The sequence below is a fragment of the Thalassobacillus devorans genome (assembly GCF_011761345.1).
Lineage (GTDB): Bacteria > Bacillota > Bacilli > Bacillales > Halobacillaceae > Thalassobacillus > Thalassobacillus devorans.
The window spans coordinates 1-230,686 of record NZ_JAASRY010000002.1; the positions used below are offsets into that span (position 1 = coordinate 1).

The following is a 230,686-nucleotide window of genomic DNA, read 5'->3' on the forward strand; positions in this document are numbered from 1 at the left end:
AAGGGAATCGTTTCCCAGCCCCACTTTTCCGATATCAACAATAAACGAAAAAAGCTGCCCCAATTAGTCTGTTACAGACTTATGGGACAGCCCCTGTTTCATTTAATACTTTAAGAAAGTTTAACTTTGTTAAATGATTAAAGTATAAGAAAATACTAAGGCTTTCGCCATAAAACTTGGCGACAAGCCAAGTTTTTCTAAGATATATTTTTCTTGTCGAGCAGTTCAATAGCTTGTTTCAATGAAGAGCAAGTCGTTACACGGTTTTTACTGGACTGGAATATTCCAAGCTTGGTTGCTTGCATGCTAAGGTCCGGCCGCATACCGGTAAGGAGTGGAGTGATTCCAAGCAAAGTCAAGGAATCAAGCAGGCGGTACAAATGACTCATGAACGAATTGTTGACGTCATAAACTCCGGACAAATCGATAATCAGCCATTCGATATTCCAGTTGCTTACTTCTTTTAAGGTCTCATCCATCAAGACGTCGGCCCGCTTTTGATCAATCTCCCCGATGATCGGCAGGATGGCGACTGTATCCTTTATAGGGACAATTGGTGTAGAAAGTTTTAAGTATTTCTCTTCATAATTCTTAAGGATGCGTTCTTCTTCTTTGGCGAAGCTCAAGCTGAAACCATGAACGATATGATTGAAAATATCATCCGTACGTGTTACTACTTCGATGATATGTTTGAAATCATAATTCGTTTCATGAGATTGCTCCTCGATAAATGTCCATAACACTTCTTTATATATTCCGATTCTTTCTAAGGCCTGGCTCAAAGAGCCCCCTCGGGTTACAGAATTCTTTCCGATTTCTTCCCCCCATTGAGTCGCGATTTCGTTTGATTTTTCCACGTGCAGCATGGTTTTGGCGATGGTTTCGAATAGTTGATGTACAATTCTTTTACTATTCTTGAGCTCTTCTTCTGACAAACGCGCAAGCTCTTCTGGGTATCTATGTTGAGACATAGTGAATATTCTTTCAGTCAACTCATCAACATTCTCGGATATTTTCTTTTGGAAGAATACCACATGTTCTTTTTGCACCATAAAGCAATTCAGTCCCTTTTAGCAATAAATTACTATTATTATATATTGTCACCGTAATTAAGTAAATTTAAATCATCATGACAATTGTAAATGTGCTGGTTATTTCAATGGGTTTTTATCCGTTTATACCCAATTATTGATTGAGAATACATGTTTGATAGCTAAATAGATAGGTTAAAGGGATAATAACGTTTTTTTACCTTAATAAAGATAAGTCTTGTTTAGCGTTTTCCTAATAAAATTTATCTGCAAAGGTTGCGTGGCATTATGAAAAAACTTGCGATGATGGCAGTGTTGCTGATCCTTTCTGGGTGCAATCTGCGTGTGCTTGATCCGAAAAGCCAAACAGCTTCTGATCAGGCCTTTTTAATTTATTTGAGTTTTGGCATTATGATGTTCGTTGTACTAGTAGTGACGATCCTTTTCATTGGTTTTATATGGAAATACAGAGAGACTGAAAAAAACCGATACGATATACCGAAGCATGAAGAAGGGAATCGGACGCTCGAGATCATTTGGACCGTGCTGCCAATCATCTTGCTGATCGGCTTGGCTATCCCTACGGTGATGATTACTTATGATGTTTCTGATATAGGTGCCACGTCGGATGATACACTTCATGTCAATGTAGTGGCAGAACAGTACCAATGGACGTTTGGGTATGAAAATGGTAAAGAAACACACAAGAATTTAGTCCTTCCAGTCGATCAGGAGGTCGTTTTACATTTAACTTCTAAAGATGTCATTCATTCTTTTTGGGTTCCTAAGTTAGGCGGGAAAATAGATGTTTTGCCTGGGGAAGAAAATCAAATGAAGATCACTCCAAACGAAGAGGGAACATACCAGGGGAAATGCGCGGAATATTGCGGAACCCTTCATACAGACATGCGATTTGAAACGGAAGTGGTTGACCAGGAAGAATTTCAACAGTGGCTTGAAGAATAATCGGGGGAGAAAAGGGTGAAAATATGCAGTTCTACTTATTTGGAGAGTTGATAGTATTACCTACTGACGTAATAGCCGCCTGGGTTTCCGTCATTATTGGAGCCCCACTTGCCTTATATTGGTTTACTAAGAAACGCTATTGGCCCGTTGTGTGGGATTTTGCCACCAGCACGAACCACCGTAAAATTGGGATGCTGTATATCATCTTTGCATTGCTTTTCTTTTTTCGTGCCGGAATAGATGCCTTGTTTATCCGGTTGCAGCTGGTTACAGCCGAGAATGAATTCTGGGTTTTCCAAGGTGATAAATATAATGAAGTATTCACCACGCATGGTACGATGATGATATTTTTTGTAGCCATGCCTTTACTGATTGGACTCATGAACGTCGCTGTTCCCCTTCAAATTGGAGCGAATGACCTGGCATTTCCGTTTTTGAATGCCATCGGTTTCTACTTATTTTTAACTGGCGGGATGATATTCTTCGCGGCTTTCTTTTTCAATGCTGCACCTAATGCCGGGTGGACTGCATACGCGCCATTATCAACCTATGAATTTACGAGTGGGCCAAATAATAATTATTATATCTTTGGGTTGCAAGTGTCGGGGCTGGGTACAATATTTGCAGCTATCAATATGATTGTGACGATTCTCAGGCTGCGGGCTCCGGGGCTTAAATTGACACGGATGCCATTATTCCCATGGGCGAGTTTGATTACATCGTTCTTAATTCTGGTTGCCTTTCCGGTACTGGCAATTGCGTTACTGTTATTACAGTTCGACCGTTTTTACGGGGCGACTTTTTTCCTTGGAGAAATGGGACACCCTGTTTATTGGCAGCACCTTTTCTGGATTTTCGGTCATCCTGAAGTATATATCCTGGCACTGCCGGCGTTCGGTATTTTTTCTGATATCATATCTAGTTTTTCCCGGAAAAATGTGTTTGGATACACATCCATGGTTATCGCCCTTGCACTGATTGGACTGCTAGGCTTCATGGTATGGGCCCATCATATGTTCACGGTCGGCCTGGGGCCATTTGCCAACACATTCTTTGCGATTACGACGATGATGATTGCCGTTCCTACCGGCATAAAAGTCTTCAACTGGCTGTTTACGATGAGACGGGGTGTCATACGACTGCAAACTCCGATGCTGTTTGCCTTAGGCTTCATCCCTACGTTCGTCATGGGAGGGGTGACTGGTGTTATGCTGGCATCTGCCGCAGCGGATATGCAATATCACGATACTTACTTTGTCGTTGCTCACTTCCACTACGTCATTATTGGCTCCACTGTGCTTGGGGCGTTCGCCGGGCTGTATTACTGGTATCCGAAAATGACCGGTAAAGTACTCGATGATAAGTTAGGAAAATGGCATTTCTGGTTGTTCCTGATCGGTTTCCACCTGACTTTCTTCCCGCAGCATTTAGCTGGTTTAAACGGCATGCCCCGTCGTGTCTATGACTATACATGGGAAGATGGCGTTTTTGTCTATAACTTCATCAGTACGATCGGAGCGTTTTTAATGGGAGCAAGCATGCTGTTTGTGCTTTGGAACATTTACAAAACGCACCGGACGAAAGAGGAAAATGTAGGTCCGGACCCATGGGATGGCCGGACGCTGGAATGGTCAGTTCCATCACCTGTACCTGAACACCCATTCGAAAAAATGCCGGTTATCGACCGCCGCGATGCGCTATGGTGGGCGAAACAGGAAGAAAGATCGCTTCCTATTGAAGATCATCCGCGCACTTCACCGATAGCCGTCCGTACAGTACAGCCACTTGTCCTGTCAGCAGCATTAACGATTCTGAGTTTCGGTTTTATCTATGGATGGGTATGGATGCAAATCTTAGGCGGCGCTGCTTCATTAGGATTCTTCCTATTACGTGCATTTAATGATGAACGGACAGAGGCTTATAGGAAGGAGGAACAGGACGATGAATAGTAAAACGATGTCTAAGGACTTGTTTGGTGATAAACGGATGGGGTTCTTTATCTACCTTTTTGTAGAAGCCGTCATGTTTGCGACGTTGTTTGCAACATACTTGATTTATACCCCAGCTCCGCAAGGACCACATCCAAGTGAAGTCTTCGAAGTGAAAACGGTAGTCCTGGCTTCTATCTTCCTTTTGTCGAGCAGTGGTACATTAATGATTGCGGAAAAAGGGATGGATCGGCGGAATATAAAGATGATTCTTACCGGTTTATTGATCACATTCACTTTCGGTGCTATCTTTATGTATTTTGAAGTGCATGAATTCCACACGTTTGTTACAGAAGGGCACACCATTTCGACCAATAACTTTTTATCTTCTTTCTATGTGCTGGTCGGTCTCCATGCCTCCCATGTTCTGTTCGGACTTTTCTGGATGATCGTCCTGTTAATCCAACGGAAGCTTTTGCCTTATAATCTCTTCAAAGAAAAGCATAAGATCTTCAATTACTACTGGCATTTTGTCGATATCATCTGGGTAGGCATTCTCATCATCGTCTATATTCCTTATTTAATATAAAGCTCCCTTTAATTGAAGGCCCAGTTTCGAGATATGTTGTTTCCGTTACGGTAGTAACGGTTTGGAGGGCCGGGAAACCACTCGCTTTCCATGGGCGTACGGTGAGCTTCCTCGGGCTAAAGAGCCCTGCGGGATCTCACCATGTACTATTCTCCCATTGGAGTCTCGCAATTTCCCGGCCCTCCTGGAGTTTATGAGAGAAACGGAAAAATCGGTATATCTTTAATCAAAGAGTGAGCGACGAGTTACGCATGAAATGTGAGCTGAAAAACCGCGTCTTTCTTCAATTATCCATTAAAAGTAGAAGACATCTTCAAATATGGCAGGGGTTCGTTTCTCTCATCTTTCAAATGGGGTGGTTGGAAACTGCGAGACTCCCGTGGGAGAAGGATCTAGGCGAGATCCCACAGGGCGATAGCCCGAGGAAGCTCGCCAGTTCCCCCACAGGAAAGCGAGTAGTTTCCCAGCCACCCCTGACTCTTTTATGGTAAAGAACCCTTGATATCTCGAAATCAAGTCTTCGACTTTTCGGGCTTATTGTTGAATAAGACTATTATGAAAATTAATTAAAAAGACCCGAATCTATGGGTCTTTATTTATCGTAAGAAGCTGAATCGAGCTTAATGAAAAGTCGGTAGATGAAGTAAAGGAGCCAAAAGGATCCAAAAGTCAGGAGACCGAGATTAATATAATACCAGAATCCACTCCCTAGCCACTCGAGAGGGGTCTCGACAGCCGGTGTCCGGGATAAATATAAGTAATTTGAACCGAGTGCCTGATTGACGAAGCCTATCGTTATAGCGTATAAAACAAGCAGCCCAAACACCTTCCATGTTGTTTTCCAAGTGATGGTGACCGGGTGGACAAGGATGAGTAGAATTCCTGCCCAGGATATCGCCATGTGATGAAAGAAAAACTTCCAAAATCGGTAATGAAGGTAGTCATGAGGGAGATCAGGTGTTACAAGGGCCATGAGAGTTGGAATAACAGCAATGAAATAGGTGGCTTTTATCAGGTTATGATGCTGGGTAACTAGTGCAGCTGCAGCCACCAGAGAAGCAACCCCGCATAAGTGAAGCGGAAGGTATTCCTTCATACTCCATAAGTCGTGGACAGCAGCCCATGTCTGATAAGAGAATTCAGAAACAATTAAAAGGACGAATAGCAGCCACCGAACAATCTGGTAGCTCGTCTGCTGTTTTCGTAGCTGTTTATGAGCGAATACTAGCAGCGCTAAACCAGCTGAATAAAGCATCAGCATGGCAATATGACTAACGCCGAACATAGAAAAGGGCTGATCCATGTAACTGCTGAACCATTGATTCATAGCTAATCATCCTATTATCATAAATGCTGTTATGCTATTATTCTAACATAGGCTAAAAGGAGGGGCGACAAGTGATCAAGATGATCAACTGCTTCCGCTGTGAATTTTTCTTTACTACCTGGAACACTGATTTTCCTAGAGGATGCAAGGCTTATGGATTTAAAACAAGAGAAATGCCAGCTGAATTTGTTAAGAAAACGACTGGAACGATGTGTTTACAATTCAGGGAGAAACAGATTTCCGATCAGCCGGCATCCCAGAGCTCTTCTTTGGATTTTAGGATATAATCCCCCTGTAAATAATATGAAATTTCAGAATATAGGTCGTCGGAATGATATTTTTATGATATGCTGAGGCATATTTAACAAAGATTAGAAAATTGAGTGAGGGAGTTGAATACTATTGGCTAGGGAAAAATGGGCCTCCAAGCTCGGGTTTATGCTCGCGGCAATGGGGTCAGCTGTCGGACTTGGCAATATATGGCGATTTTCCTATGTTGCCGGTGAAAATGGCGGGGGTGCCTTCTTGCTTGTGTACTTATTTTTTGTATTCGTAATTGGTATCCCGTTACTATTGACAGAGGTAAGTATTGGGAGAAAAGCGCAAAGTGACGTAGTTGGCTCATTTGCAAAATTATCACCTGGGACACCTTGGTTCTTTTCAGGATTCTTTGGGGTGGCCGCGTCCTTCTTGATTTTAAGTTTTTATAGTGTGGTAGCAGGCTGGTCTGTCTATTATTTATGGAAGTATGTAACCGGCGATTTCTTTACTACTCCTGAGGGCGGATATGAAGCAGCGTTTGGCGGCTTTATTTCTCACACATGGCAGCCGTTGTTTTGGCATGCATTATTCATGGTGATGACCATCGGGATTGTCCTGGTTGGGATAAAAAAAGGAATTGAAGCAGCGAATAAAATCTTCATGCCAACCTTGGCCATTCTGTTGATTGGATTAGCAGCTTACAGCCTGACCCTGGAGGGTGCAATGGAAGGTGTGCGCTTTCTGTTCCAGCCGAACTGGTCTGCATTAATGAATCCGGCGGTCTATTTAGCCGCTTTGGGACAGGCTTTCTTCTCATTAAGTCTTGGTATGGGAGCTATGCTTACGTATGGAAGTTATTTGTCAAAGGAGAATAAACTGCCTAGTGCCACAATTGGTATCGGTGTCATGGACAGCTTCTTTGCCGTCATTTCAGGTATTGTCATATTTCCGGCAGTTTTCGCGTTTGGTATCAACCCAAGTTCAGGCCCACCACTCGTATTTATAACACTGCCTGGTATCTTTGATCAGATGCCGTTCGGTGGAATTGTCGGACTGGTTTTCTTCTTTGCATTAGCGTTGGCATCTTTGTCATCAGCTATTTCTATTCTGGAAGTACCCGTGGCTTATTTCATACGCATTTTTCATTGGAGCCGTAAAAAGGCGAGTGTCCTGACTGGAGCTATCATGTTCCTTCTTGGACTGGTTGTCTCGCTTGGATACGGTGTATGGGCCGGAGTATCTCCAATCGGTGACCGGGATATCCAGGAATCGATGGACTTTATCGCTTCCAATATCCTGCTACCACTTGGCGGGTTAGCGATGGCTTTGTTTGTTGGCTGGTATTTCAAGAAAGCCACAGCTTTAGAAGCAACGGATTTGACCGGGAATGCATTCGGTCCCATCTGGTATGGAATCGTGAAATATATCGCTCCTGTTTTGATCATTTTGATCTTCTTGAATGCTATCGGTCTTCTGGGAATGTAAGCGGATGGCTATCATTTTTGAATTGGACCATACCAAGGAAGAGGTTGCTATAGAGATCGAAGCGTTGCAGCAGCTTTCTTATCACCAGGAGGCGAGGTATGTCCATAACCGCAAACTGCCTCCGTTGATAGAAACGTATAAAGATATCATCAGGGCAGAAGAAACATTTTTAGGTATTTATAAAGAAAGGAAATTGGTGGGTCTTGTCGCCTATACATTTGAGGCTGGAGACTTTTGGATTACAAGGCTCGCCGTACATCCTCGGTGGATGCGGCAGGGCCTGGGAAAAGAACTTCTATCCCGTGTACTGTTCTTGAATCCCACTAATAAATGCTGGGTTACAACTGGTGCTAAGAACGAACCGGCGATGCGATTCTACCAGAAGAACGGTTTTCAACAAATACAAGAAATAAAGACAGAGGAAGGAATTACACTGGCCCTTCTCTGCTATGAACAATACAATAAGGATTTGAGTTGAAGGGGTGGAGACATATTTCCACCCTTTCATTTGTCTTTCCTAAAGAAACCTCTCATCTCTTCCTGGCAAGTAAGGATACCCTTTAGATTGATTCGGTTTTATCTTCTTTCTAGTACGAAAATGCAGGAACATGTTAAACTACATAATGGGAGATTGTCATTAGAAATATGTGGCTAGTCGCCTATGGCGAAGACCTGGTATTTCTTTTATTTAACCCAGTAAAAATATTGGAGTATAACAAAAGGAGTCATAGCGATGGCTATTTCAAACGAAACTGTATTAAAGAAAATGATGAACGAGATACAGGAAGCGATGGTGAACCACGGAGAAACAGCATCGGTTCGTGAACACGTGCGTGCTGTCCGCTTATTGTGTGATCTAATGCTGGATGACCGGCACCAGCCTGCTCCACAGGCCGAGGACAGATCATTGAAATATCCCGATCCGACGGATGTATCGGAACCGACCGCGGATGAAGTACGGGCGATGATGGGCGATGTGGCTGGGTCCAGCTATCAAAAAAAAGAAAAGAAAAAGCAGAAAGACGAGCATGATGAAGCAAATGGTGATTCTATATTCGATTTTTAAGGGGAGAGTAACGTGAAATTATTTTTCTTATTGGCTGTAATCAATGGGTTTCTAGCTGTAGCGCTTGGCGCATTCGGTGCCCATGGACTGGAAGGCAAAATAACTGAAAAAGCATTGAAGACCTGGGAAAAAGCAGTAACCTATCAAATGTTTCATACCGGAGCGCTTTTGGCTGTTGGTATATTGATGCTGAAAACCCAGTCTGGGCTGCTTACAGGAGCTGGATGGCTGTTTTTTATAGGGATCGTATTATTTTCAGGCAGCTTGTATATATATGCGCCGACCGGAATCAAGGCTTTGGCTATGATCACCCCGTTCGGCGGCTTGACCTTTTTAGTAGGATGGGTGCTACTGGGACTAGCTGTAACACGGATGCTGTGAATTTAGAAAAATAATAAGGTAGAAAAGATGGCAATCAGGAATCCGCGAAGGATCTGAGAAATGAAATTGAACGTATTTCTCTTTTGCATTTCTACTAATGCCTCGAACATAAAGCTTAGAGAAAGAGCGTAAAACATCGCTAAAACGGTCCAGGAAAAGGCCTGTTGAGCGAGCGCTACGATAGCGAGAACGAGCGCGATCACCATTGCTAGTACTTGGAAGCGCTGCATTTTTTCATAGGGGTGTTTCACTAGTATGTCACCACCTTGGATAAGGTAAAGCCACGCACGAGAAATCGGCGTGGCTTTTTTCAACGAGTAGGAAGAATATAAACGAACAATGATTACTTAAGGTTTATTTTTGAGAGTAACTCGCCAGTTATCTTCCGTTATTATTGAAGGGATAGCTATACTCAATCTCTTCATCGAAGGTAATGTAATCCAGGTAAACCATTAATAACAAGTACCGTTTTCCTGATTGCGGGTCGCTTAAAATAATATGGTCTCTTCCGGCAGCTTCAATGATACCCTTGAAAATCTTAGCGTTCCATCGCTCATTATTCTCAAAAGTCATATACACAGTAGCTTCTTTTCCGCGGTTCAACCGAAGAATATTTTCAATGTACGATTCTTCTGTCTGGAGCGTACTTCCTGGTGTCCCAGGTGGGGCCATGCCTCCTTGATTACCATTACCGCCCATCATTCCAGGCATCATTCCTTGTTGACCTGCCCACATCATCCCGGGCATCATCCCCTGTTGACCTGCCCCTGTCATATCCATCATTCCCATGCCCTGCTGCCCACCGTCAGTTCTAGCGGCTTTATAGTATCCTGTCTGACTTTGTGCGGGGGAGGAAGGGTAATAATAAAGGTATGGGTTTGCTGCATAATAAGGGTGGTTTTGTTGCGTGTTAGAAAAAGTTTTGTTCTCCTTATTATTTTGTGACAATACAATCACTCCTTTTTGTGATTAATAAACATTTGGGCGCTCGCTTTGTAAAGGGGAATAGAAGCCGTGCGATTGTAACCGCCCCGAGTTCCTTTGTCCGAACCATTGTGCAGGACAGCTTCCTTCAGGCATAAAAAACAAAGTGATCTAGTGCCAGGGTGGTATCTTTTGCCTCTGGTTGTTCTCTGGCTAATATAACTTCACGCCTTTCTGCGTAGAAGGAATCACCGCCATCTTTTCACCCCGCCTCGATTCCACAAGATGAGCTTCTCTGTAAATATATATGTACGGGTTAATCGTTTATGAAAATAAAAAAAGCACGCAGCCGAAAAGGCTGCATGCTGTAGAAACATTATATTCAGACGGAAAGGAATTTAGGGAGTGCTTCTTTTTCAAGCAGATGCCCGACATAGAAAGAGCCAAATTCACCGAAACGGGCACTCACTTCATCAAAGCGCATCTCATAGACTAACTTTTTGAATTGAAGGACATCATGTGCGAATAGGGTGACGCCCCACTCCCAATCATCAAAGCCTACGGAACCGGTAATGATCTGACGTACTTTACCAGCGTATTGGCGTCCGATCATCCCGTGCGAGTACATCATTTTTCCACGGTCTTCTTTTTCAAGCATGTACCAGTTGTCATTACCCTGGCGGCGCTTGTCCATTGGATAGAAGCAAGCGTATTTCCACTTAGGAAGGATTGGTTTCAGACGGGCCTGAATTTCAGGGTCTGTCTCCGGGTCTTTGCCTTGCGCCATATAGTTGGAAAGTTCCACGACAGACACGTAGGAATAAGTAGGAATAGTGAATTCTGCCAATTTGGTCTTATTGAATTCCAATTCAATTTCATTCAATTCCTCCATGGTTGGTCTGAGAATCATCATCATGAAGTCTGCTTTCTGCCCGACGATGGAATAGAGAGCATGGCTTCCTGCTTTGTTGCTTTCTGTTTTTTCCCATTTGCTGATTAGTTGATTGAACTCGTGAATGGCGCTCTCACGCTCATCGCTGGAAACCATCTTCCAGGCAGTCCAGTCGATGGAACGGAAATCGTGAAGGCAATACCATCCATCAAGGGTAATCGCTGGTTCTGGCATAGATCATACGCTCCTTTATTAATAAACTATTGTTAGTAGTATTCTCCTTCATTAATATAACATAATCAAAACTCCCCTTCATGCAGGAAGCAATTATCTAGTATGAATTCATGGTTTTGACACATTTTATAGAGGAAACTGGTTTCAGCTACATAATACTTTCATTCAAACACAAATTGTCTTATCATATATAACAGGATAAGATATTGGAGGGACAAATATGAGTGATCTTTTTGAGACGTTAACAGATAAAGTTCATGGAAAAGGTAAGCGAATTGTACTGCCAGAAGCATTAGATGAAAGAATCCTGACAGCAGCCAGCCGATTGGGGACAAAGGGATTAGTGATTCCTGTACTAGTTGGGAATGAAGATGAAGTGAAACAGAAGGCGGGCGAACTTGGCCTTGATATTTCTACCGCAGAGATTCTCGATCCAGAGAGCTATGAAGGTATGGAAGAAATGGTACAGAGCTTTGTGGAACGTCGAAAAGGGAAAGCGACAGAAGCAGATGCTAAAGAAATCCTGAAGGATGGCAACTATTTCGGGACCATGCTTGTCTATATGGGGAAAGCGGATGGCCTTGTCAGTGGGGCGGTTCATTCAACTGCCGATACGGTACGTCCGGCACTGCAAATCATTAAAACAAAACCCGGTATCAAGAAGACATCCGGCGTCTTCATCATGGTCCGTGAAGAGGAAAAGTATGTATTTGCGGATTGCGCCATCAATATGACTCCAGACAGCGAGGACCTTGCAGAAATTGCACTTGCAAGTTCCGAAACAGCGAAACTATTCGATGTTGATCCAAAAGTCGCGATGCTGAGTTTTTCCACGAAAGGATCAGCCAAGTCTCCGGAAACGGAAAAAGTAGTAGAAGCAGTGAAGGTGGCAAAAGAAAAGAATCCAGATCTGATGATCGATGGCGAGTTCCAGTTCGATGCTGCTTTTGTTCCATCAGTAGCGGAGAAAAAGGCACCAGATTCTCCATTAAAAGGGGAAGCGAACACGTTTATCTTCCCAAGTCTGGAAGCAGGAAACATCGGCTATAAAATTGCCCAGCGTCTCGGTGGATTTGATGCCGTAGGACCGGTGCTCCAAGGGCTGAATCAGCCGGTAAACGACCTGTCCCGAGGCTGCAACGCAGATGACGTCTATAAACTAGCCCTAATCACAGCAGCACAATCACTATAACAAACAAAACGAGCCTCCTCTGGGGGGCTCGTTTTTAATAACTTTATTTAGGCGAATTCTATAAAAGAAGTGTTATATTAATTAAGTTAGCTATTAAAATGCTATGTCTCTTTGTAATCGGTTTACTATCATCAAAATGATTAGAATAACCATTTTAGCAACCTTTTGCAGCATTAGTGCAGTCTATTTTTGAGCATGGTTTCGTAGCTCTATTTGTGGTAATGGGGTCTGGGAAATGGCGAGACTCCTCGAAAATGTATTCACATTTTCTTCGTGCGTGGGATTAGTCAGGATGAAAAATCAATGTCCTGCGGGAAAGGATAGTCTGGCAAGACCCCACAGAGCTTTAGCTCGAGGAGGCTTGCCGTCTTCCCCGCGGAAAGCGAGTTATTTCCCAGACGACATTTACTCAATGTAAATGTAAAGAAACCAATCTTGAAGTACAGGGCTTAAAGAATAAATATAAAAACTAAGGCAATCGTAATGATAAAAGTTATGATATAAATCACCGATAGGGTTCGAAGGTTAGAAGCTTTTTCATATTCATGCGACCTGGCTAATTCATTCTCCGGCGTGTCACCTTCCCGCTCATACCTATCAATCGTCTTATTGACATCTTTTCCCACATAAATCGTAGCGACCAATGCGATAACACTTAAAATAATAGCTATGATTACGAAAATCGTGAACATAACCCCACCCCCTGAATATTTATTTCTATTTTAACATGACCAAGCAGCTTAAGGTGGATACACAAGAAAGTATTTGTTTCGTTACAGAAATCGAAAGTGTGTGGCTAGGCGGCTATTATAGAGATTCCAACGCTTTCTTATTCCGTTCGATCATTTGCTCGAAACGTTTATGGAACCATTCAATTTCCGCGCCATCGAGCTGCTGCATAGAAATATCTCCACTCCATTCATGCAGTGTCATTAGCATCATGTCTCGAACCTTGGAAACAGTTAAGTCCGTATCCAGCAGTTCATTTAATGAAGCCATGACCTCCGGATCGATATCAGGGTAGTGGAAGCGTGTCATTTCATCTCGTTTTCCAATTTTATAGAAGTCACGCATAATACGGCCACGCGCCGAACCATTACCGGTAATATCTAAATAAACCTGTACAGCCGAACCATTTTTGACGCGGCGCTGAGAAATGCCGGCAAACTTTTTTCCATCGATGCTTAAATCATAGGTGCCAGGGCAGTAGGATTGGGTGATTTCATACGCTTCAATCCGGTCTGTATAATCTTTAAATAAATACCGGACAAAAGCCACCATTGCATCATATCCCTCATGAATATTAACAGTTTTTGAATCTGGAAAGATCAGCGACAGGTTCAAAACGCCTTCATCAAGCACCACTCCGAGACCTCCAGAATTCCTGACAATCACCTGGTAGCCTTGTGTTTTTAAGTATTCGACGCTTTCCGCAATATAAGGAAGCCTTGCATCAGGTATGCCAAGTACTACTGTGTTATGGTGCACCCATAGACGGGCCGTAGTGGGAGAAGTACCTTGCCCAACGGACATGCATAACGCATCATCCATGGCGAAGGACTGCAGCGCCGAGAATTCAGGCCCGAGTGTACTTTGGTCGATGAAGCGGTACTGTTCTGTTTTCAATAAAGGATGGATTTCAGACATTGCGATATGCTCCTTCCGTTCACATTCAACCTTTCCTAGTATAACAGAACAACTGGCTTGCATGTATCCTGGATTCTCGGTAAAATATTGTATTGGTTCAAAGGGAAAGAAGAACATTATGGGTAATGACTTCCGTCAGGAGTCTATACCCTGACAAAAATAATACGCACCTTGTCTGTCAAGGTGTTTTTTTAAATGCAGAAAACAGCTATAATAGAAAAAAATGGCGATTGGAAGGGGTAGCCGATGGCTTATAAAGATGAAAAATTAAATGAAGAAAAGGTTTTTAAAGACCCCGTTCACAGGTATGTACATATTAGGGATCGTGTCATTTGGGATTTAGTCGGAGCCCCTGAGTTTCAGCGTCTGCGCCGTATCAAACAACTGGGTACCTCTTATTTAACTTTCCATGGCGCTGAGCATAGCCGTTTCAACCATTCGCTTGGTGTTTATGAAATCGTGCGTCGGATTATTCATAATTTCGAAGACCGCCCGAATTGGGACCCGAATGAACGGCTGTTGTGCTTATGTGCCGCATTGTTGCATGATTTAGGTCACGGGCCATTTTCCCATTCCTTCGAAAAAGTCTTCAAGCTCGATCATGAGGATTTTACCCAGGAAATATTGTTGGGAGATACGAAGATCAACGCCATACTTAGTAAAGTGGAAAATGGTTTTCCCAAAAAAGTAGCCGATGTCATCAACAAGACTTACCATAATAAATTAGTCGTCAGTTTGATCTCCAGCCAAATCGATGCGGATCGCATGGATTACCTGCAGCGTGATGCCTATTTTACTGGCGTCAGTTATGGCCACTTCGATATGGAACGCATTTTGAGGGTGATGCGTCCGATGGAAGATCAGGTAGTCATCAAGGAAAGTGGCATGCATGCGGTTGAGGATTATATCATGAGCCGCTATCAGATGTATTGGCAGGTCTATTTTCATCCAGTGACCCGGAGTGCGGAAGTGATTCTTTCAAAAATCCTCCATCGTGCTAAAGAACTTCATGAAACAGGATACGAATTTTCATTAAAGCCGACCCATTTTTTATCTTTTTTTAAAGAAAAACCTACATTGAAAGAGTACTTAGAGTTAGATGAAGCGGTCGCGATGTATTATTTTCAAATCTGGATCAATGAACAAGATCCAATTCTAAGTGATTTATGCGAACGTTTCGTGAATCGTCGCCTGTTTAAATATATTGAGTTCAATCCGAACCTCCAAATGAATGAGTGGATGGAGCTCTATCGTTTATTTAACAAAGCCGGCCTTAATCCGGATTATTATCTTGTCGTCGACTCAAGCTCCGATTTACCATATGATTTTTATCGTCCTGGAGAGGAAGAGGAACGTCTGCCGATTCATTTATTGATGCCGAATCAGGAATTGAAAGAACTTTCCCGTCAATCAGAAATCGTCGAATCGATCTCAGGGAAGAAGCGGACCGATCATAAACTATATTTTCCGCTTGATCGCCTGGAGGAAATGTCCAATCGTAGTAAGACTAAAAAGCGGATCCTGGAAATTTTGTACGGATAGGGGATGAGCCGTTGTGTTAGAAAATCATGCGAAATTAATGCACTTCTTCGCAAGCTCTGATGAAATAATAGGAAGAAAGAAGCTGCAAAAGATTATTTATATACTAAAAAAGTGCGATGTGCCATTTGAAGATCGCTATCAGTTTCATTTTTATGGTCCTTATTCCGAGGAATTGACACTGAGAATTGAGGAATTGTGCAATTTAGGTTTTATTAATGAGACGAGAGAAGAAAAGAAGAACTATTATCAATACCGTTACCGATTGACGGATGCTGGAAAGGATTTTTTAAATCATTACCAGGTCGAATTCCCGGATATCGGAGAACCGGTGGCAAAGATGAAAGAAAAAAGTTCGCGCTTTTTAGAACTTGTTTCCACCATGTTGTATTTTGAGCATCTTCCTCGTGAAGAAGTAGAGGAAAAGGTATTTACTGTCAAAAGTAAACAGAACTATAGTGAGGAAGAAATAGAAGAAGCCTGGGGTTTTATCGAAGAAATACGCCATACCACCCATTGATAATGGGAAGTATGGCCTTTTGTTTGCACATGAACTTAATTCTGTTATAATGAAGGCGCATCAGGGGATAACCCTATGCAAAAGAGGACTGCCCTCGTCACAGGACAGCCCTCTATATCATCAGGTGAGAAGTATTAACGGTTGGAGTTGGAATTTCTACCGCCTTTTTTACCGATATCTTCATAGAATTCCTCTCCGTGCTTCTCACTTGTTGTTTCTCCGCCTTTTTTTCCAATCTCTTGATAAAAATCTTTATCTTTGTTCTGGCTGGTGGATTCTCCACCTTTTTTACCGATCTCTTCAAAGTGGTCTTGGTTGTATTTGCTGCTTGTTGTTTTTCCACCCTTTTGACCGATATCCTCGAAATGTTCCTGGCTATACTTCTCGCTCGTTTTTTCTCCGCCTTTTTGGCCGATCTCTTCAAAGTGTTCCTGGCTGTATTTGTTACTTACCTTCTCTCCGCCTTTTTGACCAGCTTCCTCATAACTCATTTTACGGTTGTTGTTCTTATTGTTGTTAGCCAATGAAAAAACCTCCTTATAATGATTATGTGTCGCTTATATGTCAAACAATGAAGTTTGATCGCCTTGTCAAATTAAGAATTATTGTTTGAGTTGGAATTTCTGCCGCCTTTTTTGCCAATCTCTTCGAAATGCTTCTTACTGTACTTATCGCTTACTTTTTCTCCACCTTTTTTACCGATTTCCTCAAAGTGCTCCTGGCTGTATTTGTTGCTTGTTTTCTCTCCGCCTTTTTGACCAGCTTGTTCATAACTCATTTTTTGATTATTGTTTTTGTTGTTAGCCATTGTTGAAACCTCCTTTTGAGTAGTTGTTGTTAAAGTTACCACCTATTTTTAAACTTAAAACTTAAATACCTTTTTTTTACTTTCCTGTAATTATTTTGTAATTTTTACGTATCAGAAGGGTTGTCATTCTTCCTGACATCTTTGAAATTATCCTGTTTATATTTATGGCTGACAGGATCTTGTTCATCTTTATCTGCAATATTAGAAAGCCTGGATGGATTATATTTTTCTTCGGGTTTACGTTTGTTTTTAGGACCTGATTCATCATAGCCCATCTGCTTTTGGTCGCTTTTATCCTTTGCCAATCGGGTTACCTCCTTTTCTTATGAAATTTGAATTTCTTGAATGCTACATAAGTTCAATTGCCAATCTTCTACATATTTAAACTGGCAATGTGAAAGATGTGAATAATGAATCAGACGGTTTAGGACAAAATAAATGGTATTGAATGTTGCAGATGGTTTGTTTCATACGAAACAGGGAATTATTGTGAATAATAAATCGTATAGAGGTGGTAAAGTTGTCCGTAGTATTCAGGGATAAAAATAAACGGAATCAAAAAATCGGATGCCGGTCAGAGTTCGATTCTTTAAAACGAGTCGTTGTCTGCTCACCTGCATATATGAAGATTGAAGAAGCAATAAATGAAACGCAAAAAAAATATGTCGATGAAAATATAGATATTGAAAGAGCGTGCAGACAGCACCACTCATTTGTGGAAGTGATGCGCAGCCACAACATAGAAGTGATCGAATTAGAGCCTGCGCAGCAGTATAATGAACAAGTTTTCACGAGAGACATCGGAGTTTGCATTGATGATAAAGTAATCGTCTCCAATATGGGCAACGAAGTTCGTAAAGGAGAAGAGGAGTTGCTGGAGGAAACCTTGCAGCAGGAAAATTCTTATTGGGAAAAAATTCAAACGGGGACGATTGAAGGCGGAGACATCATAATTGATAAGAACAAGGTATGGGTTGGGATAAGTGACCGCACCAATGAATCTGGAGTGAAAAGTCTTCAGGAGCTGCTGCCAAATCATCAGGTGACAGCGGTACCGATAAAAGAAGAATACCTTCACCTGGATTGTGTGTTCAACATTCTTTCTTCTGAGTATGCGTTGATTTTTCCTGGGGCATTACGGCAAGAAGAATATGAAAGGCTAAGTCATAGTTATGAGTTGTTCGAAGTAGAGGAGGATGAACAGTTTACAATGGGAGTGAATGTTTTATCGATCGCGCCCGGGAAAGTAATCAGTCTGCCTCAAAATGAAAAGGTTAATAAAGCCATGAGGGATAAAGGTTTTGAAGTCATTGAAGTTGACTTTTCGGAAATCATCAAATCTGGTGGGTCTTTCCGTTGCTGTACCATGCCGTTACAACGCTCTACAAATAAATGATTATAAAAACCCCGGGCACCTGTGCAGCCCGGGATTTTTAATATTTCTACTTTAATAAAGTTTAACTTTGTTAGACAAAACTGGTTTCTCTAATCAGTCACTCAAACGTTTACCACCGATAGCATAATGATTCTTAGCCATTTCTTCAATGACAACAGTGACTGCTTCCTTTCTTGCACCGGTGGTGTTCGTCACCGCGTCCGTCACTTCTTCCACTAACGCTTTTTTCTGCTCATCCGAGCGACCTTCTAGCATTTGTACAGTTACAATCGGCATAATATCCGCTCCCTCAATTAGTAATTCACTATCAATCGTAGCAATAATTCCTAAGCAGCGCCATTACAAGAACGTAAGGTTTATCATCTGAAGAGAATAGGGACATTATGTTAGAATGAAAAAATAAACAAAACGAACGGTATAAGGAGGAACCACACAATGAAAGAATTCGATCAGTTCAAAAAAGGCAATGATAATGAAAAAGACAAAAAGAAGAATCAATTTACTATACTGAAAGATGACTCTACCGATGGGCACGGTGGATATGGGGTCGGGGCGATTACATTAGAGAATATGTCACCGGTCATTGTGGATCCCAATGAAGAAAAAGCCTATGTTGATATGGGCGCGATGCATGCCCGCAGTGCTGTAGAAAAGCGGATTAAATTCCTTACGGATAAATCAGAAGTGCCTAATGGACTGCTGTATTGGATTACGTGGGTGACAATTGAGAGGGGCGAGCAAGGCCCGTATTATTATGGAGTCGCCAGCAGTGAACTTCTTGTGGACCGGGAAATTCGCCGGGGATATAAACTGCTTCCTGAACACGTCAACCATATGGACAAATCCTTGAAAGGAAAGTTTGTTGTCGAGCATATGGATGATAAATCAAAAGCTGTTCTTAAGAAATTCCTGCAGGAGCACAGCGAAGAAATGTGGGAGAACTCTTCTGACGAATTAAAGCAAGGATTAAGTGTATAAAGGTATAGAAAATGTGTCTAAATTGTGAATGATGTGAGAAAATCTTGAGGTTTTTTTGTGAAATTTGTAAAATGTGTATCACATGGGTTATACATGTTTTACTAGGACAAAGAAGAAGGTCGGGGATGTAACCCTCGACCTTCTTCTTTTTGACCTCGTTAAAACAGCCACTCCAGTAAATCTTTCCAGCCACCTTTATTTTTTTCCTTCTCCCGCGGTTGTCTATTCTCTTCAAAGGTATGCTCCGTACAAAAACTTTCCGGAATCTTGTCTTCTTCAAAATACATTAAACGCTGGGTGTCACAATAGGGTGTTGCCCGCAGTCCTGTTGCCGGGTCTACATATACCCCCACCACTCCCTCAGGTGCTTTCAGCGTAGAGAATGTTCTATCCTGATGAGACTGTTCCATCACATCGGCCCAAATGTCTTTCGAATACTGCAGCTCGCTCGTTCGAGTGATTTGTTTTCCCTGATCGTATCCTGTCCATATGCCTGTCACAAGCTCAGGGCTGAAACCAATCATCCAGCTGTCTGTGTTGGTTGTTCCTGATTTTCCGGAGTATGGGCGGCTTAGCTTACCGGCAATGCTTGAACCAGTAACACGCATATAGCCGTCGAGAGATGAATCAAACATGCCTGTCATCATATGAGCGGTCAAGAAGGCCCGCTTAGGGTCAATCATGCTCTCATTATCGGGTGGTTCGTATTCGTATAACATATTTCCATGACTGTCCGTTATTTTCGTAATGGTGTGCGGTACATTTTCTTCTTCTGGGCGAGCAAGTTTGCTATAGGCTTTTGTCATATCATATAAGGAGAGGGTGGCTGTTCCTAACGCAAGGGAAGGTACAGCAGGAATCTTTCCTGAAATTCCAAACTTCCCAAGCGTTTCCTTTAACCGCTCAGGACCAAGGTAGACATTGGTCTTCACAGCATAAATATTATCCGAGAGAGCGAGTGCCTGTGCCATCGTAATCGGTTCGTTTGCATAATATCCGTCGAAGTTGCTCGGCGCATAAACCTCGCCATTACCAAGCTCGAATTTCGTTGGTTTACTGACCAGTTGGGTCGTCGGTGTGAACCCGCTGCCTAAAGCTTCGTAATATAAAAAAGGTTTGATGGTTGACCCGACCATTCGTTTTGCCTGGGTGACCCGATTGAATGAGCTGGTTTCATAGTTGCGTCCGCCTGCCAAAGCCTGAATCGATCCTGTTTCTGGTGCTATAACAATACCAGCAGCTTGAATTTCCGAATTTTTATCGATATGCTGCTCCATGGATTTTTCTAATACTTTTTGTGTTGGAATATCGAGTGTCGTATAAATATGATAGCCGCCGACTGTGAGCTGCTCCCGGTCGATATCAAGCCTGTTCATGGCTTCTACAGCTACTGCATCTTGAAAATAGGGAGCAATATCGGGGGCATCTTCTTTATTCGGCTCGTGATACGCCAGTTTCTCCTGGGAGGCCAGAGCACTTTTACTGGCATCAATATGGCCCGCTGCTTCCATGCTGGCCAATATTTGCTTCTGCCGGTCGTTGGCATTCTCCTCATTATTAAAAGGAGAATAATAGCTTGGCCCTTTTGGGATACCGGCAAGCATAGCAGATTCAGAGAGTGAAAGCTCATTGGCATGCTTGTCAAAAAAGTAGCGGCTGGCTGCTTCTATACCGTAGGCGCCATGTCCGTAATAAATGCTGTTCAAGTAACCGGCAAGTATTTCATCTTTATCATAGAACATCTCAAGTCTGAGTGCGTAGATGGCTTCTTTGGTTTTTCGAACCCACGTTTTTTCATGGGATAAATAAAGGTTGCGGGCGTATTGCTGGGTGATTGTACTTGCACCTTCGACCTTGGCCAGGTTGCGGATATTCTTCAATACCGCTGCTCCGATCCGCTTCATGTCAAATCCAGAATGGTCATAGAAATGCCGGTCTTCGGAAGTGAGCGTCGCCTGGATGATATACGGGGATATGTCATCTAAATCGACCCAGTATCGACGTTTGCTTCCGAAATCTTCTTCAATAACACTGCCATCCTGGCTGTAATAAATCGTATTTTGCTCTGTCGTCAAAGGTGGAGGACCGCTGATGAGCGCATACAAAAGGATCAGCGTCATTGCTATCGCAACCAATGCGATGGAAAATGAGCCGAGCAAAAGCCCTCTTTGTATCCACTTATTTTGACGGTGGAACCATTTTTTCATCGTAAGCGCTCCCGTTATCCGAGTTTTTCGAATGTTTTTTAACATTATGGGATAATGGGTAAGAATTTAAACATCAGGATAATCATCGGCGTTTTATAAAAAAACTATTGCTTTTTTTCTGGAATTCTCTATAATTTGATTGTTTACTGGAATAAATAGAAGGATACCTGTCTTATAAACGAAAGGAGTTACAATATATGAGCACTTGGTTTACGGAAAAACAGACCGAAAATTTCGGAATTACAGCGAAAATCAAACGGTCGCTTCATACAGAAAAAACAGATTTCCAACAGCTGGACATGCTTGAAACAGAAGAGTGGGGCAACATGCTTGTTCTGGACGATATGGTGATGACAACACAAAAAGATGAGTTCGTCTACCACGAAATGGTAGCCCACGTGCCGTTGTTTACACATCCGAAACCTGAGAATGTACTCGTAGTCGGTGGGGGAGATGGCGGGGTCATCCGGGAAGTGTTGAAACACCCGGAAGTAGAGAAAGCGACCCTAGTAGAAATCGATGGTAAAGTAATTGAGTATTCTAAAGCGTATCTACCAGAGATCGCCGGACAGCTGGAAGACCCTCGCGTCGAAGTGAAGGTGGCAGATGGCTTCATGCATATTGCGGAGAGCGAGAATGAATATGATGTAATCATGGTAGATTCTACTGAACCCGTAGGACCGGCGGTCAATTTGTTCAGCAGAGGTTTTTATGAGGGGATCGCCAAAGCTTTGAAGAGTGATGGCATTTTCGTCGCTCAGACCGACAACCCATGGTTCAAAGCCGATTTGATTAGACAAGTCTACCGTGATGTAAAAGAAACCTTCCCGATCACACGGGTGTATACTGCTAATATTCCGACCTATCCAAGCGGCCTATGGACCTTCACGATAGGAAGCAAACAGCATGATCCACTGGAAGTGCCAAACGAACGTTTCCATGAAATCGAGACGAAGTATTATACAAAAGAGTTGCATCAAGCGGCATTTGCTCTGCCGAAATTCGTGAAAGATCTGACCGAGTGAGGAGGAATTCCATGCGCTTTGACGAGGCTTACTCAGGCAAAGTTTTTATTATGAGCAGGGAGGACGGTGAAGCAGCTGACGCCGTCATCTATGGGATGCCGATGGACTGGACTGTCAGCTTTCGTCCTGGGTCCCGTTTCGGGCCGAACCGAATACGGGAAGCATCCATTGGCCTTGAGGAATACAGCCCATACCTGGACCGTCACCTTGAAGAGGTGAATTTTTTCGATGCCGGGGACATTCCACTGCCATTCGGGAACCCGCAGCGGAGCATCGATATGATCGAGGAGTATATCGGAACACTATTAGAGAAAGGAAAGTTTCCTTTAGGGCTGGGCGGTGAGCATCTGGTTACCTGGCCAGTGTTGAAAGCAATGTATTGTAAATACCCCGATCTTGCCGTCATCCATATTGATGCCCATACTGATTTAAGGGAGGAATATGAAGGGGAACCGCTTTCCCATTCGACCCCAATTAGAAAAGCATGTGAACTGATGGGGCCTGAACATGTTTATTCCTTTGGTATCCGCTCCGGCATGCGCGAAGAGTTCCAGTACGCGAAAGAGAGCGGCATGTACCTGGCAAAGTATGACGTCGTCGAACCGCTGAAAGGAGTACTGCCAAAACTGGCGGGCCGGCCTGTCTATGTCACGATTGACATCGATGTGCTGGATCCTGCGTTCGCTCCAGGAACAGGAACAGCTGAAGCAGGGGGCATTTCATCAAAGGAGCTGCTGGAAGCCATCCATATGATTGCCGATTCGGATATTCAGGTGGTTGGCGGCGACCTTGTAGAAGTAGCGCCTGCTTACGATCCGACAGAACAGACTGTCATTGCAGCCAGCAAATTCGTCCGCGAAATGCTGCTTGGCTGGGTGAAATAATAACAGCAAACTGCCGCCCCCCACATGCGGCAGTTTTTTACATTACCTCCCTTTCTTGATGTGTTGTTTCCGTTACGGTAGTAACGGTGTGAAGGTCCGGGAAATCACTCGCTTTCCATGGGCGTACGGTGAGCTTCCTCAGGCTTCGCCTTGCGGGATCTCACCATGTACTATTCTCCCATCGGAGTCTCGCAATTTCCAGGACCTCCTTGCGTTTATAGAGAAACGGAAACATCGGTATATGGTTCTTCAAACAAAGAGTGAGCTAAGCATGAAATATGAGCTTAAAACGGCGTCTTTGTTCAATTATCCATTAAAAGTAGAAGACATCTTCAAATATGGCAGGGTTCGTTTCTCCCATTCTTCGAATGGGGTGGTTGGGAAACTGCGAGACTCCCGCGGGAGAAGGGACTAGGCAAGACCCCACAGGGAGTGTAACGACCGAGGAGGCTTGTCAGTTCCCCCGCAGGAAAGCGAGTAGTTTCCCAGCCAGCCCTTACACTGTTATGGCAAAGAACCCTTGATAACTTGAAATCAAGTCTTCGACTTTTCGGCTATAAATAATCAACAATAAAAGAGTTATTTCTGGAGGGCTTGCGCTTTTGTTTATTAGTTTTTATAATGGATAGGTTAAGAGGAACGTAAGGAGAGATAGTATGAGTGCTGCCGAGACACCGGTATCGATTCGCCTTGTGACAGAGATCAGGGACAGCGGCCGAAAAGAAACAGTCGTCATGGAAGAACAGGGAGGACTATTCGAACGGGGAAACACACAAGTCCTCAAGTTCACCGAACACCCCGATGAAGGCGGTCCGATCGATACCATGATCACCATCCAGCCTGGAAAAGTCAGCATCAAACGCTCTGGTGCTGTCAAAATGCATCAGATTTTCCGAAAAAAACATACAACAGAGAACAACTACCATCATACGTATGGTATTTTTCATATGAACACGTTTACGGATCAGATTGAACACCAATCCTTATCCCAGGGAGCAAAAGGACGGCTGTTCATCAGCTACCAGTTGACCCTTAATCAGGAAATCACCCAGCGTCATCGATTAACTTTGACATATCGTAAGGAGGAAACAGCTCAATGAATATTGTGGAGCAGACGGAAGCGAAACTGAAACAGGAGATCCAGCAGGCGGTATTAAAGGCGGGATTGGCGACCGAGGAGGAATTGCCGGAAGTCGTACTCGAGCAGCCGAAAGATAAATCGCACGGTGATTATGCGACTAACATGGCGATGCAGCTGGCACGAATCGCCAAAAAAGCCCCGCGCATGATCGCGGAGGATATCGTTGCGAATTTTGATAATACAAAAGCATCCATCGATAAAATAGAGATTGCCGGTCCCGGATTCATTAATTTCTATATGGATAATCAGTATTTGACTGATCTTGTATCCACCATTTTGGAAGCGGGAGATGCCTATGGGGAAAGCGATACTGGAAAAGGCGAAAAAATCCAGGTCGAGTTCGTTTCAGCTAATCCGACGGGAACTCTTCACCTGGGGCACGCGCGCGGTGCTGCAGTTGGTGATTCTCTTTCCAATATTCTGGGGAAAGCGGGGTATGACGTTTCCCGTGAGTACTATATCAATGATGCCGGAAACCAGATCAATAACCTGGCTTATTCCGTCGAAGCACGTTATATGCAGGCACTTGGTAAAGAGTGGGAGATGCCGGAAGATGGTTACCATGGGAAGGATATCATTGAATTAGGTAAAAAGCTTGCAGAAGAAGATGGTTCCGAGTGGGCAGATAAACCGGAACAGGAACGCCTCGCTTACTTCCGTGAGTACGGTTTGAAGTTTGAGCTCGACAAAATCAAAGTCGACCTGGAAGATTTCCGTGTCCCTTTTGATGAGTGGTTCTCTGAAACCTCTCTATACCAGGATGGGAAAATTGATGAAGCTTTGAAAGTCCTGGAAGATCAGGGCTACACATATGAGCAGGATGGCGCAACCTGGTTCAAGACAACTGAATTTGGTGATGACAAAGACCGTGTCTTGATCAAACAGGATGGGAGCTACACGTATCTTACACCTGATATCGCTTATCATAAAAATAAGATGGACCGCGGCTTCAATACGTTGATTAATATCTGGGGGGCAGACCACCATGGATATATTCCGCGTATGAAAGCGGCCATCCAGGCACTTGGTTACAAAAAAGATACATTGGAAGTAGCGATTATCCAGATGGTCAACCTGTTCCAGGACGGTGAAAAAGTGAAGATGAGTAAGCGTACGGGGAAAGCTGTCACGCTTCGTGAATTGATGGAGGAAGTGGGGATCGATGCCATGCGCTATTTCTTCTCGATGCGGTCGGCAGACTCTCACTTGGACTTCGATATGGATCTGGCACGTTCCGAATCGAACGAAAACCCGGTCTATTATGTGCAGTATGCCCATGCGCGCATCTGCTCAATGCTTCGCCAGGCGGAAGAAAAGGGTGTCGCGTTCGATACGAACTTCGATGCTACATTGCTTGATTCTGAGAAAGAAGAAGATTTGCTGAAGCGTCTTGGTGAATTTCCGCAAGTAGTAGCCGATGCAGCTGAAAAGCGCACTCCTCATCGGGTGACACAGTATGTATTCGACCTGGCTTCTAACTTGCACAGCTTCTACAATGCTGAAAAGGTATTGGATCAAGAGCAGCCAGAACGCACCAAAGCCCGTGTTGGTCTAATGAAGGCCGTCCGCACAACGCTATCTAATGCATTGGAACTAATCGGCGTATCCGCACCAGAACGGATGTAATTTTAAAAATGCGTAAATAAAGCTTGCAGAAAAACGGTTTTCTGCAAGCTTTATTATTTAATAGCATTGATTATCGCTGTTAAGAAAGCAGGGTGAATCAAAAAAGATTTCCCACGTATGTGGGAATTTTTTTTAATATCCTGTGTAAACGTTATACTAAGAGGGATGGTCTCTACAGGAAAGGAGCTGCGTCATGAAAGAAGTGATTTTTGCGCTGCTGACAGGGTTTATCGTAGGTTTTTTATTCGCTTTATTTAAACTTCCTATTCCAGCACCGCCTGCATTTGCCGGAGTAGCCGGAATCGTCGGTATCTACCTGGGCTTTAAAGTATTTGCATGGGTCGGCCCAGTACTATCAAATTTAATACGATGACATTATAAAATCGGGCGGAGCAGCCGCGCGATTTTTATATTGATTTTCGTACCGATGGAGCGCTTCGCAAGCCAATTTTCATCAAAAGATAATCCTATGTCGAAATCCTTCATGAATCGCTGTCTCATTTCCTCAATGAAATCCTTGTCATAGAAAAAAACATTGATTTCTTTGTTGAGATAAAAACTTCTTATGTCTAAGTTAGAAGTACCAATATCGCAGAAGTTTCCGTCAACAATAAAGACTTTCGTATGATAGAAGCCTGCGTCGTAGAAACGGACATCTCCACCGGCCTGATATAATTCTTCATAAAAAGGAATGCCACCTTCTTTGACGAAGGGGTGATCCGATTTCAATGGACAGAGCAATTTGACTGTAATACCTCGCTTCACAGCCTGTATCAGTGTGTCCATCACACGGCGTGGCGGGATGAAATAGGGGCTTCCAAGCAGAATCTCTTCTTTGGCTTCAGAGAACTTCTTAACGAGTACCTCCTCTAATTCTCCATATTCTGTCGGCAGTAATTGGAGCGCATGGTTGCCCTTTTCTTTGTTTTCAGCAGGAAATAATTTCTCATTTGTATTCAAAAACCAATCATCTAAGAAGACGGCATGCAGCTGTTCTACAATTTCACCGGTGAATCGCAAGTGATAGTCGCGCCAATCCCCCATTTCCGCATCTTTGCTGACATACTCGTCAGCAATGTTATAGCCGCCGGCATATGCGATTTTTCCATCGATTACAACAATTTTCCGGTGGTTTCGACGATTCAACTTGTAAATAAAAAAAGGAAATTCAGGCTTTGCGGCGAATATAAATTGTATACCTGAATTTTCTAATTGGGTTTGCAGGGATTTGTCAATCCGAAATCCTCCAAGCCTGTCCACCATCAGCCTGACAGTCACACCTTCCTCCGCTTTCTGCTGGAGCAATTGAAAGAAGCGCTGGCTGGTTTCATCCTTTTTGATAATAAAAAAAAGAATATCAATGTGGGCTTCCGCGTTTTTGATATCGGTAAACATGGCCTCGAACAGACGATTACCACTTTGAAAGAAACGGTAGCTGCCAGTAGTCTCTGGAAAAGTGAGCTTTCTCAGGTTCTTTTTGTGGTTTTTCTTCCCCGCCTTAAAATCTAATATAACCAGTAGAATGACAATCAAAATGATGACGAGAAACCATAGTAAAATAGTCATTTTTTTCCTCCTCCATCGCTTCTCATGCCCTTAGCTTCCCCAAATCCACCAAAATTTGCACATAAAAGCAAAGAAAATATGTTGACTGAATGTTCATTCATATTTTATAGTAAAGCTATAAGATTCAGAATTTTCACGGCTCGTTTCCTGAAAATCACGAGACAGCAAGTGAGAGAGATTCATACTTAACGAGGGGGTAAGACGGATGAGCACGCTGTTATTATTGAATTGGATATTATTTTCAGGTGTAACCTTTTATGGGTTTTATTTATTCGTGCGCGTCGTCATGACGAGGATCGCCTATATCAAGCTCGGAAGAAAATTCGAGTTCGATGGCGAAATCAAAGAAAGATTGAAAAATATTTGGATTTACGTTTTTGGTCAAAAGAAATTATTGAAAGATAAAAAATCCGGAATCATCCATGTGATGATGTTTTACGGTTTTATTTTGGTACAGTTCGGTGCCATTGATTTTATCTGGAAAGGTCTGGCTCCTGACAGTCATCTTCCGTTAGGACCTTTTTATCCAGGGTTCACATTCTTCCAGGAACTGGTCACATTGATGATCCTGGTCGCTGTCGTATGGGCGTTCCACCGCCGTTACGTGGAAAAACTTGTCCGCTTGAAGCGAGGCTTTAAAGCGGGGCTTGTGCTTTTATTTATCGGAGCATTAATGTTAAGTGTATTGATCGGTAATGGTATGGGCTTAATCTGGCACGGCCATGAAGGCGCCTGGACAGAACCTGTTGCGACCTTGATTGCAAGCGCTTTCGGGTGGGTGAGTCCGACTGCCGCAGCTGTTGTGTTTTTCGTCATGTGGTGGATTCACCTATTAGTGCTGTTAAGTTTCCTGGTCTATGTACCACAATCCAAGCACGCCCACCTGCTGGCGGCTCCGGTCAATGTGTTCTTGACTCGCCAGACACCGCCTGGAAAGCTTTCTAAAATTGACTTTGATGTCGATGATGAGACTGCTGAAGAAGATGTATCCTTTGGTGTCGGTAAAATCGAAGACTTCAACCAGCTGCAAATGATCGACTTTTATGCTTGTGTCGAATGCGGCCGTTGTACTAATGTATGTCCAGCTACAGGCACAGGAAAAATGCTTTCTCCGATGGATCTGATCATCAAACTGCGTGATCAGTTGACGGAAAAAGGAGCAGCGGTCACTGGAAAATCACCATGGGTGCCGGCTTATGCCTTTTCCAATACACAGGGAAATCAACTTGCCAAAATGGCTCAGACTCAAGGTGGTGATGAAGCGGCAGCTTCTGTAGAGGCGGCGCAGAACCATAACCTGATTGGCGATGTCATCACAGAGGAAGAGCTGTGGGCTTGTACGACTTGCCGTAACTGTGAAGACCAGTGTCCGGTGATGAATGAACATGTGGATAAAATCATCGACCTTCGCCGTTACCTTGTGCTGACAGAAGGGAAAATGGATCCGGATGCCCAGCGTGCGATGACGAACATCGAACGCCAGGGTAACCCTTGGGGATTGTCTAAGAAGGAGCGGGAAGACTGGCGCGACCAGGAGCCGGATGTCCGCATTCCGACTGTGAAAGAATTGAAAAAAGAGGGCGAAGACTTTGACTATCTATTCTGGGTCAGTTCCATGGGTGCCTATGATAACCGCAGTCAAAAAATCGCGCTTGCCTTTGCCAAGCTGATGAATGAAGCTGGCATCAAATTCGCTATCCTTGGTAATAAAGAACGTAACTCCGGTGATACCGCGCGCCGGATGGGTAACGAATTCTTGTACCAGGAGCTGGTGGAAAAGAATATCAAAGAATTCGAAAAGAATGATGTGAAGAAGATCATTACCATCGACCCGCATGCTTATAACACATTCAAAAATGAATACCCGGACTTTGGGTTTGAAGCAGAGGTTTACCATCATACTGAGTTGCTTGCCGAATGGCTGAAGGATGGCCGTTTGAAACCTGAAAATGAAGTGAATGAAACGATCACATACCATGACAGCTGCTATCTTGGCCGTTACAACGAGGTATATCAGCCGCCAAGGGAAGTGCTGGAAATGATTCCAGGTGTCAAGCTGGTAGAAATGAAGCGTAACCGTGAAAATGGGATGTGCTGTGGCGCCGGCGGCGGTATGATGTGGATGGAAGAAAAAGCAGGCCATCGCGTCAATGTGGCAAGAACAGAACAGGCGTTAGAAACCAGTCCGACGATGATCTCCAGTGGATGTCCATACTGCCTGACGATGCTTTCGGATGGAACGAAAGCGAAGGAAGTGGAAGAATCGGTCGGTACGATGGATATTGCGGAGATTTTAGCTAAGTCGATTTTTGAAGAAAAACAGGAAAAATCAGCCTAATATTTAGAATTTTTAGTGGAAAGTGTACAGAAAGTTTTGTACACTTTCCTTATGAGGGTTTATTGAGCGAGCGTTCAATCGTACTGGAGATGTTTTTGTAAGAGAGGTTGCAGCAGGCGTTGCTGATTGTTTTCACCTCTCTTTTTATACCATAATTTTTGAAAGCGTTATCACATAAGGGAGGATTTATATTATGAGAAAAACGGTGATTGTTTCAGGAGCAAGAACGCCATTTGCAAAGTTCGGAGGAGCGCTGAGTACATTGACAGCATCCCAGCTTGGAGGGAAAGCGATCAAAGCTGCATTGAATCGTGCCAACTTCAAAGCGGAAGATATCAATGAAGTGATCATGGGGACGGTTCTTCAGGGAGGTCAGGGACAGATTCCTTCCCGTCAGGCAGCACGTGAAGCAGGAATTCCATGGGAAGTGAAGACAGAAACGATCAATAAAGTCTGTGCTTCCGGAATGCGTAGTGTCACGATGGCAGATCAATTTATTCGCCTTGGTGATGAAGAGGTAATTGTTGCTGGTGGAATGGAGAGCATGAGTAACGCGCCATACTTCATGCCAAAAGCACGCTGGGGATTACGTATGGGCGATGCGGCTGTGAAGGATTTGATGGTACACGATGGTCTGACGTGTTCATTTGATGGTGTGCATATGGGCAACTACGGAAACAATGTCGCTGATGAATATGAGTTGAGTCGTGAAGCACAGGATGTTTGGGCTTATCGCAGTCACCAGCGTGCTGTCCTGGCAATGGAAGCAGGCAAACTGGCAGAAGAAATTGTTGCTGTTGATGTGCCACAGCGAAAAGGCGATCCGGTCGTTGTCGAAAACGATGAAGCCCCGCGTAAAGATACTTCGAAAGAATCCTTGGCAAAGCTTCGTCCGGTATTCGGATCAAATGGAACAATCACAGCCGGTAATGCTCCAGGGGTCAACGATGGCGCCTGTGCGATGCTGCTGATGTCTGATGAAAAGGCGAAAGAGATGGGAGCGGAAACATTGGCAACCATCCTCGCACACGATGAAGTGGCTGTCGAAGCAAAGGATTTCCCGAAAACACCGGGAATTGTCATCAATTCTCTATTGAAAAAGGCAGGAAAATCGTTGGATGATATCGATCTTTTCGAAGTGAATGAGGCGTTTGCTGCAGTATCACTCGCCAGTGGGAAAATCGCCGGTCTGGACGAAGAAAAAGTTAACGTCAATGGTGGAGCAGTGGCGCTGGGTCATCCGATCGGTGCCAGCGGGGCACGTATCATCCTGACTCTTGCTTATGAATTGAAGCGCCGCGGCGGTGGTCTTGGTATCGCAGCTATCTGCAGTGGCGGCGGCCAGGGTGATGCTGTTCTGATTGAAGTTCCCAAGCAATAAAGGATGTTGAACACGTAATAGTCAGGGAGGAATTTTTCTATGTCAATTAAACAAGTAATGGTAGTCGGAGCCGGGCAAATGGGGGCAGGAATTGCACAAGTGTGTGCCCAGTACGGCTTTTCCGTAAAGTTGAATGATATTGCAGATGAGGCATTGGAAAAAGGAAAGGCAGGCATTGAAAAAAGGCTGGCCCGCTCGGTGGAAAAAGGCCGTCTTGCAGAAGAAGAGCAGCAAAAGACGCTTGAAAACCTGTCTTACACAACCGACCTTAATGAGGCTTCAACCTGCGACCTTGTCATTGAGGCTATTGTGGAAAATATGAATGTCAAAACGAGCCTGTTTAAAAAACTTGATGAGTTTGCCCCAGAGCACGCGATTCTTGCATCCAATACGTCATCACTCCCAATTACGGAAATTGCTGCAGTGACTAATCGTCCTTCTCAGGTAATCGGTATGCATTTCATGAACCCGGTTCCTGTCATGAAACTGGTAGAAATCATTCGTGGCTTGCAGACAAGTGATGAAACCTATCAATCTATCAAAGATATGACAGAAAAAATATGCAAATCACCAGTAGAAGTCAATGACTTTCCTGGGTTCGTATCCAACCGTGTCCTTATGCCGATGATCAACGAGGCCATCTATACGGTTTATGAAGGGGTGGCGACACCGGAAGACGTCGATACGGTTATGAAGCTCGGCATGAACCATCCGATGGGACCATTGACGTTGGCTGATTTTATTGGCCTTGATACATGCTTGTACATCATGGAAGTATTACATGAAGGTTTCGGCGACAGCAAATACCGGCCATGTCCATTGCTGCGTAAGTATGTCAAAGCTGGCTGGCTCGGTAAGAAATCGGGACGCGGCTTCTATACGTATGAAAATTGATTCTCAGGGGAGAGAACAACAATGAATCTACATTTTACAGATGAACAGGAAATGATGCGTAAAATGGTGCGCGATTTCGCCCAAAAAGAAGTGGCTCCAGCCATAGAGAGAATGGAAACCGAAGACCGTTTTCCGAGGGAAGTCGTCACCAAAATGGGAGAATTGGGGTTAATGGGGATTCCGATTCCGGAAAAATACGGCGGATCTGAGATGGATTATACGTCCTATATCATTGCAATCCACGAACTGTCTAAAGTAAGTGCAACGGTCGGTGTCATCCTGTCGGTACACACCTCCGTTGGTACGCTGCCGATCCTTAACTTTGGAACCGAGGAGCAGAAGCAGAAATATATTCCGAAGCTGGCGTCAGGTGAATATCTCGGAGCTTTCGCGCTCACGGAACCGAGTGCCGGTTCTGATGCTGGAAGTTTGAAAACGCGTGCAGTCAAACAGGGTGACACATACATTCTGAATGGCTCGAAAGTATTCATCACCAATGGGGGAGAAGCGGACACCTATATTGTGTTCGCACGCACAAATATGGAGGAAAGCGGCTATCAGGGAGTCAGCACGTTCATTGTCGAAAAAGATACCCCAGGACTTATCATCGGGAAAAAAGAGAAAAAGATGGGGCTTCACGGGTCAAGCACGGTTCAATTGACGTTCGATAATTGTGAGGTACCGGCAGAGCAGATGCTCGGTAAGGAGGGGGAAGGCTTCAAGATAGCGATGTCTAACCTCAATTCCGGGCGAATTGGAATTGCGGCCCAGTCACTTGGTATCGCTGAAGCTGCCATGGAACATGCAGTCGATTATGCAAAAGAGCGGGAACAATTCGGAAAGCCAATTGCTAAACAGCAAGGACTTTCCTTCAAGCTTGCCGACATGGCGACAGAAGTAGAGGCGGCAAAACTATTGACATACCATGCAGCTGCTCTGAAGGAAGCTGGTGCTCCATGCAACAAAGAAGTTTCGATGGCGAAAATGTACGCTTCGAAAACAGCGATGAAAAATGCTATTGAAGCTGTTCAGGTTTATGGCGGATATGGGTATACGGAAGATTATCCGGTCGAGCGGCTGTTCCGTGATGCCAAAGTTTGTGAAATCTATGAAGGAACGAATGAAATACAGCATATCGTCATCAGCAAACATCTACTGAAGGACTAATTTATCAAGGGGGATACCGACATGAATTTTCAATTGACAGAAGAACAAGAAATGCTCCGCAAAATGGTGCGTGACTTCGCAAAAAATGAAGTGGAGCCGACAGCTGCTGAGCGGGATGAAGAAGAACGATTCGACCGGGAAATTTTCGATAAGATGGCAGAACTCGGATTGACCGGTATACCTTGGCCGGAGGAGTACAATGGAATCGGGTCAGACTTTGTCAGTTATGTCATTGCCGTAGAAGAATTATCCCGTGTATGTGCATCTACCGGTGTAACGCTGTCTGCCCATATTTCCCTTGCCAGCTGGCCGATCTATAAATTTGGTAACGAAGACCAGAAAAAGACGTTCCTCGCCCAGCTTGCTTCCGGTGAGAAACTTGGAGCTTACGCGTTGTCCGAGCCTGGCGCCGGCAGTGATGTGTCATCGATGCGTACGCAGGCGAAACTGGATGGCGAGCATTATGTCCTGAATGGAAGCAAGGTGTGGATTACCAATGGAGAAGTAGCGGATATTTACATCGTATTCGCCAAGACCGACCCGGATGCAGGCAGTCGCGGCATCAGTGCCTTCATCGTAGAAAAAGGAACACCTGGCTTTACGTTCGGTAAAAAAGAAAAGAAACTTGGCATTCGTTCCTCGCCAACCACAGAATTGATTTTTGAAGATTGCCGGGTTCCGAAAGAAAATCTATTAGGCGAAGAGGGCAAAGGTTTCAAAATCGCAATGATGACCTTGGATGGCGGCCGTAACGGTATCGCCGCACAGGCTGTCGGTATTGCCCAGGGAGCCTTGGATGCATCTGTCGGCTATGCGAAAGAGCGCGAACAGTTCGGTAAGCCGATCGCTCAGAATCAGGGTATTTCTTTTAAACTGGCGGATATGGCGACAGAAGTCGAAGCTGCTCGTCTGTTGACCTATCAGGCAGCTTACCTGGAGTCAGAAGGTAAGCCATATGCCAAAGCATCTGCCATGGCTAAGTTATACGCTGGTGACGCAGCAATGCGAATAACAGTAGAAGCTGTCCAGGTTTACGGCGGCTATGGCTATACAAAAGACTATCCAGTCGAGCGTTATATGCGTGACGCGAAAATCACCCAAATCTATGAAGGTACGAATGAAATCCAGCGTCTCGTCATCGGACGGATGCTTACGAAAGAATAGTAGAAAGGAAGCTATTATGCACCCATTAGCTGAACGGATCCAACAACAGGATATGAGAGCGCTGGCAAGAGCTATCACACTCGTAGAAAACGATGCGCCGGAAAAATTGGATATGCTGAGTGATATATTTTCCTTGAAAAAGAACGCTCACTATATCGGTATCACCGGCTCACCTGGAGCCGGAAAGAGCTCGCTCGTCAATCGGCTGCTTACCCATCTGCGTGAGCAGGGCCTGACGGTGGCAGTCATCGCGGTAGACCCGACCAGTCCGTTCAGCGGCGGTGCCCTGTTAGGGGACCGTGTCCGTATGAATCAACATTTTACGGATCCTGGTATTTTTATCCGCAGTATGGCAACGCGGGGGAGCTTAGGTGGTCTTGCACGTGCTACTAAGGATACGATTCGTGTCTGTGATGCTTATGGATTTGACATCATACTCGTAGAAACAGTGGGTGTCGGCCAGTCCGAGCTTGATATTATGAAAGTTGCCGATACGACAGGGCTTGTGCTTACGCCAAACAGTGGCGATGTCTTACAGATTTTTAAAGCAGGAATCATGGAAATCGCCAACCTTTTTATCATTAATAAAGCCGACTTGCCAGGAGTGCAGCGGCTAAAGACGACACTGGAAGAATACATGATGATTGCTAATCCGAAAGGCTGGGTTCCGCCGATCGTCCAGACGATTTCTACTCAAAATGAAGGAATTGATGAGCTATGGAGTGAAATCTGTCGGCATCATGACTATTTGTATGAAACAGCCAAAGGGGAAGAACAGCGCCAGCAGCAGTTGAAACTGGAAGTCTATGATTTAATCCGGGAAGAAATCTGGCGGGATGTCGAACAAATGATAGAAAGCGACCATGAGAAACAGCAGTTTTTTCATGATGCCAGTGCCGACCCGTATCAATTGGCTAAGGAATGGTTTCAGGAGTGGAAAGGGAAAGGAGGGAATAGCCATGACTGATCAACAGGTTCCCTCTTCCATCAAGGATCAGAACCTCGTTGAAAAAAGACGCAACCAGATGATCAAGGGTGCCGTATCGCTTTTCATCGAAAAAGGGTTCCATAAAACGACGACAAGGGAAATCGCGAAAGCCTCTGGTTTCAGCATCGGTACTCTCTATGAATATATCCGTACCAAAGAAGATGTGCTGTTCCTTGTCTGTGATTCGATTTATGAACGAGTGAAGGACAGGATGGAGCAGGTGATCGATACGGAAAAAAAGACGATCGACAGCCTGATTCATGCGGTCACTTCTTATTTTCAACTGATGGATGATATGCAGGATGAAGTCGTAGTCATGTATCAGGAAGTCAAATCTCTTCCTCGTGATTCTCAGGAATATGTATTGCAAAAAGAGAAAGATATGCTCGAAATGCTGACGCAGGTGATACGCAACAGCATCTCCACACCGATGTCGGAGCAGGATATTTCCCTCGTTGCAAACAATATTTTCATTCAGGGTCAAATGTGGGGGTTCCGGCGCTGGATGCTGCAAAAAGAGTTCACGCTCGAAAGCTATACCGAACGTCAGGTTCATTTTTTATTAGAAGGTCTCAATGTCAATAGCTTAAAGAATTACAAACTTCCTAATTAAAGGGGGATGGAACGATGGAACAACCAAAGGTATATCAGCCGAAGTATCCCGTCCGATTCGTGACAGCTTCCAGCTTATTCGACGGGCACGATGCTTCAATCAACATCATGCGGCGGATTCTCCAATCAACCGGTGCAGAAGTGATTCACCTTGGTCATAACCGCTCTGTCGAAGAGGTCGTCAATGCAGCGATACAGGAAGATGTCCAAGGAATCGCCATATCTTCCTATCAGGGGGGACATGTCGAATACTTCAAATATATGATTGACTTATTAAATGAAAAGGGAGCCAGCCATATCCAAGTTTACGGAGGTGGCGGTGGTGTCATTCTGCCGCGCGAAATCAAGGAACTCCATGAATATGGTGTGGCACGTATCTTTTCACCGGAAGATGGCCGGGAGCACGGTCTTCAAGGGATGATCAATCAGATGATAGAAGATTGCGACTTCCTGCCGCCACTTGTACCCGAAGAAACCGTCAAGGAACTGGAAAGTGGAAACCATCAGGCGATTGCCCGGTTCATCACTTATGTGGAGAATACACCGGAACAGGAACGCGAAGCGGCTGCCCAGTTTGAAGCTGCCGTGAAACAAAGCGAAACGAAAAATATCCCGGTATTAGGGATTACAGGAACAGGAGGAGCAGGTAAAAGCTCACTGACAGACGAATTGATCCGCCGCTTCCTTAATGAGATTCCGGATATGAAAGTGGCCATCCTGTCGATTGATCCGACGAAGAAAAAGACAGGTGGAGCCTTATTGGGTGACCGTATTCGTATGAACGCAATTTTCAACCCCCGTGTATACATGCGCTCGCTGGCAACGCGTGATTCCAGGTCTGAATTATCAAAAGCGATCGAAGAAGCTATCCAGGTTGTGAAAGCGGCCGGTGTTGATTTTGTCATTGTCGAAACTAGCGGGATTGGCCAAGGGAATGCGGCTGTAACAGATGTTTCCGATTTATCTATGTATGTGATGACCGCCGAATTCGGTGCTCCTTCCCAGCTTGAAAAAATCGATATGATCGATTTTGCTGACTTCATCGTTATTAATAAATTCGAACAGAAGGGTTCGGAGGATGCTTTCCAGCAAGTGCGGAAGCAATATGAGCGCAGTCACATGCTCTTCCATGAAGACCCGTCCACCTTCCCGGTGTTTGGTACGATTGCAAGCCAGTTCAATGATCCAGGAACGAACACCCTTTTTGCTGCTCTCGTGGATAAACTGAATGAAAACTATGAGTGGGAGGACACCACTTCCTTTGAAAGAACAGCAAGTGTGGAAAAGCAGAATGTCATCATTCCGAATGAGCGGAAGCAGTACTTGCGTGACATTGCCATGCTGGTGCGCAACTACCATGATAATGCCGAGCAGCAGGCCGAAAAAGCCCGCAAACTCTATCAATTGAAGGGCACTGCGGAAGCGCTGGAAGATGAGGAAGCGAAGAAAAAGATTGAGGCATTGATCGAGCAGTATGAGCAGGATATCGATCCGAAAGCGAAAGAAAAACTGGATGATTGGGATGATCTCCATGAGCGTTACAGTGGAGATACGTATACGTTTAAGGTACGTGACAAGGAAATCACGATGGATTTGACGACAGAAAGCCTTGCCGGTCTGAAAATCCCGAAAGTCGCCTTGCCATCTTACACCGATTGGGGCGATCGCCTCGTCTGGCTGTTAAAAGAAAATGTACCAGGAGCTTTTCCATTTACCGCAGGGGTGTTCCCGTTCAAGCGAAAAGGGGAAGATCCAAAGAGACAGTTTGCTGGTGAAGGAACACCGGAACGTACCAACCGCCGCTTCCATTACCTTTCGAAAGATGATGATGCGAAGCGTCTGAGTACCGCGTTTGATTCGGTGACTTTGTACGGGGAAGACCCGGATGAACGTCCGGATATCTACGGAAAAGTCGGAGAAAGCGGTGTCAGCATCTGTACTTTGGAAGATATGAAAAAGCTGTATGACGGCTTTGATTTGACCAATCCTTTGACGTCCGTTTCCATGACGATCAATGGTCCTGCGCCAATCATTTTAGCCATGTTTATGAACACAGCAATCGATCAGCAGCTTGATAAATTTGAAGAAGAGAATGGGCGTAAACCTGACGCAGAGGAAGCGGCGCAAATTAAAGCGGAAACGCTTCATGTTGTCCGTGGTACCGTCCAGGCTGACATTTTAAAAGAAGACCAGGGACAGAACACGTGTATTTTCTCAACGGAATTCGCATTGCGGATGATGGGAGATATTCAGCAGTACTTCATCGATCATGATGTCCGTAACTACTATTCTGTGTCCATTTCCGGCTATCATATCGCTGAAGCAGGCGCGAACCCGATTACACAGCTCGCTTTCACGCTGGCAAACGGCTTCACGTATGTGGAATATTATTTGAGCCGTGGCATGGATATCAATAAATTTGCACCAAACTTATCATTCTTCTTCTCTAATGGTCTCGATCCGGAATATACAGTCATGGGCCGTGTTGCCCGCAGAATCTGGGCAATCATTATGAAAGAAAAATATGGTGCCAATGAGCGAAGCCAGAAGTTGAAGTATCATATTCAGACATCCGGCCGTTCCCTGCACGCACAGGAAATCAACTTTAATGATATCCGGACGACATTGCAGGCGTTGATTGCGATTCAGGATAACTGTAACTCTCTTCACACCAACTCTTATGATGAAGCGATTACCACCCCGACAGAGGAATCCGTCCGCCGGGCGATGGCGATCCAGATGATCATCAGCAAGGAATTCGGTCTGACCAAAAATGAAAACTCTCTGCAAGGAGCGTATATCATCGAGCAGTTGACCGATATGGTGGAGGAAGCGGTACTTCAGGAATTTGAACGCATCAACGATCGCGGCGGAGTATTAGGCGCCATGGAACGCCAATACCAACGCGGTAAAATTCAGGAAGAATCGCTATACTATGAAAGCAAAAAGCATACCGGCGAACTACCGATCGTCGGCGTAAACACTTACTTGAATCCGACACCGCCTTCGGAAGATGAAATCAATTCAATGGAAATTGCGCGTGCGACCAAAGAGGAAAAAGAACATCAAATTCAGTCCTTGCGCGCATTCCAACAATCGAATGAAGACGGAACAGAAGCAGCCTTGCAGCGCCTGAAAGAGGTAGCGGCAAGCAACGGTAACATTTTTGCTGAATTGATGGAAACCGTCAAGGTAGCGAGCCTTGGCCAAATCACCAACGCTCTCTACGAGGTAGGCGGACAATATCGCCGGAATATGTAAGGTAATAAATTAGCATCAAAATCGAGTATGAAACCGAAAAAGGTTTCATACTCGATTTTTTAAAGCATCGGGCAGCTCAAGGAAACAGTTCGCTTTCCGCAGGCGGGTGCTGTACTTCTTAGCCTGCTGATGTTCGGTATACGAGAAAATTTGCAAATATGAGAGACCTCCCCATAAGGAAGAGTGAAAAAATCCTATCGATAGGAGACAATTTTGAAGAAAAGAGAGACAAAAACGAAAAAAAGAGAGAATTAAATCTTGTAAGAGAGACATTCACCTGGCTCATGGCATGTCTGCAAAAATGCTCGCAAAAAAACACTCCCAAACTTAGTGAGAGTGTTAGTTGAAATTAATGTCCCCCGCCGACGCTGTCGTGATCACCGGTCTGATTGATATCTTTGATATAAGGCGTCTTTTGCCCGTACCATTCGTAAGTAAAATCATAATTTTTTTCTTCATCTAAAAGCATCCATGTATTTTCGTCTTTGACTTTATATTTCTCACCGTCTACATAAATATAATAGTCGTCCTCATAGTGATCCTTTTTCTCGATTTGGGCATCGCTCATTTCTTCGCTGTTCAGCATGCCGTAGTTATTATAAAAGTAGATCCCGCCAAAAAGGACGACCACAATGATAAGCAGCCACTTTGATGTCCGCATGATTCTCTCTCCTTTGTTTATGATAGCTATAAGTCGGATAGACTTATTTTACGATAAAAACTGGTGGGAAACCAACTCAAAGGGTAAGAGAAAAGTAAGGTTGGAAGGGAAAACCAGCCAATCATTGATTTTTATATATGCTAACCATATAATATGAGGTATGGTTAAATATGAGATACGTATGACTTAATGAATGTACACATATATACCTTAATTTTCATTAAAGGAGTGCTGAACCTTGAGCTTGAAAGAGTATAGTAAAGATCAGATTGAAGAAATGTCCATGATCGATCTTGCAGCAGTCATGCTGGAAGAAAAAAGAGAGGCAGTCGACTTCAATGACCTATTCCACGAGATTGCAGATATGAAGGGCTACACGGAAAAGGAAAAAGAAGATTTTATCGCCCAGTTTTATACGGATATGAATATTGATGGTGGCTTCATGACCATTGGTACGAATAAGTGGGGGTTGAAACGCTGGTATCCAGTAGAACAGATGGAAGAAGAAATTTCCAACCTTCCGAAAAAGCGTAAGAAGAAAAAGGCGAAGCGTAAAGAAGTAACAGCTGATGAAGCATTGTTCGAAGAAGATTTGGATGAAGAACTTGATCTCGATGATGAAGATCTTAACCTTGATGAGAGTGATGATGACTTCGAAGGGGATTATGATAATGATGATCTTGACGAGGAAGATGAAGAAGTTATTGAGGATGACATCAGCTTTGTAGGTGATGATGAAGAGGAAGATGACGACCTCTAATTGCTCCTTGACTTTCAAATCGTAAATCAGTACAATTCTATTTGGGCTCTTAAAATTACGTTGAACGAATTTCAAAAGCGCTCCCCATAATAGGGGAGCGCTTTTTATTTTTTAATAAGAAAAACGAAGCTCTCGCCATGAGGACTTGGCGATAGCCAGTTTTTTAATTTGCTCCAACCTATAAAAACAGTATTTCTATGACTGCTGAAGGAACCAGTAGGTCATGATATAAGAAAGATTAAAGAAGAAAGAGGGATGACCGTGACAAAGTACATTTTTGTAACAGGTGGGGTTGTGTCTTCCTTAGGTAAAGGGATTACTGCCGCTTCACTTGGCCGTTTATTGAAAAACCGTGGATTGAAAGTGACTATCCAAAAATTTGATCCATACTTGAACGTAGATCCTGGGACAATGAGTCCCTACCAGCATGGGGAAGTTTTCGTAACGGAAGATGGTGCCGAGACAGACCTGGACCTGGGACACTACGAGCGTTTTATCGACATCAACTTGAATAAGTTCAGTAATGTGACGACCGGGAAAGTATATTCCCATGTTATTAAAAAAGAACGACGCGGCGACTACTTGGGTGGAACCGTGCAGGTCATTCCGCATATCACCAATGAAATTAAAGAGCGTGTTTTCCGCGCCGGCCATGAAACCAATGCCGATGTGGTCATTACAGAAATCGGTGGAACAGTAGGAGATATTGAATCCCTCCCTTTCCTGGAAGCGATTCGCCAAATCAAAAGTGACATTGGACGGGACCATGTCATGTACCTGCATTGTACACTTGTTCCATACATCAAGGCTGCAGGGGAAATGAAGACAAAGCCGACACAGCATAGTGTCAAAGAACTGCGCTCTCTTGGTATCCAGCCGGATGTAATTGTATTGCGTACCGAAATGGAAATATCCGAAGAAATGAAAGAGAAAATCGCCCTATTCTGCGATCTCAATAAACAAGCAGTTATCGAGTGTCCGGATGCAGATACATTATATAAAATTCCGTTGATTTTACAGGATCAGAAACTGGACCAGCTGACGTGCGAACATTTTGGGCTGGATTGCAAGCCGGCAGAGATGGCAGAGTGGAACCAGCTTGTCGATAAAGTAACCCATTTATCCAAAAAGGTGAACATCGCCCTCGTCGGTAAATATGTAGAATTACCAGATGCTTATATTTCTGTTGTCGAGGCGATGAAACATGCCGGTTATCCATATGATGCCGATGTCAATATCCACTGGATCAATTCCGAAGAGGTCGACCCTTCCAATGTGGAAGATAAACTTGCTGGAGTAGATGGCATTCTTGTACCTGGTGGCTTCGGCGACCGTGGTATCGAAGGTAAAATTGAAGCGATTCGTTACGCACGCGAAAATAAGGTGCCGTTCCTTGGCATTTGCCTGGGTATGCAATTGGCTACTGTGGAATTCGCAAGAAACGTACTCGGCCTGGAAGGTGCTCATTCTGCCGAAATCGATCCTGCGACACCGCATGCGATTATCGACCTTTTACCGGAACAAAAAGAAGTGTCCGACCTGGGAGGGACACTGCGTCTTGGTATCTATCCATGTAAGCTGACAGAAGGTTCCAAAGCAAAAGAAGCCTATGGGGAAGAAGTTATTTACGAAAGACACCGTCACCGCTTCGAGTTCAATAACCATTACCGGGAACAAATGGAGGAAAAAGGATTCTCCTTCACTGGTACAAGCCCGGATGGCCGTTTGATTGAAATCATCGAGGTGGAAGATCATCCTTGGTTTGTGGCAAGCCAGTTCCATCCAGAATTCAAATCCCGTCCAACTCGTCCGCAAGAGTTGTTCTACGGGTTTATCGGAGCAGCTTCCACCAATAATAAATAAGGAAAAAGCGCGAACCCTCATCGAAGGTTTCGCGCTTTTTTACATTTCCTGGACACCCCTGGGGTGGGGAGCGGGACTTATTCGTATTCGGAGAGGATTTCTTTTGCGGTAATATAGATGGCATAATAGCTGAACAGTCCTGCCATCGCGCTTGGAAAGCAGATTCGTTCCATATCAAAAGGAAGCAGGGGTTCGGTCACCTGTGTATCAATCGGGAAGTCCGCTTGCTTATATAAAGGATCATCATTCGTTTTTACAGCAGAAAGACTAATGACCTGGGCCTCTTGCTCCTGTGCTTCCTTCATGATGGCCGTCGCTTCTTCATGGTCGGCAAACCTTGAAGCCACAATCACCCGGTCAATGGAAGTCAAGGCAGTGCCAGGTTCATAGCGTCGGCATCTCGGCAATGTTTCTTTTCCGTGGATCATTTCCGCTTCAATCGTCACCATTTCCTCAAAGCCTTTTACATAGATGCTGCCATCGCCTATAATAGCTTGAGCTAATGCACGCGCTGCATCTTCGATAGCTAATGCTTCCTTCTCCTGAATTTGCTGAAATTTACCAGTCAACTGAGTCGTTAGCATTTTTAACATGAACATCCCCCTTTATTTTTCCATTCAGTTTTCATAGCTTAGCATAAATCCGAAAGCTTGAGAACAAATTAACCGGCTAATAAGCAGGAAATAAGTCAATTTATATCGAATGGAAAGAGAAGGAGGTATCGGATGAAGCGTAATTTAACTGCAGAAAGGTAGGCGAGCAATCATGGCCAAAGAAGTGTTGATTGTAGACGACCAGCCAGGGATCAGGCTATTACTGGGAGAAGTGGTCAAAGGAGAAGGGTACGCGGTAGCCACTGCGGAAACCGGAAAGGAAGCCCTTGACTATATTGAGAAAAATGACCCGAGCCTGCTGGTAGTTGACTATAATCTTCCGGTCATGAATGGCGGGGAACTGCTGCACCGTTTGAATGAGACAGGATACGACAAACCAGCCATTCTGATGACTGGATTATCCGTGGAAAGCCTCGGGGAAGAGAAGGATTTCCATTTTGTGAAGAAAGTGGTGTCCAAACCCTTCAATATCATGGATATCCGGGAAGAAATCTCCAAAATTTTGCAATAATAGTTGTACAAAAAATGACTTTTTGAGAAAATTATTGATGTAAGCGCTCTTTCGTTCTCCGGTTGTTGCACCTTCTTCTGGGTATTGGTATTCTTATACTGTGATTAAACTTACATAGCATATCTGTGATATGTCTTGCACATGTGCTAGTAAATAATATACCTATCGAAGGAGGAGCTTTCATGCCTTTAGTATCAATGAAGGAAATGCTCGAAACTGCGAAGGAACAGCGCTACGGCGTTGGGCAGTTTAACCTGAATAACTTAGAATACGCGCAAGCGATTCTTCAAGCAGCCGAAGAAGAAAAATCACCAGTCATCCTCGGTGTATCCGAAGGTGCGGCAAGATATATGGGTGGTTTCAATGTCGTAGTATCCATGGTAAAAGCACTGATGGATTCTTATGGAACGACTGTTCCTGTTGCGATTCATCTGGACCATGGTTCCAGCTTCGAAAGCTGTGCAAAAGCGATTCATGCCGGATTCACTTCTGTCATGATCGATGCATCCCACGATCCGCTTGAAGAAAACATCGCTGTTACTAAGAAAGTAGTCGAGCTTGCACATATGCATGGCGTATCTGTTGAAGCAGAACTTGGCCGTGTAGGTGGACAAGAAGATGACTTGATTGTTGATGATGCAGAAGCAGCTTATGCTATTCCATCTGAATGCAAACAGCTGGTTGATGAAACCAATGTTGACGTATTTGCACCAGCACTTGGTTCTGTTCATGGACCTTACAAAGGGGAGCCTAACCTAGGTTTCGACCGTATGGAAGAAATCATGGGTATCGTCGATAAGCCGCTTGTACTTCATGGTGGTACTGGCATCCCGACTCATGACATCAAAAAAGCTATTTCTTTTGGTACTGCGAAAATCAATGTCAACACAGAAAACCAGGTTTCCCAGGCGAAAGCAGTACGTGAAGTACTGGCTGAAAAGCCGGACCTTTACGATCCGCGTAAGTACCTTGGACCAGGACGCGACGCCATCAAAGAAACAGTCATTGGTAAAATGCGTGAATTCGGTTCTTCTAACAAAGCGTAAATAATGAAGTATGTCCAAAGGAAGCCGTTGCTGGAAACGGTTTCCTTTTAACAATCTTATGAAAACGCAACCATCGATGGGGAGGATTATTTACATGAAATTTTTTATTGATACAGCGAATATCGACGATATCAAAGAAGCAAATGCTTTAGGCGTGCTGGCGGGGGTTACGACTAATCCCAGTCTGGTAGCTAAAGAGGGTGTTTCTTTTCATGAACGTTTGCAGGAGATCACAAAGGAAGTAGACGGTTCTGTCAGTGCGGAAGTTGTTTCTGAAGATGCAGAAGGAATGATCCGGGAAGGGAAGGAACTGGCAGCCATCGCCCCGAATATTACCGTTAAGGTGCCAATGACGCTGGAAGGTTTGAAAGCAGTCAAAGCCTTGTCTGAACTTAATATCAAAGTCAACGTCACATTGATTTTTTCTGCCAATCAGGCATTGCTGGCGGCAAGAGCAGGCGCGGCTTACGTTTCACCGTTCTTAGGCCGTCTGGATGATATCGGGCATAACGGGATGGACCTGATTGCGCAGATTGCGGAAATTTTCGATCGTCATGGAATTGAAACGGAAATCATCGCCGCATCCGTCCGCCATCCAGTCCACGTCACAGAAGCGGCACTGAACGGCGCACATATCGCTACGGTTCCTTTCAAAGTTTTAGCCCAATTGGTAAAGCATCCATTGACTGACCAGGGGATTGAAAAGTTTCTTGCTGATTGGAACCAAAGTCAACAAAAATAGGCATGAAATTGGTAAAATTGTACAAACTAACAGCGCAGGAACAGGTTGACTGAAAACTGGATTCTATGAAGAGTTATTACCGGGAAAGTCAATCAATCGGACAATCGCCGGTGAATGCTTGCTAAAAGCCTGACATTTGCGGGTGGATTGCAGGACTTAAAAGCGAGGAGTTAGCCATGCAAAAATTACTTGTAGAAGGCGGAAAAAGATTAGAGGGGACAGTCAGGATCGGTGGCGCGAAAAACAGCGCGGTTGCTTTGCTTCCGGCGGCGATTCTGGCGGATTCTCCAGTCACGATCGAAGGCCTGCCGAAAATTTCTGACCTGCAGATCCTGGGCGACCTGCTCGAGGAAATCGGCGGTACAGTGAAAAAAGAAGGGCAGACCATTGAAATCGATCCGAGTGAAATGATTTCTATGCCATTGCCGAATGGAAAAGTGAAAAAGCTGCGAGCTTCCTACTATTTCATGGGGGCGATGCTTGGCCGTTTCAAAAAAGCAGTCATTGGTCTTCCGGGCGGCTGTCATCTTGGACCCCGCCCAATCGATCAGCATATCAAAGGCTTTGAAGCGCTTGGCGCTCAGGTGACCAATGAGCAGGGGGCCATCTATCTGCGCGCAGAAGAGTTGCGCGGGGCACGGATCTATCTGGATGTCGTCAGTGTCGGCGCGACCATCAATATCATGTTGGCAGCGGTAAGGGCTAAAGGGAAAACGGTTATCGAAAATGCTGCCAAGGAACCAGAAATCATTGATGTAGCAACCTTGCTTACCAGTATGGGGGCGAAGATCAAGGGTGCAGGAACCGATGTCATCCGGATTGAAGGTGTGGATCAACTTAGCGGCTGTAACCACACCATTATTCCTGATCGTATCGAAGCGGGAACCTATACGATTCTTGCGGCAGCGCTTGGGGATGGAATCCTGATCGACAACGTTATTCCTCAACACTTAGAATCCCTGCTTGCCAAATTGCGTGAGATGGGAGTCACGGTGGAAGAAAGCGACGAGCAATTGTTCATCAAAACGAGCGAAAAGCTGAAGAGTGTCGATATCAAAACACTCGTGCATCCAGGTTTTCCAACGGATTTACAGCAGCCGTTCACGTCACTTTTGACGAAAGCATATGGGACAGGTGTCGTCACCGATACAATCTATCAGGCGCGTTTCAAACATATTGATGAACTGCGACGCATGAATGCCCACATTAAGGTGGAGGGTGGAGCTGCAATTGTGGCAGGTCCATCTCTATTACAAGGCGCAAAAGTAAAAGCGACCGACCTCCGTGCCGGAGCAGCACTTGTTATTGCTGGTCTGATGGCAAAGGGGATTACAGAAGTCACCGGAATTGAGCATATCGAGCGAGGATATGAGGACCTCGTAGAGAAGCTCACGAATCTTGGTGCGACCATCTGGCATGAAAAAATGACCGAGGAAGAAGTAGAGCAGTTCCAGAATTCATAGGATCTTAGTTTCCATGGAGATGAGGAAAAATTCAGATATGAATGGAGAGGAAAAACCATGGAAAGAAGTTTGACAATGGAATTAGTACGTGTCACCGAAGCGGCGGCACTAAAATCAGCACGATGGATGGGAAGAGGGAAAAAAGAGGAAGCGGATGACGCAGCGACATCTGCCATGCGCGACGTCTTTGATACCATCCCGATGAAAGGTACTGTTGTTATTGGTGAAGGGGAAATGGATGAGGCACCGATGCTTTATATTGGGGAGAAGCTCGGTAATGGATACGGTCCACGTGTCGACGTTGCAGTCGACCCTCTGGAAGGGACCAACATTGTAGCACAGGGGACATGGAATGCTCTCGCGGTTATTGCGATTGCTGATCATGGTGCTTTGCTTCACGCCCCTGATATGTATATGGATAAAATTGCAGTCGGACCGGAAGCAGTAGGGAAAGTGGATATCAATGCTTCGATTGCAGACAACCTGAAGGCGGTAGCTGAGGCAAAGAATAAAGATGTGGAAGATGTTGTGGCTATTGTTTTGAACCGAAAGCGTCATGAGGGGATCATTGAGGAAATCCGTCAAGCTGGCGCAAGGATCAAACTGATTCCAGATGGTGACGTAGCAGCAGCTATCAACACGGCATTTGATCATACTGGTGTCGATATTCTGTTCGGCTCTGGCGGTGCCCCGGAAGGAGTACTTGCAGCTGCAGCATTGAAATGCCTTGGCGGAGAAATACAAGGCAAGCTGCTCCCTGCTAATGATGAAGAACTGGAGCGCTGCAAAAGCATGGGCATTGAAGACATCGACAAAGTCTTGTACATGGACGATTTTTGTTCCGGTGATGATGCGATCTTTGCCGCTACCGGCGTCACAGACGGTGAATTGCTGCAGGGTGTACAGTTCAAAGGGACGAAAGCAACGACTCAGACTGTCGTCATGCGTGCTAAATCAGGGACTGTCCGTTTCATTGACGGCGACCACAGCTTGAAAAAGAAACCGAATCTAGTAATTAGACCATAACTGGCAAGGGAGCCGTCCTGACGGCTTCCTTTTCCCTTATAAAAGCCGCAAAACAAACGAATATTAAAGTAATTTGATTTTTTTTATGTTTTATATTGAATAGTTTCATGGAAAAGAGTTAAAATGATTAAAGTTTAATCAACTCGTTAATAGTGAAAAACCTCTATAAGCTTCTGATTATAGCTTCGAGAATATCTTCTCACACTTCCTAAGAAGTGTTCTGCTAAAAGTACAGCATCTTTTGCTAAGTATATGGCTGTCCCCTCCTACTTTTCATTTTTCGTTAGATAGATAGTGTTGCAGGGCTCGAGACGGCAGACGGATAAGTAACAAAAATATAATAGTGTGGTGATTTTGTGGCTGAATTGACAATCTCTCATTTAGAAACGTTGACTCTCAAAGATTTATATGCACTGGCACGGCAATTCAAAGTGTCTTATTACGCTAAACTCACAAAACGCGAATTGATTTTTGCGATTTTGAAAGCACAGGCCGAAAAAGGCGGCTATTTATTCATGGACGGGATCCTGGAAATCATCCCATCAGAAGGATTCGGTTTCTTGCGTCCGATCAATTATTCACCTAGCGCGGAGGATATCTATATTTCTGCGTCCCAAATTCGTCGTTTTGATTTGCGGAACGGAGATAAAGTATCTGGTAAAGTCCGTCCACCAAAAGAAAATGAACGTTATTACGGCCTCCTGCATGTCGACGCCGTCAATGGCGAAGATCCCGAGACAGCGAAAGAACGTGTCCACTTCCCGGCATTGACGCCGCTTTATCCGGATCGAATGATGAAGCTGGAAACAAAAAGCAAGAACATTTCAACGCGAGTCATGGATATGATGGCCCCCGTCGGGTTCGGGCAGCGTGGACTGATTGTGGCACCGCCAAAAGCAGGTAAAACGATGCTGCTTAAGGAAATCGCGGACAGTGTTTCGAAAAACCATCCCGATGCCAAGCTGATCATTCTACTCGTCGATGAAAGACCGGAAGAAGTGACAGACATCGAACGTTCTGTAGCTGCCGATGTCGATGTTGTCAGTTCAACATTTGATGAAGTACCCGAAAACCATATCAAAGTCTCTGAGCTGGTACTCGAACGTGCCATGCGTCTCGTAGAACAAAAGCGTGATGTCATCGTTCTGATGGACAGCATCACACGTCTGGCCCGTGCTTACAACCTGGTCATACCGCCGAGCGGCCGTACGCTTTCCGGCGGAATCGACCCGGCAGCGTTCCACCGTCCGAAGCGATTCTTTGGGGCTGCCCGTAATATTGAAGAAGGCGGAAGCTTTACGATTTTAGCTACAGCACTCGTCGATACGGGTTCCCGCATGGATGATGTCATCTATGAGGAATTCAAAGGTACCGGGAACATGGAACTTCATTTGGATCGCAGCCTGGCGCAGCGCCGTATCTTCCCGGCAATCGATATCCTTCGCTCCGGTACACGGAAAGAAGAATTGCTGCTTCCGAAAACGCATCTGGAAAAAATGTGGGCGGTCCGCAAAACATTGTCCGATACGCCTGATTTTGCCGAGCGTTTCCTGCGCAGGTTGAGAACTTCTAAGAACAACGAAGAGTTTTTCGATATCATGGATAAAGAGATGAAAGGCAAATCGACAGGGAGAAGGACACAGGCTTCAGGAAAATAAAACAAGTTCTTGCATTGCAAAAATGCCCCTGTTATAATCATTCTATGTGAGTTTCGAGACAGGGCAGATTCTGCCTGATACGGCTCTTACAATAACTCTGTTTCCAAAGGATTCAGGGCAAAAAGGAGTGGAAGAACATGAAAAACGGCATTCATCCAGAATACCGCAAAGTCGTATTTCAAGACACAAGTTCTGATTACAAGTTTCTAACTGGTTCCACAAAGGAATCCAACGAAACTATCGAATGGGAAGATGGCAACACTTACCCATTGATCCGTGTTGAAATCAGCTCAGCTTCTCACCCGTTCTACACAGGTAAGCAAAAAGCTGACAAAGAAGGCGGACGTGTCGATCGCTTTAAGAAAAAATATAACATTAAGTAATCTTCGTTATCCTGAAATGGATAGACGAATTCATGCGAAAAACAGGCAAATTGTCTAACTTTGCCTGTTTTTTTGTTCGTATGAAATAATGAGGAAAAGAGGGCTGTCGCTGGAATGCCGTCAGCCCTCTTTTTCCGTTTTAAAGCTTGTTTGTTCGAGATGGAGATTCGGGAAGGGAGCGACTAACAACGTGTATGTGATGAAGCAAAGCGGTTGGGTAGAAGTGATTTGTGGCAGTATGTTCAGTGGTAAGTCCGAAGAGTTGATTCGTCGTGTTCGCCGTGCTACATATGGCAATCTGTCTGTTCGGGTGTTCAAGCCCTTGATCGACGATCGTTATTCCAAAGATGCAATCGTCTCTCATAATGGAACCTCCGTGCTCGCCCGCCCTGTAGAGCACTCCAAAGAAATTTTGAAGGCGGTCGACGATACGATTGATATTGTCGGTATTGATGAAGTGCAGTTTTTTGATGAAGAAGTAGTGGACGTCGTGGAGAAGCTTGCCAATAAAGGTATCCGCGTAATTGTCGCAGGCCTCGATACCGACTTTCGCGGAGTGCCATTCGGCTGCATGCCGGAATTGATGGCTTTGAGTGAAATGGTGACAAAGCTGAATGCGATCTGCCCGGTTTGTGGTTCACCGGCGAGCCGTACGCAGCGTTTAATCGATGGAAAGCCAGCTTCCTATGACGACCCGATCATCATGGTCGGAGCGTCAGAATCATACGAGCCCCGCTGCCGCCACCACCATGAGGTACCAAACAAGCCCAGGCAATCGCAGCTGAAAGCCAAAATTTCCAATTAAACAACCCAAGCATCAAAGCCCTTTATCGGTTTTGGTGCTTTTTTTATTGGCCCTGTTTCATGTTGTTATTGATTTTTCAAAAGAAGTTTACCCAACTATATAACCGTAAAGTCGAAGACTTGATATCAAGATATCTAGGGTTCTTTACCATAAAAGTGTCAAGGGGCTGCTGGGAAACTACTCGCTTTCCAGCTTCATCGCCTAGACACTCGCGACATAAGCAGTCCATCAACGGGAAGAAAAAACACTTCCCTTTTGATGTTCTGCTTATGCGTGTCGTGTCTCCCAAGGCGATTACGCATTCATTTCTTTCCTGTGGGGGGACTGGCGAGCTTCCTCGGGCTTTCGCCCTGTGGGATCTCGCCTAGATCCTTCTCCCACGGGAGTCTCGCAGTTTCACAACCACCCCATCCGATGGATGAGAGAAAAAGAACCCCTGTTATAGATGAGACTGCTTCTACAATCACTGGTTACAAGCACGATTTTACAAGTAGCCCTCCCTTTGGTTGAAGGACTGCATAAGGATGTTTCCGTTTCCCCCATAAACGCAAGGAGGTCCGGGAAATTGCGAGACTCCTCGAAAATGCTACGCATTTCCTTCGTGCGGTGTCTATTCAAGAAGCTTATTCAAAGTCCTATGGGATGAACATGATTGGTGAGATCCCGCAAGGCGAAGCCTGAGGAAGCTCACTACATGCCCATGGAAAGCGAGTAATTTCCCGGACCTCCAAACCGTTACTACCGTAACGGAAACAACATATCTCGAAACTGAGTCTTCAATTAAAGGGAGCTTACTGTAATTAGCAGCGAAAATTACGATGCATTCATATTTTTCACTTCCGCGGGGATGCTAAAAAGAAAAGTGCAAGGAGTGGAAATTCATGAAATATCATGTGACTGCAATAATGATTTTTACAGCGATTCTCCTGGCAGCATGCGGAGGAGATGAACAAGGCCAGGGACCTACCCAGGACTTGATGGATACAGAGCATCCTGAAGAAAGAGGCTCGCAAATCGATAACCCTCGTACGATCAATAACGTCGGTGACAGCTGGGGTTTAAAGCAGGACAGGGAAAAAGTCAGGCAGGCAGCTGAAAGCGTACCAGGAGTCGAAGTAGAACGAGTCATATTGGAAGGTCCTATCGTCCGTGTCACGGCAAATGTGGATAACGGACGTTTAGCAGACGGTGAGCGCGAAGAGTGGGAAGAGCAAATTGAACAGGCAATATACCGCGCAGTACCACGATACGATATCGAAGTAAGGGTACGTTAATTAACACATCTCCAGGCGGCTGAAAAAGCTGCCTTTCTTTTTTTGTTTAACCCGTCATCTTGTAAGTGCCAGATCTCTATAATATAATTAGACTGTTATAGAGAAAGAGGTGGATCAACATGTTAGAACGTTTGCAATCCCTTGAAGATCGTTATGAAAAATTGAATGAACTCCTCAGTGATCCGGAGGTCATCAGTGATCCTAATAAATTGCGCGAGTATTCCAAAGAGCAGTCGGACCTCGAGGAAACTGTTCAGGCTTATCGTGAATATAAAGAGATCAGCACCCAATTGGACGATGCGAAAGTGATGCTGAAGGATAACCTGGATGATGATATGCATGAAATGGTCAAAGAAGAAATCGATGAATTGAGCCCGCAGAAAGAAGAACTTGAAGAACGGTTGAAGTTCCTGATGCTGCCGAAGGACCCTAATGATGATAAAAACGTCATAATGGAAGTTCGCGGGGCAGCCGGCGGTGATGAAGCAGCCTTATTTGCTGGGGATTTATTCCGTATGTATACCCGCTACGCAGAGACACAGGGGTGGAAGGTAGAAGTCATCGAGTCACATCAAAATGATGTAGGCGGCTATAAGGAAGTTATTTTCATGGTGAATGGGCAGGGTGCTTACTCCAAGCTCAAGTATGAAAATGGTGCTCACCGTGTCCAGCGTGTACCGGAGACGGAATCCGGCGGCCGTATTCATACCTCAACTGCAACGGTTGCAGTTCTACCGGAAGCAGAAGAAGTCGAAGTGGAAATTCATGATAAGGATATCCGTGTCGATACATTCGCATCCAGTGGTCCAGGCGGTCAGAGTGTTAATACGACCATGTCTGCTGTGCGTCTGACACACGAACCTACGGGAGTTGTCGTTTCGTGTCAGGATGAAAAGTCACAGATTAAGAACAAAGAAAAAGCGATGAAGGTCCTCCGTGCCCGTATTTACGATAAGTTCCAACAGGAAGCACAGGCGGAGTATGATGAGAACCGTAAATCTGCTGTCGGATCCGGGGACCGTTCCGAACGAATCCGTACGTATAACTTCCCGCAAAGCCGTGTTACTGATCACCGTATCGGTTTGACGATCCAAAAGCTTGACCAGATTCTCGAAGGCAAGCTGGATGAAATTCTTGATGCTTTGATTGTGGAAGAACAGACGAAAAAATTGGAACAGATTGGTGAATAACATGGAAACACTTTTTACCACCATAGAAGAAGCCCGGCGCTGGGCTTCTCTTTTTTTAAAAAAACACCACCGCGAAGAGCGTGTCGCAGACTGGCTGCTCGAGCATCATCTCGATATGAACTATACCGGGCTGCTCGTCTATGGACGCGATCCTTTTCCGGAGGATAAACGGAAACTTTTTATAAAGGATGTCGAGCAGCATGCGGAAACGGGAATACCGGTCCAGCACTTGACTGGCTGGGCGGAATTTTATGGACGACGATTTACGGTCAACGCTGATGTCCTTGTGCCAAGACCGGAGACAGAAGAGCTGGTCGAGGGGGTGCTGCAATTGCTTAACCATACCTCCCGCTCCAATCTTTTGAACATTGTAGATCTTGGAACCGGGAGTGGGGCGATTGCCTGTACACTCGCTATTGAAGCGGAAAATGTCGAGGTGCATGCAACGGACATCTCTGCGGAAGCCTTACGCCTGGCAGGTCAAAATGCGGAGAATCTTGGAGCGGAAGTCATCTTTCATCAAGGAGATTTTCTTTCACCGGTCGCCAGCCTTGAATTTGATATCATCGTTTCCAATCCACCGTACATTTCCTATGCCGAACAGGAGGAACTTTCCGAAACGGTCAGTCAGTTCGACCCACATTTGGCTTTGTTTGCAGAGGACGAAGGTCTTGCTGCCTATCGGACAATCGCCAGACAGATAAAGCAATCAGCTTCCAGTCCCAAGCTGATCGCCTTCGAAATCGGCCATCAACAGGGGGAAGCAGTCAGGGCGATTATGGAAGAAGAGCTGCCCGTCTATCACATTGAGATACGAGCTGATATCAACGGAAAGCCACGCATGATTTTTGCAATAGCAGAAAATTAATAGATTAAGAGTTTAAAAACAGGTTGTCCTGCCCATACTTGAAAACAAGAAGGGGGCAGGAACAATGAAAAAAGCACTTATATCGCTTATTATTATTACGATTTTTATAACAGCTTCACCGATAACAACAACAGGGGCAACAACAACAGGGCCGGAATACCAGGTTATTCCGGATGAGGCGATTCGTCTTCGGATACTTGCCAACAGCAATGGGGAAGCCGACCAGGAATTGAAGCGGGAAATCCGCGATAAAGTCAATGAGGAAATTACCACCTGGGTAGAAAAGCTGACATCAATTGAATCAGCAAGGACGCTGATCGAACGCCGAATTGGAGAGGTAGAGAAGATCGTTGCTGAAACACTGGAAAATGCAGAAGTGGATCAGGCCTATCAGGTAAAATACGATGATCGGGTGGAATTCCCGACTAAGCTGTACGGTAATTTTATCTACCCGGCTGGCACGTATGAAGCTATTTTGATTACGCTGGGAGCAGGCAAAGGCGATAATTGGTGGTGTGTTTTATTCCCGCCGTTATGTTTCCTCGATTTTGGCAACGGTACGTCCACAGCATCCGCTGCGGACGCAGGTCAGGAGACAAGCGCGCAGCCAGGAACACAGGAAGTGGAAGTAGAATTTTTCCTCTTAAAAGTCTGGAATCAGATTAAATCTCTATTTTCTTAGCATAATCGGCACACTCCTTTTCATAGATTAGTGATAGAAAAGGAGTGTGTTTTTGTTATGGAAATTATTAAGCTGGAAGAAAAACATTGGAAACTATTAAAAAATAAGTATAACCACCCGGCAAATGTTACCTGGAATCGTGATGAACTCCTTTCGGATGGATTCTTGATCCAGGAAGGCCACATGCTGCTCGGCAGCTATCTGCTGAAACCAATGGGGCAGTCGACGGTGCAGTTGAAACAGCTGACCTTATTCAGCGAGGCGACACCGGAGTTATTACTGGTGATTTTCCAAGCAATCATTGCAGACATTAACCAGTCAGAATATGAGTCAGTTGTTGTCAACAGTCACTCGGAACAGCTGGACACATTGTTGAAGCATTTCGATTTCAAGCCCTCAGATTCTGAACAGTTACCGACAGGTGCTAACTTATCCACAGAGAACTCCTGGATTTATGTATCAAATTGAGAAAAGTTATTCACGTCTGTGGGTGATTTGTGTGGATAAGTAGACCGTCCTGTGTAAAACATACACTAAATCGTGGATATACAGACTTTTTTTATCATGATATTGTATATAAAATGTGAATAACTTGTGATTAACTCCTTTACTTGCTTCCTGAGAGCTCCCGTCGCATAATAGCAGTAGACGATTTGTGAAGGAGCATAAAGAATGATGCCTGCAGAAACAAAAGTGTGGAAAATAGATCCGATGCGTATAGATGCGCATCAAAATGATATAAATCGAGCAGCTGAATTGCTGAAACAACAGGAGGTTGTAGCCTTTCCGACAGAAACCGTATATGGCCTGGGCGCTGATGCAACAAGTGAACAGGCGGTCCGACGTATATTTGAAGCCAAAGGCCGGCCTTCAGACAACCCGCTTATTGTTCACGTGGCACAGCCTGAGCAAGTGCATCAGCTGGTAACAGAAATTCCGGAGATGGCTAAAAAATTAATGGAAGCGTTCATGCCGGGGCCACTGACATTGGTCATGGATAGCAGTGGAGCAGCTGCCCCAAATGTTACAGCCGGGTTATCAACAGTGGCCGTGAGAATACCTGACCACCCTGTCGCCCTTGCGTTATTGGAAGCATGTGAAGTGCCACTGGCGGCTCCAAGTGCCAACCGATCAGGGCGGCCGAGCCCGACGACTGCCGATCATGTCTATCAGGATTTGAACGGTAGGATAGCGGGTTTGATCGATGGTGGTGCAACGGGGGTCGGTCTTGAGTCCACGGTAGTCGACTGTACCAGTGAAATCCCGATTATTCTGCGTCCGGGTGGCATTACCAGACAGCAAATGGAAGAAGCTGTCGGCACGACTATGATGGACCCTGCTCTTGCTTCTCATCAGGAAGCTCCGAAATCCCCTGGAATGAAATACACCCACTATGCTCCAGAAGCCCCGCTATGGTTGATTGATGGAGACGACCAGTTTTTTAAGGATCAGCTTTATACCATCGAACAGGACGGCAGCCGTGTCGGGATTATCGCCAGCAATGAACTGGCCGAGCAACTGCCGGGTCAGCGTGTCCTTGCTTGCGGCTCCCGTGCAAATTTGAAAGAAATTGCCGTACATCTATATAGCGCGCTCCGCGAATTCAAAAAAGCGGATGTAGATGTCATTCTTTGCGAAGCTTTTCCGGAAGAAGATTATGGTGAAGCAATTATGAACCGCCTTCAAAAAGCGGCTGTTAAGAAAATTAACCAATTTTGATAAAAGCATATCGAAGCACCTCCCCGCATATAGTGAGATAGCATGTCCGGGGAGGTTTTTCTATGGAAACCGTTTGGTTAGGGGAGTTAGCATCCTTATTTATACTCGCATTCGCACTCGGATTGGATGCGTTTTCGGTGTCGTTGGGCATGGGAATGCAGCGGATGCGATTGAAACGAATATTTTTCTTGGGTATGTTAGTAGGTATGTTCCACATCCTAATGCCATTTATCGGAATAATTATCGGCAAGCTTGTGTCTGCGCCGTTGAATGATATGACAATGCTGGTCGGAGGACTGTTGTTGATGGGGATTGGCGCTCACATGTTTTTTTCTTCCTTCCGGGATGATAAAAAGCCCCAGTCGCCTATCGGAATCGGTGTCGTACTATTCGCTTTCAGCGTCAGCCTGGACAGTTTTTCCGCGGGTCTTAGCCTTGGACTCTCCGGAGTCGGGGTGCTGATGGCGGTATTGATGTTTGGGGTAATGAGCATGGTCCTTACATGGACAGGCTTCCTGCTTGGGAGGAAAGCGAAAGGATTTCTTGGGGTATATAGTGAATTGCTGGGCGGCAGCATTTTATGTGCCATCGGTCTCAACATGCTGTTCTAATGTTTCAAGATTTCTCCTATGGTAAAATAAAAAGATAGAAAAACAGGGATACTAGGAGGAGTTCAGGCCATGAATATACTGTTCGTCTGCACCGGAAATACATGCCGTAGCCCGATGGCAGAAGCATTACTCAAAAATAAAACCGGCAGTGTGACCGTTCAATCCGCCGGAATTTTTGCCGGAAAAGGAATGCCCATTTCTGATGGAGCGAAACAAGTGCTGAAAAAACAAGGGATCGAAATCGATCATCAATCCCAGCCTGTAACAACGGATCTGCTGGAATGGGCGGACCTCGTTTTGACGATGAGCGAACAGCATAAACAGTCACTCGCCATGCAATACGATCAATGGCAGGATAAATATTTTACGCTGAAAGAATATGCAGCCAAAGATCAGGCTTCCGATTGGGAGGACTTGAAACAGGCTTACACGGAAATCGAAGAGAAACGGATCCAGTTTATCAACAAATATCGGGATGACTATGATGAGGAAACGATGCAGAAGAAATTATATGAAGCATTGAAAGATGATTTGGAAGAAATCCATGAGATGGAAAATAACCTCCCGAGTTTTGATATAAGTGACCCGTTTGGGGGAAATGAAACCATCTATCAGGAAACGATGAAAGAGATAGAGAAGAATGTCGTCCTGCTTTTGGAAAAACTGGAGGAGAACCCGACCGACGATAAATAAGTAATTTTTCACCGCTTCCATTTGATCGTCTGACACGTTACAATACTGTTAGTAGATGAAGGAGTGGTGTCAGCATGAAAATTATCCTTGCCTCCGACCATGGAGGAACAAACTTACGAAAAGAAGCAGCAGCGGTATTGGAAGAGTTGGGCATCCAATATGAAGATATCGGTTGTGACTGTGAAGGCTCTGTGGACTATCCCGATTACGCGCTGCCTGCGGCTGAGCGTGTTGCTAGTGGAGAATTCGATAAAGGTATCCTGATTTGCGGTACAGGGATTGGTATGTCCATTTCTGCCAATAAAGTGAAAGGTATCCGTGCTGCCCTTGTGCATGACTTATTCAGTGCCAAAGCAACACGGGAGCACAATGACTCCAATGTCCTGTGCATGGGCGAGCGTGTCATTGGCCCGGGACTTGCCGAAGAAATCGTCCGTACCTGGGTGTCGACTGATTATGAAGGCGGTCGTCATGCCAATCGGTTAGGAAAGATTGCCGAATACGAAAATAAATAATAGAATAGAAAATAGAGTGTTGGAGAAGCCTTATGGATACGCTTCTCCTTTTCCACTTTAAGAAAATTTAATATTTTAAAGGGTTAAAGCAACTTTCGCCGCGATAAGCAAAGGTTTTCTAACATAGGCCATGGCCCCAGAGGACAAATCTATGATTTTCCTTTTGGAAATGGATCCGGGTCAATGCTAAAATATAACAAAGCTTTACATTACATCCTCATGGAGGTGTTCCGGCATCATGAGTAAGGAATCCATCCGGCAAGATGTCCAGAAGCTTGTAGAGGAACTGTCCGCCAGTAATTATTTGAAAGCTGGGGAACAATTCGTCATTGGCTGCTCGACCAGCGAAATCGCCGGCGAGCGGATCGGCACTTCCGGGAGTGAAGAAATTGCTGCTGTGTTGTTTGAAGAACTTCAGGGATTGAAAGAGAACGAAGGAGTAGAGCTCGTCTTCCAATGTTGTGAACATTTGAATCGAGCCCTTGTGATGGAACGACCGACGATGGAAAAACGAGGGTACGAGCAAGTATCGGCTATCCCGGTTCCGAAAGCGGGAGGCGCGATGGCTGCTTACGCCTTTAACCATATGGAAGACCCTGTCGTTGTCGATGAAATCAAAGCTGAGTCAGGTATCGACATCGGTGATACGATGATTGGCATGCATTTAAAGCGTGTGGCCGTCCCGCTTCGGTTTAACCAGAAGACGATTGGGAAAGCTCACCTGACAGCTGCTCGCACGAGACCCCGTCTGATTGGCGGCGAACGTGCGGTATATAAGAAACCTCAAGTGGAAGCAGATTGTGATTAAATCAAATTTGATGGAAATAGAGAGGGGAACTGAACATGCAACAAGTCAAACAAAGGGATTTAGAAGTATTTGAGGCAATGGAAGCAGAAAAAAAGCGCCAGCAGGAGAAAATTGAACTGATCGCATCGGAGAACTTCGTTTCTGAAGCAGTCATGGAAGCGATGGGATCCGCTCTGACCAATAAATATGCGGAAGGTTATCCTGGCCGCCGCTATTATGGTGGCTGTGAACATGTAGATGTTGTCGAGAATCTTGCTCGTGACCGTGCGAAAAAATTGTTTGGAGCTGACCATGTCAACGTGCAGGCACATTCCGGCGCGCAGGCGAACATGGCAGTCTATTTTACTATTCTTGAACCTGGCGACACTGTACTTGGTATGAACCTGAATCATGGTGGTCACTTGACACACGGAAGCTCTGTCAACTTTAGTGGCAAGCTTTACAATTTCGAAGATTATGGTGTCGATAAAGAGACAGAACAAATCGATTATGATGCTGTCCTGGAACGCGCGAAGGAATTGAAGCCCAAATTGATCGTTGCTGGCGCAAGTGCGTATTCCCGCAAGATTGATTTTGCTAAATTCCGTGAGATTGCTGATGAGGTAGATGCCTATTTGCTTGTTGATATGGCTCATATCGCTGGTTTAGTAGCTACCGGTCACCATCCGAACCCTGTTCCTCATGCTCATTTTGTTACAACAACCACGCATAAGACATTGCGCGGGCCTCGTGGCGGTATGATTCTTTGCAAAGAAGAATTCGCTAAGAAAATTGACAAGACCGTTTTCCCAGGTATGCAGGGTGGTCCACTGATGCACGTTATAGCTGCGAAAGCTGTTTCATTCTATGAAGCACTGCAGGAAGATTTCAAAGCGTACTCTGACCAGGTGGTTAAAAATGCCAAGCGCCTTGGCGAGTCGTTACAAAAGCATGGTATCCGCATCGTATCTGGCGGTACGGACAACCACTTGCTTCTATTAGATGTACGCCCATTGAATTTGACAGGTAAAGTGGCGGAAAAAGCACTGGATGATATTGGTGTCACAACCAATAAAAATACCATTCCATTCGATCCGGAAAGTCCGTTTGTAACTAGCGGTGTCCGTATTGGTACAGCCGCTGTCACTTCCCGTGGCTTTGGTGAAAAAGAAATGGACGAAATTGCAGAAATCATCGCTTTCACATTGAAAAACCATGAAGATGAAGCGAAGCTGAAAGAAGCAGAAGACCGTGTGCTTCGTTTGACGAATCAATTCCCGCTTTATCAATAAGGTAGAACCAAGTCCCGCTCCGTTTATCGGCAGCGGGACTTTCTTATGATGTTTCCGTTACGGTTGAGTGCCTCTGGAGGTCCGGGAAATCACTCGCTTTCCATGGGCGTACGGTGAGCTTCCTCGGGATAAAGCCCTGCGGGATCTCACCATGTACTATACTCCCGCGGGAGAAGGGGCCAGGTGAGACCCCACAAGGAGTGAAAACGACTGAGGAGGCTTGCCGGTTCCCCCGCAGGAAAGAAATGAATGCGTAATCGCCTTGGGAGACACGACACGCATAAGCAGAACAGCAAAAGGGAAGTGATTTTTCTTCCCGTTGATGGACTGCTTATATCGCGAGTGTCTAGGCGATGGAGCTGGAAAGCGAGTAGTTTCCCATCCAGCCCTGACGCTATTATGGTAAAGAACCCCTGATATTTCGAAAATCAAGTCTTCGACTTTCCATCCGTTGTGTTGGATAAGGGGATATTTTCCTTGTTGATGTGCCTTGCAGGAATGCATATTATTATGTACAATTTGAAGGATGCAAAATTTAAGGGATTTTGGAAAACTACTATTTAATAAGGAGTGGATCGGCAATGGGAAAAGTGTACGTATTGGATCACCCGTTAATCCAGCATAAGTTGACATACATACGGAAAAAGAGCACAGGTACGAAAGACTTCCGTGAATTGGTAGATGAAGTGGCTGCCTTGATGGCTTTTGAAATTACACGTGACCTGCCCCTCGAAGAAGTGGAAATCGATACACCAGTAGTGGACGGAGCGAAGGCGAAAGCTTTGAGCGGAAAGAAAATCGGACTCGTACCGATTTTACGTGCAGGGCTTGGCATGGTGGACGGAATGCTCCAGCTTATTCCGGCTGCTAAAGTAGGACACGTCGGGTTGTACCGGGATCCAGAAACACTCCAGCCTGTTGAATACTATGTGAAACTCCCAAGCGATATTGAAGAGCGTGAACTGATCGTTCTCGACCCGATGCTCGCAACAGGTGGTTCTGCGAATGCGGCTATAGAGTCCTTGAAGAAACGCGGCGCACGCCAGATTCGCCTGATGTGTATCGTTGCTGCTCCTGAAGGTGTCGAAGCTGTACAGAAAGAGCACCCGGATGTAGATATCTATCTTGCCGCCCTTGACGAAAAGTTGAACGAAAAAGGCTACATTGTTCCAGGTCTCGGTGATGCCGGCGACCGCTTGTTCGGAACCAAATAAAATTACTTAGAGCTCTGCTTTCTCTTTGATAAGCAGAGCTCTTTTTTTGCAGGTGAAAAGCCACGACTGGAAAAATAAAAGAAAGTCGCAAATTTAACTTCTCGCAAAGTATAGCCTGCCCGTTTTTTCAAATAATAGAAGCAACGAAAGGGGCTAGACTACATTGCGATTTCTGTACCTGTTACTCTTCTGCGTAACACTTACCATATTACCCGGATTTGAACAACCAGAGGATAAAGAGGAAGTCACGAGAATCATTGAGGTCGATGGTGATCCTCATTTTGTCAAAAGAGATATCGAGCGAATGCTTCCTCGCCTGGAAGTGATGGCTGTATATGACACAGTCTTTAATGGGATAGCAGTGAAAGGAAAGCCTGCTCACCTATCCAAATTGAGCAAAATAGAAGCGATTGTGAACCAGCATCCGGTACAGACTTATCGAACGATGGATGAAAACTTGAATGAGTCGGTACCATTTTTGCTGCAAGAAAACCGTGAAAAACGAACAATACCTTTTACAGGAAAAGGAGTGAAGGTCGGAGTCATTGATACTGGCCTTGATTATACACACCCTGATCTTGCTGCCAATTATAAAGGTGGCTTCGACGTTTTTGATTTCGATGACGATCCGATGGAGAGTATAGAAGAAAACCCGACCATTCACGGTACTCATGTCGCCGGCGTGATCGGGGCTAATGGCAGGATGAAAGGAATCGCACCGGATGTGGAGCTATACGGATATAGAGCGCTCGGTCCCGGAGGTTTCGGAACTTCCGTTCATGTCATTGCTGCTATGGAGGAAGCGGTAAAAGATAATATGGACATCATCAACCTTTCGCTTGGAAATGACGTCAACGGACCAGACTGGCCGACAAGTGTCGCAGTGGATAAAGCGGTTGAACTTGGAACAACTGTGGTCGTAGCAGCCGGCAATACAGGTCCGGATGATTGGACAGTCGGCTCACCAGCTACAGCTTCGAAGGCTATTACGGTCGGGGCATCGACACCGCCTTTGAAGATACCCGTACTGATTGATCGTTTTGCGAAAAAAGAGATTCCACTTATCCCGATGATGGGATCAACCGATTGGAAGCTGGACAAACGATATCAACTTGTATATGGCGGGGTTGGGGATGAGCCAATCGATAATGCCCAAGGCAAAATTGTCGTCATGAAGCGTGGAATAGTCCCATTTACAGAAAAAGCTGAGTTAGCTGAGAAAAGCGGGGCAATTGCATTGATTGTATATAATAATGAAGCGGGAGAGTTCCAGGGGGCGATTGATGATGGCTCGATTAACATACCTGTAGTAGCTGTGTCTGAAGAAGATGGCGAATGGCTGAAGCAGCAGAGTGATTCCTCAAAAACAGGTTGGGTGGACACAGAGTATGTGGATATCGTCGATTCGTTGGCGCCTTTCAGCTCCCGGGGTCCTGTTACGGCCAACTGGTCGATTAAGCCGGATATTCTGGCTCCTGGAGTATCCATCAACAGCACAATTCCCGGCGGTTATCAGAAGCTTCAGGGTACAAGTATGGCAGCGCCACATATTGCGGGGGTGGCAGCTTTAATCAAAGAAGCACATCCAGATTGGCAGCCGAAAGATATTAAAACAGCTTTACTATCAACAGCAACCCCATTAAAAAACAAAGAAGGGAAGCTGCTTGCTCCCACGGAACAGGGGATGGGGAAGGTGAATGTTCCGTCAGCAGTACAGCCTAAACTGCAAATTGATCCTTCCCAATTGAACTTCGGACGCTTCAATAGCAGCTATCCAAAAAAGAAAATCAGGGTCCAGATTAAGAACACCAGCAAAAGTTCACAAAAAGTTCATTTTTCACTTCCGAAGAAAAAACATGGCTTGATTTGGGATCTTCCAAAAGCCTTTACACTGGAGCCTGACCAGTCGAAAAGCATCGAAATTGGACTGAATGTGACGTCTGTTTTCCTTGATAAAGGTCTCCATCAAGGCTGGATCCGCATGGCTGTGCCTGATCAAACGTTTGATCTACCTTATTTATTCATGCTCGAAACCAGCGATTACCCACGCGCCATGGGCTTTGAAATAGCAGTGTCAGACTTTGATTCTTCCACTTATGACTACCAATTTTACTTGCCGGAAGACGCTGACAATGTGAAGGTGGACCTGTATAACCCTGATTCGCTCATGCATGAACGGACGCTGTTCGAGCTGTCGGATCAGCAGAAAGGAGTCATAGAAGGGGAGCTTTCCAGCCATGAAATCGGCAAAGATGGCAGCTATATTGCTGTTATCACAGTGGAGAACGAAGATAACCATTATAGCTACGGCATTCCTGTGGAAATCAATAATTTCCATTAAAAAAGGGCTTTACAGGTCCTTTTTTTTATGATGTCTCTTTTCAAATTTCAAAAATCTTATATAATGTTAAAAGGGCATTTTTCAGGAAGAAGATTTCCTGTTGAAAATTGTCAATTCTTATGTATTTTTGCTCACAAACGCATTGACATCCCAAAACCCCTATTGTATGCTTACTTAGTGTGGAATGATAAGGTTTTCACAACTGTATTCTACTGTGTTTTCCATCCCTTAATTATGATGGGAGCGTTGGGTTTGAAGGTACCGAAAAATCCATTACGAGCGATGGCGCTGACGAGTGCAATCGTATCGCAGTTGGCTGGCGGACCACTTGCTGGAGCATTCCTCGGAAAGTGGCTCGATGAACAGTTTGCTGTTCAACCACTCTTTCTTATCCTCGGTATATTTTTAGGGGTAGGAGCAGGTACATACGGAACGATTCATTTAGTACGAGAATATACGGGAGACGAATAGCATGGAATCGTATCAGCAAATGATCACCCGTCAACGGAAATGGATGTTCTATCTTCTGGCATTATTTGTACTGGGTTGGGGATTGACCCCTTATACCAGTATATTCCTCGGCCTTCTTCTTGGAGGTTCACTCAGTTTTTACAATCTCTGGTTGATGCAGCGGAAAGTGGACAAGTTTGGCGAAGCTACCGCCCAGCTTAAATCAGTGAAGGGGATTGGCTCTTTTTCGCGATTAATGGCTGGGGCACTGGCTGTATTGATCGCTCTTCAGTTTGAAGAATATTTCCATTTGCATGCAGTTGTATTGGGTTTAATGACAGCCTACGTTGTCATTATGATAGATTTTTTATTTTTTAGAACCAGAGACTAGCATTAGAAGAGAGGTGAACAGGTTGGATCACGGAGCACCGATTTGGAATGATGCTTTTGGGATTTCGTGGCTGGATTTTAACTTATCCAACGTGTTGATGATGTTTATTGCATCGTTGATTGTTTTCATCATCGGTGTAGCAGCAACACGCAATATGCAGCGAAAGCCTACGGGGTATCAGAACTTCATTGAGTGGTTGATTGACTTCGTCAAAGGTATTATTGGCTCGAACATGGATTGGCGTACCGGTAAACGGTTTTTGCCGCTTGGACTGACGCTTTTCACCTACATATTTGTAGCGAACATGCTCGGAGTCATTTTGATGGTAGTCGTCGGAAATGATTTATGGTGGAAATCACCGACATCAGATGCCGGCATTACCTTGACTTTAGCGACTATGGTTGTCGTATTGAGCCATTATTATGGTATTAAACTGAATGGAGTGAAAGAGTACGGAAAGCAATTTGTCCGTCCATTGCCATTTTTACTTCCATTTAAAATCATTGAAGAGTTTGCCAACACGTTGACTCTCGGTTTGCGACTTTACGGTAACATTTTTGCAGGTGAGGTACTGTTAACGATGTTAGCAGCAACTGCAGTTTCCGGCTTCGGAGGATTCTTCGGAGCAGCTATCCCGATGCTTGCATGGCAAGGTTTCAGTACATTCATTGGGTTTATCCAGGCATTTATTTTCACCATGTTGACAATGGTCTATCTATCTCACAAAGTTAGCACCGACCATTAATATAAGTTTTTAAAAATAATTTTTTTACAAATAAGAGGAGGATTTTCATTATGGGTCTATTAGCAGCTGCAATCGCAGTAGGTTTGGCGGCACTTGGTGCTGGTATTGGTAACGGTTTGATTGTAAGTCGTACAGTTGAAGGGATTGCGCGTCAGCCAGAATTGCGCGGCGGTCTTCAAACTACAATGTTTATCGGGGTAGCGTTGGTTGAGGCGATTCCGATCATCGCGGTTGTTATCGCATTTATCGTAATGGGTGGATAATATAGCAGTTTCAGTGATGGCGAAGGGCATCTAAGCAGGTCTTCGCCATTGCTTTGTACTTTGTAACGGTTTGATAGGGAATTTGTACATGTTCAAATTAAGAGAATTCGACTGATGGCACTTGCCATAGCCGGGTTTTTCTCATGTAGAGCCTATTACGGTAACGTTGTGGAAAGGAGTGGACACTGTGCAAGCATATACTGGTTGGTTGATGGTCGGCGCTGAAGGCGGCCTCATGGTAGGAGATATGTTGGCTCAATTGTTCTTCTTCCTTGTTCTTTTGGCACTCCTTGCTAAGTTCGCCTGGGGACCGCTCATGAACATCATGAAAGAACGTGAAGAACATATCGCCAATGAAATAGATACAGCTGAAAAAAGTCGGGAAGAAGCCGCACGCATGCAGCGTGAAGCTTCCGAAGAGTTGAAAAAGACGAGACAAGAAGCACAAGCGATTATTGATGAAGCCAAGAAAACTGCTGGAGAACAGGAACGTGCGATCATGGAATCAGCACGTACCGAAGCAGAGCGCCTGAAACTTTCTGCTCGCCAGGAAATTGAGCAGGAAAAAGAAAAAGCAGTTCAGACTTTGAAAGACCAGGTGGCTTCCTTGTCTGTACTGGTTGCCAGCAAAGTCATCGAAAAAGAATTGTCTGAGCAGGATCAACAGCAATTGATCAATGACTACATCAAAGAAGTAGGAGAAGAGCGATGAGTGAATCTGTGGTATCAAGACGCTATGCCAATGCTCTTTTTCAACTCGGTAAAGAAAGAAACAAGCTGGAACAATTCGAAGAAGAACTGCGCAACATCCGCGCGGTCTGGGTTACGAATAAAGAACTGCTGACATTCCTGAAGCATCCACGCGTCTCCATCGATAAGAAAAAGCAAACCATCGCGACCGGCTTTGCAGGTTATTCCTCTGAAGTGCTGAATACGCTGATGTTATTGCTGGATCGACATCGTGAAGACATTATTCCTGATCTGATCGATCATTTTATCGAAAAGGTGAATGATGCTAAAGGAATTGCGGAAGCAAAGGTATATTCTGTTCGAGAACTGTCCGAAGATGAGAAGCTCCAGATTTCAAATGTTTTTGCCAAGAAGATTGGAAAGAACACCCTGAAAATTACGAACATCATCGATCGTTCTATCCTCGGCGGTATCAAAATCCGCATTGGAAACCGTATCTATGATGGTTCTATCAGTGGAAAACTCGAGCGAATCGAACGGAAATTGGTATCTGGAAACAATAGATGATAGGGGTGAAATGGCATGAGCATCAAAGCTGAAGAAATCAGTTCACTGATAAAACAGCAAATTGAGAACTATGAGTCTGATATTGAAGTCAACGATATAGGTACGGTCATCGAAGTCGGTGATGGTATCGCACGTGCTCATGGACTTGACAACGTCATGTCCGGTGAGTTGGTTGAATTTTCGAATGGTGTGATGGGCCTTGCCCAGAACCTGGAAGAAAACAACGTCGGTCTTGTCATTTTGGGACCATTCACAGATATTAAAGAGGGCGACGAAGTTCGTCGTACCGGCCGCATCATGCAAGTACCTGTAGGGGAAGAACTGCTGGGCCGTGTTGTAAACCCGCTCGGTCAGCCGGTAGACGGCAGAGGAGCGATTGAAACATCAAAAACACGTCCGATTGAATCACCTGCCCCAGGGGTTATGGATCGTAAATCGGTCGATGAACCGCTTCAAACTGGTATTAAAGCGATTGACGCACTAGTACCTATTGGTCGTGGACAGCGTGAGTTGATCATCGGTGACCGTCAAACTGGTAAGACCACAGTTGCCATCGATACAATTTTGAACCAGGCTGACCAGGACATGATTTGTATCTATGTCGCGATCGGTCAGAAAGAATCTACCGTTCGTGGAACAGTAGAAACACTACGCCGCTATGGTGCCTTGGATTACACAATCGTTGTAACAGCAAGTGCCTCCCAGCCGGCTCCACTTCTATACTTAGCACCATATGCAGGGGTGTCTATGGGTGAAGAATTCATGCACAATGGCAAGCACGTATTGGTGGTTTATGATGACCTATCCAAACAGGCTGCTGCCTATCGTGAACTTTCCCTATTGCTGCGCCGCCCGCCAGGTCGTGAAGCATTCCCGGGTGATGTATTCTACCTTCACTCCCGCCTGTTAGAACGTGCAGCGAAACTTAGTGATGCAAAAGGTGGAGGCTCTTTAACGGCCCTTCCTTTCGTAGAAACACAAGCCGGGGACATTTCCGCTTATATCCCGACCAACGTAATCTCCATCACAGATGGACAGATCTTCTTGCAGTCTGATTTGTTCTTCTCCGGTGTACGTCCGGCGATTAACGCAGGTCTTTCTGTATCACGTGTTGGTGGTTCTGCTCAAATCAAAGCGATGAAGAAGGTTGCAGGTACACTGCGTCTTGACCTGGCATCCTACCGTGAACTGGAAGCATTCGCTCAGTTCGGTTCTGACCTGGATAAAGCTACCCAGGCTAAGCTGAACCGTGGTGCCCGTACGGTAGAAGTATTAAAGCAGGGTCTTCATAAGCCGCTCGCTGTAGAGAAGCAGGTTATGATCATCTTCGCATTGATCAAAGGGTTCTTAGATGATATCCCGGTTGAGGACATTACACGTTTTGAAGAAGAGTTCCACAACTGGACAGAGAGCAACCGCAAAGAGCTTCTTAAGCAAATCCGTGAAACCGGAAAGCTTGCTGATGAAGATGATATGAAAGAAGCGGTCGAAGCGTTCAAAAAGACGTTCGTCGTATCTGAATAATTGGAACGCAACCTTTGTTAGAAAGGGTGGTGAAATAGAGTGGCATCCCTTAGAGATATTAAAGGCCGGATAGATTCCACAAAAAAAACGAAACAAATTACGAAGGCGATGGAAATGGTTTCTGCTGCGAAATTGAATCGCGCAGAAGAAAATGCCAAAGCATTCGTACCATATAGCGAAAAGATCCAGGAAGTCGTGGCAAGTATCGCCACTGGCGGCGGTGACGCTGACCACCCGATGCTCAAGTCACGCGACGTAAAACGTACTGGATATGTCGTCATCACTTCCGATCGCGGACTGGCAGGAGCATATAACAGCAGTGTTCTTCGCGCTGTTTATCAAACGATCCAAAAACGCCACAATTCAGCGGATGAATATACACTTATCACCATCGGGAAAATGGGACGTGACTTTTTCCGGAAGCGAAACATGCCGATCGATAAAGAGATTGTTGCAATCGCAGATCAGCCTGACTTCGCGGATATCAAAGATATCGCATCGGAAACTGTGCAGCTATTCACCGATGAAGTGATCGATGAGCTTTATCTATATTACAACCACTACGTCAGTGCTATTACTCAGGAAGTGACTGAGAAAAAGCTTCTGCCGTTGACAGATTTGAGCGAAGGGGTCAAAGCAACGACAAGCTCCTATGAATATGAGCCGAACCAGGAAGAAATTCTGGAAGTATTGCTGCCTCAATATGCTGAAAGCTTGATTTATGGTGCTTTGCTCGACGGTAAAGCCAGTGAACATGCAGCCCGTATGACTGCTATGAAGAGTGCAACAGATAATGCCGATGATCTTATCGGTGACCTGTCACTTAAATACAACCGGGCCCGTCAAGCAGCCATCACCCAGGAAATCACCGAAATTGTCGGTGGAGCAGCTGCTCTCGAGTAGTAAGCTTCCTGGACTTCGAATAGTTAGTTAGGAGGGAAATCGATGAGTAAAGGACGCGTAATCCAAGTCATGGGACCGGTTGTCGATGTTTCTTTCGAAGACGGACAACTCCCTGATATCAATAACGCTTTGCACGTGTATTCACCCGCGCAAAACGAAAATGAAGTAAACGTCGACCTTACATTGGAAGTTGCCCTTCACTTAGGGGACAACGCAGTCCGTACCGTTGCCATGGCATCTACTGAAGGTGTGCAGCGCGGAATGGAAGTCAATGATAAAGGCGGCCCGATTTCTGTGCCGGTCGGTGAAGTAACACTTGGACGTGTATTCAACGTATTAGGTGAAAATATCGACCTTGATGAGCCATTAGGAGCGGACGTTCGCCGCGATCCAATCCACCGTCAGGCTCCAAAATTCGAAAACCTGGCAACAGAAACGGAAATCCTGGAAACAGGAATCAAAGTCGTAGACTTGCTGGCACCATACGTAAAAGGTGGTAAGATCGGTTTGTTTGGTGGTGCGGGTGTAGGTAAAACCGTACTGATCCAGGAATTGATCAACAACATCGCCCAGGAGCACGGTGGTATTTCCGTATTTGCCGGTGTTGGTGAGCGTACTCGTGAAGGAAATGACTTGTACTTTGAAATGAAGGACTCTGGAGTTATTTCCCGTACAGCGATGGTATTCGGTCAGATGAACGAACCGCCTGGAGCACGTATGCGTGTGGCGCTGACAGGTCTTACGATGGCTGAATACTTCCGTGATGAACAAGGACAGGACGTATTGTTCTTCATCGATAACATTTTCCGTTTCACCCAGGGTGGTCTGGAAGTATCCGCTTTGCTTGGCCGTATGCCATCTGCCGTTGGTTATCAGCCGACACTTGCGACGGAAATGGGTCAATTGCAGGAACGTATTACATCTACAGATAAAGGTTCCGTAACATCCATTCAGGCGATTTATGTCCCTGCCGATGACTACACAGACCCGGCACCAGCAACGACATTCGCCCACTTGGATGCGACTACTAACCTGGAGCGTAAACTTTCTGAGCAAGGTATTTACCCTGCAGTGGATCCACTTGCATCTACTTCCCGTGCACTTGACCCTGAAATTGTTGGTCAGGAACACTATGAGGTAGCTCGTGAAGTGCAGCGTACACTACAGCGTTATAAAGAACTTCAGGATATTATTGCGATTCTTGGTATGGATGAACTATCTGATGAAGACAAGCAAACGGTTTCTCGTGCTCGTCGTATCCAGTTCTTCTTATCCCAGAATTTCCACGTTGCCGAACAGTTTACAGGCCAAAAAGGTTCGTATGTACCTGTTCAGGAGACGGTCAAAGGCTTCAGAGAAATCCTCGATGGCAAGTACGATGACCTTCCAGAGGATGCTTTCCGCCTAGTCGGACGTATCGAAGATGTCGTTGAAAAAGCGAAACAGATGCAATAAGAATTTTCTTACCTGAAGGAATGGCAGGCGATGGGGTACGTATCCCCCTTTGCCAGCCCATCCCTATAGGTCGAGTCAAGCCCAAGGAGGGGTAATCATGAAGACACTAACGGTGAGTGTTGTCACTCCTGATGGCCCGGTTTTGGAAGATGCATTTGAAATGGTGAGCTGTAAGGCGGAAAGCGGTGAACTCGGGGTGCTCCCTGGGCATATCCCTATGGTCGCTCCTTTGACGATCAGTGCCGTCCGTCTGAAAAAAGAAGGCAGCTCCGAGCGTATCGCTGTCAACGGCGGCTTTTTAGAGGTTCGTCCGGACAAAGTGACGATTCTGGCTCAATCGGCAGAAATGCCTTCTGAGATTGATGTAGAACGTGCACGGAAGGCGAAGGAGCGTGCTGAGCGCCGTCTGCAAACGAAGCAGGAAGATGTTGATTTCAAACGGGCTGAGATGGCACTAAGACGTGCGATCAACCGTTTAGAGGTATATCAAAATAACTAATAATAAAAACTGCTTTCCAATTGGAAAGCAGTTTTTCCTTTGTCCAGGATAATTCGCAGTAAATCGCATTTGTAAACTACTTATCTTTTTTGTGACAATCCAGCAAATTTAATAGAATTTTTAATTATGGTAAAAGCAATTGGCTCTCCAACTGTAGCACATACAGGTGGGGAGCCATATTTATTTGGAGAGAGCATCAAGCTTTGCTTGTTTTATAACAAAAGAATAATTCATGATTTACCAGGACAACTCATAAAACTTAAACAAACATTATAATCGAAAAAACCTTTGCCGGCAACCACGTTTGTCATCGCACGAAAATAGTATTTGATTTAAAGTAAAGATGGGAAGAAAACGAATGGTAGTAAATTCTGGATATATCACTCGGGTCATATCGACACTATATACAGGATTTGCTATAATGATAGCGATTACAAAATTGCTAATCTTCTAAAATTTTCTTTAGAAGGAGGAGGGGAAATGGCGGATCTATTTACATATCAGAACAGTTATTTAGTGGTAGTTATCTTTTTAGCGCTTGGTATTTTGCTTCCGATTGTGGCTTTATCACTAGGAAGGCTGCTCCGTCCTAATAAGCCGACGGAACAGAAACGGACGACGTATGAAAGTGGGATTGACCCATTTCAGGATGCACGTGTCCAGTTCAACGCCCGCTATTATATCTTCGCTTTGATGTTCGTCATATTTGATGTGGAGACCATTTTCTTATACCCGTGGGCCGTTGCCTATGAGGAGCTGGGCGTCTTCGCATTGATTGAAATGCTTATTTTTGTCGTCATGCTTTTGATTGGCCTCATCTATGCTTGGAAAAAGAAGGTGCTACGATGGATTTAAATTTAGAGAATGTTTCCCCTCAAGAAAAAGCAGAAATGGAACGAAATGTCTTCTTGACGACATTAGAACAAGTCAAAGCCTGGGCAAGGAGCAACTCCTTATGGCCGATGACTTTCGGTCTTGCCTGCTGTGCGATTGAAATGATGGGGGTCGGGTCCTCACATTATGACCTGGATCGTTTTGGATCCTTTTTCCGAACCTCTCCACGTCATTCGGATGTCATGATAGTATCTGGCACCGTTACGAAAAAAATGGCGCCGGTATTACGCCGTTTGTACGATCAGATGCCGGAACCTAAATATGTGATTGCCATGGGATCCTGTGCAACAGCAGGAGGCCCTTATATAAAATCCTATGCAGTTGTGAAAGGAGTCGACCAAATCGTCCCAGTCGATGTTTATATCCCGGGATGTCCTCCCAACCCAGCTGCGCTTATTTATGGAATCAACAAATTACAGGAGAAAATCCGCTATGAAGCCAAAACCGGAAAGCGGGTGACCAGTCGATGAGTGATGAAAAAGACTTGGAAAAGAAGAAAGCCGCCGCAGCGGCAAAAGCCAAGGCGGAAGCATTAAGGAAAAAGAAGGAGGATGAAAAAGCGGCTAAGGGAGAAGAAGATACAACAGCCGAAGACAAGGAAAAAGTATCCCACACCCTCGGTAAAGACAGCAAGGAAATGGATAATTCAGATACTGATGAAGACCTGGCGAAGAAGAAGGCAGCCGCTGCGGCAAAGGCAAAAGCGGCGGCTCTGGCCAAACAGAAGCGAAAGCAAGCGGAAGCGGCTAATACAGAAGGGGAGCCATCCGACAACGAGGATGAACTGGCTAAAAAGAAAGCAGCGGCAGCAGCCAAAGCGAAAGCAGCCGCCTTAGCGAAACAAAAACGAAAACAGGAAGAATCAGGTTCGGACGATAGTAGTGATGACGAGAAGGCAAAAGCAGCCGCTAAAGCAAAAGCAGCTGCAGATGCCAGGAAAAAACGTGAGGCATCAGGCGGCGAGTCACCCGAAGACGATGAAAAAGCAAAAGCAGTAGCAGCCGCTAAAGCAAAGGCGGCGGCAGCCAGAGCAAAGAAAAAAGCAGATACCGACAAAAAAGAGGAAACCGAAGAAGAGAAGCCGTCCCCGAACCAGCCTCTCCTCGATAAATACATGAAGGTCATTAAGGAGCACCTTGGTGAAGATGTTTTTGAAGAGACCTATATCAACCGTTTATCTAAGCATGTACCGACACTTGTAGCAAAAAGAGATACCTATCATAAAATCGCGGAGTTTCTCAAATTCAATGAACAGCTTGGGTTTGATTATTTATCTGAATTGCATGGGACGGATTTTGAAACTCATATGGAAGTTTACTTACATCTCTTCTCGTTCCGTAATAAGCAGTCGGTTGCCCTCAAAGTTAAAATTGACAGGGACCAGCCGGAAATCGAGTCGGTGACGGGCTTGTGGAAGGGTGCGAATTGGCCGGAATGTGAGGCATACGATTTATTTGGAATCAAGTTCCTCAACCACCCGGATTTAAAGCGGATTCTGCTTGGGGAAGATTGGATCGGCTATCCGATGAGAAAAGATTACGAGCCCCATGATGTGGAGGTGTAGGCAATGATCAGAACTGAAGAAATGATGCTTAACGTAGGCCCGCAGCACCCGAGCACCCATGGTGTGTTCCGCCTTGTCATCAAAGTCGATGGGGAAATCATCAAGGAAGCGACACCGGTCATCGGTTATCTTCACCGGGGGACCGAAAAGCTTGCGGAGGATTTACAATATACACAAATTATTCCATATACAGACCGGATGGATTACTTATCAGCAATGACAAACAACTATGTCATTTGCCACGCCGTTGAAACGATGATGGGGCTTGAACTTCCGGATCACGCCGAATATTTACGGGTGTTGGCAATGGAACTTGGAAGAGTAGCCAGTCATTTGGTCTGGTTCGGTACATATTTATTGGATATCGGGGCGGTAAGCCCTTTCCTTTATGCTTTCCGCGAACGGGAAGCGATCATCAACCTGTTGAATGAACTTTCCGGTGGCAGGCTGACATTCAATTATATGCGTGTCGGCGGGGTCAAATGGGACGCTCCAGAAGGCTGGATTGATAAAGTGCGCGATTTCGTACCTTACATGAGAGAACAGCTGGCTGGCTACCATGACCTGGTGACAGGAAACGAAATCTTTTTAAACCGTGTGAAGGGTGTCGGACGTTATACCAAAGAAGATGCCCTGCAATATTCGCTTAGCGGAGCAAATTTGAGATGTACCGGGGTCGATTGGGACCTCAGGAAGCACGAGCCGTATTCCATCTATGATCGCTTCGACTTCGACGTCATCACACGAGATGGAGGAGATGCCTGGGCGCGCTACCAATGCCGACTGGCAGAAATCGAAGAGTCTTTGAAAATAATTGAACAGGCTGTCGAGCAGATTCCGGATGATGGTAAGTTCATGGCAAAAGTACCACGGATTATAAAAGCTCCTAAAGGGGAGGCTTTTGTCAGAATTGAATCGCCTCGTGGAGAGATCGGCTGTTATATTGCCAGTGAAGGAAAAAAAGAACCATACCGAATTAAATTCAGAAGGCCGTCTTTTTACAACCTTCAAATTCTCCCTAAACTGCTCGAAGGGGAAAACATGGCCAACTTGATCACGATTCTCGGAGGGGTGGATATCGTCTTAGGGGAGGTGGATGGCTGATGACCTGGATCGATTCCGTTTTGCAATCCCAGCCAGGCTGGGGGAACATGGCCATTTTCCTGTCACTTGGTGTTGCCATGCTGGGGATTGGACTTGGTTTCGTAACTTTTGCCATTCTGGCAGAACGAAAAGTAATGGGTTTCATGCAGCTGAGACACGGCCCCAACCGTGTCGGTGGACGCTTCGGCCTGCTGCAAAGTGTGGCTGATGTACTGAAACTGTTGATAAAAGAAGACACGATGCCTAAGCAAGCGGATAAACCACTTTTCATTCTGGCACCGATGATTGCTTATGCGCCTGCCTTTTTAGTATTGGTGGTCATACCATTTACACCGGCATTCAAATTTTCAGATATCGGTGTCGGGTTGCTGTATTACATTGCGATTTCTGGTATATCCACGATCGGCATTGTAACAGCAGGGTGGGCTTCTAATAATAAATATGCCCTGATGGGGGGCATGCGTGCCGCTGCCCAGATGATATCCTATGAGATTCCGTTAGTGATGTCCGTGGTGGGGATCATCCTGTTTACAGGCAGTCTAAACCTTTATGACATCGTTGTTTATCAAGAGCATGTAGCTTTCGTCTTCTTACAGCCGGTCGCGTTCATCATTTTCCTGATCGCCGGGACGGCAGAACTCAATCGGACACCGTTTGACCTTCCAGAAGCGGAGTCAGAGCTGGTAGCCGGTTACCATGTAGAGTACTCAGGATTTCGTTTCGCCTTCTTCATGCTGGCGGAATATGTCTATCTATTTGCACTTTCTGCGTTGATTACTGTGTTATTCCTTGGCGGGTGGAATGCACCAATTCCAGGGATAGGCCTGAACGACATCGGACTTGGAGCGGTGTGGTTCACAATGAAATTCATCGTCGTTGTTTTCTTCTTCATGTGGCTGCGTGTGACTTTTCCTCGACTGCGCGCAGACCAGTTGATGGAATTTGGCTGGAAAGTACTGCTTCCAATCGCTTTAGCGAATATTTTTGTAACAGCGATTATCAAAGAGCTGTTTTTCTAATATTTTCGTCTTGCTTTGCGATAAGCCAGGTTTTCAAAAAAAGGTACAGCATACCAACTGAAAGGGGGCTGAACATATGCTTGGTTTAGCGAAAGGTCTCAAATATACCCTGAAAAATATGACAAGGGAAAAAATGACCTACCAGTATCCTGATGAGCCGGTGCCGATGCCGGATCGTTTCCGGGGCATCCAAAAGTTCTACCCGGAAAAATGTATTGTCTGCAACCAGTGCGCCAACATCTGCCCGACAGATTGTATCCAGTTGACAGGGAAAAAACACCCGGACCCTGATAAAAAAGGAAAAGTCATCGACACGTATGACATCAACTTTGAAATCTGCATTTTATGTGATCTCTGCACGGAGGTATGTCCGACAGAAGCAATCGTTATGACGAACAATTTTGAACTGGCGGAGTACTCTCGTGACGATCTGTTTAAAAACCTGGAGTGGCTGGATGAAAATGATCAGAACATCAGAGAGGAGAATAAAGCATGAGTGGAGAATTATTCGCCTTTCTAGTTCTGGCATTGCTTGCGATTTTAGGTGGCATTCTGATGCTGAACCTAACCAAAGTCATCCACATGCTGCTTTCACTCGTCCTTACTTTTCTTGCTATTGCCGGATTATACGTCCTGTTATCAGCTGAATTTGTTGCTATTGCGCAAGTACTGATCTACTCCGGTGCTATTACGATCATCATGATTTTCGGCATCATGCTCACACGGCATAACGATACCCAAAAAACAAAAGGCAACCGGACAAGAAATATGGTTGTCGGTGCTGGAGTAGTATTATTTTTCTTTACGATGTACTTTTCGATCAACCAGGTGTCATTCGGCGACCAGGCGACCAGTCTGCATGTGGAAAACACAAAGCAGATCGGTATCGAATTGTACAGCAAATATATCATCCCGTTTGAATTGATGTCTGTGGTCCTGCTCGTATCTTTAGTAGGCGCAATCATTTTGGCTAAACGGGATGACGAGGAGGAGGCGGAGCAAAAATGAGTGCCATACCAGTCAATGCCTATCTTCTTTTAGCTCTAGTGCTATTTTGTATTGGCCTCTTCGGTGCTTTGACAAAAAAGAATACAGTGATCGTCCTGATTTCGATTGAACTGATGTTGAATGCGGTCAATATCAATTTGGTCGCATTCAGTAAGTATGGCATTAATCCGGGTATAACCGGTCAGATTTTTTCGTTATTCACCATCACCGTAGCAGCTGCGGAAGCTGCTGTCGGCCTTGCGATTCTAATCGCACTTTACCGGAACCGCTCGACAGTGCAGATCGATGAGATGAATACGATGAAGCACTAGGTTCCTTATCGGTTCAATTGCAAACCTGGAACAGAAGGGAGTTGTGTCAGGATGTTAGAAAATGCATGGTTGATCCCTTTGTTTCCATTGCTGTCCTTCCTTTTACTCCTTTTCTTCGGAAAACAGTGGAAGGAAATGAGCAGCCATGTAGGCATCGGTTTTACAGGGGTTTCTTTCCTGCTTTCTGTCATCGTGCTTTTTACGCAAATGGCAAATGGAAGCGGTGGAGCGGAAATGGTCTGGCTTACAATCGGCCAGTTGGAATTTCGCTTTGGAGTAGTTGTCACGCCGCTAAATGCATTAATGCTTGTCATCGTATCACTCGTCAGTTTTCTTGTACATATTTATTCCAAAGGCTATATGCATAGTGATGAACGACTGACGACATTTTACAGCTATCTCGGATTGTTCACCTTTGCGATGCTGGCATTGGTGATCTCACCAAACCTTTTACAGTTGTATATATTCTGGGAATTAGTCGGTGTCGGTTCGTTCCTGTTGATCGGCTTCTACTTTTATAAGGAAGAAGCAAAAGCAGCGGCAAAAAAAGCGTTTATCATGACGAGGATCGGCGATGTCGGATTACTTATCGGGATGATTCTCTTATTCTGGCAGGTCGGCAGTCTCGAATTCAACGACATTTTTACCGCTGTCGGTGGAGGAGAAGTGCCGGAAGGATTACTGACGCTGATCGCTATTCTCATCTTTGTCGGGGCAGTAGGGAAATCAGGTCAATTCCCGCTTCATACCTGGCTACCTGACGCCATGGAAGGGCCAACGCCTGTATCCGCCTTGATTCACGCGGCGACCATGGTAGCGGCAGGTGTTTATCTTGTTGCAGCATTGTTCCCGGTATTTGAAGCAAGTCCTGCAGCTATGACAGTTGTGGCTGTTGTTGGTGGATTTACAGCAATCTTTGCCGCAACCATCGGCCTTGTACAAACAGATATCAAACGGGTGTTGGCTTATTCTACCGTTTCTCAGCTGGGTTACATGATGATGGCTCTAGGTGCAGCGGGATATGTGGCGGGTGTCTTTCATTTAATGACCCACGCCTTCTTCAAAGCATTATTGTTCTTAGCAGCAGGAAGTGTCATCCATGCAGTACACAACCAGAATATAGAAAAGATGGGCGGGCTATGGACTAAAATGCGGATCACAGGTCCTGTATTTTTAATCGGTACGCTTGCCATTAGTGGCGTGCCGCTGTTCTCCGGGTTCTTCAGTAAAGATGAGATTCTACTGGCAACCTGGTACGACGGACGTTATGGATTGTTTATCATCGGACTTGTAGCCGCATTCTTTACAGCTTTTTATATGTTCCGGTTATTCTTCATGGTATTCACTGGGGAACATCGCTCTGAGGTTACAGAAGTACGTGAATCACCACGTTCGATGACAATCCCGATGGTGGTGCTCGCATTCCTGGCAGCTTTTTCCGGTTACATCAATACTCCCTGGTTTGGAACGTTTTTAGGGGATTGGCTGGCAGGGGACAGCGAATTTCTTCCATTTGAACATCATGAGGGCCCGGTATGGGTGATGATGGCGGCAAGCTTGATTGCTTTTGCTGGTATCGGCCTTGCCTACCTTATCTATTATAAAAAATCGTTGCAACGTGACTTTTTATCCAGTCATATGCCTGCAACCTATACGTTGGTCTTTAACAAATACTTTATAGATGAATTCTATCAATATACCGTCGAATACGCCGCACGCGCAGTGGGTTATCTTGGAAGCTTCATAGAAAAATACATTGTGGAAGTCATTGTAGCAGCCGTCTCGGGAGTTACCCGAGCTGCCGGAAGCCTCGGCTCGAAACTGCAGTCGGGGCAAGTGCAGACATATGGTGCTATAGCATTCATCGGCCTTGCTATTCTTGTCTTCCTCGTCGTCTGGACAGGGGGGTACCTATGATGGATTGGTTAACGTTAATGATTTTCTCCCCGTTGATTGGTATTTTGATTTTAAGTGTTCAGTCTGCAGAAAGGAAAACGGTAAGCCTTACGGGAATTCTCGCAACAGTCCTGCCGCTCTTATTATCGTTAGTAGTCTACGCACAGTTTCATGGAGGAGGAAACCTGGGAGTTTCTCATGGCTGGATCAACTTTGGTGGTGGAATGTTCCAGGCCAACTATGAACTTGGCATTGATGGATTCTCTTTGTTACTGATATTACTGACTACAATCGTATCAACGCTGTCAGCGAGTGTGGCAGCTGCTCAGATTAAGCAAGGATTGAAGGCATATTTCCTCTGGTTCCTCATTCTGGAAATCGGGATGCTTGGTGTATTCACAGCAGAGAACCTGATTTTGTTCTTTATATTCTTTGAAATAACCCTGGTTCCAATGTTTTTCCTGATTGGCCGATGGGGCTTTGTCGAACGAGAAAAGGCAGCCTATAGCTTCCTCATATACAACGGCTTAGGTTCAGCAATCCTGTTGATTTTGTTTGCTGCAATCTTTGCAAAAACAGGAACCACCAATATTGAAGAGTTGAAAGCTATTATGGCAAGCAGTGAGGCAGTTAGTGAAGAATTCCGTTATGGAAGTATGCTGGCACTATTAGTCGCATTTGGAGTCAAACTGCCAATCGTTCCATTGCATACCTGGATGGTGAGAGTCCATGTTCATGCACCGATCGCAGTCGTGATGATTCACGCAGGCATTTTACTCAAAATCGGTGCCTACGGCTTAATCAACTTTGGTCTGGGAATATTCGGAGATCAATTTGCAAAAGTGGCGCCGTTCATTGCAATACTTGGCTTGATTAATTTATTGTACGGGGCGTTCCTCGCTTTTGTGCAAAATGAATTGAAAAGTGTGTTCGCTTATTCCAGTGTTTCTCATATGGGTATCGTATTACTTGGGGTAGCAGCAATGAACGAAGCTGGAATTCAAGGAGCTATTTTCCAGACATTGTCACACGGGTTGATTGCAGCCTTATTATTTTTACTGGTTGGCATTATCCATCAGCGAACACATACCACAAAACTCAGCAGTCTCGGCGGATTAGCCAAACGGATGCCGCTCGCGGCAGGGTTCTTACTGGCAGCAGCAATGGCGTCATTAGGGCTGCCGGGAATGAGCGGGTTTGTATCCGAGTTCATGGCGTTCCTTGGGCTATTCGAAACGATGCCATGGATAGCTGCAATCGGTACGCTCGGAATAATTATGACCGCTGTCTACATTTTACGGGCAGTTCTCGGTGTAACCTATGGAAAAACAATCAAGGCTTTTACAGGAATGTATGATTTGACGAGAATAGAGATGATTCCAGCTGCTGCCTTGCTTGCATTAATTGTATTGATTGGTATCTACCCTGCCATTATCACTCATACACTGCAGTTGACTTTAGAATCTATCATGCCAGGGATAGGAGGGTAAGCTTATGGATATGGAAACATTGTTAAGTTATGAATGGAGTATGATGGCCCCAGAGTTCACCATATTGATTATTGCTACCGTCTTATCCTTAGTAGATTTATTCGCTGATAAAAAGATCGACCGTAAGCTGTTCGGCTGGTTTGGCGCAGCAGGTATCGGAATCGCCCTGTTTTTTCTTTTCAGTCAAATAGGACATGAGCCTGCCATGATTCTTGCTAACACCTACAGGCTGGATGCATTTTCCTTGAGTTTCAAAATTCTCCTTCTCATCGGAGCGCTGCTGGTACTATTGATGGGAGTTTCCTATGAAGCGAAAGGTGAATTGCTCTACCGCGGGGAATTCTATTACTTACTCATGAGTGCATTGCTTGGCGCTATGATGATGGCAAGCAGCGCTGACTTGATCACATTGTTTGTTGGATTAGAATTACTGTCCATCTCTTCTTATATCCTGGCGGGAACAAGGAAGAAATCGACACAATCAAATGAAGCGGCAATGAAATATGTCATCAATGGCGGAATTTCAAGTGCTTTTACATTATTCGGACTCAGTTACATCTATGGATTGACAGGAAGTACGAATCTTGCCGACATTTCCCGGGAAATATCGAATATTGCGCCGGAAAATGGATTGGTTTTATTAAGTGTCGCTTTTATCCTGACTTTTGTCGGGCTGGCATTCAAGATTTCCACTGTCCCTTTTCAAATGTGGGCCCCAGATGTCTATCAGGGAGCACCTATTCCGGTTACCGTTTTCTTGAGTGTCGTATCGAAAACGGCAGGGTTTGTCATCATCCTTCGCGTCTTACTGAGTGTTTTTCCATTCGCGCAAGGATTAGAAGCGAATACTTCCCTATTGCAATCGATGATGATATTCATTAGCGTGTTGGCAGGAATAACTATGATAGCCGGGAACACCGTTGCCTTGAAACAAAGAAACATAAAGCGGCTGTTCGCCTATTCAAGTATTGCTCACGCTGGTTATCTATTGGTTCCTTTCGTAGCTTTCTCTGAGATGATGTTTGAGAGCATGTGGTTTTATTTGGCGGCCTACTTGCTGATGAACATAGGAGCGTTTGCCGTCATCCAGGTCATGAGTGAGCATAGCCATTCAGAAGATATATCCATCTTCGCCGGACTCTTCTACCGCAGGCCATGGATGGCAGTCATGATGACGATCTTCTTATTATCATTAGCCGGGATTCCTGGTACAGCAGGTTTTATTGGGAAGTTGAATATTTTCATAGGAGCTCTCTTCTCGGATCCATCCCGCTACATATTGGCGGCGGTCATGATGGGAACAACAGTCATTTCCTACTTCTATTATTTTGGCGTTATGGCACAAATGTTCATGCGTCCGTCGGGAAGTGCTGTACCGATAAGGATGCCGGTTGGAGTTACGATTGCCATGGTCTTCTGTGCGGCAGGTACCATTACCCTGGGTTTATTCCCTGGAGTGGTGTTAGACTTCTTCCAAACTCAGTTTAACTTTGCAGAAATGTTCTATTGAAAAACATCTATTCCTCCGGAGATGCAGGTTTTGCATCTGACGGGGGATTTTTTCGTTTCAGAATGTTTACAGCGAGTGAAATAAAGGTAGTAGTAGACTAGGATATCCGCTGGTTTGACAATTTCATTTCTCCATGGCATGTTTGGAAAGGATTAAAGTCAATAAGGGAAATGAAATTGAAGAGGTGTATAGGAATATGTTAGATACTTTTTTACAGCAGGCTGGTCAACAGGCTTTAGCCGGCATGGTTTCTCATCTGATTTTCATCATTATTACCTGGAGGGTCCTTCAGGCGATAAAGCTGGAAGGGTGGGTCCGTAAAGATCATGTATTTGAAGTCAGGGTATTGATGATTCTGGTTACCATCACAATTGGTACCAGCGTCAGCCGTTTCTTCCTTGATTTTCTTCAATGGTCGCAGCAATTGGTCCATCTGTTCTGATTGTCGTTTCATGTTGAGAAATAAACCGTATGCAATAACCTCTCCTTGGAAACAATGAAAATAGTAATCTATCAAGGAGAGGGTTGTTACGATGAGAAGACTGTTGATCATCCTGGTTGTCGCTTTGGTGTTAAGTACAGATTTGGAAACTTTCGCAGGGGTCAAAAACACAGAAGAACTGCCACTTTATGCCATTACTGCTCATTTACAAACCCAAGGCATTGAGGTGGACGGATGGGAAGTAATGGCAAAAGAGTCATTCCCGTCCCAGCACTTGCAGGAGCTCAAAACACAAATAAAAAAAGAACTGCCAGAAGCTAAATGGCAGCAGACTTCTGATCGTAACAGCATTAAATACACGATGACTAACCCACAAAAAAAGGAAGGGATCATCGAAAAGTTTATTGTCATTGTCCCAAGGGAAAAGAGCAATCATATCGAACTCATTTATAAAATAACAGGGACAAGCTGGGGGGAAGTAAGTGAACATTATTTAACAAATTATTTTTTTGTTAAAAAAGGTCGAATCTTCACAGAAAATGTCGCTATTTTCTCTTGTGCAAAAGCTGAATTTAATGGTATTATTGATGATGTTTTAGTGTATCAAAAATTAAGACAAGCCCTAGACATAAAAACAATCGAATCGATAAATGAAACTGATTTTACCAGTATTTCCGGATATACACCAGAGTGGGAGCAGACGATCCCGCTGCCAGAAGGTGCCATGAATGTCCAATTTGCTGTCCGCAAAGGTTTGGGCGCAAAGACAAGCATTACAATAGGCACACCAATAATCACGTCTGAATATTAATAATAATGAATATGGACTCGGAGGAGAATGAACCGTGGAAAAAATCATCGTCCGTGGTGGGAGGCAGCTGAATGGCACCGTGAAAGTTGAAGGCGCCAAGAATGCCGTACTGCCTGTCATCGCAGCAAGTATAATTGCAAGTGAAGGAAAAAGTGTCCTTCATGAAGTTCCAGCATTAGCTGATGTAGTTACTATAAATGAAGTTTTACGCAATATTAACGCTGAAGTAGGATTTGAAAACAATACAGTTACCGTTGACGCTTCTGGCGATATTAAAACAGAGGCTCCATTTGAATTTGTACGTAAGATGCGTGCTTCTGTACTTGTACTGGGACCACTTTTGGCCCGGTATGGTCATGCTAAGGTCGCTATGCCAGGCGGTTGTGCAATTGGATCCCGCCCGATCGACCAGCATTTAAAAGGTTTTGAAGCGATGGGAGCCAAAGTCAATGTTGGCAATGGCTTCGTCGAAGTAAACGCTGACGGGCGCTTGAAAGGTGCCAAGATTTACATGGATGTACCGAGTGTCGGTGCAACAGAAAACATCATGATGGCCGCAGCGCTTGCCGATGGTAAAACAATTCTGGAAAACTGTGCCAAAGAGCCGGAGATTGTCGATTTAGCAAACTTCCTGAATAAGATGGGAGCTAAAATCGTAGGCGCTGGTACAGAGACGATTCGTATCACCGGAGTGGATAAGCTTAAAGGTGCGGAGCACACGATTATCCCTGACCGTATCGAAGCAGGTACGTTCATGGTAGCAGCAGCTATCACGAAAGGAAACGTGCTTGTTAAGGGAGCAGAAGCTGAGCACCTGCGTTCCCTTGTTTCTAAAATGCAGGAAATGGGTGTCATCATTGAAGAAGAGGAAGATGGCCTTCGTGTCATCGGACCAAACCATTTAAAAGCAGTTGATATCAAAACTCAGCCTCACCCAGGTTTCCCGACAGATATGCAGTCACAAATCATGGCGTTGATGCTTTCTGCTAAAGGAACAAGTGTGATCACGGAGACAGTCTTTGAAAACAGGTTCATGCATGTGGAAGAATTCCGCCGCATGAATGCCAAAATGAAAATCGAAGGACGCAGTGTAATCATTGAAGGCCCATCCGACCTACAGGGTGCGGAAGTAGCTGCTACCGACTTGCGTGCAGGAGCCGCTTTGATACTTGCTGGTCTCGTAGCTGATGGTTATACACGTGTAACTGAATTGAAGCACTTGGACCGCGGATATGTCGACTTTGCAGATAAGTTGGCACAGCTTGGAGCTGACATTGAGCGCATCAATGATAATCCTGCAAGCGAACAAGAAACAGCCGAAGATTCCGTGCAAGCTACGTCTTAATAACAAGAAATATGGAAGCTTACCCTCGCTTTAATTGGCAGGGTGAGCTTTTTTTATACTTTAAGAAAGCTTAATATGAGAACGTAATTTTTTCATCCTTGGCGACAATCCAAGTTTTTTCTAATTACATACAGCTTGAATTGGATAAAAACTAAGTTTTTCTGAGGACATGTGACTAAAAAGGTTCTACCATATCCTTTTTCTGTATAAATATTTACTAGAGACATCTATTAACGTTCTAGCAGGAGGGCATGGGATGAAAAATTGGAAACGGCCAGGATTGATCACATTTTCTTTTTTATTACTGATGATACTCATTATTCCTACACTGATCGTCTTACCATTTATCGACTCAGACAAGGAACAGCGCATCGCCGAAGAAAAGCAGGAAGAGCTGCCGGAACTGGTAGAACTTCCGGAAGACCTTTCCCCTTTTAACATCGATGTCCTGCGCACCAATACGAACAAGGTGGAAGAAGTACCGCTGGAACAATATGTCGCCCGGGTGGTCGCCTCGGAAATGCCGGCAGATTTTCAACCAGAAGCCTTAAAAGCACAGGCTTTGGCGGCAAGAACGTATATCGTACAGCATTACTCCAACGGAGAAGGAGTGTCGGATCAGGCTGATGTCACCGATACCGTGGATCATCAAGTGTACAAAAATGAATCGGAGTTACGCAACCAATGGAAAGCAGAGTTTGACACCAAGATGAGCAAAATCAATCAGGCAGTTCGAGAAACTGCAGGAGAGATTATAACCTATGAAGAAAAACCGATTTTTGCTGCTTTTTTCTCAACGAGCAATGGGTATACCGAAAACTCGGAAGATTATTGGAAGAACCCTTATCCCTATTTGAAAAGCGTTGAAAGTCCATGGGATAAACAATCCCCTAAGTTTCTCGATCAGAAAGTTCTCTCTGTACAAGAGGTGGAAGCTAAGCTCGGCATTACATTTCCTGTCGATGTAACCGCCTCCCGGATCAATAAAACAGAAGGCAATCGTGTCAGCAGTATTGAAGTAGGCGGTGAAGAGTTTTCAGGGAGAGAGATCCGCGAAAAACTCGGTCTTAAATCCAGTGACTTTTCTATTGAACAAAAAGATGGACATTTGATTTTCACCACCAAAGGCTATGGCCATGGCGTCGGTATGAGTCAATATGGAGCAAACGGAATGGCTGAGCAGGGAAGTGACTACAAAGAAATCGTCCAGCATTACTACCAGGGAGCAGAAATCACCGAAATGGATCAGCTCAACACCCTCCAGGCCATGATCAACCCGAATGAATAACATGAGTAAAGCTTGTAGAAACATTCTGCAGGCTTTTTTTCATGCCTTAGCTATTTAGCTTTTACATAGATGAATAAATGTACCACACCTTAAACTGACTACGGCTCACAGGTACTGGTTTACATTTATTTAACTGAATTTTCTTCCAGTTTATGATAATTTTTTTTGATTGGATGTATAAGTCTCTCATTTTTTGCTCAGAATGGTTGCTGAGGTGATGAACAAATGAGAGATGAAGAAAAAAAGAGCGTCACAAAACTTAAGTTCCGACGCTTGTTAGGTAAGAAGTGGGTGTACCCGGCAATCTATCTTTCGGTTGCAGCTCTAGTTTTAGCAGGAGTCCTTTGGTATCAGCAGCGTGGAGAAGAAGTTGATTTTGCGGATGATCCGAATGTGAATGATGAAGTGATCACAGAAGATCCATTCGGAGATGAAGATGCTGTCCCAGTCATGCAACAAAGTGAAGAGTTGACGATGCCAGTAGCTGAGCAGGAGAATTCTACAATTGTAACGAAGTTTTATGACTACGACGCTTCTGAGGAAGACCAGGAAAACGCACTTGTATTATATGACAATAAGTATTATCAGAGTACAGGTGTCGATATCACGAAAAACGATGAGAAATTCGATGTCACAGCAGCGATGAGTGGTACCGTAACAGAAGTGAAAGAAGATCCACTTTACGGGAATGTCGTCCAAATCGATCATGGCCAGGAAGTAACAACCGTTTATGCAAGCCTTGACGAAGTACAAACAGAAGCTGGTGCCGAAGTCAAGCAAGGGGATGTTCTTGGTACTTCAGGCAGAAACATCTTCGGACAGGCAAGTGGGGTTCATGTACACTTTGAAGTCCGCAAAGATGGTGAAGCTTTGAACCCTGAATCATTCTTCGGCAAGCCTTTCGGTGAACTGGAAAAACAGAACACTGAAAAAGCAGAAGACAGTGATGCAGCTAATGAAGATGGATCAGTTGAAGGTGAAGATGCCACGAGTGAAGAAGAAAATCAAGATGTAAGTGACGAGGAAATCGGAGAACTGGAACCTGGAGCGGAAGAAGAAGCACCAGGTGAAGGTGACGAAGAAACAGGCGTTGAAGAAGAGCCTGGTATGAATGAAGATGCCGAATCCTCCATTTCCATGACACAAACCTGAAAAAAAGTCGCGCGTCCTGCGCGGCTTTTTTATTTTGTACACCTATTGGGATATTATGCATAATTTTTTTGTCATTAACTTGTCCTTCCCCTCATACCATCAAAAAGACGATTTTCGCTTAATTTCAGGACTTGTCGCCTTGTTTTTCATACATATTCCTGCCAGCCCACTAATAAGATGTAATTAACCGAGCATTCGGTAGCATCCGAGGTGAACGTTACGCACATAGAAATGAAACAGTTTCGGTTAAATGCTCTTTCTCATCGATAACATACCCCAAGTGAATCACCTTGTCTCAATACACACCTTGGATAGTCAACCATAGGAGGCGAGTGATGTGCATGATTACATCAAAGAGAGGACCATCAAGATAGGGGAATACATTGTGGAAACGAAAAAAACAGTGCGAGTGATTGCGAAGGAATTCGGCGTGTCGAAGAGTACCGTCCATAAGGATTTGACTGAACGGCTCCCAGAGTTGAATCCTGAAATGGCCGCGCAAGTAAAAAAGATCCTCGACTACCATAAGGAGATCCGCCATCTCCGTGGTGGGGAAGCCACGAAGCGTAAGTACCAGATGAAAATACAACCAGAAAACAATCAGCCTGTACAGCCCTCACAATAAAAAGAAAAGATCCTCCCTTTTGTATAATTTTCTCGAATTTTGGAAAGTTTTTTCATTAGAGGTGCGACGATGGTCGTACTTTTATGATAGAATATAACATTAGATGCATTATGTTTTCGAACGGATGCGAGAAAAGTCTTGTGTTGAACAGGGAGGATCTACTAAACATGCTAGCTAGAGATATCGGAATTGATCTTGGTACAGCGAATGTACTGATCCATGTGCGCGGAAAAGGAATCGTTCTGGATGAGCCTTCTGTAGTCGCAATGGATCGGACTACAGGAAAAGTCCTGGAAGTAGGGGAGGACGCCCGCCGGATGGTCGGCCGTACTCCTGGTAATATAGAGGCGATCCGCCCGCTTAAAGATGGCGTGATCGCTGATTTTGACGTTACAGAAGCGATGTTGAAACATTTTATAGATAAAATCAATGTGCGTGGCTTTTTATCAAAGCCTCGCATGTTGATATGCTGTCCAACGAATATTACGAAAGTCGAACAAAAAGCGATCCGGGAAGCGGCAGAGAAATCCGGAGCGAAAAAAGTTTATCTGGAAGAAGAGCCAAAAGTGGCAGCCATCGGTGCGGGCATGGAAATTTTCCAGCCGAGTGGAAACATGGTCGTTGATATCGGTGGTGGAACGACAGATGTTGCTGTCCTTTCCATGGGGGATATCGTTACGGCTTCTTCTATCAAAATGGCTGGTGATAAATTCGACCAGGAAATCCTAAGTTATATTAAAAAAGAGTACAAGCTGTTGATCGGTGAACGTACGGCTGAGGAAATTAAAATCAGTGTCGCTACTGTTTTCCCTGATGGACGTGATGAAGAAATCGATATTCGCGGACGTGACATGGTTTCCGGACTTCCACGTACGATCACGGTTCGTTCTTCCGAAATTGAAAAAGCACTTCATGAATCGGTGATGGTTATTGTCCAGGCGGCTAAATCGGTTCTCGAGCGCACGCCGCCGGAATTGTCAGCAGACATCATCGACCGTGGCATCATTATCACGGGTGGTGGTGCGTTGATTCATGGCATCGATAAGTTACTGGCAGAAGAATTGAAGGTCCCTGTACTTGTTGCAGAAGAGCCGATGAACTGCGTCGCGAAGGGTACTGGAATTATGCTGGAAAACATCGATAAGATTGCCAAAAATAAAATCAGACGGTAACGGTTTTTATAGGAAGGAGCGATTCCCTTGCTGAGAGGATTCTATACGGCTGCTTCTGGCATGATTGCCCAGCAGCGCCGCCAGGAAGCATTATCAAATAACATGGCGAATGCCAATACCCCTGGTTATAAATCGGACCAGGGTGTTATGCGCGCATTTCCGGAATTATTGATGCAGCGGATGGAAGCGAAAAGCATGCCGACCGGCAGGGGATTGCACGTCCCGTTCAACCAGGAACTTGGTGGACTTAATACCGGTACATACTTGCAGGAAACGGTGCCTGATTTTGCTCAGGGAGATATCCGGGAGACAGGAATCGGGACTGATATGGCGCTGGTTAACGGCGACCTGCCTGATGGAGAGGGATCGTTATATTTTACCGTTGCACATGAGGATGGAGAAGCGCGTTATACTCGAAATGGAAATTTCACCGTGGATGGACAAGGGTACCTGGTAACACAGGCAGGGAATTATGTTCTCGATGAGGAAGGAAGCCGGATTGATGTCGGCGGGATGGATTTTGACGTAGCTTCAGACGGCACGATCAGTATAGCGGGTAATGATACCCCGCTTGGCATCGCCTATATTAATGATGCTAACAGCCTTGTCAAAGAAGGGGATACCTGGTTCCGCCTGGAAGAAGGTGAAGCGGTAAATGCAAGACAGACGCCAGATGTGAATTTTTCTGTACAGCAAAACCATCTTGAGCGTTCTAATGTGGATGCCGGCAAAACGATGACGGAAATGATGAATACATACCGTAATTTTGAAATGAATCAGCGGGTGTTGAAAGCTTATGATCAAAGTATGGACAAGGCCGTCAATGAGATTGGCAGGTTGACGTAAGGAGGGACAGGGATGTCGAGATCGATGATACAGGCTGCAGTTACGATGGGACAGCTGCAGCAAAAACTGGACATAATCGGTAATAACCTGGCAAACAGCAATACGTCGGGATATAAGACACGTAATGCAGAATTTTCATCTTTATTGATGCAGCAGATTAACAACCTCGATGAGAAACACACCTCTGTCCCTCGTATGACGCCTGAGGGCATCCGCAGTGGTTCCGGTGCCAAATTGGGTGCCGTTACACTAGATTTAACCAAAGGAACGCTGCAGACGACGGAACGAAGTCTTGATGCTGCCTTGCTTACGGATAACCATATGTTTCAGGTAGAAATGCCGACAGATGAGGGTACAGAGGTCCGTTATACACGAGCAGGAAACTTTTACTTGAACCCGATTGGGGGCAATCAGTTGATGCTGACGGATTCCAATGGGGCGCCTGTGCTTGGGGAAAACGGTCGTATTGTACTTGAAGATGGTTTTAATGGATTGACAATAGCTGAAAATGGTACGATTATAGTAGACAGAGAAGAAGGTCAATCTGTCGAAGGGCGAATCGGTATCGTAGAAGCGGTACGACCGCGGATGCTGGAAGCCTCAGAGAACAATACCTTCCGCCTGCCCGCAGATGATGAGCTGAATCTGGCAGCAGATGAAATCATCCGGGAGGTTGCTGTTGACGACGTACATATACAAACTGGTGCACTCGAATCCTCTAATGTCGATATGCAAAAACAAATGACGGATATGCTGATGGTACAACGAGCCTATCAATTCAATGGCCAATCTATTTCTTTGAGCGATCAGATGAGTGGCTTGGTCAATCAACTGAGATCTTAACTGTAAGGAGTTACCCAACCATGTCAACAAACCCTACCGGTCAAAAACAGCCGACGACGAGAAAAAAATATAAAAATGACCCTGAAACGAAACAAGCTGCAAAAAGTGCTGAGGAAAAGAATCGAAAGTCACGTAAAAAAGAGGAGAAGCTGCCACGTCGCAGGATTTTCCCGATATGGCTGCGTCTGATTGTCATCACTATTTTATGTGCGCTCGCATTGATTGTCGGGTTGATCGTAGGTTATGGTGTGCTTGGTGACGGCAATCCACTGGATGTACTGAAGGTAGAAACGTGGGAGCATATTTGGAATATCGCCACGAAAACAGAATGATAGATAGAAAGCAGTCCCCATCATTTCCGGCAGATGCGGGACTTTTTCATGACCACCTGACAAACACCCCGGGTCCTCCAAATTCTGGAGGACCCGGGGTGTTTTGTATGTTAAAGCGTTTCCCTGGCTGCTTTTTGTGGAAATAGAGTAGAAGCAGTCAGAAAAGGGGGTTGGATTTTGCAAACGGAAATTTTCGTAGCTGGTGGAGGAGTCGGAGGACTTGCCCTGGCAGTCAAATTGGCAAGCAGCGGTGTGCATGTGACAGTCGCTGAACAATTAAAAGATGAGTCTCCCTTATACAAAGGCGAACTCCTCCAGCCTAAAACAGTAGCGATATTGGATCAGATGGATTTATTGCCGGAAGTGTTGCAATACGGGCATAAAATCGAAACGCTCGCCTTCCAGGAAGTCGATGTGAATCCCGGCAGACCCCCTGAGGAAATTGGCAGTACGGAGCTGACTTATAACAGGATTGCCAGTACGTACAATTATTCGGTAATGATTCCTCATGAAAAAATAAAAGAGATCTTAAGAAACAAGGCCAGTGAATATGGTGAACATTTCCATTTCATACCTGGCGCACGTTTTCTCGGATTTGAAAACGGCCAAGCCAAAATCAAGCAGGCAAAAGAAACCTATGCCATAACAGCAGATGTCTATATCGGCGCTGAAGGAAGAAGTTCCCCGACGCGCCAGGCGATGGATGTGTCCATAAAACGGAAGGATTACAACCATCATTTTTTGACGGTCACCATTCCACGGCCGGAATCTTTTTTGGAAGGGAAAATCGTAACTACCAGAGAGTCTTTCCTTGGGATGTTCCCTTTGCCCGATAATGAAATACGCACAGTTCTCTTAATCAAAGCTGGCCAATACAAAGCGATTAAGGAGAAGGGACTGGAACATGTCTATGAAGCATACGGCGATTTGGAGCCGCGGTTGAAAGAGCATGTTCGTGCCATCAAGGATTGGAAACAAATCCAGCTGATGGTCCCGTACACCTATCACGTCGATCATTACGTCCGGGGCAACATGGCGCTTTTGGGAGACGCCGCGCATACAGTCCATCCAATGGCGGGGGAAGGGATGAACCTTGCTATCCAGGATGCCGACGTGCTCGGAGAACTGCTCAGCTGGTGTAAGCACAACAGTAAGACTTATCACAGCCATCTTCCCTACTATGAGCAGGTACGTCGCCCGAGAGTGTCATTTTTATTGAAATTGAGCCATCTATCAGCGCTTGTTTATTCGTATCCTTATCCCTGGTGGCGACAACTGAGGATGCAGGCCGTGCAGCGGATGTACGACGATGATCAGCTTCATGTCAAACAAATGCTCAACACGTCAGGGCTGGGAATCTGGAATTTTTCCCTCGTTGATCGGGCCATTCAAGGCAGTATGCTGCCAGTCCGCAAAAAAAACATTACAGATCACCAGCAGCAACGCTATATTTTTGATGAAACAGATGATTATCCTTGGAAGCACACGAACTGGAAGGGGTAGAAATAGATGAATGAATGGACGATAGCTATGCAGGCACGTAAATGGATGAAGAAAAATGAATCGTTTTTATACAGTTGGCACGCCTATGTCGGCTCGGAGCTTGGGTTATTCGATGAATTCAAGGAACCTGCATCAATTGAAGAAGTAGCATTTCGCGCTGGCTATCCGGAAGATCTGCTGGAATCCTGGGTTCAGGTCGGAGTCGAATTAAAACATTTGAAAGAAAAGGACAATAAATTCCGTACCTCCCAAAAACGGTGCAGCGCCTTAATGTCAGATTATGGATCCCCTGGGGTGGCGGCACTGTTGAAAGAGATGATGGAACTGCACTTGCCCACGTTGCTTGCATATCCGAATATTATGCGTTCGCAGGAACGGTCTTCCTTCGACCATGATGAGTTTGGCGGCATTGTTGCGGAGACATCGGCCTTACTTGAGCATTTTGCCATCCGGAAAATCAAACGGAAAGTACGCGAGCAAAAAATTGAAACGATCGTCGATCTTGGCTGTGGTCATGGCGGATATTTAAGGAAGCTAGCCGACCATTTTCCTGACATTAAAATGATTGGTGTCGATATCAATGAAAAAGTGATCGAGAGTGCCAGGCTGCAATCGAAAGACTATCCGAATATCAGCTTTGAAGTAGGTGATTTTGAAGAATGGGAGCCAAATGAAGGTAAAGTCGATATGATTCTGCTGCATAATATTTTTCATTATATTCATCCGGAGGAACGCAGCCGGTTGCTCGAGAAAATTAATGAAAACCTGAAGGAGGATGGCGTTGTTTCCGTAATCACGCCACTCAGCGGCACCGAGCACGGCAAAGCGTTTTCTTCCGCGTTCAATAGTTTCTTTGTCGCACACTCTAACCTCTATGCCCTGCCGAAACAATCGGACCTCGATACGATTTTCGCAAAAGGAGACTTTGATATTTTTGATTTGGACCCGATTATCAAAGAAGGCTCCTGGTTTACATTCTGGCTCAGTCCGAAAGCTGACGAAAAGACAGACGTAAACCAGGAAGAGGAGAGAGAAGCTCCTGTCCAATCCGTATCTTCTAACTAAAAAAACCCTCTTCGGGAGGGTTTTTTTAGTTAAGTTAAGGCCTTCCTCGGCCTTGTACAAGTCTCACGATAAAAACGATTAATGCAATCACCAGCAGCAGATGAATCAGATTTCCGGCAATTCCGCCGATCAAACCGAATAACCATAAGACCAACAGGACAATCAGAATGGTCCACAGCATGTTATGGCCTCCTTAAAATGTAGTGGTAGGAAAAATATAGTTCGCTTTAATTATTCCCTATTTTTTCAAGCCTATAACCTGGCAAGGGGTTACATAAGAAATTTTGTCGAATTGCTCGAACATGTATATAATGGGCATAGTTGATAAATGAAAGGAGATTTACCTATGATGAATATAAACGAAATCAAAGAGATTATCCCGCACCGCTATCCATTTTTGTTAATTGATCAGATTGAAGAAGTCGTAGAAGGGGAAAAAGCGACTGGCTACAAAAATGTCACCGTGAATGAACCGTTTTTTGAAGGCCACTTCCCGGAATATCCGGTTATGCCTGGTGTATTGATCGTAGAAGCATTAGCGCAGGTTGGTGCTGTCGCTATGCTGAAAAAAGAAGATAATCAGGGAAAGCTTGCTTTTTTCACGGGTATCGATAAATGCCGTTTTAAACGTCAGGTGCAGCCTGGCGATCGCTTGAAACTGGAGGTCGAGATTGTTCGCGCCAAGGGACCGATGGGCAAAGGAAAAGCGAAAGCAACGGTCGATGGCGAACTGGCCTGTGAGGCAGAAATCATGTTTGCGTTGAAATAATGGGGAGTGGCCTGTTTTTTGATCGATATTGAATGATGTTTGCTCTACTCTTCGTCTACCCATTAAAAAAATCCCTCCTAAATATGGTTTATTTTTTCCGATTTGGGAAAGATAGGCGTGAACTAAATAATTAGGAGGAATAAAAGATGCTTAATAAATGGTGGATGAAATTTGGTGCTGCAACATTGGCGATCTTCCTGTTAGGTGCTTGTGCCACAGAGGAAGATGATGCAGGTGAAAACGACACAGAGCAAAATGAAGAAGCTGACATGGGCGAAGAAGAAAATGGCGAAATGGATGAAGAAGAAAACAAAGATGAGGAAAATGGGGATGCAGATACAGATGAAGAAGCCCCTGAGGAAGACATGACGAACGAAGATACAATGGAAGACGATGAAAATAACGAATAATTCCAAGCGAAAAGGAAGACGCCTGCAATGGATCAGCAGGCGTCTTCTTTGTTCTTCTGACCACTTAACCTTGTAAATCAAGACGGCCCCGTCACCCCTGGGGTGACCAACAAATGGGGGATTTGGGTATTGTTCACAATTTTGTCAATAAGCGCAGTGTCTTGGGAATAAGTATTATAGTAATATAGTCGTAGGTAATAGAATAGAGAGATGATGGGGTGGAGATGTGGAATGTGCTGAAAGAGCGTTAGAATACTTGATTAATACAAAAACAATGATGGTAAAACCGAATCTACAGGAAAATAAGCTGGCTGCGCTGATCAGGGAAGATAGTCATGTTGTTTGTGCAAAGATGAGTGTTCAGAACATCCTTAACAACAGCTGTATTTTCTATGGGTCTTCCTTTAATGGAAGAAGGGATTTTGCCCGTGCTTTTCTACATACTGATAAAAAGTTGCCGATTGAAGTAAGCTCTCCTTCAGGGATTGTCATGTTTCCACTTCGTGATAATATTACCGGCGACCAAGTATGGTTTAACTACCATCATGTCAAAGATCAGAGAGTATCAGCCCCTGGCAAAATGGAAATACTTTTTTCTGATAATACGACGTATACGATTGATACCTCCAAAGCTTCCTTTAACCGGCAATTCATACTTGCCGCCCGACTTGTCAATCGGCTGCATCATGCCTGAAACAGGCAGGAAGCTTCTTCTGCCTTATGAATACCCTTTCGTTTTTCCTTCCCTATTTTTATGGTAAGATAAAAATACATAATCTATCGTGAAAACGCCATCATCTTCAGAATAAGAGAACGCTTGTATGCCTTGTTCCAATGGGAAAAATTGATAGTTTTCTTATTCTTGGCAAAGGGAAAATCAAAAGGAGAGGTGATTCGGATGAAATATAGAACGGCAGATGACATCAAAGATCTCCTGCTTGATGATCAGGAAAACATAATAAACCAAATCGATCCAGAAAAAATTGAAGTATATCGCTTCCTGCATGACCGGTTTAAAGAGACGGATGTAACGAAGGATCTCGTCTTCCAATTTGCTTTCCGTTATTTTTATAAATTGGACAACCCGAGCCTGACACAGGAATTCCAGGAACGCTTTTTTGAAATCATGGAAAATCAACGCAACGAAAGCAGGCCGAATATCGTCCGGGTCGTAACTGATCTTTATGAAGTGAAAAATCATAAAGGGAACCCGACGATGCAATTCCCTCTTGCTACCGCTATGCTACATACGCTTAATGGTAATTTCCCGACGTATGACAGTGATGTAGCAAAGGCGTTTGATTTTTCATCAACTTATCACTTGAATAGCTTTTATAAAAAGATGAAGCGGTATATTGATCAGTATCGCCATACCTTTGATACCTACAGCACATTGCTGGAGGATGAAAGCCTTAAGGTAATGTTCGATAACTTTAATCGACGTTTTCCAAAAAGCGGTCTTTCAAAGGTGAAAAAATTGGATTTAATGGTATCAGAAATGGGAAGACAAATTTCCTGACAAGAACCCCAGAAAAGCCAGGTGACCTCACAGTCACCTGGCTTTTCTGTGTCTTACTGCATGGTGTGTTTCCAATAATTGAAAAAACAGTTTCGAGACGTTAGGTAGCGATTATGGTGGCTGGGAAAACGGATCGCTTTCCGTGGGCATGTGGTGAGCTTCCTCAGGCTTCGCCTTCCGGGATCTCACCGCTCATGTTCATCCCACAGGAGTCTTACCGTTTTCCCAGTCACCATACGTTTGTTAGGGGCTCGAAACTTCTATCAATAATAGCATAGTTTTGAAACAGAAAGTACGATTAATTTAGTATTGCAATAGGATTCTTTTTACAAAATAGAGCTGAAATTTCCAATCACGATTTCGAGTATTTTATATGGCAAGGGGCGTGGGGGAAGGGTGAGATTCCCGCGGGAGAAGGAGCAAGGCGAGACCCCGCAAGGCTTTCCTGAGGAGGCTCGCCAGTTCCCCCGCAGGAAAGAAATTAATGCGTAATCGCCTTGGTAGACACGACACGCATAAGCAGAACAGCAAAAGGGAAGTGGTCTTTCTTCCCGTTGATGGACTGCTTATGTCGCGAGTGTCTAGGCGATGAAGCTGGAAAGCGAATCCTTCCCCAACGCCCCTAAACTCGCATAATCATCTCGAAATCAAGTCTTCGACTTTTCGTCCCTTTTTTGAAAAAAGCCAATGCTTAAAAAACAAGTCGATAGTGATTGAAATTTGTCTGGTAATTTAGTACGATTAACCTTGTTGTGACTGACTGGTCAGAAAGTAAAGGAAGCAGGGATATAGATGCATGAACGGAAACGCCAGTTAATTGAAGTAGGAATGAAGCTATTTGCCCAGAAAGGCTACCACGCAACCTCCATTCAGGAAATTGCCAGCCAAAGTGACGTCTCTAAAGGAGCCTTTTATCTTCATTTTGACTCGAAAGAAGATCTAACTCTGGCTATCTATAAATTTTATTATCAGCAATTGATGGAAAAGGTAGAAGAAGTACGTCAGACCGATTTGCCTCCTAAGGAGAAGATGACACGTCAACTCGAAGTGTTTATCACCAGCTTGATGGAGAACAAAGAGTTTATCATTATGCACCTGCGTGATAATGTGTCGCTCAGTCCGCAAGTCGATGACTTTCTGCTCGAAATGAAAACGGAAAGCTTTCGCTGGACAAGTGAGAATCTGAAAGAACTGTTTGGAGAAGCGGTCGAACCATACATAGTCGATAGCTCGATTCTTATGGAAGGGATTCTCGATGGATATGCCAAATGGCTGGTTATTGATGAGCTCGATGTCGAACCGCAGCGGCTTGCTTCATTTATTCAGGAGCGAATTGTCGATGCAGTCGAGGGTATCCTGAAAAAAGAGGAAGAACCGTTGATTACATTGGATAATGTCAAGCGACATTTTCCCTCATTTCATCAACAGGATCCTCATAGCCGGGTTAAAGAGCAGCTGACCGCTATGCGAGGCAAAATCGACTCGCTGAAAATGGCAAAGCAGAAGCGGGACGACCTGCACGGTGTCGTGGATGTGCTGTTGAATGAAATAAAAAAAGAGCAGCCACAGCCGATTTTGTTCCAGGGGATGCTCTCCCATTTTAAAGGGATACCTGCATTTGAGAAGGAATGCCGCCAAATTGCCAGAAATTTGAACATTGAATTGATATAGGAAGACGAGAGGAGTCATCGTATGAAAAAAATTATCCAGCCAGCCATCGTGGCGATGCTTTCGATCGGATTGATCAGCGGCTGTTCCAATAATGAAGAACCGGAAGAAGAAGTGGAGCGCGTCACTCCGGTAGAAACGGCAGTCGTGGAAAAAGGAGATTTAAGCATTGAGCGGAAAATCATCGGACGGACGACACCGGCAGATACTTCACAAATTATCCCGCGAACCCCAGGGGAGCTGGTCGCTTTAAACGTAGAAAAAGGGGACAGAGTAGAAAAAGGAGATGCCATCGGGCAAGTAGATGCTCAGGATACACAAAGTCAAGTAGAGCTGCAGGAAAATGCCGTCCAGCAGGCGAGCAAGCAGCTGGAAAATGCCAGAATTTCAAGGCGTCAGGCAGCACTTGGGGTAGAGAATGCCAAAAAACAAGTAGATGCCGCGAAACAGGCCCAAGAGGCACAGACTGAGCAGTCCAATGGTCAGGAACAGGCAGCATACCAGCAATATGAGCAGGCGAAAGAGCTTGCTGATCAGACAAAAAAGCTGGCAGACGAGGGTACCATCCCGGAAGTTTTATATGAACAGGCAAAGAACCGAGCGGATCAGGCATACGCTCAGTACGAGCAGGCGAAGAACCAGACTGCCCCATCTTCTGCAGAATTAGAACAAGCGGAAGCACAGGTGGATCAGGCAGAGGAACAGCTTGCGCAGGCAGATGTTGGTGTGGATCAGGCGGAGCTGCAAGTCGAGCAGGCCCAGGTCCAGCTGAATCAGGCCCGTGAGCAGAATTCCAATAATACCATATCGGCTCCATCCTCAGGAGAAATCACTTCCCTCGAAGCAAAAGTCGGTGATATGGTATCCAACCAACAGCCGATTGGAGCAATTGTTTCTTTAAATCCGATGACTGTCGAGGCTACAGTAACATCGGATCAGCTTAATTTATTTGAAAAAGGCCAGGAAATCGATGTAGATATCAATGGTGTCGAAGAGCAAGTGACTGCGACAGTCGATTATGTCGCTTCTGTACCGAATGACACAGGCTTATACCCGGTCGAAGCCACGATTGACAATGAGGGGGAAGCGATCAAGCCTGGGACGATGGCGACCTTCCTGCTTCCGGAAACAGTTGTATCTGACACGTTTTTAGTACCGACAGAAGCAGTTGTAGAAGAAGGCGGCGAAGCTTACCTCTATGAAATCGTTGACGAAGCAGCAGAAAAAGTGGAAGTGGTGATAGTGGAAGCGCAATCCGATCTCACTGCCGTTGAAGGTGAGCTGCAAGCAGGTGCTGAAATAGTTACTACGGGTCAATTGACGCTATCTGACGGAGCGAAAGTCAGCATCATAAAGGAGGATGCTTGATTTGAAACTCGTCAATACATCAGTCAAACGCCCGGTCGGGGTAATCATGATTGTATTGGCCATATTGGCGCTCGGCTTCATGTCGCTGCGTAATCTGGCCATCGACCTTTATCCGGAAATCGACCTGCCGATTGCCGTCGTATCTACCAGTTATGATGGCGCCGCACCACAGGAATCGGAAAAATTGATCAGTGAACCCATCGAATCATCGGTGAGTTCCATTGAAGGGATAGAAACCGTCCAGTCGCAATCCCAGACAGGCGCCTCGATTGTGTTTATGCAATTCAATACGGGTGTCAATCTGGACAATGCCCTGCTCGATGTTAGGGAAAAAGTGGACCAGGTGAAAGGGATGCTGCCGGAGGGGGCGGGCGAGCCGAATGTTCTCCGTTTTGATCCTCAGCAGATTCCGGTCATGTGGGTCGGCCTCACCGGTGATAGTCCGGAAGAGCTGCAGCAGATTGCGGAAGATCGTGTCGTTCCTTTTCTGGAGCGCCAGGAAGGGGTAGGGTCCGTCAGTATCGAAGGTGGGAAAGCCCGTGAAGTCCGTGTCTTGATCGACCGTGGACAGATGAACGAATATGGACTCACCTCGGAAACCATTATCCAGTCCTTGAATGCCGCCAATCAGTCAGCGTCAGCGGGAGCCGTGGAAAAAGGCGACAAAGACCTGCAAATCCGTATTGATGGCGAATTTGAATCCGTTGAAGAAATAGAAGATACCGTGCTGCAGACAGAGGACGGAGCCCAGATCCGCCTCGACCAGATCGCTGAGGTTGAGGATACGTATGAAGAAGCTTCAACGATTTCTAAGGTTAACGGGAAATCATCGGTGGTGCTATCTGTTTTGAAAAAATCGGATGGAAATACCGTCGAGACAGCCAATAATGTCACCGCAGCGATGGAGGACATTGAAGAACGCCTGCCGGAAAGTGTCAACATGGGCGTTGTACTCGATACCTCGGAATTCATTACTCAATCGATTGATTCTGTAATGATGAACATCATCATTGGAGGAATCTTCTCTGTTCTCGTCCTGCTGTTGTTTTTGAAAAGCATCCGGGCGACACTGGTCATCGGCATCTCGATTCCAATCGCCATCATTTCAACATTTGCGTTGATGTATTTCACAGGTGAGACGTTGAACGTATTGACCATGGGTGGTCTCGCACTCGGCATCGGGATGATGGTCGACAGTTCCATCGTCATCCTGGAAAACATCGTCAGCTACCGCCAGCGCGGTTACTCGATGATTGAGGCAGCCAAAGATGGGGCGTCTGAACTGGCGCCAGCCGTCATCGCTTCAGCGACCACGACTATCGTTGTATTTTTACCAATCATTTTCGTAGAAGGAATCGCATCGGAACTATTCACGCCGCTGGCGCTGACCATCTCGTTCGCATTAATTGCGGCCCTGATCGTTTCTGTTACGTTGATTCCGATGCTGTCTTCGAAATTGTTGACGAAACCATTGCAGACTTCCGGTCGCAGGTACTGGTTTGACCGGTTCCTCGATAAAGTGAACAATGGGTATCAATCCATGCTCCGCCGTGTGTTGAAATGGCGGAAAACAACCGTCCTTGTTACGGTACTGACGATAACAGGCAGCGGCTTTCTTGTTCCGATGATTGGTACGGAATTTATCCCGCCTTCCGATCAGGGTCAAGTGGAAATCAGCGTGACGACACCTGCCGGAACATCGCTTGCAACTACGGAGAGTGTGACAGAAAAAGTAAATGAAAAACTGACTGCTTATGAAGATATCATCGAGACGAATTACATTACGGTCGGGGGCGGGGGGTTTGAGAGTTTTTCCTCCTCTTCTAATGAAGCGACATATACGATTCAGCTTGTGGACCCAGCCGATCGTGAACGTACGACCAGCGAAATCATGCAGGCGATTGATGCCGATGTCTCCAATATTCCGGGAGCAGAAATTGCTGTCAATGAAATTGGGGCAGGGTTCGGGAGCGGCGCACCGATTCAGATACAATTGAATGGGCCGGACTATGACGTACTGACTGAACTCGCTGACCAGGTCATTTATATGATTGAAGATGTCGATGGTGTTCACAACCCGGAATCTTCAACCAATGAGGGACGGCCGGAAATGCAAGTGGAAGTCGACCGGGATAAAGCAGCACAATACGGATTGAGCTACCAGCAGGTGCTTAGTCAAGTAGAACTGGGCTTTAACGGGCAGATAGCCACACGCTATCGGGATGGCAGCGATGAAATCAATGTCCGTATGATACTGCCAGAGGAAGAGCGGCAGACGATTGCTGACCTCGAAGGTATGAGCCTTCAGACACCAACCGGGGGATTAATCCCGCTTGCCAGTGTCGCAGAACTGAAGCAAGTGCAAGGCCCGGTTACCTTGCTGCGTGAAAATCAGCAGCGGCAGGTCAATGTCGAGAGTGAAATCGTCGGACGTGATCTCGGAAGTGTAACCAATGACATCCGCGAAGAGCTGGAACGCTTGAACTTCCCGGATGAATACAGCTATGAAATCGGCGGACAGGCCCAGGATATGCAAGAAGCCTTTGGTGATTTGGCACTGGCACTCATATTCTCAATTTTCCTTGTATACGCCGTCATGGCCGTTCAGTTTGAGAACTTCCTGTTCCCATTCATTATCATGTTCTCCTTGCCTTCGATTATCGTAGGGGTAATGAGTGGATTGTTCATCACAGGCCTGCCATTAAGTCTGCCGGCATTTGTCGGGATCATCATGCTCGCCGGGATCGTCGTCAACAACGCCATCGTCCTTGTCGACTACATCAATATCATCCGGCGAAAAGGAGTCGATCGCTATGAGGCGATTTTAGAAGCAGGGCCAAGCCGGATGCGGCCAATTCTGATGACAACCTTGACGACTGTGCTCGGAATGGTGCCGCTTGCTTTGGGACTTGGTCAGGGAGCGGAAGCCCAACAGCCGCTTGCCGTTACGATCATCTTCGGCTTGACGATCTCAAGCATATTTACACTGTTGCTGATTCCAGTTGTCTACACTTATTTTGATGACTTATCGAACAAAATTACCCGCTGGGTCGGGAAAAATAAATAATGTCGAATTGAATCATTTCTAATTAAAGCCCCCCTGTTTGATGTACTTCTCAAACAGGGGGGCTTTATAGTATCTGCAGTGACCTTTCTTACTTCTGTTTTACATATAACTTTAATTGAGAGACTAATTGTTTTTGCATGTCTTCACTAGTATGTAGTTGAATGCCGACCTGGACTTTTCTGCCGAAATTTTTTACCCAGACGATTTGGCCATCGACATCCAATTGCTGATTTACCAGGTTGAATTGGATGATCATACGGTCGCCAATTTGATAATCATGAACCGGAACTTCAACCTTCATGCCCTTTACACTGAGGTCTAATATATGGAGTTCTCCTTTTATTGGCGGGGTGGTTTGGGCAATGAAGTTCCCAGGCAAGCTTGGATCAAAAGCATAACGGAAGGCTTCATTTCTTCGGTAATACATAGCTGCTCCCTCTCCCTTTAAAAATGTTAACTCTCATCCCCATAACGATCGATTTTTATCAGGTCCCAAGTCGTGACGATGCCAAGCGGCTTGTTATGCTGGGAACCATCCGCTGTAATGATGACCGCTTTCAGCTTCTGCTTCTGCTCGAAGCTGCGTTCAAAGGATGATTCCAGGTCGAATATCGAATTATTCTCACTCAAAAAACGCACGTTGTGATTCTTTTCCAATTTCAAGATATCAGCAGCGCGAACATCTTCGAGCTCAATGCAGCCTTTTTGCATATTCTGTGACAGCCAGCGCACGACCCCGTCGTTTGTCAAGAGACCTAAAAAACGCTGATTATCCCCATAAATAGGGAACTGGGAGACTTTGAAGCGGTTGAATGCCTCGACAATTTTTGTCAGATGAGAGTCCGTTTTAAAAAATAGCACGGGACGTGTCGCAACTTCGATCGCTTTCGGCGGTTGATCAAGCGTTTGTTTAATTTTCTCAATTTCCTCGACGACTTCCCGGTGCGGGTAGGCGATGTAGTAATCATCACGGATTTTCTCATGAACAAGCGCATTACGAAGCTTCGCATATTGTTTCAAATTGTCGAAGTAATGCCGGATGACACTGTGCTTCTGTTTCGAGCGCTGGACGAGTTCCATGAAATTGTCGTTTTTCGGAAAGCCGTTGATTGCCTTCAATTGCTGGTGAATCTGATTGAATGCAATCTCGAAACGCTCGGCAAGCTCCAATTCTTCTTGAGAGCCGTTCATCGTAGTCACCTGCTTTGTATGTAAAGATTGATGTTTCTTCTTATTATAACGGATTCGCGCATAAAAAAACATCAGGCCGGCGCACGAGGTGAAAGATAGTCAAATATTTGCTGGAGAGGAATAGTTAAAGAAAAAGCATAAACTTATCTGCCAATTCGTAAAATGTAATAAAGTTTCATGAAATGTATTGTATTAAGTAACATTATTTTGTAAGATAACAATAAGCAAAAATATTTCGACATTGGAGTAACGCTTATGACCAACCAATTGATTTTCATTCAGGAATCCCTCGACAGCTGTAAGCCATCCGAGAGAAAAGTAGCCGAATACATTTTACAGCATCCGGATGAAGTGGTGAACTCATCAATTCAAAAACTGGCTGAGAACACCGCAGTCAGTGAAGCGACCATCATCCGGTATTCTAAAAAGCTGAAATGTAAGGGTTTTCAGGAATTGAAGCTTACCATCGCAAGGGAAATGGCTGTTTTTGAAACCACCCCGGAAAAATATCAGGACATTCCCGACGACGATTCGATCGAGTCGCTCATCAACAATGTTTCCTATAACAACATCCAGTCGCTGGAAAATACGCTCAACATCCTCGACACGGAAGATGTAGAAGCCGCGATTCAGCTGATGACTAATGCCCGCAAGATTGCCGTTTACGGCATCGGCGCATCGGGATTCATCGCTCAGGACTTCAAGCAGAAGCTGACCCGGATCGATAACTGGTGTGAGGTTGGACTCGATATCGACGCCCAGCTGACGATTTCAGCGAACCTCACTAATAAAGATATCGCTTTTGGTGTTTCCTACAGTGGTCAGACCCGGGACATCTATGAATCTTTGAAAGTTGCCAAAGATAACGGAGCGACTATCATTACACTTACAAAAATGGGGGAGAATCCAGTGTCTTCACTGGCTGACATAGCATTATACACAACTTCTCTGGAAAAAAACGTAAGGAGTGGTGCCACCAGTTCAAGGATTGCCCAGTTGAATGTTATTGATATCTTGTTTTTAGGCATTACCCGCAACAACCAGGAGGCCAATATCGCAGCCCTTGAAAAGACACGGAAGGTGGTGAAAATGATTAAGTGATCACAGCCTATCTGAACCAGCTGGCAGCTGACCGGGAAATTCCTGGAGGAGTCGTCATCATCAATGTCAAAGGCGAGCGCCGATATTTCGAAGCGTTCGGCGGCTCCAAGGCCAGGGACGGCACACCACAGACAATCACACGATCTACGAGATTCGATGCCGCTTCGCTCACGAAGGTAATGGCTACGCTCCCGGCAGCCCTATTTTTAATAGACCGCCAGGAATTGAATCCAGAAGCACCAGTTAACCACTACATCCCAGAATTGCACTTCAAGCCTATCACTATCTATCATCTATTGACCCACACAGCAGGATTATCAGCGGATCTTACTTTTAAAAGCCGCTGGCAAAAACGCCATGTTTTCCATGAGGTACTGACATCAAAACTTACGACGAAACCTGGAACAACCGTCAAATACACGGACCTTGGCATGATTTTGCTTGGAAAGGTGATCGAACGAATCACCGGGCAGCCGCTTGATGAGTTCGCAGCTGCACAACTTTTCGAACCATGGGGCATGCCAGACACTACATATCGATTGACGGAAGCACAGAAAGCAGAAGCGGCAGCAACCGAATGGGATAACGGCCAATATCTTCAAGGCGAGGTCCATGACGAAAAAGCGTTTCAAATGGGGGGAGTCAGTGGCAACGCCGGCCTGTTCACAACAGCGGAAGATGTGGAAGCCTATGGATTGAAATGGCTTTATCCGGAACAACAGCAAGTGATTGCACCGTCACTTTTAAGAGATGCCAGCAAAGAACATGAACTCGGCCGCGGTCTTGGATGGGAAGTGTGGAATGGCAAAGGAACGCCGCCATCATGCGGGAGCGAGTGGCCGGCGGGGTCCTTCGGTCATACCGGATTCACGGGAACGAGCCTGTGGATCAATCCACATGATGAAATCGTCACTGTTTTTCTTACAAATGTCGTCCATTACGGAAGGGATCATAACATGAAGGAAATCCGTAAACAGTTACACAGTCTTGTGCATCAATGTTTTACCAAATAAATCATTTATTACAGGAGGGAACAAGCATGGCGAAAATCACGAAAGCTTGGTTGGTTGGATTTTTAGCGTTTATTTTGATTTTAACTGGCTGTTCGTCTGACACAGATGGTTCTGCTGAGGGCGAAACAGAAAACAAAGAGGCAAGTGACGATACGGTCACATTGGAAGTGGGAAGCTGGAGAACGGAAGATACCGCAAAGTATGAAAAACTTTTTAAAGCATTCAATGAAAAGCACCCGGATATCCAGCTCGAGTTCAAGCCGTCTAAGAATACAGAATATAACACGATTTTGAACACGGCGCTGCAAAGTGGGGAAGGCCCGGATATCATGCAGCTTCGTCCGTACGCAGCTGGTGCAGAACTGGCAGACGCGGAATACCTGGAGCCAATCGAGGACCTGGAAGGATTGGATACGTTCCCTGATTCATCACTCTTGGCAGCACAAGGGTCCGATGGCACGCAATATGGTGTTCCTTTGAATATGAGTACGACACAAATGTTCTACAATAAGAAAATTTTCGATGAACTGGGACTGGAAGAGCCCCAAACCTATGAGGAATTCATCGAGCTTAATGAAACGTTGAAAGAAGAAGGGTACACACCGCTTGCGATGGGTACGAAAGAAGGCTGGCTGATGTCCCTGATGCACGGAATTGTAGGCCCTGCGCATTATGGTGCCAATGAATTCGTGGAACAAATTGAAAACGGCGAAACGGACTTTGTCAGCGATGAATATGTTGCCTCCATCGAAGCGATGGAACAGTTGAAAGACTACTTCCCGGATAATTCAGAAGGCCTCGGTATGGAAGATATCCGTACGTTGTTCTTCACCGAGCAGGCGGCGATGTTCCCGCTTGGCAGCTGGGAAATCGAAGTATTGAAGGAAATGAATCCGGACCTTGAGCTTGATTTCTTCCCGATGCCGTCTGCAGTTGGAAAAGAACCAACCATCACAACATGGGTCGATGGTTCTTATGCCATCAACGCTAATTCTGAACATAAAGAAGAAGCGAAGAAATTCCTGGAGTGGATGACAACCGAAGAATTCGGTCAAATGTTCACAGAAGAATTCAGTATGGTCAGTGCGGTTCCTGGCGTAGAGTCTGACAATCAACTGGTAAGTGACCTTGCCCAGGCAGCCGATGAAATTTCTACACCATACTTGATCCTGGTCCACTTTGCCAAAGGAAATCCATCCTCTAAAGCAGAACTTGAAACAGAACTTCAAGGCATGTATTTAGGAGAGCAGACACCTGAAGGCGTAGCAGAAGCGGTACAAAAAAGCGCCGAAGGCTACTACGAACCTTTTCAAAACTAATTAACCAAGGCGGTGAATACGTTGAATACTGCTGAAACACAAGTTAAAGCTGTCAATAAGCCAGCTGCCAAAACGAAAACAAAAAGGAAATGGAAAAGATGGGCCATCCATCTTTTCCCTATTCCCGCCTTAATCATTTATGGATTATTTATCGTTTATCCCATATTCGCTGCATTTACATACAGTCTGTTTGATTGGAACGGGCTCGTCAGGGGAGCGTTCGTTGGATTAGAAAACTTCGAAGCGCTATTTTCCCTGCAGCCTTATAAAGACTTATTCTGGAACGCTTTCCAGCACAATATTCTTTATTTTGCTGTTCAGATGATTGTGCAGAATGGGCTGGCATTTGTGCTCGCCTTTATTATTTACAAAAAAATCAAAGGGGCAGAGTTTTTCAAAATCGCTTTTTTCATGCCGAGGTTATTATCGATTATCGTTGTCGGTTTCTTATGGAAACTGATTCTGAATCCGAACTTCGGGGCACTTAACGTCATTTTAGGAAAATTCGGTTTAGAGAACTTACAAAAAGCATGGCTCGGGGATCCTGATACGGCATTAATGGCTATCATTCTCGTAAACTCCTGGTTCGGCTTAGGGTTTGCGGTATTGATTTTCTTAGCAGGGATCCAGTCAATTCCTCATGAATTGATAGAAGCGGCGACTTTGGACGGGGCAAAAGGCTGGAAGATGATGAGTAAAATCATCATTCCATTGATGATGCCAGCCATCACCATTATCACTGTGTTGACGTTCATCCAGTCGTTTGAAGCATTTGAACTTGTCTATGCGATGCAAGGGTCACAGGGAGAACCTTATCATTCTACCGATACATTGGCGATCTATTTCTATCGTCTTGCATTCGGCGGTACATCCGGTGGCGGTTCATCAGCAATCGGGTTAGGTTCCGCGCTTGCCGTCGTATTATTCCTGTTCATCTCGGTATTCACAGCAATCCTGCTTTATTTTATGCGGAAAAAAGAAGTAGAAATGTAGGAGGGGAGTAACATGAAAGAAAACATCTGGACCAGACCGTTGTATTACATCATCGCCTTTTTAGTCGCATCCATCAGCTTATATCCACTGTTCTTGATGATCATGTCGTCATTCAAGCCAAGCAATGAAATTTTCATGAATCCGTTATCCCTTCCGAAAAGTTTCAGTCTGGAGCCATACCGCAACCTGATTGAACAGGTGCCGTTCATGACCTATTTCTATAATAGCGTTGTCGTCAGTGTGACAGCCGTTCTTTTGATACTAATCTGCGGATCGCTCGCGGCCTTCTATATCGCAAGGTACACGTTCTGGTGGAACAACGCCCTGTTTTTCTTTTTCTTGATGGGGATGATGATTCCAATCAAGCTTGGTATCGTGCCATTGTTCATTTTAATGAAAGATCTTGGCCTCACAAACTCGCTATGGTCGTTGATCTTCATTTATACTGCTACCGGAATTCCATTATCGATTCTGATCCTGACTGGATTTTTCCGGACGATGCCGGTGGAGCTGGAAGAAGCGGCCAGAATTGATGGGGCTACAGACCTGCGCATCTTATGGAATGTCCTGCTGCCATTGATGCGTCCGGCGCTTGGTACGGTTATGATCATTAACTTTATCCAGGCGTGGAACGATTTCTTTTTCCCGCTCATTTTCATCTCGAACGAAATGAAAAAGACGATACCTGTCGGGATGCTGTCCTTGTTCGGTGAGTACTCAGCCGACTGGGGAGCGCTCTTTGCCGGGCTGACGCTATCTTCCTTACCGATGATGATCCTGTTCTTCATCGCATCGAAACAATTCATGGAAGGACTGACGGCCGGTGCCATCAAATAAGCGGTATTTCATCGGAATCGATGGCGGCGGCACAAAAACAGAGCTGGTTTTGGGTGATGAGACCGGAAAGGTGATTTTGTCGAAAACAGGCGAGTCCACGAATTTGAAGTCGAGAAGTGAAAGCAAAGTCAGGGACACGGTGCATCAGCTGTTACAGAGTATTCCTGGTTCAATCGCTCACATTTTTGTCGCGGCAGCCGGCGGAGACCGTTCGCAAGATAAGCAGCGGTGGGAACAATGGATTCGTGAAATTATCGGGGAGGACCCTGAAGTTACCGTTGAAAATGACGCCATTGCCGCACTGGCCGGCACAACGTTTACAAAAGAAGGATCCGTCCTGATTGCGGGCACCGGCTCGATTCTATATACCTTTCAGCCAGGTAAAAAGCCGTCCCGTACCGGGGGATGGGGCTATCTGTTTGGAGACGAAGGCAGTGGATTTGATATCGGCTGTCATGGACTTCAGGCGGTCATGCAGGCTTATGATGGACGGAGAAGACAAACAAATCTGACTGGCAGGTTCCTGGAGAGGTTCGGTCTCGTGGAGCCGGAACAGCTGATTACTTTCATTTATGAACATGACTATCCTAGACTTGCGATTGCTTCACTGGCAAATGAAGTGATAAAAGCAGCTAGTGAGGGCGACCCGGCAGCTGATGAAATCGTCCATAACGCAACGACAGCATTGCTGCAATTAATCGCAGCACAAATGGAAAAAAGGGAAAAGTTATCACCGATTGTCCTGGCGGGTGGGGTTTTTCAATCCGACTATTTCACCGGACGGTTCATCGAGCGGAGCCAGGCGCGTTTTCAAAACGGCATGGAATTTTTACCGGCAGCTATGCCGCCGGCCGTTGGGGCTTACGGCTGCGCGCTTTTAGATTTTGGCATATCGGTGACCGATACAACCGTTATATCCATTAAAGAATCCTACAGAAAAGTATGAACTAAATTTAAGAAATTGGGGGCTGAATGAATGGGTGATACAAAAGAACGAACGTTGACCGAATCGAGGCACAGCAAGTCCCATCAGCTGGATGAATTATCGACGATGGAAATCATCCGCCTGATGAATGAGGAAGATCACACAGTCCCAGCTGCTATTGAAAAAAGCCTGCCGCAAATCGAGAGAGCAATCGACACGATTGTTGCCGCATTGAACAAGGGGGGCCGGCTGATATACATAGGTGCAGGAACGAGCGGGAGGCTGGGTGTTCTCGATGCATCCGAATGCCCGCCGACATTCGGTGTCCCGGAAACATTAGTCCAGGGCATAATCGCAGGAGATGACCACGCACTCCGGCATGCCATCGAAAATGCCGAAGATGATTGGGAAGAAGGCGAAAAAGCGATCAAGGAAGCCGCCAATGCGAAAGACGTCGTAGTAGGCATTGCTTCCAGCGGCCGGACGCCATATGTTTTAGGCGCCGTCGAGGCCGCCAAACAACTCGGGGCGAAAACAGTAGGGCTCACATGCAACGGGCAAACTCCCCTGGCAAAAGCCGCCGACTTTCCGATTGAAGTACTGGTCGGTCCGGAAATTTTGACAGGATCAACAAGGTTAAAGGCCGGATCGGCACAAAAGATGGTCTTGAACATGATATCGACTGCTTCCATGGTCAAGACCGGGAAAGTTTATAGAAACCTGATGGTGAACGTCCAGGCGACCAATGAAAAGCTGAAGCAGCGCTCGGTATCGATTATCCAGGAGCTGACCGGTGCAACCGAAGAAGAAGCACAAAAAGCAAGCATCCAGGCTAAAGGCGATGCAAGGATTGCTATCCTCATGCTCATGTTCCAGATTGATGCTGAAAAAGCAAGAGACGTGTTAAAACAGGAAAATGAACACTTTTCTGCGGCAGTCAAACGGCTGCAGGACAATTAAAAAAAGCTTGCAGAAACCACATGGTTATTCTGCAAGCTTTTTTCTTGTAACTATGAATCATTAACTGTCTTTCCGCGACCCCATATTAACCCCCTCACTATGATATATATTTCCTCATAAGAATGAGTGTACTATTGTTTCATTAACTGACTTACCACGAACAAGAAGCTTGTCTCAATTATGAGGATTAATGCTCTCTCATTTTAAGATTTGTCTCTCTTATTTTCATTTTCTTCTCTCTTTTCCTCAAAATTGTCTCTTTTCCAGGTGGTTTCGCCTCTCTTCGGTGGCATATTTTCTCTCTTATAGAAAAATTGTCTCAAAAAAGCGACATTTGCAGGCTTCTCCTTTACTTTTGTAAGATAGCGGTTGAGGGCTTAGTAACTTCGTTGATTCCTGGCTTACTTCTTTCAGATAAGATTAACGTGTCACCTATCGATAAAATGTTAATCAGCATAATAACCCGTAAATTAATAAGGGTATAAAGACCTCTAAAATAAAACAAATAACCTACATTATTTCCAAAAAATCCCCATTCGACAAAAATAGAGCATATAAAAAGACAGAATTTTACACACTTTAACATATTATTGGGAGTATAATCTTCTTAATAGAGGAGCAAGATTCTTCAGCAAACGGCAACCTTATTGAAAAATAAGGACGCAAAGTCGCAGGCCTAAGGTGTACATAGAGGAAATGCATATTTATAAAACTATGGCGGCTGGACTACCTGAAAGACTAAAATTGGAGGATCATTCGATGACAATAATAAAACAAATGAAAAGAGATGGGTTAGACGTGGAGTGGCTGGAATTGATGAAGCAGGCAAGAGAATTAGGAATGAGCACGGAAGAGGTCAGGCAATTTTTAAACGAAAAACGAGTGGAAAAAGCAAAAACATACGGCGGCTGATTTCTTTGTGCTTATTATAGAACACTCGTCCTTTGTATGGTATAATTTTTGGTGTACTTTAATAAAGTTCACCTTTGTTAAAGTATGAAAGTATAAGAAATACGTAGGCTTTCGCCATAAGGACTTGGCGATAAGCCAAGTTTTTCTGAAAAGAGGGTGAGTGGGATGATAGGCGAAAGAATTAAAGAAATCCGTACACAAAGAGCGTTATCGTTAACTGAACTGGCAGAACGGGCCGGGATCGCAAAGTCTTATCTCAGCTCGATTGAACGGAATCTGCAAACAAATCCATCGATTCAATTTCTTGAGAAGATCTCTTCCGAGTTGAATGTCTCCATTAATTATTTACTGCATGGCGGCGACGAAGGTCCTGCTCTCGACGAAGAATGGATGAAACTCGTCAAAGATGCACAGGAATCAGGCGTGACAAAAGAGCAGTTCAAAGAGTACCTCGAATTCAACAAATGGAAACTGAAACAAGAATAAAACCCTTGCAGCGATCGGGTATTCCCGAAAGTGCAAGGGTATTTTGTTTCTTATTTCTTCTCTGTAGCATGCCCGCCGAACTCATGGCGTAAAGCGGAGACGACTTTTCCGGTGAATGTATCATTTTCCTGTGAACGGTAACGCATCATCAAGGAGAGAGCGATAACCGGTGCCGGTGTTTCGAAATCGAGTGCTGTTTCTACAGTCCATTTTCCTTCACCAGAAGAATTCATGATACCTCTGATTTCATCCAGATTGGCATCTTTATGGAATGCATCCTGCATCAGTTCCATCAGCCATCCGCGAATGACAGAGCCGTGATTCCATACTTTTGAAACATCTTCATAGTCATAATCAAACGGGCTTTTCTCAAGCAGCTCGAATCCTTCTCCAATTGCGGCCATCATGCCGTATTCAATACCGTTGTGAACCATTTTCAAGAAGTGCCCGCTGCCGCCTTTTCCAGTGTAAAGGTAGCCATCTTCAACAGCAAGGTCGCGGAATAGAGGCTCGATGGTTTCAAATGTCTCTTTGTCGCCGCCGACCATGAAGCAGGCTCCATGACGTGCCCCGGAAGTACCACCGCTTGTGCCGACATCGAAAAACTGAATGCCTTTAGTGCTCAGTTTCTCGTGGTTGGCGAGAGTCTTCTTGTAATTGGAATTCCCGCCATCGATCAGGATATCTCCCTCATCAAGTAAAGGAGAGAGCTCTTCGATGACTTGGTCTGTAATTTCCCCGGCAGGAACCATCATCCAAATCACGCGTGGTTTTTCAAGGCTGTTCACCAATTCCTGATACGAACCTGTGCCTTTTCCGCCTTCTTTTTCAAAATCGCGGACAGCTTCTTCATTGACATCGGTTGCGACAACTTCATGATTTTTCTCCAGCATTTGAGCTCCAATATTGAAGCCCATCTTTCCTAATCCAATCAGTCCTAATTTCATATGATCAACCTCTTTCTCTATTTTTTATACGAATATACTAAGCAGTAATGCAACTGCGAAACCTACAAGCCCAATTAACGTTTCCATGACCGTCCACGACTGGAGCGTTTGTTTCTCTGTTAAACCAAAGTAACGGTTGACGAGCCAGAACCCGGAATCGTTCACGTGAGAAACGACGGTTGCACCAGATGCGATGGCGATAACCAACAATCCTAACATCGGTTCACTGACCTGGAAGGAATCCAGCAGTGGTGCGACAAGCCCGGCTGCCGTAATCATGGAAACAGTCGCAGAACCCTGTGCGATCCGCACGACAGTTGCTGTGATAAACGCAAACACGATCAATGGCATTTGAGCATTTTTCATCATATCGGCTAGTATGTCACCGATTCCTGATGTAATCAGCATTTCACCAAATACACCACCGGCTCCGGTAACAAGGATGATGATACCGGCAGGCTCCAGCGCCTTTGTTGTGATTTTCTGGATTTCTTCTTTCTTATAACCACGTTTGTAGCCGAATATATAGAATGTCAGCAGTGCAGCCACTGTCAGGGCCACAAATGGATGCCCGATGAATGTCAGCACACTTTGTACGGTGCTGTCTTCTGACAATACGAGACTTGCTGTTGTGTTAAGCAAAATCAAAACAAGTGGCAGAGTGATGATGGCGACGACACTTTTAAAACTGGGTAGGTCTCTGTCTAACTCCGTTTCTTTCATCTGTTCCATCATATATTCCGGAACACCGACATGGATTTTCTGAGAAATATATTTACCAAAAATAGGGCCGGCAATTATCATCGCTGGAATCCCGGCCAAAATACCAAACAGGATGACCCAGCCTAGGTCTGCACCAAGCAGGGATGCAACCGAAATCGGCCCTGGGGTAGGCGGGATAAAACTGTGCGTGACAGCAAGACCTGCTAATAAAGGAATACCAAAGTATAAGAGCGATTTTTGTGTTTTTTGTGTCAAACTATATAAGATTGGAACCAGGATAACCAGGGCGACATCCAAGAATACCGGGATGGATACGATAAAGCCTGTGAGCCCCATCGCCCAGCTGATATTTTTTTCGCCGAATTTATCCATGAGTGTCAGGGCGAGACGCTCAGCACCGCCGGAAACCCGCAGCATTTCACCGAACATGGCACCTAAACCAATGATAACGGCAATGAATCCGAGCGTTCCTCCCATTCCATCTTCAATTGTTGAAATAATATCCTGCAGTGGCATACCGACAGCTAAACCAATCAGAATACTGACGACTAATAATGCGATGAATGCCTGCAATTTGGTACGCATTACTAAAAATAACAAAAGTAGAACACCGAGGACAGCAGTAATGATCAGTCCTGCAGTTGAAGTCATACAAAAACTCCTTTCTAGTTAATTCTGGATGACAGCTTTTCATCTCCGTGGCCGTGTGTACGCTGAAATTCTGAAATTGCCTTAAACTCATAGCCCATCTGGCGTGCAAGCCTTAAGAAAATAGGCTTTAGATCACGATAGATTTTCAAGTGTTCATCGATTGGACAATGTTTCATTTTTGTGTTGATGATCGATTTGATGCTTGTTATGTCTTCAATCATTCCAAGCGCTTTCATCGTGAGCCAGGCGGCACCGAGGCACGAGCTTTGGTGGCTTTCCGGAATGACGATGTCTGCTTCGAAAATATCCGCCATCATTTGCCGCCATAATTCCGACCGGGCAAAACCTCCGCCAGCACGGAACTGCTTTGGTTCGACGCCTGATTCAATCAAAGCGATAACGACAGAGTACATTTGGAAAATGACACCTTCGAGAACGCTGCGAACCATATGGTCGCGCCCGTGGTTCAATGTCAGGCCAAAAAACATTCCTTTTGTATCGGCATCCCAGAACGGTGCGCGTTCACCGGTCAAGTATGGTAAAAACAACAAACCATCTGCACCGGGACGGATTTTCTCTGCCCGACTGGTCAGCTCCTGATAGACATCTCCTTCATCAGCTTCTTTCAAGTCAGCAAACAGCTCATCCCGCGCCCAGCGGAAGGCGATCCCGCCATTATTGATCGGACCGCCGATAACCCATTTACCCTCGGTTAAGGCATAACAAAAAATTCTTCCTTTCGGATCAACGATCGGCTTGTCAACGACGGTTCGGATCGCCCCGCTTGTCCCGATTGAGCAGGCGACAACACCAGGGTCAATAGCACCGACGCCTATATTGGCAAGAACACCGTCGCTTGCACCAATGACAACTGGGGTTGAAGGATCAAGGTGTAGCTTTTCAGCCAGACCTTCGTCTATCCCTTCAAGGGTGTAGGTAGTCGAAACTGGGCGGGACAATTGCTGTTCGTTGATCCCGGTCAGTTTCAACACTTCTTCGTCCCAGTCCAGATTTTCCAAATGAAATAGGCCGGTAGCGGAAGCGATGGAGTAGTCGACAACGAAACGCTGGAACCATCGAAAGAGTACATACTCTTTAATGGAAATCCATTTCGCTGCCTGGTCAAAAATCTCCGGATTATTTTTCCGAAACCAGAGCAGTTTCGTCAGCGGCGACATTGGATGAATCGGAGTTCCAGTTCGTAAATAGATGTCATGACCGCCACTTGCTTTTAGAGATTCTGCTTCTTCTGTCGCCCGCTGGTCTGCCCAGGTGATCACACTGGTGAGCGGCTGGTCATTTTCATCGAGTGCCAATAGGCTGTGCATAGCAGAACTGAACCCGATGCCTGCAATCCTGGCGTTTTTATCGGAGGCTTGCTTAGCAACATCTGCCAATGTCGAATTTACTGCCTGGTAGATTTCTTCCGGGTTTTGTTCTTTTCTCGTCGGTACCGGGGAGTGGAGCGGGTATTCCTGTTCCACCTCTGCCCAAATGGTGCCTTTGGTATCGTAGGCCAGTGTCTTTGTGCTCGTGGTACCGATATCAATCGCGATGACAACAGATTGCTGCATCTCTATCCCTCCCATCATTGAAGCGTTTTCAGTTTTAGTAAAAAAAATAAGTGTTGTGAAAATTATTTTCTTTAAATCCGATTATACAATAAATTTTTTTTGATTCAACCCGTATTGATGAAAAAATTTTTCACCTATTACTTTTAATAGGAAATTAAATCGTTTAAACTGATTACATGTCTGAAAAAGGGGGGACGGAGCATGGCTGAAGCACCATTGCACGTATTAAAAAGAATTCGCTCATCGTATCAGCAGTTCAGTGAAAAAGAAAAACAGATTGCGGATTATATCATTTCCGAGCCTGAAAAAATCGTTCATTCTTCCATCAATCAAGTGGCAGATGATTTGAAAGTGGCCGATGCGACCGTGTTCCGTTTTTGCAAGCGGCTTGGATTCAAAGGCTATCAGGCATTGAAGATTGCGCTCGCTTCCGAGCTGGTCAGCCCGATCAAAGACATCCATGAGGAAATCAATGAAAAAGATTCCGAAATGGATATTATGAAAAAAGTTTTCCAGGCAAACATCAATGCCATTGAATATACACGGGAAATCCAAAATGAAAAAAATTTTACAAAGGCGCTTGATATCATTACCAATGCTAAACAGATTCACTTTTATGGTAATGGGGGCTCCGGGGTAGCGGCTCTGGACGGGCAGCACAAGTTCATGCGAAGCGGACTGCCAAGCCATGCCTATACCGATACGCATCTGCAGCTGATGGCAGCTTCCCAGCTGACGAATGAAGATGCAGCACTGTTCATTTCCCATACCGGGACGAACAAGGATTTACTGGAAGTCGTCGATGTCGCCAAACAGAACGGGGTCCCGACAATAGGTATCACCAATTATGCGAAATCTCCTTTCAGCAAGGCGGTAGACGTCTCTCTGTATACCGTTTCACCAGAGACAGGTTATCGCTCCGAAGCGCTGGCATCGAGGCTTGCTGAACTTTCGATTATAGATGCGCTGTATGTCAATTACAGCGTGAAAAGGAAAGAGCAATCCCAGGAAGCGATGGCGAAAATGCGAAAAGCGATATCACGGAAGAGGTTATAGTACTGATTTATAATTATTATTTGGTTTGCGATCAAAAAGCGCAGGCTTTCGATTAATAATTCTGTCTATCGATCAAAAATGAGCAAACCTATGCGCGAAAAGTTGATATTAGGCGCGATTTTTAATTTTTGCGCGCGAAAATCGCTAATATAGCGCGGAACTGGGCAATCGAGCGCGAAAACTCTTACAGGAAGCGCGAACAGAAAAATAGAAAGGAAAATTACTTATGGCAGCAGCGCAAATTCAATTACCACATAAATTACAGCAATTTAATCGGGGGCGCACAGCAAGATGACGGTATTTCTTTCAGTAGTCCTGCCAGTGTTGCTCATATTCGGGGCGGGATACATCATCCAGCTGGTCGCGCGCCTCGACATTAAGTCGCTTGCTACCGTAACCCTGTACATTATGATGCCAAACCTCGTTTTCAACACCTTCTATGACGCGAAGCTGGATAAAGAATATGTCATCATGGTGACTTTCGCGGTATTGTTGTTGATTGCAATATTATTTATCAATAAAATTATTGCTAAACTGAGGAACTATAACCAAGCGATGGAAAGCGGTATGATTCTCTCAACTGCCTTTATGAACTCGGGCAATTATGGGACGCCGATTATCCTTTTCGCTTTCGGAAAGGAAGCATTCATGTATGCCGTTTCATTCATGGTGCTGCAGGCGATCATCATGAACTTTTTTGGCGTGTATTACGCAGCAAGGGGAAGTGCGGGAATTAAGCTTGCTTTCCAGTCCGTACTGAAAATGCCTCCGACCTATGCGGTCATCGTTGCGTTAGTGATGAACCTGGGGTCGATTCCTGTTCCGGATAGCCTGCTATCTGCTATCACATTAGTAGGGGACGCCACCATCCCAACAATGATGATCACGCTCGGAATGCAGCTTGCTGAAATTACCGTGAAAAATATGAACTGGGTCAAAATCAGCTATGGTGCTACGGTACGTCTGCTGGCATCTCCGTTGATCGCCTATCTGTTGACATTAGTACTGCCTATGGATCCACTGATGGCAAAAGTGATGATTGTAGCCGCCGCCTGCCCATCAGCAGCTACGACTACAATGTACGCCCTACAGTTCGATGCCAAGCCGGAGTTAGTCTCAAGTATTACCTTAGTTACCACATTGCTAAGTATCATCACCCTTCCAATACTGCTCATCCTACTAGGCGCTTAAACAACTGCACCCCGGATTCTTCCAAAAATAGGAGGGATCCGGGGTGTTTTATAGTAATCTTCGTTAAAAAACGTGTAATAATATGTAAATACATGTGTTATAATAGTGTGATATGATAGCCCCAGAATGATAGTTTATCAGACGGAAGAATAGCATAAACGGCCACCACAAAACGGGTCAAAAATATCAGGTATTTCCATAAACTGCAAAACAGTATTAACTCATTAGACTAATTAGCCTTGAGAGGTTTAAGGCTTTATCTGGTCGATAGAAAAAACTGCTGATTAAAATCTACGAAACTTACATCATGACCTTCACATAACACCACCATAAACAACACCCCGCATCACATGCTGATTGATGATTATGTAAAGCATGAATCTCACTTAGAGGATGGAACTAACATGAATATTGCCGATCGATTGAATTACTTGCTGGAAACAGAGAACTTCATACAGCCGGACTTTCATCAGGCTCCATTTCTACAGCAAGAATGGGAGGCTATTCTCGCTGGACTTCTTCCACTTCGCCGAGACCAGGCTATTTATCTGGCTGAACTTTGGAAGATCCCATATGCCTATCTTACGGATTATAATAAAACAGATATAGATATACACCGCAAGCTCCAAAGCCTGCAGCATGATATGCTGACAAATAATAAGCAGGCAGAGGTTACACTAAGTGATCTTTCTGCACCTTACGCTATTCCCTCATTAATGCAGGAAGTGATTTTTAAGCTTTTACAGGCAGTTCATTTTTATAAGAAAAATAAGCTGGACAACATAGAAAAGTTGGAGTCAGAATATTTCAGCTATATGCTGCCGAATAATCGCATCATGAAAGAAAGCGGTGTCTTTCAAAAAGCACTGTTCTATTATTATGGCTTTAAATATTATTATGAGGGGAAAAGGGAGGAGTCGTTCGCTTATTTTGAACGGCTGCTGGAGATGACGGGTGATAAAGAAGAAGTTATTTCATTGATTCAGAACCTCACATTGATCGCTAATGAAAATAAGGAATACGACCGTGCGGTTGATTTTGCGAAACGGATGGAAGAGTTCAGCTTAACAAATAAAGTAAATAGAGGCCTTGCAATTGCACGAAATTACCTTGGTGTCCTTTATTTATTAAAGGAGAATTACCCGGCAGCTATCTATTATTTTGAAAAAATGGAACATCTGGATCTGACTCCTCTCATGCGTTCACGGATGTATCATAATCTTGGTCTCCTTTACAGCAAGCAAGAGCGTCGCGGGGAAGCAATAGAAATGTTTCTTGAGTCGAAAGACATCAAAGAATCCAATCAATTGAAGGAAGACCTTTTCTTAGCCTATCACTCATTAGCCAGAAACTATTTCTTAGCCAAACAGCAGGATGATGCTAACCACTATCTCAAGCTGGCTTATCAAACAGCAGGGAATGAAGATGAAGAATCACTTGCTAAAAAGGCAGAAGCTGAGATGAGAAAAGAAAGCGATCCGAAAACGGCGATTGAATTGTATGAACAGGCATTAAAATATTATGAAAAAGTCCAGTTCATGAGCGAATTGGATGAGCTATACCCAGTGCTTGCGGAGCTGTATAAGAAAATAGGAAATAGAGATATGGAAATTCTCTATAAAAAACGTCATCAAGCATTGCATAAAAGCCAGAAAGAGGCCAAACACGCTTAGAGGATGGTTTGATGAAAATTGCGAAGCGGTTAAAACGTTTAATAGAGATAGAGGGGCTTCCATCCCCATATTTAAATGAAAGCATTATAAGGGAAGAGGAGTGGAAACAGATTCTTTCCGGTCAACTCCTATTGGCTTCACACCAGGCTGCACATCTGGCTGAATGCTGGGATGTGCCAATATCCTACTTTATCGATTACGATAAAAACAATCTGGTTACAGGCAGCTGCCGACGAATGGGAAGAAGCCTTAGTAAAACAGATGCAGGCAGAAATATTAGAGAAATCGGATATCGATCGGGCGATACAAGCGTATGAACAATTGCTAAATTATCATGAAGCTTATCAGGTTAAAAGGAAACTGGATGAAGTCTATCCAGTCCTTGATGAATTATATAAAAAAAGGCGAAACAAATAGAGGAAAAATACAAAAGGATGCATGACACGGAGACAATAACTGATTCAAAAATGCCTGAACCTGCAAGTGCTTGCTTGCAGGTTTTTCCTGGCGTTTTTTAATAAAGCTTTTTAATGAAAACTAGTGGTTAGTAGTTTTTGTAAAGGAGGAGCAGTAAGTGAGATACTGGGTGTGGCCATTTCTTTGGATGGCAATTATTTTTTATTCTTCTTCTCAACCCTATCAGGATCAGGACATCAAACCGATGTTATCAGATTATATCAACTTATCCTTTTTAAATCCGTTTCTTGCACCGGTTCATTTTACTTATCACCATTCTGAAGTGAGCCTGGAGGCATTAGGAGCGGCAGGGCTGGTAGAATTTTTTATCCGAAAAGGTGCCCATGTGACCGTTTTTCTTATATTAACCCTGCTATTTTATTATTCCCTAAGGAAATCCACCAGCCTGACCAATAAAATGGTCATTATTACGGCGTGGATCCTGACTGTGGTGTATGCCGCTTTTGACGAATGGCATCAGGGAATGACGCCTAATCGGACTCCATATTTCGGTGATGTATTATTAGATACGACAGGCGCGACAATTGCTGTAGGAATCCTGTTTATTGTGTCATCCTTACGAAAATCAGGAAAATAATTTTGTCTGAAACCAACTATTTCCCGGGAAATTTCCCGTATTTGTCGAAAACTTTTCAGAATAAACAGAATATCCTAACAAGAAATGACAAACTTCTTATATGCCTTGTGATACATTGGGTTTAATCATTAACAGACATCCAGTGCGGGAGGCGTTATGATGAATTTGAAGTCGCGTATCGATTATTTATGCCATATCAACGGGGTTACAATAGGCGAGCTTAACATTCCAAGTGAGGAAATCAAGATGCTCGAAAATGGATTGATTCAACTGCCGCCTTCAAGTATCCAGTACCTCAGCAAATACTTCGACAGGCCAGTTTCCTATTTTGCAGATCATATGACCACCGACCAGTACCTCCATCATTTGTTGCAAAAACTGCAAAATGCTTTATTGGCAGGAGTGAAAAAGGATATCGATACCATCGTTTCTGAAATAGAGTTTTATCAGCCGATTCCATCCCTTCATCAGGAAATGATCTATCATTTACTGCTGACAGTCTACCATTATCAAAAGCAGATGTTCGAGCATGCAGCATGGATCGAAGATAATTATTTAAGCTATTTTTTGGACAAACCGAATGATTTAAATAAGCATAATAAAATATTCGACAAAGCTTTGTTCCATTATTTAGGGATTAAATATTATTTTCAGAATAAATTCGAAGAAAGTGACAGGTATTTCGAGGAATTGTTTGAGCTTGCACAGGGAACCGCAATTGTTACCTCGAAGACGTCGGAATTTGTTGTGAAGGCTAAAAGCACACACTCACGGTCAAGAACGACTTGCTAATATAAATAACTAACATGATGGTTTGTCCTTGTGCGGGCAAACCTTTTTTTATACTTTCAGAAATTTATTTTTTATAAAGTAAAAGAAGATAATATAGATTCCTCCATAAGGACTTGGCGATAAGCCAAGTTTTATAATAGATAAATATACCCTATCTTAAATGAAACAGTCGGAAATCGAAGTTTACTGTCGTATCGATATGTAAATATGTGTAGTATAAACCAAGCAGCCTTTAGATGCATATGTATAAATAAAAGGGAAGAGGAGCTAGTTACAATGAAAGAAGATATAAATTTGAGTGAAGTGTTACAAAATATAATCAGGCAGAGTGAAATGGAAGAGATCGAAACGACAGAGGAAGCGATTGAACAGTTGATCCAGCAATTAGGATGAATCGTGCCTAGTCGCTTGTCAGGGGGCTCATTTTACAATCCTGCTTTATGATTACGGGATAATCATGTAGAATGGAAGAGGTCAAACTTAGATATTTAAACATTAACGATAAAGTGGGGTCCCCCTATGCTTGCTATAAATAATTTGCTTATTGGTCTGGTAATTTCTTTTGTGACAAGTTTCATACTGACCTTTCCGGTGCGTAAGCTGGCTCAGAAGCTGAAAGTCATGGACTATCCGGAGCTTAGAAAGATACATACAACGGTAACGCCTCGGATGGGAGGCCTGGCGATCTTTGCCGGTGCTGTAGCAGGTCTCTTATATTTTCAGCCCACCAACCAATTTTTTTGGCCGATTTCTATTGGAGCTGCCATTATAACACTCACCGGTTTACTGGATGACCGTTATCAGTTGCGTCCATTAGTGAAGCTTACTGGTCAAATCATTGCAGCTGTCATTTTAATTTCTTCAGGATTAGTAATGGAAAACCTGACGATTCCTTTGATCGGTCAGATTCCATTGAACTATTTTGCCGGTGTTATCCTGACATTTTTCTGGATTATCGGGGTGACAAATGCGATCAATCTAATCGATGGGCTGGATGGGCTTGCCACAGGTGTCACAACAATTGCATTGACAAGTATTACGGTGATGGCGTTTATTGATAATCATGCTGCTGCTGTCATGTTCTGTGTCGTATTGATCGGCAGTAATCTCGGTTTCCTGCCGCATAATTTTTACCCGGCGAAAATTTACATGGGAGATACAGGATCCTTATTTCTTGGTTATTCAGTTGCTGTCATTTCTGTTGTCGGTTTAATGAAGAGTATCACTTTCTTCAGTTTTATCATTCCGATTCTTGTATTGGCAATCCCTATCTTTGACACAATGTTTTCTATTTTAAGGAGACTCCGGAATAAACAGAATATCATGTCCCCTGACAGCCAGCATATCCACTATCAGTTAATTGCGGCTGGGTTGAGTCACCGTACGACAGTGTTGATTTTATATGGCTTCAGTGCTTTTTTTGGGTTCCTTGGAGTAATTTTCTCCTATGCATCCTTTGCGCTGGCGTTAGGACTCACGTTCTTAATATTATTGCTTCTGCACTTATTTGCTGAAATGACCGGAGTTATGAGGGGAGGAAAGAAACCCGTTATTGATACGGTCAAAAAAACAGCATCAAAGTCAGCAAAAAAAGAAAAGGATTCATCATGAAAAACGCCCTGCCTAACCGGCAGGGCGTTTAATCTTTGTGAATATTCGTTACAGGCTCCAGTAATGGTAGCCTTTATCTTCACATTCTTTACGCTCAAGGGAGCTTTTGACATCGATAAGCACTTTTCGGTCATCCTTATACATGCTGTCAATCTTCTCAAAAGTATACTCATCCTTGAACACTTGATGAGGAACAGCATAGACGATCGCATCTAAATCGGTCAGCTCTTCTTTATCAACCAGAGTGATGCCGAATTCTCTTTGCGCTTCTTCAGCATCGGCAACCGGGTCATGGACAAGCAACTCGACACCATATTCTTTCAGTTCTTCAATGATATCGATTACTTTCGTATTCCGGACGTCTCCGACATTTTCTTTGAACGTAAGGCCGAGCACGGCTACTTTCGCTCCATCTACTTCCTGTTTCGCCTTAATCATTTTCTTAATGACGTTACTTGCAATATATTTGCCCATGTCGTCATTGATTTTACGACCAGACAGGATAATCTGCGAATGATAGCCAAGCTGCTCTGCTTTATAAGTGAAATAATAAGGGTCAACACCAATACAGTGACCGCCAACAAGACCAGGAGTGAACTTCAGGAAGTTCCATTTTGTTCCTGCTGCTTCCAGTACGGCTTTTGTGCTGATTCCCATTTTGTTGAAAACCATAGATAATTCATTCATGAATGCGATATTGATATCACGCTGGGAATTCTCGATGACTTTAGCTGCTTCAGCAACCTTGATTGATTCTGCCTCAAAAACTCCAGCCTCAATAATAGAACCATATAGCGCAGAGATTTCCTGCAGTGCTTCATCATCAGAGCCGGAAACGATCTTGGTGATTTTCGTAAGTGTATTCACTTTATCACCAGGGTTGATTCGCTCTGGAGAATAGCCCACTTTGAAGTCTTTACCGAAAGACAATCCGGATTCTTCTTCTAAAATAGGAATGCATATCTCTTCAGTAGTTCCCGGATAAACCGTTGATTCATAGACCACAATAGAACCTTCTGTCAGGTTGCGGCCGACTGTTCTGCTCGCGCCGATTACAGGGTTGAGGTTAGGTGTCTTATCGACATTGATCGGGGTAGGAACAGCTACGACATGGAACTTACACTTTTTTAATTCATCTTCGTCATTTGTGAAGGTCATCGTTGTCTGTGATAAAGCTTCATTTCCGACTTCATCTGTTACATCGATGGCAGACTTATATTTGTCAAGCTTCGCCTCGTTGACATCGAAGCCGACGACATCATATTTTTTCGCCAATTCAACGGCTAAAGGAAGTCCTACGTACCCTAGTCCAATCACCGCGATTTTTTCTTCTTTTGCCTGTAATTTTGAATATAGAGTCATAATTTTAAATTCCTGCCTTTATATGGGGAGTTTTATAGTATACATTACAACAATAATATCATACATGCATCTATAACATTTGTGTAGCGGTTAATATTATACGTATATAACAATTTAATGACAGTTGATGTTTTATTACTGCGGTATGGTTTATGATAGAATAGCTACTAGCATATAAACTATCGTGATTGAAAAAGGGGATAGTAACCATGAGAGTAAAAAAGGCAATCATCCCGGCCGCCGGGCTTGGGACTCGTTTCTTACCTGCTACGAAGGCACAGCCGAAAGAAATGCTGCCAATCGTCGATAAACCGACCATTCAGTATATTGTAGAAGAAGCGGTCCAGTCAGGCATCGAAGATATTATTATCATATCCGGCCGTGGCAAGCGGGCGATTGAGGATCATTTTGATACTTCCTATGAATTGGAAGAAAAACTCACACAAAAAGGGAAGACGGACATGCTGGAAATGGTTCAATCGATTTCCAGTCTGGCGAACATCCATTATATCCGGCAAAAAGAACCGAAAGGGCTCGGTCATGCGATCAGTGTTGCTGAGAGCTTTGTCGGCAATGAACCGTTTGCCGTTCTGTTAGGGGACGATATTGTGGAGGCGGAGGAACCATGTCTGAAGCAGATGATCGATGTATATGATCAGTACGGTCACTCTGTGGTCGGCGTCCAGGATGTTCCGTGGGAAAATGTCTCAAAATATGGCATTATCAACCCATCCGATAAAAATGGCTATCCAGAAGCGGTACAGGAAATTGAGTCACTGGTGGAAAAACCGCCGGTCGAAAAAGCGCCATCCAATCTGGCAATTATGGGCCGCTATGTGTTGTCGCCGGAAATCTTCGGCATTTTAAAAACACAGCCCCCAGGGAAAGACGGCGAAATCCAGCTGACTGATGCGATTGAAACATTGAATGACCGGGAAAAGGTACTCGCGTACAACTTTACTGGAAAACGATATGACATCGGAGGAAAACTCGGTTTTGTCCAGGCGACGATCGACTTTGCCTTAAATCGGGAAGACCTACATGAAGAAATCAAAGCTTATATGGAAAAGAAGCTGGACAACCTAAGAAACAACTAGGAGTGAAGGACTTATGAAAATAGCAGTAATCGGCACAGGCTATGTCGGCCTGGTCACCGGTGTCTGCCTGGCGGAGCTTGGACATCATGTCACCTGCATCGACGTCGATCAGGAAAAAGTAGAAAAGTTGAATAGTGGGAAAAGCCCTATCTATGAAGAAGGTCTGGAAGAGCTTCTTCAGAAAAACCTCCACAATGAGCAGGTCGAATTCACAACAGAGTACCAGCAAGGATTAAAGGACAAGCAGCTTGTTTATCTGGCAGTTGGAACTCCGCAGGGAGAAGACGGCTCCGCTGATTTGACCTATATTGAAGCAGCGAGCCGTGATATTGCTGAACACCTGGAGAACGACACGGTTATCGTGACTAAGAGCACTGTTCCCGTCGGTACAAATGAGTATATCAAGGAAATCATTGAAGCGAATCTAGTGCATGAGGTACATATAAAAATAGCCTCTAATCCAGAATTTTTGCGTCAGGGTTCTGCTGTTTATGATACGTTCCATGGAGACCGGATCGTGATCGGTTCCGATGATGAAGAAGCATTAGAACTATTGGAAGCAGTAAATGCCGGCTTTAACCTGCCGATTGTCAAGACGGATCTGCGAAGTGCCGAAATGATCAAATACGCTTCCAATGCCTTTCTAGCGACGAAAATCAGCTTCATCAACGAAATGGCGAACCTTTCGGAAAAAATCGGTGCTAATATCGATCATGTCGCCAGAGGAATGGGGATGGATAAGCGGATCGGAGAAAGTTTCCTGAATGCCGGGATTGGCTTTGGCGGCTCCTGTTTCCCGAAAGATACACGGGCGATCATCTCGATTGGCAAGGAAATCGCTTATGACATGCCTATCCTGGAAAACGTGGTCGATGTCAATGAACGGCAGCGGAGTATCATTGTAGATAAGCTGCTGAAACGTGTGTATGATCTGAAAGGCAAGAAGGTAGCGGTTCTTGGTCTATCGTTCAAACCGAACACGGATGATATGCGGGAAGCGCCGTCTATCGCCGTTACGGAAAAACTGCTGGAAGAAGGCGCAACTGTCGTAGCCTATGATCCAGTTGCTGTAGCCAACGCGAAAAAAGTGCTGCCTGGTCAAGTGAACTATGCTGAAAGTGCCGAAGAAGCGGTGCAAGGTGCCGATGTGGCAATCATTCTTACAGAGTGGAAGCAGATCAAAGAATTCCCGTTAACGGGTTACAAAGAACGGATGAACAAAGCGCTATTGTTCGACGGAAGGAATTGCTTTAATTTAGACCAGGTCAAAGACAGTGGCGTCGAGTACCACTCTATCGGCCGCCCGGTAATTTACGGGTAACCAATTAACTGGAAAGCTTGCAGGGAAACTAATATTCTCTGGAAGCTTTTTTGTACTGAAAGCGACTAGCTGCCAGACTGCTCAACTGTCCGGTTGATAGCTATTTGTAATCTTTCCGAAATTTATTTATCAGTTTTGCTATGATATAATGCGTGAAGTATAATGGTGCTTTTTTATGTAACGAAAGGCTGAAGCCAAAATGAAAAAGAAGAAAGTTCTGTTTTTTATCTATCAACTAGGTGCGGGCGGTGCAGCGCGCACGATTTTGAATATCATCAACAACATGGACCGGGAAAAATTCACCCCGATACTTGTCACTTTGGATTATAATGGAAGCTATGAGTCTTACCTGGATTCAGACGTTACGTTTATTAAGCTTGATACGAAGCGTCTGCGTTCAGCTATCTTTCCATTGGCGAAGGTGATTCGCAGAGAAAAGGTGGACATCGTATTCAGTACGATTCCAAATTATAATACGATTGCAATTCTTGCTACAATCCTATCTGGCACGAAAGCGAAAAATGTTGTCCGGGAAGCGGCTTATCTCGGTGGAAACTTCAAGGCAGATTTCAAACTGAAGCTCTATGGGTTGCTTTACCGCCGTGCAAGCAGGGTTATCGCCCTGTCACATGGGGTAAAGGAGAATATCGTTAAACGTTATAAAGTACGTCCTGACAAAATATCCGTCATTTACAACCCTGTTGATATTGATACCATCCGATCTATGATGAAAAAAGAAACACTGCCAGAAGAACACCAGCCGATTTTTGCAGGTGATGACAAAGTCCTCATTACTGCAGGGAGAATGGTCAATGATAAGGATCATCGGACTTTATTACGGGCTTTTAAGCAGGTGAACGAGCGCATCGCAGTCAGGCTGGTTATCCTTGGTGAAGGAGAACTCGAGCAAGAGTTGAAGCAGCTTGCTAAAAACCTTGGAATCGCAGACAAAGTCCACTTCCTTGGTTTCCAGCGCAACCCTTACCTTTATTTCCATCATGCTGATGCCTTTGTTCTTTCTTCTAAAAGAGAAGGGTTCGGTCATGTGTTGGCAGAAGCACTAGCGACCGGCACGCCGATTGTTTCTACCAGCTGCCGGCCTGGGGCGGTAGAAGTCCTTAATAATGGAGAATTCGGAGCGATGTGTAAAGTTGGGGACGATGGGGATATGGCAAACAAAATTTACGAACTACTTATATTAGAAGAAAATCAGCGTGCTGAAATAGTCAGAAAAGGCATCAAGCGTACGAATGATTTTCATGCGAGAAAAATTGCCGAAGAATACGAAACAATGTTCATCGAAACACTAGAACAATAGGAAACGAACCAACAGAGGATGAGAAGCATGGTGAATCCAAAACAAGTGGTGCACCTCACTACGGTCCACCACCCATATGATCCAAGGATTTTTCATAAGGAATGCAAGTCTCTTCAGCGAGCGGGGTATAATGTGACCCTGATCGCCCAGAGGGATGAGAACGGCGGACTGGCAGACAAGCCGATCCGGCATATTCCCGTGAAAAAGTGTAATAGCAAGCTGAAACGGATGCTTTTCGGAACCTGGCAGGTATACCGGAAAGCTAAAAAAATGGATGCAGATGTCTATCACTTTCATGATCCTGAATTGCTTCCGATCGGCTGGCTGCTGAAGAAAAAGGATAACGTCGTTATCTATGATATCCATGAAGATTACATGACTAGCATCCTTCAAAAGGATTATATGAAACCTGCGGTAAAAAAAGCAGTAGCAGCTATTTATAAATCGATGGAAAAACTTTTCACGCGTAAGATGGAGCTGTGTCTCGCGGAAAAGTATTATAAAGATATTTATCCAACAGGGACATGCATCCTGAATTACCCGACGGTCAATGAAAAGTTCATCAATCATACGCGTGCCGGCGAAGCGGTGGATAAAGTGATTTATACGGGTAATGTTACAGAAGTGCGTGGAGCTTTATTCCATGCCAAACTGCCAGTGATTGATAAAACTTTATCGGTCCATTTTGTCGGTAAATGCCCGAAACCATTAGCTAAGGAAATGTATGAAGTGGCAGGCGACCAGAAAGATCAACTGGTGATTGAGGGGATTGATCGCTTCATCGAAAAAGAAGTGATAGAAGATCGCTACCTCAGCCGAAACTGGCTGGCAGGAATCGCCCTGTTTCCACCGACAGAGCATTACAGGAGAAAAGAACTGACGAAGTTCTTTGAATATATGAATGCCGGGCTCCCTGTCATCTGCTCTGATTTTCCGGTGTGGAAGGATTTCGTCGAGAAACATGAGTGTGGCATTGCCGTCGATCCATATAATGACGAGGCGATCCGCAATGCTCTCGACTATCTGCGTACCTACCCGGAAGAAGCGAAGCAAATGGGCGAGAATGGCAAGAAGGCCGTAATGGAAGAATTGAACTGGCAGACACAAGAACAGAAACTGATCAGCTGGTATCAGCGCCTGTCAGGCGAACAGCCGGCGAAGATGGAAGGTTAGGATGACAATGCAAAATAATCAGACACCATTAGTTTCCGTCATTACGCCTGCCTATAACGCAGAGCGTTTTATCGGAGAGACGATCCAATCCGTCATCGATCAGACTTTTACGGACTGGGAGATGGTCATTGTGGATGATCGGTCACAGGATCGGACGGTAGAGATAGTAGAAGAATATCGCAAAAAAGACCCGCGTATCCGCCTGATTGTTCTCGAGGAAAATTCAGGATCGGCGATAGCACGTAACACAGCGATCCGGGAGGCAGACGGTCGTTATCTTGCATTTTTAGATAGTGATGATTTATGGATCCCGGAGAAGCTGGAGCGCCAATTGAAGTTCATGCAGGAAACCGGCGTCGCTTTCTCTTTCACGAAATACCGCAGAATGGAAGAGGACGGCACCGAAACGAATGCCATTACAGAAGCACCGGCGACAGTGCACTATGACGCGCTCATGAAGCGCTGCGTCATCGGCTGTCTGACAGTAATGCTCGATACAGAAAAAACCGGCAGTGTCGAAATGGTCAACATCCGTACCCGACAGGATTACGCCCTTTGGCTTGATTTGACGAGAAGAGGGTTTCTGGCTTACGGAATCCCGGAGGTGTTGTCAAAATACCGTGTCGTCGGTAATTCGATTTCCAGTAACAAGTGGAAGGCGGCTAAGCAGAACTGGCGTGTGTTCCGGGAAGTTGAGAAGCAAAGTCTTCCGAGAAGTATCTGGTATTTTGTGCATTATGCGGTATTATCGATTAGGGATGTTATTAAATATAGAATTTCACAATAATTTTGGCTGGAGTTCATCTGGCTGTGAAGAAATTGGACGGTGTCAAGAGAAGTTATGAAAACATATTTGCAGGAAATGCTTAAACGTAAGGATTTATTGATATATCTTGTGAAATCCGGACTGAAAGCAGAGCACCGGAACAGCTATCTCGGTTATTTCTGGTGGCTGCTCGACCCGCTATTGAACGTACTTGTTTACTACTTCCTGGTAGTTGTTATTCTCGGAAGGGGCGGGGAGAATTACCCATTGTTCCTTGTTATCGGACTGGTGGCATGGCGTGCGATAAGTGCCACCATCAATACTTCGGCAAAATCCATAACACGCTACAGTTCGATTATTAATCAAGTCTATTTGCCTAAGTCGCTGTTTCCGTTGTCATTTACACTGACACAGCTGTTTAACTTTGCGTTCGGACTTGTAGTAGTAGCGGCTTTCCTTGCTATCTATGGGGTCATGCCAGGCTGGCAGGTCGTTTATCTGCCATTGATTGTACTGGTACAGACGGTTTTCCTTCTAGGAGTTGGAATGATTCTTGGTTATATGACTGTGTTCGTTCGGGATATCGATAATTTGTTATCGTACGTTATTCGGATATTTTTCTATGCCTCCCCGATTATTTGGGAAGGTGGAAGACTGCCGCCGGAATACAGCTGGGCAGTGGATTTCAATCCAATCGCTATTATCGTCGAGTCCTATCGTGCTGTACTGATGCATCAATCCAATCCCGCATTCACAGGACTTCTGGTGATTTTTGTCCTGTCAGTAGCAGCTATCATCTTCATGATTCGCTACTACAGCAACAATGAACACAAAATTATCAAGGCACTGTAGGTTGTTGCACTTTTCTAAACGCTCCCAGTGAAGAATTTTGTATAAAAAGAGGGTTTTTCAATTGTCTATAAACAAAGACAACACGCAGGAAAAAGTGATAAAAGCAAAAAATGTAGGAGTTTCTTTCTTTGGCGGTAACTACAGGGATGACTACAAATCCCGGGTACTCCGTTTTTTCAAAGAAGGACGAGGCAATAAAAAAGATAAACTGGTCTGGCCGTTGACTGATATCGACTTTGAAGGTGTTCAGGGGGAAATCCTGGGTATCATCGGGTCGAATGGCGCGGGCAAGACGACGCTCAGTAAAATTATTGCGGGCATCCTTCAGGAAGACAAAGGCGAAATGGAGGTAGACGGCAAGGTCACCGCCTTGTTCTCTTTTGGCATGGGCTTCAATAAAGAGCTGACCGGCGAAGAGAACGTCTACTTGAATGGGATGATGCTCGGCATCGATAAAAAAATGATTGAGAAATATATCAATGACATCCATGAATTCTCGGACCTTGGCGAATTTTTCTATCAGCCGATGAAATATTATTCAAGTGGGATGAAGGCAAGACTTGGATTCAGTGTCGCTGCCCACCTGCAGCCGGAAATCCTTATACTTGATGAAGCACTCAATACAGGTGATGCGAAATTTAGTAAAAAAGCGGCTGCTAAGATGAAGGAACTCGTACAGCAGGCGAAGATGGTTATCATCGTCACCCATAGCCTTAATTATGCCCGTCGCAACTGCGACCGCCTTATGTGGATTGATGGCGGAGAAGTACGGGAGATTGGTGATCCAGCTGAAGTGGTAGAAAATTATAAAGCTTCCGTACCGCCGCGGCCACCAAGAAGGAAACGTAATCTGCAGCTGGAAAAGACCGAAACGGATGTAACGGAGCAGGCGATTATCAAAGCGGAAAACCTCGGCGTACGGTTCAAGCTAAGTAATAAAGACTTCTGGGCATTAAAAAATGTCAGCTTCGAAATCAAAGAAGGGGAAGTCGTAGGAATCATTGGTCATAATGGAGCCGGAAAAAGCACACTTTGTAAAGTGCTGACGAAAATCCTGGCACCGGATGAAGGTTCAATTGAACTGCACGGAGAAACTTCGGCATTACTAGGTTATGGGACAGGATTCAACGCGCATTTAAGCGGTGCTGATAATATCTATTTGAATGCGATGCTGCTAGGTATACCAAAAAAACGTGTCGATGAGAAATATGATGAAATCGTGGAATTTTCAGGGTTAGGTAAGAAAATCCACAAACCGGTGAAAGACCTGTCGAGTGGTATGAAAGCCCGGCTCGGCTTCAGCATCGCAGCGATTTTAAAACCGGATATTTTTATTATTGATGAAGCATTGTCGACAGGTGATATGGCATTCAAACAGAAAGCGAGTGAACGCATCCAGGAAATGATGGAGCGTGCTAAGGCCGTTATCATTGTCTCTCACAGTCTGACATTTATTGAACAAATTTGTACAAGAGGAATCTGGATGGAAAAAGGTGAGGTAAAATTCGATGGCAGTGCCGAAGAGGCGGTAGCTAAATACCGGGAATCCCAAGGCGTTCAAAAGAAGGTCCGTAAAAAGAAAAGAAGCGTCAAAGGTAATAATGCTAATGCTAAGAATGGAAAAAGCGTCACGAAAACATCGAAACAGGCAAATGATACGACGAAAACGGTCAATAAAACCAACGATCAGTCGAAAAATAAAACGACGAACACTACAGAAGCAGATCAAAAATCATAAACAGGGATCAGGTGGTGACTCGATATGTTACGTCTTCTGAAAAAAGTGGCAGCCGGGCCAATGGACTGGCTGTTGTATACAGTGTTGAATGAAAAACAACGAAAAAAATTAGGTGACCTTCTTTCACAGGAACTAAAGCAGAGGCTGAAAGAAATTCTTCATGGCAAGAAGTTCCTCCAAAGAAAGAAACTACGGCAATTGAAGCACCACCTGTATAACCTGGGTTTCACCGAACGTGCTTTGAAAGAATTAGAACAGTTCTTCGGGGAAGTTAAAGGTGACGATATCAAACGGCTTGTGGCTTGGGAATTAGTGCTATGGAATGCGAATAAGTACTCCGAAGAAGGAGCAGAAAAAGCGTTGGAATACCTTCCTGCAGCAGCCCGTATGGAAACCAGCCATGATCATCTTAGAAGGGTTGCGATTATTAAGGCAGAATGCTATGACATATTGGGAAAACAGGATGAAGGCAAAAAAACGATTAAAGAAATGCTGGCAAAGCAGAAGCACCCTGACCTTTATTTAGCAATGGCAAATTTAGAAGATAACATTGAAGATAGGCTGAAGTGGATGAACAAGGCGATGGAAGCCTATCAGCTGCAGCCTATTTCGTTTGCTTCTAAACAGAAACCGGAGTATGACGACCTTACAACGATCTCTAGTGGTAAGAAAATTACCGATGGTCCGTTGATTTCCGTCATTCTTCCAGCTTTCAAAGCGGAGGATGGAATTCATACAGCCATTGAATCAATCCTGTCGCAAACGTGGCAGAATCTAGAGTTGCTTGTTGTTGAGGACCATAGCCCGGATGAAACCCGTAAAGTTGTCGAAGAATACGTCGCTAAAGACGAGCGGGTAAAACTGCTTTCTACTCCTCAGAACAGTGGACCTTATATAGCACGTAATATCGCTCTCCAGACTGCTAAGGGGGATTTTGTCACAATTAATGATTCGGATGACTGGTCTCATGAACAGAAGCTTGAGAAGCAGGTCAGCCACTTGCTTGAGAATCCCGACATAATCGCTAACACGTCTGGTCACGCCCGGCTGACAGAAGATTTGAAGCTATATCGCCGTGGGACTCCTGGTAAATACATTTTCCCGAATATGTCATCCATCATGTTCCGGCGTGAACCAGTTATGGAGAAAGTAGGCTATTGGGATAGTGTGAGATTTGCAGCAGATGGCGAATTTAAGCGGAGATTGTTAAAAACTTTCGGGAAAGACAAGTACGTCGATCTTGAAACTGGCCCATTATCCTTGCCAAGGCAGTCTGTTTCCTCTCTTACTGGAAGTTCTGCTTTTGGCTATAATGGGTTTTTCATGGGCGTAAGAAAAGAGTATGTCGAAAGTCTGGAACACTATCATCGACAGGCGGACAATTTATATTATCCGTACCCGCAGACGACACGCCCATTCCCGGTACCAGAACCGATGTGGCCGGAACGTGAGGAGAAACCGGACGGGAAACGTCATTTCGAGAAAGTCCTGGCAGCTGATTTCCGTGTCATGCCAGAAACGAAACTGAAGCTTATAAAAGAATTGGTTGCACGCACTGATGAACGTGTCGGACTGGTACAGATGTATGGGTATGACCTCAGCATCACAAAGTCCATCGCCCCCGGTGTAAGAGACCTGATAGATGGTGATAAAGTCCACATGCTTGTTTATGGCGAGAAAATCATAACCAGTGAAATGTATGTTTTAGATTCCAGTGTCCTGGAAGATAAGCAGAAATATATTCCGGAAATAGATGCAAAAGATATAAGAGTAGCTGTGGCAGATCATCATGTGACAGAAGCAGGCGAAGAAAAATTAAAGCAGGCCAAGCTACATCTCAACTTGTATTTTGGTGAAAGTGCGCACTGGTATGCAAGTGAAAACAGTGTGCTATCCGAGGAGGTAAAGGGGCTGCTCGGAGAGGTTCAACCGGCCAGGGAGCTTTTTACCCAAAGGCGGAACAGCAATGGCTGAAGCAAAGACCCATAACTATGCGGAAGAATATGAGCAGCTTAAACGTCAACTAGCCGAGAAAGATAAGGAATTGGCAGCCAGTGAAGAAAAGCTGAAACGACTAAAAGCCAGCTATTATGCCATGAAAAACAGTAAGATTTTCAGCCTGCTTCACAAGGCGAAACAAATGAAAGTTCTTATAATAGATGTCATCCGTGTGCTTCGAGGCAAAAAGAAAATTCGCGCATTTTTCCAAAAAGGAATACGACGCCAATCCGGTACAAAACGGATGGAAACCTATTGTTACTATTTATATGAATTAGGTTTTACTGAACGCGTTCTGGCAGATCTTAAAGAAATATATACAACATCAGGCGACCAGCACATGAAGCGGCTGGCTGCTTTGGAACTGTCACGCTGGTATGCCAGTAAAAAGACGGATTCAGGTGCAAAGCGAGCATTGTCTTACCTGCCTGCAGCCGTCAAGGGAAAAAGTGATCCAGACTTGCTCAGACAGGCTGCTATTACTACAGCAGAAAGTCTGCACCTGCTTAACCATAAACAAAAAGCGAAACAAGTTTTGCAGAAAGCTCTTGCGGTTTGGGATTATCCAGAGCTGCATAAGGCTTTGGCAATCTTAGAAGAAGGCAAGGAAAAACAACAATCTTCCCTATTACCTGAAGAGCAAGTAAATGCAGATGTAGTATTCGCCACAGATTTCCGGCTGCCTGATAAAGAGCTTGAAGATACAATCGAAGAAATCCACATCAACCAGGCAAGAGGCTTAAAGACAGGACTTGTTTCCTTGGCAACCTATGATTTTCGCAAGCCACCAACAATAATAAATCCTGCTATCCAGAAATTGATTGATAAGGAAGTCGTAGAGTTGGTCGACAGTGACCAGCAAGTCAATTGTAATCTGCTGATCATCAAACACCCACAGGTGCTGGAAGAAAAACAAGAACAGCTGCCAAGAATCGTGGCCAATATGGTAAGAGTCGTCATGGATACGACACCAGGAGGCCAGCATGGTTATTCACTAAGGCGCAGTTCGCGAAATTTGTTGGATTATGCAGATAAGCAGGCAAGATGGCATCCAAGGAACGAACAGGTGAGAAGTCTGTTAACCGATGGGGAAAATAGGGAATTGAAATATATTAAATTAGCGAGCCAGGACTGGTATAGCTCTAATGGCAGCAACTATGAAGCTTTTCTTGATGACTGGCTTATAAAACAACCGAGGGGAGATGTGAAAACCGATGACGGACAATCATGAACAAGAGAAACAGCAAGTATCCCCTCAAGATGATGAACAGGCATACCTTAAACATATGATTCAAGTTGAAGCAGAGGTTGCCAAAAAGGAACAAGAGCTTAAGCAAAACCAAAAAGAAACCAAACAATTGCAGCAAAGTAAGGCCTGGAAGTATACTGCTCCTCTGCGTAAAGCACAAACTTTAGTCAGCAGAGTGACTGGGAGAACAAATGAAGCAGACAAGCAGCAGATTCATATAGAGCAGGAAACAAATCAAGAACTCAGAGAAGAATTAGAAATAATAAAAGAACAGTTAGCCGAAGCTATGCTCGATGATCGTCAGATGAAAAGCCATCAAATACTGAAAGTGGCCAAAGAGCAGAAGCAGGACGGAAAACTCCTCGACTACATTACAAAAATGGTGCAACAAAAGCACCGGCATGAGACAAACTATAATGAAGCGTTGCGGTATGCCGCAAGAACGTGGATGAATGAGAAACAGGAATACCGGAAATTGGCCTATCGAGAGGTGCTCGAAGGGTTTAGTATCGAAGACATACCTGAGTTTCTAATTCGGGAAGGGCTTAACAATCAACCCATTTCACTTGCGCCCGCCGCTTCTTACCGGGCGAGTCTCAACATGCGAATGAGAAAACTCCAGCTGACTGGGTCACTCCCCGAGATGCTGCTGGACAATAAGCAGACAGCTTATAAATTTATGAAGCAAATGAATGTACGTATACCATGGGCGACCGAAGAGACTTATCGAGCGGAAGATGTCCCTGAAGAAACTGGATTCGTAATCAAACCAGCCAATGGGGCCGGGTCTCGCGGCGTTTATCTGGTCCATACATTTGATGATATAATAGATGTCAAGCGATCGAAAAAACTCGAAAGCTGGGACAAATTGAAAGACGCAATGGATCAAGACCTCCAATCCGGCTGGGTGGAGGAAGACAGCTGGTATCTGGAAGAACTTATTTTAGAAAATAAAGAGAAAAAGATTCCCGCCAGTGACATCAAGTTCTATTGCTTTTATGGCAAGGTGGGACTTATCCTGGAAATCACCCGTTATCCTGAGGTGAAATACTGCTGGTGGACAGCAGATGGCGAGCGAGTGAAGACAGGCAAATATGAGGATGACCCTTATCAAGGGAAAGGCGTAACAGCAGCGGAAATAGAACTTGCTGCGGATATCAGCACAGAGATTCCAGCGCCTTTCATCCGAATCGATTTTCTTAAATCGGAAAAAGGGCTGGTATTCGGAGAATTCACACCGAAACCTGGCAACTATGATGAATTCGACGAACAAACGGACAGGCGGCTGGGAGATTTGTTCCTGGAAGCGGAATCCCGTCTGACGGAAGACCTGCTTGCCGGTAAAAAGTTCAGTGAATATGAAAAGTTGAAGGAAAATTTGACCCCTTAAAGAATGTATAGAGTTTTAGGAGGAAATCTGATGGACGAGAACAACACAGAATGGCTGCCGCACCTATCCGGTCAAATCGTAGCAGCTGCTCACGGTAACCTGCTGGATGCTTATGCCGTATCACTGGAAGGCTGGCGGAGAGGGCTTAAATTAAGATGGCATGTGAAAGATTCAGAGAAGTTCAAGGAAATGCGCACATGGTTTGTCGACAGACCAGGACAACTATTTTCCTTAAGCTCCGGTGAGAAAACGCATTACTTCTTCCGGACTCGAGGGGACCTGGTTTCCAACGAAGCAGTGGATATCGGAAGAGATAAAGAACAGACAAAACAGGTATTGAAAGAGCAAGGCGTGCCTGTACCGGAAGGAAAGCAGTTTACTGAAGACGTGGATAACGAAAAAATTATTGAGTTCGCAAGCCACATTGGATACCCGGTTGTCTTAAAGCCGACAGACGGCAGTTTCGGTCGTGGAGTCATGTCCAATATAACCAGCGAAGGAGAGCTTCGCTATTCTTTGGAGTACCTGCGCGGTGAGCTCGATTACCAGGATGTCATAGTTGAACACTATATCCCTGGACCGGAATATCGACTATACGTCGTGGGTGATGAAGTAGTAGGTGCCATGAATCGAATCCCGCCTAACGTTATGGGAGATGGCGTCAATGACATCAAAGCGCTGATCGAAATCAAAAATGAAGAGCGCAGTCTCAACCCAAGGCTTGTCAGCTGTCCAATCGAAATGAATCAGGATGTCATGGAATATATGGGGCGAAAAGGTTATACAGCAGATATGGTTCCAGAAAAAGGAGAGCAGATTTTCCTGAGTGATAAAAGCAACATATCCCTTGGTGGAGATCCTGTCGATGTACTGGACGAACTGCACCCGGACATCAAAGCCATTGCCGTCAATGCCATTAAAGCAGTCCCGGGCCTTGTGCATGGAGCGGTTGATTTAATTACGCATGAAGATAATAAGCGAAACGGTTATGTAATTGAATTGAATCCTACGGCACAAATCGGTGGCCTTCTTTATCCGATGAAGGGAAAACCGAGGGATATCCCAGCCGCAATCATTGATTATTATTTTCCGGAAACGAAAGGTATGGAACTGAACAAGACAAAAACTTATTTCGATTTTCAGGATGTACTTGATCCACTACAAGCAAGAGATGCGGTTGCAGTTACAGTAACCCCATCACCGAAAGATGAAATTTTTGCGAAGAAGTATATCGTCAGTGGGGATGTCCAGGATATTGGCTATCACCGTGGCTTACGGAAGCAAGCCTTTGAACGCGAATTGCATGGATTTGTTATGAATAGGGACGATGGAGATATCGAAATTGTCGTGGCAGGTACAGACCCGGAAATGGTAGATGACTTCAAAAACGGAATCTGGGAAGACGAAGAGAGAGCCCAGGTTATTGAAATTCAAGAAGAAGTATACGAGGATCCAATCAAAGTCGGTTTTGAAATTAAAGCAGACTTGAAAACACAAATTGAGGAATTAAAAGTTTTCAGGCAGGAGCTTGAAGTGACAGAACACGCCATGAAAAAAGCAGAACTCCAGCGGAGGAAATTCCATAAGAGTCTTTCCTGGAAAGCGACAAAACCGATTCGTATGGCAGGAGCAGTCGTCAAGAAGATCAAATCATAACAGCAACCATCTGTAAGGTACGGTGTAGGAGGAATAGAAAATGAGTGAGCAGCAGGGAATCAGTCTTCCCCAACTTACCAATGATATTGTCAAAAATGCGAGAAAAACGAGGTTGGATGCTTTTGCAGTAGCCTTGGAAGGATGGCGAAGAGGCCTGAAGCTGAAATGGTACACCAAAGACTCGGAACACTTCAAAGATATGATTGTCTTCGGTGTCAATCCGCCGGGAAGGTTATTTTCCCTCAGTTCCGATGAGAAGACCCATTACTTCTTCCGGACACGAGGAGATATCGTAGCGAATGATGCAGTAGAAGTAGCGTCGGAGAAAGATGATACCAAGGTCGTCCTTGATAAAGCTGGCGTGCCTGTTCCTAAAGGTAAAGGCTTTGATCCAGAGGCAACGGATGAAGAAATCATCGCCTATAGTAAAACGATTGATTATCCCCTTGTATTAAAGCCGACCAATGCCAGCCTTGGAAACGGTGTTGTAACCAATATCAATAATGACGAAGAATTTTTGAAGGCGATGCAATATGTACGCCATGAACTAGGGTATGATGAGGTTATTGTGGAGCAGCATGTCGAAGGAGAAGAATATCGGGTCTATGTCGTGGGAGACGAAGTGATTGCTGCTTATAATCGTAAGCCTGCTAACATTACTGGTGATGGGGAACATTCCATCGAAGAACTGATCGAATTGAAAAACAGGGAGCGGAAGAAGAATGCCCGTTTGAACAGCTGTCTGATCCATATGGATACGGAAATCCTTGAGTTCATTCAATCAGCCGGTTACTCACTGGACAGTGTGCCGAAAAAAGGGGAACAAATTTATCTGAGACAGAAGACAAACGTTTCTTCTGGCGGCGATCCGATCGATGTCACCGAGACGATGTCTAAGGAAATGAAGCAAATTGCAATTGATGCACTTAAAGCTGTACCTGGCCTGGATCATGGCGGGGTCGATATCATTGCAAATGAAAACCGCTCGATGGACGTAGCGGGTGTCGTCATCGAATTGAACCCGACTGCTCAAATTGGCGGTGCGCTGTTCCCGTTGAAAGGTAAAGCGCGTGACATTCCTGCAGCACTTATTGATTACTATTTTCCAGAAACAAAAGGGATAGATACTAAAAAATCCAAAGTTTATTTTGATTTGATTAATATCCTGGAACCGTTAGAAAACAGGGCGGCGCTTGAAGTGGAAGTGGCTCCTGCTCCGATGGGGAAATTATATGCCAGGAAGTTCACGGTATACGGCACGGTTCAACGGCAAAGCTACCACCGCTGGTTAAAGAAGCACGCAATGGATCGTAATCTCCATGGCTATGTAAAAAATATGGTGTTTGATGAAATCGAAATCGTAGTTGCCGGTACAGACAGGTCAGCAATTGCTGAATTCAAAGAACTGATTACACAATATCCACAAAACTCCAAGGTCAATAAAGTAGTGGAAGAAAATCATGAGGAGCCCGTTACGGTCGGCTTTGAAATTGCTGAACGATACAATACTAACAACTTGAAATCCGTACAGCACGCCTTACGGAAGATGGATAAAGATTTGAAATATCTGACGAAACAGAAGAACAGGATTGAAAAAGACAACCAGCATATCCTTAACAGCACATCCTGGAAAGCTACAGAACCATTGAGGAAAGTAAAGTCATTGGTAAAAAAGGACGCTTAGTAGGGTAATATAACCCCGTGTACCCTTGGTTACACGGGGTTATCAATCCTGGCGTTGTAAAAATGAATCGAGGTGGCAACTGAGCCATGAGTAAAAAAAGTGCGAAAAAATTTTATGTTAGTGGAAAAGTACAAAAAGTAGGTTACCGTAAATGGGTGAAAGAGCAAGCGTTGAACCTTAATATCGACGGCTATGTAAAAAATTTAAAGAGTGGCAGAGTGCTAGTGATAGCATCCGGCACAGACAAAGAGCTGGAAGAATTCAAAAACCGATTAAACGAAGGACCATCAAAAGCAGAAGTTGAAGGGATCAAAGAGGAAGCCTATCCGAAATTAGTGAAGGAAGGCTTCATAATCAAAAAGACAGCAAAACCGCAACAAGGCCAAAAGAAAGGTCCCGTTGCTGTTAAGAGTGACAGCAACATCCAAGTCGGTTTTCTAAGGAACTTTATCCAGCCCCCTTTTATTGCAAAAATGGTTGCTATGGTCTGTGACCATTATGGAATGGAACTGATCTATTTCCGCCCAAGAGATGTCGATATGGAAAAAAACAAAATCAAAGGGAAGAAACTTGTAGATGGGGAGTGGGTACGAGTAGATACAGATATTCCTGCTTTCATCGATATTTCTCCATTTGTGTTTAAATTTGAAGAGGTGACAAGCTACCTGCGTGATCGCAGCATCTTATCGGATAATGGGCTGGATCGTGTGTCGAAAGCGAAACTGGAAAGTGCATTGAAGGACGATCCTAACTTCAGCCACTTGCCGATTCCCACTTATATGCCAGAAGATTTGAGGGAATTGAAAGATATTATCAAAGAACATTCCTCCATTGTAATGAAGCCGGAATATGGCAGAGGTGGAGAGGGTATTTATTTCCTGCGTAAGGATGGCGATAAGTACCATATAGGACATAATACCGAAGAAGAAGTCTTGTATGAATCGGATTTTGAGCGGTTTTACGAGGAATCAATTAAAGATAGAGAATATGTCGTTCAAAAATATATCTCTTCCAGAACATTGCAGGATGACCCGTTTGATTGTCGTGTACATGTAGAAAAAAACGGTGAAGGAAAATGGGAAATAGCCCGTAATTATATAAGGATCGGCATTGCTCAGAAAGTCATATCGAATGTAAGACAAGGAGGGGGAGTAGCAGATCCTGTTCCTTTCCTTAAGGCTAACTTCCCTGATCAATGGGAAGAAATTGATGCCAAATTGACCGAGCTGGCCATGACGCTTCCTTATAAGCTAGAAGAAATCCGTCAGCAGGAGCTGTTGACCCTGGGATTCGACGTAGGGATTGATAAAAAAGGTGATCTTTACTTGTTTGAAGCAAACTCAGCACCAGCTGCAAGAAAACTGAAAGCAGAGTCCGCCTATTTACGAGCTGGATACTATAAGCATGTATTAGAAACAAAGGTCCTGAATGGGAATTTGAACAAAAAGAACCAGGCCTCCATCATAAGCAGCCTTGAATCAAAAAACAAGACTCTGCGAAATGATGTGAAGAAGCTAAAGTCTCAAGTAGAAAAGCTTAAGAAAGAAAAAGCAAAATACGAAAATGCCAATGCGTATTTAGAAAACAGCTTCTCCTGGAAACTGACAAAACCACTGCGTTCTATTAGAAAAGGGATGAAGAAGTAACGAACATTTCTTTCATAAACACATGTAAGGGGCTGCCCTATATGTCTGTAATAGACTTATGGACAGCCCCTTTTCTTATCCTTGCAGTTGTTTCAATATATAGTTGTAATAATCGGGCTTGATGTCTGCCAGTTCGCTTTCTCCGAACTCGGTTCCCGGAGATGAGTTGATTTCAAACAAATAAATTTCCCCTGTTTGTTCGATACCCAAATCAATCCCCATCGCAATATTTCTCTTGTTGGATAGCTCTTCGATTTTATAAGGCAGCTCCTTGCCTATTGTTTTAATCTTCTCGCTGACTTCTTCCCAATTATCGAAGTTTGCTTTAAGGTAAGGGCTCAGCTTACTGACACAGCCGCCCTGTGCAACATTGGCAACAACCTTTTGATGGGCGCCGATCCGGACGAGGTAGTTGGTAACTTGCCAACCTCCCTTGCCATTTTTTTCTAATCGTAATCTTGTATCAAAGGGTTCCCCTTTAGGAGTGGTAGACGTGATGTACTTTTGCCATAAATATTTATCATCCATTTCCTCAATGAATGTTTTTAATTCCCCCACAGACATGGTCTTTTCTTCATTGCCATGATACAGGATATAGTCCTGGCTGTCTTTCTCGATAAGATAGATTCCCTGGCCTTTATGGCCGTTTCTAGGTTTAAGGATGATTGAATGATGTTCATGGATAAAGGTCGCAAAATCCTCAAAACTTCCTGCACGCCGTGATGGTATAAGCAAGTCGGCGAATTCTCCATCTTCTTCTAACAATCGATATACTTTTTCTTTACCGCCATACATGCCATTGGTTGATAAATGACTTCTCTCTTTCAAAAATTCCATTTCCTCTTTGTAGCGGAAACAATACGTGTTTATATCGATATAGGGTGGGATAGGAACATCTTTCTCTACCCACTCGTTATCGATTAATACTTGCCCGTGAATGACTTCCTGTTCTATATCCACGTTTTCAGGGTGGGCATAGACGACTTCTATATTGTAATACTTACTTGTTTTTGATAAGAGTCTTGCAAATTTAGGAGGTTTCTTGAAAATACGCATATAACAAATCTGCATTGGTGTATCTCCTTTTATGTTTTATCGTATATTAGTAACCTTCGCTCCCCTGTTTTATTTTCTGGGGAGGGAAAGGGAGGAATTTTATACCTCCGTGTGGATGAAGTTACTTATACCCTAAATTGAAGATTGCTAATACATATTCACTAGAAAATAGTTAAAACAATACTTTAGTCTTATGTACAAATATTGGAAAATACCGATATATTTAACAATTGAATAAAGGAGGTGAAACTAAAGTGAAATTAATTAGAGTGATTACCATGTTCACGGCATTATGCTTAATTTTCCACTTTAGTCCACAGGTTATACTTGCTTCAGATGAGGAGAAAACAGAAGAAGCAAATACAGAGACGGTGGAAGATGAGCAGGCAAATGATAGCGAGACAGAAGCTGATGAAGAAGGGGAAGGAACAGATACAGAAGAAACAACGGAGGAAGAAGCTGACAGCGATGATATAGAAACCTCTTCTGATAATGTTAGTGAAGAAGAGCAGAAATCTACGGATGAAAATGACGATACAACTGAAGAAGATACCATAGAAGAACAAACCCCAACAGATGAAGCGGAAGATCAACCTACATATGAACAAGATGATGTTTCTGATCATACCTCCAATGAAAAAGAAGAAAAGGAGGATCCAGCTGCAGATGAGGCCACTGCCCAAGATGAAGAGGTAAAGGAAGAGGAAAAAGCTGAGCCGGAAAATACCGATGAGGAAGCAACAACATTCTCTGTCCAGAGTACCCAGCACTATCAACTTGGGGACAGGCATCCAGCTATCGTGGAAATTAAAGAAAAACTGAACGCCATCGGATTTGGCGGTATCAAGGAAACGGAGTTGTTCGGCTCCTTCACGGAACAACGTATCGAACAATTTCAGCAAAATTACGCCTTGCCTGTAAACGGCGCAGCCGATGATGCCACGATGAAAAAGCTGGACGAAGTCTTTAACAGTTCCTTCCAGTCCGGAAAAAAAGACGACCGTATCCTCAAACTGAAAGAACAGCTCAATCAAACGCAGTTCAGTGGTATAACGGTCACCGATTATTTTGGTTCGTTTACGGAAAAACGTGTCAAAGAGTTGCAGAGCCATCTCAATATGAAGACGAATGGGATAGCGGATGCATTAACACGAGAAAGATTACAGCAGCTTGCCAACCAGCAAACTATGCTGCAGGCAGACGAACCGTCAGAGTTCAAGGAAGGCGACAGAGATGAAGCGATCAAGGATATGAAGCGGAAGTTGAATAGCATTGGCTTCGGTAAGATCCTTGTGACAGAATTATACGGCAGCTATACGACTAAAAAGGTGACACAATTCCAAAATTACTATGGACTGAATGAGAGCGGCGATGCGGATGCAGAAACGTTAGAACAGATTGATGATGTTTATAACAGTCCATTCCAGCTGGGGGAAAGACATAACGAAACCAGTGAATGGAAGGAAAAACTGAATGAAGCAGGGTTTGGCGGAATTCGTGTTACGGACTATTTTGGAGAGTTCACCGAAAAACGTGTGAAAGAATTGCAGCGTACCTTAGGTCTGATAGACAATGGCATTATTGATAATGTCACGCAAGCGAAGCTGGATGAACTGCTTGCTGAAACCAGCTTCCAGCAAGGGGACAGAGACAGCAGAATCAGTGACATGAAAGAAAAATTGAATGCCATCGGTTTCGCCGGCATTACTGTCACCGACTATTATGGTGCGTTTACAGCAAAGCGTGTCGGTCAGTTCCAGGATTATTACGGACTTCCTGAAACAGGAGAAGCGAACCAAATAACACTCGATAAGCTGGATGAAGTATATCATTCTCCTTTTCAGCAAGGAAAGCGGCACGAAGACCTAAGCGGGTTAAAGGAAAAGCTGAATAAACTTGGGTTCAGTGGCATTACTGTGACAGACTACTTTGGTTCATTTACAGAAAAACGTGTCAAGGAGTTCCAGGAATTTTACGGCCTGAAGGTTAATGGCATCATCGAGGAATATACGCAGGCAAAAATTGATGAGCTTTATCATAGTCCTTTGCAAGTCGGAAAACGTCACAGCGCTTTGAGCGAAGTAAAGGAAAACCTGAATGCGCTTGGTTATGGGGGAATAATCGTCTCTGATTATTTTGGCTCCTTCACCGAAAAGCGTGTCAAAGAGTTCCAACGTGATTATAATCTGCCTGTAAGTGGAATTGTAGACCCGCTCACACGAGAAACAATCGCGAGCAACGTGGTCAAAATCTTCCTTGACCCTGGTCATGGCGATCATGATCCAGGCGGGCAAGGATACGGGTTAGATGAAAAAGATGTGGTACTCGATATCGCTTTACGTACAGCAAATTCTTTGAACAGGAGCTACAAAGGATTTAATATCAAGTTCTCCCGGGAAGATGATACATTCATCCCGCTGGAAGAGCGTTCGGAAATGGCCAATAGCTGGGGCGCTGATTATTTTGTCAGTTATCATACGAACGCATGGCTTGGTAAAGGAAGCGGGTTCGAAACGTATATCCATGATGGAAACGTATCGAAAGAAACAGAGAAACGCCAGGAGGACATCCACAACTATTTGATTGACCGGATCGATGTAGGCGACCGCGGCATGAAACAGGCAGACTACAATGTACTGAGAAATACCGATATGCCTTCGATTCTATTAGAATATATGTTCATTGATAATTTGAGGGAAAACGAGATGCTGAAGGACTCCAATTACCGTACCTATTTAGGAGAAATCACAGCAGAAGCGATTGCTCATTCTTTTGGAATTGGAAGAAAATAATAGCGAATCTACCATTAAGAGACGAGGGCCAAAAGTCCCGTCTCTTTTTTTATTCGACAAATAAAGCCTGATTTCAACATATTTTTCTAATCCTACTAAAATCATGTTGAAAATTTGGGTCTTTTGGCTAATAATGGACTAGTATGTAAATTCTAGCAGGGAGGTGAAACTAAAGTGATACTGAGAAATTCTATCATTCTATCAATCGCCCTACTATTTTCTGTTATCAACTTTAGTCAACACACAGCAGAGGCAGCAACTGATCCAGCAAATGGTCAGAAGGAAGCAGAGGAAGATGTGGACAACCAGGATACATATTCAACTGAATCCACTGATCAAGAGCAGGATACAGAAGCTGATGACGCTGAAGAAAGTGAGAGTGCAACAGAAGATACTGAAGGAGAAACAGAAGACTCACAAGAGGAAACAAATTCAACAGAAGATGACGCAGCTTCAGAGAAGACTAATGAAGAAGACACAGAAGCAACAGATGATGCAGCTACAGAAGAAACAGATACAGAAACTACCGGAGACGAAGCAGACGCCGAGGAAGAGGAAACAACGGCACCTGAGTCTGAAACCGAGGAGTCCACAGACGGAAGTGAAGCTAAAGAATCCTCTGATGACGCTGAAACTGATCTAGAAGAGGAAACCGATCAGGATGCTGAAGAAGAACTACAGGAAGATTCCGAGAAAGAAGCAGAGGAAGAAGAAGCTTCGGAAGAAATGGGAATGCAATCATTTTCTGTCCAAAGCAGCCACTCTTTCCAGGAAGGCGACAGCCATGAAGACATCGCTGAAATGAAAGAAAAGCTTAACGCGATTGGCTTTAGTGGAATCCGCGTAACCAATTACTATGGTTCTTATACAGCCAAACGCGTGGAAGATTTCCAGGCGAACTACAGGCTTCCGGTTACAGGTGTAGCAGATCAGGCAACCCTGGATAAGCTGGATGAAGTCTATAACAGTCCTTTCCAGGTTGGTGAAAGACATGCGGAAACCAGTACCATGAAAGAACGGTTGAATGCCATTGGTTTCGGCGGCATCATCATCAGTGATTATTATGGCGGCTTTACAGAAAAACGGGTGAAGCAGTTCCAGGATTTTTACGGTATGGAACCGAACGGCATTGCTGACAATCTGACAAGGACAAGAATTAAACAGATCTATGAAGTTGGATACGAGCAGGGCCACAAACACAGCACTATTTCTGAGATGAAGGAAAAACTGAACCATATCGGTTTCGGGGGTATCATCGTCTCTGATTATTATGGCAGCTTCACAGCCAAACGGGTCTCACAATTCCAGGAGTATTATGGTCTGAATGCTACCGGTAAAGCCAACGTGACGACTCTTAACAAACTGGATGAGATCTACAATAGCCCTTTCCAGAAAGGGGAACGCCATGATGATACGGTTGCCTTGAAACGTGACCTGAATCGATTAGGGTTTGGGGACATTACGGTGACCAGATTATTTGGCTCCTATACAGAGAAAAAGCTGAAGCAATTCCAGGAGTATTATGGTTTAAGAGACACAGGTATTGCAGATGAAGTCACTTGGGCTAAGATCGATGAAGTTCTTGCTACTCCGTATCAGGAAGGCAACCACCATGAGGATATGGTCGATTTGAAAAATGACCTGAACCGCTTAGGTTATGGCCCTATTACGGTAACTACCTTGTATGGTGCTTATACAGCGAAGCAAGTAAGAAAGTTCCAGGAGAATCATGATCTAGCTGTCAACGGAATGATCGATGAGGTGACTCTTGCCAAGCTTAACAGCATCATGTCAGAAGGTTTCCAGCAGGGAGATCGCCATCCGGCAATGATTGAGCTGAAGCGTAATCTGAACGAGATTGGATTCGGACAAATTACGGTGACGGAATTGTTTGGGAACTATACCGAGAAGAAGGTCAAACAATTCCAGGAATACTACGGGTTAGAAGCAGATGGAAATGTAGATGAAGAAGTTTTTGATAAGATTGACGAAATCTTAGCCAGTCCATTCCAGGCAGGTGGAAAAGATGACGCCATTATCCCATTCAAACATAAACTGAACTGGCTTAATTATGGCAATATTACCGTAACAGACTATTTCGGATCTTATACTGCCGAAAAAGTAGAAGACTTCCAGGAAGACCAGGGATTACCGGTTAGTGGGATAGCTGATTACAAAACAAGAGCAAAGCTTGATGAATTGTTTTCAGGGATATTCCAGGAAGGCGGTTCCCATGAGAACATCAGTGAAATGAAAAAACTACTGAACAACACTGGTTTTGGAGGAATTAGAACCACTGATTATTATGGCAGCTTCACAGCCAAGCGAGTCAGCCAATTCCAGGAATACTATGGATTAGAGGCTACCGGCAAAGCGGATGTCGAAACATTGAATAAGATCAAGGAAGTGGCTTCATCTCCTTTCCAGGAAGGAGCACGTCATGAAGATACGATTGTACTTCATGAGAACTTGAATCGGTTAGGTTTCGGCGAATTGCCAGCTTCCGATCTCTATGATTCTCTAACAGAGGAAAAAGTCATAGAATTCCAGGAATACTATGGCTTGAGAACAACTGGTATAGCTGATGAGCCTACGTGGGCAAAAATGGATGAAATTCTATCAAGTCCTTTCCAGGAAGGCGAGCGTCATGAAGATACCATCCTACTGAAAGAGAATCTTAATGAGCTGCAGTTCGGCAAGATTTCCGTAACAACTTATTTCGGTTCTTATACTACGGAACAAGTAGAAAAGTTCCAGGAGTATTATGGTCTTGTAGTGAATGGAATTGTTGATGGGCCAACATGGGCGAAAATGGATGAAGTACTGTCCAGTCCTTTCCAGGAAGGACAGCGTCATGAAGACACGCCTGAACTGAAGGAAAAGCTCAACCGTCTAGGCTTCGGCAACATTAAAACCACTACTTTATATGGTTCTTATATGAAACAGAAAGTCACAGACTTCCAATCCTACTACGGGTTGAATGCCCATGGAATTGCGGATGAACCTACATGGAACAAGATAGAAGAAATTCTATCACTTCCACTTCAGGTTGGAAACAGCCATGAAGATGTCAAGAAAATCAAAGATGCTTTAAACAAGTTAGGCTACGGCCAGCAGGAAGTCGATATTGCTTTCGATGAAACAACGGAAGAGCAGTTAAAAGCTTTCCAGGCTGACTATCGCCTGCCTGTCAGCGGCATCGCAGATGAGAAGACGATGATTGAATTGGAGAAAGCCGCAGCTGCGTCCCGAGAGGTATACACGTACACAGAATCTGATTATTCCCTGGATGAAGCACTTGATATCCAAATGAACCAATTGCAGCAGACCGATAAATATCGCAATGATCCTGCATATGTACATGGAAGCTATTTGGATATTACCCAATCCGGTGCCATTTCAGGAGATAGTGTAAATGTGCGTACCGCTCCAGAGTTTGGCAACAATGTCTATGCCACGCTCCGAAGAGGAACAGCAATCAATATCCAGGGCACTGTCGAGGGAGCGCAATATGATGGCAGCACCAAATGGTATAAGTTTACCTATAATGATGAAACATTATATGCTCACTCCTCTCTAGTAGATCCGGATGTGATTACCGGGGAAACTACTGCAAAAGTGAATGTGCGTTCTGGTGCTGGCACAGGTTATCATGTCTTTGGTCAGCTTTCGGGTGGGTCCCAGGTAACTATCTATGGCCAGGAAGGAAACTGGTATGAAATAAGTTATAAGACATGGAGAAACCCAACGGAAGAAGATGTAGAAAAGTACTTGAATCCAGATAACAATGACATTTTCCAACACCTGGAGCTTTCTTCCAGCGTTGATGTCAGTGCGGAGGAGTTAAATAACGTACTGGATGGCAAAGGCGTATTGGAAGGGAAAGCACAGGCATTCATTGATGCAGCAGCAGAACACCGTGTCAACGAAATTTATCTGATTTCCCATGCCTTGCTGGAAACGGGACATGGCACTTCCAGTCTCGCTACCGGTATTGAAGTAGGGAAGGACAGTAATGGAAAAGAGATATTGGTCACCAGTAACAACCGTGATCAACTGACTGACATTCAAACTGTATTCAACATGTTCGGTATCGGTGCCATCGATGGAGATGCCCACCGCGCAGGAGCAGTCAAAGCTTATCAGGAAGGCTGGTTCTCTCCTGAAAAGGCAATTGTCGGCGGTGCAAAATTCATCGGTGAGCGTTATGTGCATAATAGATACAACCAGAATACGCTCTACAAAATGCGCTGGAATCCTGTCAATCCAGGATACCCGCAATATGCTACCGATATTGCCTGGGCAACCAAGCAGGTGACAAATATCAAGAATATGTATGATCTGTTGGATGATCCATTATTTAAATTCAATATTTCGCAGTACAGGTAAAACTAACGTCCAGTCTCTCTCGAGAGAGGCTGGACTTTTTACATGGTTCCTAGTTATCAATCTTCTTAATTACTGGTGAATTGGTAAAAGTTGCATTGACTGCCATCTATTGTTCTTTTAGACTCGAAATGGAATTCACTAATGGGGGAGACAAATCTAGCAGAGGATGTGAAGTGGATAATGGCAAGTGATGCACTAATTGAAGAGCTTTCTGAAACTGGAGAAAATAATGAGATAAGGAATAACCCTGTTGCTTTACATACGCTGACGGAAGGTATGCACCATGATGACATCAAAGAATTCAAATTGAAATTGAATTGGCTCGGTTACGGCAAGAGTAAAATCACGCCGAAATTCGGCCCCTATTTCAAAGAGCAAGTGATGAAGTTCCAATCGGATTACCAGTTACCGATAACCGGGAAGATCGATGAAGAGACGAAAGAAAAGATAGATAGTGTCCTGCTGCAATTGGATAGCCTTGACCACGAAGAAGATCGATTACAACTGCTTGCCAATACGCTGGAAAGATTGGGATTTGGTGAAGCGCTGGAAACATCTTCCCCCGATAAGCAACGAATTGAGGCTTCTATCAGAAACTTTCAAAGCTATTATCATTTGGAATCTACAGGGAATGTCAATGCTGAAACTTTCGGCAAAATGAAGACATTGCTATTAAGCCCATACCAACTGGGAGAGAAGAATGAGAATATTATAAAGCTGAAGCAGAAGTTGAATGCCTTAGGCTATGGACGGTTGAAAGTAACCAGCAAGTTCGGTTCCCTCATGGAGAAGAAGCTGAAGAAATTCCAGCAGGATTATGGCCTTCCTGTCAGTGGGATTGCAGATGAAATCACCATAAGCAAAATGAAGCTGGCACAGCAGGTGAAAGAGCGGGTAACTTATAGCAATTATGACGTTTCCTTAAAGGATGCGGTAAAACAGAAGCAGGAAACAATGCAAGATGACGTAATGAGCCGACTGGATCCGAATAACTTTATCAACGACAGTAAGAAGAAGTTTTATTTTGTAGACTTATTCCGTTCCAATGTTGCAGGCTCTATTTCAACCCTTAACAAGCTTTTGGAATCGGACGATCGTTTGAAAGGAAAAGGGCAGACGATCGTGGAAGCAGCTGATCGATGGAATATCAATGAATTATTTCTTCTTACTCATGCCCTTTACCCAATTCACCCTGAAACGTATTTAGGGGAGGGCGATGATATTTCGGATTGGACGAGAAAGGTAAAGAGCCACTATGACTCCAGCCAAAATACGCTCTATAAAATGTATTGCAACCCAGAGGAAATTCAGGAAGGAAACGCCCAGGATGATACAGATGTGGAATGGGTAACGAAGCAAATGGAAAATTTATATCAACTTTATCAAGCACTGGATACTTATACCTTGTACCTGGAAATCCCCGTCTATAGGGATCGTCCTGTTGAAAAATATATCCGGGGATAAAACAAAAGCTTTCCGAACTACTTGTCAGTAGTTTGGAAGGCCTTTTTTATTGGCGGATTATTCCTTATCTATGTAAGTGATGGTAATTGTCCTGCTCATATTGATTCATCTTTGGGATTCTTTTACACTGAACGACGTAAACAAACGAATCATGTCGAATGATTTTCATAGATGAAAAAGAGCGGGAGAGGTGTTTTACATGGCGATGGAAAGCAGGGATTTGTTTGGGAATCCTGTAAGATATACAGCTGGTGAAGTCACGATTGAGCCTGATTCTTCCTACCTGCTTAAAGAAGGGATGGCCCATAGGGATCTGGTAGAAGCAAAAATGAAACTGAACTGGCTTGGCTATGGGAAAAGTAAGATTACTACTAAGTTCGGGGGGTATTTTAAGGAACAAGTCATGAAGTTTCAAGCAGATCATGAGTTAGCAGCAACAGGGATGGTTGATTACCGGACGAACAGAAAAATCACGGAAGTGTTTAGAGCAGCTTTTCGCCCGGATAATAACTATAAAAGGATTAGTAGATTCAAGTCAGCATTAGAACGTCTCGGCTTCGGAGAGATAGTCGATAAAGCCCACCTTGAAAGATGTTTAATGGATTTTCAAAAACACTACCAATTAAAAGTAACAGGCTCTCTCGATTTTGTAACTTTCTCTAAAATGAATGATATTCTTTCATGCTCTTACCAAACTGGTGAAGAGCACCAGGAAGTTATCACATTGAAGAGTAAGTTGAATTCTCTAGGCTATGGAAGGATACAATTAACGCCTAAGTTCGGTAAAAAAACAGAGCGGATGGTAAAGAAATTCCAGGCGGATTATGGCCTGCCTGTCAGTGGGATTGTTGATGAAATTACAATGGATAAGTTAACGACCGCGCAAAAAATAAAAGAAAAAGTGACATACAGCAGGTATGACATTACCTTTGAGGAAGTACTCAAGAAGCAGCCGATTAGCGAAGCGGGTATGGATAATCATCCGATCATGCTTAACCCGAATAACTTTGTAAATGATGAAAAGATGAAATTTCTTTTTATTGATTTATTCCGTTCAAATGTTACAGTTGCTTCTGAACTTAATAAACTGCTCGATGGAAAAGGGATCCTGGAAGGGGAAGGACAGCTATTTATGGAAATTGCAAAAGCAAGGAATATCAATGAATTGTTCCTTGTTTCCCATGTGTTGAAAAATGGCAATGTTATCCCGGACAGCGATTTAGAAGCAGTTATAATCAATGAAGCGAAGCTCCTTCAAGAGGAGTATGGTACTTCCAATAATACGTTATATAAAATATATTTCGATCCGGCTAATCTTTATGGCCAAGTTGCAACAGGCAAGGACATTAATTGGCTGACCAATCAATTGGAAGTCCTGTATGAAATGTATCAAACACTGGATTCTTATACGTTATATTTAGAAATACCGGTATTCAAAGACCGTCCCGCTGAAAAATATATCCGCGGGTAACCAAAAAGAAGAACCCTGTACTATCGAGGAAAATTCTCCTATAGGCAGGGTTCTTTTAAAAATACATAGAATGGAATATTAAAATCATGGAACAATTCCATAACAGAAGTTATTAAGCTGCCATCGGGTGGTATAATAAAGCCAATACACGATAATATTTTCAGAAAAAGAGGTAGTAATTATGTTAGTTGGTTATATGAGACGTGCTGAAAATCCCCCCTTCATAGCTAAAATTACGGCTGTCATGTGTCATTATTATGGGTTTGAACTTATCTACATGAGGCCGAAGGATATTGATATGGCTAATCATACTGTGAAGGGCAGGATGTATATCAATAATAAATGGGTGAAGGTAACCAAAGACCTCCCTGATTTAATGGATATCTCTGCCTATTGTTTTAAGAAAGAAACCAGAGATTTGATGGAGTATTTAAGAAAGAATACTCGCCTTACATTTGATAAAAAGAATGCCCTTAATAAGGCAAAGTTACAAAGAGAGCTCGCTAAAGACGAAGAATTTTCGCATTTAGTTATCCCTACAGCCAGAGCAAAAACGTTCGAGGATGTGGAATCATTCCTCGATAAGTATCCTGCGATGGTGATGAAGCCTGTCTTTGGACAACAAGGAAAAGGGATCTATATCGTGAAGCGGGAAGGGGAAGAATATGTCCTTGGCTATCAAAAAGAAGAGCAGCGGCTGACCCGTGAGGAACTGGAAAAGCATTTTCAAACGAATATTTCAGGGAAAAATTATATCCTGCAAAAATACATTACCTCGCGGTCCAAAGCTGGTGATCCATTTGACTGCAGAATCCATGTGCAAAAGAATCGTAATGGAAAATGGCAGGTCGCAAAAAAATATATAAGGATCGGCATCGGCCAGAAGGTTATGTCCAACGTCAATCAAGGCGGCGGGATCAGTGATACGAAGCCTTTCCTGAAAGCTAATTTTGATGATAAATGGAAAGAGATCGAGGGTAACCTGAATGAGTTAGGGGAGACCCTGCCTTACAAAATTGAACAGCTCAAAAAGACCCCGACGATGTCAATTGGCTTTGATGTCGCTATTGATAAAAGCGGCGACTTATATCTATTTGAATCAAACGGGGCACCTAATACAACGCCGTTGGTCGCTCACGCTGCATTATTGAATGTAGAATACTATACGTATATCCGGGATAAGGAACTGGACGCAGTCGTTTCAGAACCTGAGAGGCAGCATTCGGACTCAGACCTGGAAATGGAGAGACTGAAGGTGAATAACGAACAGTTGGAAAAAAGGATGCGAACTATGGAACAAAGCACGTCCTGGCGAGTTACTGCTCCCCTGCGTATGCTTGGTAAACTTTTAAAGAATAATAAGTAGATAAAAAGCAGCCAATCTTCAAAAAGATTGGCTGCTTTTTTAATGAGCTTCTATAGCTTTTCATAGACTTTCCTGCCCCCGATAAAAGTAGCGAGAACGTTGATATTTCTGATTTCCATTGGGTCTACACTTGTTGGGTCTGCATCTAAAACGGCGAAGTCAGCCAGCTTGCCGACTTCAATGCTCCCTATATCGTCTTCTTCAAAATTCAACTTTGCCCCATCAATGGTCATGGTCCTTAGGGCTTTTAGGGGGCTGATACATTGTTCCTTTCCCATGGTTTCACCTTCCATGGATTGGCGATTTACCGCAATCCAAATGGAGAACAATGGAGAAATCGGTGTGATGGGACAATCGGAATGGAGTGTATATAACAGTTCTTTTTGGGTTGCCTCTGCTAACGGATTCAGTCGTTCTGTCCTTTCCGGGCCGAGGAAATATTTTTTATGGCGATCTGCCCAATAATAGACATGATTAATGAAGAAAGAAGCGGCGATATTCAGGTCTTTCATTCGTGACAAGTCTTCTTCACTTGCTGTTTGTACATGTTCGATCCGTTGCCTGTGGTCATGCTTTGGCTTATGTGTCAGGGCATATTCATAGGCATCAATGATGGATTCAATCGCCCGGTCTCCATTACCGTGAGTGGCTAACCGGAACCCTCGTTCATGCAAATCAAGGACTTCATTATTGAATTCATCCTGAGGATGAAGCAGCTCACCTGTTGTTGCCGGATCGGTATGATAGGGTTCGCGGAGTGCCCCGGTAAATCCTTGAATTGAACCGTCCTGAAAAAGCTTGGCACTGTCCAGCCTGGCTCGACCCTGCGTCCTTTTACGAATAAGCTGGTCCAGATCTTCAGCTGTAAAGTCCCCGAAATCTGCTTGTTTTTCAAGCAGGTGATGGAGAACCATCAATCGCATTCGGAGGGGGTTTTTACCTGACTCCACGGCTTTGATATGAGCCTCAAATTCTGACATTCCCATATCAAGTCCGACTCCTGCATCAGAGTTGGTGGTAATCCCTTCTGCAAGATAATCTTCTGCTGCTTCCCCGATAAAGTCTGCTACTTCATCCACGGAAGGGGCGGGGATAGCTGATTGGATAAGAGACAAGGCGGGAAGCTCATATAGGATACCATCGAGTCGTCCATCTTCGTCTCTGCCCAGACGACCACCGTATGGATCGGCTGTTTCTTCATCGATTCCAGCTAACTCCAAGGCCTTTGAGTTGGCGACTCCAAAATGAACCGAGGTGTGACGGATCAATATTGGAATATCGGTGGACACCGAGTCTAGTTCTTTGCGGGTGGGATGCCTGTTTTCCTCCAGCAAGGTATTGTCATAACCCCAGCCAAGCACCCATTCGTTATCCGGTGTTTTGTCTATTTGTGCTTTCAATTGTTCGAGAACGTCTGGAATATTACGATTCAATGGTGAACTGCAGTTTGCCTGCTTTCTGAAGCGGGCGTACATCAAAAGGTGGTTATGGGTATCGATGAAGCCGGGGATCAGTGTGGCGCCATCTAAATCAATAACCTCCGTTTTCTCAGGAATTTCCTCGATCGCAGGCTCCTTTTCGGGCCATATTTTTACAATCCTGCCATTGGATACGGCAACCGATCCAGCGTGCGTATTTTCTTCATCTAATGTCAGTACTGCTGCATTTTTAATCAAAAGATCGATATCATTCAATAGACTTCTCTCCTTGCTAGTTATCCTTATTGGCTGAATCTAGGTCTTCCCAGTAAACTGGCCGTACTTGTTCGGTTTTATCATGGTTAGTCAGCAGACTGATAATAACCATACTGATGATAGATACGGAAAATCCAAATACCGTGTGATCGATTGGAATATTCATAAACGGCCAGCCGATGGTCGCGATTACAGACAATACCATACTCCATACCATCCCTTTCTTTGTAATTCCTCTCCAGAACATTACGGCAAGGAATGGGAACAGGAGAACAGTGGCAGACAGCCTGAGTGCCCACTGATATGCTGTAGCGATATCGGTGACGAAAAAAGCTACGATTACACCCAGTACAGAAATGGCGACGACAGCCCCTCTGGCTACAAACATCAATTGCTTGTTATCTGCATCAGGATTCCATAGCCTCTGATACAAATCCCGGGTCAGATTGGAGCTGCCCTGCAGAATGAAAGAGGTGGCGCCTGTCATCAAAGCTGCCATCAAGCCGAGGAAGACAATCCCGCCAATTGCTGGTGGAATAAGCTCAGCTGTCACATAAGAAAATATCAAATCCGGGTGCATGTCCAAAGGAACGTATTGGCGCGCAATCATTCCAATAGAAAAAGGGAGAAAGGAAATAGCACCAGCAATCAGAAAACCGGTAATTCCTGCTTTTTTAGCAACTTCTTCACTTTTAGAAGCGAAGATACGCTGCCAAGTCGACTGCCATACAACATAGAAGGGGCCGACAGACAGAGCATACAGCAGTATTTCGCTGAGACCTTCCGGACCGAGCGGGCTGACATACTCAGCAGGAGTATTAGCAAGAATGTTTTCCAATCCTCCGGCGTAATTGAGACTGGTAATAGCCAATACGATGATACCAATTATCACTATGATGGATTGCAGCGCATCCGTGATGATTGTTGCTGGCAATCCTCCCAGGATAGTGAAACCAAGCATAAGGAGGAAAGAAAGGATGATTGCGGAATTTGTTTCCAGTCCTAGCGTAATATTGAAAATCGAGGCTAACCCGACAATCTGAAGGGCTAACGTAGGGACGGAATAGATGATAGCTGATAGAAGGGAGGGGATGATCCCGGCTCTTCCGCCAAACCTTTCCCCGAACAGGTCGGCAATGGTGTAGAGCTGCTGCCTCCGTAGAGGGGATGCAAAGACAATGATTAATAACAAACTGAATAAGATGCCAGGGAGTGCGAATTTAAAGAATCCCGATAAGCCGACGGTAAACCCCATTCCCATCCAGCCTATAAACACGGCTGCACCACACCAGGTACTGATAATAGTACCGACGATTGGCCAGAAACCGGTGTTCCAGCTTCCAATCAGGTAATCGTCATACGTTTTAATTTTAAAGAAATAATAAATCCCCATGGCAAACATTAAGATAAAATAAATGACTGTATAGGAAATGTACCAAATCATAAAATGAGTCCCTTCCTTGTCTGACACACGCATCTAAGACTTTCAAGTGCCTGTGACATAAATCGACAGATTATTTTGTAATATGTTTATTTAATCAAAATAAAGGGTGGTTTGCAAATAAGCTTCTGTATAAAACAAGAGAGGAGGGAGAAAGAAAATCATAAAAAAGCTTCCAACCTGCATGCGGTTGGAAGCTTTGTATTTTAATAGTTTTCTGATTCTGTTGTATCTTCTGCAGCTGGTTCAGCGTATTCATTCGAAGTACCATTCTCAACTACTGGATTGCTGATTTCCAGGTGTTGCTGCAGCATAGCTTTTGTTTCTGTCAATGCCTGCTGATCAAGCGCCCAGTAATAGGTGCTGCCTGGCTGGTGATCGTACCCTTGCAGTGTATGGGTGTTGATGTCCAGGTTCGTTCCTTTTGAACCGTAGGAGATGAATGTCTTCATATCACTGAACGTCATGTTGGTTGTCATGTTGTCACCGACGGCTTCCAATACGTTATCGTAGTTAAGAAGGGAATTGACGGATGTCGCTTTTTTGATGACGGCGCTCATGATTTCCTGCTGGCGCTTGCCTCGTTCAATATCGTTATCCAGCTTTCGTGTCCGGGCAAGAGCAAGTGCTTCTTCTCCGTTGACTTTCTGGTTGCCTTCATATAAATGGATTGCATCTCGTTTATCCATGGAATTGGATTCCTTAAATTCGTAGGGTACATCGACGTTAATACCATTCAATGCATCCACGACATCGACGAAAGCGTGGAAGTTAACTTTTACATAATAGTCGACGGGAATATCTAGCAAATTCTCGACTGTTTCAATGGTTGCTGTAGGTCCACCATAGGCGTGGGCATGGTTTATTTTACTTTCGTAACCAACTTCCGGGATGTACACGAGTGAGTCTCGTGGAATGCTCAACAGGTTAACGCTTTTCTCATCCTTATTGAAAGTGGCAAGCATCAAGGCATCTGTCCGTGCATTACTGGAATTATCCCGGTGCTCGTTTGCGTCTACCCCCATGATTAGAACGGATACATTATCGATACTAGGGTTGACCTCCGCGTCCCGTAATGGAGACTTTTCCCTTTCTTCTTCTTCTACATAAGAATCGGAAAAAACGGTATCAGCCTTAAAGTACAAGTAGCCGGCATATCCAGCGACAACAAAAATTGCAAGTAATGGAATGAGGACAAAAAATGCTCGCTTCCTGAGTTTCCGTTTCTTTCTTCGGACTGCCCTTGATGGAGCAGCATCCTTTTTGGTCATTAATATTACCCCTTTTATTATAGCATCCGGTTTGGTTTGCCGGTAAAACTTTCAATATAACATCACTCCACATTTTACTATGATTCGACAAAATAGTAAATTGTATTTAGGAATATCGTGGAAAAATACTAAGAATGCCAGATTGTTAGATGTTAGAGGCTAGTCAGGGGAGAGAAACATATGAGCTAATGCTTCATACAGATCAAGGTTCGCAATATACTTCGTACATTTATCAGGAAATGGCCAAAAAGAAAGGCATCGTCACAAGCATGTCCCGTAGAGCAAATTGCTTTGACAATGCCGTTATCGAATCCTTCCACTCCTCGTTAAAGTCAGAAGAATTCAGTCCCCTTAACCAAGGGAAATTAACCAATCATACAGTACGACAAAAAGTAGAAGCGTACGTGTATTATTATAATTATGTGAGACCTTTTGAAAAATTAAACTGCCAAAGCCCAATTGAATTTCGGGCAATGGCAGCTTAGGTGTTTTATTTAGTCTCGTTTTACTGTGTCACTCCAATAGTTGCAAGGTGTTTTCTTATATTCTTAAAGGGGTTAGGTGGAAGAGCCTGCTCTCCACGCATTCTGAAATAGCGCATACCATTCTTTTCGCCTGTTTATTTTTAATAGGAATCATGCTGATGGTTCTCTTCTTGTTTAGATGCGTAATCCGTTGTCTCTTCATCGTCCTCGATTTCAAGATGCTCTTGTAAAGTACCTGTTACTTCCTGTCTGCTTTCTTCACTTACATAGTAATACCAGGCACCAGATTCACTATAGCCACCTTGGCCGGCCAGATTGACTGTTTCCATCTCGACATTTTCATCCAATCCATAAGAAAGGAAACCTCTCATTTCAGGAAAAGTGAGGTTGGTGCTCATGTTATCTCCTACTGCTGCGATGACATCATCAATCTTTAACACCGATTCAGCGGATGTCGCTTTCTTAGCAATAGTCATCAACAGTTCCTGCTGACGTTTTCCGCGTTCGAAGTCACTATCGTGTTTCCTTGTTCGTGCAAGGGCTAGGGCTTGTTCGCCATTAAGGTGCTGGTAGCCTTCTTTCAAATGGATAGAATCCTTTTTATCGTTGGAATCCGATTCTTTAAATTCATAAGGGACATCATAGTTGATGCCTCCAATGGCATCTACGACATCAACAAAAGCATTGAAATCCATGCGAACATAATAATCAACTGGTATCTGGAAATTCTTCCACTGTCTCAATGGAAGTTTTGGCTCCTCCATAGGCGTGGGCGTGGTTGATTTTTGTGTTATAGCCTGCTTCCGGGATATAGACATAGGAATCCCTTGGGATACTCAGCAGCTTGACATTATTCTTTTCCTGATTAAAAGTAGCGAGCAGGAGGGCATCGGAACGGGTATCTTCCTGATCGCGGTGCTCACTGTCATCGACACCGATAAATAAAATCGACACGTTATCATCCACCGGATCGACCGGTTTTTCTCTCAAATCGGATTGTTCATTATCCCGCCCTGTCTCTTCGTAAGAACCACTTACCATATCAGAAGTAGATTTATACAGGTAAAAAGCATAACCTCCTCCAATAGCGGCGAGAAACAGCAAAACAATCCCAACGGATAACAATAATTTCTTTACTGGTCTTTTTGATCTTCGTCGTCTTTTACGCATGATAAATCTCCTCATGAAATGATTTTAAGTGGCGATGTGAGTATAGAGTCATGGGGTGAAGTTATTGGAGAATCTAGCACTTTCTTATTAAACCTTACCCCTTTTTTCCTATTAATACTCGTTAAAAAGAACAAAAGCCGACACACTGAAGGAAGTGTATCATAAATTGTTGAAAAAGGCAGACTCTTTTTTGCACATCCATTATATGTATCGATTGAGGTCACAACGTGCTAATCCTATGGTAGGAGCGGCATGGCTCGTTCTATTTATTTTTCGTAACATTTTGTAATAGTGGTGAAATGGCAGTCAGATTGCGATAGTTTAGTAGATAACGAACAGCGAAGTTTGTCGAATTTTTATACAGGGAGGAATCATTGTTTGGTTTACAAGAATTTGATTGTCGGTCTATTTGCATTTTTTATTGTTTTTTCTGGGGGAATAGGGTTGAAAGAGAATACGGCTTCGGCTTCGCAAGTTGATCCTGATACTGCGTATTCCTATGACGTGCTGACAAAAGACATCAAAGCATTAGCAGATCGTTATCCAGAAGCGATTACCTATCAAACGATCGGAACTTCACCATATGGACGAGAAATATGGGCGGTGAAAGTAGGGAGCGGGGAGAAGAATATACTTGTCAACGGTTCCCACCATGCCAGGGAATGGCTGACTTCTACCTTGAATATGAAAATGGTAGAGGAGTACGCGAAAGCTTATTCCAATAATACGACCATTAATGGCTTCCAGGTACGGTCTTTACTAAATGATGTAGCCATCTGGTTCGTCCCAATGGTCAACCCTGACGGAGTTACACTGCAGCAACAGGGGTTAGGAGCGTTTCCTTCATCTACTCATAATGACCTTAAAGCTATGAATGATGGAAGCTCCGATTTCACACGGTGGAAAGCCAATGCCAAAGGGGAAGACTTGAACCGTCAATATCCTGCGGACTGGGAGAATATTAAACATAGCAGCGGCAAACCTTATTATAAAGATTTCAAAGGCTACTATCCGATGCAGGCCGTTGAATCTCAGCACCTGGCCAGTTTCACATACGAAACAGGCCCGCGCTCAACCATCGCTTATCATTCTGCAGGGGAGATTATTTACTGGTACTTTAACCAGGATGGCAATCAATATGAGCGGGATAAAAGTGTGGTAGATAATATTGGCTTGATAACGGGTTACCAGCCGGTAAGTCCAGAACCGAATCCTTCTGGCGGCGGTTACACCGACTGGTTCGTTGATGAATTCAAGCGCACTGGTCTGACCGTCGAAATCGGTGCTTATCCAGGCGAGCGACATCTGCCGACAAGTGCCTTCGAACAAATATGGAACAAAAATAAAATCGTACCATTACGAATGGCGCAAAACGCCAGATAAAGAGAGAAACAAAAATAGACCTCCAGGTCCTCCAAAACCTGGGGGTTCTACTATAATAGATGAGTTTGGTTAGTATAAGGCCGAGAACTTAACAGCTATACGCAGAGTGAATGATTTAATTTATCCGATAATTATTGATTTATAATATTGCCCTGTTGTTCTCTGTTCCGATCATCATCCCTATGATTACTGCCTACCCAATAGCTAATACTTCAAGCTTAAACATGAAAATGGTTGAAGAATAAACGCCTGGATTAGAACCAGTCCAGTTCCATTTAGCCTTACCCTATAATTTGATTATTGATAATTTTCTGAATTGTTCTTGATTTGCTCGTTCTCTCCCTTTATAATGTGAATAATGAAAGCGTTAACATTATTTAACTCAAGATCTCGTATTTTTAGGGGGTGAAAGGTCGTAACGTATTTTAATAGGTTGTAACGTTACTATGATTAAGGTGTAATTATGTTAGGGGGAAATAACTAATGAAATTGAAAAATTACTTGATTATGATAGTAGTTTTAACTTTCGTGTTTTTGGCTGCATGTTCGGCGGGTAGTGATGAAGCTTCTGGCTCCGGTGATGGAGAAAAGGAAATCAGTTTCATTCATTGGCGCGGTGAAGATAAAGAAGTGTTTGATGAACTAATTACAAAGTTTGAAGAAGAAAATCCGGATATTACCGTGGAAATGACCATTTATCCATCTGAACAGTATCAATCCACTGCCCAAACACAAATTCGTGATGGGGAAGTAGGAGATGTATTCACCTCTTTTCCCGGGGCTCAATTTAAAATAATGGACAAGGCTGGGTTGATGGAGGATTTGTCTGGAGAAGGTTTCTTAGATAATTTTAATAAGGACCTGATCGAAGCAGGTCAAAAAGATGGAAAGCAATTCGCAGTTCCTTATCAATTGGTGTTCAATCAACCGGTCTATAACAAGGGACTCTTTGAGGAACTTGGAATTGAACCACCAAATGACTGGGAAGGTTTCCTTGCAATGAATGAAAAGCTCAAAGAAAACGGCTATACACCTATCGCTTTTCCTGGGGCTGATATTGGAGCAGGACAATTAATGAACAGCATGATGATGAATAATGCTCCAGATGAAGAAATTTTCACAAAACTTGAAAATGGGGAAACGAAGCTGACTGATGAATGGTGGGTTAAAACCCTAACCCAATTTAAAGAACTTGCGGATAAGGACTACTTCCAAAAAGATTCACTTGGAACAAAACATGATGGAGCTATTGCACTGATGGCACAAGAAAAGGCAGGTATGCTTGCTAGTGGTTCCTACGCGATGGCCAGCATCAAGGAACAAAATCCTGATATGGAACTTGGGTTGCTTGCACCAATCACCGTTTCAGCTGATGAAGCTGAATATGAAGGTATCCATACAACTACATTTATGCTTGCGGTCAACAGTAATTCTGATTCTAAACCGGAAGCCAAGAAATTCATTGAATTCTTAAGCCAAAAAGAAAATGCTGAAAAATATGCCAATGAAACAGGACAGCATTTGACTGTTAATGATTTGGAATATGAGTCAGAGGAACTTAAATCAACTGCGCATTGGATGGAGAAAAATACACGTTTCCATCCTAGGTACCTGATCAGCAGTGCTGATATACAAAAAGCTGTAGAGGCATCTATCCAAGCTGTTATTGGCGGGCAAGACCCAGAACAGGCAGCTAAAGAAGCACAACAAGTGGTAGACCAATTTGTAGAATAGCACATAAAAAATCGAAGAAGGAAGTGAAAGTCCGCTTTCTTCTTCGATTTTATTAAGGAGGCTCTTATGAAAGCAGGAAAATCCATCTACCTCTTCTTGATTCCTGGTTTAATTCTATATCTGATGTTTTTTATCTATCCTACTTTGAGCGCTCTGTTCTATTCTTTTACGAACTGGGATGGCTTGACTGCTGATTTTGATTTTGTAGGAATGGCGAATTACGTAGAAATTTTCACGAAGGATTCTATTTTTAAGAAAGCATTCGTCAATAACTTAGAGTTCATGTTATTTGTTGTTATTTTTCAGACGCTGTTTTCCTTGGTATTTGCACTCATGCTAACGAAAAATTCAACAGCAAGCATCTTTTTACGGGCGTTATATTTCTTCCCGACGATCCTTTCTTCTGTTTCAGTAGCGTTTATATGGACGTATATGTATGACCCGAACCTCGGGCTGATCAACAAACTTTTGGACTTAGCAAACCTCGAGTTTCTAACCATGAACTGGATAGGGGACGGTGATATTGCTATTTATTCGATTTCAGCTGTACAAGTGTGGTTCCACACTGGTCAGATGCTAATCATTTTCGTAGCAGGACTTCAGGGAATACCAAAAGATTTATATGAAGTGGCTAAAATGGAAGGAGCTAATAAATGGCAGACATTCCGAAAAGTTACCTGGCCATTGGTAGCACCTGCAGCCACAATAGTAGTGGCTTACACTACGATCCAGTCGTTCAAAGCCTTCGATTTAATATTTGCTATGACCCGAGGAGGTCCTAACTATTCGACTGAAATCCTCGCGACATTGATTTATAATACAGCATTCCGAAGTTACCGTTTCGGTTATGCTTCAGCTGAATCGGTCATTTTCATGATTGTCATTGCAATCATTACGTTTACACAGATGAGGCTGCTGAGATCACGAGCTTGATAAGGGGGTAAATAGATAGTGGATAAATTAGGGAAGCGGACGATGCTGCTTGTTTATGCATTAATCATCATCGTTCCCATGCTGACTGTCATATTTTCAACTTTGAAAACCACTTCTGAAATGTACGCTAATCCCATCGGACTGCCTGAAACGCTTAATATCGAAAATTACATCCAGATTTTCAATGAGACCTCCATGGGCACCTATTTTAAAAATAGTGTAATCGTTACGATTGTATCCGTCTTCTTTACATTGTTTTTCGCAAGTTTGATCGCTTATGCCATTACTCGGATGAGTCCCTGGAAAGGCGGAATCGTGTTCGGATTATTCACCATTGGCATGATGGTGCCTGCGCAAGTGAACATGATCCCATTATACTCCTTGATATATAGTCTGGATTTGACAAATACACTTTCAGGACTGATGATCGTCAACATTTCAGTCACTTTGCCAGTCGCAGTGTTTATCCTGACGGGATTCATGAAAACTATTCCAAAAGAATTATTTGAAGCTTGTACGATTGATGGAGCAAACAATTGGCAGGTTTATCGCAGGATAGCCATACCATTATCTCTTCCATCACTATCTGCAACAGCTATCTTTTTGTTTGTGATGCATTGGAACGATCTGTTGTATCCATTACTGTTTATTACCAAAGATGAATATAAAACCTTGCCACTAGCCTTGTTAGAGTTCCAGGGCCAATATATGACCAATTATCCGATGTTGTTCACAGGTGTCATGATTGCTTCCGCCCCAATGATCATCGCTTACATCTTCCTCCAAAGGTATTTCATTGCCGGTATGACAGCTGGATCTGTCAAAGGATAATGAGGAGGGGGAACAAATGGAGAATATCCGACTAGGTCTGATAGGAGCAGGAAATCGTTCCAGGTCACTTGTAAAAGCATTAAAAGAAACCGGTGAAGCAGAGCTTGTTTCCTATGTTGATGTCACTGAAAAAAGTCATATGTCCGAACTCTGCCCAAATATAAAATACTATACAAGTGAGCATGACATGTACGGTAACGAACAATTGGATGCGGTGGTAATTGCTACCCCAAATCATATGCATCACCCGAATATCCTGCTAGCATTGCATTACGAATTAGCTATTTTTGCTGAAAAACCATTGGTACATGATTTAAACCAGCTATACAAAATAAAAAAAGAAATCCTGAAATCGGATAGCTATTTTCAAGTAGGTACAGAATTGCGGCTCGACCAAGGGTTCACCGAATTAAGGAAGCGAGTACAGAAATGTGAAAATGGTGAATGTCTGACCCTTTGGTGTCACGAATTCAGGCCGCCTTTTAAGGCAGGTTACCAGGGTTGGAGGAAGGAACAAAGTTCAGCTGGAGGAACGTTACTAGAGAAGAATATTCATCATTTTGATTTGATGGTGTCGTTATTGAATAAGCGTCCTGTATCTGTTACAGCAAAAGGTCGTGACGATACGACCAATAAACAAAGTGGCATGCTCGACCAGGCATGGGTGGTTGTAGAGTTTGAAGAGGGGATTTTTGCCAATCTTGGAGTGTCCATGTCCCATTTTGAACACCACTTGGAATTTGGGGTGCTCAGTAAAAATGCTCGATTCATCTATCATCCGAACAAACAAAAATTGGCGGTTTGGAGTGAATCAGGAGCAGAGACACAAACATTTCCGGCGAAAATCACAGGGGTTGATGCTGGTGGCTTTGATCATCCTGGGGAAGTAGAGCAAATGCAGGAGTTTGTAAGAAATATCAGGTGTAAATCTAAAGATAAAACAGTATTTCAAGAGGTCTATTGGAGCCATTTGATAGCATTTGCAGCTGAAAATTCTGTTATTACTGGAAAGACGCTGCACATCACTAGTGACGGAGAAATCATATGAGGAGGGTGAAATATGAGAATCATTGATATGCACCACCACATATTGAATATCCCCAATTATACAGAGCAATTGATCGAGCGTATGGACCAGTTGGGAATCGAAAAGGTTTGTTTAAGCGGGCTCGGTCTTCCATCTGATAATTGGCTTGGGGATTTATCACCGGATAATGAGGATGTTCGTGAGGCGATAACAAAATATCCGGATAGGATTATCGGGTTTGGAGTCATCCGTCTCGGCGAGTCTACGGTCGATGATGTGGTAAAACTTCATCAACAAGGATTCAAAGGGATTAAAACGACCCGCCCATTGCACAATTATGACGACCCGAGATATGACGAGGTTTACGGAAAGATAGCTGAATTAGGGATGCCAATCCTTTTTCATACAGGTTTCATTCTCAACACGAAAGTTGACGCAAGAGATGATGTTTCAACTGCGAGAATGCGGCCTGAAATGCTTGACCGTGTGGCACGAACCTTTCCTGATTTGTATATGTTCCTTGCACATTTGGGTATGCCATGGCATGAAGAGGCAGCAATGATGGCACGCTTCCACCCAAATGTATATGTGGATTTGTCTGGTTCTCCAATGGGGTGGAGAAATAGAAAATCACCTAACTTTTTTCAAGAGTTGTTCTATTGGGAGGGGGCTTTTTCTAAAATTGTCTTCGGCACGGATGTTCATTTTGATGATGTAGAAGCTTCCCTCAATGACCATAAACGTATTTTTGATACGTTAAATATTAATGAAGAAACTCAAGAAAAGATCTTCTCAGAGAATGTGGCATCCATACTTGATCTTTAGGAGGCTGTTATGAAAAAAGAACGAAAAATACCATTTGAACTCCTGCCAGATTCAGAGGCGACAGCCACTCATTTTGCCAGGTATCTGGCGGATTTTATAAAACTTAGAAATAGACAGAACCTGCCAACACGTTTAATTCTTCCTGTAGGACCTGTGAAGCCATATCCGATATTGACTAAGATCATTAATAAAGAAAAGATTTCATTAAAGAACGTTCACACTTTCAATATGGATGAATACTTGGATTGGCAAGGACGTCCGATTGGCATTGATCATCCATTAAGTTTTGAAGGATTCATGGATCGTTTTTTTCAAAGCATTGATGAACCGTTGCGACCTCCAAAACATCAGGTACATTTTCCCACGGTTTTTGATTTGGATGGTATCAGTGAGCGTATCGATGAAGCGGGGGGGATTGACCTTTGCCTTGGAGGTGTAGGTGTGCATGGACATGTGGCGTTCAATGAACCAATTGTTTCCAGATTCCAAAAGGTCAGTATCGAGGAATTCAAAGCGTCGAAAACACGTATTTTACCGTTAGCACCAGAAACAGTTGTTATGAATAGTATCCGTGCAAATGGCGGGGATTTTGAAGATTTTCCCCCAATGGCCATTACACTAGGTATGAAGGATATATTGAAAGCAGCAAAAATCAGACTATATTGCGACGGCGGCTCCTGGCAGCGGGAATCATTTTATAGAGCGGTATACGGCGATCAGGGTGTTCGCTATCCCGTAACTTTGCTGCAGGAACACGAAGATGTTGCTATGGTGGCAACAGAAGACACTGCGTGGAAAGTAATTAATGAGGAGGAAGCTTGAATGAACAGTTCCAGTGTACTTTATTTACCAATCGGGCGACCGACTTTTGATATGGAAGCAGCAGAAGAATACTATGAACAAAGCAAGAGTTTGCTGAGTGAATTAGCAAAAGAATGCGTGGAGCCGGGGGAAATCATCACCTCTCCGGAAGCTTTAGAGGAGTATCTCTCAGATATCCATCATGTCGATGTGGATATAATTATTTATCAAAGCGTTACCTTTGCCGATGCCCAGTTCGTCAAACTGATCCAACAAAAGCGGAACGAACCTTTTATTGTCTGGTCCGTCAGGGAGCCTAGTGTCGGCGGCCGGTTACGTCTAAACTCATTGACAGGTGGTAACAGCACATGCCATTCACTGAAAAATGCAGGCCGGCACTACCGCTTCCTGTTGGGAAATCCAGATGAGACAAACGTAAGCGATAAGCTTTCCTTATATTTACAGACGGAAGCTTTAGTGAAAGAACTCTCTGGATTTACTATTGGCGTAGTAGGTGAACATCAGCCCGGCTTTTATTTTTCCGATGCTAATGATGAACAACTGAGGGAATTACTTGGTATACAGATTCATCGCCTCTCCTTAGAAGAAGCTTTTGCTAAGGCGAAGGAGATGCCAGAAGAAAAATGGAGTAAGGAACTTGCCCTTGCCCAAGAAAAAGTAATGCATTTGAACGAGGAAGATCCGACCGTGACGAATTTCTCCAGATTCTCATCTTATATGCGTACACAAATTCGGGAGAACAATTTGAATGCATTGGCAATTCGATGCTGGCCGGAGTTTTTCAATGAGTTAGGAGCAGCTGCCTGCTCGACATTATCTCATTTTACGGAAGAAGGTGTAGTTTCTTCTTGTGAGGCAGATATCCATGGTGCTATATCCATGCATATCCTTCAGTCCTATACAGGAGGACCACCATATTTAGGCGATCTCGTCCATGTGAACGAAGAAAACAATTCCGTTACCTTTTGGCATTGCGGAGCTGCAGCATACTCCCTGGCTAATGAACGGACAGGGGCAGTTCCTGGTGTACATCCCAACCGGAAACTCGGGTTTACGATGGAGTTTGGACTCAAGGCAGGAGATGTTACCATCAGCCGGTTAAGCCATGTGGACGGGGAGTACCGCTTATTCGTAATGACAGGTAAAGCTTTGGATACCCCTCAGCAATTTAATGGCACTTCTGTAGAAGTACAGCTGGAGGAGGACTGCATGAAGGTACTGAATGATTTGATGGGCGATGGACTGGAGCCGCATTATGCTGTTGGTTATGGACAGGTTAAGGAAGATATCATCGATCTCGCTCATCGTCTTGGCATCGAAACAATCGTATATTCTTGATGAAGAAGGTGAAGAGATGAAAAGGGTGGTTATCGGACAGGCAGGGGGTCCGACTGCAGTAATCAACAATAGTCTGGCGGGATTTTTGGAAAATATCGCCGACGCGGAATGTTATGCGATTGACTGCGGGTTTGAAGGGCTTGTGAAAAACAGGATTCGATTCATAGATTCTCGTTTAAATCAGCACATTTTACAAAATCGTCATACACCGGGAGCTATTCTTGGTTCAGGAAGATATCACGTTTCTGAAGAAGATTTTAAAAAAATAATAACTAACTTAAAAGATACTGGTATCGACAGCGTAGTCATGGCTGGCGGCAACGGGACGATGTGGGCCCTAAGCCGGCTTAGTGAGCATGCGAGAGCAGCCGGTTATGATTTACAAGTACTTGGGATTCCGAAAACCGTCGATAACGATCTTGGGATGACAGACCACTCTCCTGGATTCCCCAGCGCGGCTAAATATGTAGGCTTCTCTACACGAGATATGATCAGTGACCTTGAATCCATGCGCAATTTCGAGAAAATCCGCATCGTGGAAACCATGGGAAGGTATGGAGGATGGCTGGCAGCAGCTGCAAGGCTTTTTCATCCGATTACAAGAAAGGATAGTCCGCTTCTCGTTTATATTCCAGAAAAACACCTGACTAGGGAAATGTTCCTTGAGGACATTGATAAGACGTTGAAAAAACATGGGGTAGCGTTTGTAGTCGTAAGTGAGGGCGTAAAGCTGGGTGATCAGGAAGTGGTGAAGACCTCTTCTAATGGAAGAAATATTCTTGGCGGAATAGCTACTATTCTAGCAAAAGAGGCAGAAAACCATTTTCAGGTGATGGCGAGGGATGAATGCTTAGGTATGAATCAACGATCATTCAGCTTAAGTGTATCTTCCGTAGATCGCGAAGAATCCTATCAAAGCGGTAAAGAAGCAGCAATCAGGTTATTGAAAGATGAAAGCGACAAGATGATTTGCATCGGGAGAGAAGAAAATAACACATATAAAGCCCGCTATTTAGGTGTTTCCTTAAAGGAGGTGGCCGAGGCAGGGGAGAGACGGATGCCAGAGGAGTTTACCCGTGATCCTGAAGCATACATCGAGTGGCTAAAACCTTTAATCAGTTATTGAGTGGATGAACGGAGGTATAAAAATGAATGACAGAATTATAAACCATGGCAGTCCTGTACCTTTGTATCATCAGATCAAAGATATTCTCAGCAAAAGAATTCAGGATGAAACATGGAAAGTTGGTGACTTGATACCGACCGAACAAGAGTTGATAAAAGAATTTGGTGTTAGCAGAACCACTATCCGGCAGGCAATCACTGCTCTCGTACAAGAAGACCTGTTGGAAAAAAGACAGGGAAGAGGCACGATAGTAAGGCCGACCAAGCTGACCGGTTCACTTCAAAGACTGACAGGATTTGCAGAAGAAGTGTTGGAGAGAGGCTACAAACCTTATTCGAAATTACTGCGCGCGGAAGTCCGTGATGATTTGATGAATGAAAAGCGTAAGCTGGAATTACCAGAACCGGCAAAAATCGTTTTGATTGAGCGGATACGCTTTGCTAATGATGAGCCGATTGCTATTGAACGTACATGCTGGCCTGAAGATGTAGGTACGGTGCTCTTAGACCATGATTTAAATGGGGCAAAATTTTATCAGATATTAGAAGATCATAAAATCTATCTGAGAGAAGCGAGTGAGACGATCACTGCTGTTAACGCAACTCCATATGAAGCAGATATGCTCGGGGTGAATGGCGGGGAATCTCTTTTGCAGATGAAACGGATCAGCTATGGAATGGGCAATAGGCCGATTGAATTTACAAAAACAAAATACCGCTCGGATAGATATCAGTATAACGTTCACTTAAAACGATAGGAGAGGATAAGATTGCCATTTATAAACGGAAAAGACATGTTGATGCACGCTTATAAGAATGGGTATGGCGTGGGGGCATTCAGCGCTCATAATGCCGAAACCATCCAGGCCATTATATGGGCAGCGGAAGAGACGCAGTCACCTGTGATGATCCAAGTAGGGCAGAAGGTCATCCAATATATGGGCATGAGAGAAATGAAATCTATGATTGAAACATTTGGGGAAGGCACGACGGTTCCGATTGCGATACATCTTGACCATAGCCGTCAATTCGAACAGACTGCAGCGGCGATCAAGCAAGGGTTTCAATCTGTAATGTTCGATGGGTCAGGACTGGAATTCGAAGAAAATGCGCGGATAACTGCCAGGGTCGTCGATATCGCAAGAGCCCTTGGCATCGGTGCTGAAGGCGAAATAGGCAAAATTGGCGGCACGGAAGATGGCATCACTGTAGAGGAAGAAGATGCAGCGATAACGACTGTGGAAGAAGCTACAAGGTTTGTAGATAGTACAGATGTAGACTATCTGGCTATATCCATTGGGACTGCGCATGGAATCTTTCATAATGCTCCGACGATAAGAATGGAGCGGCTGCAAGAAATTGTTACAGCTGTCCAGAGGCCGATCGTTCTTCATGGGGGGTCGAGTGTTCCGGATGACCAAGTAAGAGAAGCAATATCCCTTGGAGTATCTAAAATCAATATCGATACAGAACTTCGTCAGGCCTTTAGCTTGGGAGTTCAAGAAGTTTTTAATGAAAATCCTGAAGAGTGGCATCTGGCTGTTTCTTTAGATAAAGGAAGAGAGCGTACAAAAGAAAAAGTTTTAGAGAAAATAAAAGTGTTCGGAAGTGAGGGAAAAGCTGTTGATCTATTAGGGTCTATCGCTAAACAGGAGGAGGTGGGCGTATGAACAATTTAACAATGTGGATCGATGATGAGCAGGTTACCAGTGATGAAAAAGTGGACGTGTTAAATAAATATACCCAGGAGGTCTTCGCAACTATCCCGGAGGCTACCCATAATCAGGTCGATAAGGCAGTCAAGGCGGCAAAGAAATCTCAGGAAGTAGAATTTTCCCCGTATGAACGTTATGAGGTATTAAGAAAAGTGGCTGAACTGTTGGAAGAACGAGTGGACGATTTTGCTGAGGTCATGACGCAAGAAGTAGGAAAGACACTGAAAGAATGTAAGGGTGAGGTCACCCGTTCTGTCCAGACACTACTTATTTCTGCAGAAGAAGCTAAGCGGATTCATGGGGAAGGCGTACCTGTCGAATCTGCTCCAGGCTCAGAGAACCGCATGGCATTCACGATCCGAGTTCCTGTCGGCGTAGTAGCTGCGATCACTCCTTTCAATGTCCCATTGAACCTTGTATGCCACAAAATCGGCCCAGCTATTGCTGCTGGTAACAGTGTTATATTAAAACCAGGTGAAAAAACCCCAGTTGTCGCTTTGAAACTCGCAGAATTGTTCAGAGAAGCAGGTCTTTTGAAGAACCGTCTTCAAGTGGTGACTGGATGGGGTCACACAGTTGGTGAATACATGCTTGATCACCAAGGAATCGATATGTACACCTTCACAGGAAGCAAGAAAGTAGGCGAGCAAATTAAAAAGAAAGCAGGCATGCGGAAAGTCTCGCTGGAGCTTGGTAACAACTCCGCTACCATCATCCACGATGATGCCGATTTAAATAAAGCAAGTGATCTTGTTGCTGCCAGAGGATATAACAATGCAGGTCAGGTTTGTATATCGGTTCAGCGCGTTTATGTACACGAAAGTAAATATAATGAATTTTCTTCCCTTTTAAAAGAAAAAGTGGACGCATTGAATCTTGGCGATCCATTTGACGAACAAACAGATGTCGGTCCAATGATTTCAGAAGAGGCAGCAAAAACGGTCAAAGAATGGGTCGATGAAGCCGTTTCAGAAGGAGCCGAGTTAATTACGGGTGGAGAGCAGAACGGTGCCTTATTCAAGCCGACTCTTTTAGGATATGTTACGCCAAACATGAGAGTATGCCGGGAAGAAGTCTTCGGCCCAGTCGTCTCGCTGATTCCATATTCCAATTTTGATGAAGTGCTGGATCAGGTGAATGATTCCGAGTATGGACTTCAAGCTGGATTGTTTACTACCAACCTAAACCTTGCAATGAAAGCTGCTAGAAAGATAGAGGTCGGTGGTTTGATCATCAACGATACATCCGCTTACCGTGTCGATCAGATGCCATATGGCGGTGTGAAAAGCAGCGGTAACGGCAAAGAAGGCCCTAAATATGCAATAGAGGAAATGACGGAAGAACGGCTGGTTGTTTTCAATTTGTGATGTAGCGCACTAAGTTTCTTCAACACCTAAAGGGCTGATGCTTCTTAACAGCCTTGCAACACGGTAGTAGAACGATAATATTAATTAAGCTGGAGGTATATTTATGGGGAATGAACAGCATACTAACAGAAGTTTTTATACGAAGCATTTTAACACGGAATACTTGGTGGAGGAAGATAAATATTTATTTTCTAAGGCGAAGCCCCAATACAGATTCAATATAATCGGTGCGGGCATGATCGGCCACGAACATATCAGAGTAACCATGTTAGAAGGAAGAGCGACTATAAATGGAATCTATGATGTCAACTCTAATAGTTTGGAAAACACAAAAGCAATGTTCCGGCAGGAATTTCCGGGTAATGAACTGATGGTTTATGATTCTTTGCATGCTGCTTGCAATGATCCTGAAGTAGATGGTCTGATTGTTTGTACACCTAACTATACCCACCTTGAAATTGTGAAAGAAGCAGCAAAATCAGGAAAACATATTTTACTAGAAAAGCCGATGGCCACTACGTTGAAAGATGCTGCAGCTATCAAAGATATCGCCGATGAGTATAAGGGCGTATTACAAATTGGGCTGCAATACAGACATAAATCTATATACGATGAAGCAATACACGAAACATTTGAAAGAAAAGCACTTGGTGATGTAAAGAACATCAGTATTGTGGAGCACCGCATTCCGTTTTTAGACAAAGTGAATCAATGGAATAAATTTTCTAAGTATTCCGGAGGTACGTTGGTAGAGAAGTGCTGTCACTATTTTGACCTGATGAACTTATTCGCCCAATCCAAACCGGTGAAAGTTTTTGCTACAGGCGGGCAGGATGTCAATTATAGTGATTTTGAATATGGTTCAGAAAAATCCGATATCGTGGACAATGCGATAGTTACTGTCATCTACGAAAATGGAGTGAAATCTAACTTCAACCTGTGTATGTTCGCTCCGATGTTTTATGAGGAAATCACGATTTGCGGGGATCAGGGTAGATTACGTGCTTATGAAAATAGAGACTTTCTTCCTGCTAATCGACCTAAAACCCATCTGGAAGTGTTGAGTGGAGAAAGTAAACCAAGTAAAATCTCCACACCGTGCTATCCGACGGTTATTCAAGAAAGCGGCCATCATGGCGCCACTTATTATGAACATAAATACTTCATCGATAACATTGAAGGAAAAACCACGAATACAGCCAGTGTCGAGGATGGCTTTTGGTCTGTAGTTGTAGGAGTCGCTGCAGAGGAATCAATCAAGTCAGGGGAAATAGTGAATATTAGTGACATTCTTGAAAAAGAAAAACTGGTAACAAAATAGAAACTATAAGCCGGAAGTGACACGCTTCCGGCTTATTATCTTTCTACAAATTTCTTAATTCACTTAAGAGCCCTTCATTTAAACGAGTTTTAATGACCGTTATAGTAATAAACCATTAAGGGGAAATGAAAATAGGTAACGAAAGGTTTCAAGCAACTTGAAGTGTTCGAAAATTTTGAAAAAGATAAAATTCAATGGTACAATGGTTGGGTCACCAAACCTTTAATATACTTAAGTTAATGGCTTGATTTGTAAACAACCTTAAGAAATTTCATTCGTCTGTATTAAAAAAGGAGGAGAAGTAAAATGAAAGTGTTAATTACAGAAGAGATTAGGGAAGAAGGTATAAACCAATTACAAGCACAACACCTAGAAGTCCAATATGCCCCTAACCTATGGCAGGACAAGGAAACACTTCAAGATAAGATGAAAGATGTAGACGCATTGATTGTTCGTAATCAAACACAGGTTGATGAAGCATTATTGAATGAAAGTAGACATTTAAAAGTTATTGGGCGTTTAGGCGTTGGATTGGACAACATTAATGTAGAAAAGGCAAAAGAAAAAGGGATTAAGGTAGTTGTCCCCCGTCATGCCAACGCCACTTCCGTTGCTGAATACGTAATGGCGACTATATTAAATGCTAATCGACCGATTCATTTGGCCGATGAAGATGTTAGGCAAGGCAACTGGAACAGGGCAAAACACACAGGAGCAGAAATATTCCAGACAACTATTGGCTTAATTGGGTTAGGGGAGATCGCACATCGAGTTGCTAAAAGAGCAAAAGCATTCGGCATGGAAGTCATCGGGTATGACCCCTTTATGACAGAACATGACCATATTATCGCTGAGTCAGGGGTTCAAAGAAAAAAATCTCTAGAGGAAGTGTTGGCTGACTCAGATTTTATATCCATTCATGTACCCCTTACACCATCGACGAAACACTTAGTTTCCCAAGCTCAGTTTACAACCATGAAACCGTCTGCTTATGTGATTAACTCTTCTAGAGGAGGCATTATTGATGAAGATGCCTTATACCACGCTTTAAAAAATCATGAAATTGCTGGTGCTTATCTGGATGTATTGGAAAGAGAACCAATCGATATCTCTGATAAACTATTAGCTTTGGAAAATGTCACATTCACCCCGCATATTGCCGGGCTAACAAGTGAATCTCAAATCCGTATTTCTACACTTGTCACCCAGGAAGTAGCAAAACTATTAAAAGGCGATCCTTCCCTCTGTGTTGTAAATTAAAGGAGATATTTAATTTTAAAGACTTTGAGTTTGAGAGAAAAGGAATTTCAGAAAGGGCTGCCGGCCATATTCAAATAAAAAACTACAAAAAAGCAAAAAAAGTTCAGGTCACCGTAATTGGTGGCCTGAACTTTTTGCTTTAAATAATGCACTCTGCCGCAGCAGTCGGACATCCACCTCATTCCTGTTGTAGTATCAGATTCTCCGCACTTAATAAAGTTAAAGTAACTATAACTTTGTTTAGGGATTATGTTTCAACTTTTCAAAAAGCCATAAAGCGATTTGAAGTGTTAAAGCATCATGGAATTTTTTCGGGTCATATCCGGTCTTTTCCACGATTCGCTGAAGCCGGTAAATCAATGTATTTCTATGAATGAATAATTCCTCAGACGCTTTTTGAATGTTTAAGTTCGTAGAAAAAAACACTTCTAATGTTTCCATTTCACTTTCGGATAAATTTTCTTTTATTCTATGGAAAAACCTTTCTGCTTTGCTTCTATTTATTTGATAAATAAAAGCTTTAGCTTCGAGATTACCGAAGGACACCAGATCATTCGTTTCGCCACTAATATTTAAAGATAGGTCACAATCAAGATAAGACTGATTAAATCCTTCCATTTGATTAAAAGGGAGACTGTAAGAGATGCGGAATTTTATATGGAGCTCTTTTAAGAAATGATAGACTTTATCGATTTGTTGATGTGCCTTTTCTTCATTGAGGCCAGTAATACCAATAAACAAACGATTAATGTTAATAAATCCAATAATTCCATTACCTTGTCCTACTATATCTTCTAATTTATTGATTAATGTTTGATTAGGGATGGAGCGCTCTTTTATTTGTACTATTAGAATTATAAAAGGAGGCTGGAGCTTCAAGTGGAGGATATTAAGCCCTCGTGATATTTGATCATAGGAGGGGGCTGTTTTTAATAATTCTTCAATGATCATTTCTTTCGTCCGTTGCTTCCATTCCATTTGTGAGGCTATGAACTCTTGCCTGATCATAAGTTCTGTGGTCATCTTTACAAGACCCGCGAGTTCACCCATTTCCTCAGGAGCACCTGTTATACCTATGACCCCTAACACCCTTTCTTGAAACACGATTGGCAAGTTGATTCCTGACTGTGCTCCTTTCCAATTTTCGTTCTGATCCGAAGGGATAATCAATGTTTCCCCCTTTTTTAACACTTCTAAAGCCCCTTCATGAATTTTCCCTACCCTGGATTTATCTCGTGAAGCGATAATTTCTCCCTTATTATTCATAATATTTACGTTTCGATCTATACGCAGGGAAGTTTCTTTGACAATGTCGTTGGCAATCTCGGTAGTTAACATGTTAGCCTCCCCTTTTGGTTAATTTATACTAAAAATTCAAAAAATATCTTACTATTTTCATATAGTATAACTGAATACATTCACCGTCAAGGAAAGTATAATAATTTTCATACTATTGAAAACGCTTACCGGGAGTGAACAATGAATGAAAATTATAGTTGCACCTGACTCGTTTAAAGGAAGTTTGAGTGCATTAGAGGTGTCAAGATCAATTAATGCAGGCATCAAGAGAATATTCCCTCAAGCAGAAGTACTGCAGCTGCCTGTCGCAGACGGGGGAGAAGGAACAATGGATACGCTCCTCGCTGCAACTGGTGGAGAAAAAAGAAAGGTAACTGTCGTAGGACCATTAGGAAATGAGGTGGAAGCGGCCTATGGAATTTTAGGTGAGGGCGAAACATGCGTGATTGAAATGGCAAGTGCTTCCGGACTCGCATTGATTCCTGAAGGAAAACTTTCTCCTTTAGAAACCACCACTTATGGAACCGGACAATTAATAAAAAAAGCAATGGATGATGGTCTCTCCTCGTTTATCCTGGCACTTGGCGGGTCTGCGACAAATGATGGCGGCGCAGGCATGCTGCAAGCGTTAGGATTGAAAATTCTTGATAACCACGCTAACCAAATTGAATATGGAGGTGGGGAATTAAACAAAGTTTCCAAGATAGAAATGGAGTCATTTGATAAAAGAATTAAGGATTGTAAATTCTTAATTGCATCTGATGTCCAGAACCCATTTATTGGACCAGACGGTGCTTCGCATATTTTCGGCCCACAAAAAGGGGCTACACCTGACATAGTAAAGATGCTCGATGAGAATATGGCTCACTGGGCAAATGAAATAGAAAAAGTGACAGACATACACCTTCATGACCTCTCCGGGGCAGGAGCGGCTGGTGGAATTGGGGGAGCGTTCCAAGCTTTCTTTCCATCAGAGATGAAACGGGGCATTGACATTGTTCTGGAACATACAGGGCTGATCGATTCCCTGAAAGGTACGGACCTGGTGATTACCGGGGAAGGACAAGTTGATTTACAAACAGCCTCTGGTAAGACACCGATGGGAGTAGCTCAAGCAGCAAAGAGAGAAAATGTCCCAACTATAATATTGGCGGGATCTGTAGGAGAAGGAGTGGAAATACTTCATCAGTTTGGGGTTGTAAGCGTTAACAGTATTATTAATAAGCCAATGACCCTGAATGAAGCTATTGAAAACGTGAAGGATTTATTGACAAGTAGTGCAGAACAAGTTGTACGTTCTTTTTTTCATCACAGTGTAAACACTGAAGGAGGCCTTTACATTGAAAATTAAACAGACAATAGAAAAAGTACCTGGAGGATTAATGGTTGTCCCGCTCTTATTCGGTGCGTTGTTAAATACAATCGATCAAATGCATATTCCAGCAGTCATGAATATGTTAAAAAGCCTGGGAGTTTCAGCAACCGAAGAAGGATATTATGAGTTTTTAAGAATAGGTGGCTTCTCTCAGGAACTATTTAAAGACGGGGCTCTTGTACTTATTGCCTTATTCTTATTTTCAGCCGGTAGTCAAATGGACTTAAGAGTAGGAGGAAGAGCATTAAAAAAGGGAGTTCTTCTAACTTCTACCAAGTATTTAACAGGGCTGGCTGTCGGGTTAGGTTTTGGCTATTTCTTTGACCCTATGAGTGGATTGTTTGGCCTCTCTACCCTTGCTATTATTGCCGGGATGACGAATGGAAACGGGGGAATGTATGCTGCCCTCACTGGACAATATGGAAACCGTTCCGATATAGGGGCAGTAGCGATTCTATCTTTGAATGATGGTCCGTTTTTTACACTTATGTCATTAGGTTTACTAGGCTCAAGCTTCCCGATCATCTCGTTTATTGCCGTTCTATTACCTATTGCTATTGGTATGCTTCTAGGGAATTTAGATTCTGATATTCGTGCATTTTTAAAACCAGGGGAAATACTACCTGTCCCATTCTTTGCTTTTGCACTTGGAGCAGGAATGAATTTAGCTAACTTTTTCAATCCATCAGTCGTTGCAGCCGGGTTAACGATTGGTATTCTAACTACGGTCCTAACTGGTGGAATGGGAATACTTGTGTTTAAATTAATGAAGGAAAAAAGCTATATAGCACCTGTTGCAGAAGCATCAACCGCTGGTAACGCTGCAGCGACGCCTGCCGCTGTCGCCGCAGCTGCTGGAGTGGCGGGCAGCGCAGGTATGATGACTACAGCTGAAGCAGCTGCCTTTCAAAACATAGCGAATGTAGCGACGGCTCAAATTTCTATTGCTACACTTACCACTGCGATACTATGTCCGATTGCAGTCATCCTTGTGGACAAGCACCAAAAGAAAAAAGGAATTGATGGGAAAAGGGAAGACCTTGGACTTAATTCCGACAAAAATTCCGGAGAAAGTGTACGTTCAGCAGTCAACTAAACCATGTTAACCCCTGGGAAAAATCTCAGGGGTTAAATCATTCCAAGGCTATAAGCAAAAAAGTATAATGGAAGAATAACTAAAAAATTGGAGGAAAATCGGATGCAAACAACATTACTATACGGTAAAGAAGGACTTTCACTAGATTTACCTGAACAATCTTTTATAGTAGAGCCTAAAAACTTGCCAGGATTGGATGAAGCGGAAGAAGCTGTGCGACAATCACTTGCAAATCCAATTGGTACGCCCCCTTTAAAAGAAACAGTAAAACCGACGGATACCGTGGCAATCGTTATCAGTGATATTACTAGACCTACGCCCAATCATATACTAGTTCCATTATTGATTGAAGAATTGAAGCATGTTCCATTAGAGAATTTCGTCATCATCAATGGAACAGGGACCCATCGTGATCAAACCAGGGAAGAATTTGTCCAAATGCTTGGCGAATGGGTAGTAGATAATATTCGAATTGTAAATAACCACTGCCATGATAAAGATACACTGGTGAATCTGGGCGAAAGTAAATTCGGTTGCGATGTTTATTTAAATAAGGATTATGTAGAAGCGGACTTCAGAATCGTTACAGGTTTTATCGAGCCTCATTTTTTTGCGGGCTTCTCTGGTGGTCCAAAGGGAATAATGCCTGGTATAGCTGGAATAGAAACGATCATGACCTTTCATAATGCAAGAATGATCGGAGATCCTCGTTCCACCTGGGGCAATATGGATGATAACCCCGTCCAGGAAATGACACGTGAAATTAATAAGATGTGTAAACCGCATTTCATGTTAAACGTTACACTAAACAGAGAAAAAGATATTTCTGCTGTATTTGCAGGTGAACTGTATGAAGCCCATGACCGGGGGTGTGAATTTGCTAAGGAACACGCGATGATCCGTTGTGAAGAGCGCTTCGATGTTGTGATTGCTTCAAATTCCGGATACCCCCTTGACCAAAACCTCTATCAAGCTGTCAAAGGTATGAGTGCTGCTCATAAAATAGTGAAAGAAGGCGGAACAATCATAATAGCTGCCGAATGTGCAGATGGTCTTCCCAGCCACGGAAACTATGCAAAGATTTTCGAAATGGCAGACACGCCACAGGATTTGCTAGATATGATCAATGATCCGGATTTTAAGATGTTTGATCAGTGGCAGGTACAAAAGCAGGCGGTAACGCAAGTCTGGGCGGACATTTATGTGTATTCCAAGCTTACCGATGAACAAGTGGAAGGAGCAATGCTTAAGCCTTCCGACGATATAGAAAGTACGTTAGAAGAATTGAAGGGAACCTATGGAGAGAACTTGAGTATTGCTGTCTTGCCACTCGGACCTTTAACAATTCCATATGTAGAAGAATAATGAAGAGCGAAAATGGAACTAACTCGCCCCGTGAGCTTCTTAGGTTTTACGCCAAAAATATAGAAGGGTGGTATATAAATGGTAGAACAGAAGTTTCACAAACTCGAAGAGATATTGAAAGAAATGGAGACAATCGTTATTGCTTTCTCTGGAGGAGTAGACAGTACGTTCTTGTTAAAAGTGGCTATTGACACACTTGGCAGAGAAAACGTGCTTGCAGTAACGGCCGATAGTGAAACCTATCCATTGGAAGAACTTCAAGAAGCAAAACAGCTTGCAGAGAAGCTTCATGCCAGGCATGAAATAATCGAAACATCGGAACTGAATATCCCTGGATACTCAGAGAATACAGCAAACCGTTGTTATTTTTGTAAGAAAAGTCTGTTTCAGCACCTGATTCCGATTATGAAAGAACAAGGGTATAAAAATATTGCTTTCGGTCTGATAGCTGATGACCTTGGCGAACATAGACCAGGGACAAAGGCTGCAAGGGAATATAATGTCCGGGGACCGTTACAGGAAGCGGACCTTTATAAAAGTGAAATTCGCGAATTGTCCCAGCAAATGGGATTGCCAACTTGGGACAAGCCTTCGTTTGCATGCCTTTCTTCCCGGATCACCTATGGGGAAAGGATAACCATTGAAAAGCTTAGGAGAATCGATCAATCGGAACAAGTGATAAGGGCTACCGGGATTCGCCAGGTACGGGTTCGTACACATGAAGACATAGCAAGAATTGAAGTAGAGCCGGGTGACATGGAATTATTGCTGACGCATCATGATGAAATCACCGCTAAACTGCAAGAGTTTGGCTATACGTATGTAACGATGGATTTGTCAGGATACAAAAGCGGCAGCATGAATAAAACATTACAAAAGGCAGGGAACTAATATAATGGAACATCTATTCGCAATACTGGGTGTGGGCTTTCTCCTCGGTATAAAACACGCTTTGGAACCTGATCATGTCGTGGCTGTCTCCACAATCGTAGGGGAAAATAAGTCGCCTTGGCGATCTGGTTTTTTGGGTGTGTTTTGGGGGATAGGACACACGTTAACGTTACTGGTCATCTTCTTAATTTTATTTTTATCGCAAACAAGTATACCAGGTGCATGGGAGAAATCTTTTGAATTAGGTGTTGGGTTTATGCTCATTTATCTTGGTTTTTCTTCATTTCTTCCTAAAAAAAATAAAGCCAGGAAATCAGGAAAAGCAGTTAGGAATCAGTTGTTATTTAAATCGATGCTGATCGGTCAAATCCATGGACTTGCCGGAAGTGCCGCGATGACTCTCCTTGTAGTTTCAACGGTTGATTCATTGCAGGGGGCTCTTATTTATATCGGAACATTTGGGACAGGAACCGTGTTAGGAATGCTGTTATTCACATTAGTCCTAAGTCTTCCATTCCTTTTTACTGTAAACAAGCAACGGATCAATATGTTATTAACAAGAGGAACTGCCATTCTTAGTATTTGTTATGGAATCTATTATATTTATGTCATCGGTTTTAGCAATGGTTTGTTTATATAAAATAAAGCCAGAAGGTAGATTCTTGTAGATACTGACAGGGAAACGCGTACAGGTTAACCAGAAGTGATTTAGTCTCTGAGGAAGCGAGGAAATTCTGGTATGAGAAAGAAATTCGGTATAATTGCAGACGATTTGACCGGGGCAAATGATAGTGGGGTACAGTTAAAAGAAAGTGGGTTGGAAACTTCCGTTTTATTCCGTTTACCTGAGGGGGATGTTCAGCTGGAAGAAACTATAGTGATTGATACAGATTCAAGAGCACTTTCCAAAGAAGAAGCCTATAACGAAACCAAGGAAGCAGCTAAATTTCTAAAACAAAACGAGTATCAGCACATCTACAAAAAGATGGATTCAACCCTGAGAGGATACATTGGTGTAGAATTGCAGGCGATCAAAGAAGTGTTTAACCCGGTATTTTTAGTAGTTGCCCCTGCCTATCCTGCTTATGGAAGAACGACGGAGTCCGGTGTTCATAAATTGCATGGGGTTCCAGTCTCCGAAACTGAAATAGCACAAGACCCGAAGCATCCAGTGAAAGTATCCCGTATCGATTCTATTATGGAAAGGGAAACAAAAGAGAAGACGGCTGTCCTTTCCATAGAAGCGTATAAAAGCAATCCGTTCCTTTTGAGAGAAAAGTTAGAAGCCCTCAAACAGGAGGGAATTCATTATCTGATTTGTGATGCCCATAAGCAAGAGGATTTAACAGAGATTGTAAAGGCTATCTCCAACTATACGGATGAAGTGGTTTGGGCAGGATCTGCAGGGTTGGCTGAGGTTTTACCTGAAGTATTTGGATTCTCCCGAGAACAAGAAGCAGCCATCGATATTCCTGTTTCTCCAAAAGTTCTTGCGGTCTGTGGAAGTTTATCTCGTACCACACAAGAGCAAGTAAATTATGCACTCAATCAACCTGGCATCGCTTCTGTGAAAGTGGATACAGAACGAATCCTGACAGAAGCATGGGAAGATGAAAAAAAGGCGATGATAACAGCCTGTAGAGAAGCATTTGCCGAAAACCAAGATGTGGTGCTTTATCTTCCATCCACTCCACAAATAAAGGAAGCTGTGAAGCGGAAAGCACGTGAACAGCATTTAACAGCCATGGAAGTAGCGGAGAGGATATCTCAAGCATTAGGGGATATGACAAGGGAATTGGTAGAACAGGTTGGGGATCTGCGGGCTTTAGTATTGACTGGGGGAGATACGGCGAAGGATGTATCCAAACAATTAGGTGCCAAAGGATTCAGGCTTACACGACAAATAGAGCCAGGAATCCCGCAAGGAAGTTTAATGGGAACGGATCGTTTGATGGAAGTGGTAACGAAAGCTGGAGCATTTGGAAGTGAAAAATCCATTTATAGAGCGATCAAAGCATTGAAAGGAGAGTGTGAATAGTGGCAGCAAAAAAGGTGATCGGCATTACGATGGGCGATGCAGCAGGAGTAGGACCGGAAATTATCGTGAAAAGTTTGATGGATGCTAACATACATGAGCATGCTATACCTTTGGTGATTGGGGATAAAAAGATGCTTGATCGAGCTGCCAGAATCGTGGGTGCCGATGTAACCATTAGGAATGTACATAAAAATGAGGAGTTTCTTGGGGAGAAAGGAGAGATTCTCTGTCTGGATTTAGATCTGCTCCCTGAAAATTTACCCTTTGGAAGAGTCTCTGCCGAAGCTGGCCACGCTGCCTTTGAATATTTAAGAACAGCGATCGAGCTAGCGAAAGAGGGCAAGATTAACGCGATCTGCACGGCACCATTGAATAAAGAAGCGCTTCACAAAGGTGGCCATCTTTATCCGGGGCATACGGAAATACTTGCTGAATTGACCGATACGAGCAATTTTTCAATGATGCTTTCCTCGCCTAAACTGAAAGTGATCCATGTAACCACTCATGTTGGATTAATAGATGCCGTATCAATGATTAATCCAAACCGAGTTTATGATGTGATACGCATGGCTCATGATACCTTATCGAGAGCAGGGAATCCTGAACCGAAAATAGCAGTCTGTGGAATTAACCCGCACGCAGGTGAGAATGGCCTTTTCGGATACGGAGAAGAAGAAGAAAAAGTAATTCCAGGAGTAGAGCAAGCCCAGGAAGAGGGGATTGCTGTACAAGGTCCATTGCCAGCGGATACACTCTTCTTTCGTGCTGTCCGTGGCGACTTTGACATAGTTGTGGCCATGTATCATGATCAAGGCCATGGTCCTATCAAAGTGTTGGGTTTAGAATCAGGAGTCAATATAACGGTAGGACTTCCGATTATTCGAACAAGTGTCGATCATGGAACAGCGTTTGATATTGCGGGGACTGGTATAGCAGACGAGAAAAGCCTGCAAGAAGCGTTACGCCAAGCGATTGAACTGGCACCCAATAAATAATATGTAAACAGTATATATACCCCAGGTCCTCCAGAATTTGGAGGACCTGGGGTATTGTCGATAAAAAAACAGGTTGAACAAACGTTTGTTTATATGTGGAAAAATCACCTTAATGTATTCAAATTAGTCCATATCAATAACATATCTATTAATATTATAGCGAATCTTTGCTAATAAGATCGGACTTTTGTCGAACTCCGCTTCATAATTACTGCCCCCATACCTAATAGCCCGCTCTTTTCTTGTCTAGTTTTATCAGGAAAGATGAAAGATCTTAGCCATAACCCTAGGCCAATACCTGGAACCAAGGGATAGAATGCAACCATACAGGGCCCAATAATATACCAGAGATTCGAAAAACCGGAAAAAATATCAGCCCGATCATTGCGAGAGGAAACCGAAAAGCAGACATATTCTTAGAAGATGCTGACCGCTATTATTATTTAGAGTTGTTAAGCAGAAGTCAGCGCAGTTACCCATTTGATCTCCACGCTTATTGCTCATGACCAACCACGTACACCTGCTGGTCGAAACCATAAAGCATCCAACTCACACATTCATTAGACAAGCCCATTCCCATTACGCCATTTATTTCAACAAGAAATACGATTACGTTGGCCATCTCTTCCAGGGCAGGTATAAAGGACAGCCAATACCTGACATCACAGCATTCCTGCAAATCAGCCGTTATATCCACCTAAACCCAGTACGGGCGAACCTCACTGCTACTCCTGATACTTATAAATGGAGCAGCTATCCTCAATATTTATCGCTTAAACCGTTGAATCCAATCCTCACCGCAACAAAAATCCCAAAGTATTTCAATGGTATCGAAGGATACGACAAGTTTGTCAAAGCAAAAGAATCAGTTGCCAGTGATCATCCATAATTTGGAGGGATCCGGGGTAAAAAAGGAAACACCCCAGGTACTCCAGATATTGGAGGATCTGGGGTCGATGAAGAACTGTAATAACTTTAGTTTATATGGCAATAGTTGACTATATTCCTAGAATAGATTGAATATTAAATTAATTTTGCTAGATTAAAATCTGTAAACGTCTGCTAAACGACTTAAATGTAAGCGCTTAAAAAGGGCTGTTTTGTGCAGACAATCTTTAAATGGAGGTGAGCCAGAGAAGACAACCAAGCAACAAGGAACGACTTTAAAATTAAAAGGAAGGTGAATTATTTGAGTAAAAGTAGAAAGTTTACGTTTTGGGGAAGTGTATTTGCTATCATCTTTTGTATGTTTCCTCTTGTGGGGTTTGCAGAAGCACCAACATCTTCCCACTGGTACCCAAAAGATTTATTAGAATGGTCGCCGGAAAAAGACTCAGATGCGCTGTATAATCGTTCAACGGTTCCACTTAATGATAGAGTAGGAGACAAAAATGACGACGAGCCTCGTCTTGTAGCTCTGTCAGCTCTTAACCCTAATACGAGTGGAGTCCCTTCACAGGGCGGATCGGATTTCTATGCAAACACATTTGGATTCTGGCAATACGTAGATCTAATGGTTTACTGGGCCGGGTCTTCGGGAGAAGGGATCATAGTTCCGCCAAGTGCTGATGTCATTGATGCTTCCCACCGCAATGGCGTACCTATTCTTGGGAATGTGTTTTTCCCGCCTAAAGTCTATGGTGGAAAAGAGGAATGGGTAGAACAAATGCTGCAGCAGCGTGTCGATGGATCGTTCCCGGCAGCTGACCAGTTACTCAAGGCTGCAGAGTATTATGGGTTTGATGGCTGGTTCATTAATCAGGAAACAGAAGGTGGAGATGAAGAAACTGCAGAAAAAATGCAAGAATTCTTGATTTATCTTCAGGAACAAAAGCCGGAGGATATGGAAATCATGTGGTATGACTCGATGGTTTCAACGGGGGAGATTGATTGGCAGAATTACTTAACTGATCAAAATAAGTTATTTCTGCAGGACGGAAGTCAGCGGGTTGCTGATAGTATGTTCTTGAACTTCTGGTGGTGGAATGAGAGCCAGCAGCGTTCCCACGATAAAGCCCTTGAAATTGGGCGTTCATCATATGATTTATACGCCGGGTTAGATGTAGAAGCGAATGGTACGGCAACAAATGTCAACTGGGAGAACTTGTTTGCTGAAGATGGTTCAGCATGGACTTCCCTTGGAATCTATCGACCGGACTGGGCTTTCAAGTCTTCTAAGGAAATGGATCAGTTCTATCAGAAGGAAGAAAAGTTCTGGACAGGCGATGCTGATAATCAGTGGCCTGGCATGTCTACGTATTTTTCCGAGCAGACAGTAATTGATGAACTTCCATTTACAACGAATTTTAATACCGGAAGTGGAAAATTTTACTCCATTGATGGAGAAGTGGCTTCTAATCAATCATGGAACAATCGCAGTTTGCAGGATCTGCTCCCGACATGGAGATGGAAACTTGATGGAGAAGGTGAGCTGCTGAAACCATCATTTGATTGGAGCACGGCTTATTATGGAGGAAGCTCCTTAAAAATAGAAGGGGAACGTTCGTCTCAGAATACGACGAACCTGCAGCTATACAAGACAGACATGGTCATTGAAGCAGATACGGAACTTTCTATTACGTATAAAACGGATCAAAAACGTCCGGATATGCAAGTAGAAGTAGGTCTTAATCATGACACGACTGCGTATTTTGATGTAAAAAAGAAGAGTCATGGAGACTGGGTAACCAAAACATTCAAGCTAAAGAAGTATAAGGGAGAGAACTTAACTTCCCTTGGGCTCGGTTTTGATGCAAACAAATCGACGGAAGACTACCAAATAAATATTGGTGAGATTAAAGTTTATAACAAAAAAGAAGCGAAACATGCTCCAGAGAAACCGACCAAAATGTTAGTAGATCAAACAGAATTTACGGAAGGGCTCTATGCAGATGTCCGTTTATCCTGGGAGGAAGCAGAGGGCGCAAGTTATTATGAAATCTACCGGGAAGATGCGAATGGCACACAAACGTTTATTGGAGCTACGCCGAATCATGTGTATGCCATAAACGATATGAGAAGGGATGGCAAAGAGTCAATAAGCAAACTTAACGTCATCGCGGTTAGTGATGAAAATGTTCGCGGAAAGTCGAGCAGCGTCGAGTTCCAATGGCCGGAATACCCGACTCCTAAGGCCGATTTCCGTGTAGATCATACCGTGGCTAAACCAGGTGAAGAGATCCAATTCTTCAGTGAATCATCCGAGGTGACAGAAGAATGGGAGTGGCAGTTTGAAGGGGGAGATCCGGAGGTAAGTACCGAAGAAAATCCGGTTGTCCGTTATGCAGAAGAAGGAACGTACGCTGTAACGTTAACTGCAAAAAACACCTCAGGGGAAGACACAATAACGAAAGAAGCTTATATTACAATTACGGATAATGCTGGTTCGATAGAAAATGTTGCTCTAAACAAAAGTGCTGAAGCAAGCTGGGCTTGTGCGGACAGTGAAGGACCGTTGAATGCTATTGATGGTGAAGTGGAGAACAATAGCAAATGGTGTGCACTCGGTTCTGATCATTGGCTGATCGTTGATTTGCAGGATACCTATGATTTATCAAAATTCGTCCTGAAACATGCAGAAGCAGGAGGAGAATCTCCTGCCTTCAATACTAAGGATTATACGATTGAAACAAGTGTAAACGGGATGGATTGGGATGAAGTAGTAGTGGTCAAATCCAATCAGGATGCTGTTTCCGAGCATATGATTCCACTGACAGCGGCAAGGTATGTTCGGCTATCTGTGCAGACCCCTACACAGACTGGAGATCAGGCTGTAAGGATATATGAATTGGAAGCACATGGTTACTAATATTTAAGAGATGGGAGGGGCGACAAGCCCTTCCTTTTTCTTTGTACCTCTTAAATATTTTAAGTTTTTATGCAATTTTTAAAGGACATGGTGTCAGGGTATTTCATTTCTCCTGAATACAGCTATTATAGGAGGTAATCACACAATGTAAGCGATTACTAAAAAGGAGGGATTTACAATGGGAATAACATTTCCGGAAGGTTTCCTATGGGGAACCGCCACATCTGCTCCTCAATTTGAAGGTGCTTCCACCACAGGAGGCAAAGCAGAGCATGTCTGGGATTATTGGTATAAGAAGACCCCAGAACTTTTTCATAATCAGGTAGGACCAGAGCACACCTCGGATTTTTACCATAATGTTGATCGGGATATGGAAGGGATGAAGCAATTGAAATTAAACTCCTTTCGTACATCCATTTCCTGGTCGCGTCTTATGCCGGACGGCTCACAAGTCAATGAGGAAGCGGTTCGCTTCTATCGTTACCTATTTAAAAGTCTTCATAATAATGGAATTAAACCGATTGTGAATTTGTACCATTTCGATATGCCACTTTCTTTTCATAAAAAAGGTGGATGGGAAAGCAGGGAAACCGTCTTCGCCTACAGCCATTATGCGTGCACGGCTTTTAGTTTGTTCGGGGATCTGGTAGAGGACTGGGTCACTTTCAACGAACCTATTGTTCCTATTGAGATGGGTTACCTGAACGATAAACATCTTCCCGCGATTTATGACATGAAAAAAGCAGTGAAAGCAGCTTATCATACGATGTTGGCGCATGCCATGGCAGTAAAAGAATTCCGGAGGCAAAGTGGTGTAAAAATTGGAATCATCCTGAACCTGTCCCCTGTCTATCCGAAAAGTGATAGTTCTGCTGATCGAATGGCAGCTGATTATGCAGATCTGTTTTTTAACCGAAGCTTCCTTGACCCTGCGGTAAAAGGCACCTATCCGGATGAATTGATCAACTGGACGAAGGAACTGGGCATTGTTCCTCCAGTGGCAAAAGAAGACTTGGCCATTATAAAGGAAAATACCGTAGACTTTCTTGGAGTGAACTATTATCAGCCAAGACGGGTCCAGCAGCCGGTGAAAAGAGAGAACGGTTTATCTTTGGATGCCTACTACAGCTCCTATGAATGGCCGGAAAGAAGAATCAATCCCTATCGCGGCTGGGAGATTTATGAAAAAGGTCTCTATGATATTGCCGTAAGAATCAAGGAGGAATATGGGAACCTTCCCTGGTTCGTAGCGGAAAATGGCATCGGTGTCGAAGGCGAAGAGAGATTCGCCGATCACAATGGGGATATACAGGATGATTATCGAATCGAATTCATATCGGAACATTTAAAGTGGCTTTATAAAGGAATTACAGAGGGGTCCAATTGCTACGGCTATCACGTCTGGACATTTGTTGATAACTGGTCATGGCTGAATGCATATAAAAATCGATATGGGCTATTCCGACTGGATCTAAATACAAAAGAACGGCAGATAAAAAAGAGCGGTAAATGGTTTCGGGTGCTTGCTTCAGAAAATGAACTGCCAGAAAAGACCAAACTCACATGACATACCTATTGGCAATGGATATCGGTGGTACACGGACGAAGTTCGGTCTTATTTCCAATGACTCAAAACTCAGTACACAGACGGTAATACAAACACCTGGCTCATTCTTTGAATTATATGCAACTCTGGATGCTTACTTAAAGAAGCAAGATCAAACTATCCACGGAATTGCTGTAAGCAGTCCCGGCAGTATAACGGATTCCGGTGCCGTACTGGGCTATAGTGCTGTTCCGTTTCTTCATGAGGTCAACCTTCTTGAAAGACTGCATGAGCATTATTGCCTGCCTGTTTCTGTGGAGAATGATGCGAATTGTGCCGCACTTGCAGAGAAATGGAATGGGGCAGCGACGAATCTTCGCACATACGCCTGTATTGTGTGTGGCACTGGGATAGGCGGAGCGATTGTGATGGATGACCATCTTTGGAAAGGTGCCAATCTGCACGGTGGAGAATTTGGATATGCCATTATGGAAAGTGACCGGAGTACTTCGCGTTTGTCGACATGGAGTGATCTCGGTTCTTCTTCGGCTATTTCCAGAAGGCTGGACGAAGTGTCGCCAGGGAATGAACAGTGGACTGGGGAGCAGGCGTTTGCTGCTGTCTCTCAAGGACATAAGGAAGCGAAGCGTTCGATTGCAACCTTTTTTCATTACCTTGGTGTTGGTGTATTCAATATTCAATACATAGTAGATCCAGAGAAGATTTTAATCGGAGGCGGTATTACTCGCCAGCCTGATTTTCTTCCTTTATTGGATGAGGCCATCGGTTCTATTCATAGCCGTTTGCCTTATGCGAAGGTTCGACCTGATATTGGACTATGTCATCACCTGGCTGATGCCCAGCTTATTGGAGCTGCTTATGTTTGGAATAAAAAATACAGGGAGTGTGATCAACATGTTTGATCGATTCGGTAGCTTTTTTGTGGAATGCTGCCAGTGGATCTGGAGGATCATGATGCTTAATTGGATCTGGTTTATCCATGTCCTATTGGGAGGGATAGTGATGGGAATTTTCCCATCGACAATAGCCTTGTTCTCGACGACCAGGCTATGGCTGAAAGGTGATTTGGATCAACCCCTCTGGCCTCATTTTCATCAGACCTTTAAGCGGGAGTTTATGCGCGTAAATGGACTTGGCTGGATCTATCTGGCGGTCGGATTGTTTATCGCTTTAAACATTTATCTGGTAAGCCAGCTGCAGGGATTTTTCAGTCTGCTTTGTATGTTTGCGCTGCTATTGAGCCTGGTGATGTACCTGTTCTCCTTTCTTTATTTTTTTTCCTATTATGTACATTTCCGTCAATCGTTCCGAGGATATCTGATCCAGCCATTTATCATTATGCTGATCAGTTTTAAACAGAATCTGATGATAGGGATTGGTCTTTCTATTGTCGGTTATCTGCTATACAACCTGCCAGGATTGATTCCGTTTGCCGTGGGGGTAATGCCTGCTTTTTGGATAATGAAAGTTTCTTTAAACCGCTTTAAACATTTGTACTGGCACCAGCCTGAAGTTGAAGGAGGCGTTTCAAAATGAGCGTAACAGCGACGAAGCAAACTGCTTATATTATCTCCCATTCCCATTGGGATCGGGAATGGTATATGTCATTGGAAGAACATCGTTATTATTTAGTGAAACTAATCGATGATGTACTGAATCAGCTTGAAAACAACCCCGATTTTCATAGTTTTCATATGGACGGTCAGACCATTATGGTGGATGACTACCTTGAAGTTCGTCCCGAGAACCGGGAAAGGGTAGAGAAGCAGATAAAGGAGGGGCGAATGGTAATCGGCCCCTGGTATATCCTGCAGGATGCCTTTTTGACAAGTTCGGAGGCGAATCTCCGTAACCTGCTCTATGGAAAAAAAGACATGGAACGCTGGGGGCAGGAAGGTGGCATTGGATATTTTCCTGATACGTTCGGTATCTATGGACAGGCGCCTCAAATTTTAAAACAGGCAAATATGGGTGTCGCTGCTTTTGGAAGAGGCGTCACGCCTACAGGGTTCAATAACCAGGTGTTTCAAAATGAATATTCGTCACCTTACTCGGAGCTTTCCTGGGAAGCACCGGACGGTTCGAGTGTCCTTGGTATTCTGTTTGCAAACTGGTACTCGAATGGGAATGAAATTCCAGTGGAAGAAGAAGCAGCAAAAAATTATTGGAATAAGAAGCTTGAAGAGTCCGGGCGTTATGCTTCTACCAAACATTTGCTGTATATGAATGGCTGTGATCACCAGCCGGTCCAGACAGATGTGACAACTGCGATTGAACGAGCGAACCAGCTCTATCCGGATGTCCAATTCAAGCATGCAAGCTTTCAAGAATATGTAGCAAATGTAAAAAATGACCTTCCCGAGAGTCTGCAAACCATTCAAGGTGAACTGCGCAACCAGAAAACGGATGGATGGTCCACACTTGTCAACACAGCCTCCGCCCGCATTTATTTGAAACAGGCGAATGATCATTCCCAGACACTTCTCGAGAATTACGTGGAGCCATTAGGGCTGTTTGCATCGGATCGCTCGTTTTACCGCTCCTACACCGAGTACTTCTGGAAACTGTTGATGCAAAACCATCCCCATGACAGTATTTGCGGGTGCAGTGTCGATTCGGTACATAGGGAAATGGCGACCCGGTTTGAGAAGGTGTCCCTGGGAGCTCAAAAATTTCTTGAAGAACAAATGCAGCAAGTCACACAAACCATTGATACGACTCACAATAACCCGGAGGCGATTCCGCTAGTCGTGTTTCATACCTCTGGAAAACAAGCCTCCAAAGTAGTGAAAGCGAAGGTAATGGTGAAGAAGATTTACTTCGAGGAAATGGATTTTCAGAAGATCCCGGAAAAATTGAACAGCGAGGAGCTGCCGGAATATGTAATGGAACTTGATGATGGTAGGGAGATTTCATGTGATGTGAAGGATCTCGGTGTCCGGTTTGGCTATGACCTCCCACATGATGGATTTAGAAGACCATACTATGGCAGAGAAGTAGAAGTGACATTCCTTCAGGAAGAAGCCAATCGTGTCGGCTATAATTGCTGCTTCCTTATACCCCATACTTCCAGGGGCAATAAGGAATCACTGATCTGGAATAGTAAAGAAAAACGACTGGAAAATGAAACCGTTGTCGTGGAGATTCATGCGAACGGCAGCTATTCGCTTACCGATAAGCGTACGAACCATACGTATCCTTTGCTTGGAATCTATGAAAATACCGGAGATATTGGAAATGAATATATGTACAAGCAGTCATCGGACGGAAATGCGATCACATCAGCGAATGAAGTGGCTGATATCGAGGTGCTGGAAGACAGTCCTTTAAGTGCAAAGATAAGGCTGCATTCAAGCTTGACTGTCCCTCTATCGGCCGATGAACAGCTGCAAAAAGAGCGGGAGAAGCTGATCTGGCACCCGGAAAGAAGGGCAGGACGGAGTGATGAAACGACAGTCATTCCTATCTGCACAACCTTGACGCTCGATAAGGGAGCAAATGGTCTAAAAGTGGACGTAGCAATGGATAACACTGGCCGTGATCATCGTATGCGCGCTTTGTTTCCAGTCGGGGGCAAGGCTGAGCATCATTATGCTGACAGCATTTTTGAAATAGTTAAACGGCCGAATGAACCGGAACAGGAATGGACAAATCCATCGGTCATGCATCACATGCAGCGTTTTGTCAGCATGAATGATGACAGATTCGGTTTGACGATTGCTGGCAAGGGGTTACACGAATATGAAATTATCGACAAGGATACGATTGCGATTACACTCCTTCGGGCTGTTGGAGAGATGGGGGATTGGGGTGTGTTTGAGACGCCTGAAGCTCAATGTCAGGGGATAAATCATGCTTCGTTCATGATCATTCCTCATGAATCAAGTGTGCTTGAATCCAAAGCTTATTTAGAAGCCTATTCCTATCCATATACCCCGCCAGTAGTTCAGGATAGTCAGCATCCAGGGGAGCTACCAAAGACAGGAACAGAATTTCACTGGGAAGGAGACCTGGCACTGACCAGTGTGAAAGTAGCGGAAGGTGAAAGTGGTACGGTCTTGAGATGGTACAACCCGAACAATCATCCTGTTACCCTTTCGCTCGCTTATCCAGATGCTGCGGAATGCTATCTATCTGATGTGCTGGAGCAAAAGAATGATCGATTAGGTGGTACTACCATCAATCGTACTGTAAACCCTTTTGAAATTGTGACATTGGTTGTAACGAAAAAGAAAGAGAAGGAGTAGTAGCATATGATTGAAGAGAAAAAAACAACCCCTGAATCATTTGAAACCATTATCGAAAAGGTCAATCAAGCGTACCCGGAGGATCCGGAGCTTCAGAAGTTGTTCCGCCAATGTTTTTTGAATACGTATCAGACTACCCTTCAGGATGATGCAGAAGGAACGTTTGTCATTACCGGTGATATTCCTGCGATGTGGCTGAGAGATTCAGCGGCACAAGTGCGTCCCTACCTGACCGTAGCAGGAGAAGATGAGGAAGTTGCGAGGTGGCTGAAACAGGTGGTCCAGAGGCAGTGGAGTTATATTCTGCACGATCCCTATGCCAATGCATTTAACCGGGAAGCAACCGGAGCAGGGCATCAGGAGGATCACACCGAAATGAGCCCGCTAATATGGGAAAGAAAATATGAGGTCGATTCCCTTTGCTATCCCATTCAGTTGACTTACCTTTACTGGAAGGCTACAGGAGATAACGACATTCTTTCTCCACAGTTGAAACAGGTACTTGAAACGATTTATAAGGTTTGGAAAATTGAGCAGCATCATGAAGAACAATCGCCTTACTTGTTTGAACGAAGTGGTTGCAGGGTCTCGGATACGCTGCTTCGTGATGGTAAAGGTGGAGATTCCACCTATACAGGAATGACATGGTCGGGCTTTCGCCCAAGTGACGATGCCTGTCTGTATGGCTATCTTATTCCGGCCAATATGTTTGCAACTGTTGTCCTGGAGTATGCCAATGAAATGCTCACAGTCATGGGGGAAGACAGGCTGGCTGACCAAATGATGCAGCTGCGGGGAGAAATCCAAGAGGGCATCGAAGGATACGGGAAGATTGACCATCCGATTTTTAATGAAATGTATGTCTATGAAACAGATGGAAAAGGCGGAGTCAATCTGATGGATGATGCAAATGTTCCAAGCTTGCTCTCTATGCCTTACCTCGGATACTGCACAGCTGATGAGCCACGGTATCAAAATACTCGTCAGTTCTTATTGAGCAGGCATAATCCTTATTATTACGAAGGGGAAGTTGCGAAAGGAATTGGAAGCCCGCATACGCCTGATCACTACATCTGGCATATTGCCTTAGCAATCCAGGGAATGACAGCGACAGAAACATCAGAGAGACAAAGCATCCTGAACATGATGAAAAATACGCACGGCAACACCTTCTATATGCATGAAGGATTTAACGCCAGTCATCCGGAGCAGTATACGCGGTCATGGTTTGCCTGGGCAAACTCCATGTTCAGTGAATTTGTGCTCAGTACCATCGGCGTTTATGTACCGGGAAGCCCCCTTGAGCGGTTAGCCGTACAAAAAAATTAATAGTTGAGGAGGGACGATATGTTTTATCGAGTAGAAAAACTGCAAAATCGAATCCACGAAATTGATCGGTACCGTTATCGCCATAAACAGTATATTCCTTCTTTCTCTATCTATGAACCGGATAAAGGCGAGGAGATCACCTTGCCCGAAGAGTACTCCAACCAAGTGATGGAACGGAATGATACCTGGTCAGGGAGAGACCGGTATGTATGGCTGCATACACGGCTGCAATTTCCCGAAATATTCAAGGATGAGCAAGTTGTGTTGTTTGTGGATGCCGGGCGAACAGGGGGAGGCAACAATTCAGGCTTTGAAGCACTCCTTTATGTGAACCGTAATCCATTTCAAGGAGTCGATTCCAATCATAAAGAAGTGATCCTCCCATCTCCACTCCCGGAGGAAATAGATATTGATCTGATGCTTTGGTCGGGACTTGAAGGCGGAGGACATCCTCAGGAGCAATACTATAGATTGAAGGAAGCATGGTTTGGCGTTCTTGACCAGCGTGTAGATCAATTCTATTATCTGTCGACTGCTGTGCTTGATGCTATTAAGAATCAGCCGGAGAATGAAGCTGGCAGGTCGATGCTGCTGAATCTATTGAATAAAGCTTTTCAGTCCATTGATTGGTCTGATCCTGGGTCTGATGCTTTTTATGAGAGCATTTATGAAGCATATTCCCTACTGGAAGACGATCTGACAGCAGTGGAAAAGCAGTCGGACATTACGATTCATACCATCGGTCATTCGCATATTGACCTCGCCTGGCTGTGGCGGGTGAAGCATACCAAAGAAAAAGCGAAACGGACATTTTCTACGGTCTTGAGATTAGCCGAGCTTTATCCCGATTACATCTATTTACAAAGTCAGCCACAGCTTTATCAATGGATGAAGGAACAAGAACCTGAGCTCTACCAACGGATAAAGGAACGAATAAAGGATGGACAGTGGGAAATCGAAGGAGCGATGTGGGTAGAGGCAGATTGCAACATCCCATCGGGTGAATCGCTTGTCCGGCAGCTCCTGTATGGAAAGAAATTCATTAAAGATGAATTTCAAAAAGATAGCCGGATTCTATGGCTGCCTGATGTTTTTGGATACAGCTGGGCGTTACCGCAAATTCTGAAGAAATCAGGCGTTGATACCTTTATGACCACCAAAATCAGCTGGAATCAATATAACCGCATGCCGCATGATACTTTTCATTGGAAAGGGATTGATGGCACAGAAATATTGACTCATTTTGTAACGACACCGGAGCCTGGCCGCCCGGAGGATGCCTGGTTTTACACCTACAACGGACTTATTACTGGGGAGACAGTTAAAGGAATATGGGAGAAATATCAGGATAAAGCAATCAATCGTGATTTGCTGCTTGCTTATGGATACGGTGATGGCGGCGGAGGAGTGAATCGGGACATGCTGGAGTTAAAACGTCAATTTGACCGTATTCCTGGCATTCCTGCCGTCCAGTCGTCAACGATTACGGATTATTTTAATAAGCTCCATGAAAATGTGAAAGAAACCGATGAATACGTCCACACCTGGGACGGGGAATTGTACCTGGAATACCATCGTGGCACATATACCAGCCAGGCGAACATGAAACGGCAAAATCGAAGACTGGAACAAGCCTATAGAGCAGTGGAACTGTTAGCCGTCAGAGACGGTATTAATAAAGGATGGTCCGAATATCCTGCTGCTTCGATAGAAAATGGATGGAAAAAAATCCTCCTGAATCAGTTCCATGATATTATCCCTGGTTCTTCCATTACCGAGGTATATGCAGATGCTGATAAAGAATACGCAGAAGCGTGGGGAATTGTAGAGGAGATCAAGGAACAGCACAAACACCTTGCGCAGAAAGAGAAAAATGATAGCTGGTCTGTCTTTCATCCATTACAATATAAGAAAGATATATTACTTACGATCCCGGATCATTCCGCTGCTTCTTATCAAATGAATGGCAAGTCGCTTCTAACGCAAGAAACGGCCTCAGGCGATCGGCTTGTTTTAGTTGAAGAGGTGAAACCATTCGCCTATCACACGATAGAACCTGGAGAAGGAGTCCAAAAAGACAAGACTCCTTTGAGCCATGTCAACCTGGAAGAACGAACGCTGAAGAATGATCGATATGAGATGGAATGGAACCGATTTGGCCAGCTGACACGGGTTTTTGACAAGTTAGAACAACGGGAAATGCTTTCGTCAGAATCTCCTGGTAATGTGTTCCGGATATTTGAAGATAAACCTATGGCGCATGATGCCTGGGATATTGATCTGTTTTATCAGGAAAAGTCGAAGGTAATTGACACCTTTAAAAGCTGCGAACTGATAGAAAATGGACCTCTGAGGACTACCTTACGCTTTACGTGGGAATGGCCAGGTGCAGACATCGTCCAGCTCATGCACTGCTATAAGCATACGGCTAGAATCGACTTCGAAACCAAAGTGGATTGGACAGCGAGGCAGCAGCTTCTGAAGGTCGAATTTCCACTTGCGATCCGAACGACAGATGCGATCTTTGACATCCAATTCGGGAATGTCAAAAGGCCGACCCACTGGAATACTTCCTGGGATGCAGCTAGGTTTGAAAGCGTAGGGCACAAATGGGCCGCTCTTTCGGAGCCTTATTATGGTATCAGCTTAATGAATGATTGCAAGTATGGATATTCTGCTAAAGACAATGTGCTATCGCTGACACTTCTAAAGGGAGCGATCCATCCAGATCCATATGCTGATATTGGTGTGCACCATTTTACGTATTCGATTTTTCCATTTGGAGGAGAAGGAAACAAGCGAGAGGTGGAAAAGGAAGCAGCCTATCTGGATACAGAATGGTTTGTCACGGAAGGCGAGATAGAAGCAGCCTATCATCATCCTTTTCTAACGGTCTCCAGTGATCAGGTCGTCATTGATGCTGTGAAAAAGGCGGAGTTAAGTGACAAAGTGATTGTCAGAATGCATGAGATGGAAGGCGCATCTGGCCGCGTCCACCTCGAGGCTGGCTGCCCTGTTAAGGGATGGCGAGAAGTCAATTTGATGGAAGAGGACCTGCTAAGAGAAGTGAAAGAAGAGCCGATTCAACTGTCATTTTCTCCATATGAACTGAAATCAGTCGAGCTTACAATAAATGAACAAAACAGGGATATATAGCTATCCCTGTTTTGTGCTATCATTGGTTAATAACTAGGATGTGAAACTATGAAAGCGCTTATCAGTCTTATAAAAAAACTTAGTGGGCGAATGTTTTACCGCATTTTTTTCACTTACACGACGATTATTCTTATGGCGATGTCGGCGTTGTTTATTATTCTTTCCTCCTATTATTCTGATTTTGTCATTCAAAGAGAAATGGATCGTCAGCGAAATGTAATAGAAGAGATTCAATCGGAGCTTCAAAAGAAACATGCCTTCGTCAAACAAGGCATCCGGCAGCTTTACTTAGACAAAACTTTGCTTCAGGATCTGTCATTTGCGCTTCAGCATGATTACCAGGCTTACCTCGATTATCGACTGGACAAGTACTATGAAAGCGACTCGTTAGTTCCTTATAACTTTGATATCTTTGTCAGTAACTATTTTTCCAGTGATTCAGAGGTTATTGCTGCAGTGGTAAGAAATGAGGTCTATGGTTCAAAATATGAATATATTTACAACCATTCGCAATGGAATTTGTTGGATGACGACGAAAAAGAGCTTCTGAGAACGCCTAAGAATGTCCATGTGCTCAGTGAGCAAATCAACGATCCAACATCACTGGACAAGTTAGGTACCATTGATGTCCTTTTTTCGTACCGCAATATTGATCAGCTATTAACTGTCAGAGAAAATCTATCAGATGTTTCCTTTAAGTTAATAGATGCAGAAGGAAATGTACGCTATGCATTCGGTGAGGGAGATTACCAGGCGGAAAAAACGCTGACGTATCAATCGATCCAGGATGGGTACATAGAAGACAATGGTTATCTTGTTCAAGGGCTGGTGGACCCTGTCAGTGAGCTTATGATTACAGCCGCCATCCCGGAATCAAAAGTCGAGAATCTCACTTCTTATAAATTATCGATATTTCTGATCATTCTTGTATTGACGCTATTCTCCATTGGTATTCCTTTTTTATCTCTAAAAAACTATTCGAAACGGGTCAATCAAATGAATCGAAAAATGAAGGAAGTGCAAAAAGGGGATCTTAGCGTCAGGATGGATACAACAACAGCCGATGATGACTTGAATGTTATATCCTCCACCTTCAATGAGACACTGGATACGTTAGAAGAATATATAAACAAGGTGTATTTCTCAAGACTCAAACAGAAGGAAGCCGAGCTAGCCAACCTGCAGGCTCAAATCAATCCACACTTTCTTTACAATACACTTGAAGCAATTCGGATGAAGGCTATTGCGGAGGGTGGCAGAGTAACGGGAAAAATGATTGTACAGCTGGCCGATCTATTCCGTTATTCCTTGCAAACGGCTGAGCTCATCCCAATATTGGATGAAAAAGATCATGCGTATCAATACCTGGAGCTTTTTAAAATCAGGTTTCCGAATCAGCTGACAAGTGAATTCCACATCGACCCGGCTGTAATGGATGCTTATGTTCCTCCTTTTATCCTGCAGCCAATTATCGAAAATTATTTGCTGCATGGATTGAAAAGGGATCGCTTGGATAATAAGGTCTCTACCAGAATTACTAAAAAAGGCGAGTTGTTACACATCGTGATAGAGGACAATGGAAAAGGAATAGAACCACAACATCTAGAGGAAATTCAGGAACGTCTGGCCAGTAAACACCAAACATCCAGTTCCATAGGACTTGGGAATGTAAATGAACGAATTAAGATGAAGTTTGGAGATGATTATGGAATTAAGTTAAATAGTGAGCCAGGGTCTCATACCATCGTACAAATTGTAATGCCATTATTGAAAGAGGTGGAAAGTCATGATCAACGTTATGCTAGTGGATGATGAACCGCTGATTGTCGAAGGAATGCAGAATATCATTGATTGGGAAGCTTATGGGTTCAAGGTAACCGCTGCTGCTTCTAATGGAAAGGAAGCTTACGCCAAAATCCAGGAAATTAAGGTGGATGTCCTGATTACAGATATACAGATGCCGGAAATGACAGGTCTTGAGCTCATTGAAGCGGTAAAAGAAAAGAACCCTTCGGTTCGCTCCATTGTCTTGACCGGTTTTCGTGAATTCCATCTGATTAAAAAAGGGCTCAACCTTGGGATTGAGAATTACCTGCTTAAACCGATTAATGAAGAAGAACTGGTTTCTTCTCTATTACATATTAAAGAAAAACTAAGCCATTCGATGCTTCAGGAAGAATCAGAACTGGTCCTCCGTGATCATGCGATCTGGCGCTGGATGCAGGGGAAAATGAATGAAGAAGAATGTATTAGAAGGCTATCACTTTACCCGGATATCCAACTGGAACCTGAATATGCCATTGCTCTGTTGAAAATCGACTGGGAAGGAAAAGCGGAAGACCTGTTACGGAAAACACAGTCTAATTTAGAGAGTGAAACATCTGCAGTCTGTGTACTAACTCCCATGGGTGATCTATTGCTGTTATGGAGCTATTATGACGAGCTTGATAGCTGGAAAGGTGAGTGGGAACATGTAGAACAGGTGCTTGAACGTTATGATTTGGCAAGTGAACTAGTCTCTGCACACCAGACCGGAATAACGTCCATTGGTTCAATACCTGAGATATATCGAGAACTGGAAAGGCATTGTGAGTTAAAGCTGCTGCTTCCGGAAGAAGACCACCAGCTGGCAGATGAACTTTATTCCGATTATTTCATAAACCAGGTGCATGACTTGAAGCGATCCAGTAACTTTCTTCGCCCTGAATTACTTGAACAGTTGGCCAACCGGGAATTTCAGAATGTAATTAATTCGATGGAGCAGCTATTGGATTACTTTGAAAAACAGCTACAGACACTTATGTTAAAAAGTATTCTATTAGAATTGTTCTATCATATAAAAAACAATTTTTTCATCCCGCTCGAATATGAAGATTATGTAACGATGGTGCATGAAATCATGTCCACGGAAACAAAAGAGGATGGAGTCGAGGTTCTGAAGAAGTGTATTAAACTGATCGACCATCCACCTGTTAAAGAAAGGGAATACAGCCCGATTATTGAAACGGTCCTGCAATACATCCACCAGAATTATAGCGAGGATCTTTCCCTTAAAACGCTTGGACATCAGTTTCATGTGAATTCTATCTATCTTGGACAGCTTTTTCAAAAAGAGGTGTCTTCTTCATTTACGAAGTATCTGAACCGGATTCGAATTGAACGGGCCAAACAGTATTTACAGAACTCCCATGAGAAAGCAGGCAGTATCGGGAAAAAAGTCGGCTATGCCGATGCCACCTATTTTTATAAACAGTTTAAAAAGCTGGAAGATGTTACACCGACAGAATGGCGCCACCAGCATAAATAGCGGAATATATCAGGTTCCTCCACCGGGGGAGCTTTTTTATTTGTAAAAGGGTTAATTTTTGACAGTAAACCTTAATTATCTTAACTATCTTCCTTTGAAAGGGTTTTCATATAATAGAAACAAGAGATAAACAACTCTATCATTTCTTAATTTCAACAATAGAGAGGAGGTTTCCATGTGAAGCGGCTTAAGAAATTCGGGAGGAATCTTTACAGCAACCGAATCTGGTTGTTAATGACATTGCCTGGCTTAATCTGGTTCGCTATCTTTGCTTATCTGCCAATGTTCGGTCAGGTGATCGCTTTTAAAGATTTCAGATATGACGCGGACGGTTTTTTTGCAAGTGTGAAGAATAGCGATTGGGTTGGATTCGAAAACTTCCGGTTTTTATTCAGCACAAATGACGCATTCATCATCACAAGAAACACGGTACTCTACAATCTTTTATTTATTGTTCTCGGACTGATTCTTGCTGTTGGTGTAGCTATTATTTTAAGTGAAATCACGAAGCAGAAACTGGCTAAGGTCTATCAGACAGGAATGCTCTTTCCTCATTTTCTATCATGGGTAGTTGTCAGCTATTTTGTCTTTACCTTTCTCAGTATGGATCGCGGAATGATCAATGGCTTTCTTGAACATTTCGGTTTTGAGGCCATCTCCTGGTACAATGAAGCCTCTTTTTGGCCTTACATACTGGTCGCGGTAAGTCAGTGGAAAGGGGTAGGCTTCAGCAGTATTGTCTATCTTGCTGCTATCGTAGGGATTGATCGAAGTTATTACGAAGCGGCCATGATTGACGGTGCCAGCAAATGGCAGCAAATCTGGCATGTGACCATCCCGATGATCATGCCAATCATTATTATTCTTACCATCTTGAATATCGGAAATATCTTCAGTGCCGATTTTGGTTTATTCTATCAGATTCCGAGAGATTCCGGTCCTCTTTATTCCGTAACCAACGTTATTGACACATACGTCTATCGGGGGTTGATGACGATGGGGGACATCGGGATGAGCACAGCGGCAGGTCTTTATCAGGCAACCGTTGGATTTGTGCTTATTCTTATCGCCAATTATATCGTAAGGAAAGTGGATGAAGATAATGCCTTGTTCTAATACATCGAGAGGAGGGAAGTAATTGGCCAATCTATCGAATGTCTCCAGCCAGGTCAAAGGAAGAACGATTACCCAAAAAGAGAAAGCGAAGAAAGCCGCGAAAACTTATAACCCTTATGGTTTCAGCGGAAAAACAAATATATTCATGCATATATTACTTGCTTCCTTTTCATTTTTGTGTATCTTTCCGTTCATTTACGTCATCATCATCTCATTGACAAGTGAGCAGTCTTTAGCGCAAAACGGTTACAGCATCTTTCCGCAGGAATGGAGTCTTGAAGCCTATCGTTATTTAAAAACAATGAAGGATCAGCTCCTGAGCGCTTTTGGCGTTACACTACTTGTTACGGTGCTAGGAACGCTAATCAGTGTTTCGATTATCTCTTTATACAGTTATGCTATTTCGAGAAAGCAATTCATTTACCGGAAACAATTCACCTTTATTGCCTTTTTCACGATGCTATTCAGTGGAGGACTGGTTCCTTTTTTCATCGTTGTAACACAGTTCCTAGATTTGAAAAATACGATTTGGGCACTGATACTGCCACTGGCAGTAAATGCCTTCTATATCATTATCATGCGTACGTTCTTTCAACAGTCTGTGCCGGAAGCGATATTGGAGTCGGCGCGAATCGATGGTGCAGGGGAGTTCCGCATTTTCCTTCAGATTGTTGTTCCACTGGCTGTTCCGGGTATTGCGACGATCGCATTGTTCAGTACGCTGGCTTACTGGAATGACTGGTTTAATGCGTTGCTGTTCATTGACAACCCTAATCTCGTTCCACTGCAATCGTTACTGATGAAAATCGAAAACAATTTAGACTTTATCAAACAAAACTCGATGATGAGCCAGAATTCTTCCCTTTTGAATTCGATACCACAGGATTCTGTGAAAATGGCCATTGTTGTTATAGCGACATTACCGATTGCGTTATCTTATCCTTTCTTCCAGAAGTACTTTGTCAAAGGGTTGACCATCGGCGGTGTTAAAGAATAGTTTCACATTTAGTGAGTGGTTCACTAGAATTAAAATAACGGAAAGCGGGGGAAAGATTTGAAGAAACTGATGATGTTTTTCATGGTGCTGTTAGGAGTTACAGGTTTAATTACTGGGTGCAGTAATAATGAAGAGAGCAATGCTCAAGGCGAAAATTCGGATGAGACGGTAGAGTTGAAGTGGTATTTAATCGGTACACCACAGCCTGACACGGAAAAGGTAATGGAAGAAGTAAACGAGTACACGAAGGAAAAGATCAATGCAACAATAGATTTGAATCTGATTGACTGGGGCGACTATGACGAACGGATGCAAGTCATCACAGCTTCTGCGGAAGAATATGATATCGCTTTCACTAGTTCCTGGGCAAATAATTATTCCTTAAACGCAAGAAAAGGAGCTTTTCTTGAACTGAATGACTTACTGGACGAGCATGGCAAAGAAATGAAGGAAGCCATTAATCCGCAGTTCATTGAAGGGGCAAAAATTGATGGCTCCCTATATGCTATCCCTACTAATAAGGAACTTGGTCAGCAGGCAGTACTTTCGTTTAACAACGAACTGGTTGAAAAACATAACCTTGATGTGTCCGATGTCAATTCTATCGAGGACCTGGAGCCACTGCTTGAGGTAATCAAACAGAATGAACCGGATGTTACGCCAATTGCCACGTTTGATGCTTACCTGCCATTCGATTTCATTCTTCAGGGGGAAATGCCATTTGCATTCCGACTTGACGGAAATACGGATGAAGTTGTGAATGTTTATGAAGAAGACGTCACCATGGATACGCTAAAGACGATGCATGATTACTATCAAAAAGGCTACATTCGTTCTGATGCGGCGACAAGTACAGATTCCTGGCCGCTTGAAGTTGCGAACTGGTTTGTACGGAAAGAACTTTATCAGCCATACGCAGAAAAAGTATGGTCCAGATCTGCAGGCTATGAGATTGTAGCCCAGCCATTACATGAACCATATATTTTTAATGGTTCTGTCACCGGATCCATGCAAGCTATTTCTGCAACATCACAAAATCCAGAGAAAGCGATGGAATTCCTGAACCTCTTGAATACAGACCCTTATCTCAGAAACCTTTTGGACAAAGGAATTGAAGGAGAGCACTATGAAGAGGTGGAAGACGGCAAAATCAAAGACTTGCCAGCACGAGTGGAGAAATTCAATATGCCAAGTTTCGCTATTGGAAACCAGCTCATCCTAAAGCTTTATGAAGACGACCCGGAAGATAAATGGGAAGCCTTTGAAGAATTCAATGACAAATCTATTCCTTCACCAGCATTAGGATTCTACTTTGATACCAATCCAGTACGCACGGAGATTGCCGCAATTTCCAACGTAACAAGTGAATATGCTCCTGCACTGCTCAAAGGTGCTGTTGATCCAGAAGAGTACTTGCCTAAATTCAATGACAAACTATATGAAGCAGGCCTTCAAAAAGTGTTGGACGAAATCCAAAAGCAGTATGATGAATGGAAAAAACAACATGGGGAGTAAACGTTAACTCAATTGAATAAGAAGGAGCCCTGTTGGCCAGGTCAACAGGGCTCGCTTTATGGAGGTGATCTGGCGTGTACAATGGAGCAATAGAAGCAGGAGGTACGAAATTCGTTTGTGCTATAGGAACTCCTTCGGGAGAGATAGTGGATAAGGTGACATTGCCGACAACAGGACCAGAAGAAACACTGCAGAAGGTTGTAGATTTCTTTGCAGCTTATCAGATAAATAGACTTGGTGTTGGCAGCTTTGGTCCGATTGATTTGAATAAAGATAGTAATACGTATGGAACGATTTTGAATACACCGAAGCAGCTGTGGAAAGGGTACGATTTACTTGGTGCTCTTCAAAGGGAATTATCCGTTCCTGTTTATTTAGATACGGATGTAAATGCTGCAGCACTTGGAGAATATCGTTGGGGAGCCGCTCAAGGAGCGAGAAGTGTCCTTTATATCACGGTAGGAACAGGAATTGGAGCGGGGTTTGTTAAAGACGGGAGGACATTTATAGGCAGACAGCATCCGGAGATGGGTCATATTAAAGTGGAACAGCACCCGGAAGATCGTTTTACAGCGAGCTGTCCCTATCATGGGAACTGTCTGGAAGGATTGGCATCAGGGACAGCTATTCATGATCGATACGGGAGAGCTGGAACATCTCTTCCAGAAAATGATCCCGTATGGGAGATGACTGCTTATTATCTGGCGCAGGCGATCGTGAATTACTCTCTGGTATTGGCACCTGAACAGATTATTCTTGGAGGCGGAGTGATGAAGCAGGAAAGGCTTTATGAGCTTATCAGAAATAAAGTTTCTACAGCAATGAATGGATACATGGATCTTCCAGTGCTGGAGGAGTACATTACTGCTCCTGCTCTGCTAGATGAGCAAGGAATCAAAGGAGCATTAGCATTGATTCCAGCCGATACCGATAAATATCAAAAAGTCCCTGATTTCCTATAGCATGACACACCCCACGTCCTCCAGATATTGGAGGGCCTGGGGTACAACTAATTAAAGTTTATTCTGGCAGGATGACAATAGCATCGCCGACTGGTCTTTCGCCGGAAGCATCAGAAGGCTGGTTGACGAGTTCATCGCCAATTGCCATCGTCGTCGATCCGCCGCCGTCAAGGTTCATGGCTTCCACTGCTCCCAAACTCTTCATCAGCTCGGCACTTTCCAGGAAGTTGACGCCGATGCTATTGTCTGCCCGGCCGTCTACCGTTACGAATAACAAGTTTCCGTTTTCCTTGATTCCGGCAAGCGTCCGAGGGTGTCGCTTGATAGCGAAGTTATACAAGAAGTCTGTGCTCCAATAGAAGCCTTCATCAGCGGCAGGTATCGTCAATTCACCGTTTTCAATCAGGCGGGGCCCGCCATTTACGATACTTCTTATCTCATCATCCGCTGCTTCTTTTCCATCTACCAGTAAACTTTCCTTCAACTCCAGCTTGGATCCTGGCTGTGCATGTTCGCTAAGCCACTCGGTGTGTGATCCAGTAGCAGCAAGTACGGCACCATCTACGGGAATTTCTCCACCGCGATCTCTGATTTCCCACACTTCGCCATCGGAATCAAGTACAGCTTCCAGGCCTTCACCGGCAGGAGTTGACGCTCCATAGATCGGCTTGAATAAAATCAGCTCGCTGTCATCAGTGCAGGTGACATCATGGCGCGGTTCTTCTGTCGATTCATCTCCGCCTGTACCGCCACAGCTGCGGATCAAGCCAGGCTCCCGGTTGATGCCATCCAAATAAGTGGATGCTCCGTCGGCAGACTCAACCATCAGTTCCGTTTCCACTGTAGCGATGTCGGCATCGCCACTGTTGTTAAACATCAAGCTGGTTCGGTCACTGACGGACTCACTGACCAGCTCGCCATCGATAACAGAAACACCGGCGAGATCTCCCGGTGTCCCGTCACGGGATCCGACGACAAAGTACCCGCCATTGATTGCTGCCAGTGCATCGGTTCGTTCGGAAATCTCGGTTACTCTTTCTTTCCCCTGGACCACGCCTTGAGCGAGTTCAGAAGCAATTGTACCATCAAAGACATCAGGATCGACTTCCAGAATGTTCACTGCCCAAGGACCGTCTGTCTTTGTTCCGTCAAAGGCAGTAAAAAGGGTGCTGGCACTTGTGTAACCATCCTTCTCCAACGCAGCCTCTAATTGCTGGGCACGATCGATTTCATCAAATTCTCCTACGCGGACAAGGTAAGCGATCCGGTTTTCGTCGATATCGTTAGACTTGTGATCTTTGATTTCGGTGATATATGGCTTATAACCATCTGCCTTCAATTGTTTAACGAGTTCCTTGCTCTCTTCCTTGGTTTCTACAAAATCGACATTGACAGTATACACATCATGTTTTGATTCATGCCCGCGCTCTATATGTGTGTACGTAACTCCAGGAGCGATTTCTTCCGTTTCTCTTGTTTCCTCAAGACCGGCATGACCTAAATTCAGCTTTCCGTTTTGTGATGACTGTGCTGACGTAGAGTTCCCGGCGAAATCCCCGCCGATCATCATAAGAACCAGTCCTATGATGAGGGTCAACCAAGATAAACATTTTCTGTTCACTTTACACAGCTCCCTTTTTAAAATATTGGTAATACTACACTAACTAGTTACATATCAAAAGGGCAGATTCCTATTGATAACCGCAAATAGGTAAGAATGTACCAACAAAATCAGACAAAAAGTCTTAAGAAAGAGAAGCATACCCCGTAGCCCTCCAAATTTTGGAGGGCTACGGGGTAAAAAACGGAACACCCCAGTTCCTCCTTAATTTGGAGGAACTGGGGTGTGGCCTGTACCATTCATATTATTCTGGGGATTTATTTCCGATTCTATCAACCGCCTGTTACAATCATTTATACTTACTAAATTTACCTGATTTCAATTGGAAAAATGATCAATTACTCCTTCAGTAATAGCTTTAGCCGCTAGTTGTTGATAACTTGGTGTTTGTACTACCTCTAACTCTACTGGATTAGAGATAAAACCTAACTCAACCAAAACAGAGCTGCCTACATTTTCTCGTAACACATGGAGGTTTCCATGATGAATACCACTATTTTGAAGACTGGTAGTGGAAGATAGATTTGATTGAATATTCGATGCCAAATCTCTTCCCTCCGCTTCCTCATAGTAATACGTACTTACACCATTGGCGGCAGCGTTGTAAGAAGAATTATAATGGACACTAATGAAGGCATGGGTAAAATAGGCCTGGCTGATTCTGATTCGTTCGTCAAGCGTTAGGTAATCATCTCTTTCCCGAGTCATAATCACAGTGGCACCAGCTCTTTGCAAAGCATCTGCTGTCAGCTCTGCGGTGGGAAGGGTGAAGTCTTTTTCAAGTTCCCCGTTAGCAGCTATAGCTCCTGGATCGAAGCCGCCGTGACCGGCATCGAGCACAATATTGATTCCTTCCAATGGCTTTTCTCCTATAGTATCGTCTTCTTGTTTGTAAGTAGACACCAGCCAGCCTGCTATCCATCCGGTATCCCCGTTATTTAATTGTATTTTTACCCACTCACCAGATTCATCTAATTTGGTGAGTGTTTCTCCCTGTTTCGCTTGGGCGATCATGTCATTACTTGTGCTAGGGCCCGAGCGAATGTTTGCTATATCAACGTCAACGGTTACTTTACCCGCACTCTGAGCACTTTCTGTTTTTAATAAGTAAGGAGTAGCAACCCATCCTTCTCTTCCGTCATAATTTACATTTGCCCAACCAAATTTGATATCCTCCACATGAAGGACCTCTCCCTTAGAGTAGGAACCTATTATTTCTGCATCTGTGCCAGGGCTGCTTCTAACATTCAATGTTGAAGTCCCGACCTCGTAAGTATCCGTTTCGTGAGCGTCAACAGCTGTTGGTGATAACTGATAGACCATTACCAGAAGTAATAAGAACAATCCGATACAAGTAAATGAACTTAAAAATGAACGGGGCGTGTGGATAATCATCTCTCCTTTTTCAAATTAGTTAAGATAGTCTACCATGTCGACAAGAATAATACTGACCATGACATATAGTAAATTACTCTTAAATGAGAAAACGGATAGAACAGAATTATTTTTGGAGTTCCAAGTGCTCCTGCAACAGGCTGGAAAGTTTCTCAACTTTATCTTCGTTCGGCATATAATAATAGACTTCATCTATTTCGCCATCTTCGCCTGGTATTTCATGCTGTTTCACCTTATTGAGGGCATCCTTGTAATTGGACTGCACATTCCAAGCTTCCTCCAAGCTGAAGTTTGTCCTGATATTGTCTTCTACGACACTCAGTATTTCTTCTATCCTTTTTATGGAAGATAGACTTTTTGCTTTATTTAACATTCCCTGGATAACCTTGCGCTGCCGTTCTTGACGACCGAGATCTCCACGAGGATCTTTATGCCTCATTCGCACGTAGTTGGCTGCTTCTTCACCACTAAGCTCAATGGTCTCTTTCTTAAAATGAGAGCGTCTATAAGTGAATTCCAAATTATTTTTGACTTTAACACCATCTAGGGCATTAATCATATCCTGTAATCCTTCCATGTCGACGCGTACAAAATAATCTACAGGAACATCGAGAAAATTCTCTACTGTCCGGATAGTCATTTCTGTGCCGCCAAATACATAGGCATGATTGATTTTATCTTTCTTGTTTTCCCCTGCAATCTTTGTATAAGTATCACGGGGAATACTTACCATGTGGGTAGAATTATTCTTTGGATTAACGGTTAGTAAAATTAGTGTATCTGTCCTTCTGTAAACGTCTCCCTGACTGCCTGGTTCATCGATACCCATAAGTAAAAGTGAAAAAGGATCACCTTCTTCAAAGTTAATCGCTTCCCGACGCTTGTCTGATTTTTTGCGGTCGATATCTTCCTGGATATTCGTAAATGTAGAAGTTACGAGGTTCCATCCATAACTTCCTGCAGCCACGATGACTACACTGAGGCTGGTCAGCAATATAAGCATAATTTTTTTCCATTTTATTTTTTTCTTCATGATTACCTCACCTAAACATTTTGTCGATAAGTTGTTACTTTAGCGGAAGCAGGTTCTACCTCATATTTTCTTCCGGTTCGTGAGACCTTTTTCCAATCCCTGTTAAAAAAATAAGCGACACTGCCATACATAACGAAATACATGGTGACAAAGCGGTGAATAAACACGTCATATACAACAGTATTGAATAAGCGTAATCGATCTCCTTTCTCAAATGTAAATCCATACCGTTTCACCTGTACGATTGCCAGCAGGTTATAGATGAAATTAAACAAAAATATATAGGATAAATAGACAATGATGAACCCTAAGAAAACAAAAGCGATATTCAAAAATGCGCTCGCTACGAAGAACCCTGCGGTAATATAGGCAGCGACAATGCCGACAAAAAAAGATTCAATGATGTAAAAAAAAGAAACAGCTTTCGTCAAAACTGTCTTACTTAAAAAGGATCGGAAGTGAACCAGACAGTCCATATAGGACTTTTGCCAGCGGATTCGTTGTTTAAATAAATCCTTCCATGTTTCAGGTAACTCGGTATAACTGATAGCCTCCGTTATCAGGAGGATTTTTTTATCTTTCTGTTTTGCAATATACCGGTGGATTTTCAATGTTATATCGATATCCTCTCCAACAGAAGAGCGATACCCTCCAACATCAAGCAGCATTTTTTTTGAAAAAATGCCAAAAGCGCCCGAGATAATAGCTAAGGCTTGAAACCGTGCAAGCGATAGCTTCGTTACATAAAATGCTTTCATAAAATCAAGCATTTGCACACGTACCAACATTTTGGTTCCGGCAAGTGATAAATTCTTTAATGGGTTACTGGTTTTAGTTTGCAATACATGAACCATACCGCCTGCAGCTACAACCTCCGGGTTAGCGAATTTTTCATTTATTACTTTTAGCGAAGGGGCGGTGAGAACGGTATCTGCATCCAATGTAACAACTAACTCTTTGGAAGCGTACTCTATTCCTGCATTCAAAGCATCTGCCTTACCCCCGTTCATTTTATCGATTACATAAATATTCGGGTATAGACTTGATTGATACACCTTGTTTACATTGTTGTGCGGCAGTTTTTCAATCGGGATTTTTGCAGAGGGCTTCAAATGTAAGTGCCGGTGCAAAATGGAAAAGGTCTCATCGGTCGATCCATCATTGATGTAGACCACTTCAAAGTTCTCATACGCCAAAGACTTCATACTATGAACGGATGTTTCGATGATTCCGGCCTCATTATAGGAAGGAACCAGGATACTGATGCCTTTTTCGGATGATGGAGAATGTGTAACCAGCTCATCCTCTTCCCGAAACCAGGGCAGACAGTGAAGCAAGTGAAGTAGTGGGAAGAATAGACATAAACCAAAAAATATTGTTAAAAATAGTTCCAAGTATAAAGCCTCCTCTATTAATGGATTTCACTAACATATTCAAGTCAGCTGATAACTTTTACAAGAGGAATCGGCTAAAATCTAACGGATGGACTAGCAAAATAGGAAGGATGAAATATGTCGAAAATAACCAGATATGCCGATGGTATTGTAATATTTTAACAAGAACGCATATTTTCATGGATACTATAAGTGATTAAAAGGTTAGTAGGGTTTTTATTAAAATAGGGGTCTATTCGGGGAGAATGAATCGTCAGGCTGCTTAATTAGGAAAATATTATTTACTATTTAGCTTGTTATGACGATAATTGTTATGGGAGGTATGCTACTAATTTATTACATTGCTATGTAAAATGTATCAGATTAGAGGAATATTAGAAAAAATCACAAATTTAACCAGTAGTATGTGCTATAATGTGACTAGTTTTTGCAAAAGTCAACAAAGATACTTGGAGGGACATGCATGGAAGAAACAATTTCACTGAAGGAGATTGCGCAGGTATTAAAGAAGCGCTTCTGGCTGATTCTATCAACAGCAGTAGCGGCAGTAGCCATCGCCGCCTTGCTTAGTTACTATTTCCTAACGCCTACTTATGAAGCCACTACGCAATTCATTGTAAATACAAGTCAGTCACAGGAAGAATCCGAGTTTGACGTGAATGATATCCGAACCGGTGTTGAACTAATCAATACATATAATGTAGTCATCAAAAGTCCGGCTATTCTGGATGATGTAATATCTGAATTAGAGTTAAATAGGTCGGCAGATAATCTGCGTCAGAGTCTGAATATATCAAGTGAGCAGAATTCACAGGTTGTAACGGTCACGGTAACCGATACGAATCAAAATCGTGCTGCCATGGTTGCCAATACAACGGTCGAGGTTTTCAAGGAAAAAATCCAGGATTATATGAATGTGGATAACGTCAATATATTATCCGAGGCTCAACCTGTAGATAATCCCGTACCAGTAAGTCCCAAGCCATTGCTGAATATGGCGATTGCCTTAGTTCTTGGACTGATGGTAGGTGTCGGAATAGCATTCTTGCTAGAGTACCTGGATAATACCATCAAGGCTGAAAAAGATATTGAAGACAAGCTTGGCTTACCTGTTTTAGGTATCATTACTCACATTAGTGAAGACGAAATTGTGAAGTCAGCGGAAGCGGCTAATGCCACTTCGCTACGTACGAAGGGAGGAGAGAGACGCTATGCGACGAAGCAAAAAGAAACTGTCTAATAAAAAAGCCCGTACGCTGATTGCTAAAATGAATCCCCGCTCTCCGATCTCGGAACAATATCGGACGATACGGACAAACTTACAATTCGCATCTGTCGATCAGGAACTTCGTACGATGATGGTAACATCTGCAGGACCCGCTGAGGGAAAGTCACTAACCGTCTCCAATCTGGCAGTAACTTTCGCACAGCAGGATAAAAAGGTGCTGTTAGTTGATGCGGATATGCGGAAGCCGACCTTGCATTATACGTTCCGGCTGGATAATAGCCGTGGGCTCAGCAGTGTATTAATTGGAGATAAGCTTATGCATGAGGTTGTTCAACAAAGTGATTTAGATAACCTGGATTTAATGTCATCAGGACCAATTCCTCCCAACCCGTCCGAGTTACTCGGCTCCCGGGCAATGGAAAACTTCCTGCAAGCGGCTAAACAATCGTATGATGTGGTGATATTCGATACTGCTCCCGTGCTGGCAGTAACGGATGGGCAAATTCTATCAAATATATGTGATGGGGTATTGCTTGTGACCCGAAGTAAACAGACAGAAATCGATGCGGGCAAAAAAGCAGTGGATTTGCTACAACAGGTGAATGCCAATGTACTTGGTGCCGTTCTAAATGATGTCGAACAGAAAAAATCAAATTATTATTATTACTATGGATCATAGAAAATGCTCTCTGCGAAAGCGGAGGGCTTTTTTTTATTGGCTAGGAAATTATAAAATTTTCTTTTGTGGGTAACTTTGAGTGGTGGATCGCTTCCGGTTCCAGCGATTATCCCCTCGAGGTCTTAAGTCAAGTCTTTCTGTGATTAGAAAAACCTGGTTTATCGCCATAAGTACTTGGCGACAAACCAGGTTTTCCTAAAGATATAGTCATGTTTCGACAAAACTTCCTAAATACAAGCAATTATGTATTTGCTATACTAGTTTAAAGTAATTTTTTGGTAGATACATAGGATAAAACGGATGGGAAATAGTCTGAAAATCACAGGGGGTCAAGTGATGATAGATATTCACAGTCATCTATTACCAGGAGTAGATGATGGGGCACAAACGTTGGAAGATAGTTTAGCAATGGCAAGGGAAGCTGTTAGTCAGGGGATTGATACGATCGTAGCAACTCCGCACCATCGAAACGGGAAGTATACAAACCCAAGGTTGAATGTGTTGTATCTGGTGCAGGAGCTCAATTTTGAATTGGAGCGTGCGGAAATTCCGCTGACCGTTCTTCCGGGGCAGGAGGTACGGATTCACGGGGATATGATTGAAGAATTAAAAGAGGAAGTGATCACCCCAATCAATATTGACAGCGGATATATATTCGTCGAGCTGCCAAATGACCAGGTGCCGAATTATACGATATCCATGTTATTTGAATTGCAACGGGCCGGTTATATACCAATTATTGTACATCCGGAAAGGAATAAAAAATTCATCGAGGACCCGAACTTGCTGTACCAGTTTGTGAAAAGTGGTGCCTACACCCAGGTGACAGCCGGAAGCGTTGCAGGGAAATTTGGTAAATCCGTACAGAAATTCTCACATCAGCTAATTGAGGCAAACCTCACTCATGTAATCGCTTCGGATGCCCATGATACAAAAAGAAGAGGCTTTTTTATGAAAGAAGCAATGAGAGAAATCAAGAAAAAATACGGTGCAAGTTATGTATACCATTTTACGGAAAATGCCTATTACATTATAAATGGTCAGGTGGTTGCTGCTGATCCGCCAGAACGAATCAAGCAGAAGAAGTTTCTGAAGATATTTTAATTATTTTTATATAAAATAAGAAGGATTTCCTGTTAATCGATGAATTTAGTGATTAACAGGAAAGTTTACAACAAACAATAAAAATACGTGATTCCAACAATATTTATGGGGGTTTTAAATATAGATAGATATAAATTTCCTTATAAATTTCCATAATTTACTTCAAAAGGAGGAAAAATATGCTATAATACCGATAGTTGCATTACAGATATGTGTTTTATTGCTTAACGGACTGTTTAAGCGAATTTATATTTTCAATTGTGTAAGTCACATCTAAAGAAAAAAATCAGACGAAATTAGTTCACTTCTTAGACTGATTTTAACTATCTAATATTTACATATTTGTCCAGAAAACGTCTGGAAACTACTAAAGTTATACTTATGAAAGATCTATTAGTTTGGATTAAATATATATCTAAATGAACTATGGACTCATCCATGGTTTATTATTTTGTGGAAAATACGAAATTTGTTGCAGATGAGCAAATGCTGACAGTCAAACCGGCGGAAACTGTGAAAAAGGAATTCTCGGATATTCAAGGGGGAGTTTAAGTGAAAAAAGTTAGAAAAGCGATCATTCCAGCAGCGGGGTTGGGGACACGTTTTTTACCAGCAACTAAAGCTATGCCAAAAGAAATGCTTCCTATAGTTGATAAACCAACGATTCAATACATAGTAGAGGAAGCGATAGCGTCAGGTATTGAAGATATCATCATTGTTACTGGAAAAGGCAAACGTGCGATTGAAGATCACTTTGATAATAACTTTGAATTAGAAGATAGCTTGATGAAAAAGGAAAAGTTTGAGCTACTCGATAAGGTGAAAGAAACTTCAAACGTAGATATTCATTACATAAGACAAAAAGAACCTAAAGGTCTGGGGCATGCAGTCTGGTGCGCACGTAATTTTATTGGGGATGAACCATTTGCTGTATTACTTGGTGACGACATAGTAGAAGCAGAAAAACCGTGTCTGAAACAGTTAATTGAACAGTATGAACAAACAGGGGCATCAGTAATTGGCGTGCAACAAGTTTTAGATGAGGAAACTCATCGTTACGGGATAATTGACCCAATTACTATTGAGGGCCGCCGATACCAGGTCAACAATTTTGTTGAAAAACCTATAAGAGGAACAGCTCCTTCTAATTTGGCAATTATGGGACGGTATGTTTTAAATCCAGAGATCTTCCATTTTCTTAATCAGCAAAAGGCTGGTGCTGGGGGAGAAATCCAGTTAACTGATGCAATTCAAGGATTGAATCAGCTCCAGAATGTTTATGCCTATGATTTTAAAGGTTCACGATATGATGTAGGGGAAAAATTTGGTTTTATAAAAACAACTATAGAATTTGCATTAAAAAATGATGAGATTGGTCAAGATGTTTACGATTTGATTCACAAATTAACTAGTGAGCGTGTAACTAACTAAGAAAACATGAGGTGAAGGCATTTTATGAATATTGCTGTAGTTGGAACTGGATATGTGGGTTTAGTTACAGGAGTGACTTTATCAGATATTGGACACAATGTCACTTGTATTGATATTGATAAAGAAAAAGTAGAAATAATGAAAAAAGGGACATCACCACTATATGAACCAGGGTTAAGTGAATTAATGAATAAAAACATTAAACAATCTCGTCTCTTCTTTACAACTAATCATGCAGAAGGTTTCGCGAATGCTGAGGTAATATATATAGCCGTAGGAACTCCGGAGAATGAAGATGGTTCAGCAAACTTAGCATACGTAGAACAAGTCGCTAAAGACATTGCACAATATGTTGTACAGGATTTAATCGTAGTGACAAAAAGCACTGTACCAGTAGGAACAAATCATAAAATTAAGACCATAATTACTGAAAATCTAGTGAATAATATAAAGTTTGAAGTGGTCTCAAATCCCGAATTCCTAAAAGAAGGTTCAGCTATAAAGGATTCTTTTGAAGGAGATCGCATTGTAATTGGTGCAGATAGCTCGGAGGCTTCTGCAATAATAGAAAAAATTAACCAACCATTCGGTGTCCCGGTATTTCGAACGGATGTTAGAAGTGCTGAAATGATTAAGTATGCATCTAATGCTTTTCTAGCAACAAAAATCAGTTTTATAAATGAAATATCTAATATTTGTGATCGTGTTGAAGCCAACGTGGAGGACGTTGCAAAGGGTATGGGGATGGATAAGCGTATAGGTCCTGATTTTTTGAAAGCGGGATTAGGTTATGGAGGTTCGTGTTTTCCGAAAGATACAAAAGCATTAATTCAAATAGCCGGAAATGTGCATTATGATTTTCAATTACTAAAAGGTGTAGTAAATGTAAATCGGAAGCAACAGCGTATGATAATTGAAAAGTTATTAGAAAGAATGCCTGATATTAAAGGAAAAAGGATTGCTGTTTTAGGGTTATCTTTTAAACCGAATACTGATGATATGCGGGAGGCTGCATCAATAGTGGTGACTAATAGCTTAATTGATAGAGGTGCAGAAGTAATTGCTTATGACCCAATTGCTATGAATAATGCAAAAAAGATACTCGCTCCTGAAGTAGAATATTCTACAAGTGTCAAAGGAGCTATAAACGAAAGTGATGCTGTTTTGATATTAACTGAATGGGACGAGATCAAGGATATTGATCTTAACTTTTTTTCTGAAATGAAATATCCTCTAGTAGTAGATGGGCGAAATTGTTTTGACCTAGAAACAATGAGAGAACATCATATAGAATATCATTCTGTTGGTCGTCCATCTATTTCTTGCCAGTTTGAAAAAACGTATGCGTAATAATCATAGAGAGTAGGTGAAATAATTGTCGCAGGTCAATACAAAAGAACGGCCGCTTGTCAGAGATCATACGCAAAGCCCTTTTAAGAGAGTCTCAAAAAATGATAGTTTTTCATACTTATTTACTAAACGGTTGCTAGATATTATTGGAGCGATTTTTGGAATTATTATTTTAAGTCCACTTTATTTGTTAGTGGGGGTATTAATAAAAGTTGAAGATTTTAAAGGACCTATCTTCTTCAGCCAGACACGCGTTGGTAGAAATGGAGAAGTATTTAAAATGTATAAATTTCGCTCAATGGTGGCTAATGCTGAAGAATTAAAAGCTAAACTAATTGAAAGAAATGAAGCAACTGGCCCTGTATTTAAAATAAAAGAAGACCCTAGAATAACTAAAGTAGGTAGGTTTATAAGAAAAACCAGCATTGATGAACTTCCTCAACTATTTAACGTCTTAAAAGGAGACATGAGTCTTGTAGGTCCACGACCACCTCTACCGGAAGAAGTTAACCAATATAATAATTATGAAAAGCAGCGTTTAACTGTAACACCTGGTTTAACATGTTATTGGCAAGTTAGCGGAAGAAGTAATATTAGTTTTCAAGAATGGATAAGACTAGATTTAAAATATATTGAAGAAAGAAATGTAATAGTAGACATTAAGCTTATAGTTAAAACAGTACTTGTGCTATTTGGTTCTAAAGATGCTTACTAAGTTTGAATAGGTGGTTTTTATGAAATATATTTGTATCATCCCTGCTAGAGGTGGATCAAAAGGTGTACCAAAGAAGAATATTAAAGAAATCAATAACAAACCATTAATTGCCTGGAGTATTGAACAAGCCCTAGATACTGAGAAAGTTGATAGAGTAGTGGTTTCTACTGATAGTGGAGAAATTGCGGAAATAGCTGAGAGGCATGGCGCAGAGGTTCCATTTCTTAGGCCGGAAGAATTAGCGGAAGATACTACCGCTACGGAACCTGCCTTGATTAATATGGTAGAAACTCTTAGGGAGCAAGAGGGTTCTACATACGATGCTGTTATTTTACTTCAACCTACTTCACCCGTTAGAAAAAAACATAGTTTAAAAAAAGCGATTGACCAATTTGAACGTGAGGGGACAGATTCTTTATTAAGCGTAACAGAGAATCATCATTTCTTTTGGGAAAATCCTGAAAACCCTAGAGCCCTTTACGATTATCAAAATCGACCTAGAAGACAAGATATTAAAGATGAAGATAGAACCTATCGAGAAAATGGGTCTATTTATATAAGTAAGAGTGGTGTACTCTTAAACCAAAGAAATCGACTTGGTGGAAAAATTTCCATGTTTAAAATGAGTGAAGAAGAGAGTTATGAAATAGATTCTTTTGTGGACTTTAAAGTAGTAGAGGTATTATTAAAGGAGTTTAATAAGTAATGATAATAGATAGAAATATTAGCAAATATATTGTTTTTAAGGAAGAAAGTATAGTAAATGCACTAAAGAAAATTAGCGATAATAAAGAACAGATTATCTTTACTGTGGATCAATATGGCATTATAGATGGGGTTTTAACAGATGGTGATTTTAGAAGATGGGTTGTTAGCCAAAATGATGTGGATTTGAACCAGCAGGTAACAAATATTAGTAATAAAGATTTTGTATTTGTAAAAGAAAATGAGGATAAAACTAAGATTGATGAAAAATTCCACAGTAAAAAAATAGGTTTTATTCCTGTCTTGGACAATCAAAACCATCTTGTGGCTATTGCACGGAAAGATAATACTGCAATAGAAATTGGGGAATTTAGCATTGATGAAAACAGCTCTTCATTTATTATTGCGGAAATCGGAAATAATCATAATGGTAGCCTGGAGTTAGCAAAGAAATTAGTTGACGCTGTTATTGAATCCGGGGCAGATTGCGCAAAATTCCAAATGAGAGATTTGAACACCTTATATAATAATTCAGGAAATGCGAATGATGCTAGTGAAGACTTAGGGTCTCAATATACATTAGACTTATTGTCGCGTTTTCAATTAGATAATGATGAAATGATTAAAGTATTTGATTATTGCAAAGAAAAAGGTATTTTACCACTGTGTACACCATGGGATGAAGCAAGTCTGGATGCCCTTGAAAATTATGGCATGCCAGCTTATAAACTAGCTTCAGCTGATTTAACCAATCATGAGTTATTAAGGCGTATGGCTAAAACAGGGAAGCCGTTGATTTGTTCTACTGGAATGTCGGTTGAATCGGAAATTAAAGACGCTGTTAACATATTGAAACAAGAAGGGGCACCATATATATTTTTACACTGTAATTCAACCTATCCAGCTCCTTTCAAAGATGTTGAATTAAATTATATGGACAGATTAAAAGAATTGAGTCAATCCCCAGTTGGATACTCGGGACATGAACGGGGAATTAACATAGCAATTGCAGCAGTTGCTAAAGGGGCGAAAGTAATTGAAAAGCATTTTACCTTTGACAGAAACATGGAAGGCAATGATCACAAGGTTAGCCTATTGCCTGAAGAATTCAAACAAATGGTTGAAGGAATTAGGGAAGTAGAGTTAGCTTTAGGGTCATCTTCTGAAAGAAAAATGTCCCAGGGTGAAATCATAAACAGGGAGAACTTAGCCAAAAGTTTAGTAATTAACTGTGATCTTAAACAAAGGGAAACAATCCAAGAACAAATGATAGAAATTAAAAGCCCTGGGAAAGGGTTACAACCTAATCGTCTTACAGACTTAGTAGGACTACCAGCTAATAGAGACTTTAAAGCCGGAGACTTTTTCTATGAATCTGATTTAGCGGATGAAAAAGTTGAAGCTAGAGATTATAATTTTTTCCATAAATGGGGAGTTCCTGTAAGGTATCACGATTATAAAAGTATATTAGAAAAGACTAATCCCGATTTATTGGAATTTCACTTAAGTTATAAAGACTTAGAAGAGGACCTTGAAGGTTACTTTAATGAAGAGTTAGATTTAGATTTTGTGGTGCATACGCCAGAACTGTTTGCAGGAGATCATTTGTTAGATTTATGTTCAGAAGATGAAGACTACCGACAACATTCTATTAAAGAATTACAAAGTGTGATTGATATAACAAGAAGCTTAAAAAAATATTTTAAGAAATCTACAGTACCATGCATTGTGACAAATATGGGAGGCTTTACAAAAGATAAGCCACTGGATCCGAGTGAGAGGAATAAATATTATCAGCTAATTGAAAAGAGCTTATCTGAGCTAGATAGTGAAGGTGTAGAGATAATTCCTCAAACAATGCCACCATTCCCTTGGCACTTTGGAGGACAGAGATATCAAAACTTGTTTATGGATCCTTCCGATACCATTGCTTTCTGTGAACGTAATAACATGAGAGTATGCTTTGACACCTCGCATACAAAATTAGCTTGCAATCATTTTAATTGGTCCTTCAGTGAATTTGTGAAAAATATAGGGCCGTACACTGCTCACTTGCATATTGTAGACGCTACGGGAGTAGATGGGGAAGGACTACAAATAGGGGAAGGCGATATTGATTTTGGAGCTCTAGTTGAAGAGTTAATACATTACTCTCCAAAAGCAACTTTCATTCCTGAGATATGGCAGGGTCATAAGAATGATGGAGAAGGCTTTTGGATAGCTTTAGAAAGACTGGAGTATTGGTACGATCAACAAAAGGTGAAATAGTGAAATGATTAAAGAAAAAGTTCAGCAGATCTTTAATTCTTCATTAATGAAGTCATCAAGTGTTTATACTTTAGCAAATATGATGAATGCAGCAATTCCATTTTTCATGTTACCAATACTCACCCGTTATCTGACACCAGCGGATTACGGAATTGTATCCATGTTTACTGTAATTATTGGGTTTTTAATCCCTTTGATTGGGATAAACATTCACGGAGCAATAAATAGACAATACTTTGAAAAAGAAGTAGATATATCAAAATATATAACAACTGGATTACTGTTTTTAATTGGTAATTCAGTTGTGTTTTCTTTGTTAATTTGGTTGCTGGCAGGTCCAATTAGTAATCTTACTTCATTTCCTAAAGAATGGTTATGGGCAGCATTATTAGTAGCTATAGCTCAGGTTGTATTCCAGATAACATTAGTAATGTGGCAGGTTAGGGTAAAACCAATTCCATTCGGAGTATTTCAAGTCACTCAAACCACTTTAAATGTAGGACTTTCTCTTTGGTTTATAGTTTTATTGGGGTTTGACTGGCAGGGAAGAATACAAGGTCAAACTATAGCATTTACTCTAGCAGGATTTTTTGGGCTAATAATTCTCATAAAAGATGGATGGGTTAAAGTTGGATTCGAAGTGAAATACCTAAAAAATCTATTTTCGTTTGGCCTTCCTTTAATTCCCCATGCCCTGGGTACTTTTATTATTACTATGAGTGACCGTTTATTTATAACAAATATGATAGGAGTCGCTGAGACTGGGATTTATACGGTTGGTTATCAAATTGGCATGATTATAATGATTATACAAGATTCATTTAATAAAGCTTGGGTACCATGGTTCTATAATGCATTAAAAAAAAATGATGAGGCATTAAAAATTAAAATAATAAAAATCACCTATTCGTATTATGTATTAATAATTATATTTGCTTTAATGTTATCAGTTTTAAGTCCTTGGTTAATTACGTATTTTATAGGAGATAGTTTTAGGAACGCTAGCCAATTTGTATTTTGGGTAGCTTTGGGTTACGCATTTAATGGGATGTACAAAATGGTTACTAATTATATATTTTTTATTCAAAAAACATATTTATTGGCATGGTTGACATTTCTAACTGCATCATTGAATGTGATTTTTAACTATTTCTTAATTAAAATGAACGGTTCGATTGGAGCCGCACAATCTACAACATTAGCCTTCTTGGTATCTTTTATATTAACTTGGCTGTTGGCAAGTAAATTGTATAGGATGCCATGGAGCTTAAAATCTTAAAATTGCAGAGGTAGAATAATGGGCATTGTTATTAAGATAGTAAGATTTTTCCTTAAAATTAATCAAGCTATTATTAAAAGGTATTATTTCTCAGAGGTAACTAATTCAGCAAAAAAAGTTGGAAGGGGATTGAAAGTTAATAACAAAACAAGTGTAACAAATAACACTATATTGGGGAATAATGTAAACTTTAATGGAATGCATATTAATGGGAATGGAAAAGTTCATATTGGTGATAACTTTCATTCTGGTGAGGGATGCCTAATTATAAGTGACATCCATAATTATAATAAAGGTAATGCAATCCCTTATGATGATACTTATATAAGAAAAGATGTCTTTATTAGAGATAACGTTTGGGTGGGTTCAAGAGTTATTATTTTAGGTGGTGTTACCATAGGTGAAGGTGCAATCATACAAGCTGGAAGTGTAGTAGTAAGCGATGTACCCAAATATGCTATATATGGAGGGCATCCTGCAAAACATATAAAAAATCGTGACACCAATCATTATGAAAAACTAAAAAAGGAAGGGAAATTCCATTGATTATAAAAAATTGGAATGAAGCTTAAAATGAAAAAAAAATTAGATTTAAAATTTGTATGTAAAAAAATTTGGAAATTAGAGAAAGATATGAATTTATTAGATATCAATATTCAAGGGGTGAAGTTTTGGCAAGTTATTAGGTATTTAGTGATAAATGAAATTATTCAAGAAAGAGGTATTCATGGTATAGCACATTCAAAAAAGTCTACAATCGCAAACAAATCAAAAGCAATACCTATGTATATCTATAACTCCATTACAAAGAATCCATTTACTTACAAAGGGAATATCGATGTGCTTATTTTTGATCATGAAAGGAAAAAAAAGATCAACAATAATTATAAAGATATTTATACTATTGATTTGATAAAAAAATTAAAACAACGTAATAAAAGATACCTTGTTATTGAAGATGACTATTTGAGAAAACATTATAGTCACAGGCATGATGATAATAGAATGTATAATGATTTTTATTATCTTTCTAGTATGATAAAACGCCTGTATTTAAAGATTAGACTAAACGGTGAAGAACATAAGCTTATTAATGATTTAAATAAAGAAATAAAGGTTAATTTAGGATCAGAAATAAACCTAATAGAAATAACTAAAAAAGAAATCAAAACATTTAAAATGAAATATAGCTATTATTTAAAACTCTTACGTAAACTAAAACCAAAAATGATATATGTAGTTGTTTCTTATGGAAGACCAGCATTAATTGCTGCAGCTAAAGAGCTTGAGATAAAAGTTATAGAAATTCAACATGGTGTCATTACGCCCTTTCATTTAGGTTATAGTTTTCCTATAGTACCAAACCATAAGATTGATTATTTCCCGGATGAATTGCATTTATTTGGAGAATATTGGAAAAACTCTGCTGATTTTCCTATCAATGATAACAATATTCGATCTGTTGGTTTTCCTTATTTATATAATGAATTATTAGATTATAGCCAGAAAGAAAAAAAACCAAAACAAATCATCTTTCTTTCCCAAGGTACTATAGGAAAAGAGTTGTCTGAATTTTCCTTTGGTATGGCAAAAGAAATGAAGGATTATAATTTTATATACAAACTTCACCCGGGAGAGTATGACAGGTGGAAAGAATTATATCCTTTTTTGTTAAAAGCTAATAACCTAAGAAACTTTATAGTTATTGACAATAATAATAAATCTTTACATGAATATTTGTCTACCTCTAATTGTCAAATTGGTGTTTATTCAACAGCCATTTATGAGGGACTAGCATTAAAATGTAAAACATTTTTACTGAATATTCCTGGGATTGAGTATATGGAAAATTTAATTGAAAACGGCTATGCTAAAGTTATTAATAAAGACCAATATAATATACAAGAGGATATATTAAGGTATTCTAAGTTTTCCGAATTGAATAATATTTTTGATGGTGAAAAATAATAATTTCGGAAGGAGGGAAGTAATAATGACTTCTATTGTAATTGTTTTATTTTGGATTTCATTTTTATTATTAGCTTATTCATATTTCTTATATCCACTTTTTATGATATTAATTTCAAAAACAAAAAGCAAAGGAATTAAGAAAGATTATAATTTTAAAGGAAAAATCAGTTTTATTATCCCAGCATATAATGAAGAAGAAGTAATTAAAGAGAAGATTGATAATACAATCGAGGTTCTAAGGGGATTTGAAGATTCAGAAATATTAATTGGATCAGATGGATCTAATGATAGGACAAATGAAATAATAAATGGATATAAAGAGCACCCTCAATTTATTGTAAAGGCTTTTTCTGAAAGAAGAGGCAAGATAAGTGTATTGAATGATTTATATGCTTTATCTAGTGGTGAAATTCTTATTTTTACTGATGCTTCCTCAATAGTAGAAAAAGATGCTATAAAACATATGGTCTCTAATTTTAGTGTAGATAAAATAGGTGGAGTTGGGGCAGTTAAAACAAATAGTAAGATAAAGAATAAAAATAATGTTAAAAACCAAGAAGGATTTTATTGGAAAATGGAAGAGTTCACCAAACGAGGTGAAAGTAGGTTCGGTAAATTAGTAGGTGCTGATGGACCATTATTTGCTATAAGAAAGGAGCTTTATGAAAAGCTTCCTGCTGCAACAATTCTTGATGATTTTTGCATCACTATGAAAGTGGCTAGCCAAAGTTACTTTGTATATGAAGATAAAGCCATTGTATTTGAGTATCCTTCAAAAAATTATCGTGAAGAATTTAAGAGAAGAGTAAGGTTATCAACTGGAGCTTATCAGTCAATGTCTATATTAAGCAAAGAAATACTCTCTTTAAATTTACTATCATTCTTCTTTTTTTCGCATAAAATAATAAGGTGGATATCTCCTTTTTTAATGTTTATCACTTTGATCACAAATATTTTTTTAGGTTTAAAATCTGGTCTATATACCATTACGCTCTCTTTACAGATAGTAATATATACATTTACGTTAATGGCGCATTTAAGCGAAAATTTTAAAAAAAATAAAATAATAAGTTTTATTTATTACTTTATTATCTCTAATCTAATACAGATAATAGGTTTTGTTAGAGCATTAAGGAGATCATCAGGTGTGTTATGGGATAAAGCACAAAAATAATCATAAGGTGTGTATTAATAAAATGAAAATTGTTATATTAGATCCATCATTCTTTACCTTTCCATATGATAAGTGTTTATGTGAAGGATTATCTAGTGAGGGACATGAAGTTTTTTTAATAGGTACAAGTTCTGAAAGAATTGGTAAATACCATGCTGGAAATTTTAAACTTATTAAACATTATTATAAGTTTAGTTCTTTAATCAAGAAAAACAAGTTTGGCCTTTTAATTAAAGGGATTAATCATATCTTCAATAATTTAACTTTATTATTTAAATTAAAAAAAATCAAACCAGATATAATTCATTTTCAATGGTTACCTCTACCAATATTTGATATGATATTAATTCAAATTCTAAGGAGGAAGACTAAAGTATTTTTTACTATGCATGATACTACCTTGTACAATGGGGAAGGAACCTCAAGAATTCAACAGATTGGATATGCAAGGTTATTGAAGTTATTTGATGGAATAATAGTACATACTAAGAACAGTAAAAATAAACTAATTAACTTACAAGGTATTTCCACTAGGAAAATTGCTGTCATCCCACACGGTATTTTAGATTATTATAATACTTCACAGGATACGAAGGAAATTAAAGAGAATAATAAAATAGAGTGGAGTGGAGATACATTTAATTTATTAGTTTTTGGTTCAATTAAAGGATATAAAGGTATTGATATTTTAATAAAAGCTTTGCCATTAATAGAAGAAAAATTAAGAGAAAGAATTAAAGTAACAATTGCTGGAACTGGAAAAGAAGAGGAAATTAATAGACTGAAATTACTAGCAAACAAATTGAAAGTTTCAAATTTCATAATTTGGGATTTAAGGTTTATACCTGAAGAAGAAGTGGCCTCTCATTTTAAGAGCGCGTCACTAGTCGTAATGCCTTATCGTACTATTGACCAAAGTGGTGTATTAATGACTGCTATAGGTTTTAATGTGCCTGTTATTGCTACAAAAATAGGAGGTATACCAGAGACCATAGAAAATAACGTACATGGTCAATTAATACCCGCTAATAACCCTGAAGCACTGGCATTATCTTTGAGCAAAGTGTTAATTAATAATCAACTATTGGATTTATATAAAAGAAACTTAAGAACTTTAGCAGAGCATAAATTAAATTGGGACAATATAGGGGCTATTACAACAAATTTTTATTTAAAAGTCAAAAATGAAGTTCAACCCTAGGGGTGTTTATTTTGAAATCTCCTTATGTGAATTACAAACTTGAAAAATTAGTTATGGTTTTACCTGTTATGTTAATTTTATTACAAAGAATATCAATTCCACTATATAGTTTTCAATTACCTATGATCATCCCTGTTATTTATGCTTTTGTGATTTTGTTTTTTTTAATAGATAAAATAAAAATTAATATATACAGATTATTATTATTTATTGCTTTAGTTTTTATACTAAGTTTAACAACAGTTTTAAATGGTAACTATGTGATTACTTCTTATCTATATTTAATAGTTATTTATCTTCCGTTTGTTTTTGTGATTCAGAATCCAAAATTGTTTAATCAACTGATTAGTTACTTTCAAAATATTATGTTTTTCGTGGCGTTAGTTGGAATATTTCAATTCGTATTACAGTTTTATTTTGAATTTTTTGATCCAATGACAAAACTTCCTGCTGAGTTCCATACGCAAGGTTATGTATCGACGGGGGAAGTTGCATATGGTTCTGGCATCTTTCGGGCAAATGGTGTTTTTTTCTTAGAAGCATCTTTCTTCTCTCAGTTTTTAGCAATTGCGATAGTGATTGAAATTTATTACTTTAAAAGAATAAAAAGAATTTTTATAAAAACTATTGCTCTTATATGTACTTTTTCGGGTACAGGTTTACTTATATTACTACTCTTTTCTATTCCTTTTATTAAAGAGCTAAAATTTAATCATATAACTAAAGTTTTAATCTTTGTGGTTCCTTTTTTTATATATTTTATTGGTACATCATATGGTGATTCACTAATTGCTCGGATAGGAGAGCTTACTGGTGGGAGTAAAACAAATAGTGGGTATATACGTTTTTTTGGACCTTTAGTTTTATTAGAAGAGCAAATTAATAAAGATGCACTTATTTTTTTAAAAGGAATGGGAGCAGGTTTATCTGATGATTTATGGCATTTTGCCAATAATCCGGCATTGGTTAAATTACTGTTAGAATATGGTTTTTTTTCTACTCTTATTTTTTCAATGTTTTTCTTTTTCGTATTATGGCAAAGCCAGGGGAAATGGGTAGTTAAAAGTAGTTTACTTGTAATGTATATGTTTTTATCGGGTGCGTTATTACAGCCCCAAACTGTTTACCTGAATTTACTTTTTGCTAGTTTATTTATTAAAAAGGGGTGATATTATTAAAAAGAAAATTATGTTTGTAACACATTCTTCCCAAAAGGGTGGAGCAGAACAAAGTATGATATATCTATTAAATAGTTTAGATAAAGAGAAGTTTTCTATTATATTAGTTTGCCCGAAGGAAAGTACCTATTTAAAGGAAATTAAAGATGTAAAAGTTATTCCCCATACATTAAATAGCGTAAGAACTAAACTAGGTTTAAAATTTATTTATACAATATATTGGCTACTGAAATTGGTATATAAAGAAAAGGTAGATATTATACATGCTAATGGTTGGAGGGCGCCTTGGTTTGTTGCTCCTTTTAGCTTTATTACTAAAGCTAAAACAATATGGCATCATAGAGATAATCTGAATTCATTTCTATATAATATTTTATTACCTTTGGGTTTTAATAAGATTATTTGTATTTCTGAGTTTGTAAAAAGTACACTAAATACAAAAAAGGCTGTTGTAATATATAACGGAGTCCCAGTTAAAAATAATCATAAAAAATATTTATTAGAAAAAAGAAATACGGATAATTTTACTATAGGTGTGTTTGGAAGAATAGTAGAATGGAAACGTTTTGATTATATAATCGAAGCAATTTATGAATTATCTAAATTAGTAGATGTAAGTAATATAAAATTATTGATCGTTGGCGATACAACTATAGATGGGTCTGATAAATATTTAAGAAACTTACAAAATCTTATACAAGAATATAATTTAAC

206 protein-coding genes, 1 pseudogene and 1 riboswitch (1 of these 208 cut by a window edge) are annotated in these 230,686 nt (G+C 43.2%); of the genes and pseudogenes, 174 read left to right on the forward strand and 33 right to left on the reverse strand.

Features of this window, described 5'->3' with window-relative positions; genetic code table 11:
• Window positions 1–197: 197 nt before the first annotated feature.
• The gene (locus FHS45_RS07375; protein WP_166761382.1) at window positions 198–971 is read right to left on the reverse strand and encodes an STAS domain-containing protein; all 774 of its coding nucleotides are present in this window, start codon (window positions 969–971) and stop codon (window positions 198–200) included.
• A gap of 348 nt (window positions 972–1,319) precedes the next feature.
• Here FHS45_RS07375 and coxB point away from each other — a divergent pair, with 348 nt between their 5' ends.
• From coxB to FHS45_RS07390, 3 genes are read left to right on the forward strand one after another with little or no spacing between them, the layout of a single operon-like run.
• Entirely contained in the window at window positions 1,320–1,997 is a 678-nt protein-coding gene (coxB, locus tag FHS45_RS07380; protein WP_062442601.1) for a cytochrome c oxidase subunit II, read from the forward strand.
• Window positions 1,998–2,020: 23 nt separating this feature from the next.
• Window positions 2,021–3,946: a cytochrome c oxidase subunit I gene (locus tag FHS45_RS07385; protein WP_062442599.1), complete on the forward strand. Its 1,926-nt coding sequence runs from the start codon at window positions 2,021–2,023 to the stop codon at window positions 3,944–3,946.
• Window positions 3,939–4,514 (forward strand): cytochrome c oxidase subunit 3, encoded by a 576-nt coding sequence (locus tag FHS45_RS07390; RefSeq protein WP_062442597.1) that lies wholly within the window; start codon window positions 3,939–3,941, stop codon window positions 4,512–4,514. The genes FHS45_RS07385 and FHS45_RS07390 overlap by 8 nt, the downstream gene beginning before the upstream one ends.
• A 592-nt stretch (window positions 4,515–5,106) precedes the next feature.
• On the opposite strand, the gene FHS45_RS07395 is transcribed toward FHS45_RS07390, so the two are convergent.
• Window positions 5,107–5,841: a YwaF family protein gene (locus tag FHS45_RS07395; RefSeq protein ID WP_062442587.1), complete on the reverse strand. Its 735-nt coding sequence runs from the start codon at window positions 5,839–5,841 to the stop codon at window positions 5,107–5,109.
• An 80-nt stretch (window positions 5,842–5,921) separates the two neighbouring features.
• Here FHS45_RS07395 and FHS45_RS07400 point away from each other — a divergent pair, with 80 nt between their 5' ends.
• The 5 genes from FHS45_RS07400 to FHS45_RS07420 all read left to right on the forward strand — a co-directional run bounded on the left by FHS45_RS07400 (window position 5,922) and on the right by FHS45_RS07420 (window position 9,034).
• Window positions 5,922–6,128 (forward strand): hypothetical protein, encoded by a 207-nt coding sequence (locus tag FHS45_RS07400; RefSeq protein WP_062447579.1) that lies wholly within the window; start codon window positions 5,922–5,924, stop codon window positions 6,126–6,128.
• Between the two features lie 115 nt (window positions 6,129–6,243).
• Complete coding sequence (locus FHS45_RS07405; protein ID WP_062442585.1) at window positions 6,244–7,587, forward strand: sodium-dependent transporter; 1,344 nt, start codon at window positions 6,244–6,246, stop codon at window positions 7,585–7,587.
• 4 nt (window positions 7,588–7,591) lie between these two features.
• Complete coding sequence (locus FHS45_RS07410; protein WP_062442583.1) at window positions 7,592–8,065, forward strand: GNAT family N-acetyltransferase; 474 nt, start codon at window positions 7,592–7,594, stop codon at window positions 8,063–8,065.
• Window positions 8,066–8,320: 255 nt separating this feature from the next.
• Window positions 8,321–8,653 carry a YwdI family protein gene (locus FHS45_RS07415; protein ID WP_062442581.1) on the forward strand — a complete coding sequence of 111 codons (333 nt, stop codon included), beginning with the start codon at window positions 8,321–8,323 and terminating at the stop codon, window positions 8,651–8,653.
• Window positions 8,654–8,665: 12 nt separating this feature from the next.
• Window positions 8,666–9,034: a DUF423 domain-containing protein gene (locus FHS45_RS07420; protein ID WP_062442578.1), complete on the forward strand. Its 369-nt coding sequence runs from the start codon at window positions 8,666–8,668 to the stop codon at window positions 9,032–9,034.
• 2 nt (window positions 9,035–9,036) lie between these two features.
• On the opposite strand, the gene FHS45_RS07425 is transcribed toward FHS45_RS07420, so the two are convergent.
• The 3 genes from FHS45_RS07425 to hemQ all read right to left on the reverse strand — a co-directional run bounded on the left by FHS45_RS07425 (window position 9,037) and on the right by hemQ (window position 11,084).
• On the reverse strand, window positions 9,037–9,285 hold the full coding sequence (locus tag FHS45_RS07425; protein WP_062442575.1) for a hypothetical protein: 249 nt from the start codon (window positions 9,283–9,285) through the stop codon (window positions 9,037–9,039).
• Between the two features lie 127 nt (window positions 9,286–9,412).
• Window positions 9,413–9,982 (reverse strand): spore coat protein GerQ, encoded by a 570-nt coding sequence (gene gerQ, locus FHS45_RS07430; protein ID WP_062442572.1) that lies wholly within the window; start codon window positions 9,980–9,982, stop codon window positions 9,413–9,415.
• A gap of 358 nt (window positions 9,983–10,340) precedes the next feature.
• Entirely contained in the window at window positions 10,341–11,084 is a 744-nt protein-coding gene (hemQ, locus tag FHS45_RS07435) for a hydrogen peroxide-dependent heme synthase (protein WP_062442569.1), read from the reverse strand.
• Window positions 11,085–11,304: 220 nt separating this feature from the next.
• On the opposite strand from hemQ, the gene pta reads away from it, so the two are divergent.
• A complete protein-coding gene (gene pta / locus FHS45_RS07440; RefSeq protein WP_062442566.1) occupies window positions 11,305–12,276 on the forward strand; it encodes a phosphate acetyltransferase in 972 nt (323 codons plus the stop codon).
• Window positions 12,277–12,725: 449 nt separating this feature from the next.
• On the opposite strand, the gene FHS45_RS07445 is transcribed toward pta, so the two are convergent.
• On the reverse strand, window positions 12,726–12,968 hold the full coding sequence (locus tag FHS45_RS07445; RefSeq protein WP_062442564.1) for a hypothetical protein: 243 nt from the start codon (window positions 12,966–12,968) through the stop codon (window positions 12,726–12,728).
• A gap of 115 nt (window positions 12,969–13,083) precedes the next feature.
• Window positions 13,084–13,923: an octanoyl-[GcvH]:protein N-octanoyltransferase gene (gene lipL / locus FHS45_RS07450; protein WP_062442561.1), complete on the reverse strand. Its 840-nt coding sequence runs from the start codon at window positions 13,921–13,923 to the stop codon at window positions 13,084–13,086.
• 246 nt (window positions 13,924–14,169) lie between these two features.
• Here lipL and FHS45_RS07455 point away from each other — a divergent pair, with 246 nt between their 5' ends.
• Window positions 14,170–15,465 carry an HD domain-containing protein gene (locus tag FHS45_RS07455; RefSeq protein ID WP_062442558.1) on the forward strand — a complete coding sequence of 432 codons (1,296 nt, stop codon included), beginning with the start codon at window positions 14,170–14,172 and terminating at the stop codon, window positions 15,463–15,465.
• Window positions 15,466–15,478: 13 nt separating this feature from the next.
• On the forward strand, window positions 15,479–15,982 hold the full coding sequence (locus FHS45_RS07460) for a YwgA family protein (protein ID WP_062442556.1): 504 nt from the start codon (window positions 15,479–15,481) through the stop codon (window positions 15,980–15,982).
• 134 nt (window positions 15,983–16,116) lie between these two features.
• Here the strand turns inward: FHS45_RS07460 and FHS45_RS07465 are convergent, their stop codons facing one another.
• From FHS45_RS07465 to FHS45_RS07475, 3 genes are all read right to left on the reverse strand, one after another.
• Window positions 16,117–16,506, reverse strand: coding sequence for a KGG domain-containing protein (locus tag FHS45_RS07465; RefSeq protein ID WP_062442553.1), 390 nt, complete (start codon window positions 16,504–16,506; stop codon window positions 16,117–16,119).
• Between the two features lie 71 nt (window positions 16,507–16,577).
• The gene (locus FHS45_RS07470; RefSeq protein ID WP_062442550.1) at window positions 16,578–16,790 is read right to left on the reverse strand and encodes a stress-induced protein, KGG, repeat-containing protein; all 213 of its coding nucleotides are present in this window, start codon (window positions 16,788–16,790) and stop codon (window positions 16,578–16,580) included.
• 104 nt (window positions 16,791–16,894) lie between these two features.
• Window positions 16,895–17,095 carry a hypothetical protein gene (locus FHS45_RS07475; protein ID WP_062442549.1) on the reverse strand — a complete coding sequence of 67 codons (201 nt, stop codon included), beginning with the start codon at window positions 17,093–17,095 and terminating at the stop codon, window positions 16,895–16,897.
• Window positions 17,096–17,310: 215 nt separating this feature from the next.
• Here FHS45_RS07475 and FHS45_RS07480 point away from each other — a divergent pair, with 215 nt between their 5' ends.
• The gene (locus FHS45_RS07480) at window positions 17,311–18,186 is read left to right on the forward strand and encodes a dimethylarginine dimethylaminohydrolase family protein (protein ID WP_062442546.1); all 876 of its coding nucleotides are present in this window, start codon (window positions 17,311–17,313) and stop codon (window positions 18,184–18,186) included.
• A 93-nt stretch (window positions 18,187–18,279) separates the two neighbouring features.
• On the opposite strand, the gene FHS45_RS07485 is transcribed toward FHS45_RS07480, so the two are convergent.
• On the reverse strand, window positions 18,280–18,462 hold the full coding sequence (locus FHS45_RS07485; protein WP_062442545.1) for a 2-hydroxymuconate tautomerase: 183 nt from the start codon (window positions 18,460–18,462) through the stop codon (window positions 18,280–18,282).
• A gap of 159 nt (window positions 18,463–18,621) precedes the next feature.
• Here FHS45_RS07485 and FHS45_RS07490 point away from each other — a divergent pair, with 159 nt between their 5' ends.
• Complete coding sequence (locus FHS45_RS07490; protein WP_062442542.1) at window positions 18,622–19,164, forward strand: YwhD family protein; 543 nt, start codon at window positions 18,622–18,624, stop codon at window positions 19,162–19,164.
• 158 nt (window positions 19,165–19,322) lie between these two features.
• Here the strand turns inward: FHS45_RS07490 and FHS45_RS07495 are convergent, their stop codons facing one another.
• Complete coding sequence (locus FHS45_RS07495) at window positions 19,323–21,371, reverse strand: transglycosylase domain-containing protein (RefSeq protein ID WP_062442539.1); 2,049 nt, start codon at window positions 21,369–21,371, stop codon at window positions 19,323–19,325.
• Between the two features lie 197 nt (window positions 21,372–21,568).
• Between FHS45_RS07495 and speE the strand changes: the two genes are divergently transcribed.
• The 5 genes from speE to FHS45_RS07520 all read left to right on the forward strand — a co-directional run bounded on the left by speE (window position 21,569) and on the right by FHS45_RS07520 (window position 26,420).
• Window positions 21,569–22,396 (forward strand): polyamine aminopropyltransferase, encoded by an 828-nt coding sequence (gene speE, locus FHS45_RS07500; protein ID WP_062442537.1) that lies wholly within the window; start codon window positions 21,569–21,571, stop codon window positions 22,394–22,396.
• Between the two features lie 11 nt (window positions 22,397–22,407).
• On the forward strand, window positions 22,408–23,280 hold the full coding sequence (speB, locus tag FHS45_RS07505; protein WP_062442534.1) for an agmatinase: 873 nt from the start codon (window positions 22,408–22,410) through the stop codon (window positions 23,278–23,280).
• 656 nt (window positions 23,281–23,936) lie between these two features.
• On the forward strand, window positions 23,937–24,380 hold the full coding sequence (locus FHS45_RS07510) for a YwiB family protein (RefSeq protein WP_062442531.1): 444 nt from the start codon (window positions 23,937–23,939) through the stop codon (window positions 24,378–24,380).
• Window positions 24,377–26,047: an arginine--tRNA ligase gene (gene argS / locus FHS45_RS07515; RefSeq protein WP_062442528.1), complete on the forward strand. Its 1,671-nt coding sequence runs from the start codon at window positions 24,377–24,379 to the stop codon at window positions 26,045–26,047. The genes FHS45_RS07510 and argS overlap by 4 nt, the downstream gene beginning before the upstream one ends.
• 193 nt (window positions 26,048–26,240) lie before the next feature.
• The gene (locus tag FHS45_RS07520) at window positions 26,241–26,420 is read left to right on the forward strand and encodes a XapX domain-containing protein (protein ID WP_062442526.1); all 180 of its coding nucleotides are present in this window, start codon (window positions 26,241–26,243) and stop codon (window positions 26,418–26,420) included.
• Window positions 26,421–26,422: 2 nt separating this feature from the next.
• Here the strand turns inward: FHS45_RS07520 and cls are convergent, their stop codons facing one another.
• Complete coding sequence (gene cls, locus FHS45_RS07525) at window positions 26,423–27,613, reverse strand: cardiolipin synthase (protein ID WP_062442523.1); 1,191 nt, start codon at window positions 27,611–27,613, stop codon at window positions 26,423–26,425.
• Between the two features lie 205 nt (window positions 27,614–27,818).
• On the opposite strand from cls, the gene FHS45_RS07530 reads away from it, so the two are divergent.
• The 8 genes from FHS45_RS07530 to icmF all read left to right on the forward strand — a co-directional run bounded on the left by FHS45_RS07530 (window position 27,819) and on the right by icmF (window position 39,418).
• Window positions 27,819–29,951, forward strand: a complete 2,133-nt coding sequence (locus tag FHS45_RS07530; protein WP_062442520.1) for a heterodisulfide reductase-related iron-sulfur binding cluster — start codon at window positions 27,819–27,821, stop codon at window positions 29,949–29,951.
• Between the two features lie 193 nt (window positions 29,952–30,144).
• Complete coding sequence (locus tag FHS45_RS07535) at window positions 30,145–31,332, forward strand: acetyl-CoA C-acetyltransferase (RefSeq protein ID WP_062442517.1); 1,188 nt, start codon at window positions 30,145–30,147, stop codon at window positions 31,330–31,332.
• Between the two features lie 39 nt (window positions 31,333–31,371).
• Complete coding sequence (locus FHS45_RS07540; RefSeq protein ID WP_062442513.1) at window positions 31,372–32,226, forward strand: 3-hydroxybutyryl-CoA dehydrogenase; 855 nt, start codon at window positions 31,372–31,374, stop codon at window positions 32,224–32,226.
• 21 nt (window positions 32,227–32,247) lie between these two features.
• Window positions 32,248–33,393 (forward strand): acyl-CoA dehydrogenase, encoded by a 1,146-nt coding sequence (locus FHS45_RS07545; protein WP_062442510.1) that lies wholly within the window; start codon window positions 32,248–32,250, stop codon window positions 33,391–33,393.
• A 21-nt stretch (window positions 33,394–33,414) separates the two neighbouring features.
• Complete coding sequence (locus FHS45_RS07550) at window positions 33,415–34,557, forward strand: acyl-CoA dehydrogenase (protein ID WP_062442507.1); 1,143 nt, start codon at window positions 33,415–33,417, stop codon at window positions 34,555–34,557.
• A 16-nt stretch (window positions 34,558–34,573) separates the two neighbouring features.
• Entirely contained in the window at window positions 34,574–35,524 is a 951-nt protein-coding gene (gene meaB, locus FHS45_RS07555) for a methylmalonyl Co-A mutase-associated GTPase MeaB (RefSeq protein ID WP_062442505.1), read from the forward strand.
• Window positions 35,517–36,158: a TetR/AcrR family transcriptional regulator gene (locus FHS45_RS07560; RefSeq protein ID WP_062442503.1), complete on the forward strand. Its 642-nt coding sequence runs from the start codon at window positions 35,517–35,519 to the stop codon at window positions 36,156–36,158. The genes meaB and FHS45_RS07560 overlap by 8 nt, the downstream gene beginning before the upstream one ends.
• A gap of 14 nt (window positions 36,159–36,172) precedes the next feature.
• Window positions 36,173–39,418: a fused isobutyryl-CoA mutase/GTPase IcmF gene (gene icmF / locus FHS45_RS07565; RefSeq protein ID WP_062442501.1), complete on the forward strand. Its 3,246-nt coding sequence runs from the start codon at window positions 36,173–36,175 to the stop codon at window positions 39,416–39,418.
• Between the two features lie 349 nt (window positions 39,419–39,767).
• Here the strand turns inward: icmF and FHS45_RS07570 are convergent, their stop codons facing one another.
• Window positions 39,768–40,079: a hypothetical protein gene (locus FHS45_RS07570; RefSeq protein ID WP_062442496.1), complete on the reverse strand. Its 312-nt coding sequence runs from the start codon at window positions 40,077–40,079 to the stop codon at window positions 39,768–39,770.
• Window positions 40,080–40,317: 238 nt separating this feature from the next.
• Between FHS45_RS07570 and rpoE the strand changes: the two genes are divergently transcribed.
• Complete coding sequence (gene rpoE / locus FHS45_RS07575) at window positions 40,318–40,839, forward strand: DNA-directed RNA polymerase subunit delta (RefSeq protein WP_062442494.1); 522 nt, start codon at window positions 40,318–40,320, stop codon at window positions 40,837–40,839.
• Window positions 40,840–41,100: 261 nt separating this feature from the next.
• Window positions 41,101–42,702 (forward strand): CTP synthase, encoded by a 1,602-nt coding sequence (locus FHS45_RS07580; protein WP_062442493.1) that lies wholly within the window; start codon window positions 41,101–41,103, stop codon window positions 42,700–42,702.
• 77 nt (window positions 42,703–42,779) lie between these two features.
• Here the strand turns inward: FHS45_RS07580 and FHS45_RS07585 are convergent, their stop codons facing one another.
• Window positions 42,780–43,295: a DUF2529 family protein gene (locus FHS45_RS07585; protein ID WP_062442491.1), complete on the reverse strand. Its 516-nt coding sequence runs from the start codon at window positions 43,293–43,295 to the stop codon at window positions 42,780–42,782.
• 172 nt (window positions 43,296–43,467) lie between these two features.
• Between FHS45_RS07585 and FHS45_RS07590 the strand changes: the two genes are divergently transcribed.
• The 54 genes from FHS45_RS07590 (at window position 43,468) to FHS45_RS07855 (ending at window position 93,843) form a co-directional block, all read left to right on the forward strand.
• On the forward strand, window positions 43,468–43,827 hold the full coding sequence (locus FHS45_RS07590) for a response regulator (protein ID WP_062442489.1): 360 nt from the start codon (window positions 43,468–43,470) through the stop codon (window positions 43,825–43,827).
• Between the two features lie 182 nt (window positions 43,828–44,009).
• Complete coding sequence (gene fba, locus FHS45_RS07595; protein ID WP_062442488.1) at window positions 44,010–44,873, forward strand: class II fructose-1,6-bisphosphate aldolase; 864 nt, start codon at window positions 44,010–44,012, stop codon at window positions 44,871–44,873.
• Window positions 44,874–44,967: 94 nt separating this feature from the next.
• Entirely contained in the window at window positions 44,968–45,615 is a 648-nt protein-coding gene (gene fsa, locus FHS45_RS07600; protein ID WP_062442486.1) for a fructose-6-phosphate aldolase, read from the forward strand.
• Between the two features lie 176 nt (window positions 45,616–45,791).
• Window positions 45,792–47,078 carry a UDP-N-acetylglucosamine 1-carboxyvinyltransferase gene (locus FHS45_RS07605; RefSeq protein ID WP_062442482.1) on the forward strand — a complete coding sequence of 429 codons (1,287 nt, stop codon included), beginning with the start codon at window positions 45,792–45,794 and terminating at the stop codon, window positions 47,076–47,078.
• Between the two features lie 57 nt (window positions 47,079–47,135).
• Window positions 47,136–48,104 carry a class II fructose-bisphosphatase gene (glpX, locus tag FHS45_RS07610; protein WP_062442478.1) on the forward strand — a complete coding sequence of 323 codons (969 nt, stop codon included), beginning with the start codon at window positions 47,136–47,138 and terminating at the stop codon, window positions 48,102–48,104.
• A gap of 356 nt (window positions 48,105–48,460) precedes the next feature.
• Window positions 48,461–49,762: a transcription termination factor Rho gene (gene rho, locus FHS45_RS07615; protein ID WP_062442476.1), complete on the forward strand. Its 1,302-nt coding sequence runs from the start codon at window positions 48,461–48,463 to the stop codon at window positions 49,760–49,762.
• 137 nt (window positions 49,763–49,899) lie between these two features.
• Entirely contained in the window at window positions 49,900–50,145 is a 246-nt protein-coding gene (locus FHS45_RS07620; RefSeq protein WP_062442474.1) for a type B 50S ribosomal protein L31, read from the forward strand.
• 190 nt (window positions 50,146–50,335) lie between these two features.
• Window positions 50,336–50,950 carry a thymidine kinase gene (locus tag FHS45_RS07625; protein ID WP_062442471.1) on the forward strand — a complete coding sequence of 205 codons (615 nt, stop codon included), beginning with the start codon at window positions 50,336–50,338 and terminating at the stop codon, window positions 50,948–50,950.
• An 881-nt stretch (window positions 50,951–51,831) separates the two neighbouring features.
• Window positions 51,832–52,224, forward strand: a complete 393-nt coding sequence (locus FHS45_RS07630; RefSeq protein ID WP_062442469.1) for a hypothetical protein — start codon at window positions 51,832–51,834, stop codon at window positions 52,222–52,224.
• A gap of 119 nt (window positions 52,225–52,343) precedes the next feature.
• A complete protein-coding gene (gene prfA / locus FHS45_RS07635) occupies window positions 52,344–53,414 on the forward strand; it encodes a peptide chain release factor 1 (RefSeq protein WP_062442466.1) in 1,071 nt (356 codons plus the stop codon).
• 1 nt (window position 53,415) lies between these two features.
• Window positions 53,416–54,282, forward strand: coding sequence for a peptide chain release factor N(5)-glutamine methyltransferase (prmC, locus tag FHS45_RS07640; RefSeq protein WP_062442464.1), 867 nt, complete (start codon window positions 53,416–53,418; stop codon window positions 54,280–54,282).
• Window positions 54,283–54,346: 64 nt separating this feature from the next.
• Window positions 54,347–54,964: a stage II sporulation protein R gene (spoIIR, locus tag FHS45_RS07645; RefSeq protein ID WP_062442461.1), complete on the forward strand. Its 618-nt coding sequence runs from the start codon at window positions 54,347–54,349 to the stop codon at window positions 54,962–54,964.
• A gap of 57 nt (window positions 54,965–55,021) precedes the next feature.
• The gene (locus FHS45_RS07650) at window positions 55,022–55,432 is read left to right on the forward strand and encodes a hypothetical protein (RefSeq protein ID WP_062442458.1); all 411 of its coding nucleotides are present in this window, start codon (window positions 55,022–55,024) and stop codon (window positions 55,430–55,432) included.
• A 204-nt stretch (window positions 55,433–55,636) separates the two neighbouring features.
• Complete coding sequence (locus FHS45_RS07655; protein ID WP_308789086.1) at window positions 55,637–56,683, forward strand: L-threonylcarbamoyladenylate synthase; 1,047 nt, start codon at window positions 55,637–55,639, stop codon at window positions 56,681–56,683.
• Between the two features lie 62 nt (window positions 56,684–56,745).
• Window positions 56,746–57,294: a manganese efflux pump MntP gene (locus FHS45_RS07660; RefSeq protein ID WP_062442455.1), complete on the forward strand. Its 549-nt coding sequence runs from the start codon at window positions 56,746–56,748 to the stop codon at window positions 57,292–57,294.
• Between the two features lie 69 nt (window positions 57,295–57,363).
• Window positions 57,364–57,987 (forward strand): low molecular weight protein arginine phosphatase, encoded by a 624-nt coding sequence (locus FHS45_RS07665; protein ID WP_062442452.1) that lies wholly within the window; start codon window positions 57,364–57,366, stop codon window positions 57,985–57,987.
• Window positions 57,988–58,061: 74 nt separating this feature from the next.
• Window positions 58,062–58,502 carry a ribose 5-phosphate isomerase B gene (rpiB, locus tag FHS45_RS07670; protein ID WP_062442449.1) on the forward strand — a complete coding sequence of 147 codons (441 nt, stop codon included), beginning with the start codon at window positions 58,062–58,064 and terminating at the stop codon, window positions 58,500–58,502.
• 238 nt (window positions 58,503–58,740) lie between these two features.
• Window positions 58,741–59,310, forward strand: a complete 570-nt coding sequence (locus FHS45_RS07675) for a TIGR01440 family protein (RefSeq protein ID WP_062442447.1) — start codon at window positions 58,741–58,743, stop codon at window positions 59,308–59,310.
• A gap of 35 nt (window positions 59,311–59,345) precedes the next feature.
• The gene (locus tag FHS45_RS07680; RefSeq protein WP_062442443.1) at window positions 59,346–60,581 is read left to right on the forward strand and encodes a serine hydroxymethyltransferase; all 1,236 of its coding nucleotides are present in this window, start codon (window positions 59,346–59,348) and stop codon (window positions 60,579–60,581) included.
• A gap of 581 nt (window positions 60,582–61,162) precedes the next feature.
• The gene (gene upp, locus FHS45_RS07685; RefSeq protein ID WP_062442441.1) at window positions 61,163–61,795 is read left to right on the forward strand and encodes a uracil phosphoribosyltransferase; all 633 of its coding nucleotides are present in this window, start codon (window positions 61,163–61,165) and stop codon (window positions 61,793–61,795) included.
• A gap of 163 nt (window positions 61,796–61,958) precedes the next feature.
• Window positions 61,959–64,136, forward strand: coding sequence for a S8 family serine peptidase (locus FHS45_RS07690; RefSeq protein ID WP_062442438.1), 2,178 nt, complete (start codon window positions 61,959–61,961; stop codon window positions 64,134–64,136).
• 252 nt (window positions 64,137–64,388) lie between these two features.
• The gene (locus FHS45_RS07695) at window positions 64,389–64,607 is read left to right on the forward strand and encodes an AtpZ/AtpI family protein (protein ID WP_229717845.1); all 219 of its coding nucleotides are present in this window, start codon (window positions 64,389–64,391) and stop codon (window positions 64,605–64,607) included.
• 1 nt (window position 64,608) lies between these two features.
• A complete protein-coding gene (locus tag FHS45_RS07700; protein WP_062442435.1) occupies window positions 64,609–64,977 on the forward strand; it encodes an ATP synthase subunit I in 369 nt (122 codons plus the stop codon).
• A 22-nt stretch (window positions 64,978–64,999) separates the two neighbouring features.
• Window positions 65,000–65,722, forward strand: coding sequence for a F0F1 ATP synthase subunit A (atpB, locus tag FHS45_RS07705; protein WP_062442433.1), 723 nt, complete (start codon window positions 65,000–65,002; stop codon window positions 65,720–65,722).
• 50 nt (window positions 65,723–65,772) lie between these two features.
• Window positions 65,773–65,985, forward strand: a complete 213-nt coding sequence (gene atpE / locus FHS45_RS07710; RefSeq protein ID WP_062442430.1) for a F0F1 ATP synthase subunit C — start codon at window positions 65,773–65,775, stop codon at window positions 65,983–65,985.
• A gap of 187 nt (window positions 65,986–66,172) precedes the next feature.
• Window positions 66,173–66,697, forward strand: a complete 525-nt coding sequence (atpF, locus tag FHS45_RS07715) for a F0F1 ATP synthase subunit B (RefSeq protein WP_062442428.1) — start codon at window positions 66,173–66,175, stop codon at window positions 66,695–66,697.
• Complete coding sequence (locus FHS45_RS07720) at window positions 66,694–67,242, forward strand: F0F1 ATP synthase subunit delta (RefSeq protein ID WP_062442425.1); 549 nt, start codon at window positions 66,694–66,696, stop codon at window positions 67,240–67,242. The genes atpF and FHS45_RS07720 overlap by 4 nt, the downstream gene beginning before the upstream one ends.
• Window positions 67,243–67,257: 15 nt before the next feature.
• Window positions 67,258–68,766: a F0F1 ATP synthase subunit alpha gene (atpA, locus tag FHS45_RS07725; RefSeq protein ID WP_062442423.1), complete on the forward strand. Its 1,509-nt coding sequence runs from the start codon at window positions 67,258–67,260 to the stop codon at window positions 68,764–68,766.
• 39 nt (window positions 68,767–68,805) lie between these two features.
• On the forward strand, window positions 68,806–69,669 hold the full coding sequence (locus FHS45_RS07730) for a F0F1 ATP synthase subunit gamma (RefSeq protein ID WP_062442420.1): 864 nt from the start codon (window positions 68,806–68,808) through the stop codon (window positions 69,667–69,669).
• A gap of 42 nt (window positions 69,670–69,711) precedes the next feature.
• Entirely contained in the window at window positions 69,712–71,124 is a 1,413-nt protein-coding gene (gene atpD / locus FHS45_RS07735) for a F0F1 ATP synthase subunit beta (protein ID WP_062442418.1), read from the forward strand.
• A 97-nt stretch (window positions 71,125–71,221) separates the two neighbouring features.
• Window positions 71,222–71,623 (forward strand): F0F1 ATP synthase subunit epsilon, encoded by a 402-nt coding sequence (locus tag FHS45_RS07740; protein ID WP_148350048.1) that lies wholly within the window; start codon window positions 71,222–71,224, stop codon window positions 71,621–71,623.
• Between the two features lie 480 nt (window positions 71,624–72,103).
• Window positions 72,104–72,478, forward strand: a complete 375-nt coding sequence (locus FHS45_RS07745) for an NADH-quinone oxidoreductase subunit A (RefSeq protein ID WP_062442415.1) — start codon at window positions 72,104–72,106, stop codon at window positions 72,476–72,478.
• Entirely contained in the window at window positions 72,469–72,987 is a 519-nt protein-coding gene (locus FHS45_RS07750; protein ID WP_062442412.1) for a NuoB/complex I 20 kDa subunit family protein, read from the forward strand. The genes FHS45_RS07745 and FHS45_RS07750 overlap by 10 nt, the downstream gene beginning before the upstream one ends.
• Entirely contained in the window at window positions 72,984–74,081 is a 1,098-nt protein-coding gene (locus tag FHS45_RS07755; RefSeq protein WP_062442410.1) for an NADH-quinone oxidoreductase subunit C, read from the forward strand. Before FHS45_RS07750 ends, FHS45_RS07755 begins: the two co-directional genes overlap by 4 nt.
• Before the next feature lie 3 nt (window positions 74,082–74,084).
• A complete protein-coding gene (locus tag FHS45_RS07760) occupies window positions 74,085–75,185 on the forward strand; it encodes an NADH-quinone oxidoreductase subunit D (protein WP_062442407.1) in 1,101 nt (366 codons plus the stop codon).
• Window positions 75,185–76,204 (forward strand): NADH-quinone oxidoreductase subunit NuoH, encoded by a 1,020-nt coding sequence (gene nuoH, locus FHS45_RS07765; protein ID WP_062442405.1) that lies wholly within the window; start codon window positions 75,185–75,187, stop codon window positions 76,202–76,204. The genes FHS45_RS07760 and nuoH overlap by 1 nt, the downstream gene beginning before the upstream one ends.
• A 76-nt stretch (window positions 76,205–76,280) precedes the next feature.
• Entirely contained in the window at window positions 76,281–76,700 is a 420-nt protein-coding gene (nuoI, locus tag FHS45_RS07770) for an NADH-quinone oxidoreductase subunit NuoI (protein WP_062442402.1), read from the forward strand.
• Window positions 76,697–77,212, forward strand: a complete 516-nt coding sequence (locus tag FHS45_RS07775; RefSeq protein ID WP_062442400.1) for an NADH-quinone oxidoreductase subunit J — start codon at window positions 76,697–76,699, stop codon at window positions 77,210–77,212. Before nuoI ends, FHS45_RS07775 begins: the two co-directional genes overlap by 4 nt.
• Entirely contained in the window at window positions 77,209–77,523 is a 315-nt protein-coding gene (gene nuoK, locus FHS45_RS07780; RefSeq protein WP_062442396.1) for an NADH-quinone oxidoreductase subunit NuoK, read from the forward strand. Before FHS45_RS07775 ends, nuoK begins: the two co-directional genes overlap by 4 nt.
• 51 nt (window positions 77,524–77,574) lie before the next feature.
• Window positions 77,575–79,440: an NADH-quinone oxidoreductase subunit L gene (gene nuoL, locus FHS45_RS07785; RefSeq protein ID WP_062442394.1), complete on the forward strand. Its 1,866-nt coding sequence runs from the start codon at window positions 77,575–77,577 to the stop codon at window positions 79,438–79,440.
• Window positions 79,437–80,909, forward strand: coding sequence for a complex I subunit 4 family protein (locus FHS45_RS07790; RefSeq protein ID WP_062442391.1), 1,473 nt, complete (start codon window positions 79,437–79,439; stop codon window positions 80,907–80,909). The genes nuoL and FHS45_RS07790 overlap by 4 nt, the downstream gene beginning before the upstream one ends.
• Window positions 80,910–80,913: 4 nt before the next feature.
• Entirely contained in the window at window positions 80,914–82,419 is a 1,506-nt protein-coding gene (gene nuoN, locus FHS45_RS07795) for an NADH-quinone oxidoreductase subunit NuoN (RefSeq protein ID WP_062442388.1), read from the forward strand.
• A gap of 244 nt (window positions 82,420–82,663) precedes the next feature.
• Window positions 82,664–82,861, forward strand: coding sequence for a DUF1146 family protein (locus FHS45_RS07800; protein ID WP_341829891.1), 198 nt, complete (start codon window positions 82,664–82,666; stop codon window positions 82,859–82,861).
• A 91-nt stretch (window positions 82,862–82,952) separates the two neighbouring features.
• Window positions 82,953–83,672 carry a YwmB family TATA-box binding protein gene (locus FHS45_RS07805; protein ID WP_062442386.1) on the forward strand — a complete coding sequence of 240 codons (720 nt, stop codon included), beginning with the start codon at window positions 82,953–82,955 and terminating at the stop codon, window positions 83,670–83,672.
• Window positions 83,673–83,706: 34 nt separating this feature from the next.
• Complete coding sequence (gene murA / locus FHS45_RS07810; protein ID WP_062442383.1) at window positions 83,707–85,017, forward strand: UDP-N-acetylglucosamine 1-carboxyvinyltransferase; 1,311 nt, start codon at window positions 83,707–83,709, stop codon at window positions 85,015–85,017.
• A gap of 256 nt (window positions 85,018–85,273) precedes the next feature.
• Entirely contained in the window at window positions 85,274–86,305 is a 1,032-nt protein-coding gene (spoIID, locus tag FHS45_RS07815; protein WP_062442381.1) for a stage II sporulation protein D, read from the forward strand.
• A gap of 225 nt (window positions 86,306–86,530) precedes the next feature.
• The gene (spoIIQ, locus tag FHS45_RS07820; RefSeq protein ID WP_062442378.1) at window positions 86,531–87,457 is read left to right on the forward strand and encodes a stage II sporulation protein SpoIIQ; all 927 of its coding nucleotides are present in this window, start codon (window positions 86,531–86,533) and stop codon (window positions 87,455–87,457) included.
• Window positions 87,458–87,794: 337 nt separating this feature from the next.
• Entirely contained in the window at window positions 87,795–88,082 is a 288-nt protein-coding gene (gene spoIIID, locus FHS45_RS07825; RefSeq protein ID WP_062442375.1) for a sporulation transcriptional regulator SpoIIID, read from the forward strand.
• 167 nt (window positions 88,083–88,249) lie between these two features.
• Window positions 88,250–89,254: a rod shape-determining protein gene (mreB, locus tag FHS45_RS07830; RefSeq protein WP_062442373.1), complete on the forward strand. Its 1,005-nt coding sequence runs from the start codon at window positions 88,250–88,252 to the stop codon at window positions 89,252–89,254.
• A gap of 27 nt (window positions 89,255–89,281) precedes the next feature.
• Entirely contained in the window at window positions 89,282–90,100 is an 819-nt protein-coding gene (locus tag FHS45_RS07835; RefSeq protein ID WP_062442370.1) for a flagellar hook-basal body protein, read from the forward strand.
• Between the two features lie 12 nt (window positions 90,101–90,112).
• On the forward strand, window positions 90,113–90,943 hold the full coding sequence (locus tag FHS45_RS07840) for a flagellar hook-basal body protein (protein WP_062442368.1): 831 nt from the start codon (window positions 90,113–90,115) through the stop codon (window positions 90,941–90,943).
• A gap of 20 nt (window positions 90,944–90,963) precedes the next feature.
• The gene (locus tag FHS45_RS07845; protein WP_166761383.1) at window positions 90,964–91,275 is read left to right on the forward strand and encodes a DNA-directed RNA polymerase subunit beta; all 312 of its coding nucleotides are present in this window, start codon (window positions 90,964–90,966) and stop codon (window positions 91,273–91,275) included.
• Window positions 91,276–91,452: 177 nt separating this feature from the next.
• On the forward strand, window positions 91,453–92,778 hold the full coding sequence (locus FHS45_RS07850; RefSeq protein ID WP_062442363.1) for an FAD-dependent oxidoreductase: 1,326 nt from the start codon (window positions 91,453–91,455) through the stop codon (window positions 92,776–92,778).
• 6 nt (window positions 92,779–92,784) lie between these two features.
• Window positions 92,785–93,843 (forward strand): class I SAM-dependent methyltransferase, encoded by a 1,059-nt coding sequence (locus FHS45_RS07855; protein WP_062442360.1) that lies wholly within the window; start codon window positions 92,785–92,787, stop codon window positions 93,841–93,843.
• A 34-nt stretch (window positions 93,844–93,877) separates the two neighbouring features.
• Here FHS45_RS07855 and FHS45_RS07860 read toward each other — a convergent pair whose 3' ends face one another.
• The gene (locus FHS45_RS07860) at window positions 93,878–94,024 is read right to left on the reverse strand and encodes a lmo0937 family membrane protein (RefSeq protein ID WP_148350045.1); all 147 of its coding nucleotides are present in this window, start codon (window positions 94,022–94,024) and stop codon (window positions 93,878–93,880) included.
• Window positions 94,025–94,189: 165 nt separating this feature from the next.
• Between FHS45_RS07860 and fabZ the strand changes: the two genes are divergently transcribed.
• The 7 genes from fabZ to FHS45_RS07895 all read left to right on the forward strand — a co-directional run bounded on the left by fabZ (window position 94,190) and on the right by FHS45_RS07895 (window position 102,644).
• Window positions 94,190–94,612, forward strand: coding sequence for a 3-hydroxyacyl-ACP dehydratase FabZ (gene fabZ, locus FHS45_RS07865; RefSeq protein ID WP_062442357.1), 423 nt, complete (start codon window positions 94,190–94,192; stop codon window positions 94,610–94,612).
• A gap of 146 nt (window positions 94,613–94,758) precedes the next feature.
• Window positions 94,759–95,022, forward strand: coding sequence for a hypothetical protein (locus tag FHS45_RS07870; RefSeq protein ID WP_062442355.1), 264 nt, complete (start codon window positions 94,759–94,761; stop codon window positions 95,020–95,022).
• A gap of 256 nt (window positions 95,023–95,278) precedes the next feature.
• Window positions 95,279–95,716 carry a competence protein ComK gene (locus FHS45_RS07875; RefSeq protein ID WP_166761384.1) on the forward strand — a complete coding sequence of 146 codons (438 nt, stop codon included), beginning with the start codon at window positions 95,279–95,281 and terminating at the stop codon, window positions 95,714–95,716.
• A 204-nt stretch (window positions 95,717–95,920) separates the two neighbouring features.
• Window positions 95,921–96,541, forward strand: a complete 621-nt coding sequence (locus FHS45_RS07880; protein ID WP_062442349.1) for a hypothetical protein — start codon at window positions 95,921–95,923, stop codon at window positions 96,539–96,541.
• Between the two features lie 792 nt (window positions 96,542–97,333).
• Entirely contained in the window at window positions 97,334–98,212 is an 879-nt protein-coding gene (locus tag FHS45_RS07885) for a TetR/AcrR family transcriptional regulator (protein WP_062442346.1), read from the forward strand.
• 21 nt (window positions 98,213–98,233) lie between these two features.
• On the forward strand, window positions 98,234–99,577 hold the full coding sequence (locus FHS45_RS07890) for an efflux RND transporter periplasmic adaptor subunit (protein WP_062442344.1): 1,344 nt from the start codon (window positions 98,234–98,236) through the stop codon (window positions 99,575–99,577).
• Window position 99,578: 1 nt separating this feature from the next.
• Complete coding sequence (locus tag FHS45_RS07895; RefSeq protein ID WP_062442341.1) at window positions 99,579–102,644, forward strand: efflux RND transporter permease subunit; 3,066 nt, start codon at window positions 99,579–99,581, stop codon at window positions 102,642–102,644.
• 88 nt (window positions 102,645–102,732) lie between these two features.
• On the opposite strand, the gene FHS45_RS07900 is transcribed toward FHS45_RS07895, so the two are convergent.
• Together FHS45_RS07900 and FHS45_RS07905 are read right to left on the reverse strand one after the other, a co-directional pair.
• Entirely contained in the window at window positions 102,733–103,071 is a 339-nt protein-coding gene (locus FHS45_RS07900; protein ID WP_062442337.1) for a PilZ domain-containing protein, read from the reverse strand.
• Window positions 103,072–103,097: 26 nt separating this feature from the next.
• Complete coding sequence (locus FHS45_RS07905) at window positions 103,098–103,835, reverse strand: CBS domain-containing protein (protein ID WP_062442334.1); 738 nt, start codon at window positions 103,833–103,835, stop codon at window positions 103,098–103,100.
• Between the two features lie 255 nt (window positions 103,836–104,090).
• Here FHS45_RS07905 and FHS45_RS07910 point away from each other — a divergent pair, with 255 nt between their 5' ends.
• The 9 genes from FHS45_RS07910 to FHS45_RS07950 all read left to right on the forward strand — a co-directional run bounded on the left by FHS45_RS07910 (window position 104,091) and on the right by FHS45_RS07950 (window position 112,381).
• Entirely contained in the window at window positions 104,091–104,936 is an 846-nt protein-coding gene (locus FHS45_RS07910) for a MurR/RpiR family transcriptional regulator (RefSeq protein ID WP_062442331.1), read from the forward strand.
• Complete coding sequence (locus tag FHS45_RS07915) at window positions 104,933–105,949, forward strand: serine hydrolase domain-containing protein (protein WP_062442328.1); 1,017 nt, start codon at window positions 104,933–104,935, stop codon at window positions 105,947–105,949. The genes FHS45_RS07910 and FHS45_RS07915 overlap by 4 nt, the downstream gene beginning before the upstream one ends.
• Window positions 105,950–105,975: 26 nt before the next feature.
• Entirely contained in the window at window positions 105,976–107,268 is a 1,293-nt protein-coding gene (locus FHS45_RS07920) for an ABC transporter substrate-binding protein (protein ID WP_062442325.1), read from the forward strand.
• A gap of 105 nt (window positions 107,269–107,373) precedes the next feature.
• The gene (locus FHS45_RS07925) at window positions 107,374–108,261 is read left to right on the forward strand and encodes a carbohydrate ABC transporter permease (protein ID WP_062447566.1); all 888 of its coding nucleotides are present in this window, start codon (window positions 107,374–107,376) and stop codon (window positions 108,259–108,261) included.
• A 12-nt stretch (window positions 108,262–108,273) separates the two neighbouring features.
• Window positions 108,274–109,098, forward strand: a complete 825-nt coding sequence (locus tag FHS45_RS07930; protein ID WP_062442323.1) for a carbohydrate ABC transporter permease — start codon at window positions 108,274–108,276, stop codon at window positions 109,096–109,098.
• Window positions 109,085–110,044 (forward strand): N-acetylglucosamine kinase, encoded by a 960-nt coding sequence (locus FHS45_RS07935; protein ID WP_062442321.1) that lies wholly within the window; start codon window positions 109,085–109,087, stop codon window positions 110,042–110,044. The genes FHS45_RS07930 and FHS45_RS07935 overlap by 14 nt, the downstream gene beginning before the upstream one ends.
• Before the next feature lie 30 nt (window positions 110,045–110,074).
• Window positions 110,075–110,983, forward strand: a complete 909-nt coding sequence (murQ, locus tag FHS45_RS07940; protein ID WP_062442319.1) for an N-acetylmuramic acid 6-phosphate etherase — start codon at window positions 110,075–110,077, stop codon at window positions 110,981–110,983.
• A 627-nt stretch (window positions 110,984–111,610) separates the two neighbouring features.
• Window positions 111,611–111,717: riboswitch (cyclic di-GMP riboswitch) on the forward strand.
• A 25-nt stretch (window positions 111,718–111,742) separates the two neighbouring features.
• Window positions 111,743–111,895, forward strand: a complete 153-nt coding sequence (locus tag FHS45_RS07945) for an anti-repressor SinI family protein (RefSeq protein ID WP_082412113.1) — start codon at window positions 111,743–111,745, stop codon at window positions 111,893–111,895.
• Window positions 111,896–112,060: 165 nt separating this feature from the next.
• On the forward strand, window positions 112,061–112,381 hold the full coding sequence (locus tag FHS45_RS07950; RefSeq protein WP_062442317.1) for a helix-turn-helix domain-containing protein: 321 nt from the start codon (window positions 112,061–112,063) through the stop codon (window positions 112,379–112,381).
• A 50-nt stretch (window positions 112,382–112,431) separates the two neighbouring features.
• On the opposite strand, the gene gnd is transcribed toward FHS45_RS07950, so the two are convergent.
• The 3 genes from gnd to gntK are packed head-to-tail and all read right to left on the reverse strand — an operon-like array spanning window position 112,432 to window position 116,276.
• Window positions 112,432–113,328, reverse strand: a complete 897-nt coding sequence (gene gnd / locus FHS45_RS07955) for a phosphogluconate dehydrogenase (NAD(+)-dependent, decarboxylating) (protein WP_062442315.1) — start codon at window positions 113,326–113,328, stop codon at window positions 112,432–112,434.
• A 24-nt stretch (window positions 113,329–113,352) separates the two neighbouring features.
• A complete protein-coding gene (locus FHS45_RS07960; protein WP_062442312.1) occupies window positions 113,353–114,702 on the reverse strand; it encodes a GntP family permease in 1,350 nt (449 codons plus the stop codon).
• A 14-nt stretch (window positions 114,703–114,716) separates the two neighbouring features.
• Window positions 114,717–116,276, reverse strand: a complete 1,560-nt coding sequence (gene gntK, locus FHS45_RS07965; RefSeq protein ID WP_062442309.1) for a gluconokinase — start codon at window positions 116,274–116,276, stop codon at window positions 114,717–114,719.
• A gap of 201 nt (window positions 116,277–116,477) precedes the next feature.
• Here gntK and FHS45_RS07970 point away from each other — a divergent pair, with 201 nt between their 5' ends.
• The 7 genes from FHS45_RS07970 to FHS45_RS08000 all read left to right on the forward strand — a co-directional run bounded on the left by FHS45_RS07970 (window position 116,478) and on the right by FHS45_RS08000 (window position 123,653).
• Complete coding sequence (locus tag FHS45_RS07970; RefSeq protein WP_062442307.1) at window positions 116,478–117,332, forward strand: MurR/RpiR family transcriptional regulator; 855 nt, start codon at window positions 116,478–116,480, stop codon at window positions 117,330–117,332.
• Window positions 117,333–117,653: 321 nt separating this feature from the next.
• On the forward strand, window positions 117,654–118,523 hold the full coding sequence (locus FHS45_RS07975; RefSeq protein WP_341829887.1) for an AEC family transporter: 870 nt from the start codon (window positions 117,654–117,656) through the stop codon (window positions 118,521–118,523).
• A gap of 404 nt (window positions 118,524–118,927) precedes the next feature.
• The gene (locus FHS45_RS07980) at window positions 118,928–120,196 is read left to right on the forward strand and encodes a tetratricopeptide repeat protein (protein ID WP_062442300.1); all 1,269 of its coding nucleotides are present in this window, start codon (window positions 118,928–118,930) and stop codon (window positions 120,194–120,196) included.
• A 171-nt stretch (window positions 120,197–120,367) separates the two neighbouring features.
• The gene (locus FHS45_RS07985) at window positions 120,368–120,613 is read left to right on the forward strand and encodes a hypothetical protein (protein ID WP_062442298.1); all 246 of its coding nucleotides are present in this window, start codon (window positions 120,368–120,370) and stop codon (window positions 120,611–120,613) included.
• A 157-nt stretch (window positions 120,614–120,770) separates the two neighbouring features.
• A complete protein-coding gene (locus tag FHS45_RS07990) occupies window positions 120,771–121,250 on the forward strand; it encodes a VanZ family protein (RefSeq protein WP_229717843.1) in 480 nt (159 codons plus the stop codon).
• A gap of 159 nt (window positions 121,251–121,409) precedes the next feature.
• A complete protein-coding gene (locus FHS45_RS07995; protein WP_062442295.1) occupies window positions 121,410–122,042 on the forward strand; it encodes a hypothetical protein in 633 nt (210 codons plus the stop codon).
• Between the two features lie 519 nt (window positions 122,043–122,561).
• Window positions 122,562–123,653: a glycosyltransferase family 4 protein gene (locus FHS45_RS08000; protein ID WP_062442293.1), complete on the forward strand. Its 1,092-nt coding sequence runs from the start codon at window positions 122,562–122,564 to the stop codon at window positions 123,651–123,653.
• A 48-nt stretch (window positions 123,654–123,701) separates the two neighbouring features.
• On the opposite strand, the gene FHS45_RS08005 is transcribed toward FHS45_RS08000, so the two are convergent.
• A complete protein-coding gene (locus FHS45_RS08005; RefSeq protein ID WP_062442290.1) occupies window positions 123,702–125,015 on the reverse strand; it encodes a nucleotide sugar dehydrogenase in 1,314 nt (437 codons plus the stop codon).
• A gap of 209 nt (window positions 125,016–125,224) precedes the next feature.
• Here FHS45_RS08005 and galU (FHS45_RS08010) point away from each other — a divergent pair, with 209 nt between their 5' ends.
• The 13 genes from galU (FHS45_RS08010) to FHS45_RS08075 all read left to right on the forward strand — a co-directional run bounded on the left by galU (FHS45_RS08010) (window position 125,225) and on the right by FHS45_RS08075 (window position 142,903).
• Window positions 125,225–126,112 carry a UTP--glucose-1-phosphate uridylyltransferase GalU gene (galU, locus tag FHS45_RS08010; protein ID WP_062442288.1) on the forward strand — a complete coding sequence of 296 codons (888 nt, stop codon included), beginning with the start codon at window positions 125,225–125,227 and terminating at the stop codon, window positions 126,110–126,112.
• 13 nt (window positions 126,113–126,125) lie between these two features.
• Entirely contained in the window at window positions 126,126–127,433 is a 1,308-nt protein-coding gene (locus FHS45_RS08015; protein WP_062442285.1) for a UDP-glucose dehydrogenase family protein, read from the forward strand.
• 199 nt (window positions 127,434–127,632) lie between these two features.
• On the forward strand, window positions 127,633–128,751 hold the full coding sequence (locus FHS45_RS08020) for a glycosyltransferase (RefSeq protein ID WP_062442283.1): 1,119 nt from the start codon (window positions 127,633–127,635) through the stop codon (window positions 128,749–128,751).
• 27 nt (window positions 128,752–128,778) lie between these two features.
• Complete coding sequence (locus tag FHS45_RS08025) at window positions 128,779–129,924, forward strand: glycosyltransferase (protein WP_062442281.1); 1,146 nt, start codon at window positions 128,779–128,781, stop codon at window positions 129,922–129,924.
• Between the two features lies 1 nt (window position 129,925).
• Window positions 129,926–130,711: a glycosyltransferase family 2 protein gene (locus tag FHS45_RS08030; RefSeq protein ID WP_062442280.1), complete on the forward strand. Its 786-nt coding sequence runs from the start codon at window positions 129,926–129,928 to the stop codon at window positions 130,709–130,711.
• Between the two features lie 54 nt (window positions 130,712–130,765).
• Window positions 130,766–131,542 carry an ABC transporter permease gene (locus tag FHS45_RS08035; protein WP_062442279.1) on the forward strand — a complete coding sequence of 259 codons (777 nt, stop codon included), beginning with the start codon at window positions 130,766–130,768 and terminating at the stop codon, window positions 131,540–131,542.
• 61 nt (window positions 131,543–131,603) lie between these two features.
• Window positions 131,604–133,280, forward strand: a complete 1,677-nt coding sequence (locus tag FHS45_RS08040; protein ID WP_148350043.1) for an ABC transporter ATP-binding protein — start codon at window positions 131,604–131,606, stop codon at window positions 133,278–133,280.
• Between the two features lie 24 nt (window positions 133,281–133,304).
• A complete protein-coding gene (locus FHS45_RS08045; protein WP_062442278.1) occupies window positions 133,305–135,254 on the forward strand; it encodes a glycosyltransferase family 2 protein in 1,950 nt (649 codons plus the stop codon).
• Window positions 135,247–136,509 (forward strand): hypothetical protein, encoded by a 1,263-nt coding sequence (locus FHS45_RS08050; protein ID WP_062442277.1) that lies wholly within the window; start codon window positions 135,247–135,249, stop codon window positions 136,507–136,509. The genes FHS45_RS08045 and FHS45_RS08050 overlap by 8 nt, the downstream gene beginning before the upstream one ends.
• Window positions 136,493–137,917, forward strand: a complete 1,425-nt coding sequence (locus FHS45_RS08055; RefSeq protein ID WP_062442275.1) for an ATP-grasp fold amidoligase family protein — start codon at window positions 136,493–136,495, stop codon at window positions 137,915–137,917. Before FHS45_RS08050 ends, FHS45_RS08055 begins: the two co-directional genes overlap by 17 nt.
• A gap of 30 nt (window positions 137,918–137,947) precedes the next feature.
• The gene (locus FHS45_RS08060; protein ID WP_062442272.1) at window positions 137,948–139,573 is read left to right on the forward strand and encodes an acylphosphatase; all 1,626 of its coding nucleotides are present in this window, start codon (window positions 137,948–137,950) and stop codon (window positions 139,571–139,573) included.
• A gap of 40 nt (window positions 139,574–139,613) precedes the next feature.
• Window positions 139,614–141,257 (forward strand): acylphosphatase, encoded by a 1,644-nt coding sequence (locus FHS45_RS08065; RefSeq protein WP_062442269.1) that lies wholly within the window; start codon window positions 139,614–139,616, stop codon window positions 141,255–141,257.
• Window positions 141,258–141,343: 86 nt separating this feature from the next.
• Window positions 141,344–142,903: a YheC/YheD family protein gene (locus FHS45_RS08075; RefSeq protein ID WP_082411950.1), complete on the forward strand. Its 1,560-nt coding sequence runs from the start codon at window positions 141,344–141,346 to the stop codon at window positions 142,901–142,903.
• 75 nt (window positions 142,904–142,978) lie between these two features.
• On the opposite strand, the gene FHS45_RS08080 is transcribed toward FHS45_RS08075, so the two are convergent.
• Window positions 142,979–143,974: a YheC/YheD family protein gene (locus FHS45_RS08080; RefSeq protein WP_062442267.1), complete on the reverse strand. Its 996-nt coding sequence runs from the start codon at window positions 143,972–143,974 to the stop codon at window positions 142,979–142,981.
• 239 nt (window positions 143,975–144,213) lie between these two features.
• On the opposite strand from FHS45_RS08080, the gene FHS45_RS08085 reads away from it, so the two are divergent.
• From FHS45_RS08085 to FHS45_RS08105, 5 genes are all read left to right on the forward strand, one after another.
• Window positions 144,214–146,751 carry a peptidoglycan-binding protein gene (locus FHS45_RS08085; RefSeq protein WP_062442264.1) on the forward strand — a complete coding sequence of 846 codons (2,538 nt, stop codon included), beginning with the start codon at window positions 144,214–144,216 and terminating at the stop codon, window positions 146,749–146,751.
• Between the two features lie 174 nt (window positions 146,752–146,925).
• Entirely contained in the window at window positions 146,926–151,140 is a 4,215-nt protein-coding gene (locus FHS45_RS08090; RefSeq protein WP_062442262.1) for a peptidoglycan-binding protein, read from the forward strand.
• Between the two features lie 168 nt (window positions 151,141–151,308).
• Complete coding sequence (locus FHS45_RS08095; RefSeq protein ID WP_166761385.1) at window positions 151,309–152,604, forward strand: peptidoglycan-binding protein; 1,296 nt, start codon at window positions 151,309–151,311, stop codon at window positions 152,602–152,604.
• 199 nt (window positions 152,605–152,803) lie between these two features.
• Window positions 152,804–154,075: a peptidoglycan-binding protein gene (locus FHS45_RS08100; RefSeq protein ID WP_062442256.1), complete on the forward strand. Its 1,272-nt coding sequence runs from the start codon at window positions 152,804–152,806 to the stop codon at window positions 154,073–154,075.
• A 181-nt stretch (window positions 154,076–154,256) separates the two neighbouring features.
• Entirely contained in the window at window positions 154,257–155,441 is a 1,185-nt protein-coding gene (locus FHS45_RS08105; protein ID WP_062442253.1) for a YheC/YheD family protein, read from the forward strand.
• Window positions 155,442–155,491: 50 nt separating this feature from the next.
• Here the strand turns inward: FHS45_RS08105 and FHS45_RS08110 are convergent, their stop codons facing one another.
• The 3 genes from FHS45_RS08110 to FHS45_RS08120 form a co-directional block, all read right to left on the reverse strand.
• A complete protein-coding gene (locus tag FHS45_RS08110; RefSeq protein ID WP_062442251.1) occupies window positions 155,492–157,135 on the reverse strand; it encodes an amidohydrolase in 1,644 nt (547 codons plus the stop codon).
• Between the two features lie 16 nt (window positions 157,136–157,151).
• Window positions 157,152–158,579 (reverse strand): sodium:solute symporter family protein, encoded by a 1,428-nt coding sequence (locus FHS45_RS08115; RefSeq protein ID WP_062442249.1) that lies wholly within the window; start codon window positions 158,577–158,579, stop codon window positions 157,152–157,154.
• Between the two features lie 203 nt (window positions 158,580–158,782).
• Entirely contained in the window at window positions 158,783–159,847 is a 1,065-nt protein-coding gene (locus tag FHS45_RS08120) for an LCP family protein (RefSeq protein WP_062442247.1), read from the reverse strand.
• A gap of 155 nt (window positions 159,848–160,002) precedes the next feature.
• Here FHS45_RS08120 and FHS45_RS08125 point away from each other — a divergent pair.
• Window positions 160,003–160,332: pseudogene (locus tag FHS45_RS08125) on the forward strand (transposase); the annotation flags it as partial.
• A gap of 140 nt (window positions 160,333–160,472) precedes the next feature.
• Here the strand turns inward: FHS45_RS08125 and FHS45_RS20460 are convergent.
• A complete protein-coding gene (locus FHS45_RS20460; protein ID WP_341829888.1) occupies window positions 160,473–161,096 on the reverse strand; it encodes an LCP family protein in 624 nt (207 codons plus the stop codon).
• Window positions 161,041–161,502 carry an LCP family glycopolymer transferase gene (locus FHS45_RS20465; RefSeq protein ID WP_308789083.1) on the reverse strand — a complete coding sequence of 154 codons (462 nt, stop codon included), beginning with the start codon at window positions 161,500–161,502 and terminating at the stop codon, window positions 161,041–161,043. The genes FHS45_RS20460 and FHS45_RS20465 overlap by 56 nt, the downstream gene beginning before the upstream one ends.
• A gap of 378 nt (window positions 161,503–161,880) precedes the next feature.
• On the opposite strand from FHS45_RS20465, the gene FHS45_RS08135 reads away from it, so the two are divergent.
• From FHS45_RS08135 to FHS45_RS08200, 14 genes are all read left to right on the forward strand, one after another.
• Window positions 161,881–162,885 (forward strand): M14 family metallopeptidase, encoded by a 1,005-nt coding sequence (locus FHS45_RS08135; RefSeq protein ID WP_166761386.1) that lies wholly within the window; start codon window positions 161,881–161,883, stop codon window positions 162,883–162,885.
• Window positions 162,886–163,368: 483 nt separating this feature from the next.
• Window positions 163,369–164,619 (forward strand): ABC transporter substrate-binding protein, encoded by a 1,251-nt coding sequence (locus FHS45_RS08140; protein ID WP_062442240.1) that lies wholly within the window; start codon window positions 163,369–163,371, stop codon window positions 164,617–164,619.
• Window positions 164,620–164,685: 66 nt separating this feature from the next.
• A complete protein-coding gene (locus FHS45_RS08145; RefSeq protein ID WP_062442237.1) occupies window positions 164,686–165,552 on the forward strand; it encodes a carbohydrate ABC transporter permease in 867 nt (288 codons plus the stop codon).
• Between the two features lie 42 nt (window positions 165,553–165,594).
• Window positions 165,595–166,383 (forward strand): carbohydrate ABC transporter permease, encoded by a 789-nt coding sequence (locus tag FHS45_RS08150; protein WP_082412110.1) that lies wholly within the window; start codon window positions 165,595–165,597, stop codon window positions 166,381–166,383.
• 16 nt (window positions 166,384–166,399) lie between these two features.
• On the forward strand, window positions 166,400–167,431 hold the full coding sequence (locus FHS45_RS08155; protein WP_062442233.1) for a Gfo/Idh/MocA family protein: 1,032 nt from the start codon (window positions 166,400–166,402) through the stop codon (window positions 167,429–167,431).
• A 12-nt stretch (window positions 167,432–167,443) separates the two neighbouring features.
• Window positions 167,444–168,235: an amidohydrolase family protein gene (locus tag FHS45_RS08160; protein WP_062442231.1), complete on the forward strand. Its 792-nt coding sequence runs from the start codon at window positions 167,444–167,446 to the stop codon at window positions 168,233–168,235.
• Window positions 168,236–168,244: 9 nt separating this feature from the next.
• Window positions 168,245–169,057: a sugar phosphate isomerase family gene (locus FHS45_RS08165; RefSeq protein WP_062442229.1), complete on the forward strand. Its 813-nt coding sequence runs from the start codon at window positions 168,245–168,247 to the stop codon at window positions 169,055–169,057.
• On the forward strand, window positions 169,058–170,395 hold the full coding sequence (gene sftI, locus FHS45_RS08170) for a sulfoquinovose isomerase (RefSeq protein WP_062442228.1): 1,338 nt from the start codon (window positions 169,058–169,060) through the stop codon (window positions 170,393–170,395).
• On the forward strand, window positions 170,367–171,521 hold the full coding sequence (locus FHS45_RS08175; RefSeq protein ID WP_062442226.1) for a diphosphate--fructose-6-phosphate 1-phosphotransferase: 1,155 nt from the start codon (window positions 170,367–170,369) through the stop codon (window positions 171,519–171,521). The genes sftI and FHS45_RS08175 overlap by 29 nt, the downstream gene beginning before the upstream one ends.
• Window positions 171,522–171,543: 22 nt before the next feature.
• A complete protein-coding gene (locus FHS45_RS20335; protein ID WP_062442223.1) occupies window positions 171,544–172,278 on the forward strand; it encodes a GntR family transcriptional regulator in 735 nt (244 codons plus the stop codon).
• A gap of 12 nt (window positions 172,279–172,290) precedes the next feature.
• Complete coding sequence (locus tag FHS45_RS08185) at window positions 172,291–173,190, forward strand: class II fructose-bisphosphate aldolase (RefSeq protein ID WP_062442221.1); 900 nt, start codon at window positions 172,291–172,293, stop codon at window positions 173,188–173,190.
• Window positions 173,187–174,602 carry an aldehyde dehydrogenase family protein gene (locus FHS45_RS08190; RefSeq protein WP_062442218.1) on the forward strand — a complete coding sequence of 472 codons (1,416 nt, stop codon included), beginning with the start codon at window positions 173,187–173,189 and terminating at the stop codon, window positions 174,600–174,602. Before FHS45_RS08185 ends, FHS45_RS08190 begins: the two co-directional genes overlap by 4 nt.
• 103 nt (window positions 174,603–174,705) lie before the next feature.
• Window positions 174,706–175,923 carry a Gfo/Idh/MocA family protein gene (locus FHS45_RS08195; RefSeq protein ID WP_062442215.1) on the forward strand — a complete coding sequence of 406 codons (1,218 nt, stop codon included), beginning with the start codon at window positions 174,706–174,708 and terminating at the stop codon, window positions 175,921–175,923.
• Between the two features lie 306 nt (window positions 175,924–176,229).
• Window positions 176,230–177,183 (forward strand): hydroxyacid dehydrogenase, encoded by a 954-nt coding sequence (locus FHS45_RS08200; protein ID WP_062442211.1) that lies wholly within the window; start codon window positions 176,230–176,232, stop codon window positions 177,181–177,183.
• 240 nt (window positions 177,184–177,423) lie between these two features.
• On the opposite strand, the gene FHS45_RS08205 is transcribed toward FHS45_RS08200, so the two are convergent.
• Window positions 177,424–178,521 (reverse strand): CdaR family transcriptional regulator, encoded by a 1,098-nt coding sequence (locus FHS45_RS08205; RefSeq protein ID WP_062442208.1) that lies wholly within the window; start codon window positions 178,519–178,521, stop codon window positions 177,424–177,426.
• 145 nt (window positions 178,522–178,666) lie between these two features.
• On the opposite strand from FHS45_RS08205, the gene FHS45_RS08210 reads away from it, so the two are divergent.
• The 21 genes from FHS45_RS08210 to FHS45_RS08310 all read left to right on the forward strand — a co-directional run bounded on the left by FHS45_RS08210 (window position 178,667) and on the right by FHS45_RS08310 (window position 208,246).
• Window positions 178,667–179,833, forward strand: a complete 1,167-nt coding sequence (locus FHS45_RS08210) for a glycerate kinase (protein ID WP_062442205.1) — start codon at window positions 178,667–178,669, stop codon at window positions 179,831–179,833.
• A complete protein-coding gene (locus FHS45_RS08215) occupies window positions 179,823–180,953 on the forward strand; it encodes a 2-keto-3-deoxygluconate permease (protein WP_062442203.1) in 1,131 nt (376 codons plus the stop codon). The genes FHS45_RS08210 and FHS45_RS08215 overlap by 11 nt, the downstream gene beginning before the upstream one ends.
• Before the next feature lie 102 nt (window positions 180,954–181,055).
• Window positions 181,056–182,318: a nickel-dependent lactate racemase gene (gene larA / locus FHS45_RS08220; RefSeq protein WP_062442199.1), complete on the forward strand. Its 1,263-nt coding sequence runs from the start codon at window positions 181,056–181,058 to the stop codon at window positions 182,316–182,318.
• Between the two features lie 78 nt (window positions 182,319–182,396).
• Entirely contained in the window at window positions 182,397–183,209 is an 813-nt protein-coding gene (gene larE / locus FHS45_RS08225; protein ID WP_062442196.1) for an ATP-dependent sacrificial sulfur transferase LarE, read from the forward strand.
• Window positions 183,210–183,213: 4 nt separating this feature from the next.
• Entirely contained in the window at window positions 183,214–183,849 is a 636-nt protein-coding gene (locus FHS45_RS08230) for a hypothetical protein (RefSeq protein WP_062442193.1), read from the forward strand.
• Window positions 183,850–183,948: 99 nt separating this feature from the next.
• Entirely contained in the window at window positions 183,949–185,247 is a 1,299-nt protein-coding gene (locus FHS45_RS08235) for a four-carbon acid sugar kinase family protein (RefSeq protein WP_062442191.1), read from the forward strand.
• A 29-nt stretch (window positions 185,248–185,276) separates the two neighbouring features.
• A complete protein-coding gene (gene pdxA, locus FHS45_RS08240; protein ID WP_062447553.1) occupies window positions 185,277–186,242 on the forward strand; it encodes a 4-hydroxythreonine-4-phosphate dehydrogenase PdxA in 966 nt (321 codons plus the stop codon).
• A gap of 502 nt (window positions 186,243–186,744) precedes the next feature.
• On the forward strand, window positions 186,745–187,131 hold the full coding sequence (locus FHS45_RS08245; RefSeq protein WP_148350038.1) for a transposase: 387 nt from the start codon (window positions 186,745–186,747) through the stop codon (window positions 187,129–187,131).
• Between the two features lie 300 nt (window positions 187,132–187,431).
• Complete coding sequence (locus FHS45_RS08250) at window positions 187,432–190,050, forward strand: endo-beta-N-acetylglucosaminidase (protein WP_148350036.1); 2,619 nt, start codon at window positions 187,432–187,434, stop codon at window positions 190,048–190,050.
• Between the two features lie 178 nt (window positions 190,051–190,228).
• On the forward strand, window positions 190,229–191,617 hold the full coding sequence (locus FHS45_RS08255) for a glycoside hydrolase family 1 protein (protein WP_062442184.1): 1,389 nt from the start codon (window positions 190,229–190,231) through the stop codon (window positions 191,615–191,617).
• Window positions 191,614–192,519, forward strand: a complete 906-nt coding sequence (locus FHS45_RS08260; RefSeq protein WP_062442182.1) for an ROK family protein — start codon at window positions 191,614–191,616, stop codon at window positions 192,517–192,519. Before FHS45_RS08255 ends, FHS45_RS08260 begins: the two co-directional genes overlap by 4 nt.
• Window positions 192,512–193,153 (forward strand): YesL family protein, encoded by a 642-nt coding sequence (locus FHS45_RS08265; RefSeq protein ID WP_166761387.1) that lies wholly within the window; start codon window positions 192,512–192,514, stop codon window positions 193,151–193,153. Before FHS45_RS08260 ends, FHS45_RS08265 begins: the two co-directional genes overlap by 8 nt.
• Entirely contained in the window at window positions 193,150–195,864 is a 2,715-nt protein-coding gene (locus tag FHS45_RS08270; protein WP_062442178.1) for an alpha-mannosidase, read from the forward strand. Before FHS45_RS08265 ends, FHS45_RS08270 begins: the two co-directional genes overlap by 4 nt.
• A gap of 6 nt (window positions 195,865–195,870) precedes the next feature.
• On the forward strand, window positions 195,871–197,193 hold the full coding sequence (locus FHS45_RS08275) for a glycoside hydrolase family 125 protein (RefSeq protein WP_062442175.1): 1,323 nt from the start codon (window positions 195,871–195,873) through the stop codon (window positions 197,191–197,193).
• 18 nt (window positions 197,194–197,211) lie between these two features.
• The gene (locus FHS45_RS08280; RefSeq protein WP_062442173.1) at window positions 197,212–200,349 is read left to right on the forward strand and encodes an alpha-mannosidase; all 3,138 of its coding nucleotides are present in this window, start codon (window positions 197,212–197,214) and stop codon (window positions 200,347–200,349) included.
• A gap of 90 nt (window positions 200,350–200,439) precedes the next feature.
• The gene (locus tag FHS45_RS08285; protein WP_166761388.1) at window positions 200,440–202,161 is read left to right on the forward strand and encodes a sensor histidine kinase; all 1,722 of its coding nucleotides are present in this window, start codon (window positions 200,440–200,442) and stop codon (window positions 202,159–202,161) included.
• A complete protein-coding gene (locus tag FHS45_RS08290; RefSeq protein ID WP_062442167.1) occupies window positions 202,136–203,656 on the forward strand; it encodes a response regulator transcription factor in 1,521 nt (506 codons plus the stop codon). The genes FHS45_RS08285 and FHS45_RS08290 overlap by 26 nt, the downstream gene beginning before the upstream one ends.
• A gap of 177 nt (window positions 203,657–203,833) precedes the next feature.
• Window positions 203,834–204,772 (forward strand): ABC transporter permease, encoded by a 939-nt coding sequence (locus FHS45_RS08295; RefSeq protein ID WP_371872032.1) that lies wholly within the window; start codon window positions 203,834–203,836, stop codon window positions 204,770–204,772.
• A 145-nt stretch (window positions 204,773–204,917) separates the two neighbouring features.
• Entirely contained in the window at window positions 204,918–205,769 is an 852-nt protein-coding gene (locus tag FHS45_RS08300; RefSeq protein ID WP_082412109.1) for a carbohydrate ABC transporter permease, read from the forward strand.
• A 69-nt stretch (window positions 205,770–205,838) separates the two neighbouring features.
• Entirely contained in the window at window positions 205,839–207,284 is a 1,446-nt protein-coding gene (locus FHS45_RS08305) for an ABC transporter substrate-binding protein (protein ID WP_062447542.1), read from the forward strand.
• Between the two features lie 74 nt (window positions 207,285–207,358).
• A complete protein-coding gene (locus FHS45_RS08310; RefSeq protein WP_062442164.1) occupies window positions 207,359–208,246 on the forward strand; it encodes an ROK family protein in 888 nt (295 codons plus the stop codon).
• A 58-nt stretch (window positions 208,247–208,304) separates the two neighbouring features.
• Here the strand turns inward: FHS45_RS08310 and FHS45_RS08315 are convergent, their stop codons facing one another.
• From FHS45_RS08315 to FHS45_RS08330, 4 genes are all read right to left on the reverse strand, one after another.
• Window positions 208,305–209,843, reverse strand: a complete 1,539-nt coding sequence (locus FHS45_RS08315; RefSeq protein WP_166761389.1) for a phosphodiester glycosidase family protein — start codon at window positions 209,841–209,843, stop codon at window positions 208,305–208,307.
• A 342-nt stretch (window positions 209,844–210,185) separates the two neighbouring features.
• Window positions 210,186–211,262: an N-acetylmuramoyl-L-alanine amidase family protein gene (locus FHS45_RS08320; RefSeq protein ID WP_062442157.1), complete on the reverse strand. Its 1,077-nt coding sequence runs from the start codon at window positions 211,260–211,262 to the stop codon at window positions 210,186–210,188.
• Window positions 211,263–211,368: 106 nt separating this feature from the next.
• Entirely contained in the window at window positions 211,369–212,295 is a 927-nt protein-coding gene (locus FHS45_RS08325; RefSeq protein ID WP_062442154.1) for an LCP family glycopolymer transferase, read from the reverse strand.
• Between the two features lie 11 nt (window positions 212,296–212,306).
• Window positions 212,307–213,689, reverse strand: a complete 1,383-nt coding sequence (locus FHS45_RS08330) for a glycosyltransferase family 2 protein (RefSeq protein ID WP_062442151.1) — start codon at window positions 213,687–213,689, stop codon at window positions 212,307–212,309.
• A gap of 463 nt (window positions 213,690–214,152) precedes the next feature.
• On the opposite strand from FHS45_RS08330, the gene FHS45_RS08335 reads away from it, so the two are divergent.
• The 15 genes from FHS45_RS08335 to FHS45_RS08405 all read left to right on the forward strand — a co-directional run.
• Complete coding sequence (locus FHS45_RS08335; RefSeq protein WP_062442150.1) at window positions 214,153–214,929, forward strand: YveK family protein; 777 nt, start codon at window positions 214,153–214,155, stop codon at window positions 214,927–214,929.
• Complete coding sequence (locus tag FHS45_RS08340) at window positions 214,901–215,596, forward strand: CpsD/CapB family tyrosine-protein kinase (RefSeq protein ID WP_062442147.1); 696 nt, start codon at window positions 214,901–214,903, stop codon at window positions 215,594–215,596. The genes FHS45_RS08335 and FHS45_RS08340 overlap by 29 nt, the downstream gene beginning before the upstream one ends.
• A 336-nt stretch (window positions 215,597–215,932) precedes the next feature.
• Entirely contained in the window at window positions 215,933–216,700 is a 768-nt protein-coding gene (locus tag FHS45_RS08345; RefSeq protein ID WP_062442145.1) for a tyrosine-protein phosphatase, read from the forward strand.
• 552 nt (window positions 216,701–217,252) lie between these two features.
• Complete coding sequence (gene galU, locus FHS45_RS08350) at window positions 217,253–218,131, forward strand: UTP--glucose-1-phosphate uridylyltransferase GalU (RefSeq protein ID WP_062442142.1); 879 nt, start codon at window positions 217,253–217,255, stop codon at window positions 218,129–218,131.
• Window positions 218,132–218,155: 24 nt separating this feature from the next.
• Window positions 218,156–219,481 (forward strand): UDP-glucose dehydrogenase family protein, encoded by a 1,326-nt coding sequence (locus FHS45_RS08355; RefSeq protein WP_062442140.1) that lies wholly within the window; start codon window positions 218,156–218,158, stop codon window positions 219,479–219,481.
• 25 nt (window positions 219,482–219,506) lie between these two features.
• The gene (locus tag FHS45_RS08360; protein ID WP_062442137.1) at window positions 219,507–220,196 is read left to right on the forward strand and encodes a sugar transferase; all 690 of its coding nucleotides are present in this window, start codon (window positions 219,507–219,509) and stop codon (window positions 220,194–220,196) included.
• Window positions 220,197–220,215: 19 nt separating this feature from the next.
• Window positions 220,216–220,902 carry an acylneuraminate cytidylyltransferase family protein gene (locus FHS45_RS08365; RefSeq protein WP_062442134.1) on the forward strand — a complete coding sequence of 229 codons (687 nt, stop codon included), beginning with the start codon at window positions 220,216–220,218 and terminating at the stop codon, window positions 220,900–220,902.
• Complete coding sequence (locus tag FHS45_RS08370; protein WP_062442132.1) at window positions 220,902–223,169, forward strand: N-acetylneuraminate synthase family protein; 2,268 nt, start codon at window positions 220,902–220,904, stop codon at window positions 223,167–223,169. The genes FHS45_RS08365 and FHS45_RS08370 overlap by 1 nt, the downstream gene beginning before the upstream one ends.
• 4 nt (window positions 223,170–223,173) lie before the next feature.
• Window positions 223,174–224,448 (forward strand): lipopolysaccharide biosynthesis protein, encoded by a 1,275-nt coding sequence (locus FHS45_RS08375; RefSeq protein ID WP_062442129.1) that lies wholly within the window; start codon window positions 223,174–223,176, stop codon window positions 224,446–224,448.
• Between the two features lie 18 nt (window positions 224,449–224,466).
• Window positions 224,467–224,994 carry an acyltransferase gene (locus FHS45_RS08380; RefSeq protein ID WP_062442126.1) on the forward strand — a complete coding sequence of 176 codons (528 nt, stop codon included), beginning with the start codon at window positions 224,467–224,469 and terminating at the stop codon, window positions 224,992–224,994.
• Between the two features lie 15 nt (window positions 224,995–225,009).
• On the forward strand, window positions 225,010–226,416 hold the full coding sequence (locus FHS45_RS08385) for a hypothetical protein (RefSeq protein WP_062442124.1): 1,407 nt from the start codon (window positions 225,010–225,012) through the stop codon (window positions 226,414–226,416).
• A 25-nt stretch (window positions 226,417–226,441) separates the two neighbouring features.
• Window positions 226,442–227,593: a glycosyltransferase family 2 protein gene (locus FHS45_RS08390; RefSeq protein WP_062442121.1), complete on the forward strand. Its 1,152-nt coding sequence runs from the start codon at window positions 226,442–226,444 to the stop codon at window positions 227,591–227,593.
• A 22-nt stretch (window positions 227,594–227,615) separates the two neighbouring features.
• Window positions 227,616–228,794, forward strand: a complete 1,179-nt coding sequence (locus FHS45_RS08395) for a glycosyltransferase family 4 protein (protein WP_148350028.1) — start codon at window positions 227,616–227,618, stop codon at window positions 228,792–228,794.
• 26 nt (window positions 228,795–228,820) lie between these two features.
• Complete coding sequence (locus FHS45_RS08400; protein ID WP_166761390.1) at window positions 228,821–229,963, forward strand: hypothetical protein; 1,143 nt, start codon at window positions 228,821–228,823, stop codon at window positions 229,961–229,963.
• Window positions 229,964–229,982: 19 nt separating this feature from the next.
• Window positions 229,983–230,686: the 5' portion of a glycosyltransferase family 4 protein gene (locus tag FHS45_RS08405; RefSeq protein ID WP_062442111.1), read on the forward strand. It continues 385 nt past the right edge of the window; only the first 704 of its 1,089 coding nucleotides appear in the window; it begins with the start codon at window positions 229,983–229,985; the stop codon falls past the right edge of the window.

Coding starts and splice junctions, on each gene's coding strand:
- FHS45_RS07855 (WP_062442360.1), top strand. CDS start 92,785: ATGAATGAATGGACGATAGCTATGCAGGCACGTAAATGGATGAAGAAA.
- rpiB (WP_062442449.1), top strand. CDS start 58,062: ATGAAAATTATCCTTGCCTCCGACCATGGAGGAACAAACTTACGAAAA.
- FHS45_RS07995 (WP_062442295.1), top strand. CDS start 121,410: ATGAATTTGAAGTCGCGTATCGATTATTTATGCCATATCAACGGGGTT.
- FHS45_RS07945 (WP_082412113.1), top strand. CDS start 111,743: ATGACAATAATAAAACAAATGAAAAGAGATGGGTTAGACGTGGAGTGG.
- FHS45_RS08245 (WP_148350038.1), top strand. CDS start 186,745: ATGACCAACCACGTACACCTGCTGGTCGAAACCATAAAGCATCCAACT.
- coxB (WP_062442601.1), top strand. CDS start 1,320: ATGAAAAAACTTGCGATGATGGCAGTGTTGCTGATCCTTTCTGGGTGC.
- FHS45_RS07485 (WP_062442545.1), bottom strand. CDS start 18,462: ATGCCGATTGTAACTGTACAAATGCTAGAAGGTCGCTCGGATGAGCAG.
- FHS45_RS08285 (WP_166761388.1), top strand. CDS start 200,440: ATGTTTTACCGCATTTTTTTCACTTACACGACGATTATTCTTATGGCG.
- FHS45_RS08280 (WP_062442173.1), top strand. CDS start 197,212: ATGTTTTATCGAGTAGAAAAACTGCAAAATCGAATCCACGAAATTGAT.
- FHS45_RS07755 (WP_062442410.1), top strand. CDS start 72,984: ATGAGTGATGAAAAAGACTTGGAAAAGAAGAAAGCCGCCGCAGCGGCA.
- fabZ (WP_062442357.1), top strand. CDS start 94,190: ATGATGAATATAAACGAAATCAAAGAGATTATCCCGCACCGCTATCCA.
- FHS45_RS07950 (WP_062442317.1), top strand. CDS start 112,061: ATGATAGGCGAAAGAATTAAAGAAATCCGTACACAAAGAGCGTTATCG.
- FHS45_RS08355 (WP_062442140.1), top strand. CDS start 218,156: ATGAATATTGCTGTAGTTGGAACTGGATATGTGGGTTTAGTTACAGGA.
- speB (WP_062442534.1), top strand. CDS start 22,408: ATGCGCTTTGACGAGGCTTACTCAGGCAAAGTTTTTATTATGAGCAGG.
- FHS45_RS08145 (WP_062442237.1), top strand. CDS start 164,686: ATGAAAGCAGGAAAATCCATCTACCTCTTCTTGATTCCTGGTTTAATT.
- FHS45_RS07585 (WP_062442491.1), bottom strand. CDS start 43,295: ATGTTAAAAATGCTAACGACTCAGTTGACTGGTAAATTTCAGCAAATT.
- nuoI (WP_062442402.1), top strand. CDS start 76,281: ATGCTTGGTTTAGCGAAAGGTCTCAAATATACCCTGAAAAATATGACA.
- FHS45_RS08155 (WP_062442233.1), top strand. CDS start 166,400: ATGGAGAATATCCGACTAGGTCTGATAGGAGCAGGAAATCGTTCCAGG.
- FHS45_RS08045 (WP_062442278.1), top strand. CDS start 133,305: ATGTTACGTCTTCTGAAAAAAGTGGCAGCCGGGCCAATGGACTGGCTG.
- FHS45_RS08260 (WP_062442182.1), top strand. CDS start 191,614: ATGACATACCTATTGGCAATGGATATCGGTGGTACACGGACGAAGTTC.
- FHS45_RS07960 (WP_062442312.1), bottom strand. CDS start 114,702: ATGACTTCAACTGCAGGACTGATCATTACTGCTGTCCTCGGTGTTCTA.
- FHS45_RS07930 (WP_062442323.1), top strand. CDS start 108,274: ATGAAAGAAAACATCTGGACCAGACCGTTGTATTACATCATCGCCTTT.
- FHS45_RS08055 (WP_062442275.1), top strand. CDS start 136,493: ATGACGGACAATCATGAACAAGAGAAACAGCAAGTATCCCCTCAAGAT.
- FHS45_RS07920 (WP_062442325.1), top strand. CDS start 105,976: ATGGCGAAAATCACGAAAGCTTGGTTGGTTGGATTTTTAGCGTTTATT.
- FHS45_RS07880 (WP_062442349.1), top strand. CDS start 95,921: ATGAAATATAGAACGGCAGATGACATCAAAGATCTCCTGCTTGATGAT.
- FHS45_RS07620 (WP_062442474.1), top strand. CDS start 49,900: ATGAAAAACGGCATTCATCCAGAATACCGCAAAGTCGTATTTCAAGAC.
- FHS45_RS08015 (WP_062442285.1), top strand. CDS start 126,126: ATGAAAATAGCAGTAATCGGCACAGGCTATGTCGGCCTGGTCACCGGT.
- FHS45_RS07530 (WP_062442520.1), top strand. CDS start 27,819: ATGAGCACGCTGTTATTATTGAATTGGATATTATTTTCAGGTGTAACC.
- FHS45_RS08335 (WP_062442150.1), top strand. CDS start 214,153: ATGGAAGAAACAATTTCACTGAAGGAGATTGCGCAGGTATTAAAGAAG.
- FHS45_RS07840 (WP_062442368.1), top strand. CDS start 90,113: ATGTCGAGATCGATGATACAGGCTGCAGTTACGATGGGACAGCTGCAG.
- FHS45_RS08000 (WP_062442293.1), top strand. CDS start 122,562: ATGCTTGCTATAAATAATTTGCTTATTGGTCTGGTAATTTCTTTTGTG.
- FHS45_RS08020 (WP_062442283.1), top strand. CDS start 127,633: ATGAAAAAGAAGAAAGTTCTGTTTTTTATCTATCAACTAGGTGCGGGC.
- FHS45_RS08300 (WP_082412109.1), top strand. CDS start 204,918: ATGCATATATTACTTGCTTCCTTTTCATTTTTGTGTATCTTTCCGTTC.
- FHS45_RS07445 (WP_062442564.1), bottom strand. CDS start 12,968: ATGTTCACGATTTTCGTAATCATAGCTATTATTTTAAGTGTTATCGCA.
- FHS45_RS07970 (WP_062442307.1), top strand. CDS start 116,478: ATGGCTGAAGCACCATTGCACGTATTAAAAAGAATTCGCTCATCGTAT.
- FHS45_RS08190 (WP_062442218.1), top strand. CDS start 173,187: ATGAACAATTTAACAATGTGGATCGATGATGAGCAGGTTACCAGTGAT.
- spoIIQ (WP_062442378.1), top strand. CDS start 86,531: ATGAGAGATGAAGAAAAAAAGAGCGTCACAAAACTTAAGTTCCGACGC.
- meaB (WP_062442505.1), top strand. CDS start 34,574: ATGCACCCATTAGCTGAACGGATCCAACAACAGGATATGAGAGCGCTG.
- FHS45_RS08345 (WP_062442145.1), top strand. CDS start 215,933: ATGATAGATATTCACAGTCATCTATTACCAGGAGTAGATGATGGGGCA.
- FHS45_RS08340 (WP_062442147.1), top strand. CDS start 214,901: ATGCGACGAAGCAAAAAGAAACTGTCTAATAAAAAAGCCCGTACGCTG.
- FHS45_RS07490 (WP_062442542.1), top strand. CDS start 18,622: ATGAAAGAATTCGATCAGTTCAAAAAAGGCAATGATAATGAAAAAGAC.
- FHS45_RS07900 (WP_062442337.1), bottom strand. CDS start 103,071: ATGTATTACCGAAGAAATGAAGCCTTCCGTTATGCTTTTGATCCAAGC.
- FHS45_RS08210 (WP_062442205.1), top strand. CDS start 178,667: ATGAAAATTATAGTTGCACCTGACTCGTTTAAAGGAAGTTTGAGTGCA.
- fba (WP_062442488.1), top strand. CDS start 44,010: ATGCCTTTAGTATCAATGAAGGAAATGCTCGAAACTGCGAAGGAACAG.
- FHS45_RS07885 (WP_062442346.1), top strand. CDS start 97,334: ATGCATGAACGGAAACGCCAGTTAATTGAAGTAGGAATGAAGCTATTT.
- FHS45_RS07665 (WP_062442452.1), top strand. CDS start 57,364: ATGAATATACTGTTCGTCTGCACCGGAAATACATGCCGTAGCCCGATG.
- FHS45_RS08265 (WP_166761387.1), top strand. CDS start 192,512: ATGTTTGATCGATTCGGTAGCTTTTTTGTGGAATGCTGCCAGTGGATC.
- FHS45_RS08395 (WP_148350028.1), top strand. CDS start 227,616: ATGAAAATTGTTATATTAGATCCATCATTCTTTACCTTTCCATATGAT.
- FHS45_RS07545 (WP_062442510.1), top strand. CDS start 32,248: ATGAATCTACATTTTACAGATGAACAGGAAATGATGCGTAAAATGGTG.
- FHS45_RS08205 (WP_062442208.1), bottom strand. CDS start 178,521: ATGTTAACTACCGAGATTGCCAACGACATTGTCAAAGAAACTTCCCTG.
- FHS45_RS08100 (WP_062442256.1), top strand. CDS start 152,804: ATGGCGATGGAAAGCAGGGATTTGTTTGGGAATCCTGTAAGATATACA.
- FHS45_RS07980 (WP_062442300.1), top strand. CDS start 118,928: ATGAATATTGCCGATCGATTGAATTACTTGCTGGAAACAGAGAACTTC.
- FHS45_RS07675 (WP_062442447.1), top strand. CDS start 58,741: ATGAGTAAGGAATCCATCCGGCAAGATGTCCAGAAGCTTGTAGAGGAA.
- cls (WP_062442523.1), bottom strand. CDS start 27,613: ATGACTATTTTACTATGGTTTCTCGTCATCATTTTGATTGTCATTCTA.
- FHS45_RS08235 (WP_062442191.1), top strand. CDS start 183,949: ATGAGAAAGAAATTCGGTATAATTGCAGACGATTTGACCGGGGCAAAT.
- atpE (WP_062442430.1), top strand. CDS start 65,773: ATGGGTCTATTAGCAGCTGCAATCGCAGTAGGTTTGGCGGCACTTGGT.
- prfA (WP_062442466.1), top strand. CDS start 52,344: ATGTTAGAACGTTTGCAATCCCTTGAAGATCGTTATGAAAAATTGAAT.
- FHS45_RS08115 (WP_062442249.1), bottom strand. CDS start 158,579: ATGATTTGGTACATTTCCTATACAGTCATTTATTTTATCTTAATGTTT.
- FHS45_RS08370 (WP_062442132.1), top strand. CDS start 220,902: ATGATAATAGATAGAAATATTAGCAAATATATTGTTTTTAAGGAAGAA.
- FHS45_RS07455 (WP_062442558.1), top strand. CDS start 14,170: ATGGCTTATAAAGATGAAAAATTAAATGAAGAAAAGGTTTTTAAAGAC.
- hemQ (WP_062442569.1), bottom strand. CDS start 11,084: ATGCCAGAACCAGCGATTACCCTTGATGGATGGTATTGCCTTCACGAT.
- FHS45_RS07560 (WP_062442503.1), top strand. CDS start 35,517: ATGACTGATCAACAGGTTCCCTCTTCCATCAAGGATCAGAACCTCGTT.
- FHS45_RS07860 (WP_148350045.1), bottom strand. CDS start 94,024: ATGCTGTGGACCATTCTGATTGTCCTGTTGGTCTTATGGTTATTCGGT.
- pdxA (WP_062447553.1), top strand. CDS start 185,277: ATGGGCGATGCAGCAGGAGTAGGACCGGAAATTATCGTGAAAAGTTTG.
- icmF (WP_062442501.1), top strand. CDS start 36,173: ATGGAACAACCAAAGGTATATCAGCCGAAGTATCCCGTCCGATTCGTG.
- FHS45_RS08200 (WP_062442211.1), top strand. CDS start 176,230: ATGAAAGTGTTAATTACAGAAGAGATTAGGGAAGAAGGTATAAACCAA.
- FHS45_RS07790 (WP_062442391.1), top strand. CDS start 79,437: ATGATGGATTGGTTAACGTTAATGATTTTCTCCCCGTTGATTGGTATT.
- larA (WP_062442199.1), top strand. CDS start 181,056: ATGCAAACAACATTACTATACGGTAAAGAAGGACTTTCACTAGATTTA.
- FHS45_RS07415 (WP_062442581.1), top strand. CDS start 8,321: ATGGCTATTTCAAACGAAACTGTATTAAAGAAAATGATGAACGAGATA.
- FHS45_RS07650 (WP_062442458.1), top strand. CDS start 55,022: ATGGAAATTATTAAGCTGGAAGAAAAACATTGGAAACTATTAAAAAAT.
- FHS45_RS08390 (WP_062442121.1), top strand. CDS start 226,442: ATGACTTCTATTGTAATTGTTTTATTTTGGATTTCATTTTTATTATTA.
- prmC (WP_062442464.1), top strand. CDS start 53,416: ATGGAAACACTTTTTACCACCATAGAAGAAGCCCGGCGCTGGGCTTCT.
- FHS45_RS08195 (WP_062442215.1), top strand. CDS start 174,706: ATGGGGAATGAACAGCATACTAACAGAAGTTTTTATACGAAGCATTTT.
- FHS45_RS07680 (WP_062442443.1), top strand. CDS start 59,346: ATGCAACAAGTCAAACAAAGGGATTTAGAAGTATTTGAGGCAATGGAA.
- FHS45_RS07520 (WP_062442526.1), top strand. CDS start 26,241: ATGAAAGAAGTGATTTTTGCGCTGCTGACAGGGTTTATCGTAGGTTTT.
- FHS45_RS07630 (WP_062442469.1), top strand. CDS start 51,832: ATGAAATATCATGTGACTGCAATAATGATTTTTACAGCGATTCTCCTG.
- atpA (WP_062442423.1), top strand. CDS start 67,258: ATGAGCATCAAAGCTGAAGAAATCAGTTCACTGATAAAACAGCAAATT.
- FHS45_RS07805 (WP_062442386.1), top strand. CDS start 82,953: ATGAGAAGACTGTTGATCATCCTGGTTGTCGCTTTGGTGTTAAGTACA.
- gntK (WP_062442309.1), bottom strand. CDS start 116,276: ATGCAGCAATCTGTTGTCATCGCGATTGATATCGGTACCACGAGCACA.
- FHS45_RS07720 (WP_062442425.1), top strand. CDS start 66,694: ATGAGTGAATCTGTGGTATCAAGACGCTATGCCAATGCTCTTTTTCAA.
- FHS45_RS08025 (WP_062442281.1), top strand. CDS start 128,779: ATGGTGAATCCAAAACAAGTGGTGCACCTCACTACGGTCCACCACCCA.
- FHS45_RS08050 (WP_062442277.1), top strand. CDS start 135,247: ATGGCTGAAGCAAAGACCCATAACTATGCGGAAGAATATGAGCAGCTT.
- FHS45_RS07745 (WP_062442415.1), top strand. CDS start 72,104: ATGGCGGATCTATTTACATATCAGAACAGTTATTTAGTGGTAGTTATC.
- FHS45_RS07540 (WP_062442513.1), top strand. CDS start 31,372: ATGTCAATTAAACAAGTAATGGTAGTCGGAGCCGGGCAAATGGGGGCA.
- FHS45_RS07535 (WP_062442517.1), top strand. CDS start 30,145: ATGAGAAAAACGGTGATTGTTTCAGGAGCAAGAACGCCATTTGCAAAG.
- FHS45_RS08060 (WP_062442272.1), top strand. CDS start 137,948: ATGGACGAGAACAACACAGAATGGCTGCCGCACCTATCCGGTCAAATC.
- lipL (WP_062442561.1), bottom strand. CDS start 13,923: ATGTCTGAAATCCATCCTTTATTGAAAACAGAACAGTACCGCTTCATC.
- FHS45_RS07890 (WP_062442344.1), top strand. CDS start 98,234: ATGAAAAAAATTATCCAGCCAGCCATCGTGGCGATGCTTTCGATCGGA.
- FHS45_RS08305 (WP_062447542.1), top strand. CDS start 205,839: ATGATGTTTTTCATGGTGCTGTTAGGAGTTACAGGTTTAATTACTGGG.
- murQ (WP_062442319.1), top strand. CDS start 110,075: ATGGGTGATACAAAAGAACGAACGTTGACCGAATCGAGGCACAGCAAG.
- FHS45_RS08365 (WP_062442134.1), top strand. CDS start 220,216: ATGAAATATATTTGTATCATCCCTGCTAGAGGTGGATCAAAAGGTGTA.
- FHS45_RS08320 (WP_062442157.1), bottom strand. CDS start 211,262: ATGATTATCCACACGCCCCGTTCATTTTTAAGTTCATTTACTTGTATC.
- FHS45_RS07395 (WP_062442587.1), bottom strand. CDS start 5,841: ATGAATCAATGGTTCAGCAGTTACATGGATCAGCCCTTTTCTATGTTC.
- FHS45_RS08080 (WP_062442267.1), bottom strand. CDS start 143,974: ATGCAGATTTGTTATATGCGTATTTTCAAGAAACCTCCTAAATTTGCA.
- atpD (WP_062442418.1), top strand. CDS start 69,712: ATGAGTAAAGGACGCGTAATCCAAGTCATGGGACCGGTTGTCGATGTT.
- FHS45_RS07800 (WP_341829891.1), top strand. CDS start 82,664: ATGGTTTCTCATCTGATTTTCATCATTATTACCTGGAGGGTCCTTCAG.
- FHS45_RS08380 (WP_062442126.1), top strand. CDS start 224,467: ATGGGCATTGTTATTAAGATAGTAAGATTTTTCCTTAAAATTAATCAA.
- galU (WP_062442288.1), top strand. CDS start 125,225: ATGAGAGTAAAAAAGGCAATCATCCCGGCCGCCGGGCTTGGGACTCGT.
- spoIIR (WP_062442461.1), top strand. CDS start 54,347: ATGAAAAAAGCACTTATATCGCTTATTATTATTACGATTTTTATAACA.
- FHS45_RS07655 (WP_308789086.1), top strand. CDS start 55,637: ATGATGCCTGCAGAAACAAAAGTGTGGAAAATAGATCCGATGCGTATA.
- FHS45_RS07590 (WP_062442489.1), top strand. CDS start 43,468: ATGGCCAAAGAAGTGTTGATTGTAGACGACCAGCCAGGGATCAGGCTA.
- FHS45_RS07550 (WP_062442507.1), top strand. CDS start 33,415: ATGAATTTTCAATTGACAGAAGAACAAGAAATGCTCCGCAAAATGGTG.
- FHS45_RS07700 (WP_062442435.1), top strand. CDS start 64,609: ATGGAATCGTATCAGCAAATGATCACCCGTCAACGGAAATGGATGTTC.
- FHS45_RS08065 (WP_062442269.1), top strand. CDS start 139,614: ATGAGTGAGCAGCAGGGAATCAGTCTTCCCCAACTTACCAATGATATT.
- FHS45_RS20460 (WP_341829888.1), bottom strand. CDS start 161,096: ATGGAGGAGCCAAAACTTCCATTGAGACAGTGGAAGAATTTCCAGATA.
- gnd (WP_062442315.1), bottom strand. CDS start 113,328: ATGAAATTAGGACTGATTGGATTAGGAAAGATGGGCTTCAATATTGGA.
- mreB (WP_062442373.1), top strand. CDS start 88,250: ATGCTAGCTAGAGATATCGGAATTGATCTTGGTACAGCGAATGTACTG.
- FHS45_RS07910 (WP_062442331.1), top strand. CDS start 104,091: ATGACCAACCAATTGATTTTCATTCAGGAATCCCTCGACAGCTGTAAG.
- FHS45_RS07605 (WP_062442482.1), top strand. CDS start 45,792: ATGCAAAAATTACTTGTAGAAGGCGGAAAAAGATTAGAGGGGACAGTC.
- FHS45_RS07905 (WP_062442334.1), bottom strand. CDS start 103,835: ATGAACGGCTCTCAAGAAGAATTGGAGCTTGCCGAGCGTTTCGAGATT.
- FHS45_RS08270 (WP_062442178.1), top strand. CDS start 193,150: ATGAGCGTAACAGCGACGAAGCAAACTGCTTATATTATCTCCCATTCC.
- FHS45_RS20335 (WP_062442223.1), top strand. CDS start 171,544: ATGAATGACAGAATTATAAACCATGGCAGTCCTGTACCTTTGTATCAT.
- speE (WP_062442537.1), top strand. CDS start 21,569: ATGAGCACTTGGTTTACGGAAAAACAGACCGAAAATTTCGGAATTACA.
- FHS45_RS07410 (WP_062442583.1), top strand. CDS start 7,592: ATGGCTATCATTTTTGAATTGGACCATACCAAGGAAGAGGTTGCTATA.
- nuoH (WP_062442405.1), top strand. CDS start 75,185: ATGACCTGGATCGATTCCGTTTTGCAATCCCAGCCAGGCTGGGGGAAC.
- FHS45_RS07400 (WP_062447579.1), top strand. CDS start 5,922: ATGATCAACTGCTTCCGCTGTGAATTTTTCTTTACTACCTGGAACACT.
- FHS45_RS07385 (WP_062442599.1), top strand. CDS start 2,021: ATGCAGTTCTACTTATTTGGAGAGTTGATAGTATTACCTACTGACGTA.
- FHS45_RS08165 (WP_062442229.1), top strand. CDS start 168,245: ATGAAAAAAGAACGAAAAATACCATTTGAACTCCTGCCAGATTCAGAG.
- glpX (WP_062442478.1), top strand. CDS start 47,136: ATGGAAAGAAGTTTGACAATGGAATTAGTACGTGTCACCGAAGCGGCG.
- FHS45_RS07495 (WP_062442539.1), bottom strand. CDS start 21,371: ATGAAAAAATGGTTCCACCGTCAAAATAAGTGGATACAAAGAGGGCTT.
- FHS45_RS07390 (WP_062442597.1), top strand. CDS start 3,939: ATGAATAGTAAAACGATGTCTAAGGACTTGTTTGGTGATAAACGGATG.
- FHS45_RS08005 (WP_062442290.1), bottom strand. CDS start 125,015: ATGACTCTATATTCAAAATTACAGGCAAAAGAAGAAAAAATCGCGGTG.
- FHS45_RS08160 (WP_062442231.1), top strand. CDS start 167,444: ATGAGAATCATTGATATGCACCACCACATATTGAATATCCCCAATTAT.
- nuoL (WP_062442394.1), top strand. CDS start 77,575: ATGTTAGAAAATGCATGGTTGATCCCTTTGTTTCCATTGCTGTCCTTC.
- FHS45_RS08290 (WP_062442167.1), top strand. CDS start 202,136: ATGATCAACGTTATGCTAGTGGATGATGAACCGCTGATTGTCGAAGGA.
- pta (WP_062442566.1), top strand. CDS start 11,305: ATGAGTGATCTTTTTGAGACGTTAACAGATAAAGTTCATGGAAAAGGT.
- fsa (WP_062442486.1), top strand. CDS start 44,968: ATGAAATTTTTTATTGATACAGCGAATATCGACGATATCAAAGAAGCA.
- larE (WP_062442196.1), top strand. CDS start 182,397: ATGGTAGAACAGAAGTTTCACAAACTCGAAGAGATATTGAAAGAAATG.
- FHS45_RS07740 (WP_148350048.1), top strand. CDS start 71,222: ATGAAGACACTAACGGTGAGTGTTGTCACTCCTGATGGCCCGGTTTTG.
- argS (WP_062442528.1), top strand. CDS start 24,377: ATGAATATTGTGGAGCAGACGGAAGCGAAACTGAAACAGGAGATCCAG.
- FHS45_RS08140 (WP_062442240.1), top strand. CDS start 163,369: ATGAAATTGAAAAATTACTTGATTATGATAGTAGTTTTAACTTTCGTG.
- FHS45_RS08325 (WP_062442154.1), bottom strand. CDS start 212,295: ATGAAGAAAAAAATAAAATGGAAAAAAATTATGCTTATATTGCTGACC.
- FHS45_RS08030 (WP_062442280.1), top strand. CDS start 129,926: ATGACAATGCAAAATAATCAGACACCATTAGTTTCCGTCATTACGCCT.
- FHS45_RS08255 (WP_062442184.1), top strand. CDS start 190,229: ATGGGAATAACATTTCCGGAAGGTTTCCTATGGGGAACCGCCACATCT.
- FHS45_RS07760 (WP_062442407.1), top strand. CDS start 74,085: ATGATCAGAACTGAAGAAATGATGCTTAACGTAGGCCCGCAGCACCCG.
- FHS45_RS07775 (WP_062442400.1), top strand. CDS start 76,697: ATGAGTGGAGAATTATTCGCCTTTCTAGTTCTGGCATTGCTTGCGATT.
- upp (WP_062442441.1), top strand. CDS start 61,163: ATGGGAAAAGTGTACGTATTGGATCACCCGTTAATCCAGCATAAGTTG.
- FHS45_RS08230 (WP_062442193.1), top strand. CDS start 183,214: ATGGAACATCTATTCGCAATACTGGGTGTGGGCTTTCTCCTCGGTATA.
- FHS45_RS08385 (WP_062442124.1), top strand. CDS start 225,010: ATGAAGCTTAAAATGAAAAAAAAATTAGATTTAAAATTTGTATGTAAA.
- FHS45_RS08375 (WP_062442129.1), top strand. CDS start 223,174: ATGATTAAAGAAAAAGTTCAGCAGATCTTTAATTCTTCATTAATGAAG.
- FHS45_RS08275 (WP_062442175.1), top strand. CDS start 195,871: ATGATTGAAGAGAAAAAAACAACCCCTGAATCATTTGAAACCATTATC.
- FHS45_RS07570 (WP_062442496.1), bottom strand. CDS start 40,079: ATGCGGACATCAAAGTGGCTGCTTATCATTGTGGTCGTCCTTTTTGGC.
- FHS45_RS08035 (WP_062442279.1), top strand. CDS start 130,766: ATGAAAACATATTTGCAGGAAATGCTTAAACGTAAGGATTTATTGATA.
- FHS45_RS08105 (WP_062442253.1), top strand. CDS start 154,257: ATGTTAGTTGGTTATATGAGACGTGCTGAAAATCCCCCCTTCATAGCT.
- FHS45_RS07750 (WP_062442412.1), top strand. CDS start 72,469: ATGGATTTAAATTTAGAGAATGTTTCCCCTCAAGAAAAAGCAGAAATG.
- FHS45_RS07845 (WP_166761383.1), top strand. CDS start 90,964: ATGTCAACAAACCCTACCGGTCAAAAACAGCCGACGACGAGAAAAAAA.
- nuoN (WP_062442388.1), top strand. CDS start 80,914: ATGGATATGGAAACATTGTTAAGTTATGAATGGAGTATGATGGCCCCA.
- FHS45_RS07985 (WP_062442298.1), top strand. CDS start 120,368: ATGTGCCAATATCCTACTTTATCGATTACGATAAAAACAATCTGGTTA.
- FHS45_RS07510 (WP_062442531.1), top strand. CDS start 23,937: ATGAGTGCTGCCGAGACACCGGTATCGATTCGCCTTGTGACAGAGATC.
- sftI (WP_062442228.1), top strand. CDS start 169,058: ATGAACAGTTCCAGTGTACTTTATTTACCAATCGGGCGACCGACTTTT.
- FHS45_RS08120 (WP_062442247.1), bottom strand. CDS start 159,847: ATGACCAAAAAGGATGCTGCTCCATCAAGGGCAGTCCGAAGAAAGAAA.
- FHS45_RS08150 (WP_082412110.1), top strand. CDS start 165,595: ATGCTGCTTGTTTATGCATTAATCATCATCGTTCCCATGCTGACTGTC.
- FHS45_RS20465 (WP_308789083.1), bottom strand. CDS start 161,502: ATGCGTAAAAGACGACGAAGATCAAAAAGACCAGTAAAGAAATTATTG.
- FHS45_RS07470 (WP_062442550.1), bottom strand. CDS start 16,790: ATGGCTAACAACAAAAACAATAATCAAAAAATGAGTTATGAACAAGCT.
- spoIID (WP_062442381.1), top strand. CDS start 85,274: ATGAAAAATTGGAAACGGCCAGGATTGATCACATTTTCTTTTTTATTA.
- FHS45_RS07375 (WP_166761382.1), bottom strand. CDS start 971: ATGTCTCAACATAGATACCCAGAAGAGCTTGCGCGTTTGTCAGAAGAA.
- FHS45_RS07660 (WP_062442455.1), top strand. CDS start 56,746: ATGGAAACCGTTTGGTTAGGGGAGTTAGCATCCTTATTTATACTCGCA.
- nuoK (WP_062442396.1), top strand. CDS start 77,209: ATGAGTGCCATACCAGTCAATGCCTATCTTCTTTTAGCTCTAGTGCTA.
- FHS45_RS07870 (WP_062442355.1), top strand. CDS start 94,759: ATGCTTAATAAATGGTGGATGAAATTTGGTGCTGCAACATTGGCGATC.
- FHS45_RS08075 (WP_082411950.1), top strand. CDS start 141,344: ATGAGTAAAAAAAGTGCGAAAAAATTTTATGTTAGTGGAAAAGTACAA.